At 70.7% G+C, this 197,405-nt stretch carries 189 protein-coding genes and 6 pseudogenes (1 of these 195 cut by a window edge); 85 read left to right on the forward strand and 110 right to left on the reverse strand.

Annotated elements, in window-relative coordinates:
* The 6 genes from AB0M59_RS11365 to nrfD form a co-directional block, all read left to right on the forward strand.
* Positions 1–153 carry the final stretch of a glycosyl hydrolase family 32 gene (locus AB0M59_RS11365; RefSeq protein ID WP_364612403.1) on the forward strand. The gene continues 801 nt to the left of window position 1, outside the view, so only the last 153 of its 954 coding nucleotides appear in the window; its start codon lies beyond the left edge, outside the window; the stop codon is at positions 151–153.
* Between the two features lie 15 nt (positions 154–168).
* Positions 169–2,139 carry a glycoside hydrolase family 32 protein gene (locus AB0M59_RS11370; protein WP_364612406.1) on the forward strand — a complete coding sequence of 657 codons (1,971 nt, stop codon included), beginning with the start codon at positions 169–171 and terminating at the stop codon, positions 2,137–2,139.
* 350 nt (positions 2,140–2,489) lie between these two features.
* Positions 2,490–2,870: a hypothetical protein gene (locus AB0M59_RS11375; RefSeq protein ID WP_364612409.1), complete on the forward strand. Its 381-nt coding sequence runs from the start codon at positions 2,490–2,492 to the stop codon at positions 2,868–2,870.
* 434 nt (positions 2,871–3,304) lie between these two features.
* Positions 3,305–6,586 (forward strand): formate dehydrogenase, encoded by a 3,282-nt coding sequence (fdh, locus tag AB0M59_RS11380; RefSeq protein WP_364612412.1) that lies wholly within the window; start codon positions 3,305–3,307, stop codon positions 6,584–6,586.
* Positions 6,583–7,614, forward strand: coding sequence for a 4Fe-4S dicluster domain-containing protein (locus AB0M59_RS11385; RefSeq protein WP_364612415.1), 1,032 nt, complete (start codon positions 6,583–6,585; stop codon positions 7,612–7,614). Before fdh ends, AB0M59_RS11385 begins: the two co-directional genes overlap by 4 nt.
* Positions 7,611–8,639 (forward strand): NrfD/PsrC family molybdoenzyme membrane anchor subunit, encoded by a 1,029-nt coding sequence (gene nrfD, locus AB0M59_RS11390; RefSeq protein ID WP_364612418.1) that lies wholly within the window; start codon positions 7,611–7,613, stop codon positions 8,637–8,639. The genes AB0M59_RS11385 and nrfD overlap by 4 nt, the downstream gene beginning before the upstream one ends.
* A gap of 1 nt (position 8,640) precedes the next feature.
* Here nrfD and AB0M59_RS11395 read toward each other — a convergent pair whose 3' ends face one another.
* On the reverse strand, positions 8,641–8,910 hold the full coding sequence (locus AB0M59_RS11395) for a hypothetical protein (RefSeq protein WP_364612421.1): 270 nt from the start codon (positions 8,908–8,910) through the stop codon (positions 8,641–8,643).
* Between the two features lie 324 nt (positions 8,911–9,234).
* Here AB0M59_RS11395 and AB0M59_RS11400 point away from each other — a divergent pair, with 324 nt between their 5' ends.
* The 9 genes and pseudogenes from AB0M59_RS11400 to AB0M59_RS11440 all read left to right on the forward strand — a co-directional run bounded on the left by AB0M59_RS11400 (position 9,235) and on the right by AB0M59_RS11440 (position 15,765).
* Positions 9,235–10,020: an STAS domain-containing protein gene (locus tag AB0M59_RS11400; RefSeq protein WP_364612424.1), complete on the forward strand. Its 786-nt coding sequence runs from the start codon at positions 9,235–9,237 to the stop codon at positions 10,018–10,020.
* Positions 10,021–10,659: 639 nt separating this feature from the next.
* Positions 10,660–11,070: an STAS domain-containing protein gene (locus tag AB0M59_RS11405; RefSeq protein WP_364612427.1), complete on the forward strand. Its 411-nt coding sequence runs from the start codon at positions 10,660–10,662 to the stop codon at positions 11,068–11,070.
* Positions 11,067–12,677 (forward strand): MFS transporter, encoded by a 1,611-nt coding sequence (locus tag AB0M59_RS11410; protein ID WP_364612430.1) that lies wholly within the window; start codon positions 11,067–11,069, stop codon positions 12,675–12,677. The genes AB0M59_RS11405 and AB0M59_RS11410 overlap by 4 nt, the downstream gene beginning before the upstream one ends.
* A 385-nt stretch (positions 12,678–13,062) precedes the next feature.
* Positions 13,063–13,194 (forward strand): hypothetical protein, encoded by a 132-nt coding sequence (locus AB0M59_RS11415; protein ID WP_364612433.1) that lies wholly within the window; start codon positions 13,063–13,065, stop codon positions 13,192–13,194.
* Between the two features lie 168 nt (positions 13,195–13,362).
* A complete protein-coding gene (locus AB0M59_RS11420) occupies positions 13,363–13,752 on the forward strand; it encodes an STAS domain-containing protein (protein WP_364612436.1) in 390 nt (129 codons plus the stop codon).
* 150 nt (positions 13,753–13,902) lie between these two features.
* A pseudogene (locus AB0M59_RS11425) lies at positions 13,903–14,187 on the forward strand (STAS domain-containing protein); the annotation flags it as partial.
* A 153-nt stretch (positions 14,188–14,340) separates the two neighbouring features.
* Positions 14,341–14,550 (forward strand): annotated as a pseudogene (locus tag AB0M59_RS11430) (thioredoxin-disulfide reductase); the annotation flags it as partial.
* Positions 14,547–15,611: a permease gene (locus AB0M59_RS11435; protein ID WP_364612439.1), complete on the forward strand. Its 1,065-nt coding sequence runs from the start codon at positions 14,547–14,549 to the stop codon at positions 15,609–15,611. The pseudogene AB0M59_RS11430 and the gene AB0M59_RS11435, both read left to right, overlap by 4 nt.
* A 10-nt stretch (positions 15,612–15,621) precedes the next feature.
* Positions 15,622–15,765, forward strand: coding sequence for a hypothetical protein (locus AB0M59_RS11440; protein WP_364612442.1), 144 nt, complete (start codon positions 15,622–15,624; stop codon positions 15,763–15,765).
* A gap of 333 nt (positions 15,766–16,098) precedes the next feature.
* Here AB0M59_RS11440 and AB0M59_RS11445 read toward each other — a convergent pair whose 3' ends face one another.
* Positions 16,099–16,479, reverse strand: coding sequence for a helix-turn-helix domain-containing protein (locus AB0M59_RS11445; protein WP_364612445.1), 381 nt, complete (start codon positions 16,477–16,479; stop codon positions 16,099–16,101).
* Positions 16,480–16,554: 75 nt separating this feature from the next.
* On the opposite strand from AB0M59_RS11445, the gene AB0M59_RS11450 reads away from it, so the two are divergent.
* Positions 16,555–17,481 (forward strand): NADP-dependent oxidoreductase, encoded by a 927-nt coding sequence (locus AB0M59_RS11450; RefSeq protein WP_364612448.1) that lies wholly within the window; start codon positions 16,555–16,557, stop codon positions 17,479–17,481.
* Positions 17,482–17,841: 360 nt separating this feature from the next.
* On the forward strand, positions 17,842–19,059 hold the full coding sequence (locus tag AB0M59_RS11455; RefSeq protein ID WP_364612451.1) for a PP2C family protein-serine/threonine phosphatase: 1,218 nt from the start codon (positions 17,842–17,844) through the stop codon (positions 19,057–19,059).
* Between the two features lie 88 nt (positions 19,060–19,147).
* Here the strand turns inward: AB0M59_RS11455 and AB0M59_RS11460 are convergent.
* From AB0M59_RS11460 to AB0M59_RS11470, 3 genes and pseudogenes are all read right to left on the reverse strand, one after another.
* A pseudogene (locus AB0M59_RS11460) lies at positions 19,148–19,330 on the reverse strand (sensor histidine kinase); the annotation flags it as partial.
* A gap of 206 nt (positions 19,331–19,536) precedes the next feature.
* Positions 19,537–20,586, reverse strand: a complete 1,050-nt coding sequence (locus AB0M59_RS11465; protein WP_364612454.1) for an acyl-CoA desaturase — start codon at positions 20,584–20,586, stop codon at positions 19,537–19,539.
* 141 nt (positions 20,587–20,727) lie between these two features.
* Complete coding sequence (locus AB0M59_RS11470) at positions 20,728–21,774, reverse strand: acyl-CoA desaturase (protein ID WP_364612457.1); 1,047 nt, start codon at positions 21,772–21,774, stop codon at positions 20,728–20,730.
* A gap of 167 nt (positions 21,775–21,941) precedes the next feature.
* On the opposite strand from AB0M59_RS11470, the pseudogene AB0M59_RS11475 reads away from it, so the two are divergent.
* Both AB0M59_RS11475 and AB0M59_RS11480 read left to right on the forward strand, forming a co-directional pair.
* Positions 21,942–22,079: pseudogene (locus AB0M59_RS11475) on the forward strand (hypothetical protein); the annotation flags it as partial.
* Positions 22,080–23,114: 1,035 nt separating this feature from the next.
* Complete coding sequence (locus AB0M59_RS11480) at positions 23,115–23,432, forward strand: helix-turn-helix domain-containing protein (RefSeq protein WP_364612460.1); 318 nt, start codon at positions 23,115–23,117, stop codon at positions 23,430–23,432.
* A gap of 586 nt (positions 23,433–24,018) precedes the next feature.
* Here AB0M59_RS11480 and AB0M59_RS11485 read toward each other — a convergent pair.
* The gene (locus AB0M59_RS11485; RefSeq protein ID WP_364612463.1) at positions 24,019–24,504 is read right to left on the reverse strand and encodes a hypothetical protein; all 486 of its coding nucleotides are present in this window, start codon (positions 24,502–24,504) and stop codon (positions 24,019–24,021) included.
* Positions 24,505–25,274: 770 nt separating this feature from the next.
* On the opposite strand from AB0M59_RS11485, the gene AB0M59_RS11490 reads away from it, so the two are divergent.
* Positions 25,275–25,472 (forward strand): hypothetical protein, encoded by a 198-nt coding sequence (locus tag AB0M59_RS11490; RefSeq protein WP_364612466.1) that lies wholly within the window; start codon positions 25,275–25,277, stop codon positions 25,470–25,472.
* Positions 25,473–25,755: 283 nt separating this feature from the next.
* On the opposite strand, the gene AB0M59_RS11495 is transcribed toward AB0M59_RS11490, so the two are convergent.
* From AB0M59_RS11495 to AB0M59_RS11530, 8 genes are all read right to left on the reverse strand, one after another.
* Positions 25,756–25,974, reverse strand: coding sequence for a cold shock domain-containing protein (locus AB0M59_RS11495; protein WP_364612469.1), 219 nt, complete (start codon positions 25,972–25,974; stop codon positions 25,756–25,758).
* Positions 25,975–26,232: 258 nt separating this feature from the next.
* A complete protein-coding gene (locus AB0M59_RS11500; protein ID WP_364612472.1) occupies positions 26,233–26,721 on the reverse strand; it encodes a hypothetical protein in 489 nt (162 codons plus the stop codon).
* 533 nt (positions 26,722–27,254) lie between these two features.
* Positions 27,255–28,121 carry an alpha/beta fold hydrolase gene (locus AB0M59_RS11505; protein WP_364612475.1) on the reverse strand — a complete coding sequence of 289 codons (867 nt, stop codon included), beginning with the start codon at positions 28,119–28,121 and terminating at the stop codon, positions 27,255–27,257.
* A 26-nt stretch (positions 28,122–28,147) separates the two neighbouring features.
* Complete coding sequence (locus AB0M59_RS11510) at positions 28,148–29,383, reverse strand: beta-ketoacyl-[acyl-carrier-protein] synthase family protein (RefSeq protein WP_364612478.1); 1,236 nt, start codon at positions 29,381–29,383, stop codon at positions 28,148–28,150.
* On the reverse strand, positions 29,380–29,613 hold the full coding sequence (locus AB0M59_RS11515; protein ID WP_364612480.1) for a phosphopantetheine-binding protein: 234 nt from the start codon (positions 29,611–29,613) through the stop codon (positions 29,380–29,382). Before AB0M59_RS11515 ends, AB0M59_RS11510 begins: the two co-directional genes overlap by 4 nt.
* A 517-nt stretch (positions 29,614–30,130) precedes the next feature.
* Positions 30,131–31,174, reverse strand: coding sequence for a hypothetical protein (locus AB0M59_RS11520; protein WP_364612483.1), 1,044 nt, complete (start codon positions 31,172–31,174; stop codon positions 30,131–30,133).
* Positions 31,174–31,674: a SigE family RNA polymerase sigma factor gene (locus AB0M59_RS11525; protein WP_364612485.1), complete on the reverse strand. Its 501-nt coding sequence runs from the start codon at positions 31,672–31,674 to the stop codon at positions 31,174–31,176. The genes AB0M59_RS11520 and AB0M59_RS11525 overlap by 1 nt, the downstream gene beginning before the upstream one ends.
* 192 nt (positions 31,675–31,866) lie before the next feature.
* On the reverse strand, positions 31,867–31,992 hold the full coding sequence (locus AB0M59_RS11530) for a hypothetical protein (RefSeq protein ID WP_364612487.1): 126 nt from the start codon (positions 31,990–31,992) through the stop codon (positions 31,867–31,869).
* 424 nt (positions 31,993–32,416) lie between these two features.
* On the opposite strand from AB0M59_RS11530, the gene AB0M59_RS11535 reads away from it, so the two are divergent.
* On the forward strand, positions 32,417–32,725 hold the full coding sequence (locus tag AB0M59_RS11535) for a hypothetical protein (RefSeq protein ID WP_364612490.1): 309 nt from the start codon (positions 32,417–32,419) through the stop codon (positions 32,723–32,725).
* Positions 32,722–34,038 (forward strand): DUF4474 domain-containing protein, encoded by a 1,317-nt coding sequence (locus tag AB0M59_RS11540; RefSeq protein ID WP_364612493.1) that lies wholly within the window; start codon positions 32,722–32,724, stop codon positions 34,036–34,038. The genes AB0M59_RS11535 and AB0M59_RS11540 overlap by 4 nt, the downstream gene beginning before the upstream one ends.
* Before the next feature lie 3 nt (positions 34,039–34,041).
* Here the strand turns inward: AB0M59_RS11540 and AB0M59_RS11545 are convergent, their stop codons facing one another.
* Entirely contained in the window at positions 34,042–34,236 is a 195-nt protein-coding gene (locus tag AB0M59_RS11545) for a hypothetical protein (RefSeq protein WP_364612496.1), read from the reverse strand.
* 15 nt (positions 34,237–34,251) lie between these two features.
* Here AB0M59_RS11545 and AB0M59_RS11550 point away from each other — a divergent pair, with 15 nt between their 5' ends.
* Positions 34,252–34,461 carry a transposase gene (locus AB0M59_RS11550; RefSeq protein ID WP_364612908.1) on the forward strand — a complete coding sequence of 70 codons (210 nt, stop codon included), beginning with the start codon at positions 34,252–34,254 and terminating at the stop codon, positions 34,459–34,461.
* Between the two features lie 548 nt (positions 34,462–35,009).
* Positions 35,010–35,381 (forward strand): DUF742 domain-containing protein, encoded by a 372-nt coding sequence (locus tag AB0M59_RS11555; protein ID WP_364612499.1) that lies wholly within the window; start codon positions 35,010–35,012, stop codon positions 35,379–35,381.
* A 448-nt stretch (positions 35,382–35,829) separates the two neighbouring features.
* On the opposite strand, the gene AB0M59_RS11560 is transcribed toward AB0M59_RS11555, so the two are convergent.
* Positions 35,830–35,985 carry a hypothetical protein gene (locus AB0M59_RS11560; RefSeq protein WP_364612501.1) on the reverse strand — a complete coding sequence of 52 codons (156 nt, stop codon included), beginning with the start codon at positions 35,983–35,985 and terminating at the stop codon, positions 35,830–35,832.
* A gap of 114 nt (positions 35,986–36,099) precedes the next feature.
* Between AB0M59_RS11560 and AB0M59_RS11565 the strand changes: the two are divergent.
* Positions 36,100–36,653: pseudogene (locus AB0M59_RS11565) on the forward strand (DNA ligase D); the annotation flags it as partial.
* 271 nt (positions 36,654–36,924) lie between these two features.
* On the opposite strand, the gene AB0M59_RS11570 reads toward AB0M59_RS11565, so the two are convergent.
* Positions 36,925–37,488 carry a helix-turn-helix domain-containing protein gene (locus AB0M59_RS11570; protein WP_364612504.1) on the reverse strand — a complete coding sequence of 188 codons (564 nt, stop codon included), beginning with the start codon at positions 37,486–37,488 and terminating at the stop codon, positions 36,925–36,927.
* A 125-nt stretch (positions 37,489–37,613) separates the two neighbouring features.
* Between AB0M59_RS11570 and AB0M59_RS11575 the strand changes: the two genes are divergently transcribed.
* Positions 37,614–38,156, forward strand: coding sequence for an ester cyclase (locus AB0M59_RS11575; RefSeq protein ID WP_364612507.1), 543 nt, complete (start codon positions 37,614–37,616; stop codon positions 38,154–38,156).
* A 66-nt stretch (positions 38,157–38,222) separates the two neighbouring features.
* On the opposite strand, the gene AB0M59_RS11580 is transcribed toward AB0M59_RS11575, so the two are convergent.
* Complete coding sequence (locus AB0M59_RS11580; protein ID WP_364612509.1) at positions 38,223–38,819, reverse strand: hypothetical protein; 597 nt, start codon at positions 38,817–38,819, stop codon at positions 38,223–38,225.
* Positions 38,820–39,437: 618 nt separating this feature from the next.
* On the opposite strand from AB0M59_RS11580, the gene AB0M59_RS11585 reads away from it, so the two are divergent.
* A complete protein-coding gene (locus AB0M59_RS11585; RefSeq protein WP_364612511.1) occupies positions 39,438–39,878 on the forward strand; it encodes a HEAT repeat domain-containing protein in 441 nt (146 codons plus the stop codon).
* On the opposite strand, the gene AB0M59_RS11590 is transcribed toward AB0M59_RS11585, so the two are convergent.
* From AB0M59_RS11590 to AB0M59_RS11600, 3 genes are read right to left on the reverse strand one after another with little or no spacing between them, the layout of a single operon-like run.
* A complete protein-coding gene (locus AB0M59_RS11590; protein ID WP_364612514.1) occupies positions 39,799–40,326 on the reverse strand; it encodes an alcohol dehydrogenase catalytic domain-containing protein in 528 nt (175 codons plus the stop codon). The genes AB0M59_RS11585 and AB0M59_RS11590 overlap by 80 nt on opposite strands.
* 38 nt (positions 40,327–40,364) lie before the next feature.
* Entirely contained in the window at positions 40,365–41,588 is a 1,224-nt protein-coding gene (locus AB0M59_RS11595; protein WP_364612516.1) for a carboxylesterase family protein, read from the reverse strand.
* An 8-nt stretch (positions 41,589–41,596) separates the two neighbouring features.
* Positions 41,597–41,803: a hypothetical protein gene (locus tag AB0M59_RS11600; protein ID WP_364612519.1), complete on the reverse strand. Its 207-nt coding sequence runs from the start codon at positions 41,801–41,803 to the stop codon at positions 41,597–41,599.
* An 872-nt stretch (positions 41,804–42,675) separates the two neighbouring features.
* On the opposite strand from AB0M59_RS11600, the gene AB0M59_RS11605 reads away from it, so the two are divergent.
* Both AB0M59_RS11605 and AB0M59_RS11610 read left to right on the forward strand, forming a co-directional pair.
* Complete coding sequence (locus tag AB0M59_RS11605) at positions 42,676–42,882, forward strand: hypothetical protein (protein ID WP_364612522.1); 207 nt, start codon at positions 42,676–42,678, stop codon at positions 42,880–42,882.
* A gap of 398 nt (positions 42,883–43,280) precedes the next feature.
* On the forward strand, positions 43,281–43,913 hold the full coding sequence (locus tag AB0M59_RS11610) for a TetR/AcrR family transcriptional regulator (protein ID WP_364612525.1): 633 nt from the start codon (positions 43,281–43,283) through the stop codon (positions 43,911–43,913).
* Here the strand turns inward: AB0M59_RS11610 and AB0M59_RS11615 are convergent.
* Positions 43,903–44,835, reverse strand: coding sequence for a YafY family protein (locus AB0M59_RS11615; protein ID WP_364612528.1), 933 nt, complete (start codon positions 44,833–44,835; stop codon positions 43,903–43,905). The genes AB0M59_RS11610 and AB0M59_RS11615 overlap by 11 nt on opposite strands.
* Before the next feature lie 62 nt (positions 44,836–44,897).
* On the opposite strand from AB0M59_RS11615, the gene AB0M59_RS11620 reads away from it, so the two are divergent.
* Together AB0M59_RS11620 and AB0M59_RS11625 are read left to right on the forward strand one after the other, a co-directional pair.
* The gene (locus AB0M59_RS11620; RefSeq protein ID WP_364612531.1) at positions 44,898–45,449 is read left to right on the forward strand and encodes a DinB family protein; all 552 of its coding nucleotides are present in this window, start codon (positions 44,898–44,900) and stop codon (positions 45,447–45,449) included.
* Positions 45,446–46,534, forward strand: a complete 1,089-nt coding sequence (locus AB0M59_RS11625; RefSeq protein WP_364612534.1) for a winged helix DNA-binding domain-containing protein — start codon at positions 45,446–45,448, stop codon at positions 46,532–46,534. Before AB0M59_RS11620 ends, AB0M59_RS11625 begins: the two co-directional genes overlap by 4 nt.
* On the opposite strand, the gene AB0M59_RS11630 is transcribed toward AB0M59_RS11625, so the two are convergent.
* Positions 46,531–47,487, reverse strand: coding sequence for a YafY family protein (locus AB0M59_RS11630; protein WP_364612537.1), 957 nt, complete (start codon positions 47,485–47,487; stop codon positions 46,531–46,533). The two genes, AB0M59_RS11625 and AB0M59_RS11630, sit on opposite strands and share 4 nt — an antisense overlap.
* A 102-nt stretch (positions 47,488–47,589) precedes the next feature.
* Here AB0M59_RS11630 and AB0M59_RS11635 point away from each other — a divergent pair, with 102 nt between their 5' ends.
* Both AB0M59_RS11635 and AB0M59_RS11640 read left to right on the forward strand, forming a co-directional pair.
* A complete protein-coding gene (locus AB0M59_RS11635; protein WP_364612540.1) occupies positions 47,590–48,048 on the forward strand; it encodes a nucleoside deaminase in 459 nt (152 codons plus the stop codon).
* A gap of 39 nt (positions 48,049–48,087) precedes the next feature.
* Positions 48,088–49,050, forward strand: coding sequence for a 2-oxoglutarate and iron-dependent oxygenase domain-containing protein (locus AB0M59_RS11640; RefSeq protein ID WP_364612542.1), 963 nt, complete (start codon positions 48,088–48,090; stop codon positions 49,048–49,050).
* Between the two features lie 3 nt (positions 49,051–49,053).
* Here AB0M59_RS11640 and AB0M59_RS11645 read toward each other — a convergent pair whose 3' ends face one another.
* Together AB0M59_RS11645 and AB0M59_RS11650 are read right to left on the reverse strand one after the other, a co-directional pair.
* A complete protein-coding gene (locus AB0M59_RS11645; RefSeq protein WP_364612545.1) occupies positions 49,054–49,518 on the reverse strand; it encodes a hypothetical protein in 465 nt (154 codons plus the stop codon).
* A 97-nt stretch (positions 49,519–49,615) separates the two neighbouring features.
* A complete protein-coding gene (locus tag AB0M59_RS11650; protein WP_364612548.1) occupies positions 49,616–50,887 on the reverse strand; it encodes a GGDEF domain-containing protein in 1,272 nt (423 codons plus the stop codon).
* 338 nt (positions 50,888–51,225) lie between these two features.
* Here AB0M59_RS11650 and AB0M59_RS11655 point away from each other — a divergent pair, with 338 nt between their 5' ends.
* Together AB0M59_RS11655 and AB0M59_RS11660 are read left to right on the forward strand one after the other, a co-directional pair.
* A complete protein-coding gene (locus tag AB0M59_RS11655; RefSeq protein ID WP_364612551.1) occupies positions 51,226–52,176 on the forward strand; it encodes a chitinase in 951 nt (316 codons plus the stop codon).
* A 184-nt stretch (positions 52,177–52,360) separates the two neighbouring features.
* Positions 52,361–53,734: a cytosine permease gene (locus tag AB0M59_RS11660; protein ID WP_364612553.1), complete on the forward strand. Its 1,374-nt coding sequence runs from the start codon at positions 52,361–52,363 to the stop codon at positions 53,732–53,734.
* On the opposite strand, the gene AB0M59_RS11665 is transcribed toward AB0M59_RS11660, so the two are convergent.
* From AB0M59_RS11665 to AB0M59_RS11680, 4 genes are all read right to left on the reverse strand, one after another.
* On the reverse strand, positions 53,698–54,177 hold the full coding sequence (locus AB0M59_RS11665) for a hypothetical protein (protein ID WP_364612556.1): 480 nt from the start codon (positions 54,175–54,177) through the stop codon (positions 53,698–53,700). The genes AB0M59_RS11660 and AB0M59_RS11665 overlap by 37 nt on opposite strands.
* Positions 54,178–54,304: 127 nt before the next feature.
* Complete coding sequence (murJ, locus tag AB0M59_RS11670; RefSeq protein WP_364612558.1) at positions 54,305–56,086, reverse strand: murein biosynthesis integral membrane protein MurJ; 1,782 nt, start codon at positions 56,084–56,086, stop codon at positions 54,305–54,307.
* Between the two features lie 86 nt (positions 56,087–56,172).
* A complete protein-coding gene (locus AB0M59_RS11675; protein WP_364612561.1) occupies positions 56,173–56,430 on the reverse strand; it encodes a hypothetical protein in 258 nt (85 codons plus the stop codon).
* Positions 56,431–56,648: 218 nt separating this feature from the next.
* Positions 56,649–57,701, reverse strand: a complete 1,053-nt coding sequence (locus tag AB0M59_RS11680; RefSeq protein ID WP_364612564.1) for an aldo/keto reductase — start codon at positions 57,699–57,701, stop codon at positions 56,649–56,651.
* A gap of 110 nt (positions 57,702–57,811) precedes the next feature.
* Between AB0M59_RS11680 and AB0M59_RS11685 the strand changes: the two genes are divergently transcribed.
* Positions 57,812–58,684 (forward strand): helix-turn-helix transcriptional regulator, encoded by an 873-nt coding sequence (locus AB0M59_RS11685; RefSeq protein WP_364612567.1) that lies wholly within the window; start codon positions 57,812–57,814, stop codon positions 58,682–58,684.
* Here AB0M59_RS11685 and AB0M59_RS11690 read toward each other — a convergent pair.
* From AB0M59_RS11690 to AB0M59_RS11725, 8 genes are read right to left on the reverse strand one after another with little or no spacing between them, the layout of a single operon-like run.
* Entirely contained in the window at positions 58,611–59,207 is a 597-nt protein-coding gene (locus AB0M59_RS11690) for a TetR/AcrR family transcriptional regulator (protein ID WP_364612570.1), read from the reverse strand. The genes AB0M59_RS11685 and AB0M59_RS11690 overlap by 74 nt on opposite strands.
* Positions 59,204–60,037 carry an NAD(P)-dependent oxidoreductase gene (locus tag AB0M59_RS11695; protein WP_364612573.1) on the reverse strand — a complete coding sequence of 278 codons (834 nt, stop codon included), beginning with the start codon at positions 60,035–60,037 and terminating at the stop codon, positions 59,204–59,206. Before AB0M59_RS11695 ends, AB0M59_RS11690 begins: the two co-directional genes overlap by 4 nt.
* Positions 60,038–60,047: 10 nt before the next feature.
* Entirely contained in the window at positions 60,048–61,214 is a 1,167-nt protein-coding gene (locus tag AB0M59_RS11700; protein ID WP_364612576.1) for an acyl-CoA dehydrogenase, read from the reverse strand.
* Positions 61,211–63,160, reverse strand: a complete 1,950-nt coding sequence (locus AB0M59_RS11705) for a biotin carboxylase N-terminal domain-containing protein (protein WP_364612579.1) — start codon at positions 63,158–63,160, stop codon at positions 61,211–61,213. The genes AB0M59_RS11700 and AB0M59_RS11705 overlap by 4 nt, the downstream gene beginning before the upstream one ends.
* Before the next feature lie 7 nt (positions 63,161–63,167).
* Positions 63,168–64,766 (reverse strand): carboxyl transferase domain-containing protein, encoded by a 1,599-nt coding sequence (locus AB0M59_RS11710; protein ID WP_364612582.1) that lies wholly within the window; start codon positions 64,764–64,766, stop codon positions 63,168–63,170.
* A complete protein-coding gene (locus tag AB0M59_RS11715; protein WP_364612584.1) occupies positions 64,763–65,911 on the reverse strand; it encodes an acyl-CoA dehydrogenase family protein in 1,149 nt (382 codons plus the stop codon). The genes AB0M59_RS11710 and AB0M59_RS11715 overlap by 4 nt, the downstream gene beginning before the upstream one ends.
* Positions 65,908–67,596, reverse strand: a complete 1,689-nt coding sequence (locus AB0M59_RS11720) for an acyclic terpene utilization AtuA family protein (protein WP_364612587.1) — start codon at positions 67,594–67,596, stop codon at positions 65,908–65,910. The genes AB0M59_RS11715 and AB0M59_RS11720 overlap by 4 nt, the downstream gene beginning before the upstream one ends.
* Complete coding sequence (locus AB0M59_RS11725; protein ID WP_364612589.1) at positions 67,593–68,384, reverse strand: TIGR03084 family metal-binding protein; 792 nt, start codon at positions 68,382–68,384, stop codon at positions 67,593–67,595. Before AB0M59_RS11725 ends, AB0M59_RS11720 begins: the two co-directional genes overlap by 4 nt.
* Before the next feature lie 141 nt (positions 68,385–68,525).
* Between AB0M59_RS11725 and AB0M59_RS11730 the strand changes: the two genes are divergently transcribed.
* From AB0M59_RS11730 to AB0M59_RS11750, 5 genes and pseudogenes are all read left to right on the forward strand, one after another.
* The gene (locus tag AB0M59_RS11730) at positions 68,526–69,356 is read left to right on the forward strand and encodes an enoyl-CoA hydratase-related protein (protein WP_364612592.1); all 831 of its coding nucleotides are present in this window, start codon (positions 68,526–68,528) and stop codon (positions 69,354–69,356) included.
* The gene (locus tag AB0M59_RS11735) at positions 69,353–69,985 is read left to right on the forward strand and encodes an acetoacetate decarboxylase family protein (protein ID WP_364612595.1); all 633 of its coding nucleotides are present in this window, start codon (positions 69,353–69,355) and stop codon (positions 69,983–69,985) included. Before AB0M59_RS11730 ends, AB0M59_RS11735 begins: the two co-directional genes overlap by 4 nt.
* Positions 69,986–70,356: 371 nt before the next feature.
* Entirely contained in the window at positions 70,357–73,275 is a 2,919-nt protein-coding gene (locus tag AB0M59_RS11740) for a ribonucleoside-diphosphate reductase subunit alpha (protein ID WP_364612598.1), read from the forward strand.
* 10 nt (positions 73,276–73,285) lie between these two features.
* Positions 73,286–74,362: pseudogene (locus AB0M59_RS11745) on the forward strand (ribonucleotide-diphosphate reductase subunit beta); the annotation flags it as partial.
* A gap of 147 nt (positions 74,363–74,509) precedes the next feature.
* Positions 74,510–75,427: an alpha/beta hydrolase gene (locus AB0M59_RS11750; protein WP_364612601.1), complete on the forward strand. Its 918-nt coding sequence runs from the start codon at positions 74,510–74,512 to the stop codon at positions 75,425–75,427.
* A gap of 9 nt (positions 75,428–75,436) precedes the next feature.
* Here AB0M59_RS11750 and AB0M59_RS11755 read toward each other — a convergent pair whose 3' ends face one another.
* Positions 75,437–75,838 carry a pyridoxamine 5'-phosphate oxidase family protein gene (locus tag AB0M59_RS11755; RefSeq protein ID WP_364612604.1) on the reverse strand — a complete coding sequence of 134 codons (402 nt, stop codon included), beginning with the start codon at positions 75,836–75,838 and terminating at the stop codon, positions 75,437–75,439.
* 81 nt (positions 75,839–75,919) lie between these two features.
* On the opposite strand from AB0M59_RS11755, the gene AB0M59_RS11760 reads away from it, so the two are divergent.
* The 4 genes from AB0M59_RS11760 (at position 75,920) to AB0M59_RS11775 (ending at position 81,083) form a co-directional block, all read left to right on the forward strand.
* Complete coding sequence (locus tag AB0M59_RS11760) at positions 75,920–76,831, forward strand: AraC family transcriptional regulator (RefSeq protein WP_364612607.1); 912 nt, start codon at positions 75,920–75,922, stop codon at positions 76,829–76,831.
* A gap of 86 nt (positions 76,832–76,917) precedes the next feature.
* On the forward strand, positions 76,918–78,378 hold the full coding sequence (locus AB0M59_RS11765) for a cytochrome P450 (RefSeq protein ID WP_364612610.1): 1,461 nt from the start codon (positions 76,918–76,920) through the stop codon (positions 78,376–78,378).
* A gap of 257 nt (positions 78,379–78,635) precedes the next feature.
* A complete protein-coding gene (locus tag AB0M59_RS11770; RefSeq protein WP_364612911.1) occupies positions 78,636–80,453 on the forward strand; it encodes a diguanylate cyclase in 1,818 nt (605 codons plus the stop codon).
* Positions 80,454–80,621: 168 nt separating this feature from the next.
* Complete coding sequence (locus AB0M59_RS11775) at positions 80,622–81,083, forward strand: peroxiredoxin (RefSeq protein WP_364612613.1); 462 nt, start codon at positions 80,622–80,624, stop codon at positions 81,081–81,083.
* Between the two features lie 209 nt (positions 81,084–81,292).
* Here the strand turns inward: AB0M59_RS11775 and AB0M59_RS11780 are convergent, their stop codons facing one another.
* The 5 genes from AB0M59_RS11780 to AB0M59_RS11800 all read right to left on the reverse strand — a co-directional run bounded on the left by AB0M59_RS11780 (position 81,293) and on the right by AB0M59_RS11800 (position 85,582).
* Complete coding sequence (locus AB0M59_RS11780; RefSeq protein WP_364612616.1) at positions 81,293–81,814, reverse strand: GNAT family N-acetyltransferase; 522 nt, start codon at positions 81,812–81,814, stop codon at positions 81,293–81,295.
* On the reverse strand, positions 81,811–82,200 hold the full coding sequence (locus AB0M59_RS11785; protein ID WP_364612618.1) for a GNAT family N-acetyltransferase: 390 nt from the start codon (positions 82,198–82,200) through the stop codon (positions 81,811–81,813). The genes AB0M59_RS11780 and AB0M59_RS11785 overlap by 4 nt, the downstream gene beginning before the upstream one ends.
* Positions 82,201–82,242: 42 nt before the next feature.
* Positions 82,243–83,451, reverse strand: coding sequence for an LCP family protein (locus AB0M59_RS11790; protein WP_364612621.1), 1,209 nt, complete (start codon positions 83,449–83,451; stop codon positions 82,243–82,245).
* A gap of 97 nt (positions 83,452–83,548) precedes the next feature.
* Entirely contained in the window at positions 83,549–84,796 is a 1,248-nt protein-coding gene (locus AB0M59_RS11795; RefSeq protein ID WP_364612624.1) for a cyclopropane-fatty-acyl-phospholipid synthase family protein, read from the reverse strand.
* Between the two features lie 93 nt (positions 84,797–84,889).
* Positions 84,890–85,582 carry an alpha/beta fold hydrolase gene (locus AB0M59_RS11800; protein ID WP_364612626.1) on the reverse strand — a complete coding sequence of 231 codons (693 nt, stop codon included), beginning with the start codon at positions 85,580–85,582 and terminating at the stop codon, positions 84,890–84,892.
* A gap of 119 nt (positions 85,583–85,701) precedes the next feature.
* Between AB0M59_RS11800 and AB0M59_RS11805 the strand changes: the two genes are divergently transcribed.
* Entirely contained in the window at positions 85,702–86,430 is a 729-nt protein-coding gene (locus AB0M59_RS11805; RefSeq protein ID WP_284747167.1) for an SIS domain-containing protein, read from the forward strand.
* A 118-nt stretch (positions 86,431–86,548) separates the two neighbouring features.
* Positions 86,549–87,709 carry a serine hydrolase domain-containing protein gene (locus AB0M59_RS11810; RefSeq protein WP_364612630.1) on the forward strand — a complete coding sequence of 387 codons (1,161 nt, stop codon included), beginning with the start codon at positions 86,549–86,551 and terminating at the stop codon, positions 87,707–87,709.
* Positions 87,710–87,834: 125 nt separating this feature from the next.
* Here AB0M59_RS11810 and AB0M59_RS11815 read toward each other — a convergent pair whose 3' ends face one another.
* Positions 87,835–89,706, reverse strand: coding sequence for an ABC transporter ATP-binding protein (locus tag AB0M59_RS11815; protein WP_364612633.1), 1,872 nt, complete (start codon positions 89,704–89,706; stop codon positions 87,835–87,837).
* A gap of 107 nt (positions 89,707–89,813) precedes the next feature.
* The gene (locus tag AB0M59_RS11820) at positions 89,814–90,254 is read right to left on the reverse strand and encodes a MarR family transcriptional regulator (RefSeq protein WP_364612636.1); all 441 of its coding nucleotides are present in this window, start codon (positions 90,252–90,254) and stop codon (positions 89,814–89,816) included.
* A gap of 72 nt (positions 90,255–90,326) precedes the next feature.
* On the opposite strand from AB0M59_RS11820, the gene AB0M59_RS11825 reads away from it, so the two are divergent.
* Together AB0M59_RS11825 and AB0M59_RS11830 are read left to right on the forward strand one after the other, a co-directional pair.
* Positions 90,327–91,178, forward strand: coding sequence for an LLM class flavin-dependent oxidoreductase (locus AB0M59_RS11825; RefSeq protein WP_364612639.1), 852 nt, complete (start codon positions 90,327–90,329; stop codon positions 91,176–91,178).
* A 107-nt stretch (positions 91,179–91,285) separates the two neighbouring features.
* Positions 91,286–92,554, forward strand: coding sequence for a glycosyltransferase 87 family protein (locus tag AB0M59_RS11830; RefSeq protein WP_364612914.1), 1,269 nt, complete (start codon positions 91,286–91,288; stop codon positions 92,552–92,554).
* Here the strand turns inward: AB0M59_RS11830 and AB0M59_RS11835 are convergent, their stop codons facing one another.
* The 5 genes from AB0M59_RS11835 to dgt all read right to left on the reverse strand — a co-directional run bounded on the left by AB0M59_RS11835 (position 92,555) and on the right by dgt (position 100,214).
* Positions 92,555–92,764, reverse strand: coding sequence for a helix-turn-helix domain-containing protein (locus tag AB0M59_RS11835; protein WP_003071237.1), 210 nt, complete (start codon positions 92,762–92,764; stop codon positions 92,555–92,557).
* A 178-nt stretch (positions 92,765–92,942) separates the two neighbouring features.
* Complete coding sequence (locus AB0M59_RS11840; protein ID WP_364612642.1) at positions 92,943–94,571, reverse strand: ABC-F family ATP-binding cassette domain-containing protein; 1,629 nt, start codon at positions 94,569–94,571, stop codon at positions 92,943–92,945.
* 145 nt (positions 94,572–94,716) lie between these two features.
* Positions 94,717–95,367, reverse strand: coding sequence for an acVLRF1 family peptidyl-tRNA hydrolase (locus AB0M59_RS11845; protein ID WP_364612645.1), 651 nt, complete (start codon positions 95,365–95,367; stop codon positions 94,717–94,719).
* A gap of 93 nt (positions 95,368–95,460) precedes the next feature.
* Positions 95,461–98,337: a S8 family serine peptidase gene (locus AB0M59_RS11850; RefSeq protein ID WP_364612648.1), complete on the reverse strand. Its 2,877-nt coding sequence runs from the start codon at positions 98,335–98,337 to the stop codon at positions 95,461–95,463.
* Between the two features lie 305 nt (positions 98,338–98,642).
* Complete coding sequence (gene dgt / locus AB0M59_RS11855) at positions 98,643–100,214, reverse strand: dGTP triphosphohydrolase (RefSeq protein ID WP_364612651.1); 1,572 nt, start codon at positions 100,212–100,214, stop codon at positions 98,643–98,645.
* Between the two features lie 60 nt (positions 100,215–100,274).
* Between dgt and AB0M59_RS11860 the strand changes: the two genes are divergently transcribed.
* The gene (locus AB0M59_RS11860; RefSeq protein WP_364612654.1) at positions 100,275–100,634 is read left to right on the forward strand and encodes a PASTA domain-containing protein; all 360 of its coding nucleotides are present in this window, start codon (positions 100,275–100,277) and stop codon (positions 100,632–100,634) included.
* 4 nt (positions 100,635–100,638) lie between these two features.
* On the opposite strand, the gene AB0M59_RS11865 is transcribed toward AB0M59_RS11860, so the two are convergent.
* Positions 100,639–101,274: an SRPBCC family protein gene (locus tag AB0M59_RS11865; RefSeq protein ID WP_364612657.1), complete on the reverse strand. Its 636-nt coding sequence runs from the start codon at positions 101,272–101,274 to the stop codon at positions 100,639–100,641.
* Entirely contained in the window at positions 101,271–101,618 is a 348-nt protein-coding gene (locus tag AB0M59_RS11870) for a metalloregulator ArsR/SmtB family transcription factor (protein ID WP_364612660.1), read from the reverse strand. Before AB0M59_RS11870 ends, AB0M59_RS11865 begins: the two co-directional genes overlap by 4 nt.
* 145 nt (positions 101,619–101,763) lie before the next feature.
* Between AB0M59_RS11870 and AB0M59_RS11875 the strand changes: the two genes are divergently transcribed.
* Complete coding sequence (locus tag AB0M59_RS11875) at positions 101,764–103,425, forward strand: GGDEF domain-containing protein (RefSeq protein WP_364612663.1); 1,662 nt, start codon at positions 101,764–101,766, stop codon at positions 103,423–103,425.
* Here the strand turns inward: AB0M59_RS11875 and AB0M59_RS11880 are convergent.
* The 3 genes from AB0M59_RS11880 to AB0M59_RS11890 form a co-directional block, all read right to left on the reverse strand.
* The gene (locus tag AB0M59_RS11880; protein ID WP_364612666.1) at positions 103,422–103,877 is read right to left on the reverse strand and encodes a GNAT family N-acetyltransferase; all 456 of its coding nucleotides are present in this window, start codon (positions 103,875–103,877) and stop codon (positions 103,422–103,424) included. The genes AB0M59_RS11875 and AB0M59_RS11880 overlap by 4 nt on opposite strands.
* A gap of 42 nt (positions 103,878–103,919) precedes the next feature.
* Positions 103,920–105,029: an MFS transporter gene (locus tag AB0M59_RS11885; protein ID WP_364612669.1), complete on the reverse strand. Its 1,110-nt coding sequence runs from the start codon at positions 105,027–105,029 to the stop codon at positions 103,920–103,922.
* A 347-nt stretch (positions 105,030–105,376) separates the two neighbouring features.
* Positions 105,377–106,000, reverse strand: coding sequence for a TetR family transcriptional regulator (locus AB0M59_RS11890; protein ID WP_364612671.1), 624 nt, complete (start codon positions 105,998–106,000; stop codon positions 105,377–105,379).
* A 51-nt stretch (positions 106,001–106,051) separates the two neighbouring features.
* Between AB0M59_RS11890 and AB0M59_RS11895 the strand changes: the two genes are divergently transcribed.
* Positions 106,052–106,912 (forward strand): 2-dehydropantoate 2-reductase N-terminal domain-containing protein, encoded by an 861-nt coding sequence (locus tag AB0M59_RS11895; protein WP_364612674.1) that lies wholly within the window; start codon positions 106,052–106,054, stop codon positions 106,910–106,912.
* A gap of 38 nt (positions 106,913–106,950) precedes the next feature.
* Here the strand turns inward: AB0M59_RS11895 and AB0M59_RS11900 are convergent, their stop codons facing one another.
* A complete protein-coding gene (locus tag AB0M59_RS11900) occupies positions 106,951–107,571 on the reverse strand; it encodes a helix-turn-helix domain-containing protein (protein WP_364612676.1) in 621 nt (206 codons plus the stop codon).
* Between the two features lie 41 nt (positions 107,572–107,612).
* Here AB0M59_RS11900 and AB0M59_RS11905 point away from each other — a divergent pair, with 41 nt between their 5' ends.
* Both AB0M59_RS11905 and AB0M59_RS11910 read left to right on the forward strand, forming a co-directional pair.
* Positions 107,613–108,788, forward strand: coding sequence for a nucleotide disphospho-sugar-binding domain-containing protein (locus AB0M59_RS11905; protein ID WP_364612679.1), 1,176 nt, complete (start codon positions 107,613–107,615; stop codon positions 108,786–108,788).
* Positions 108,789–108,799: 11 nt separating this feature from the next.
* On the forward strand, positions 108,800–109,183 hold the full coding sequence (locus AB0M59_RS11910) for a nuclear transport factor 2 family protein (RefSeq protein WP_364612681.1): 384 nt from the start codon (positions 108,800–108,802) through the stop codon (positions 109,181–109,183).
* Here the strand turns inward: AB0M59_RS11910 and AB0M59_RS11915 are convergent.
* Genes AB0M59_RS11915 through AB0M59_RS11930 form a run of 4 tightly spaced genes read right to left on the reverse strand, consistent with a single transcriptional unit; the run spans position 109,180 to position 112,797 of the window.
* Entirely contained in the window at positions 109,180–110,337 is a 1,158-nt protein-coding gene (locus AB0M59_RS11915; RefSeq protein ID WP_364612684.1) for a sulfotransferase, read from the reverse strand. The genes AB0M59_RS11910 and AB0M59_RS11915 overlap by 4 nt on opposite strands.
* Positions 110,338–110,345: 8 nt before the next feature.
* Positions 110,346–111,134: an SDR family oxidoreductase gene (locus AB0M59_RS11920; RefSeq protein ID WP_364612687.1), complete on the reverse strand. Its 789-nt coding sequence runs from the start codon at positions 111,132–111,134 to the stop codon at positions 110,346–110,348.
* On the reverse strand, positions 111,131–112,321 hold the full coding sequence (locus AB0M59_RS11925) for a hypothetical protein (RefSeq protein ID WP_364612690.1): 1,191 nt from the start codon (positions 112,319–112,321) through the stop codon (positions 111,131–111,133). Before AB0M59_RS11925 ends, AB0M59_RS11920 begins: the two co-directional genes overlap by 4 nt.
* Entirely contained in the window at positions 112,318–112,797 is a 480-nt protein-coding gene (locus AB0M59_RS11930; protein WP_364612693.1) for a nuclear transport factor 2 family protein, read from the reverse strand. The genes AB0M59_RS11925 and AB0M59_RS11930 overlap by 4 nt, the downstream gene beginning before the upstream one ends.
* A gap of 39 nt (positions 112,798–112,836) precedes the next feature.
* Between AB0M59_RS11930 and cysD the strand changes: the two genes are divergently transcribed.
* From cysD to AB0M59_RS11945, 3 genes are all read left to right on the forward strand, one after another.
* Positions 112,837–113,769, forward strand: a complete 933-nt coding sequence (cysD, locus tag AB0M59_RS11935; protein ID WP_364612917.1) for a sulfate adenylyltransferase subunit CysD — start codon at positions 112,837–112,839, stop codon at positions 113,767–113,769.
* Positions 113,769–115,577: an adenylyl-sulfate kinase gene (gene cysC, locus AB0M59_RS11940; RefSeq protein ID WP_364612696.1), complete on the forward strand. Its 1,809-nt coding sequence runs from the start codon at positions 113,769–113,771 to the stop codon at positions 115,575–115,577. The genes cysD and cysC overlap by 1 nt, the downstream gene beginning before the upstream one ends.
* Before the next feature lie 114 nt (positions 115,578–115,691).
* On the forward strand, positions 115,692–116,252 hold the full coding sequence (locus AB0M59_RS11945) for a hypothetical protein (RefSeq protein WP_364612699.1): 561 nt from the start codon (positions 115,692–115,694) through the stop codon (positions 116,250–116,252).
* 6 nt (positions 116,253–116,258) lie between these two features.
* Here the strand turns inward: AB0M59_RS11945 and AB0M59_RS11950 are convergent, their stop codons facing one another.
* The 4 genes from AB0M59_RS11950 to AB0M59_RS11965 all read right to left on the reverse strand — a co-directional run bounded on the left by AB0M59_RS11950 (position 116,259) and on the right by AB0M59_RS11965 (position 119,510).
* Positions 116,259–116,978, reverse strand: coding sequence for a methyltransferase domain-containing protein (locus tag AB0M59_RS11950; RefSeq protein ID WP_364612702.1), 720 nt, complete (start codon positions 116,976–116,978; stop codon positions 116,259–116,261).
* 10 nt (positions 116,979–116,988) lie between these two features.
* Positions 116,989–117,636, reverse strand: coding sequence for a response regulator transcription factor (locus AB0M59_RS11955; RefSeq protein ID WP_364612705.1), 648 nt, complete (start codon positions 117,634–117,636; stop codon positions 116,989–116,991).
* Positions 117,633–118,859 carry a histidine kinase gene (locus tag AB0M59_RS11960; protein ID WP_364612708.1) on the reverse strand — a complete coding sequence of 409 codons (1,227 nt, stop codon included), beginning with the start codon at positions 118,857–118,859 and terminating at the stop codon, positions 117,633–117,635. The genes AB0M59_RS11955 and AB0M59_RS11960 overlap by 4 nt, the downstream gene beginning before the upstream one ends.
* Positions 118,860–118,967: 108 nt before the next feature.
* Positions 118,968–119,510, reverse strand: a complete 543-nt coding sequence (locus AB0M59_RS11965) for a snapalysin family zinc-dependent metalloprotease (RefSeq protein ID WP_364612711.1) — start codon at positions 119,508–119,510, stop codon at positions 118,968–118,970.
* 168 nt (positions 119,511–119,678) lie between these two features.
* On the opposite strand from AB0M59_RS11965, the gene AB0M59_RS11970 reads away from it, so the two are divergent.
* Complete coding sequence (locus tag AB0M59_RS11970; protein ID WP_364612713.1) at positions 119,679–121,613, forward strand: AarF/UbiB family protein; 1,935 nt, start codon at positions 119,679–119,681, stop codon at positions 121,611–121,613.
* On the opposite strand, the gene lepB is transcribed toward AB0M59_RS11970, so the two are convergent.
* The 9 genes from lepB to AB0M59_RS12015 all read right to left on the reverse strand — a co-directional run bounded on the left by lepB (position 121,537) and on the right by AB0M59_RS12015 (position 129,201).
* A complete protein-coding gene (gene lepB / locus AB0M59_RS11975) occupies positions 121,537–122,094 on the reverse strand; it encodes a signal peptidase I (RefSeq protein WP_364612716.1) in 558 nt (185 codons plus the stop codon). The genes AB0M59_RS11970 and lepB overlap by 77 nt on opposite strands.
* 237 nt (positions 122,095–122,331) lie before the next feature.
* Positions 122,332–122,664, reverse strand: coding sequence for a YnfA family protein (locus AB0M59_RS11980; protein WP_364612719.1), 333 nt, complete (start codon positions 122,662–122,664; stop codon positions 122,332–122,334).
* Between the two features lie 135 nt (positions 122,665–122,799).
* Positions 122,800–123,201, reverse strand: coding sequence for a metal-sulfur cluster assembly factor (locus tag AB0M59_RS11985; RefSeq protein WP_364612722.1), 402 nt, complete (start codon positions 123,199–123,201; stop codon positions 122,800–122,802).
* Entirely contained in the window at positions 123,198–123,647 is a 450-nt protein-coding gene (gene sufU / locus AB0M59_RS11990) for a Fe-S cluster assembly sulfur transfer protein SufU (protein WP_364383403.1), read from the reverse strand. The genes AB0M59_RS11985 and sufU overlap by 4 nt, the downstream gene beginning before the upstream one ends.
* The gene (locus AB0M59_RS11995) at positions 123,644–124,933 is read right to left on the reverse strand and encodes a cysteine desulfurase (protein ID WP_364612725.1); all 1,290 of its coding nucleotides are present in this window, start codon (positions 124,931–124,933) and stop codon (positions 123,644–123,646) included. Before AB0M59_RS11995 ends, sufU begins: the two co-directional genes overlap by 4 nt.
* A 43-nt stretch (positions 124,934–124,976) precedes the next feature.
* A complete protein-coding gene (gene sufC / locus AB0M59_RS12000; RefSeq protein ID WP_364612728.1) occupies positions 124,977–125,747 on the reverse strand; it encodes a Fe-S cluster assembly ATPase SufC in 771 nt (256 codons plus the stop codon).
* A 33-nt stretch (positions 125,748–125,780) separates the two neighbouring features.
* On the reverse strand, positions 125,781–126,953 hold the full coding sequence (sufD, locus tag AB0M59_RS12005; RefSeq protein WP_364612731.1) for a Fe-S cluster assembly protein SufD: 1,173 nt from the start codon (positions 126,951–126,953) through the stop codon (positions 125,781–125,783).
* Positions 126,954–126,955: 2 nt separating this feature from the next.
* A complete protein-coding gene (sufB, locus tag AB0M59_RS12010) occupies positions 126,956–128,404 on the reverse strand; it encodes a Fe-S cluster assembly protein SufB (RefSeq protein ID WP_364612734.1) in 1,449 nt (482 codons plus the stop codon).
* Positions 128,401–129,201 (reverse strand): metalloregulator ArsR/SmtB family transcription factor, encoded by an 801-nt coding sequence (locus AB0M59_RS12015; RefSeq protein ID WP_364612920.1) that lies wholly within the window; start codon positions 129,199–129,201, stop codon positions 128,401–128,403. Before AB0M59_RS12015 ends, sufB begins: the two co-directional genes overlap by 4 nt.
* Positions 129,202–129,340: 139 nt before the next feature.
* Here AB0M59_RS12015 and mptB point away from each other — a divergent pair, with 139 nt between their 5' ends.
* The 7 genes from mptB to AB0M59_RS12050 all read left to right on the forward strand — a co-directional run bounded on the left by mptB (position 129,341) and on the right by AB0M59_RS12050 (position 136,211).
* Entirely contained in the window at positions 129,341–130,993 is a 1,653-nt protein-coding gene (gene mptB / locus AB0M59_RS12020) for a polyprenol phosphomannose-dependent alpha 1,6 mannosyltransferase MptB (protein ID WP_364612923.1), read from the forward strand.
* Between the two features lie 6 nt (positions 130,994–130,999).
* Positions 131,000–131,926: an ABC transporter ATP-binding protein gene (locus tag AB0M59_RS12025; protein WP_364612737.1), complete on the forward strand. Its 927-nt coding sequence runs from the start codon at positions 131,000–131,002 to the stop codon at positions 131,924–131,926.
* The gene (locus tag AB0M59_RS12030) at positions 131,923–132,708 is read left to right on the forward strand and encodes an ABC transporter permease (RefSeq protein WP_364612740.1); all 786 of its coding nucleotides are present in this window, start codon (positions 131,923–131,925) and stop codon (positions 132,706–132,708) included. Before AB0M59_RS12025 ends, AB0M59_RS12030 begins: the two co-directional genes overlap by 4 nt.
* Positions 132,709–132,757: 49 nt before the next feature.
* Entirely contained in the window at positions 132,758–133,591 is an 834-nt protein-coding gene (locus AB0M59_RS12035) for a septum formation family protein (RefSeq protein WP_364612743.1), read from the forward strand.
* Positions 133,592–133,996: 405 nt separating this feature from the next.
* Entirely contained in the window at positions 133,997–134,956 is a 960-nt protein-coding gene (locus tag AB0M59_RS12040; RefSeq protein ID WP_364612746.1) for a COX15/CtaA family protein, read from the forward strand.
* A 48-nt stretch (positions 134,957–135,004) separates the two neighbouring features.
* Positions 135,005–135,928 (forward strand): acyl-CoA desaturase, encoded by a 924-nt coding sequence (locus AB0M59_RS12045; protein ID WP_364612749.1) that lies wholly within the window; start codon positions 135,005–135,007, stop codon positions 135,926–135,928.
* 124 nt (positions 135,929–136,052) lie between these two features.
* Positions 136,053–136,211: a hypothetical protein gene (locus AB0M59_RS12050; RefSeq protein WP_364612752.1), complete on the forward strand. Its 159-nt coding sequence runs from the start codon at positions 136,053–136,055 to the stop codon at positions 136,209–136,211.
* A gap of 49 nt (positions 136,212–136,260) precedes the next feature.
* On the opposite strand, the gene AB0M59_RS12055 is transcribed toward AB0M59_RS12050, so the two are convergent.
* The 3 genes from AB0M59_RS12055 to AB0M59_RS12065 all read right to left on the reverse strand — a co-directional run bounded on the left by AB0M59_RS12055 (position 136,261) and on the right by AB0M59_RS12065 (position 138,925).
* The gene (locus tag AB0M59_RS12055) at positions 136,261–137,445 is read right to left on the reverse strand and encodes a hypothetical protein (RefSeq protein WP_364612755.1); all 1,185 of its coding nucleotides are present in this window, start codon (positions 137,443–137,445) and stop codon (positions 136,261–136,263) included.
* Positions 137,446–137,762: 317 nt separating this feature from the next.
* A complete protein-coding gene (locus AB0M59_RS12060) occupies positions 137,763–138,623 on the reverse strand; it encodes a hypothetical protein (RefSeq protein ID WP_364612758.1) in 861 nt (286 codons plus the stop codon).
* Entirely contained in the window at positions 138,620–138,925 is a 306-nt protein-coding gene (locus AB0M59_RS12065; RefSeq protein ID WP_364612761.1) for a hypothetical protein, read from the reverse strand. Before AB0M59_RS12065 ends, AB0M59_RS12060 begins: the two co-directional genes overlap by 4 nt.
* Before the next feature lie 80 nt (positions 138,926–139,005).
* On the opposite strand from AB0M59_RS12065, the gene AB0M59_RS12070 reads away from it, so the two are divergent.
* Positions 139,006–139,974, forward strand: coding sequence for a quinone oxidoreductase (locus tag AB0M59_RS12070; RefSeq protein ID WP_364612764.1), 969 nt, complete (start codon positions 139,006–139,008; stop codon positions 139,972–139,974).
* 69 nt (positions 139,975–140,043) lie between these two features.
* Here the strand turns inward: AB0M59_RS12070 and AB0M59_RS12075 are convergent, their stop codons facing one another.
* The 9 genes from AB0M59_RS12075 to AB0M59_RS12115 form a co-directional block, all read right to left on the reverse strand.
* A complete protein-coding gene (locus AB0M59_RS12075) occupies positions 140,044–140,601 on the reverse strand; it encodes an FKBP-type peptidyl-prolyl cis-trans isomerase (protein WP_364612767.1) in 558 nt (185 codons plus the stop codon).
* A gap of 10 nt (positions 140,602–140,611) precedes the next feature.
* Positions 140,612–142,855 (reverse strand): ATP-binding domain-containing protein, encoded by a 2,244-nt coding sequence (locus tag AB0M59_RS12080; protein WP_364612770.1) that lies wholly within the window; start codon positions 142,853–142,855, stop codon positions 140,612–140,614.
* 62 nt (positions 142,856–142,917) lie between these two features.
* A complete protein-coding gene (locus AB0M59_RS12085) occupies positions 142,918–143,757 on the reverse strand; it encodes a hypothetical protein (protein ID WP_364612773.1) in 840 nt (279 codons plus the stop codon).
* Positions 143,754–144,242, reverse strand: a complete 489-nt coding sequence (locus AB0M59_RS12090; protein WP_364612776.1) for a hypothetical protein — start codon at positions 144,240–144,242, stop codon at positions 143,754–143,756. The genes AB0M59_RS12085 and AB0M59_RS12090 overlap by 4 nt, the downstream gene beginning before the upstream one ends.
* Before the next feature lie 12 nt (positions 144,243–144,254).
* A complete protein-coding gene (locus AB0M59_RS12095; RefSeq protein ID WP_364612779.1) occupies positions 144,255–145,172 on the reverse strand; it encodes a hypothetical protein in 918 nt (305 codons plus the stop codon).
* Between the two features lie 3 nt (positions 145,173–145,175).
* On the reverse strand, positions 145,176–145,547 hold the full coding sequence (locus AB0M59_RS12100; protein ID WP_364612782.1) for a type VII secretion target: 372 nt from the start codon (positions 145,545–145,547) through the stop codon (positions 145,176–145,178).
* Positions 145,548–145,613: 66 nt separating this feature from the next.
* On the reverse strand, positions 145,614–146,231 hold the full coding sequence (locus AB0M59_RS12105; RefSeq protein ID WP_364612785.1) for a hypothetical protein: 618 nt from the start codon (positions 146,229–146,231) through the stop codon (positions 145,614–145,616).
* The gene (locus tag AB0M59_RS12110) at positions 146,228–146,674 is read right to left on the reverse strand and encodes a hypothetical protein (RefSeq protein ID WP_364612788.1); all 447 of its coding nucleotides are present in this window, start codon (positions 146,672–146,674) and stop codon (positions 146,228–146,230) included. The genes AB0M59_RS12105 and AB0M59_RS12110 overlap by 4 nt, the downstream gene beginning before the upstream one ends.
* A gap of 41 nt (positions 146,675–146,715) precedes the next feature.
* The gene (locus AB0M59_RS12115) at positions 146,716–147,696 is read right to left on the reverse strand and encodes a heme o synthase (protein ID WP_364612791.1); all 981 of its coding nucleotides are present in this window, start codon (positions 147,694–147,696) and stop codon (positions 146,716–146,718) included.
* A gap of 294 nt (positions 147,697–147,990) precedes the next feature.
* On the opposite strand from AB0M59_RS12115, the gene tkt reads away from it, so the two are divergent.
* The 6 genes from tkt to pgl are packed head-to-tail and all read left to right on the forward strand — an operon-like array spanning position 147,991 to position 156,172.
* Positions 147,991–150,102, forward strand: coding sequence for a transketolase (gene tkt / locus AB0M59_RS12120; protein ID WP_364612794.1), 2,112 nt, complete (start codon positions 147,991–147,993; stop codon positions 150,100–150,102).
* A 14-nt stretch (positions 150,103–150,116) separates the two neighbouring features.
* Complete coding sequence (tal, locus tag AB0M59_RS12125; protein WP_364612797.1) at positions 150,117–151,229, forward strand: transaldolase; 1,113 nt, start codon at positions 150,117–150,119, stop codon at positions 151,227–151,229.
* Positions 151,230–151,237: 8 nt separating this feature from the next.
* Positions 151,238–152,875: a glucose-6-phosphate isomerase gene (locus AB0M59_RS12130; RefSeq protein WP_364612800.1), complete on the forward strand. Its 1,638-nt coding sequence runs from the start codon at positions 151,238–151,240 to the stop codon at positions 152,873–152,875.
* Positions 152,872–154,395: a glucose-6-phosphate dehydrogenase gene (gene zwf, locus AB0M59_RS12135; RefSeq protein ID WP_364612803.1), complete on the forward strand. Its 1,524-nt coding sequence runs from the start codon at positions 152,872–152,874 to the stop codon at positions 154,393–154,395. Before AB0M59_RS12130 ends, zwf begins: the two co-directional genes overlap by 4 nt.
* Entirely contained in the window at positions 154,392–155,396 is a 1,005-nt protein-coding gene (opcA, locus tag AB0M59_RS12140; RefSeq protein WP_364612806.1) for a glucose-6-phosphate dehydrogenase assembly protein OpcA, read from the forward strand. Before zwf ends, opcA begins: the two co-directional genes overlap by 4 nt.
* Entirely contained in the window at positions 155,393–156,172 is a 780-nt protein-coding gene (pgl, locus tag AB0M59_RS12145; RefSeq protein WP_364612809.1) for a 6-phosphogluconolactonase, read from the forward strand. The genes opcA and pgl overlap by 4 nt, the downstream gene beginning before the upstream one ends.
* Before the next feature lie 197 nt (positions 156,173–156,369).
* Here the strand turns inward: pgl and AB0M59_RS12150 are convergent, their stop codons facing one another.
* Entirely contained in the window at positions 156,370–156,933 is a 564-nt protein-coding gene (locus tag AB0M59_RS12150; RefSeq protein ID WP_364612812.1) for a helix-turn-helix domain-containing protein, read from the reverse strand.
* A 126-nt stretch (positions 156,934–157,059) separates the two neighbouring features.
* On the opposite strand from AB0M59_RS12150, the gene AB0M59_RS12155 reads away from it, so the two are divergent.
* Positions 157,060–158,151, forward strand: coding sequence for an NAD(P)/FAD-dependent oxidoreductase (locus tag AB0M59_RS12155; protein ID WP_364612815.1), 1,092 nt, complete (start codon positions 157,060–157,062; stop codon positions 158,149–158,151).
* Positions 158,152–158,442: 291 nt separating this feature from the next.
* Positions 158,443–159,642 (forward strand): histidine kinase, encoded by a 1,200-nt coding sequence (locus tag AB0M59_RS12160; RefSeq protein ID WP_364612818.1) that lies wholly within the window; start codon positions 158,443–158,445, stop codon positions 159,640–159,642.
* Between the two features lie 677 nt (positions 159,643–160,319).
* Here AB0M59_RS12160 and AB0M59_RS12165 read toward each other — a convergent pair.
* The 7 genes from AB0M59_RS12165 to AB0M59_RS12195 form a co-directional block, all read right to left on the reverse strand.
* Positions 160,320–160,664: an RNA polymerase-binding protein RbpA gene (locus tag AB0M59_RS12165; RefSeq protein WP_086671261.1), complete on the reverse strand. Its 345-nt coding sequence runs from the start codon at positions 160,662–160,664 to the stop codon at positions 160,320–160,322.
* A gap of 107 nt (positions 160,665–160,771) precedes the next feature.
* The gene (gene secG, locus AB0M59_RS12170) at positions 160,772–161,002 is read right to left on the reverse strand and encodes a preprotein translocase subunit SecG (RefSeq protein WP_086845181.1); all 231 of its coding nucleotides are present in this window, start codon (positions 161,000–161,002) and stop codon (positions 160,772–160,774) included.
* A 127-nt stretch (positions 161,003–161,129) separates the two neighbouring features.
* Positions 161,130–161,915 (reverse strand): triose-phosphate isomerase, encoded by a 786-nt coding sequence (gene tpiA / locus AB0M59_RS12175; protein WP_364612821.1) that lies wholly within the window; start codon positions 161,913–161,915, stop codon positions 161,130–161,132.
* The gene (locus AB0M59_RS12180; RefSeq protein WP_364612824.1) at positions 161,915–163,129 is read right to left on the reverse strand and encodes a phosphoglycerate kinase; all 1,215 of its coding nucleotides are present in this window, start codon (positions 163,127–163,129) and stop codon (positions 161,915–161,917) included. The genes tpiA and AB0M59_RS12180 overlap by 1 nt, the downstream gene beginning before the upstream one ends.
* Positions 163,130–163,134: 5 nt before the next feature.
* Complete coding sequence (gene gap, locus AB0M59_RS12185) at positions 163,135–164,136, reverse strand: type I glyceraldehyde-3-phosphate dehydrogenase (protein WP_364612827.1); 1,002 nt, start codon at positions 164,134–164,136, stop codon at positions 163,135–163,137.
* A 397-nt stretch (positions 164,137–164,533) separates the two neighbouring features.
* Positions 164,534–164,953, reverse strand: a complete 420-nt coding sequence (locus tag AB0M59_RS12190; protein ID WP_364612830.1) for a DUF1232 domain-containing protein — start codon at positions 164,951–164,953, stop codon at positions 164,534–164,536.
* 199 nt (positions 164,954–165,152) lie between these two features.
* Complete coding sequence (locus AB0M59_RS12195) at positions 165,153–166,334, reverse strand: winged helix DNA-binding domain-containing protein (RefSeq protein ID WP_364612833.1); 1,182 nt, start codon at positions 166,332–166,334, stop codon at positions 165,153–165,155.
* Positions 166,335–166,405: 71 nt separating this feature from the next.
* On the opposite strand from AB0M59_RS12195, the gene AB0M59_RS12200 reads away from it, so the two are divergent.
* Positions 166,406–167,050, forward strand: a complete 645-nt coding sequence (locus AB0M59_RS12200) for a LysE family translocator (protein ID WP_364612835.1) — start codon at positions 166,406–166,408, stop codon at positions 167,048–167,050.
* On the opposite strand, the gene AB0M59_RS12205 is transcribed toward AB0M59_RS12200, so the two are convergent.
* Genes AB0M59_RS12205 through AB0M59_RS12225 form a run of 5 tightly spaced genes read right to left on the reverse strand, consistent with a single transcriptional unit; the run spans position 167,031 to position 174,903 of the window.
* Positions 167,031–167,357, reverse strand: a complete 327-nt coding sequence (locus AB0M59_RS12205) for a helix-turn-helix domain-containing protein (protein WP_364612838.1) — start codon at positions 167,355–167,357, stop codon at positions 167,031–167,033. The two genes, AB0M59_RS12200 and AB0M59_RS12205, sit on opposite strands and share 20 nt — an antisense overlap.
* Positions 167,354–168,142, reverse strand: coding sequence for a TIGR03620 family F420-dependent LLM class oxidoreductase (locus AB0M59_RS12210; protein ID WP_364612841.1), 789 nt, complete (start codon positions 168,140–168,142; stop codon positions 167,354–167,356). Before AB0M59_RS12210 ends, AB0M59_RS12205 begins: the two co-directional genes overlap by 4 nt.
* Positions 168,143–168,179: 37 nt before the next feature.
* A complete protein-coding gene (locus tag AB0M59_RS12215) occupies positions 168,180–172,640 on the reverse strand; it encodes a hypothetical protein (RefSeq protein WP_364612844.1) in 4,461 nt (1,486 codons plus the stop codon).
* Positions 172,641–172,651: 11 nt separating this feature from the next.
* Positions 172,652–173,452, reverse strand: a complete 801-nt coding sequence (locus tag AB0M59_RS12220; protein ID WP_364612847.1) for a hypothetical protein — start codon at positions 173,450–173,452, stop codon at positions 172,652–172,654.
* A complete protein-coding gene (locus AB0M59_RS12225; protein WP_364612926.1) occupies positions 173,452–174,903 on the reverse strand; it encodes a hypothetical protein in 1,452 nt (483 codons plus the stop codon). The genes AB0M59_RS12220 and AB0M59_RS12225 overlap by 1 nt, the downstream gene beginning before the upstream one ends.
* Positions 174,904–174,989: 86 nt before the next feature.
* Here AB0M59_RS12225 and AB0M59_RS12230 point away from each other — a divergent pair, with 86 nt between their 5' ends.
* The 3 genes from AB0M59_RS12230 to AB0M59_RS12240 all read left to right on the forward strand — a co-directional run bounded on the left by AB0M59_RS12230 (position 174,990) and on the right by AB0M59_RS12240 (position 179,186).
* On the forward strand, positions 174,990–175,427 hold the full coding sequence (locus AB0M59_RS12230; RefSeq protein ID WP_364612850.1) for a PPOX class F420-dependent oxidoreductase: 438 nt from the start codon (positions 174,990–174,992) through the stop codon (positions 175,425–175,427).
* Between the two features lie 40 nt (positions 175,428–175,467).
* Positions 175,468–176,307, forward strand: coding sequence for a coproporphyrinogen III oxidase (locus AB0M59_RS12235; protein WP_364612852.1), 840 nt, complete (start codon positions 175,468–175,470; stop codon positions 176,305–176,307).
* A 311-nt stretch (positions 176,308–176,618) separates the two neighbouring features.
* Complete coding sequence (locus tag AB0M59_RS12240) at positions 176,619–179,186, forward strand: PQQ-dependent sugar dehydrogenase (protein ID WP_364612855.1); 2,568 nt, start codon at positions 176,619–176,621, stop codon at positions 179,184–179,186.
* A 48-nt stretch (positions 179,187–179,234) separates the two neighbouring features.
* On the opposite strand, the gene AB0M59_RS12245 is transcribed toward AB0M59_RS12240, so the two are convergent.
* Positions 179,235–179,603 (reverse strand): hypothetical protein, encoded by a 369-nt coding sequence (locus AB0M59_RS12245; RefSeq protein WP_364612858.1) that lies wholly within the window; start codon positions 179,601–179,603, stop codon positions 179,235–179,237.
* Positions 179,604–179,765: 162 nt separating this feature from the next.
* Between AB0M59_RS12245 and AB0M59_RS12250 the strand changes: the two genes are divergently transcribed.
* A complete protein-coding gene (locus AB0M59_RS12250; RefSeq protein WP_364612861.1) occupies positions 179,766–180,884 on the forward strand; it encodes a hypothetical protein in 1,119 nt (372 codons plus the stop codon).
* On the opposite strand, the gene AB0M59_RS12255 is transcribed toward AB0M59_RS12250, so the two are convergent.
* Entirely contained in the window at positions 180,859–181,467 is a 609-nt protein-coding gene (locus tag AB0M59_RS12255; RefSeq protein WP_364612864.1) for a TetR/AcrR family transcriptional regulator, read from the reverse strand. The two genes, AB0M59_RS12250 and AB0M59_RS12255, sit on opposite strands and share 26 nt — an antisense overlap.
* A 70-nt stretch (positions 181,468–181,537) precedes the next feature.
* On the opposite strand from AB0M59_RS12255, the gene AB0M59_RS12260 reads away from it, so the two are divergent.
* Positions 181,538–182,398 (forward strand): sterol desaturase family protein, encoded by an 861-nt coding sequence (locus tag AB0M59_RS12260; protein WP_364612867.1) that lies wholly within the window; start codon positions 181,538–181,540, stop codon positions 182,396–182,398.
* A 1-nt stretch (position 182,399) separates the two neighbouring features.
* On the opposite strand, the gene AB0M59_RS12265 is transcribed toward AB0M59_RS12260, so the two are convergent.
* The 5 genes from AB0M59_RS12265 to uvrC form a co-directional block, all read right to left on the reverse strand.
* The gene (locus AB0M59_RS12265; RefSeq protein ID WP_364612870.1) at positions 182,400–183,383 is read right to left on the reverse strand and encodes a glucosyl-3-phosphoglycerate synthase; all 984 of its coding nucleotides are present in this window, start codon (positions 183,381–183,383) and stop codon (positions 182,400–182,402) included.
* Positions 183,384–183,507: 124 nt separating this feature from the next.
* Positions 183,508–184,503 carry a DNA-binding protein WhiA gene (gene whiA, locus AB0M59_RS12270; protein WP_364612873.1) on the reverse strand — a complete coding sequence of 332 codons (996 nt, stop codon included), beginning with the start codon at positions 184,501–184,503 and terminating at the stop codon, positions 183,508–183,510.
* Positions 184,503–185,495 carry a uridine diphosphate-N-acetylglucosamine-binding protein YvcK gene (gene yvcK, locus AB0M59_RS12275; RefSeq protein ID WP_364612929.1) on the reverse strand — a complete coding sequence of 331 codons (993 nt, stop codon included), beginning with the start codon at positions 185,493–185,495 and terminating at the stop codon, positions 184,503–184,505. The genes whiA and yvcK overlap by 1 nt, the downstream gene beginning before the upstream one ends.
* Before the next feature lies 1 nt (position 185,496).
* Positions 185,497–186,354 carry an RNase adapter RapZ gene (rapZ, locus tag AB0M59_RS12280; RefSeq protein ID WP_003101350.1) on the reverse strand — a complete coding sequence of 286 codons (858 nt, stop codon included), beginning with the start codon at positions 186,352–186,354 and terminating at the stop codon, positions 185,497–185,499.
* Between the two features lie 42 nt (positions 186,355–186,396).
* A complete protein-coding gene (uvrC, locus tag AB0M59_RS12285) occupies positions 186,397–188,352 on the reverse strand; it encodes an excinuclease ABC subunit UvrC (RefSeq protein ID WP_364612876.1) in 1,956 nt (651 codons plus the stop codon).
* Positions 188,353–188,545: 193 nt separating this feature from the next.
* On the opposite strand from uvrC, the gene AB0M59_RS12290 reads away from it, so the two are divergent.
* Positions 188,546–189,268, forward strand: a complete 723-nt coding sequence (locus AB0M59_RS12290; protein ID WP_364612879.1) for a trypsin-like serine protease — start codon at positions 188,546–188,548, stop codon at positions 189,266–189,268.
* A 75-nt stretch (positions 189,269–189,343) separates the two neighbouring features.
* Positions 189,344–190,123, forward strand: a complete 780-nt coding sequence (locus AB0M59_RS12295) for an exodeoxyribonuclease III (protein WP_364612882.1) — start codon at positions 189,344–189,346, stop codon at positions 190,121–190,123.
* Positions 190,124–190,133: 10 nt separating this feature from the next.
* Here the strand turns inward: AB0M59_RS12295 and AB0M59_RS12300 are convergent, their stop codons facing one another.
* The 5 genes from AB0M59_RS12300 to rpe form a co-directional block, all read right to left on the reverse strand.
* On the reverse strand, positions 190,134–190,577 hold the full coding sequence (locus AB0M59_RS12300; protein ID WP_364612885.1) for a PH domain-containing protein: 444 nt from the start codon (positions 190,575–190,577) through the stop codon (positions 190,134–190,136).
* Positions 190,574–191,080 carry a 6,7-dimethyl-8-ribityllumazine synthase gene (gene ribH / locus AB0M59_RS12305; protein WP_364612888.1) on the reverse strand — a complete coding sequence of 169 codons (507 nt, stop codon included), beginning with the start codon at positions 191,078–191,080 and terminating at the stop codon, positions 190,574–190,576. The genes AB0M59_RS12300 and ribH overlap by 4 nt, the downstream gene beginning before the upstream one ends.
* Positions 191,077–192,405 carry a bifunctional 3,4-dihydroxy-2-butanone-4-phosphate synthase/GTP cyclohydrolase II gene (locus tag AB0M59_RS12310; protein WP_364612890.1) on the reverse strand — a complete coding sequence of 443 codons (1,329 nt, stop codon included), beginning with the start codon at positions 192,403–192,405 and terminating at the stop codon, positions 191,077–191,079. The genes ribH and AB0M59_RS12310 overlap by 4 nt, the downstream gene beginning before the upstream one ends.
* Positions 192,402–193,031, reverse strand: a complete 630-nt coding sequence (locus AB0M59_RS12315; protein ID WP_364612893.1) for a riboflavin synthase — start codon at positions 193,029–193,031, stop codon at positions 192,402–192,404. Before AB0M59_RS12315 ends, AB0M59_RS12310 begins: the two co-directional genes overlap by 4 nt.
* 79 nt (positions 193,032–193,110) lie before the next feature.
* Entirely contained in the window at positions 193,111–193,782 is a 672-nt protein-coding gene (gene rpe / locus AB0M59_RS12320; RefSeq protein ID WP_364612932.1) for a ribulose-phosphate 3-epimerase, read from the reverse strand.
* Between the two features lie 137 nt (positions 193,783–193,919).
* On the opposite strand from rpe, the gene AB0M59_RS12325 reads away from it, so the two are divergent.
* The 3 genes from AB0M59_RS12325 to phoA all read left to right on the forward strand — a co-directional run bounded on the left by AB0M59_RS12325 (position 193,920) and on the right by phoA (position 197,401).
* Entirely contained in the window at positions 193,920–195,119 is a 1,200-nt protein-coding gene (locus tag AB0M59_RS12325; protein ID WP_364612896.1) for a histidine kinase, read from the forward strand.
* Positions 195,116–195,778: a response regulator transcription factor gene (locus AB0M59_RS12330; RefSeq protein ID WP_364612899.1), complete on the forward strand. Its 663-nt coding sequence runs from the start codon at positions 195,116–195,118 to the stop codon at positions 195,776–195,778. Before AB0M59_RS12325 ends, AB0M59_RS12330 begins: the two co-directional genes overlap by 4 nt.
* 156 nt (positions 195,779–195,934) lie before the next feature.
* Complete coding sequence (phoA, locus tag AB0M59_RS12335) at positions 195,935–197,401, forward strand: alkaline phosphatase (protein WP_364612902.1); 1,467 nt, start codon at positions 195,935–195,937, stop codon at positions 197,399–197,401.
* The last annotated feature ends 4 nt before the right edge of the window (positions 197,402–197,405 follow it).

Consider the following 197,405-nt stretch of genomic DNA (forward strand, 5'->3'; position numbering starts at 1 on the left):
TTCTACAGCGGCCGCCTGACCCGCCGCCGGACCGACGAGGCCTGGGTCCTGCTCGCCTTCCACCACCGCGGCGAACACGGCTTCGTCGGCGCCATCAGCGATCCCATCCCGGTGGCGTGGGACGGAAAACGTCTCAGCATTCTCGATTCCTGACATTCTGGAGATGCGATGAGCTCAACGACGAGTGCACTTCGCCTGTTGTCCGCCGCCGCCCTCGTGGCGGCGACGGCAGCCGTGGGCCTGACCGGTCCCGGCGGCGCCACCCCGGCGCAAGCCGCGGGCACGTACCGCGCCCAGTACCACTTCACGGTGCCCGACCACTGGAAGAACGATCCCCAGCGGCCGGTGTACGTCAACGGCAAGTTCAACTACTACTACCTCTACAACGCCGACTACCCGACCGAGGTCGGCACCGCCTGGCGGCTGGCCACGACCAACGACGGCGTCGCCTTCGCCGATCAAGGCATCGCCGCACCGAAGAAGACCAACGCGAACTACGACCTGTGGTCCGGTTCCGCCGTCGTGGACACCGCGAACACGGCCGGCTTCGGCGCGGGCGCGGTGATCCAACTGGTGACGCAGATGGATCACCCGGTCAACGCCTCCGGGCCGCAGGCGCAGTTCCTGTGGTACTCGATCGACGGCGGCCGGACGTTCCGTCCGTACGGCGAGACACCCGTGATCCCGAACGGCGGCCGCCACGACTTCCGGGATCCCAAAGTGATCTGGGATCCCGCACGCGGCCGCTGGGTCGCGGCGATCACCGAAGGCGACCGGATCGGGTTCTTCACTTCACCGGACCTGAAGACGTGGACGTGGCAGTCGGACTTCGTCAGCACGTACGGCACGCTCGAATGTCCGGACCTGTACCCGATCCGCGCCGACGACGGCACCACGCACTGGGTGCTGGGCGTCAGCGCCGGCGGTGTCCCGGGTACCTACGCGTACTGGACCGGGGCCTTCGACGGCGCCGGGTTCACCGCCGACGCGGCCGCGCCGCAGTGGCTGGACCACGGTTTCGACTGGTATGCCGGAGTCACCTGGGAGGACCCGGCCGCACCGGCCGACCGGCGGTTCGGCATGGCCTGGATGAACAACTGGGCCTACCCCGACACCACACCGACGTGGGCCTCGGACGGCTTCAACGGCACCGACTCGATCGTCCGGCAAATCACGCTGAAGCACTACCCGGACGGCTACGCACTGGCCTCACAGCCGACACCGGCGCTGGCGTCCCACGCCACCTCCGTGACGAACCTCGGCACCATCCAGGTCAACGACGGCCTCGTGCCGTTGGCCTACCACGGGACGGCCTACCAGCTCGACACCGACGTCAGCTGGACCCAGCTGGACAACATCGGGCTGCAGCTGCGGGCGTCGGCTGACGGGACACGCCACGCCGACGCCGGGATCTACCACGACTACAGCTACCTCAACCGGCGCCAAACCGGGTCGCCCGACACGAGCGGGGCGCGCGGGGAGAGCCACGCGCCGTGGAACCCGGCGAAGACCAGCGCGCACCTGCGGATCCTGGTCGACCGGACCACCATCGAGGTGTTCGTCGACGACGGCCGGTACGCACACTCCAACGAAGTGTTCGCCGACCCCGCCGACACCGGCATCAACCTCTACACCACCGGCGGCAGCGGCACGTTCGCCAACACGACCATCACCGAGTTCCCGGACCTGACCCAACGCCCGGCGCACGTCGTCTCCGGGTTCGAAGGCACCGCCTACGACCCCGGCTGGACCACCACCGGCAGCTTCGCCGGCACCGGCCCGTCATTCGAGTACCTGCCCGGCATGGTCGGCAACGCGGTACTGGACACCTTCGCCGGCAGCGGCGACCCTGCCACCGGCACGATCACCTCACCGATGTTCACCTTGGACCGCAACCATCTGCACTTCCTGCTCGCCGGCGGCAACCACCCAGCCGGCTCCCCCGGCCAGGCCTCGATCAACCTGCTCGTGAACGGCCAAGTGGTGCGCTCGGCCACCGGGGATGACACCGGCGTGCTCAAACCGATCGACTGGGACGTCGGCACCCTGCAGGGACAGAGTGCCCAGGTGCAGGTGATCGACCAGGCGACCGGCGCGTGGGGACACCTCATGATCGACCAGCTGCTGCTGAGCGACTGAACGGATCGGCCGGTGTGAGGGCAGCTTGCGGAGCCGGTCGGCGAAGATGCCGGGCAGTTCGGGTCCGTTTGGTTGATTTCCCGTAGTAACCGCCATGACCTCGCGCAACGAGACATCGTGCTCGGAGGTACGCAAACACCGCGCCAGCCGACAGACCCGGAAGTCAGCTCGGCGCAGACGGACATGATGAGCGGGAAGCCGCCGATGTGACCGCGTGCCGGAGGATACCGCGGATGTCGGATTCTCCCCGGTCGCTGCCGGAGGCGGCGGGAAAGCACTTCAAGAAGTGCCGGGCGTTTCGCCGGGCGTTCCCGTGGCAACCTCCCGAACCCAGCGAAGGAGGTGCCGCGGTGACCGAACCGCACCAGCCCTATGACCCGCCCCAGGACACCGGCGCGCCGGACTCGGTGGAGACCGATCCGGCGGCGCTGAACAGCGCCGAAGACCTCGACGAAGACCGGCTTCGCCAGGATCCCCTCGAAGAGGCCATGGACCCGCCGGAGCACTGGACCGGCGTCACCAAGTACGGCATGACGCCGTGGGAGCAGGCCCACGACCGCCCGCTCGGCGAGCGACTGGCCGAGGAACAACCCGATGTCGACGTCGCGGCCCCCATGGTGGGCGACGACGTCCGCGGCACGAGGGGTTACGAAGAAGAGCTCGGCATCGCCGCGGACATTCCCGGCGGCTCGATGGCGGAGGAGATCCGCGAGCCCTTGCCGCCCGAGTGAGCTCCAAGGGTCGCGTTACGGCATCGGCCTGCGCACCGCCCTGCACCTCGCGGAGGCCGGAATCACCGTGCCCGGCGAGCACCAGCTCGTCGGTCGGCGGTCCTGCGGTCGCACGCGCTGTCCGAGATCTTCCGCAGCGTCGGCCGCGGGAAACGCACGAGCCGCGACGGCCGCGACCTGCTGGACAAGGTGACGACGCTGCGCGTCCGCTTGCTCGGCGACCGGATCTCGCCGGCCAACGCCGAGTGCTGCAGGCCGGCCGGTTCGTCACGCTCGACCCCGATCTGGCCGAAGCGGCGAGCCGGTACGTGCCCGCCGCGTCACCGGCCGACCTCCACCCGGTCTGACGCCATCCGGTCGACGACATCGCGGCGCCGGTTTAGGCTCGACCGGCCCGGGTAGACGCTGCGAGCAAGCAGGCGAACGGAGGCGGCATGGGACCACGGAAGTGGCTCGAGTCGTGGCCCGTCTACCGTCAGCTGACCGGGACCGACCCGCTCGGCCGCGGCAAGGCGGCCGAATCGCCCCAGTCGGCCGCCCGGACGCCGCGCACCGCCAGTGCCGACCGGGTCGCGAGGTCGGTGTGCCCGTTCTGCGCCGTCGGCTGCGGCCAGCAAATCTTCGTCAAGGACGAGAAGGTCGTCCAGATCGAAGGTGACCCGCACAGCCCCATCTCCCGCGGCCGGCTCTGCCCGAAGGGCTCGGCGAGCAAGCAACTGGTCACCGGGCCACAGCGGCAGCAGAAGGTCCGCTACCGCGCACCGTACTCGACCGAGTGGACCGATCTCGACCTCGACACGGCGATGGACATGGTCGCCGACCGCGTGCTCGACGCCCGCCGCAAAGGGTGGCAGGACACCGACGAACACGGGAAGCCGCTGCGGCGCACGACGGGGATCGCCAGCCTCGGCGGCGCCACGCTGGACAACGAAGAGAACTACCTGATCAAGAAGCTCTTCACGGCCCTGGGCGCGATCCAGATCGAGAACCAAGCTCGTATTTGACACTCCGCCACGGTTCCCGGTCTGGGGGCCTCCTTCGGTCGCGGCGGCGCGACGGACTACCAGCAAGACCTGCAGAACTCCGACTGCGTCATCATCATGGGCTCGAACATGGCCGAGGCGCACCCGGTCGGGTTCCAATGGGTGATGGAGGCGAAGGCCCGCGGGGCCGAGGTGCTCCACATCGACCCGCGCTTCACGCGCACGAGCGCGCTGGCCGACGCCCACGTCCCATTGCGGGCCGGTACTGACATCGCGTTCCTCGGCGGCGTCATCAACCACATCCTGAGCAACGACCTGGACTTCCGGGAGTACGTGGTCGCCTACACGAACGCGTCCTTCCTGGTCGCCGAGGACTACCAGGACACCGAAGATCTCGACGGCCTGTTCAGCGGCTACGACGAGGCCAAGGCCGCTTACGATCCGACGACCTGGCACTACGAGAGCGTCGAGCCGAAGGAGACCGGGCACGGCAAGGAGATGTCGTCGTCCTACCAGCACGGCTCGGGCGGCCCGGTCATCGAGGGCGGCAGCGAGGAGATCACCGCCGACCCGACGCTGCAGCACCCGCGGTGCGTGTTCCAGATCCTCAAGCGCCACTTCGCCCGCTACACGCCGGAGATGGTGGAGGCGACCTGCGGGACGCCGAAGGCGCTGTTCCAGCGCGTGTGCGACGCGTGGACGTCGAACTCGGGCCGGGAGCGCACGGCTGCGCTGGTGTACAGCGTGGGCTGGACTCAGCACAGCGTCGGCGCCCAGTACATCCGGGCGGGCTCGATCATCCAGCTGCTGCTGGGCAACATCGGCCGGCCCGGCGGCGGGGTCTTCGCGCTGCGCGGGCACGCCAGCATCCAGGGCTCGACCGACATCCCGACGCTGTTCAACCTGCTGCCGGGCTACCTGCCGATGCCCACCCCCGAGCACGCCACCCTGTCCGACTACATCGAGAGCATCCGCGGAGACAAGCAGAAGGGCTTCTGGCGCAACGCCGACGCTTACACCGTGTCGCTGCTGAAGGAGTACTGGGGCGAGAAAGCCACGCCGGACAACGACTTCTGCTTCGCCTACCTGCCGCGGATCAACGGCGACCACGGCACCTACCGGACCGTCATGGACATGGTCGACGGCAAGGTATCCGGCTACTTCCTGCTCGGACAGAACCCCGCCGTCGGCTCGGCGCACGGGAAGCTGCAACGGCTCGGCATGGCCAACCTCGACTGGCTCGTCGTGCGCGACCTGGTGATGATCGAAAGCGCCACCTTCTGGAAGGACGCGCCCGAGGTCGAAACCGGCGAGATCACCCCGCAGGAGTGCCGCACCGAGGTGTTCTTCTTCCCCGCCGCCTCGCACGCCGAGAAAGAAGGGACGTTCACCCAGACCCAGCGGATGCTGCAGTGGCGCGAGAAAGCCGTCGAACCGGCCGAGGACCAGCGCTCGGACCTCTGGTTCTTCCACCACCTCGGCCGGAAGTTGCGGGAACGGCTGGCCGGGTCCACCGACGAGCGCGACCGGCCGCTGCTCGACCTGGCCTGGGACTACGAGGTGCACGGCGACGAGCCGTCGGCCGAGGACGTCCTGCGCCGCATCAACGGCCAGGACCTCACCACCGGCCTTGAGGTCGGCGGCTACCTCGACCTCAAGGCCGACGGCAGCACCTCGTGCGGCTGCTGGATCTACAGCGGCGTCTACGCCGACGGTGTCAACCGGGCGGCGCGCCGCAAGTCCCGGTTCGACCAGGACTTCTACGCGCACGAATGGGGCTGGGTCTGGCCGCTCGACCGCCGCGTCCTCTACAACCGCGCGTCCGCCGATCCGGCCGGGAAGCCGTGGAGCGAACGCAAGGCCCTGGTGTGGTGGGACGCCGACCGTCGCGAGTGGACCGGCCACGACATCCCCGACTTCGAGAAGACCAAGCCGCCGGACCACGTGCCGCCCGAAGGCGCGGTCGGCCCGGCCGCACTGCGCGGCGACGACCCGTTCATCATGCAGGCCGACGGCAAGGCGTGGCTGTTCGCGCCGTCCGGGCTGGCCGACGGGCCGCTGCCGACGCACTACGAACCCCACGAGTCGCCCTTCCGCAACCAGCTCTACACCCAGCAGGGCAACCCGACGCGGAAGGTCTACGGCCGCAAGGACAACCCCTCGCACCCGTCGCCGCCCGAAGCGCACAGCGAGGTGTTCCCGTTCGTGTTCACCGCCGCGCGGCTGACCGAGCACCACACGGCGGGCGGGATGAGCCGGACGCTGCCGTACCTGTCGGAGCTGCAGCCGGACCTGTTCGTCGAGGTCTCCCCCGAGCTGGCGAAGCACCGCGGGCTCGCCCACCTCGGCTGGGCCCACGTGATCACCGCGCGGGCCGCGGTGGAGGCGCGGGTGTTCGTGACCGACCGGATGGCGCCGCTGCGCGTGCAGGACCGGGTCGTGCACCAGGTCTGGATGCCTTACCACTGGGGCAACGCCGGACTCGTCTCCCGCGACGTAGTCAACGACCTGTTCGGCGTCGTCGTGGACCCGAACGTGTTCATCCAGGAGAGCAAGGTCGCCACCTGCGACGTCCGGCCGGGCCGGCGGCCGCGCGGCGCCGATCTGACCGCGCTGCTCGCCGAGTACCGTTCCCGGGCGGGCATCACGCCGGAAACGGGTACCCAGGTCGCGACCATCCACGACGTCCAGCACGTCGAGCCCGGTCACCGGGCCGAGGAGGACCCCGCATGAGCATCGAGAACCGCCTCTCCGGCCCGCTGGCCGACGTCGCCGGGGAAGCCGGGCACACCGCGCATCCGCCGCGCGTCGGGTTCTTCACCGACACGTCGGTGTGCATCGGCTGCAAGGCCTGCGAAGTCGCCTGCAAGGAGTGGAACGACGTCCCCGAAGACGGGCTCGACCTGCTCGGGATGTCGTTCGACAACACCGGCGCGCTCGGCGCGAACTCCTGGCGGCACGTCGCCTTCATCGAACAGCAGCGTCCGCTCGGTGACCAGTCGCCGGGGCTCGACGGGCTGCCGACCGGGCCGTCGGCGATCGACGTGACCACCGCGTTCGTCGCCGACGAGCTGCGTGAAGCGCCGCGCGGTGGCGGCGAGCTGGGCACCTCACCCCTGCCCCGGGCGCCCGACGACCTCGGCATGCCCTCGTTCGACCTGCCGGGCGCGAAGACCGGCACCGACGGCCGGACCGACTTCCGCTGGCTGATGGCCTCGGACGTGTGCAAGCACTGCACCCACGCCGGCTGCCTCGACGTCTGCCCCACCGGGGCGCTGTTCCGCACCGAGTTCGGCACCGTCGTCGTGCAGCAGGACATCTGCAACGGCTGCGGCTACTGCGTTTCCGGCTGTCCGTACGGCGTCATCGACCGCCGCCCCGGCGACGGCCGCGCCCAGAAGTGCACGCTCTGCTACGACCGGCTCCACGACGGCCTCGAGCCGGCGTGCGCCAAGGCGTGCCCGACCGACTCGATCCAGTTCGGCGAGCTGGACGAGCTGCGCGAGCGGGCCGCCCGCCGCGTCGAGCAGCTGCACGAGCGCGGCGTCCCCGAGGCGCGGCTCTACGGCCACGACCCCGACGACGGTGTCGGCGGCAACGGCGCCTTCTTCCTGCTGCTGGACGAACCCGAGGTCTACGGGCTGCCACCGGACCCGGTCGTGCCGACCCGGGAGCTGCCCGCCATGTGGAAATACGCCGGGATGGCCGCGTCGGCGCTCCTCGCCGCCGCGGTCGCCGCGTTCGGAGGACGCCGTCGATGAGCGAAGACCCCCTGCTCCGCGAACCGCGCAGCGACGCCCAGGCGTCCGACACCCAGGCAAGGACGTTCGGCCGTCGCAAACGGGGCGGCGGCACCCGCGAAGAGCTGATGGTGCCGCGCGCCGAGTTCCGGTCGTACTACGGCCGGCCGGTGCTCAAGCCACCGGTCTGGGAGTGGAAGGTGCCCGCTTACCTGTTCACCGGCGGGCTGGCCGCGGGCACCTCGCTGCTGGCGGCCGGCGCCGACCTGACCGGACGGCCGCGGTTGCGGCGCGTGGGCCGCACCGGGTCCCTCGCTGCGCTGCTCGCGAGCGGCTACCTGCTCGTCGCCGACCTCGGGCGGCCGGCGCGGTTCCACCACATGCTGCGAGTGGCGAAGCCGACGTCCCCGATGAGCGTGGGAACTTGGATCCTCACCGCCTTCGCGCCCGGCGCGGGCATCGCGGCGCTCGCCGAGATGCTCCCGGACCGGCTCCGCCGCACCCTGCCCGGCAAGCTGCTGCGCGCCACGGCGCGGCCCGCCGGACTCGCCTCGGCGGTGATCGCTCCTGCCCTCGCGTCGTACACGGCGGTGCTGCTGTCCCAGACGGCGGTGCCGGCGTGGCACGAGGCGCACCCGCAGCTGCCGTTCGTCTTCACCGGCTCGGCGGCCGCGAGCTCGGGTGGTTTCGCGATGGCGCTGGTACCGGTCGGGGAAGCGCGGCCGGCCCGTGCGCTGGCTGTTTTCGGAGCGGTCACGGAGCTCGCGGCGTCGAAGGTGCTGGAGAGTCAACTCGGGCTGAGCGCCGAGGCCTACACCACGGGCAAGGCCCACCGGCTGCGAAGGTCGTCGGAGCGGCTGACCGCCGCCGGCCTGCTGGGCACGCTGACCGCGGCGCACCGCAGCCGGGCGATGGCCGTGGCGTCCGGCGCGGCGCTGTTCGCGGGCAGTGCGCTGCAGCGGTTCGGGGTCTTCGAGGCGGGTGTTGAGTCGACGAAGGACCCGAAGTACGTGGTGGTTCCCCAGCGCGAGCGCCAGGACCGCTGACTCAGCCGCGCTCGTCTTCGACGTGCAGCGCGCCCTGCTCCGGGCCGGCAGCGAGCCCGAAACCCGCATCCTCGGCCACTTCGTCGGGCTCGGTGTCGACCGGCGGGCCGTCACCGTCGACGGGTGCCAGCTGGATCGGCCGATTCGATGCCGAACCGGAGTCCGGGTCTTCGCGCTCCCAGGCGCGGGAGTCGAGGTCGTCGGTTCCGGGTTCCTCGGCAAGTTCCAGCGTTTCCTGCTGTTCCGAGCTGACCAGGTCCTCTTCGGACATTCGGGCTCCTCCGGTTTTCGAGTGTCGTCCAGGGGAGGCGGTTACCCCCGAAGGCCCCGCTCACACGCCGGGGCCGGGCATCCGGCACCGGCGGTGCCTGCCCACCTGGGCCGGCCGCTGTAGCCGACCAGAAAGCGGCTGGCCGCCTTTCACCGAACGGGGCAACACCAGGGCGATAACCGCGACCGAATTCGGCGGGTTCACGGCAAAGCAGAGGGCGCGAAGCTCCCCGGCCATGCGCTGGTCGCGCCCGGCCCTCGAGGAGACCGGCACGGTAACCCAGCTCAAGTGACGCTACTCCGCTTCAGAGTGCACGAAGGCACTATGAATGATGAGAGCCGGATCGAACTGGTCCACGACCTGCGGGACGGGTGCTTGGTCGCCCGCCCTTCCGGTGTCCTGGACGCGCTGACCTACCCCCAGTTGCGGGACTACCTGGTCAAGCTCGCTCTCGAACACCCCGAAGCGGTGATCGCCGACATTTCGCGCCTGCAGGTGCCTTCCGACACCGCCATGGCCGTCTTTCTCTCTGCGAGGGACCAGGTCAACGAGTGGTTCGGGGCGCCGATCCTGCTGGTCGTCGCCGACCCGGCCCGATTCGAGCGGATCGCCCGCAGCGCATTGCCCAGGTTCGTCCCGATCTTCCGCACTGTCGAGGAAGCCCTGTCCTCGGATAGCCGGCAGCCCACCCGAAGACTGGCCCGAGCCGAGTTTCCTGCCGTCGTCGCCAGCTCCGCGCACGCCCGGGGATTCGTCCAGCGAACCTGTCAGGAATGGAGCCTCACGGATGTCGAGCTCGACGCCGTGCAGGTCGCGACCGAACTCGTCGACAACGCGATCCTCCACACCGACGGTGCCGGCCCCGCGCACCTCCGGCTGGAATACCGCCGCGGCATGCTGACCGTGGCGGTCCGCGATCCCAGCCCGCGCCCGGCAGTGTTGCGTCAGGCAACCTCCGACCAGCCAGGCGGACGCGGACTCCTCCTCGTCGCGGCACTCGCCAAAACCTGGGGGTGTACCCCCGACCTGCGCAATGGCAAGGTCGTCTGGGCAGTTCTGACCGTGGGGGCAGAGTGGCTCCGGTCGCTCCCGCCTCGGCCGATGCCCTGACCCCGCAGACCGCCGGATGGGTGAATGGACGGCGAAGTAGAGCTGATCCGCAATTACTTCGTCTGTGACCCGGGTAGACGGCCGGCCAACACGAGAAAATCGTGCCGGCCAGACGGACGGCCGTACGCCGGGGTTCCCACCTCCGACCCCGCGCATACCGACGGCCGTCCTACCCAAGGGTGACCCGGCGGCGGAGCGGGGCCGTCAGCCGCGGCCGGGTCACCCGCAATCCTGCGCCCACACCGCCGGTTGACCCACAAGCGCCGGGGTAGCCGCCACGATGCGAATCCTGAAAAAGCAATGGAACACGAATCCGGGAAACACGGTGGTGTTCCTGGGTGAGTCCAGCGCACCGGCCCGTGCACGTGTTCATTGATTGGGAACAATGCGGCTGGGAGTCCACGGGCCCACGCCCACCGCGTCCCGCGGGCCGCCTAGCTGCGAGATTCGACAGCGGAGTCCGAGCCCGCGGTGTTTGCCGCGCCACGCGCCCGGGTAGTTGGCCGCGAACGACTCCTTACCGGAGCCGCGGACCTCGTCGTCGACCTCTCCGGACGGAGCGTGCGCCATGACCGGTTTCCTCCCCGCCGACTCGGCCGACGTCCTTCGTCCGCGCGACCGGAAGCGGGGGTGGTGGTCATGAGAACCCCGTACGAGCCGGAGCGCCTCGGACTGGTGCGCACACGCGGCGAACACGGCGTCGTGGTCCTGGTCCTGTCAGGCGAGCTGGACATGGGCACCGCGGCGAAGCTCGTGGACGCCGTCGCGCAGATCCTCTCCACCGAACCCGAGGCACTGATCCTGGACCTGTCGGAGCTGACTTTCGTGTCCGTCGCCGGCGTCCGAGCGATCCACGCCGCGCACGACGCCGCGGGCGCCGCGCGGCTGCGGGTGGTGACCGGTGAGCGCGCCGTCGTGCGCGAGTTCCTGCACGCCACCCGCTTCGACGCGGTACTGGACTGCTACCGCACCCGGAACGGCGCGGTGGCCGCCGGCAGCCGTGCCGAGTTCGTGAGCCACGCGAGAGCCGCTTGGAACGCCGGCGGATGACAGCCCCCGCGGCGTGGGCCCCGCTGCGACGCAAGATGTACCGGACGCTCTGGATCGCCCAGTTCGCCGGGAACGTCGGCACGTGGGCCCAGACCGTCGGCGCGCAGTGGCTGATGGGCGACCTCGGCGGCTCCGCGCTCGACGTCTCCCTCGTCCAGACGGCCATGACGCTGCCGGTGTTCCTGCTGGTCGTCCCCGCGGGAGCGCTCGGAGACATCTTCGACCGGCGCCGCCTGCTGCTGACCGGCCAGACCGTCATGCTCGCCGGAGCCGCCGCCCTCGCCGCGGTCACCGCGGCCCACCAGGTCTCGCCGGGCTCGCTGCTGGCGCTCACCGCGACGATGGCGCTCGGCCAGGCCCTGTCGGTTCCGAGCTTCCAAGCCATCCAGCCGGAACTCGTCCCCCGCTCCGAAATCGCCCAAGCAGCCCTGCTGAACAGCGCCAACGCCAACATCGCCCGCGCCGTGGGACCTGCGCTCGGCGGCGTGCTCATCGCGGCCCTCGGGGCGGAGGCGACGTTCGCGCTCAACGCTGTGTCGTTCCTCGGCGTTCTCGCAGTCGTGTTCACGTGGCGGCGTGAACGCGCCGACCGCCCGCTCGGCGCCGAACGGCTCCTCGCCGCGACCCGAGCGGGCGCGCGGTACGTGCGCAGCGCGCCCGCCTTCGCCACCGTGCTGGCTCGCTCGGCGTCGTTCATGCTTTTCGCGGGCGGGCTGTGGTCGCTGCTGCCGGCGGTCGCTCGCGGGCCCCTGCACCTCGGTGCGGGTGGCTACGGCCTGCTGCTGGCTTGCCTCGGCGCCGGCGCGGTGACCGCGGCCGTCGTCCTGCCGTCGCTGCGGGCAGTGCTCGGCACGAACACCGTGATCGCGGCGGGAACGGTGCTCTACGGCCTGGCCGACCTCGTCACCGGGCTGACCGGCTCGGTGCCGGCGGTGGTGGTCGCCCTGTTCCTCGCGGGCGTCGCCTGGATCGCCGTGCTGTCGACCCTGAACTCGGCGGCGCAGCTTCTACTTCCGGCGTGGACGCGAGCTCGGGCGCTGGCCTACTACCAGCTGGTGTTCATGGGCGGGCAGGCACTCGGCGCGCTGCTGTGGGGCTTCGTCGCCGACCTCGCCGGGCTCGCCGTGGCGTTCGCCGTCCCCGGTGCCGGACTGGTCGTCGCGGCGCTCGTCAGCGGGCGCGCGCTGCGGTTGCCGGACAGCACCTACGAGCTGGGCCGCACTCGCTACTGGCCGGAACCACCGGAGGTGGCGACCGTCTCCGGCCCGGTGCAGGTACAGGTCGAATGGCGGGTCACGACGCAACGAGCCCACGAGTTCGAGCGCGCGATGCAGCCGGTCGGCTGGGCCCGGCGGCGCAGCGGTGCGACCCGGTGGCGCCTCCACCGCGATCTGGACGACCCGGAGCTCTTCGTGGAGCAGTTCGTCGTCGCGAGCTGGCAGGAGCACCTGCGGCAGCACTACGAACGTTCGACGGAGCTGGACCGCCAACTCGACCAGCGCGTCCGCGCCCTGACCGCGACCGGCGACCCACCTCGCGTGCGGCACCTGGAGCAAACCGTCCTGCCCCGGCGAGACCGGCGGATCCTCGGCCGCTCCCCAGAGTGATCCCGAGCTGCCTCCGCTACACCGTGGGCAGGCTGGGACGCGGCGTGCGCGCGACGATCACCACGGTGTCCGGCAAATCCCACCAGGAGCGTACGGATTCTCGGGCGACGACTCGCTCGCCGGCTACGCCGCGGCCGGAATCGTCCTCGACGGCGTGCTGCCGGCCGGGGCCGGCGTACCGCTCGAAATCGACCTGACCACCCGGGCACGACTGGATCCGGGCTTCGTCCCGGAACTGCGACAGCGCCTGAACGTGCCCGATCCCGTGCCGCGACCTCGGTAAACCCGCCGCAAAGCCGGAACCGGTGTTTTCCGGTGTATCGGGCGCCGACCCGGGTATGCGGGCGCCGACCTGTTCCGGCGGTGGTGACGAGGTGCATGTTCGATGACCGACACGGTGGCCCGCCCCCAGCCGATCCCGCACCGCCCGGCGTGGCGGGCCCCGCGCGGCTCGGTGATCCCAGGACGTCCGCGGAATCACTACCACCGCACCGGTGACGAGCCGCGATTCCCCTGAAAAGGTGAGGCACGCCCTCATCGACCGTGTCCGGCGGAACGAGTACGGTCGGACGCGGCGGTTCAGCTCCGTAGCCGCCTGCGCCTGGCGAGGTTCGGCCGGCGCAAAGGCAGCCGGGACGAACCCGCCCGTGGCTGCCTCAGTCGTCGTTGGAGGAGACCGACGATCATGCCCAGCTACGAATTCCCGTCGCTGACGGTGACCACCACCCGCGAAACCACCGTCGTCGCCGCGCGTGGTGAACTCGACAACGCGGTCGCCGAGCGTTTGCAGGATTGCCTGACCCGGGAGATCCGGTTGCGGCCGCGCGCTCTGGTCGTGGACCTGTCCCAGGTGGACTTCTGCTCCGCCGGGATCATCCGGGTCCTGCTGGACGCCCACGACCACGGCAGGGTGGACGGGGTTCCGTTCGCGGTCATCAGCGCTCGCCGCGCCGTACAGCGGCCGATCTCGGCACTGGGACTCGACCACCTCATGCCCCTGCACGCCGATCTCGCGGCGGCCGAGGACTGGCTGACGGTGAGCACGCCCTACCTTTCACCTTCCCCGGCGGGTTGAATTCGGGTAAGGCCGGCTTTGTCGTGAACCTGTTCGGTTCAAGCACGAGCCGTCTCACATTCCTCGAGTTCGTCGACGGAGTCGGAGCGTTTCATTCCGCAGGACGGTTCCGGTGAACTCCCGTTCTCCGCAGCTCCGTTCGAAGCTCGGATCGTCCAAGGTCGGCCGGGCGTGGTCACCGTGGCGGTCTCCGGCGAGCTGGACCCGGCCGGCGTGCCCGTTCTGGACCGTACAGTCCAGAAAGCGCTCGCGGCCCGGCCGTCGCGCCTGACGATCGACCTGACCGCCGTGACGTTCTGCGGCTCCGCCGGCCTGCGGGCCGTGGTCGTGCTGCACGCGGCGGCCGAGGAGGCCGGCAGCTACCTGGCGGTCCGGCCTTCGGCCGCGATCCGCCGCCTGCTGGCGATCACCTGCCTGGACAGCGCTTTCCCTGTTCGGCAGCGCGTGCGCGTGCTCCGAGGAGACGCTCCGCGAAAGTACCCAGCACCACCCGGTCAAGCCGAACAGCACCCTGAATGTGGCCGAAATCCACGACGAGTCCGCGGTGGCGGGAATCCGGCTGCGCAACACCCGGCCATCACGCGCCAGCCGCGCAGCGATCTGGTGAAGGGACAGGTTGACCCGGACGCCGACGGGTACCTCCTCACCATGACCGGAACCCCGACCGACCTCGACGGCGAGTTCACGGCAGGCGACCTGGTCGACCACACCTACCGCCAAGCGATCACCGCAACCCGGACAGCCTGCCAGGCCGCACTCCACGCCGAGCGCTACCCGACAGGACGTGAACCCGCATGACCACGACCGTCAGCTCGGAAGCGCGGCAAGGCAAACGCGTGGGACTCGTCGGCGTCGGACTGCTAGCGGTGCTGTTCGTCGTGGGCCTGCTGTGGGCGAAATGGCTGCCTTACGCGGCCAAAACGAGCACCATGGCGACCACCCACACGTGGTCCGGCGGCGCGATCTTCGCGAAGGCCGGTGCACCCGGCTCCGCGCCCTCACTGTCCGGAGCGTGGCACTTCACGGTCGCGTACTTCCAGTCGGTGTGGCCTGCCGCGGTGGTCGGCCTGGCGCTCGCGGCCGCCGTTGACGCGCTGCTCCCGAAGGCATGGCTGCTCACCGCGCTCAACCGGCGCTCGCGGATCGGGCAAAGCCTCGCCGGCGGCGCGGCGTCACTGCCCAGCCTGATGTGCACCTGCTGCACCGCCCCAGTGGCTGTGGGCCTGCGCCGGCGCGGGGCCGCGGTGACGGCGAGCCTGGCGTACTGGGTGGGTAACCCGGTGCTCAACCCCGCCGTCCTGGTGTTCCTGTTCCTGGTGGCGCCCTGGCAGTTCGGCGTCGTACGCCTGGTCGTCGGGGCGCTGTTGGTGTTCGGGGCGACGACCGTCGTGGCCCGGCTGGCCCGCCCGCAGGTGTCCCCGGCAGTCCTCGCGGAGCCACTCGCACCGGTGCGGGTCCGCGACCTTCCTCTCCGGTACCTGCGCTCGCTGGCCCGGTTCACCGTGGTACTCGTTCCGGAATACCTGGTCGTGGTCCTGCTCGTCGGCGCGGTGAGCGGCTGGCTTTCGGACTTCTCGGAATTGACGACGCACCTGGGTGTGGCGGCCGTACTCGTGTGCGCCGTCGTCGGCACGCTGCTGGTGATCCCGACCGGAGGCGAGATCCCGGTCGTGCTCGCGCTGACCGCGGCGGGGGCCTCAGTGGGCTCCGCGGGCGCGCTGCTGATCGCGCTGCCCGCGCTGAGCCTGCCGTCGATGGTGATGGTCGGCCGAGCCCTGTCGTGGCGGGTGACCGCCGCGATGGCCGGGGCCGTGGTGGTGACGAGCCTCGTTTCGGCCGTTGTGCTCAGTTTGCTGTGACCTGCGCCTGGTGAACCACCTGCCCGCGGTGAAGACGTCCCTCGGCGTCGCCCCGTCCAGCATCGGCGAAGCGGCCCGGGCGCTCTTCCGGTCGAGGGCTGCGGTGTCGCGGCACCTGGCGCTCGCCCGCGCCGAACGCATCGATGCCGACTGACGAGCGCTGCAATCCAGCGGTGCCATGCCCGGTCGGCGCGTTCGGCCGCGGTCACGGTCTCGCCGGGCTGGACTCGCCCGTGGGTGACCAGCGCCAGTACACCGCCAGGTGCACCATCGCGGCGACGTCGCGCGGATCGGCACCCCTCCACGGATTCGTTCTGTGCCAACGACAACTCGCCGGTCTTGATGAATCCACTGTGGACCGAAAGACTATTCTGCGGAACCGCGTGAGCGACCCAACGTTGTGCTGGTTCAGTGCGGCTCTTGTGCCAGTTGCGTCAAGACGCAAACGCTTTTCAAGAAACCCGTACGACTTCAGAGCAGCGAGAGCTCAGCTGTGATGGGCGGCTGGCTCGGAATTGGCGTCGAGCGCTTCCAGGACCGCGTCGCCGTGCGCCCTCGCCCACTCGGTCAGCGTGTGGATCGGGTCGATCAACGTCGCGCCGAGCGGGGTGAGCTCGTACTCGACGCGAGGCGGCACCTCGGCGTAGGCGTGGCGGCGGACGAGCCCGTGCGCCTCGAGCCGGCGAAGCGTCTGGGTAAGCACCTTGCGCGAGATACCGCCGATCAGCTCGACCAGCTCGCCGTGGCGCACCGGGCCCTCGCTCAGGCCGGCGAGCACGACCACCGTCCACTTGTCGGCGATCAGCTCGACCGCCAGCCGCCCCGGGCAGTCGGCGAGAAAGACACCACCGGGAACAAAACCGCTCATGGCGCCAAAGGTACCTGGCGGTTCCCATCGGATACCTAGCCTGGATCTTGTTCCTTCCAGAGCCAGGAGAGAGTCATGCGAGTCATCACCCAGCAGCAGCTCGGCGGCCCCGAGGTGCTCACCATCGCGGACGCGCCCGCGCCCCGGCCCCTGCCGACCGAGGTCCTCGTCCGCGTCGAGGCGATCGGGCTGAACCCTCTGGAGGCGCGCCTGCGCGCCGGTGAGTTCCCGCTGCTCGGCAAGCCGCCGTTCGTCCTGGGCTGGGATATCAGCGGCGTGGTAGAAGAGGCGCAGACGTGGCGGTTCCGGCCCGGTGACGAAGTGTTCGGCATGCCGCTGTTTCCCCGGGCGGCCGACGCGTATGCCGAACTCGTCTCCGCTCCGGCGTTGCACCTGGTGCGCAAGCCGGCGTCGCTCTCCCACGTCGAGGCGGCGGCGTTGCCGGTCGTCGGGCTGACGGCGTGGCAAGGCCTCGTCGACCTCGGCGGCGTGACCGCGGGCGACCGCGTCCTGGTCCACGGCGGTGGGGGCGGGGTCGGCCACGTCGCGATCCAGATCGCGAAAGCCCTCGGCGCGCACGTGATCACAACCGCCAGTGGCAGTAAGCGGGAGTTCGTCGAGGGGTTCGGCGCCGACGAGGTGATCGACTACACGGCGGTCGATTTCGCCGAGGTGGTGCGTGACGTCGATGTCGTGCTCGACACGATCGGCGGTGACACCGTCGAGCGGTCACTCGGGGTGCTTCGCCCGGGAGGGCATCTGGTGACTGCGGTCGCCGAAGAGGACTCGGACCTCATCGCGAAGTTCGAGGCGGCCGGGATGCGCTTCAGCGGCGTCGCGGTCGACCCCGATCCGGTTGCCCTGCGCGGTCTCGTCGACCTCGTCGAGCAGGGCAGGCTCCGGGTCCACGTGCAGGAGACGTTCCCGTTCGAACGCGTCGCCGACGCCCACCGGCTGCTGGACGGCGGTCACCTCCAGGGCAAGCTTGCCCTCACCGTCTGATTCCGCCGTGGGGGCCTCCGAGTGAACGAGGCCCCCGCAAGGAAATGGACACCATGCAGTGGCTGACGTTCTCCTCAGCCGGCTTGGCCGGAACCGAGCAGCCGTCTCAGTGCGCACGGCGACCTGCCCTGCCGCCGGCATCCGCACGAACGTGCGGACGCGCTCGCGGTCCTCGAGGAACCCGGCGGGATCGGCACCAGATCACCGGCGACACCGGCTTCCGCCCTCGGTCACGTCCTCTACGCCGTGCTCTGCCTTGGTCCGGGCTCGTGAGTCGCCGGCGGTCTTGCGTCCGGTCGGGTGTGATGATGTGGTCGGGTGGATTCCGAGTGATCGGAGGTTGCCGTGGACGGAGTGGCGTTGGGACCCGGTGATGTGCTGGCGGCCGCCGAGACCGCACCGCCCGTGGAATCGGTCGAGGTCGTCGCCCGCGACCTCGCGAAGCGGCTGGGTGCCTTCGACGTTTCGTTCCTGCTGGTCGACCTCATCGAGGAACACCTGGTGCGCCTCACTTCGACCGCGAAGGATCCGGACGGGCGCGACCCGAAGCCAGTCGAGCTACGGAACAGCGTCTACGAGCGGGTGCTGCGCACCCAGCGGCCGTGGCAGGAGCAGAACGACGGCGGGGAGCAGGTGGTGCTGCCGGTGACCAACCGCGGCGACTGCGTCGGTCTCCTGGAGGTGACCGTGCCCTTCTGCGACGACGAGGTACTGACGCAGCTGGGGCAGGCCGCACACGCGCTGGCCTACGTCATCGTCACCGACCGCCGCTTCACCGACCGTTACCACACCGGCCGGCGCACCACCACGATGAGCCTGGCCGCGGAGATCCAACACCAGTTGCTGCCGTCGGCGGCCTGCTGTGAGGCGGCCCAGTTCACCATCGCCGGCGCCCTGGTGCCCGCCGACGACATCGGCGGCGACACCTACGACTACACCCTGGACCGCGAGACCCTGCACCTGTCGATCACCGACGCCGCCGGACACGACGTGGCCTCGGCACTGACCGCGACCCTGCTGGTCGGTGCGCTGCGCGGGGCCCGCCGAGCCGGTCGCGACCTGGCAGAGCAGGCGCAGGAGGCCAACCAGGCACTGCTCGACCACGGCGACGTATCGCTGGCGACCGGGCTGCTGCTGCGCGTGGACCTGCAGAAGGGCGCGGTCGAGCTGGTGAACGCCGGACATCCCGCACCGCTGCTGCTGCGCGACGGTGTGGTGAAGCCGATCGAGCTGGAATCCGACCTGCTCTTCGGCGTCAAGCCTTACCGGTACCGGGTGCAACGGCTGGACCTGCGCGCCGGTGACCGGTTGGTGCTGCTCACCGACGGCATGTTCGAACGCGACGCCGCCGACGCCGACCTGCCCGCACTACTCCTCGAAACCGACGGACTGCACACCAGAGAGCTGGTGCGGGCAGCGACCAGGGCGGTGACGCACGCCTGCCACGGTCATCTGCAGGACGACGCCACCGTGCTGTGCCTGGACTGGCACGGGACCGCCCGCACCGAACGCCAGGCCGACAACGGCGCCGATACCGACACCGCCTCGCCGCCTGGCATCTCGGACGACGGGGTGTGACCGCTGGGCTCCGCTTCGACCTCCGGAGGCGGCACCGAGCAGCTTGATGGCGTCCCGGCGCAGCATCGCCGATCTGGTGGTTGTCTTCTCAGCCAAGGGCGAAGCGGGCCTCGACGATGGTGCCCGACGGCGCGGTGTGCATGCGGACCAGGTCGGCGAGGTAATTGACCAGCAGTAGCCCGCGGCCGCGCAGCCGGCCGGGTGCTCCTGGTCGGCGTCCCGCGAGCGGGTCGGTGATGTGCCCTCGGTCGCGGCCCTGGCACACCAGCTGCCTCGTCCCAGCAGAACGATTCGCGGGAGATCGTGGTCGCCCGCACGGGCGGCGTCTGTCGATGACCGGGCGGGCCTGCCGAGCGTGGTCCGCATCCGCATCGCGCGGCTTGCCGTGTCCGATCCCTTGTCGCGAAAGAGAACCAGTTTCGACGAGCCGGACACGATGCATTCATCGCTACCTACGATCGGCGTCTCTCACTACTGCTAGCGGGCGGGTGCGGTCTTTTCGCGGAGTGGTGCGCTGGCGTCGTGCAGGTGTCGCAGGACGTAGTAGTAGGTCTTCAGCAGTCCGCACTGGGCGTAGTCGATCCCGTGGTCGGCGCAGAACCGGCGCACCAAAGGCTGCGCGCGGCGCAGATTGGCCCGCGGCATGCTGGGGAACAGGTGGTGCTCGATCTGGTAGTTGAGCCCGCCGAGGGTGAAGTCGACCCACCGGCCGCCGTGGATGTTGCGGCTGGTGAGGACCTGCTTGCGCAGGAAGTCGAGCTTCGTCTTGTCGGTGAAGGTGGGCATGCCCTTGTGGCCCGGCGCGAACGAGCAACCCATGTAGACACCCCACAGTCCCTGGTGCACGGCGATGAACGCGACCGCCACCGGCGGAGACAACACCACGAACACCGCGCCGAGGTAGACACCGAAGTGCAGGAACAGCGACACCGCTTCCAGCCGGCGAGTCACGACCTCGCCGCGCCACACCGCCCGGATGCCGGACCAATGCAGGCTCAGTCCTTCCAGGAACAGCAACGGGAAGAACAACCACGCCTGGTGCTTCGACGTCCAGCGCACGAACCCGCTCTTCCCGGCCGTCTGCCCCCGGGTGAAGGCGAGCAGCGGGATGTCGATGTCGGGATCGTCGCCCTCGTGGTTGGGATTCGCGTGGTGCCGGCGGTGTTTGCCCATCCACCAGCCGTAGCTCATGCCGACGACGGCACCGAAGGCGTAGCCGGCGCGGTCGTTCGCCCGTCCGCTGCGGAAGATCTGGTTGTGTCCCGCGTCGTGGCCGAGGAACGCGATCTGGGCGAACATCACCGCGAAGAAGACCGCCGTGGCCAGCTGCCACCACGAATCGCCCAGCACCGCGAACGCCACGCACCCGCCGACCAGCGCGAGCAGGGTGAGACTGATCTTCACCGCGTAGTAACCGTAACGACGGTCGAGCAAACCCGCGCTCCGCACGACGCGAGCCAGATCACCAAAGTCGTTGCGCGACCTCTCGCGGGCGCCCGCGTCCAGATTCACCGTAGACGTAACCATCCAAGTCCTTCCCCAACCCTGCGTCGCCGGAAATGGGGGCGACCGCTTATCACTGCTCGACGCAGATTCCCGCAAGCGCGTGCGCTAAACGATATCGAGCCGCCGGGAACGACAGGACGACGCCCTGACCGGCGGGGCTCGTCACCCTTCCGGCCGGGCGGTACCGCGGGATTTTCGGGCGAATGCGCCACCTGGCAGACCGCGTTCGGGCTTGCCGAACCCGCGGGGTGCCGGCGTGTAGCCGGGGTTGAGCTTGCGAGCCAGGCGTTCGGGTTTGGGCCAGCGGACGTCGGTGGCCCAGCCGAACTTCTCGAAGAGCCAGATCAGCCGGGCGGACATGTCGAGCTGGCCCCGGCGGACGCCGTGGCGTGCGCCGGTCGGGTCGGCGTGATGCGAGTTGTGCCACGACTCCCCCATCGAGGCGATCGCCAGCGGCCAGAAGTTCGCGGACTTGTCGCGGGCGGCGTACGGCCGGTCGCCGATCAGGTGGCACAGGGAGTTCACCGACCAGGTGACGTGGTGCAGCACCGCCACCCGCACCAGACTCGCCCAGAAGAACGCAGTCAACGCACCCCACCAGGACATCGTCACCAGCCCGCCGATCAGCGCCGGGGCGAGCAGCGTGACCACGGTGAACGCGGGGAACCAGCGGTCGACCCGGACGATGTCGCGATCGGCCAGCAGGTCCGGCGCGAAGCGCTGCGCGTTGGTCTTCTCGCGGTCGAACAACCAGCCCATGTGGGCGTGCCAGAACCCTTTGGCGAGCGCGGCGGCGGAGGTGCCGTAGCGCCACGGCGAATGCGGGTCGCCGTCGCGGTCGGCGTAGGCGTGGTGCCGGCGGTGGTCGGCGACCCAGCCGACGACCGGGCCCTGCATGGCCATGCTGCCGGTGACGGCGAGTGCGATCCGCAAGCCGCGGCGGGCCTTGAACGCGCCGTGGGTGAAGTAGCGGTGGAACCCGATCGTCACGCCGAGCCCGGTCAGGAAGTAGAACCCGACCGTCAGGGCGACGTCGGTCCAGCCCAGGCCCCACCCCCACGCGAACGGCACCGCCACGGCCAGAGCCAGCAGCGGTACCACCGCGAACAGCTTGACCAGGAAGGTTTCGGTGCGGGTCTTCTCCCCCGCCAGCATCGGCTCCGCGGCACTGGCCTGCCGCGCCGACCGGCGTTCGATGGTGTTCGTCATCTCCGTCGCTCTTCCTGCTGAAGTACCTGATCGCCGAGTCCCGGGGCGGTCAAGCCGGGAGTAGCCCGCCGATGACGCTTCAAACCGTGCCGCACAGACCCTGCTCTGCACAGGCGGATCGCCCAGGCCGCCCGGCATGCGAATCGGAGGCCCTCCAGCGTGGCGGCATGGAGCACCCCGAACCCTCGAACGCGGCCTGCGCGATTACGTGCGCGCGGGTCGCGGTCGGCGGCCCGGATGAGAGCACGACGGTGGAGATCAGCGACACGGCCACCGCCTACCTCGGGCTGCCCCGGCGCCGGCTCGACCACGACGTCATGCCGGTGTGGAGCGAACGGCGCGGGTGGCGCTCGCGGTGGAAACCGACCCCACCGACGACCCGGTCGTCATCGCCCACCACAGTTCGGCCACGGCGTAGGCCTCGGTGCCGGACAACAAGGCGATGCAGCGTTCCCCGGCGCCCTCGATCGATCAGCCGCGTGAGGGCGTCGGCGTAGTCTTCTCGGTTGCCCACGGCGGCGAGCTCGAACGGCTCCTGCCGGCGACTTGGTCACTCACCGCTCTGTCCTCTCTTGTCGTGGCCCTGCGGGGCATTCACCTGCGACTCTGCGAGGCCAAGTACCTCGTTCGAGTCACCCAGTAAATCTATGGCGGCCGGATTAGACATTCGTGGCCGGGTGTGTGTAGAGTTCTCCTCGTACCGAGAGAGACAACGTCCAGCAGGCGCGGGAGAGGACGTAACTACCCGCGGAGTGAGACAAACGGTCAGGCAGCACGGGGCCAATCAGTGGACAGGTCCCGGCTGGTGACCGACGCAGTGCAGGACGTGGGCGCAGTGCGAATGCCCGCGGAGCAAAGAAGTACGCAGTAGTCAGGTAGTCCGCAGTATCAGCAGTCCGCAGTATCAGCAGTACCCGCAAGTGGATAGATCGCAGTAGGCAGTAGAAAAGCCAGGTGGCCGGGACCGATCACGGTAAGGGGTTCCGGGCAGTGGCCCGCGGTAGCACGCGCGCTGGGGCCGATCGGTGAAAGGGTTCCCGCCGGTGACGACCGCGACAGCAGTACCCAGCAAGAAGAACACACCGAAGAGAAGGGAAAGGGCACATCATTGGATCGCCCGCAGCGGCTGGGCAGTAACGCCGCGCGGGTACCGCAGTCCCATCAGATTGGCAGGTGGTTCTCGGTTACGAATAAGCGATCCTTGCCTCGTCCGCCTCTCGGCCGGACGACGCGAGTACACGAAACCGGCGGTCGCGCCGGCCGACAATGGTGAAACCCAACCCCGAGGGACCCCGGGTGCCGTGCGCGGCACCCGGGGTCCCTCATGCTGTGGAGGCCCCATGATCCCAGACCAACACCACCCGGCCGGCAAGTTCGACGACGAGCACTACCCCGCCTACACCACAGGCCGGGCCGCGGACATGCTCGGCACCACCCAGAACTTCCTGCGCAGCCTCGACGAAGCCGGCCTGATCCAACCCCAACGCTCCACCGGCGGGCACCGCCGCTACTCCCGCCACCAACTGCGCATCGCCGCACGCGTACGCCACCTCGTCGACCAAGGCACAGCCATCGACGCCGCATGCCGCATCATCACCCTCGAAGACCAACTCCACGAAGCCCAACGACACAACACCCATCCCCAACCCGCCGGCTGAGCTCGCGAGCTGCGCACGCCGGAACTCACCTTGATCTCCAGCAGCAAGTACGCGCGCGACGGGTCAGCCGAGGACTCGCCTTGCTCTGCTGGCTTCCTTCTCGATGCTCGCTTCCGCGCCGGCTTCGCGGTCAACCTCTGCGGTAGCAGGCTGGGCCGTCTCATGCGCCGCCATCAGGTCGCTGGACTGACGGCCTCTCGCGACAATCCTGTCTCGACGAGCACGCTATGCGTTTCCGTAGACGATCCGAATGTTCGCATCGAGTAGCTCGCGCCGTAGCATCCGAAAGCATAGTTGGCCAAGAACGTGGTGACTTCTGTCGAAGAGTTTGTGTAGCGTCGACGTCACCCAGCGCGCGCCGACCGCACCGGAGCGAGGCGTCGAACGTCACCGTGACTCCGGTTGCAACGATCACCGACCAGGACGATGACCTCTTCACGCACGTGCTGAAACGGGTCGCCGAAGGTGTCGAAGCCCACTCGGACACGCTGTGCATCAGCAGCAGCGCGTGCCGAGTCCGGACTCAGTCGCTGGAGCTACTCGTGACCCATACCCGCAATCACAGCCACGTCGGGGTGTACGCCGATCAGGCGAGCGAAGGCACGGAGTCCGCGACCTCCGGCTCAACCGGACGCTCCCTCTCGGCCTCGCTGCCGAACCGATCACGCAGATCCTCGACGACGGTGACAATCTGGCTCAGCTGGACCAGCACCGACTGGTGGGTCCCCCGGACGGCGGTGGCTTCCTCTTCCGCGCGCGAAATGATGAGTTGCGCGTCCCGCTGGGCGACGCGCTCGGTCTCCGCACGAGCGCTCTCCGCCTCCGCAGCCGTCTTCTGCGCGGCCGCCAGCAGTGCCTCACTCTCCTGGCGAGCCTGCTCCTTGATCTCCGCGGCCTCCGATTTCGCGACCTCGAGGATCTTTTCGATCCGCTTGCCCAGCCCCGCGGCACCGTCCGGTTCCGCGGCCCGCGGCGCGGGCACCTGAGCTTTGGCCAGCCGGCGCTCCGCGACCCTGCGCGCCTTCTCATGCCGATCCACTCGCTTCTCCGCGACCCGCACGTACTCGTCCACCTGCCGACGGTCATAACCCCGCAGGACGATCGGGAACCGGACGTCAGACTCCGGCGCTGTCTCGGGTTCGGAAACCGTGTTCTCCATGCACCGAGTGTCGGCAAGATCGAGACGACCGGCAATCCGAAATCACCTATCGACGGCCCAAGAGCACTTTCGGTGGAACCTCACGCGTTTCCTCCGGCCAGAAAGCCTCGTGTACACCATTCACCCGAAAGTGACGTTTAAATCACTCTGCCTGTTGTCGGGTTCCGGCGGCCTAGTCGGAAACGTCTTCGAGGCCTCCCGGGTCCACGCACCCGAATCGGCCACCGGGCCGCCCGACCCGTTCTCCCTTTGGCGTCCATGGACATCCCGACGCGACGATGTCTCGGCCCCAGACCAATCTCGCCAAGATTACGGTCGCGGCCTCCTCCCTGCGCGGCCACCCGACCGCCTCCATCCCGATCCACTCCTTACCGTTCCTACGGTTGGATCCATTGAACGACGCGCCGGCCAGGGACGGCCCGATCAAACTCGAGTGAATTTCGCCGTCAGCGGTACGCGATGACCGATGTGCTCGAGGATCCAGACCCCGGGCCCGCCGCCGAGGCGAACCAGCGCTTCTGCAAGACGCTCGGCTGAGCGGGCCGTGCGGTGACTGCTGAGGCTCCAGTGGGTGTCACCCGAGACGGTGCCATGTGCCGCGGATCGGTTCCGCCGCAGCGGTTCAGGGGCACTCCCCGACGGCACGAGCAAACGGAAACCGGCTCTAGGACAGGAGTATCGCCATGCGACGCATCACTGCCACGATCGGTGCCTTGGTGTTGACGACCGGAGTCCTCCTCGGGGCGACCGGAACAGCTTCCGCCCAGGCGGAATCCGCGCCGGGGGTGACATGCGTGGGCAGCTCGCTCGCGATGTGGACCGCCACGGCCCTCTGTGTCGTCGATCGCACCTACCCGATCCTCATCACCCCGGGCGCCTGAGCATCAGCCCCGACCGGCGTCCGTCGAGCGGCCGAGAACGGCGTTCAGCGCAGCCAGGATCTGTTCGTCGAACACGATGCCGGTGGCGGCTACGGCTTCGAGGTGCGCCGCGCTCGCTGGTCGTGTCGATGGACGCGCCCGAGGCCCTGACCGAATCGCCCGGCGAGCACGACCAGCGACGTCTCGTCCTCCGCGGTGACCCGCCGTCGCTCAGCCAGCTCCAGCCACAAGACAACACCCCCGTTTCTCTGCACCTGTCTGACCCCCGATCGTGGATCGGGGGTCAGACTTTGCGGGCGCGAGTCACGCGGAAGCGGAAGCTGTCCTGCTGGGCAGCTTCGTAGTCGAACTCAACCTGGTCGCCGACTTCCAGGACGCGGAAGCCGTCCATCTCGATCACGCTGAAGTGGACCCATGCGTCGCAGCCCGCCGGCAGGTCCGGCGAGGCGATCGCTCCCCAGCCCTTCTCCGGTTTGAAGAACTTGACGGTGCCATACGTCATGCCCGCAGCATGCCGGACGACTACCGACGAGGCAATCGAGTCCGGGCGCGCGGCGGGCACGGCGTTGCCCGCCTTCGGGAAGGCAGCGCGTACGGAGTGTGGCTAGCCGCGGCCGGCTTGGCGAATCTCGCGAGCCAAGGCGAAGGCGTTACCGAACTCGGGCCGAACCGGCCTGGTAGTTCGCGGCAACCTTCCCCGCCCGGATCCGGCACGCCAGCCTCACACAACTGCCTCGCAGAATCCTCAAGTCTTCCCTGGCTACGCGTCGTCCCAGATCTTCATCGCCTCCGGCTCCGACGCGAAGTGGTTCCGGATGTCCTTCGTGGCCAATATCGGCAACAAACTCAGCAGCACCAGTCCCTGCACGCCCTGGATGACGCGGTACCAGACCGGGAACTGGGAGATGACGATCAGATAGGCGAGCGCACCCGCGCCGATGATCGCGACGGCCAGGAGCCGGTAGTAAGTGCGTCGCAGCCCGATTTTCAGCCGCGCGACGAAACGGACGTAAACGACCGAGACGACCAGGATCGACAGCGGCCGGATCCAGAGCGTGCCCTCCAGCACACGACGCGTGGCCGCCTCCCGGCCCGGTACGACCTTCCCGGCCTCGACCATGTGCTGGACCTGGTAATCGAGTACGGAACTCTTGAACACGAAGGTCAGCACCGTAAGCAGGACGCTGATCCCCACGTTGATGTACAGCAGGACGACGATCGGTCTGAGCGTGCGCTCAACAGAAGCCATGGAACTCCCCCTCGTGCGGTTTCCGAGAGGATATCGGGAATCGCTCAGAGCTCCAGCCGATTCCGGTATCACCGAAATGCGACGAAAGCCCCTATTGGGCTGCCTCGTCGGTGTTCACCGGCGACGCGCACGTACACGCCAGTAGTTCGGCGATCGCGTTCGGCCAGGTCGGGGGGTCGTTCATCTGGCGCAGGACCCATCGGCCCTTCGGCGCCGGGCCGGTCCAGCCGCTGACCGCACCGGCACCATCGGTGGCGCCCGCAACGGCCCGGCGTGGCGGGTGTGTGCCTGCGGTGGAGTCGCCGTCGGCCACGGTGAGCAGGTCACAGTCCTGATGGTCGGCGGGACAGCCGGCGCGATCGGCACACCGGCGGCAGATGGAACAGATCCCAGGCTCCGCCTGCTATTGCCGGAACGCGCCGGGGGCGACCGCGTGCTTGAGGGCGTACGACAGCGGCTTGAGCCGTTCGTCCGGCTGCATCTTCAGTGGCAGTTGGCGTGCCGCCGGCACCGCACCCTCACCGCGGACGGGCTCACGCAGGCGGATGCGCCACGTACGGGGCAGCGTCCCAAGGCTGGTCGGTGAAGAAGCGAGCGGTCAGGTCGGCGACGTCGGCGGCGCGTTCCAGGACGACCCAGTGGTCGGAATCTTTGATGGTGGCGAAGCGGCTGCCCTGGATCGTGGCCGCGAAGGCGCGTTGCCGTTCCGGGGCGGTGATGGAGTCGTGCTCGCCGGTGAACACCAGGGCCGGCACCCCGGACAGGCCGCCGTCGAAGGACGGGCTGCTGATCAGCGACCGCTGCAGGTACTCCAGCACGTCGGGCACGTGGACGGCCACGTGGAGCATCGAGCGCTTGACGTAGCGGTACACCAAAGAACGACGGGGAATGTGGCGGTCCTCGTCGAGGCACAGCTGCATCCGCGCGGCCACCGCGGCGAAGTTCTCGGTGTCGCCCTGCGCGAGGTGACCGGCCGCCAGCCGCAACGACTCCCGCTGGGCGGAGCCGGTGTGCGAGACCACGCCGCCGAGCATCAGCCGCGCGATGCGGTGCGGATGTCGCTGCGCACAGCCGAAGGCCAGTTCCGCGCCGTAGGAGTAGCCGAACAGGTTGACCCGCGGCGCCCCGAGGTCGTCGAGGATCCGGTCGACCGCGGCGCCCGCGAACTCCGTTCCGGCCCCGGGCGGCAGGGAATCGGACGCGCCCACGCCGGGCAGGTCCGCCGTCACGAAGTCCGCCACCGGGGCGATCCGGTCCTCCATGTGCGGCCAGCCCCGGCTGCCCTGGAACCCGCCACCGAGCACGATCACCGGTTCCGCCCGCGGGCCGGGGTGCCGGAGGAGCCGGTAGCTGAACCGCGTTCCGCCGAGCGTCAGCGGGCGGACCACTTCCTCGCGCATGATCTCCTTCTGCTCCGGGACCGGGCTCAGCAGCTCTTCGTGAGGACAAGGGCGGCGTTGTGGCCGCCGAAGCCCATCGACGTCTTCACCGCGCACTCGAACGCGGCCGACCGGGCTTCCTTCGCGACGACGTCGACCGGGATCCGGATGTCCCGGGTCCGGAAGTTGCCGGTGGGAGGCACCAGCTGCCGCTCGAGGGCCAGCACGGTGAGCGCGGTTTCGATGCCGCCGGCCGCGCCGAGCGCGTGCCCGGTCATCGCCTTGGTCGAGGTGACCAACGGCCGGTCGCCGAGCACCCGGTGCAGCACGGTGGCCTCGATCAGGTCGTTCATCACGGTGGACGTGCCGTGGGCGTTGACGTGGCCCACCTCGGCCGTCGCCACGTCCGCGTCGGCCAGTGCGGTCCGCAGCGCCCGCTCGATCCCCGTGCCTTCGGGGTCCGGCGCCACAGCCGCGTACGCGTCACTGGTTGCGCCGTAACCCGCGATACCCGCCCGGATCCGCGCTCCGCGCGCCGCGGCGTGCTCGGGCCGCTCCAGAACGACGAGACCGGCGCCCTCCCCCACCACGAACCCGTCGCGGTCGGCGTCGAACGGGCGGCACGCCGTCGACGGATCGTCCCGGCGGGTGGACACCGCCCGCATCTGACAGGCGCTGGCGATCAGCAACCGCGAGCACACGGATTCGGCGCCGCCGGCGATGACGATGTCGCACGCTCCGGCGCGCAGCAGCTGAAGCGCGGTCCCGATCGCGACGGTGCCCGACGAACACGCGGTGGAGACGCTCAGGCTCGGTCCGCGGGCGCCGAGGTCCATGCACACGCTGCTGGCGGCGCTGTTCACCGTAGTCATGGGCGCGAGTTTCGGCGAGACCCGCCGGACGCCCTTCTCCGCGAGAACGGCGCTTTGCCGGTCGTAGAACGGAAGGCCGCCGTGGGCGGACCCGATGACGACCGCGACCCGGTCCGTTTCCCACACCGAGGTGTCGAGTCCGGCGTCGGCCACCGCCTCCCGGGCCGCGATCACGGCGAGCTGGGAGAACCGGTCCATCATCCGCAGTGCCGGCACCCCCAGCACGCTTTCGGTGTCGAGATCGTCGACGGTGTACATGAAATCGCAGGACAACCCCTGCAGTTCCGCCCGATGGCGGACTCCCGGGGCGGCTCCGGACCCGATCACTCCCCGCCACGCCGCACCGGCACCGACGCCCGCCGCGGTGACCAGGCCCAGACCGGTCACCGCCGCCGCCGGACGCGCCGTCACCGCGCGGTCTTCTCGTCGACGGCCGTCGCCAGCTGCCCCACGGTCTCCCGGGAAGTCAGCTGGACGTCTTCGAGGTCGATGTCCAGGCGTTCCTCGAGCAGGACGCGCAATTCCTCCAGGGCCAGCGAATCCATCCCCAGGTCGTGCAGCGACGCTTCGAACCGCACCTCCTCCGGTTCGATGCCGAAGCTGCGGTGCAAAAGCGTGGTGATCTCTTCGGTGACGGTCACTCTGCTGTCGACTCCCATTCCGTTTCCGCACGACCGCCGAGAGGTGTTCAAGGCAGCGTTCTACGCCGCGCGGAAGCAAAAATTACTGCGGTGCGGGGTCGGCTTTCCACCTCGCGACACCATCGAATGAACACCGCGAGCCCCCGACCACGGAGGCATTGACACGTTCGTGGCAGCACGGGCCGGGATACCGGGAAAATACGCAGTTTCGCTGGCGTCGAGCGAGGCACGGCCGGTTCGTGACGAACCGGCCGTGCCACGGCGGTTCACATCAGGGACGCGGTCAGCCCGCCGTTGAGGACGTGGTGGCTGCCGGTGATCCTGCCATCCAAGTCACCCCGTGGAACTACCTCAGCGGCGGCTACCACAACAGAGTGACCGCGGAGGCCGGCCCGCCGCCGTCCTCCGCGGTGACGACGAGGCGCTGACGCCATCCGAACGGGGAGCGGCGTCTGCGAGCGGGCCGCCCAAACCCGTGGGTCCTCCTCGGTCGCGTCCGAAGAGGACCCACGGGACCTCAGTGGGGCAGGACGAGGTGGTCGGCGATGGCGTACAGCTCCGCCTGCGCGCCAGGGCCCGCGACGGCGATCGGCGCGTCGTGCACGGCCTTGAGGATCCAGAGCGTGCGGTAACCGTTCTCGTCCACGTAGCGGGTCGCGTGTCCCTGGACCGGTTGCCCCGCGGTGCCGCGCACCTGGCCGGCCTCGTCGCTGCGCACCTGGACCGGGGGCAAGGTGCTGCACGTGCCCACCGAGTAGCTCGTGCGCGGACCGCTCGGGCCACCCTTCTCGACGTCGAACGTGCACATCCGCAGGCCGTCGGGCAGCTTGCCGAGGCCGAACGCCGGGGTGACGGTGCTCTTGCCCGGGAAGGCGACGTTCTCCGCGACGCGGCGGCCCGCGTCGATCAGTTGCTGCGCCGACGCCGTGCTGCCCGGCTCCGCGGCCACGTTGACGTACAGCGAGCCGCCATCGGGGTGGGTCAGGTACACCTCGTAACCACCCGGGCCGCCGGAGTGCGAGCTCTCCACACCGGCCCGCCCGCCGAGGGTGACGGGCCGGCCCGGACCGGACTTGAAGGCAGCCTGCTCGACCGGCATCATCCGCATTTCCTGCACGTCCACGAGCAGGACCTGACCCCCGGACGTGACGGTCAGCATGTACTCGCCGCCGTACACCGGCTTGTCGGGGTTGGCCGCGCTGCCACCGATGTTGATCCGGCGCGCGAGGTAGTCGGCCTTGCCCGGCGGCAGCCAGCCGAGCGAGTAGGGCATGGTCAGCTCCGCGATGGCCGCCTTGGCCGGTGCCGCGACGGCGGCCGGACCGCTGGTCCGGCTGGTGCCCGTGGCTACCTGGTTGTCGTGCGCGGGCCGGTTCAGCGCGACGACGGCGACCGCGGCCAGGACGAGCAGGACCACCCCGGCTCCGGCCGCGAGCGGAGGGCTCACCACGGCGCGGCTGCGGTCGAGGCGCTGACGCGTGGCCGCCAGCACCTGGTCGCTGTCGGGGGCGTCGGGCTCGTGGGCGGTGAAGGTGTCCTTGATCAGGTTCTCGATGTCCATCAGCTCTCCTTCACCTGGGCCATCCGGTCGGTGCTCAGGCCGTGTCGCAGGGTCGTCAGGGCTTTGCGGGAGTGGGCCCGCACGGTGGCCTGGGCGCAGCCGAGCAGGTCGGCGATGTCGGCGTCGGCGAGCTGCTCGTAGTACCGGAGCACCACGACCGCGCGCTGGCGCCGGGGCAACCGCGCCAGGCGCTGCCACATGTCCTCGCGGGCCGCGTGGTCCGACGCGAAGTCATCCGGCCGCGCCTCGTCCGGCGGATCGCCCACGGCGATCAGCCGTGCCGAGCGGCTGCGCCGCCAGGACAGGTAGTCGTTGGTCACCATCCGCAGGGCATAACGGTCCGGGTGCTCGGCGTCGCTGATCCGCGACCACCGTCGGTATGCCTTGACCAGCACGTCCTGCACCAGGTCAGCGGCCTGTTCCCGCTCCCCGGTCAGCATCGTCGCGTAGCGCAGCAGCCGCGGCAGGTGCGTCCGGACGAAGTCCTCGTAGTCAGCCATCACTATGAAGACTGCCGCCGCGCACGATCCGTGTACCTCCACGCAGAACTTCCTTAAAACCCGCGCCCGACGAAGGGCCCGCTGGCGGGGTGCTCCGGTGGGCCCTTCGAGGCGGAACGGTCAGGCAGTGGCCGCCAGGGCGGAACTGTTGCGGAAGGCGACCGGCGCCGACGGTCGAGACGACCACCGCGATCAGGCCGAACCCCGCACCGCGTAGAAACCGCCGATGCCCGGGCCGAGGTCGCCGAGCGGCGACCTCGCGTTGCGTGCCGTGGTGACCATGGACGGCCCGGCCGAGCCACGGGTTGCCCGCTTCACCCTCCCAAGCCAACACTCCGGCCAAACCGACCGCGTGGACCGGTGAACTGGTCATCTACTACGAGGTGGTCGCCGTCCACGCCCAGCAGCTGTTCCTCCCGGTCGCCACGCCAACAACGGAGGGCATGCACTCGCGACACCTCTGCCGGCTTACTCGCACGTTTGCCGACCTCGGTTCGCGGGCCGTCGCCGGGACGGCAACCAGTCGGGCGAAGCGGCGGACCGGGGCGGTCGGGGCGATTGAGATCGCGCGGCCCAGCCCGTCGTCGATCACCAGGACCTCCAGCAGGCTGGACCATCCGTGCACGTGTCCGGTTCCGGCCACTGACCGGGGAACCGAAAACGGCATCTCGGCTTCCGACCTGCGGCAAACTGTTACATTGCCGACGGGGCCTGTCACTCGGACGGCGGAGAGGGAGATCCGGTGGGTTTCGAGGTCGACGTCGCGGACATCAACGCCGCGGCGGCCAAGCTCAGTGCGGGGACGTCGCCGACGCTGTCCATCGGCGGATCGCCGAACGTCGGGAGCACAGCGCGCGCCGCCGGCTTCGCCGGGGACTACGACGTCTGGCTGGCGACGCGCAAAGACGACCTGGACGCCGCGCAGCTGCAGGTCGACAACCTGGTCGAAAGCATCCAGACGGCCGCGAAGAGCTATCACAGCACCGATTCCGGGGCCCGCGACGCCTTCCTGAAAGCGCTGGACAGCAGCTTCGAGAGGATCGACCGGTGACGGCGGTGTTCGACAAGATCTACGCGCTCGCCGACCAGGTGGAGAAGGGCAGCACCACCGAACTGGACGACCGCGCCCGGGCCTGCCGGGCCACCAAGGAAACCATCGCCGACACCAAAGCCCTGCTGGAGAGCGTGCGCGTTCAGCTGAGCGAGGCTTGGCAGGGCGGGGCCGGCGAAGCGGCGCTCACATCGCTGGAAGCCTTCAAGAAGAACCGCGACGACCAGGCCCAGGATCTCGAGGACTCGGCCAAGTCGTTCGAGACGATCCGTGACGCGCTGGCGAAGGCCCAGCAAGAAGCCCGGAACACGCGCGCCGACGCCCAGGGCCTCCAGAAGAAGCTCGACCACGGGTGGCACGGCTTCGGGATCCGCCAAGTCGACCTCGCCGTCGCCTGGGCGCAGGACAAGGCCGTCAAGGCCCGGGCCCTCGTCCTGCTGGCCGACCTGGAACGGGTGACCACCACCTACGACGCGATCCTGCTCATCGAGGGCCAGAAGCTGCGGTTCAAGACCGGTCAGGTGTGGGAGCTCGCGGGCTCCGAGAAGCGGAACCTCGCCGAGATCGGCGCGATAATGCTCCGCGAAATACCCGGACTCCTCGCGCTGCTGAAGAAGTACCCGGAACTGCGGGAGGCGCTGCTTCACCAGGACTGGAACAAGATCATGCAGAACCCCGAGGTCGCGCAGAAGATCTACGACTACCTCGGTTTCCGGTACAACGAGGAAGGCGGCTTCTTCACCACCGGCGAGCATTCGGTTCAGAGCTACCTCGGCTGGAAAGACCTCTACGACAAGTTCGGGGAGGCTTTCGGGATGGAGCTCGACGAAACCGGCGAAGACGGCGACAACATGGAGTTCACCGACCCCGAGACCGGGAAGACGTACCGGCTGGAGTTGTGGAAGGGCAAGTACGCGAACCACGCGTTCGGCGGGGAAGTCGGCTTCTACACCAGCGACTCGCCGAACAACGACGGGCACTTCAACGCCGCCCAGGGTGACGACCAGATCAAGGTGACCCAGACGATCTACAACAAGGACACCGGCCAGGTCTACTTCACCAACGACGGCCAGGGCGCCGACGGCACCGACAAGAAGCACTTCTGGAACCTGGCGATCCGCAACGACCCGAACGTGCAAGCCGACCAGCTCCCGCTGGCCCAGCGCGCCACGATCGAGGTGCGGGACGTCGGGATGCGCGACCGCATGTACGACGAGATGGTCCGGTACGCCGCCGCGCACCCCGGCGACAACCTCACCGTCACGAAGGGGTCCGACCAGCCGCCCACGCTGAGCTACGACTGGCGGAAGTGACCCCTACAGCGAGCCCACCGGGGTGAACTCGTACGGCTCGTCGTCGTCCTCCTGTGACCGTCCCCGGCGAGCCGGGACCGGGTCGTTCAGGCCGGCGAACACACCGTCCACGTCGACCAGCGCGGCGACCTCATCGGCGGCGTGCTGACCGTGCCGGTCTTCGATGTCCGGACGGCGGACTGGAGGGCCGCGGTCCATCACGTCGTGATCGACATGTGCACGGTGTTCAAGGCGGCCGTGACCGCGGTGCTGGTGGTGGATCACTTCCACCTGCTGCAGCTGGCCAACGCGGTGATCGACGAGGTCCGCTGCCGGCTGACCGCGCAGATCCGGGGCGGCCGCGGCCGGTCCGGCGACGGGAATGGGACTGGCGGCGCCGGCTCCGGGCCGTCGAGCGCACCGGGTGGCGGCAGGCCGGCGTGAGCGACGAGCAGGTGGGGTTGCACGCGGGATTCCACGATGGGACGGCGGTCGCGCTCCGCCGCTCCTGGGCGCTCTGCGCCTGTCGCCGTCGGCCGGCTGGAAGAACAAGCAGGGCTGGGTCGGCGGTTGGGGCAAGTCGTTGGTCGTGGGGATCGAGAACGGCCCGTACCTCCTGGCCGCCCACGCGATCCGGGAGCGGGTCAGCCGATCTCATCCGTGATGTCGCGTACCTGCCAGAGCCGTTCAGCACTATGGGTGGTCCGGCCGGCGCGGGCTGCGGCAGCGACCGCCCCTCGGGCCGGGCTACGACGAACTGACTGCTCCTGCGCACCGTTCGGACGGCCAGCGCATCGTCGTCGTTAACCCGTACTCGCCGCTGAGGGCGACCGCGCCGCCGCGCGTCGACCGGTTGGTGCAGCCTCCTGGATATCCCGAACAGACGACGAAGCCGCTGACTGTCACCAGCTCTTACCCGTTCGGTCGATTGCCGACGATTGGCTGACCGACAAATAATTTCAGACAGTCGATAATTTCAGTGAGGAGCTGAAGTGGAGCCGGCGTTAGGGCTCGACCCGGGCACGGCAGATCTTGTCCGGCCGTACTTCCGCACCCATGGACGTACGCGGCCCACGCGCACGCTCCCCGTCGAAACGCTCATCGCGGCAACCGAGCGAGGCCGTGCTCCGGAGCACGCCTGCTCCCGCGAAGAGGCCGCAATCTGCCTCCTGTGCCACTCGTCGCAATCGGTCGCGGAAATCGCCGCGTATCGACGAATTCCCCTGGGCGTAGCACGAGTCCTGGTGTCCGACCTCGCCGACCGTGGCCTGGTGACAGTTCAAGACACGCAGCTGACCCCCGGCGATCGTCCCAGCATCGACTTCATGGAACGGGTTCTTCGTGGTCTTCACGCGATGACGTAGCCACTCTCGCCGCAACGCCACAGCCGAACCAGTTGTGGGGCCCGGCCGAGTTGACTGCGGCACTCTGGTGCCATCGGCATGTCCCCAACCAGCCCGTGAGCGCGCGTCTGGACTCAACGACACAGAGCTGCTGAAGCTCGCACCGTCGAACCAAGCTTTCGCGGCGAAGGTCGCACCGTCGAAGCTCGCTTTTCGGAAAGAGCCGGTCTCCATCGCGTCACATACGATCAATCGTCCATGAAGGCTACGTGCTACGCCAGGCAGTCGAATCATTGTCGTCAGCGCTTCTGGACACGATCGCCGGGATGCCGCGCAGCCGACGCTCCGTGTGTACCGCCGCACCCCGCTGACCTACAGCGGGATACGCGGATTGGACCGATACTCGCACGGGTCGGCCCGCATTGCCCGTGGGCAGCCAGCCACGACCTCTCCCCCCGCGCGATCGGCGTTACGGCCAGAGCATCGGCGCGGCATGCCACAGCGCCCAGCCGATCAGCGTCGCCCACGCCGCGATCCAGGCGAACGCAGGGATCGGAGTGGCGTCGGCGAGGTTGGCTGCATCGTCGGTCTGGCTGTGATAGCCGTGCCGGTAGCGATTGGCCACGAGCGCCCCCCAAACCGCCGATCTCGCTGGTGAGCAGCAGCCACGCCTCGGCGTAAGCGACGCCGTTCTGCAACCAGACCGGCGCCCATGTCAGGGCGGCAAATCCGATGCCGGGTGTGGGCCGCGAACATGGCCGCCCTGGAACTGCACGTCCCGCAGTGGCAGGTCGACGCCGGCGGCCGGCGGATGCCACCAGACCGGCTGGTGTTCGACCTCGACCCCGGGCCGGGCACGTCGATCGTGCACTGCTGCCGCGTCGCCGAGCGGCTGCGCGCCCTCCTGCTCGATGACGGCTCGACACCGTTCGTGAAGACGTCGGGCTCGAAGGGGATGCAGCTCCACGCTGCGATCGAGACATCAGATCCGGCCGTGCCCTCGGTGTACGCGAAGAAGCTCGCGCAACAGCTTGCCCGCGAAACACCCGACAGGGTGACCGCGGTGATGGCCGAGGCCCAGCGCACCAACCGGGTATTCATCGACTGGTCCCAAAACAACCCCGCCAAAACCACCATCGCGCCCTACTCCCTACGCGGCCGCGACCACCCGACCGCGTCCACCCCGATCACCTGGGAAGAAGTCGAAGCGTGCGGCACGCGACCCAACTGACCTTCACCGCCGAGGACGTCCTCGACCGCGTCACCCGCCACGGCGACCTGCTCGCCGATCTGGACAACGCTCGCAGTTCGCTTCCCAGCCGACGAGCCGCCGTGACCAGGAGGCGAGTGTCTCGTGCTGGAAGCATGGCTGCGCCGGGCGGTCGCTGCCGTGGCAGGAGTCCGGGCAAGCACCCGACGGGCAGGACCGCCCGCGCGGACTCTTTAGACGTCCCGCACCGGTTCCGGGAGTGCCTCATGGCCACGTTCCCGCCCGAAATCCTGTTCACCGCCGGAATTACCACGACCCTCAGCAGCCTTCACGTCGGCGCAACGGTTCCACTGATCAGGTGATCGCGTTCGTGATTGCCGCGGTGAGCCATTGCGTGTAGGCATCGAGGGTCCAATTTCGGTGCAGGACCAGCCGTTCGTAGTGATCGATCGCCAGGTAGTTCCACAGGACGTCGCGCATCCGGTCCACGTCGAGGCCCGCTCGGATGTGGGAGGTGCTTGCCAGGTGGCGAGCCAACCCGGCCATGCCGGCCAGCCCCTCCTCGGCGAGCTCGGCCCAGACCGGTTCGAGAGACGCGTCGACGTGCCGGCCGTCGCGGACGAGGATCTGCACCTTCGCGGAACGCGCCTGCCGTTGAGCAAGGCCTTCGGCGAAGAGACGGATCTTCGCATGAAGGTCGGGTTCGGCGTGCACAGCGGCGGCTTCAGGCCGCTCCGCCACGGCCACAGGCTCGTCGTCACCGGCGACCACGACGTCGAACACCGCTTTGGCGAGCGCGGCCTTGCTGCCGAAGGTCTTGTAGATGCCCTCGACGGAGATGTCGGCGCGGGCGGAGATCGCTGCGAGAGTCGTCGCGCGGAAGCCGTCACGCTCGAACAGGTCGCGAGCGGCCAGCACGACGGCGAGCCGGCGGGCGCGGGCTTGCTCCCGGCGCCGCGACCCGTCATAGCGCCTCTTGACTTCCGTCATCCTCGCAGCCACACTTTCAGTTTAATCAGGTTGTACCTAATTTGGGGTTCACCATGGACGAGACACGATTCTCTCCCACCGCGGTCGACGTGGTGGTACGCAGCATCCACGCCATGGCCACCGGCGAGCGAGCGGACTTCGACGAGCTCTACACCCCGGCCGCGATCGACCGCGAGAACGTCGTCCAGCCACCGCCCTCACGAGTACCGGGCCCGGCCGGCTTCTGGTCGACCGCACAGTGGTTGCGCACCGCTTTCGCCGACCTGCGCTACGAAATTCACCACGTCATCGCGAACGGCGACCTCGTGGCCGTCAACTCGACGATGAGCGGCGACCACGTCTCGCCCATCGCGTTCTACACCACCGCCGGCGCGGTCGACGCCGTCTTCCCGCCGACCGGCCGACCCTTCGCCATGGCCCAGTCGCATTGGTTCCGCGTGCGGGACGGCCGCATTGCCGAGCACTGGGCCACCCGTGACGACCTCGGCACCGCCAAGCAGCTCGGCTGGATACCGCCGACACCGGCCTACCTCGTCAAGATGGCGCGTGCCAAGCGGCAGACCGCTCGACGCCACCCCGTGCCGAGCGGCTCATGACCGGTGATCTGCCCAGCGCCGGGCTGTTCTGGACGACCTACGCCCCCGACGTGGTCAGGGCTGCGCTCAAGCGCCTGGGCGGGGCCCAGACCCCTTGATCCGCTCGACGAGCTCGTCGCGGTACTCCCGCACCGCTTGAAACTCCGGCTCGTCGCCGGTCGCCCGCTTCAACGCGCCTTCCAGGATCTTCAGCCCCTGGCGTTCGTCGCCGCGCGCATCCGCCTGCCTCGCGGCGTTCTCCATGGCCATGGCGAGCTTGGTCTGCGCCTCGGGTTCCTTGGCGGCCTTGTGAATCCGGATCCAGTTGCCGCCCGGATCGACGACGGTGAACCCGGTGTACCGGTCGTTGCGCAGCCGCGGCCGGGTCATGCGCGGGATGCCGGAGACGAGCAGTTTTCCGTGCACGGACCGCATCCCCGCCGCGAACGCCTCGAACAGCTCACCGGTGTCGGCCACGATGACCAGGCACGTGCTGTACGACTGCGCCGGGTCGTAGTCGTCCATCCCGAAGAAGTGCAGGTTGAGGTCTTCCCGCCGCACCGCGACGTGCGGGTTCGGCCGCGTCTGCCGATAGGTGATCTCGAAGCCGAGCATCTCGTAGAACGACGCGATCTCGTCGATGGAAGGACAGGGCAGGAGCGGAATGGTCAGTTCGTTCGCCATCTCCCGAAGCTAAGCCCGAAACCGTCGAAACGACACCGAGCTATTTGCTCATGCGAACCGCGCACGGCCCCGCCCCTCCGGGCAGGGCCTCAGCAATGTCGTGCGGTGCGGCCTGTCGGCGGGGTGACGTGCTGGGATGGGGAAGTAACGCGCGCATGGCACGCCGCTTCGCGATGGAGCTGGGCTCGCTCCCAGGCCCAAGCGATCGCGGCCGCCGCTGCCCCGGGCGCATTACTTCGGTGATCACGCACGGGAAAGCCGCACACACCGCTCGGTGGTGGTTTACGCGATCGGTCCAGTGCTGCGGTTGCCCACGGCATCGGAGACAGGCCGGCCGTCGAGGGGAGGTAACGACCGGGCCCGCACGCAAGAACCTGCCCACGTCGGACGCGGCATGATGTTGCGATCTGCGGGATTGTTTCGAGCACACGTCTTTCGTCGGCGGTCCGGCCGAGCGCCGCGCGAAGGGCGACCGGCGGCATGCGGCGGAACCCGTCGTGCACCGGGTCGGCGGCCCGCTCGAAGTCGGCTTCGCTACGGCCGTCGCCGAGGCTGCCGTCAGGATCCGCTTGGCCTCGACGGCGAATCTCGTTGGTACGAACGGGCATACTGAAAGTCATGCACGAAAATCGGGCTTCGGACACCTCTATCGGAGACGCGCTGGTCGCCCGGCTGGTCGACCTCGAACCGACCAAGTCGGAACACTGGCCGACGGCGCGCACCGAGGCGCGCGAGGCGCTCTACCAGCACGCGCACGCGGTTGTGTCCGACCCGGCCGGGCTAGCCTGGCTGACCACCCTGGCGACCCACCCGAACAGCCTGGTCCGCGCCATCGCGATCAGTGCCCTCGGTTACGGCCACGATCCCGCCCATCAGCCCATCCTCGTGCGGGCCCTGTCCGACCCCGCCGCCAGCGTCGTGCAGGCCGCGCTGGAAGGCCTCACCGCACAAACCTCTGCCGAGGTGTTCGACCAGCTGGTCACGCTGCTGAACGAACCGTGGAGGTGCCGCCGCGGATCAGCAGCGTCTGCCCCGTCTTCAGGCCGAGGCCGGTGGTGAGGGAGCCGTAGGCGGTCTGGAACATCTCCGGCAGCGCACCGACGACATCCCACGGCAGGCCGGTCTCGAACGGGATGACCTGCTCCGCGGGCACGGTCACGTACTGGGCGTACGCGCCGTCGTACGAGCGGCCCATGCCGCCCATCATCGTGGCCACCTGCTGTCCCGGCCGCAGCCCGCCGGCCTCGTCGGCCTCATCGACCACGCCGACGCCCTCGATGCCGGGGACGCGCGGGTAGGTGACGTCCGGGCTCGACTCGCCCTTGCGGGTGGTGACCTCGGACTCGTTGACGCCGAACGCTTTCACCTTGATCCGCACCCAGCCGGGCTTGCGTACAGGCACCGGCACATCCTTGATCTCCAGTGCGTCGAGGCCGCCGGTCCTGGTCACGACGACGGCGCGCATCGTCGCCGGTACGGCGTCGCCGGTCGCTGTCTGCTGGCTCATGCCGAGCTCCTTGTCGTGTTCGTGGTGGCCAGTGACCGTCAGGGGCGGTCGATGTTCGCCCACAGGTCGAGAGCCGCCTGGTAGTGGGCGCCGGCCTCGAAGGGCGGGTTGCCGACGCTTTCCGAGATGGGCCGGTCGGTGACGGCGGGCCACAGATGGGTCTGCTCGCCGGTGGCGAAGTCGAGCACGATGTCGCGGATGCGCGTGTCACGCTCGGCTTGTTCGGGGCTGCGGCCCGGCTGTTCCTGGCCGACCAGGGCGTACATCTCGGTGCCGTGCACGGCGGGCGCGCCCTCGGCTGGCCCGATCGTGAGGAGCTGGGCGTTGCCGCCCGCGGCGGCGTGAGCCAGGGCGCCGCGGGCGGCGGGCAGCCCGAAGATGTAGTCCGTCAGGAGCGCGGCGCGGACCTCTGCCGGGGTCCGGCCGTCCTGGTCGTAGGCGTCGACGATCTTGTTCGCGCGGGAGCGGGGAATGCGCCAGCCCGCGACTTCGTCGGTGATGCGGTCGACGGTGTGCGGGTCGAACCGGTCGAGGTCGTTCGCCACCCACCAGCCCATGTCGTCGCTGGCGAAGCTCAGGAGTACGTCGATGTCCCGGTGCGAGCCCGAGGCCAGGACGTCCATGGGGTGGGCGTGCAGCACTGCGCCGGGCTGGCCGGTGTCCAGGACGACGCCGAGGCTGCGGCAGTCCATCCCGCCGCGGGCTCCGAGGTCGGTCGGGGTGACCTTGTGCAGGGCGGTCACCAGGGAGGCGGTGTCGAGGTCGATCAGCTTGTCGGGGTTGCTCGCGACGCCGAGTTCGGTGACGAACCGCTCCGCAAGTTCCTCGGCCCACCAGGCGGGCTGGAGCCGGGAGGGCCCAGCGGAGAACCCGGCGAGGCGCCGGTACAGCCCGTCCGCGGAGGACGCACCGAGCAGCCCGAACGTGGAATAGGCGCCGGCGCTGTGGCCGAAGACGGTGACCTGGCCGGGGTCGCCACCGAAGGAGGCGATGTTCTGCTTGATCCAGGTGAGCGCGGCGATGATGTCCTGCAGGCAGAGGTTGCTGGCCTCGGCGAGCCGGCCGCCGTACTGCGAGAGCGAGACCGCACCCAGTGCGCCGAGCCGGTAGTTGACCGACACGCTCACCACCCGCCCGGACGCGGCAAGACCGGCGGCGTTCGAGGTGGTCTGCGTGTTCGCGCCGAACTCGAATCCGCCGCCGTGGACGTACACGGCCACCGGTAGTAGCGCGTTCCCGGCCGGCTGCGCGGGAGCCCACACGTTCAGGTTCAGGCAGTCCTCGCCGGTTCCGCTGTCCGCTTCGAGCCAGTCGCCGGTGTCGGGTTGGACCGGGCGACGCCCTTGCGGTCGTAGGGGCGGTCCGGGTCGAAGTCCGCGAGCACGGGGCGGCGGTATCGCTCGGCGGTGGCGTACGGGATTCCCCACCAGGACCGCACCCCTGGTGCAGTCGGGGCCATGGGTGCAGTGGCGGTCATGACGTGTCCTTCCAGCGTGGTTCGGGTGTTCGCGCGGTGTGTCGGCGGCTGGTTGCTTGTTATCGATCATTCCTGGGATTCGGCGAATGGCCCTGCTGGTATCGGTCATCTGGTGGTCATCAGGTGACACTCTTCGCTGCCCTTCTTCTTCTCGTAGCCCGAGCTCGGTGGGTTCACTCGGTCGAGCTGTTGATCTCTGGGCACGACCGCACCAGAGCAGATCCGCCGGCGAGGCGCCGGTCTGCTCCCGCCAGTCCTCGCCGGGTTGAGGTAGAGCAGCCCGGCCAGCCCCCGCAGGACCGTCTCCGGGTTCAGGCCGTCGCGGACGGTCCCGGCGTCGCTCGACGCGGTTCACGTGATGGCCTCTCGGCGAAGGCGAACTTCATCGATGCGTCGAGACATCTTTACGTGGTTGCCGAAGCCGACAGGTACGTCACGGCGCAGAGGAACCCCACCTCGAAGCTCAGGAAGCCTCGACGCCACAAGAGTCTGCGGCGTGCTCTGACCCACCGGCAGCTGCTGGAGATCAACACGACCGCGGCGTCGACCGGCACGGATCCCGCGTTGGACAGCTTGTTGCTGCGCCTGCACACCGAAACCGCGTGCAGGCGAGGGGGCGCATTGGCGCTGCGGCCTTGTGACGTCAATGACGAGCTGTGCACCGTGCGCCTGCGGGAGAAAGGTGGCACGACGCGCGAGCAGCCGATCTCGCCGACGCTTGCGGCCGGTCTGCTCGTGTATGTCCGGGGCGCGTCCGGGCGCCCGGGTTCGACGAGGGACTGCTGCGGCATCGTGACGGGACCCCGATCACCCGCTCCCGGCATGCCGCGCTGTGGTCGCGGCTGCATCAGCACCTGCCCTGGATCGGTGCGATGGGGATCACGGCGCATTGGATCCGCTACACGACCTTGACCTGGGTCGAGCGCAACTACGGCTATGCGATGTCGGCGTCGTTCGCGGGGCACGCCGCGACGGTTTACCAGACGAGTAGCACGATGACCTACGTCGCGGCTACCGTCGACGAGCTCGCGGTTGTGGTCGCGGCGCTGACCGGAGAGCCGCATCCGCTGGCGCCCTGAGGGGTACATGAGCCCGCCGGCAATGCGGCGGAGGTGACCACCTGTCGGGGCGGATGGCGTTCATGGTCGGCCACGCAATTTCATCGCCGAAGCTCAATCCGGGGGTGATCGGCGCCCCCGGCGCAGCGCCGAGGGGGCGCGGCGGTGCGGGTCGCACTTCCCCTGCAGCCGCACCGCCGATATTCACAGTCTATCAAATTCTCGAACGCACGTTCGACTCAGGTTGGGCAGCTGAAGCTGGCCCCGGGTGTCGCGGCCGGCCGTCAGGGCGCTAGCCTCACTGGCATGACATCCCCATTTTGGGGATGTATCCCCAGACCTCTCCACAAAGCGCCCGCTTACAATGGGGTCGATCGGCGCCGGCCATCCCGGGTGGTGCGGTCTGGGAGGATCACCGGATGACGATGTCGCTGTCGGCCGAACTGTGGCCGGATGTGCAGCCCGAGACCGCGCGCCGCTTGATGCTCGCCGGGGTCGAGGCCTTTGCCAAGCGGGGCTATCACGCCACCACCACCCGGGACATCGCCGGGGCCGCCGGGATGAGCCCGGCCGCCCTCTACGTGCACTTCCCCTCCAAGGCCGCGCTGCTCTTCGCCATCAGCCGGTACGGGCACGAGCAGACCCTCGCCCTCGTCGAGAACGTCGTCGCCAAGGAGTCCGATCCCGTCGAACGGATCCGGCTGATCGTCGAGGACTTCGTCGCCTGGCACGCGCGGCGCCACACCGTCGCCCGGGTCGTGCAGTACGAGCTGCAGGCCCTGCCCGAGCAGGAGTTCGAAGTGGTCGCCGAGCTGCGGCGACGCATCGAGCGGATCGTGCGCGAAGTGATCACGGACGGCGCCGAGGCCGGCGTCTTCACCGTCTCCGACGCCCACGTTTCGGCCCGCGCGGTGCTCTCCCTGGGCGTCGACGTGGCCCGCTGGTACACCGACCGCGCCCGGCAGACGCCGACCGCGCTCGGCAAGGAGTACGGCGGCCTGGTGCTGCGGATGCTCGGCGCGTCGCAGGCTGAGACGCCGGTCACAGACTGAGCGGTCGGTCGGCGGCCGCGGCATAGCGCCGGGCCAGCCGCGCGAACGCCTCCTTCAGCTCCTCCGGTCCGACGACCTCGACGTCGGCGTCGAACCGGCCGATCGACGCCGCCAGGCCCACCCACGACCACGCCCCCAGCACCAGCCGGCAGCGCGAAGGACCCAGCTCCTCGACCACCCCGTCGCCGGCGTACGCCGATACGACACTCGCCGGCAGGTCCAGGATCACCTCGCCGCGGCACTCGTCCTTGCCCGAGAACCGGTCCGCCACGAACGCCGCCACGTCTCCCCCGGGCAGCTCCCGGGGGACGAACCGGGGGCCGGTCGGAATCCGCGGCGTCATCCGGTCGACGCGGAAGGTGCGCCAGTCCGCGCGGTCGACGTCCCAGGCCACCAGGTACCAGCGCCCGCCCCTCGTCACCAGGTGGTGCGGCTCCGCCCGGCGCAGCGACCCCGAAACCGCGTAGTCGAACCGCAGCACCTCCCGGGCGTGCACCGCCGCGCTGAGCGCCGCCAGCACCGACGGATCCACCGGCGGCCCCGCGGAGACGGTCGTGACGTGCAGCGCGTCGACGCGGTGGCGCAGCCGGGCCGGCATCACCTGCCGGACCGTGGTCAGGGCCCGCGCCGCCGCTTCCTCGATCCCGCCGCCGGAAACCGTCCGCAGCGCCACGGCGAGGGCGACCGCCTGCTCGTCGTCGAACAGCAGCGGCGGCAGCTCCGCGCCCGCGCCGAGCCGGTAACCGCCGTCGGGGCCCTTGGCCGTCACGATCGGGTAGCCCAGCTCGCGCAGCCGGTCGACGTCCCGGCGGACCGTGCGCGCGCTGACCTCCAGGCGCTCGGCCAGGAGCGCCCCCGGCCAGTCGCGGCGCGCCTGCAGGAGCGAGAGCAGAGCCAGCAGGCGCGCGGAAGTTTTCGGCATGTCTCCGATCGTGCCCGAAGTAGCGGACACATCCTGTCCGCTACCCCTGACACAGTGGTCGCATGACCCACGAAAGCGAACGCGCCGACCTGATCGCCGAGCTGGCGGCCGCCCGAGCCGCCCTCATCACCTCCGTGAACGGCCTCACCGACGAGCAAGCCGGCGCGCGACCGACCGTCAGCGCGCTGTGCCTCGGCGGCCTCGTCAAGCACGTCGCGTCCATGGAAGAGAACTGGCTGAACTTCGCCGTCGACGGCCCGTCGGCCATGCGCTTCGACCTGCCCGACGGCGTGACGTGGGCGGACATGGCGGCCGGGACCGCCCACGAGTATCCGCAGTGGGCGATCGACCACCAGAACGAGTTCGCCATGCAGTCCGGCGAGACCCTGGCGGGCGTGCTCGCGCGCTACGAAGACATCGCGAAGCGCAGCGAGGAGATCGTCGCGAAGGTCGACCTGTCCGCGACGCACCCGCTGCCGGACGCGCCGTGGAACCGGCCGGGGACGGTGTGGACCGCACGACGGGCCGTCCTGCACGTCATCGCCGAGACCGCCCAGCACGCCGGCCACGCCGATCTCCTCCGCGAGACGCTCGACGGCCAGAAGACGACGTGACGACTCTCAGCCCCCAGGCGCTCAACCGCGCGACGCTCGCCCGCCAGCTGCTGCTCGAGCGCGCCGCTCTGCCGGTGCACGATGCCGTCGCGCACCTCGGCGGCCTGCAGGCGCAGGAACCGCAGGAGCCGTTCACCGGGCTGTGGTCCCGGCTGCGCGCGTTCGACCCGGCGGAGTTGTCGGACCTGCTCGCCGGGCGGCGCGTCGTGCGGACGCACCTGATGCGCCGGACCGTCCACCTGCTCACCGCCGAGGACGTCCTGGCGTGGCGGGCCCGCTTCGACGCCATGCTGCGCCAGCGCGTCCTCGGCACCTACCGCCGCGAGCTCGACGGGGTGGACCTCGACGAGCTCACGGCGGCGGGCCGGGCGGTCCTGGCCGACGGCGAGCCCCGCTCGATGGGCGAGCTGGCCCGGGCCGTCGCCGACCGCTGGCCCTCGTGCGGTCCGCGGCCGCTCGGCGAGATGCTCATCGCCGCGCTGATCCCGGTGGCGCAGCTGCCGCCCCGCGGGTTGTGGCGCACCAAGGGCGGGGTGCGGAACCTGCCGCTCGCGTCGTGGCTGGGCCGGGAGATCGACCCGCTCGACCCGGCCGACGGCGTCGGGCAGGCGCTGGTGAAGCGCTACCTCGCCGCGTTCGGTCCGGCGGCGACGGCGGACCTGCGCGCGTGGTCCGGCCTGGCGGGGCTCCCGGCGGCGGTGAAAGCGGTGCGCGAGGAACTGGTGGTCTTCCGCGACGAGCGCGGCCGCGAGCTGCTCGACCTGCCGGACGCGCCGCGCCCCGACCCCGACACACCGGCGCCGGTGCGGTTCCTGCCGGCGTTCGACAACGCGATCCTCGGCTACGACGACCGGACCCGCCTCATCGACGACGCCCATCGCGGGCTGTCGGTCGCGGGCGAACGGGTGGTGCTGGTGGACGGCCGGGTCTCGGCGACCTGGAAGGTGGACGCCGACGCGGTGGTGGTGCGGCCGTTGCGGCGCCTGACCAAGCCCGAACGCTCGGCTGTCGACGCGGAGGGAGGCGCGCTGGCGTCGTACCTCTCCGACGGCGAACGTGACCGCGTCCGCGTGGAAGCGGCCTAACCCACCGCCCGGGCGAAGCGCTCGGCCACCTCCCGCAGCCGCTCCACGAGACCCGGCGGCGCCTCTTCCACCACGAAGTCGTAGCCCCACTGGGCCAAGTAGTACGGGACTGTGTCCAGGGTGTTCGCCCCGGTCCGCACCCGGCAGCTGTGCTCGTCGATCGGCTCGACCGCGCCGCTCGTCGGCGGGATCCGCTCGGCCAGCACCGCCGCCGGGACGGCCACCCGCAGCACGAACTGGAGCGGGTAGGGCGCCGACGAAATCTGGCGCGACACGTACGCCGCGAGGTCCTCGGCCGGAGGCTCACGCGGTGTGAACCGGAAGCTGGGGGCCGGCACGCCCACGATGCGGTCCACGCGGAACGTGCGCCAGCCGTCGCGGTCCAGGTCGAACGCCACCAGGTACCAGCGCCGCCCGGTGTGGACCAGGCGCAGCGGCTCGACCGACCGTTCCGTCTCCGCACCGGCCCGGTCGCCGTAGCCGAAGCGCAGCCGCTCGTGGTCGCGGCAGGCCGCCGCGATCGCGGTCAGCACCGAGGCGTCGACCGTCGGGCCGCCACCCGGGAGCGACAGCGTCGCCGTGTGCAGCGCCCCCACCCGCGGCCGCAGCCGCGCCGGCAGTACCTGCTCCAGCTTCGCCAGCGCGCGCACGGACGTCTCCTCGATGCCGCTGACCGTGCCGCTCGCCGCCGTGCGCAGGCCGACCGCGACCGCGACGGCCTCGTCGTCGTCCAGCAGCAGCGGCGGAAGAGCGGCGCCCGCGCCGAGGCGATAGCCGCCGGCGACGCCGGGAGTCGCGTGCACCGGATAGCCGAGGGAACGTAGCCGCTCGACGTCGCGGCGGATCGTGCGGACGTCGACCTCGAGCCGCAACGCCAGGTCGGCGCCCGGCCAGTCGCGCCGCGCTTGCAGCAGCGAGAGCAACCTGAGCAGGCGTTCCGAAGTGCCGTACATGGCACGCAGTGTGCCAGACATCGAGGACAGTTCCGGTCCTCGATCCACCTGAGAGGTGGTCGGACACTTGCCACGGACCGCGTCGGGTGGAAAGAGTGGCGCATGCCGATCGACCCTGGCGCCCTGCTCGCCATCGCCCGTGAAGAAGCCGAGCTGGGCAAGGCCGAAGGCGGCGTGCCGATCGGGGCCGCGCTGTTCGACACCGCGGGCACGCTGCTGGGCCGCGGGCACAACCGGCGCGTGCAGGACGACGACCCCTCGATGCACGCCGAGACCTCGGCGTTCCGCAACGCCGGGCGCCGGCCGCACTACCGCGACACGATCATGGTCACCACGCTTTCGCCGTGCTGGTACTGCTCCGGGCTCGTCCGTCAGTTCGGGATCGGGCGCGTCATCATCGGCGAGGCGGAAACGTTCCACGGCGGGCACGACTGGCTGGCCGGGCTCGGCGTGGAGATCACCCTGCTCGACGACCCCGCGTGCACCGCGCTGATGACGGAGTTCATCGCCGCGCGCCCGGACCTGTGGTTCGAGGACATCGGGGTCGAAAAGTCCGAATAGGACAGTTCTTGACTGGACAGCGTTTGCTGAGGAGCCGGTATGCCGTCAACCGTTCCGCTCGTGGACCTTTCGCCGTGGTTCGCGGGCACGTCCGAGGGCCGCGCCGAGGTGGCCGGGCAGATCGACCTCGCGCTGCGCGAGTCCGGGTTCCTGCTGGTCACCGGGCACGGCGTCCCGGACGACCTGCGCAGCCGGACGCGTGAGCTGGCGCGGGAGTTCTTCGCGCTGCCCGAGGACGTCAAGCAGCGCTACGCCGTCACCGTCGGCGGTCGCGGCTGGCTGCCGCCGGGCGTCGAGGCCAACGGTTACGCCGAGGGCACCGAGACGCCGCCGGACCTGAAGGAGTCGTTCTCGGCGGGCGCGGATTTCGGCGTGGGCGTCGCCGAGGTCGACGGGTTCTGGTTCCAGGCCAACGTCTGGCCGGACGAGGTGCCCGGCTTCGCCGAGACGGCCACGGAGTACATGCGCCGGATGCGGGCCCTGTCGGATCACCTGCTGGAGATCTTCGCCGCGGCGCTCGGCCTGGCCGAGAGCCACTTCACCCGCCACACCGCGCACCCGACGTACACGTTCAACATCAACTGGTACCCGCCGATGACCCACGTCGGCGCGCCGGAGGCGGACCAGTTCCGGATCGGCCCGCACACCGACTTCGGCACGGTGACGGTCCTCGACCGCCAGGCCGGCGTCGGCGGCCTGCAGGTCTACACGGCCGGCGGCGAGTGGGAGGACGCGCCGTTCCACCCGGACGCGTTCACGGTGAACATCGGCGACCTGATGGCCCGCTGGACGGGCGACCGCTGGCGCTCGACGCGTCACCGCGTCCTGCCACCGGCGGCGTCGGCCCCGGAAGAGGATCTGGTGTCCCTGATCTTCTTCTACGAGACCGACCACGACGCGCGCATCACGTCGCTGGCGCCGCCGCTGGGCAAGACGACGTATCCCGAGGTCATCGCTTCGGCCTACCTGCGGGAGAAGCTCAACGCCATCACGATGACCTGACCGTCAGGAACAAATCTGCCCGGCGATCGCGGCCGGGACCTCTTCGCACAATTCCCCGGTGCCCCCGGTCCGCGCGATCCAGGTTCCGTTCCGATAATTGAACAAAACGCGGCCGCCGTCGATGTCATTGGTGAAGTGCGCGAAAGCCCAGGGCGTCGCGCACTTGATGCGCTGCAGACCTTTGCTGTCGACGACCAGTGCACCGGACAATTCCTTGTTCGCCTTGAGCGCGGCTTCCAGCGTGGCCTTGGTCGCCGAGGCACAAGCGCTCACCTTGGCCGGCACCGGCTTCGCCACAGGCGTGGTGGCCTGCACGGGAGCGGCGACGGCCGTCGGTGCCACCGCTGTCGTTGGCGTCGTAACCGGTCCGCCATGCGCAGCGGAATCCTGCTGACCGGTGCAAGCCGACAGAATCGCGGCCGCCGTCACGATGGTCGCGATGCCCGCGGCACGACGAAACGAAAACATTCTTCCCCCTGAATTCCCCCGACGGCCCCTCGCCGCCTTCCTGCCAACCAAGGCGCTCAGCGGTATTGCCGGTTGTACGGCCGAGCTAACGGTCGGATCACGACGCCGGTTCGGCGCAGATCGTCCGGTTGCGGCCCGCCGCCTTCGCGCGCAGCACCGCCGCTTCCGCCGCGAGCAGCGCGTCCGCCAGCAGGCCGTCGGCGCAGCCCGCGACGCCGATCGACACCGTCACGCCGACGAACTGCGGACCGTCACCCGAGGCCTTCAGCGCCACCAGCGTCGAGGCGATCCGCAGCCGGATCCGCTCGGCGATCGCCATCGCGTCGAAGCGGCCCGTGCCGGGCAGCAGCACCGCGAACTCCTCACCACCGGAGCGGCCCACGAGATCCGCCGAGCGGACCTCGTCGCGCAGGGTGTCGGCGACCGCGCGCAGGACGGCGTCGCCGATGCGGGCGCCGTAGCGGTCGTTGAGCTGGCGGAAGTGGTCGAGGTCGAGCAGCAGCACGGCCTGGCCGGGACCGTGGCGGCCGAGCCGGTCCAGCTCGGCTTCGGCGGCGCCGCGCCACGACGCCGCGGTCAGCACGCCGGTGCCGGGGTCGAGGGTGACGTGGTCGCGGCGGCCGCGGCCCAGCCCGCCGCGGTGCAGCACGACGGTGGCGCCGGCCAGCACCGGCACGAGCGCCGGCGCGGCCGCCACGGCCCAGCCGAGCGGCAAGGCGGACGCTGCCATCGCAGCGTCGAAAGCGTGGCCGGGAAGAGCCGCGCCGAGCGGGCGGGGGCCGTCGGCGGCGGTCACGAGCGCGGCGTTCACCGCCAGAAACACCACCCCGGCGACGGTCAGCAGGACGACGGTGCGGGTGTCGAGGACCTCGCCGAGCGGCCGGACGTCCGTCGAGGTGAGGAACGCCCCGGCGACGAGGCCGGCCAGCGCCGTCGCGGCGGCGCCGAACACCTGCCGGTACACGGGTCTTCTGCGGACCCGGAACCACTGGTGCAGCGCGGACAGCACGACCAGTGCGACGGCGAGGCCCGGCCGGAGCACCAGCACCCCGGCGAAGATCCACGGGGTGTCGACGCCGGGGCCGAGGAGGGTGTCCTCGCGGTGGCGCTCCACCGTCCGGGCGAGCTCGGCCGACACCAGCATCCCGCCCAGGAGCAGCGCGAACGGCACCAGCATCGCGGTGAGCGGCGGGAACCGGAGGGCCGCGAGCACGGCGGCGGCGACGGCGAGGACGTCGATCGCGACGACGTAGAGGACCTGGCCGCGACGCGGCAGCCGCCACAGCGCCCAGCGCTGGAGGACGACGGCAGGCAGGAACCGGCCCGGGCGGCGTCCCCCGCCGGCGGCGACCGTGGAATCCCCCACCATTTCGGCAAAGTAGCCGTAATGCGGGGCGCTGTCACTCCGCCTTCAGGGGAATCTCACAACGCCGACGCTCGGAGACCGTGCGCGCACGGTAAGTCATATTTCCGACCCTCGAAGGGTTGACATACAACATTGGTCTAGTCCACTGTGTGGTGGCACAGCGCTCCTCCCGGGTTGATCCCGCCGCCTCAAACCGGAGGTGCTCCATCCAGCACGTTTGGAGGACCCCCATGCTGCATCGTTCATCGCCGATTCGCCCACAGTCACGGCCGAACAGTTTCGTGGCAACGGTTGCTCGTCGCTCGACGGGCGGCCTGCTTTTGGCCCGATCGGCGACCCCAGTGCGCCGTCTGGTCACTCTCGCGGTCGCGGCCGGAGCCGCGATGGCGACGGCGGTCGGCCTCGCCCCGCAGGCCATGGCCGCGGTCGACCCGGTGCTCGCATCGCCGTACCTGTACCAGTGGGGCGGGCAGACCAGCCCCACCGCGGCGATGTCCGCCACCGGCGTGAAAGCGTTTACCCTCGCGTTCGTCCTGTCCGACGGCACCTGCAACCCGAAGTGGGACGGCAGCCGCTCGCTGACCGGCTCGGACAAGACGATGATCCAGAACATCCGCAACGCGGGCGGGGACGTGATCCCCTCCTTCGGCGGCTGGTCCGGCACGAAGCTGGGCTCGAAGTGCACGTCGGCGTCGGCGCTGGCCGGCGCGTACCAGAAGGTGATCGACGCCTACGGCCTCAAGGCGATCGACCTCGACATCGAGAACACCGACGAGTTCCAGAACAACACGGTGCAGGACCGCATCCTCAACGCGGTCAAGCTGACCAAGCAGAAGAACCCCAACGTCAAGGTCGTCATCACCATCGGCACCACGACGACCGGCCCCGACAGCTGGGGCAAGCGCCTGATCAACCAGGCCAAGGCGATCGGCGCCCCGGTCGACGTCTGGTCGGTCATGCCGTTCGACTTCTCCAGCGGCGGCGACATGGCCGCGATGACGAAGTCCGCGGTCGACGGGCTGAAGAACCAGCTCAAGACCACGTTCGGCTGGAACGACGACACCGCCTACCGGCACAGCGGCCTCTCCTCGATGAACGGCAAGACCGACAACGCGGGCGAGACGGTCTCGGTGGCGAACTTCAACTCCATCCGCGGCTACGCGACGAGCCACCACCTGGCCCGCTTCACGTTCTGGGCCACCAACCGCGACTGCAGCGGCGGCGGCGAGTGCAGCGGCATCACGCAGGACAAGTACGCGTTCACGAAGATCGTCGCCGGGTACGCCGGCTGACCCCTGGACCCGTAGTGGGGCTGCCGAAGACCCTCTCACCGGCATCGGGGCCGGTGAGGGGGTCTTCGCGGGTCGAGACGGGTTTCGGAGAACACTGCCGGGTACCGGTGAGCGGAAACCGTTTCGCTCACCGGGAACCGGATTCCGTCACACCGCCGCAATCTTCGTCGCTTACCGTCTTCCCATGGCGAGGACCGAAGCGGCCGGTTACGGCGACAAGGTGGTGGCCGTCGAGCCCGGCGGGGTCGAACCCGTCGCCGACGCCGACCGCCACGGCAGGCCCCGGCAGCTGGCCTGGACCTGGGCCTCCCCCAACCTCGAGTTCGCGACGATCTTCGTCGGCGTCCTCGCCGTCACCGCGTTCGGGCTCTCCTTCACCCAGGCCGCCCTCGCCGCCGTCGTCGGGAACGGCCTCGGCGCCGTCGCGCACGGCGTCCTCTCCGCCCGCGGGCCGCGCTACGGCGTGCCGCAGATGGTGCTCGGGCGGGCCGCGTTCGGCTACCGCGGCAACGTCGTGCCCGCCGCGCTCATGTCGGTCATGGCCGGCGTCGGCTGGTTCGCCGTCAACAGCGTCAGCGGGGCCTTCGCGCTCGCCAGCCTCACCGGGCTCCCCACCGTCGCCTGCCTCGTGCTCGTCGTCGCGGCGCAGATCGTCATCGCGTTCTTCGGGCACAACCTCGTCCAGGCGTACGAGAAGTACGTCTTCGCCGTCCTCGCCGTCGTGTTCGCCGTCGCGAGCGTCGTCATCTTCGGGAAGTCGGGCGCCACCACCAACTCCGGCAGCGTGGGCGGGTTCCTCCTCGCCGTCGGCACCGCGTTCGGCTACACCGCGGGCTGGAACCCGTACGCCGCCGACTACACGCGTTACCTGCCGAAGACCGCGTCACGACGCGCGATCGGCCTCTACGCCGGCGGTGGCCTGTTCCTCTCGACCACCGTCCTGATGCTCGTCGGCGCCGCCTCGACGACCATCGCCGGCCCGGCCGACGACAACCCCGCGACGGCCTTCACCGGGCACCTGCCCGGCTTCCTCGCCGCCGCGACGCTGCTGGCGATCACGCTCGGCGCCGTCGCCGCGAACGTCCTCAACGTCTACTCCGGCGCGCTCGCCTTCCTCGCCCTCGGGATCCGGCTGCCGCTCGCCTGGCGGCGCGCCGTCGTCGCGCTCGCGTTCGGCGCGGTCGGGTTCGTGCTGGCCTGGCTAGGGCTGGCCGACGCCGGACACGCGTACGAGAACTTCCTGCTGGTCATCGCCTACTGGATCGGCCCGTGGCTCGGCGTGCTGCTGGCCGACCACCACCTGCGCCGCGGCACGGAGTTCGGCGAGCTGCTCGCCGACCGGCGCCACCGCAACGTCGCCGGGTTCACCGCGTTCCTCGTCGGGCTGGTGGTCTCCGTCGGGCTGTTCGCGAACCAGGCGCTCTACACGGCGCCGATCCCGAAAGCGGTTCCCGGCACCGGCGACCTGACGTTCGCCGCCGGATTCGTCCTCGCCGCCGGGACCTACCTGCTGCTCCGGCGTCAGCGCACCGGAATTCCGTCGCGGCGGCAGCCGTAGGGGTAGCAGCGGTAGTCCGGCGTGAAGGTCGGGAGGGTGACCGTCGTCGTCGGTGACGGCGGGAGCTCGACCGTCACGGTCGGCGTGGGGGTCGGCGTCTGGCGCGCGTGCATGACCACCGGCGACGGGGTCGTCGTCCGCGTCGGCACGGCGATCGCGGTGGACGTCGGGACGCCGGTGGCCGGCTGCAGCTGCGGGAACTGCGTGGACCCCGGGACGGGGTCGGTCCGGGTCGCCAGGACGAGCACGAGCCCGCCGAGCACCACGATCACCGCCGACGCCAGCGCGATCCGGCCCGCCGCGCCGCGCGGTTCGGCGCCGGGATCACGCCGGGCGGCCGCCTCGGCCGAGCGCGAACCGGGTTTCCGCGGCCGCGCCCCGGCTTCCCGCAGCAGTTCGTCGACCGTGACCCGATCCCGCCGCCTGCGCGCCCTGCGCGTCATGCACGACCTCCACCCCATCGCTGATCCGGATGGATCGTAGAAAGCCGCGCGGGAAATGTAAACGCGCTGATCGCAGCGGTCTCGTTACCGTTTCGAGACATCCGGATCGCGCTCCCGGCCGTAGTCGTCAACGAGGGGCGAACCGCCGCAGGAGAGCGCCCGCGCGGCGGGTCACCGGGGTGAACTCGGGCAGCCTCAGCAGAGCCAGCAGGCCGAACGGGACGGCCATCCCGAGCAAGGTCTGGACCGGCAGTTTCACCCAGGCGCCCGCGATCGCGCCGAGCGAGCCGGGCACGGCGTAGCCGGCAAGCACCGCGGCCCCGACGCCGAGGGCGCTGGCGGAGAGCGTGATCAGCCCGACCCGCAGGGATCGCTTGCTGCGCAGGTGCCCGAGCCGGACCCAGAGCCAGACCTGGCCGAGGACGGCGCCGACGACGAACCCGGCGCCGTTCACGAGCATCACGCCGAGGACGATGTGCTCGCCGTCGAGCAGGCCGCGGCAGAGCAGCAGCAGCGGGATCTTCACGGCGGTCATCACGAGCATGATCAGCGTGGGCGTGCGCGCGTCCTTCATCGCGTAGAACACCCGCAGCTGCAACATGACCAGCGCGAACGGCAGCAGCCCGACGGCGGAGACGGCGAGGGTCTGGCCGAGGCGCTCGGCGTCGTCGAGGGTGCCGCGGCCCCAGGTGAAGATCGCGATGCCGACCGGCGTGCCGACCACCGCCAGCACGGCGGAGATCGGCAGGAACAAGACCGTCGAGATGCGGGAGGCGAGGGAGAGGTCGCCGACGAGGGACACCGTGTCGCCGTCCGCGGCCGCGCGGCTCATCCGCGGCATCAGCGCGGTCAGCAGCGAGACGCCGAGGATGCCGTACGGGAGTTGGAAGAGCAGGGACGCGTAGCTGAAGGCCGTGACGCCGCCGCTGGTCCCGTGCGTCAGCACGCGGGTGGTGACGACGAAGCCGACGTGGCTGACCACGACGTAGCCGAGGATCCACGCGGCGAGCCCGCCGAACTCCCGGATCCGCGGGTCGAACCCCCAGCGCCAGCGGAACCGGAACCCGGTGCGCAGCAACGCCGGGATCAGCACCAGGGCCTGCACGACGATGCCGAGGGTGGTGCCGAGGCCGAGGACCAGCAGCTTCGGGTCGCCCATCCGGACCGGGTCGAGCGTCAGCTCCCACGGCACGACGGCGAACACGACGAGCGTGGCGGTCACGACGACGTTGTTGAGCACCGGCGCCCAGGCGGGCGGGCCGAAGACGTTCTGCGCGTTGAGGATCGCCGAAAGCAGCGCGAAGAGGCCGTAGAACAGGATCTGCGGCAGCAGCAGGTACGCCAGGGCCGTGGTGAGCCCCGGGTTGGCCGTCGGGGACGATTTGTCGACGTAGAGCGCGGTGAACAGCGGCGCGATCGCCACCGCGACGGCCGTGCCGATGATCAGCAGGATCAGCCCCATGGTGATCAGCCGCTGCGTGTAGGCACGGCCGCCGTCGGGGTCGTCCTGGGAGCGGACCAGCAGCGGCACGACCACGCTGGCGAGCACGCCGCCGAAGAGCAGTTCGAAGACGATGTTGGGCAAGGTGTTCGCGACGGTGAAGGAGTCGTTGACGACCTTGGTCCCGACCACCGCGGCGAGCAGCAGCTTCGCGACGAACCCGGTGATCCGGCTGACGGTCGACGCGACGGCCATCCGGCCGCTCGAGCGGGCCAGTGACGAGCCGGCGCCTTCCCCGCGGCCGGCGGTGACGGGCGAGGCGGGCGGCCGGGCGACGATCTGGGTGGCGAACTCGTCGTAGGGCCGCCGGGAGACGTCGGGGTCGCGGGTCGGCCAGTGCGCGCCGCGCAGCTCGCTGGGGAGGTAGACCGTCGCCTCGTCGTCCACCGGTGGTGGGGGTTCCGCCATGGCTCAAGCCTGCCAGGTCGAGGTCACCGACGGTATATCGAACACCTGTTCGACGCCACGACAGTGCGTGACGCACGTGCAGGTGCTCAGGCGGCGGCGGAGATCTCCAGCGCGGCGCGGCCGGCCTCGGTCAGCTCGGCCGGAACGCGCCCGGCGGCAGCCTCGACGGCGGGGCGCAGGTAGCCGCCGTGGGCGAGCGCGTGGGCCGTCATCTGATCGCAACAAGCGAATCCGTCGATGAAGAGGTCGGGCTCGCAGCTGCACGACATCTGCGCGCGGCCTGCTGCCACCGCCCTCAGCATCGCCATCGCGCGGTGGGTGAGCTCGACTCCTGAACCGGACACCGGACTGCCTTCCTCTAAAGACCGCTACTACCAGTCATTCGCCCATTGGGCCGATTGTGTTACTTACGGCACTATGACGTTTCGGAGCAAGTCGAGGTTCCGATTGGTCTCGGTCGGTGTCGATGAGCGGTTCGACGGTCGCGGCGAGCGGTCCCGCCGCCGGCGGTCGACGGCGGACCGGTGCGGGCCCACTCCCGCACGGTCCGGCCGCCGGCCGGTCAGCGGCGCGCTTCGATCTTCAGCTCCCCTCGCGTCACGGCGCGGATGTGGTCCCCCGCGAGCAGGTCGTGCGGATAACCGAGGTCGATCGCACTGGCCTCGTCGAGGCGGGCCAGCTGGGCCGCGGTCAAGGCGACCTCCAGCGCACCGAGGTTGCCCTCCAGCTGCTCGGGGGTGCGGGCGCCGATGATCGGTGCCGTCACGCCCGGGTTCTGCAGGGTCCACGCCAGCGCGACCTGCGCGGGCGTCCGGCCCAGCTCGAGAGCGACCTCCTTGACGACGTCGGCGATGGCGAGGTTCCGTTCGGTGACCATCCCCAGGCCGGCGTTGAAGCTCTCGCGGGTTCCGGCGCTCGGCGCGGCCCGGCCGGCGCGGTCGTACTTGCCGGTGAGCAGGCCGCCCGCCAGCGGCGAGAACGGCGTCACCCCGAGACCCATCGTCCGCGCCATCGGGATCAGGTCCCGTTCCGCGGCCCGGTTGATCAGGTTGTACTCGATCTGCAGCCCGACCAGCGGCGACCAGCCGCGCAGGTCGGCGATCGCCTGCATGCGCGAAATTTCCCACGCCGGGGCGTTGGACATCGCCACGTACAGGACTTTGCCCTGGCGGACCAGGTCGTCCAGGCCGCGCAGGATCTCCTCGACCGGCGTCGTGAAGTCCCACACGTGCAGGTAGAGCAAATCGAGGTAGTCCGTGTTCAGCCGCCGCAGGCTGGCTTCCACCGACGCGAACAGGCTCTTGCGGTGCGAGCCCGTGGAATTCGGGTCGCCGGGCCGGCGCAGCGTCGTGTACTTCGTGGCCAGCACCAGGCTCTCGCGGGTGTCGCGGGTGAATTCGCCCAGCTGACGCTCGGCGCTGCCGTTCGTGTAGGTGTTGGCGGTGTCGATGAAGTTGCCGCCGCGCTCGACGTAGGTGTCGAACAGCTTGCGCGCCTCGGTCTTCTCGGCGCCCCAGCCCCACTCGGTGCCGAAGGTCGCCGTGCCCAGCGCCAGCGGGGAGACCCGCAGCCCGGAACGGCCCAGCAGCCGGTAGCTGTCGAGGGTGAGCGACATGGTGTCCTCCTTGAACGGTCGTCGGCAGCGAGTCTCCGGCCGGCGCGCGCCGGGGGTAAGGGAAAGAACTTCCTGGGAACAGCCGTCCCACCCTGGCGGTTGCAGTGATCATGACGACCCCCACGGTGGAGCTGGCCGCGTTCCTGCGGACCCGGCGGGAACGCCTGGACCCGCGGGACTTCGGCCTGCCGCCGCGCCGGCGGACGCCGGGGCTGCGCCGCGAAGACGTCGCCGAGCTGGCCGGGATCAGCGTCGACTACGTCGTGCGGCTGGAACAGGCCCGCGGCCTGCGACCTTCGGCGGAGGTGGTGGAGGCGCTCGCCGGGGCGCTGCGCCTGGCTCCCGACGAGCGCGCGTACCTCTTCGACCTGACCCGGCAGCGCGCCCGTGACACCGACAAGCTCGTCACCGCCGCGACGCCGCCGCTCGCCCGGCTGGTCGACGACCTGGCACCGCTGCCCGCCATGCTCCTGAACCACCGCTACGACATCCTCGCGTGGAACACCGGAATGGCGAGGCTGCTGGTGGATCTGGACACGCTGCCGCCGGCGCAGCGCAACTCGATGTGGCTGTGCCTGATGCACCCGCAGGTGCGCGAGTTCTACCTCGACCGCGAACGCGTGGTGCGGGAAGGGGTCGCCCACCTGCGCGCCGCGTGGGCGGCGCACCCGGACGACCGGGCGCTGACCGGCCTCATCGCCGAGTTCACCGCCGGCAACGAAGATTTCGCCCGCTTCTGGGCCGAGCAGGACGTCAAGGTGAACGGCCGCGGCCGCAAGGTCATGCGCCACCCGGAGGTCGGCGTGGTCGCCGTGGAGTTCGAGACGCTCCGGCCGGTCCAGGACCCGGACCAGCTGCTGGTCATCTTCCGTGCCGCCGACGAGGAGAGCCAGGCGGCACTGGACCGGCTCACCCGAGCCGCAGCTCCAGCGTCCGCGCCCACTCCCGCACGATCTGCTTCCGGCGCCGGGTGTCGTCCGTGAGCAGGTTCGCCAGGCCCAGCCCGCGGGCCAGGTCGAGGGTGGCTTGGACCAGCTCGCGCACCCCCGCGCGGGACTCGTCGACGCCGAGGAGCTCCACCGTCACCCGGTGCGCCTCGCGCCCGACCCGCGCTTCCAGGGGCACCAGCACGTCCCGCAGGGCGTCGTCGGTCGCCGCCACCGACCACAGCTGCAGGGCGGCGCGGAACAGCGGCCCGGTGTAGAGGTTCAGCACCATCTCGACGACGCGCTCGATGCGCGGCACCCCGCTCGGCAGGTCCGCGGCCTGGGCGCGCAGCTCGTCGATCTGCGCTTCGCCCAGCAGGTCCACCGCGGCCGCGACGAGGTCCTCCCGCGTCGGGAAGTGGTGCTGCGCGGCGCCTCGGGAGACGCCCGCGCGTTCGGCGATCACGGCGACCGTGACCCCGTGCCAGCCGCGCTCGCCGAAGCTGTCGAGCGCGGCCTCGATCAGCCGCCGCCGCGTCGTGCGGCTGCGTTCCTGCTGGGGTTCGCGGACGCCGGTCAAGCCGGATCGACCCAGAAGTCGAGCTGGAGGTCCTCCTCGGAGCCGCCGATCCGGTACTTCGCGAAGTCCGTCACGCCGGCCGCGCGCAGCACCTCGTCGTCGAGGAAGAAGTTCCCGGTCGCCTCGCCGCTCGGCTTGGTGAGGATCGCGTACGCGGCGTCGGCCATGATCTCCGGCGTCCGGCTGCGGTCGGCCAGCTCGGCGCCGACGACGTTGCGGATCGCCGCGGTGTCGATCGTGGTGCGCGGCCACAGCGAGTTGACCGAGACGCCGTCCTTCTTCAGCTCCGCCGCGAGCCCGACGGTCACCAGGCTCATCGAGTACTTCGCGATGCTGTACGCGAGGTGCCCGGCGGTGAACCACTTCTCGTCGAGGCTGATCGGCGGCGACAGCGTCAGGATGTGCGCGTTGTCGGATGCTCGCAGGTGCGGGATGGCCAGCTTCGAGAGCAGGAACGTGCCGCGGGCGTTGATGTCCTGCATGAGGTCGTAGCGCTTCATGCTGACCTGCTCGGTCGGCGTCAGGTCGATCGCGCTCGCGTTGTTCACGACGATGTCGATGCCGCCGAACTGCTCGACGGTCTTCGCCACCGCGGCGGCCACGCCGTCGTCGTCGCGGACGTCGCCGAGGATCGGCAGCGCGTGCCCGCCCGCCTTCTCGATCGCCTCGGCGGCGGTGTAGATCGTGCCGGGCAGCTTCGGGTGCGGTTCGGCGGTCTTGGCCAGCAGCGCGACGTTCGCGCCGTCCTTCGCCGCCCGGAGCGCGATCGCCTCGCCGATGCCGCGGCTGCCGCCGGACATGATGATCGTCTTGCCGTCCAATGTAGACATGGTGACTCTCCTAGTAGGACTTGGGCAGGCCGAGGCTGTGCTGGCCGACGAAGTTGAGCACCATCTCGCGGCTGACCGGGGCGATCCGGCCGAGCCGCACCGCCGTGACCAGCGTGCCGAGGCCGTACTCGGTGGCGAGGCCGTTGCCGCCGTGGGTCTGCACGGCCTGGTCGGTCGCGCGGATGGCGACCTCGGCGGCGGCGTACTTGGCCATGTTGGCCGACTCCCCCGCGCCGAAGTCGTCACCGGAGTCGTAGAGCGACGCGGCCTTCTGGGTCATCAGCTTCGCCAGTTCCAGCTCGACCTTGATCTCGGCCAGCGGGTGCGCGAGGCCCTGGTGAGCGCCGATCGGAGTGCCCCAGACCTGGCGCTGGTTGGCGTAGGAGACGGCTTTGGAGAGCGCGTAGCGGGCGATGCCGAGGGAGAACGACGCGCCCATGATGCGTTCCGGGTTGAGCCCGGCGAACAGCTGGGCAATCGCCGCGTCCTCCTCGCCGACGAGCGCCTCGGCGGGCAGGTGGACGTCGTCGAGGAACAGCGAGAACTGGTTCTCCGGCGCGATGATGTCCATCGGGATCTTCGTGTACTCGAAGCCGTCGGTGCCGGTCGGCAGGATGAACAGCGCGGGCTTGAGCTTGCCGGTCTTCGAGTCCTCCATGCGCCCGACGACGAGCACCGCGTCGGCCTCGTCGACGCCGGAGATGTAGACCTTGCGTCCACTGAGGACCCAGCCGTCGCCGTCACGCTTGGCGGTGGTGGTGATCTTGTGCGAGTTCGACCCGGCGTCCGGCTCGGTGATCGCGAAGACCATGCGCTTGGTGCCGTCGGCGATGCCGGGCAGCCACTGCTTCTTCTGCTCTTCGGTGCCGAAGCGGGAGATCACGGTGCCGCAGATCGCCGGCGAGACGACCATCAGCAGCAGCGGCGAGCCCGCGGCGGCCAGCTCCTCCAGCACCGCGGCGAGGTCGGCGATGCCCGCGCCCCCGCCGCCGTACTCCTCGGGGATGTTGACGCCGAGGTAGCCGAGGCGCCCGGCCTCGTCCCACAGCTCGTGCGTCTTCTCGTCCGCGCGAGCCTTGCGCGCGTAGTACTCGTGCCCGTACTTGGTCCCGAGCTCGGCGACGGCCTTGCGGAGCGCGATCCGCTCTTCCGGCTCGATGAAGTTCATGGCGTTCATTCTGCTTCTCCCACCACCGCGAGGATCGTGCCCACTTCGACCTGCTGTCCGACCGTGACCGGCAGTTCCGTCACCACGCCGTCGGCGGGCGCGGCGATCCGGTGTTCCATCTTCATCGCCTCGAGCCACAACAGCGGGTCGCCCGCCTTGACCGGGTCTCCGGCCTGCACGGCGAGCCGGACGACGGTGCCCGGCATCGGCGCCACCAGCGACCCCGCCGCCAGCGCCGCGTCCGGATCCGCGAACCTCGGAACCGCCGTCAGCGCCACCGAGCCGAGTGCGGAGTCCACGTAGGACACTCCGTCGTGCCGGGCGACGTCGAAGGTGCGCCGCACTCCGGCGACGTCCAGGACGACCCGGCCCGGCTCGGCGGCGACCAGGTCGACGTCCTGGCCCTCGGCTTTCAAGCCGTCCCGGGTCAGCGAGTAGACCACCTCGTACTCGCGGTCCGCGACCGAGAAGACCTTGCGCTGCCCGGCCGATCGGACGTTGCGCCAGCCGCTCGGCAGCCGGCTCTGGGTGGTCGCCGACGCCCGGTTGCCCGCCGCGTCCGCGAGCGCCGCGGCCAAGGCCGAGACGCGCTCGGTGTCCACAGTGGCCAGTGGCGCGGCGAGGGTGTCCAGGCCGTGCCGGTCGAAGAACGCCGTGTCGGTCTCTCCGGCCAGGAACGCCTCGTGGCGGAGGATGTTCACCAGGAGGTCGCGGTTGGTGACGACGCCGTGGATCTTCGACGCCGCCAGTGCCTTCGCGAGCCGTCGGGCGGCCTCGGCGCGGGTCGGCGCCCAGGTGATCACCTTGGCGAGCATGGGGTCGTAGTGGACGCCGACCACGGACCCGCTCTCGAACCCCGAGTCCAGCCTGAGCCCGGGGCCGTGGCCGAACCGACGGTCCACGTCGGGCACGTCCAGGGTGTGCAGCGTGCCGCTCTGCGGCTGCCAGTTCGCGGCCGGGTCTTCGGCGTAGAGCCGGACCTCGATGGAGTGGCCGACGGTGGGCGGCGGGTCGGCGGGCAGCCGTTCACCGTCGGCGATCCGCAGCTGCAACGCCACGAGGTCCAGCCCCGTGACGTTTTCGGTGACCGGGTGCTCGACCTGTAGCCGGGTGTTCATTTCGAGGAAGTAGAACCGGCCGTCGGGCCCGGCGAGGAACTCGACCGTGCCCGCGCCGACGTAGTCGATCGCCTTGGCGGCCTTGCGCGCGGCGTCGAACAGCTCTTCGCGCATGGCGTCGTCGACGAACGGCGAGGGCGCCTCTTCGACGACCTTCTGGTGCCGGCGCTGGATCGAGCACTCCCGCTCCCCCACCGCCCACACCGTGCCGTGCCGGTCGGCGAGCACCTGGACCTCGATGTGGCGCCCGGTCTCCAGGTACCGCTCGCAGAAGACGGTGGGGTCGCCGAACGCCGATCCCGCTTCGGCACTGGCACCTTCCACTGCCTCGGCCAGCTCGTCGAGTGAGCGAACCACGCGCATGCCGCGGCCGCCACCCCCGGCGGAGGCCTTGACCAGCAGCGGAAGGTCCGCTTCCGTCACGGACGCGGGGTCCAGTTCGGACAGCACCGGGACACCGGCGGCGGCCATCAACCGCTTGGACTCCACTTTGGAGCCCATGGTCTCGATGGCCTCGGGCGGCGGCCCGACCCAGGTCAGCCCCGCGTCGAGCACGGCGCGGGCGAACGCGGCGTTCTCGGACAGGAAGCCGTAGCCGGGGTGGACGGCGTCGGCGCCGGTGTCGGCCGCGGCCTTCACCAGCAGCTCGGCGCGCAGGTACGTCTCGGACGGTGCGTTGCCGGGCAGGCGGACGGCCGCGTCGGCTTCGACGGTGTGCGGCGCGGCGGCATCGGCGTCGGAGAACACCGCCACCGTGCCGATCCCGGCGTCGCGGCAGCTGCGGAACACGCGGCGGGCGATCTCGCCGCGGTTGGCGACCAGCAGGTTCTGGATCATCGCTCACTCACATCCGGAAGACGCCGAAGCCCTCGGCGCCCTTCACTGGTCCATTGTGGATCGCGGACAGGCTCAGCCCCAGCACGGTGCGGGTGTCGCGCGGGTCGATGATGCCGTCGTCGTAGAGCATGCCGGAGAGGAACATCGGCATCGACTCAGCCTCGATCTGGCCTTCCACCATGGCGCGCATGGCCTTGTCGTGGTCTTCGTTGTACTCCTGACCGCGGCTCTCGGCGGCGGCGCGGGCCACGATGGACAGCACGCCGGCCAGCTGCGCCGGGCCCATCACCGCGGACTTCGCGCTCGGCCAGGCGAACAGGAAGCGGGGATCGTAGGCGCGGCCGCACATCCCGTAGTGCCCGGCGCCGTAGGACGCTCCCATGAGGACGGACAGGTGCGGCACCTTCGAGTTCGACACCGCGTTGATCATCATCGCGCCGTGCTTGATGATGCCGCTCTGCTCGTACTCCTTGCCGACCATGTAGCCGGTCGTGTTGTGCAGGAACACCAGCGGCGTGTGGATCTGGTTGGCCAGCTGGATGAACTGCGCGGCCTTCTGCGACTCCTCGCCGAACAGCACGCCTTGGGCGTTGGCCAGCACGCCGACCGGGTAGCCGTGGATGCTCGCCCAGCCCGTCACGAGCGAAGAGCCGTACAGCGGCTTGAACTCGTCGAAGTCGGAACCGTCGACCACCCGGGCGATGACCTCGCGCGGGTCGAACGGCACCTTGAGGTCGGGCGGCACGATGCCGAGCAGGTCCTCGGTGTCGTACAGCGGCTCCGCGTAGTCCGGCTTCGGTGTCGGGCCCTGCTTGGTCCAGTTGAGCCGCTTGATGATGTTCCGGCCGAGCCGGATCGCGTCGGCCTCGTCGACGGCGAGGTAGTCGGCCAGGCCCGAGGTCCGCGCGTGCATCTCGGCGCCGCCGAGCGACTCGTCGTCGGACTCCTCACCGGTCGCCATCTTGACCAGCGGGGGCCCGCCGAGGAACACCTTGGCGCGTTCCTTGACCATCACGACGTAGTCCGACATGCCCGGCAGGTACGCGCCACCCGCGGTCGAGTTCCCGAAGACCAGGGCGACCGTCGGGCAGCCCGCGGCCGAAGCGCGCGTGATGTCGCGGAAGATCCGGCCGCCGGGGATGAAGATTTCCTTCTGCGTCGGCAGGTCCGCGCCGCCGGATTCGACGAGGTTGATCGACGGCAGCCGGTTCTGCGCGGCGATGTCCGCCGCCCGGAAGCTCTTCTTCGTGGTCCACGGGTTGCTGGCGCCGCCCTTGACCGTCGGGTCGCTCGCCGAGATCAGGCATTCGACGCCTTCGACGACGCCGATGCCGGTCACGAGGCTCGCGCCGACCCGGTAGTCGGTGCCCCAGGCCGCCAGCGGTGACAGCTCCAGGAACGGCGAGTCCTCGTCGAGCAGCAGCTCGATCCGCTCGCGGGCCAGGAGCTTGCCGCGCTTGCGGTGGCGTTCGACGTACTTCTCGCCGCCACCGGCCACGGCCTTGGCCTGTTCGGTGTCGATCTCGGCGAGCTTCTCCAGCATCGCCTCGCGGTTGGCGCCGAACTCGGCGGTCCGTGTGTCCACTGTGGACCTCAGAGCGGTCATGAAGTGTATCCCAATCGCTTCGCGGCCAGGCCGGTGAGGATCTCGGTGGTGCCGCCGCCGATGCCGAGGATCCGGACGTCGCGGTAGTGGCGTTCCACTTCGGACTCGCGCATGTAGCCGAGCCCACCGTGCAGCTGGACGGCCTCGTTGACCACCCACTCGGCGGCCTCGACGGCGGTGTTCTTGGCGAAACAGGCCTCGGCGATGACCTCCTCGCCCGACACGTGCCGGATCGCGGCCTGCCGGGCGTAGGTGCGCGCGACGTCGACCTTGCGCGCCATCTCGGTCAGCTTGTGCTGCACGACCTGTCGCGAGATGAGGGGACGGCCGAACGTCTCGCGCAGCCGGCACCAGTCCAGCGTCAGGTCGAGCGCCCGTTGCGCGTGCGAGTAGGCCTGCACGGCCAGGGAAAGCCGTTCGGTGACGAACTGGGTGGCCACCTGCGCGAACCCACTGTTCTCGGTACCCACCAGGTTCTCCACCGGCACGCGGACGTCCACGTAGGACAGTTCGGCGGTGTCGGAGCAGAGCCAGCCCATCTTCTCCAGCTTGCGAGACACGGTGAAGCCGGGCGTCCCGCGTTCGACGACGATCAGCGAGAGCCCGTGCGCGCCGTCACCGCCGGTGCGCACGACCGTCGTGACGAAGTCCGCGCGGCAGCCGGAGGTGATGAACGTCTTCGCGCCGTTGATGACGTACTCGTCGCCCTCGCGGACGGCGGTGGTCCGGATCCCGGCGACGTCCGAACCGCCGTCCGGCTCGGTGACAGCGAGCGAGCCGATCTTGTCCCCGGCCAGCGTCGGGCGGACCCAGCGTTCGATCTGCACGGGGTCGGCGGCTTCGGCGATGTGCGGGACGGCGATGCCGCAGGTGAACAGCGACGCGAACAGCCCGCCGGACCCGCCTGCGTAGTGCATTTCCTCGGCGACGACGAGGGCGTCGAGGTAGTTGCCGTCACCCCCGCCGATCTCCTCGGGGAAGGCCACGCCCAGCAGGCCGAGGTCTCCGGCTTTGCGGTGCAGGTCGCGCGGCAGTTCGCCGGCGCGTTCCCAGTCGTCGAGGTGCGGCAGGACTTCCTGCTCGACGAACTTCCGCACGGTCTTGCGCAGCTCGCCCCGTTCGGGCGTCCGGAACGGATCGGTCACAGGAGCACCTCGGGCACGTCGATTTCGCGGGACCGCAGCCACTCGCCGAAGGCCTTGGCCTGCGGGTCGAACCGCGCCTGCGACGCGACTCCCTCACCGAGGATGCTTTCGACGACGAAGTTCATCGCCCACAGGTTCGGCAGCAGGTAGCGCGTCACCGGCAGGTCGGCGGTCTCGGGCAGCAGCAGCTTGAACTCCGCGACGGTCAGCCGGTGCACCAGCCACCGCCACGCTTCTTCGGACCGGACCCAGACGCCGAGGTTGGCGTTGCCGCCCTTGTCGCCGCTGCGGGCCCCGGCGATCGTGCCGAGGGGCACCCGGCGCACCGGGCCGTGGTCCAGGGGCTCGGGCAGCGCGGGCTCGTCCACATCGGACAGGTCCCGAGTGGACGCCGATGGCGCTATGTCGACACGCATGCCGTCCGGCAGCACGGCGACGTGGGGCACCTTCTCCGCGGCCACATAAGCCGCGGTGTAGACGCCGTACGGCGAGGCGTCCGACGGCGGCGCGGTGACGTGGAACCCGGGGTAGCTGGCCAGTGCCAGCTCGACGGCGGCCCCGGTGAACGCGCGGCCGGCGACCTTGGGGTCGGCGTCCTTGACGGCGACGTGCAGCAGGGCACTGGCGGCCTGCTCGGTGTCGGCGTCGGCGTGATCGGTCCGGGCCAGCGTCCACCGGACGTCCGCGGGCGGCCGTTCCTTCAGAGCCTCTTCGAGTTGTTCGCGCACCAGCGCGGCTTTCGCCTCGATGTCGAGTCCGGTGAGGACGAACGTCGTCTCGTTGCGGAACCCGCCGAGCCTGTTCAGCGCGACCTTCAGCGTCGGCGGCGGGGCTTCCCCGCGGACGCCGGAGATGCGGACGCGGTCGGGCCCGTCTTCGGCCAGCGACAGCGTGTCGAACCGGGTCGTGACGTCCGGCCCGGCGTAGCGCGCGCCGGTGATCTCGTACAGCAACTGCGCGGTGACGGTGCCGGCGTTCACCACTCCCCCGGTGCCCGGGTGCTTGGTGATGACGCTGGAACCGTCGGCCTCGATCTCGGCGATCGGGAAGCCGGGCACGCCCAGGGAGTGCTCGGTGAAGAAGGCGTAGTTCCCGCCGGTGGCCTGGGCGCCGCACTCGATGACGTGCCCGGCGGCGACCGCGCCGGCGAGGGCGTCGTAGTCGTCGCGGGCCCAGCCGTAGTGCGCGGCGGCCGGGCCGACGATCACCGAGGCGTCGGTGACGCGCCCGGTGACGACGACGTCCGCGCCCGCGTTCAGGCACTCGACGATGCCCCACGCACCCAGGTAAGCGTTGGCCGTCAAAGGTTTCCCGAGGTCCAGCTCGTCGGCGCGCGCGACCAGGTCGTCGCCCTCGACGTGCGCGATCTTGACGTCGAGCCCGAGCTTCGCCGCCAGCTCGCGCAGGGCGTCGGCAAGTCCGGCGGGGTTGAGCCCGCCCGCGTTGGCGACGATCTTGACGCCCTTTTCCCGCGCCAGTCCGAGGTTTTCCTCCATCTGGCGGAGGAACGTCTTGGCGTAGCCGCGGTTCGCGTCCTTCATCCGGTCGCGGCCGAGGATGAGCATGGTCAGCTCGGCCAGGTAGTCGCCGGTCAGGACGTCGAGCGGGCCGCCGGTGAGCATCTCGCGGACCGCGCTGAAGCGGTCACCGTAGAAGCCCGACGCGTTGCCGATGCGGTAGGTCATGCGAACTGCCCCGGCTTCCGGCCTTCTCCAGGAGGCCCGGCGAAGGCCTGCGCGATGGTCAGCCACTCTTCGACGTCGGCGCCGTGCGCGACCAGGTCCGTGTCGGCCGGGTGCCGCCGCTGGGTGACGGCCAGGCAGAAGTCGACGGCGCTGCCGGTGAGCTTCTGCTCGGCGTCCTCCGGCCCGAACGCCCAGGTGGAGCCGTCCGGCGCGGTCAGCTCGACGCGGAACTCCTCGGCCGGCGGCGCGAGGGAGTTGAGCAGGTAGGCGAAGTCGCGGGTGCGGGTGCCGAAGCGGGCGATGTGCCACAGCCGCGCGGTCGGCTCGCGCGTCAGGCCGAGGGCGTCGAAGATGTCCTGGCCGTGGGCCCACGTCTCCATCAGGCGCGCGGTGACCATGGAGGCCGCGCTCATCGGTGGGCCGTACCAGGGCAGCTTCTGCCCGTCCGGCACGGCGGCGAGCGCCGCGGCCAGCTCGGCCCGGCCCGCGCGCCAGTCTTCGAGGATCTCTCGCGGCGGGCGCTCGGCCCCGGCCGCGGCGCCGTCATCGACGTAGGTCTCCCCCACCTTGAGGAGCTCTTCGACCTCGGCCTGCCAGTCCTCCGGGTGGGCCGCCGCGATGCAGGCCTTGCGATCGGTCCAAGCCAGGTGGGCGATGGTGTGCGCGATGGTCCACCCCTCGGCCGGCGTCGCGCGCGCCCAGTCGGACGCGGGCAGGTTCGCCACCACGTCGTCGATCGTCCGTGTCTCCGCGTCGAGATCCCCGAGGATCACGCCGAGATCCGCCATCCGCCGCCTCCTTGCGTCCTGCGGCCCAGCGTCGCACCGGTCGCCGGAAAAATCAAGCACGCCTGATTGTTTCGTCCCGGACGCTGCGGACACACTATTGACATCTTGCCAGTAGTGGCGGACTGCAATACGTTCGTCGCCATGGCCGAGACCACCTACGCCGTCGCGGACCGGATCGCCACGGTGACGTTGAACCGCCCCGAGGCGCGCAACGGCTACACGATCCGGATGGCCGACGAGCTCGGCGCCGCCATGGATCGCGCGGACCGCGACGAGGACGTCCGCGTCGTCGTCCTGACCGGCGCGGGCAAGGACTTCTGCGTCGGCGCCGACCTCTCCCAGGGCGGCTTCGACTTCGACCCGGCGACCGGCCCGGACGCGGCGTGGCAGGAGCCCGCCGGCCGGTGCTCGAAGCGGATCTTCACCATGAACAAGCCGGTGATCGCGGCCCTGCACGGCGCGGCCGTCGGCGCGGGGAGCACGATCACGCTCCCCTGCGACTACCGGCTCGCCTCGGAGGATTCGCGGTTCGGCTTCGTCTTCACCCGCCGCGGCATCTACCCCGAAGGCGCGTCGGCGTGGTTCCTCCCCCGGCTCGTCGGCATGGGTACCGCGCTCGACTGGATGATCAGCGGCCGCGTGTTCCCCGCGGCCGAGGCCCTCGAAAAGGGCTTGGTGCACAAGGTCTTTCCGACCGGAACCGTGCTCGACGAGGCCTACGCACTGGCCCGCGACATCATCGCGAACACCGCGCCGGTGTCGGTCGCGGTGACCCGCCAGCTGCTCTACCGGATGGCGAGCGCCGACTCGCCGTTCCCGGTGCACGAACTCGACTCGAAGCTGATCGGCGGGCTCGGCGCGAACCCGGACGCCGTCGAGGGCGTCATGTCGTTCCTGCAGAAACGACCGCCCGAATTCGGCATGCGCGTCGAGAAGGACCTGCCTCCGTACCTCCCCTGGTTGGACGAATGAGCCTCTACCCGCCGCAGCCCTGGAACCTGACCGCCGACGCACGCGTGTCGATCTGGCGCGTGCCGCCGTCCCGGTTGCCCGCTCTGCCGGCCGGCGCCCGGCCGCTGGTGGTGGTGGCCGGCCACGCGTCCGTGTTCACGGCGTGGATCGACTACACCCCGCCCGGGCAGATGGCCTACCACGAGCTGCTGGCCGCGGTGTCGATCAAGGCGCGGCGCGTGTCCTGCTCGATCACGGAGATCTGGGTCGACAGCGAGGCGTCCCTGGCGGGCGGCCGCGAGCTGTGGGCGATCCCGAAGGACCTGGCGACGCTGGACTTCACCGGCGGCCGCACGTTCCAGGCCACGGCGGCGACGGCGGACGACTGGATCGCTACGGCGGCGTTCAAGCCCCGGCCCGCGCTGCCGCTGCGGGTGCCGACGTCGTTCGAGGTCGTCCAGGAGCGCGATGGCCTCCTGCGCACCCCGGTCGGCGCGAAGATCCGCCCGCGCCCGGCCTCGGCCGACTGGAGCTTCAACCCGGACGGCCCGCTCGGCTACCTCGCCGGGCGGCGGCCGGTGACGAGCCTCGAGCTGCCGAAGTCCGAGCTCCGCTTCGGCGCTTGCCCCCGGCCCAAACGTCTTGAATGAGTCATTCAGGTCGCCGGAGGTCCTGAATGACTCATTCAAGACAGCGCCGCGCCCGCACGCCCAGCCGGACCACCCGGCAGCCGTGGGCTGCCCGGCTCCGAGCGACCTCGAAACCTACCGCCGCGGGCCTGGTTCCGCGGGCTGAGCAGCACCTCTGGGTGATCGTGTAACCCGGCAGGGTGAGCCCACGACACGCCACCCCTTGGGTCCCGCGCGGGCGACCACCCCTACATGTAGTCTCTGGTGACCGGCAGGGCCCAGCGACGGGGAGACCGCTGCAGAGTACTGCCGGGCAGCTTTGAAGAACCTGCAGCGCACGGCCTCGTGAGGCCGTGTGGCGATCCCACGCGCCCGAAAACCTGGAGACACGCATGTCAGTCGAAACCGGTCAGCGGCCGTCAGCCGCCGACACACCCACCGCGATCCGGGTCATCCGGCGGGACGGCAGCGTGTCGCCGTTCGACGCGGGGAAGATCTCGGTCGCGCTGACGAAGGCGTTCCTCGCGGTCGAGGGCGGCGACGCCGCCGCGTCCTCCCGCGTGCACCACGTCGTCGCGGAGCTGACCCAGCAGGTGGAGACCACCCTGCTGCGCCACGCCGGCCCCGAGACCGCCCTGCACATCGAGCAGATCCAGGACATCGTCGAGCTCGCCCTCATGCGCGGCGAGCACCACAAGGTCGCCCGCGCCTACGTCCTCTACCGCGACGAGCGCAGCAAGGCCCGCGAGGCCGTCAAGCCGGCCGCGACCGAGGTCGCGCTGAACGTCAAGGGCGCCGACGGCGTCCTGCGCCCGCTCGACTGGGCCCGCGTTTCCCACGTCGTGGGCGAGGCCGTCGCCGGCCTCGACGACGTCACGGCCGAGCCCGTCCTCGCCGAAGCCAAGCGCAACCTCTACGACGGCATCAGCGCCGACGAGCTGGCCCTGGCCCAGGTCCTGGCCGCCCGCGTGCTGGTCGAGCAGGAGCCGAACTACTCCTTCGTCTCCGCCCGGCTGCTGCTGGACAAGCTGCGCGGCGAGGCCCTCAGCTATCTCGCGAAAAAGCCGCGCCTGGCCAGCCAGGACGAGATGGCCGGCGAGTACCCCGCGTACTTCCGCGCCTACCTGCGCCGCGCGGTCGAGCTCGAGCTGGTCGACGGCGAGCTGCTGTCCTTCGACCTGGACAAGATCACCGCGGCCATCCACGCCGAGCGTGACCTCGACTTCGGCTTCCTCGGCCTGCAGACGCTGTACGACCGGTACTTCCAGCACCACGACGGCACCCGCTTCGAGCTGCCGCAGGCGTTCTTCATGCGCGTCGCGATGGGCCTCGCCATCCGCGAGGACGACCGCGAGGCTCGTGCCATCGAGTTCTACGAGCTGCTCTCGACGTTCCACTTCATGGCCTCGACCCCGACGCTGTTCAACTCGGGCACCACCCGCGCGCAGCTGTCGTCCTGCTTCCTGACCACGGTGGACGACGACCTGGACTCGATCTTCCAGGCCTACAAGAACAACGCGCTGCTGGCGAAGTACTCGGGCGGCCTGGGCAACGACTGGACCCCGGTCCGCGGCCTCGGCGCGCACATCAAGGGCACCAACGGCCAGTCCCAAGGCGTCGTGCCGTTCCTCAAGATCGCCAACGACACCGCGGTCGCGGTCAACCAGGGCGGCAAGCGCAAGGGCGCGGCCTGCGCGTACCTCGAGACCTGGCACGTGGACATCGAGGAGTTCCTCGACCTGCGCAAGAACACCGGTGACGACCGCCGGCGCACCCACGACATGAACACCGCGAACTGGGTGCCGGACGAGTTCCTCCGCCGCGTCGAGGCCAACGCCGAGTGGACGCTGTTCTCGCCGAACGAAACGCCGGACCTGCACGACCTCTACGGCAACGAGTTCTCCGCCCGCTACCGCGAGTACGAGGCGATGGCCGACCGCGGCGAGATCAAGGTCTTCCGCCGGATTCGCGCGGTGGAGCTGTGGCGCCGCATGCTGACCATGCTGTTCGAGACCGGCCACCCGTGGATCACGTTCAAGGACCCGTGCAACCTGCGCTCGCCGCAGCAGCACGTCGGCGTCGTGCACTCGTCCAACCTGTGCACCGAGATCACGCTGAACACCACCACCGACGAGGTCGCGGTGTGCAACCTCGGCTCGGTGAACCTGCTCAAGCACGTCACGCCCGAGGGCCTGGACACGAAGCGCCTCGAGAAGACCGTGCGCACGGCCGTCCGCATGCTGGACAACGTGATCGACATCAACTTCTACACGATCCCGGAGGCGCGCCGCTCCAACCTGCGCCACCGCCCGGTCGGCCTGGGCCTGATGGGCTTCCAGGACGCGCTGTTCGAGATCGGCGTCCCGTTCGCCTCCGACGAGGCCGTCAAGTTCGCCGACGTCTCCATGGAGCACCTCTCCTACTACGCGATCTCGGCGTCGACCGACCTCGCCGAGGAGCGCGGGCAGTACCAGTCGTTCGAGGGATCGCTGTGGAGCAAGGGCATCCTGCCGATCGACTCGATGCAGCTGCTCATCGACGCGCGTCGCGGTGACGGCCTCGACGTCGACCTGTCGTCCACTTTGGACTGGGCGCCGCTGCGCGAGCGCGTCAAGACCGTCGGCATGCGCAACTCGAACGTGATGGCGATCGCGCCGACCGCGACGATCTCCAACATCTCCGGCGTCGGGCAGTCGATCGAGCCGCTGTTCCAGAACCTGTTCGTCAAGTCGAACATGTCCGGCGACTTCACCGTCGTCAACCCGCACCTGGTCAAGAGCCTCAAGGAGCGTGGGCTCTGGGACGAGGTCATGGTCAGCGACCTCAAGTACTTCGACGGCAGCCTCGGCCAGATCGACCGCGTGCCGGACGACCTGAAGGCGCTGTACGCGACCGCGTTCGAGATCGAGTCGAAGTGGATCGTCGACGCCGGTTCGGTGCGCCAGAAGTGGATCGACCAGGCGCAGTCGCTGAACCTCTACATCGCGGCGCCGAGCGGGCGCAAGCTCGACGAGCTGTACCGCTACGCGTGGCACAAGGGCCTCAAGACCACGTACTACCTGCGGGCGCAGTCCGCGACGCACGTGGAGAAGAGCACCCTGCGCGGCACCGACGGCAAGCTGAACGCCGTCTCGGCCACCCCGGCGCCCGCGGCTCCGGCTGCTCCGGCACCGGCTCCCGCGGCTTCGGTCCCGGCCGTGCCGGTGACCGCGCCGGAGCCGAAGGAGATGCCGAAGACCGACGTGGACTTCGTCGCCACCGAAGGCGCCGCCTGCCGCATCGACGACCCCGACTGCGAATCCTGCCAGTAAGGAACCCTGCACCATGACCAACGTGGAGACGACCGGCGCCACCGGCCTCGGTGAGATCGAGGTCGGGGCCGCCCGGATCAACGTCGACGACAAGCGCATGATCAACGCGCGCGCCGACGTCAACCAGCTGCTGCCGATGAAGTACACCTGGGCCTGGGAGAAGTACCTGGCCGGCTGCAACAACCACTGGATGCCGACCGAGGTCGCCATGCAGGCCGACATCGCGCTGTGGAAGTCGAAGGACGGCCTCACCGAGGACGAGCGGCAGATGCTCAAGCGCAACCTGGGCTTCTTCGCGACCGCGGAGTCCCTGGTGGCCAACAACATCGTCCTCGCGGTGTACCGGCAGATCACCAACCCCGAGTGCCGCCAGTACCTGCTGCGCCAGGCGTTCGAGGAAGCCGTGCACACGCACACCTTCCAGTACATCTGCGAGAGCCTCGGCCTGGTCGAGGGCGAGCTGTTCAACATGTACCGCGAGGTTCCGTCCATTTCGGACAAGGACGCGTGGGCGCTGAAGTACACGCAGCACTTGGAGGACCCGGACTTCGAGACCGGGACGCCGGAAGCCGACACGGCGTTCCTGCGTGACCTCGTCGCGTTCTACGTGATCTTCGAGGGCATGTGGTTCTACACCGGCTTCGCGCAGATCCTGTCGCTGGGCCGCCGGAACAAGATGGTCGGCATCGCCGAGCAGTACCAGTACATCCTGCGCGACGAGTCGATCCACCTGAACTTCGGCATCGACTGCATCAACCAGATCAAGATCGAGAACCCGCACCTGTGGACTCCCGAGTTCCAGGAAGAGGTCCGCGGGATGCTGAAGGAGGCGTGCGAGCTCGAGGTCAAGTACGCGCGCGACACGATGCCCCGCGGCATGCTCGGCCTGTCGGCGCAGCTGTGCGAGCAGTACATGCACTTCATCACCGACCGGCGCGCGCAGCAGATCGGGCTGTCCCCGATCTTCGGCGAGACCGAGAACCCGTTCCCGTGGATGTCCGAGGCGATGGACCTGAAGAAGGAGAAGAACTTCTTCGAGACCCGCGTCATCGAGTACCAGTCGGGCGGCGCGCTCGACTGGGACTGATCCCCCGCTGCACAAAGCCACGCCCCCGGTTCGCCGGGGGCGTGGCTTTTCTGCGGGGGCAGGATCCTTCCCAGGCAGGAACTCGCGGCTTTTCGGCGGCACGGTCCTAGTCGATGGTGGAGACACCACCGACCAGGGAGAGTCCCCATGCCCACCACCACCGTCACCTTCGACAGCGCCGGCATCGACATCGCCGCCCACCTCTACGTTCCCGAAGGCGCTGACGCCCCGCTTCCGGCCCTCGTGGTCGGCCATCCCGGCACCGGCGTCAAGGAACAGACCTCCGGCACCTACGCGAAGCTGATGGCCGACCGCGGCTTCGTCACCCTGGCCTTCGACGCCGCCCACCAGGGCGAGTCCGGCGGCCTGCCGCGCGGCCTGGAGGATCCCGCCCAGCGGATCGAAGACTTCAAGGCCGCGGTCTCCTTCCTCACCACCCGGCCCGAGGTCGACGCCGGCCGGATCGGCCTGCTGGGCATCTGCGCCTCCGGCGGCTACTCGCTCGCCGCTGCCGGCGGTGACCACAGGGTCAAGGCCGTCGCGACCGTGTGCACCGCCGAGCCCGCGCGCCAGTTCCGCTACGGCGCCGACGGCACCCAGGACCCGGCCGTCTTCCAGGGCCTGCTCGACGCCGCCGCCCAGGCCCGCACCACCGCGGCCCGCGGTGAGGACCCCGGCGTGCTGACCATGTTCCCCGAGACCGCCGAACAGGCCGGCGCCCTCGGCGGCGAGCACGGCGTCGAGGGCTGGGAGTACTACTGCGGCCCCCGCGGCTACCACGAGCGCTCGGCGAAGTTCCTCACCTGGGACAGCGTCGACAAGATGGCCGCGAGCGACGTCTTCCACGCCGTCCCGCTGATCGGCCCGCGCCCGATGCTGCAGATCCTCGGTGAGCGCGCCGTCACCGCCTGGATGGGCCTGGAAGCCCATCGGCGCGCCACCGGGCCCGCGGAGATCCACTGGATCGCGGGTGCGAGCCACGTCGACCTCTACGACAAGCGCGAGTACATCGACCTCGCTGTCGGCAAGCTCACCGACTTCTTCACCGTCAACCTGGACAAGTGACCGGGTGGGTCAGTAGGCGTAGCGGTGCACGGTTTCCGGGTGGAGCACCAGCCGAACCTGGTCCACGGCCAGGATTCCGGCGAGGTCGGCGGCGCGGGCCGGGTCGTCGAGGTCCCAGTAGCGCGCGGCCGAGCGCGCCGCGAGGTCGTGGGCGCCGTCGGGTTCCACCGTGACGCGGCCCGCGACCGAAACCCACCGTTCGCGCTCGCCCACCGGCGCCGCGACCACCAGAGACGCGCGGGGGTCGCGGCGCAGGCGTCGCACCTTGGGCGCATCCGGTTCGCTGAACAGCTCGATGCCGTCGGCCGAGGCTTCGAACCACACCGGCCGAGGCCGGCCGCCGGCCACCGTCAGGAATCCGTGCAGCGGGCGGTGGAGTAGCTCGAGGTCCTCGGAGGTGAGTGCGTTCATGACCTCAGTGAACCCGGTCCGCTCGGACGATCCCATGGGTGAGAAGCCGGAATGCCTGCGTGATCGTCTAACCTCGGGAAGGTGGACGCGTTCGGTGACCTGCGGGCCCACGGCTCGCTGTTCGGCAGCTCGGCCCTGACCGCGCCCTGGGCACTGCACTTCGTGGACGGCGCGCCACTGACCCTGTGCACCGTCCTCGCCGGGGGCGGCTGGATCGTGCCCGAAACCGGAGCGCCCGAACCGCTGAACGCCTACGACACGGTCATCGTGCGCGGCCCCGGGACTTTCAGCTTCGTCGACGAGGTCGGCACTCCGGCCGCACCGGTCGCGTGCGGTGAGCACTGCGCGACGCCCGAGGAAGGCGGGACCCGGCACCGGCGCGGCTGGCACGACCCCGGCGACGGCGCGACGACACTGATCGTCGGCGCCTACCCCGTGCGCGGCGAAATCGGTGCCCGGCTGCTGGACGCCCTGCCCGTTGTACTGCGCGTCGCCGGCGGGGGCACGGGTGACGCCGTGCTCGACCACCTCGCCGCCGAGGTCGCCGTCGACGCGCCCGGCCAGCAGGTGGTGCTCGACCGGCTGCTGGACTGGATGCTGGTCTGCACGCTGCGCGAGTGGTTCGACCGGCCCGGTGGCGAACCGCCGGCCTGGTGGACCGCCCAGCGCGACCCGGTGGTCGGCCACGCGCTGCGCCTCCTGCACGCCGAACCGGCCGCGCCGTGGACGGTCGGCTCGCTGGCCGGGCGCACCGGGGTGTCGCGGTCGACGCTGGCCAAGCGGTTCGCCGACCTGGTCGGCGAACCGCCGCTGACCTACCTCACCCGCCGGCGCATGGCGCTCGCCGCCGACCTGCTGGCCGAGCGGGACGACAAGACCGTCGCCGAAGTCGCCCGTGCCGTCGGGTATTCCGACGCCTTCGGGTTCAGCGCCGCGTTCAAACGGGTCCGCGGTGCGAACCCGAGCGAGTTCCGCCGCGCGGCCGCGCGCTGAGAAGCCACCCGAAAGACGGCCGCCCAGGTGTTGTCACATCGTCAACAAGGGTGCATCGTGGAGGGGAAGCCGATCTCAGCGGGGAGATGGTCATCTTGACGAGCACCGTGGGCCGAGCCACCGAAGCACTGCGCGAACGCGTGCCGCCGCTGACCTCCCTGCCTCTCCCCCGCGGCGTCGACGAGCGGTGGCTGCAGTCCCGCTGGCCCGTCAAAGAGCTCGCGACGCCGCCCGCGGGCAGCGGCCTCAAGCCCGTCCTCGGCGACGAAGGCCCGCCGGTCGTCGGGCACATGCTGGAGATGATGCGCTTCGGCCCCGCGTTCGGGCTGCGCCGCTTCGAGCTCTACGGCCCCGTGTCGTGGACCGGCGGCTTCGGCCGGCGGATCGTCGCGCTGTCCGGACCCGAGGCGACGCAGATCGCGCTCGTCAACAAGGACAAGGCGTTCTCGCAGGAGGGCTGGAAGTTCTTCATCGAGAAGTTCTTCGAGCGCGGCCTGATGCTGATGGACTTCGGCGAGCACCACCTGCACCGCCGGATCATGCAGGAAGCCTTCACCCGGTCCCGGCTCACCGGTTACGTCAACGAGATGGGCCCGGCGCTGCGCGAAGGCGTCGCGAGCTGGGGCTCGAGCGAGCGCCCGCGGCTGTACTGGGCGCTCAAGCAGCTGACCCTCGACGTCGCGACGCGCGTCTTCATGGGCATGCGCAGCGGCGCCGGCTCCCACCGGATCAACCGCGCGTTCGTCAGCTCGGTGCGCGCCGGCACCGCGCTGGTGCGCTTCCCGGTGCCCGGCGGGCGCTGGTCGGCCGGGCTGCACGGGCGGAAGGTCCTCGAGCGCTACTTCAGCGAAACCCTGCCCGCCAAACGCAAGTCCGACGGCGACGACCTGTTCACCGCGCTCTGCCACGCCACCACCGAGGACGGCGACCGGTTCACCGACACCGACATCGTCAACCACATGATCTTCCTGATGATGGCCGCGCACGACACGACGACCATCACCAGCAGCGCCATGGCCTACTACCTCGCCAAGCACCCCGAGTGGCAGGAACGCGCCCGCGAGGAGTCCCTGGCGCTGGGCGACGACATCCTCGACATCGACGCCATCGACAAGCTCGAGACCCTCGACCTCGTCATGAAGGAAGCGCTGCGGCTGGTCGCGCCGGTGCCGTCGCTGACCCGGCAGACCGTCAAGGACACCGAGGTGCTCGGCCACTACATCCCCGCGGGCACCCTGTGCGGTGTCTCGCCCACGGTCAACCACTTCTCGCCGGAGCACTGGACGAACCCCTTCGAGTTCGACCCCGAGCGGTTCGCCGAGCCGCGCCGCGAGGACAAGTCCCACCGGATGGCGTGGATGCCGTTCGGCGGCGGCGCGCACAAGTGCATCGGGCTCCACTTCGGCGGTCTCGAGGTGAAGTTGCTGATGCACGAAATGCTGCGGGCCCACCGCTGGTCGGTTCCGGAGAGTTACACGGCGAAGTGGGATTACGTGTCCCTGCCGGTGCCCGCCGACGGTCTCCCGGTGCGTTTGACGCCTCGCTGACCCTGTCGCTGTCCCGCACTGTCCTGCACTGTCCACCGTGGCATACACCCTGTGACAAAAAGTTACCGCATGTGGAGATTCGTTCACTCGTTCAGCCGGTAGACACCCCGTTACGCGCATGATGGCGTGGCATCGGTCACGGGCGAGGGGTACCTAGTGTGGCTTCATGATCCCTGGCACCGTGGCTGACCTGGCCTGACCTGTGCGTGAAGAGGTGGAGTGTGCCTGAGTCCGGTGCCGCGCCAGGACTGCTGGACGTGGCGCGCCGGTGGGCGGCGACGTTGGCCGACACCAAAGGAGTAACACTTCCCCTGGAAGAGCTGGAGCCGCTGCTGCTGGAGATCGCGCACGACGCGGTCGACCACGCCGGCTCCGGCCACGGTGGTGCCCTGCACCGGTTCACGGCGCTCTACGCCGCGTCGCCGATGGGGATCGCGCTGGCCGACCCGGACGGCGAGATCGTGGAGGCCAACCTCGCGCTCGGCCAGCTGCTCGGCTGCTCGCCGAACCGGTTGCGGGGCCGTCACCTGACCGACCTCGGCTCCACCGACCACGACGTCTCGCGGCTCAAGGCGGGTCTCGAGCAGGTGCGGGGCGGACGTGAGCGCTACCAGGAGCGGATGCTGCTCGACCACACCGACGACGGGCAGCTCTGGACCGACGTCACCCTCGCCCGGCTGCCCGGCGACCGGCCCGGCTCGGTCTACCCGGTGCTGATGGTGTCCGACGCGAACGAGCTGCACCTGCTGCAGGAACGGTTGCTGCACCAGAACGTGCACGACCCGCTGACCGGGCTGCCCAACGCGTCGTCGTTCACGACCAAGCTCGAAGCGGCGCTCGGTGCCGGCGCGCGCGACGACATCGCGTTGATCTACCTCGACGTCGACGGCTTCAAGGTGATCAACGACGGCCTCGGCGCCGGCGTCGGCGACCAGGTGCTGCGCGGGGTCGCGGGCAAGCTGTCGGCGGTGTTCACCGGCCACCACGACGGGTTCGTCGCGCGGCTGTCCGGCGACGGCTTCGCGGTGCTGTTGCGGGGCGAGCTGGCCACCACCGAGGTCGTCGAGCTCGTCGAACGAGCGCTGGAGGACCTCAACGAGCCGATCTACCTCGGCGGGCACGGCATCGGCGTGAGCGCGAGCGCGGGCATCGTCGTGCGCGCGGCCATCGAGGGTGGCGCCGCGGAACTGCTGCGGGCGGCGGAGATCGCGCTGCACCGGGCCAAGGAAGCCGGCAAGGCGCAGTGGATGCTGTTCGACCCCGAGCTGGACGCGCGCGACCGCGGCCGCTACCAGCTGGGCGCGGTGATCGCCGGGGCGCTGGAGAACGGCGAGTTCTCGCTCGTCTACCAGCCGACGGTGAAACTCGCCGACCCCGACCGTCTCGCCGCGGTCAACGCGGGACTGCGCTGGAACCACCCGGAGAAGGGCGAGCTCGGCTCGGACGAGTTCTACCCGCTGGCCCAGACCACGGGCATGACGGTGCCGCTGGGCCGCTGGCTCCTGGCGGAGTCCCTGGCGGCGACGGCCCGCTGGCGCTCGCGCTTCGGCGCGGCGGCTCCGGACGTGTGCGTCCAGCTGCCGACCCGGCTGGCGATCGACCCGGACCTGGTACTGCTGGTGAAGGAGCAGCTGGACAAGCACGAGCTGCCGCCCAACGCACTGCGGCTGTGCACGGACCGCGACTCGGTCCTCGATCCGCGCGGCGAGGTGCTGGACTCGTTCGCGGTGCTGTCCGACCTCGGGACGCAGCTGGTGCTGACGATCTCGGGCTCGGCGGACCTGGAACTGATCCCCCAGCGCCGGCTGCCGGTGCACCACGTGATCCTGTCGGGCGCGGTCGTCGACGCGCTGGACTCGGATTCGCCGCCGGAACCGGCGCTGCGGCACCTGACGCAGCTGGTCACGCGGGCCCGCGAGCTGAAGCTCCGGGTGGGCGCGGAGGGGGTCCGGACGCACGAGCAGGCGGCGCGGCTGCGGCAGCTGGGCGTGCTGGCGGCCCGCGGCCCGTTCGTGACCGACTCGGCCACTGGCGACGAGGTCGACGAGCTGATCGCCCGCCACCCCGCCGGCTGACTCCGGAGCGCCCCAATGTGGCCTTCGGTGCGTTCAACGCACCGAAGGCCGCCTTGGGTGCGTTGAGCGCAACCAAGGCCACATTGGGGCGCTGGGGACCAAGCCGGTTCCGGGGCGGCTCCGAAGACCCGGCAGGATGGGTTCTGCCGCCGACGAGAAGGGACCTCCATGGACGCCGGAGACCTCGCCCCCGATTTCACGCTGCCCGACGACCAGGGCGCCGACCGCACGCTGTCGGACTTCCTGGCCACCGGCCCGGTGGTGCTGTTCTTCTATCCGGCCGCGATGACCGGCGGCTGCACGGCGGAGAGCTGCCACTTCCGCGACCTCGCCGCGGAGTTCGCCGAGGTCGGCGCGCACCGCATCGGCATCAGCCCGGACGGCGTCACCAAGCAGCGTCAGTTCTCCGAGGCCAACGGCTTCGACTACCCGCTGCTGTCCGATGTGGAGGGTGAGGTCGCCAGGCAGTTCGGCGTCTGGCGGAAGCTGCTGCCGCTGCACGCCAAGCGCGCCACGTTCGTGATCGGCGAGGACCGGAAGATCCTCGAGAAGATCAAGAGCGAGCTGAACTTCACCGTCCACGCCGACCAGGCGCTCAAGGTGCTGCGGGAGCGCAACAAGGTCTCCTGAGCGTCAGCGACGCCACCCGCGGGGCGGCCAGACCGGCGGCCGGCGCACTCCGGCCGTCGGCCACCCCCTCGGACGGTCACGCCGACGCCGCCGGAACGCGTACACGTGAGGCTCCGCGCGGTTTCCGCGCTTCTCCGCCCGGTTCGCGAACTCGCGCCGCTCGCACGGCCACCGGTGGCCCGGCCGGGCCACTTCGACGAAAACCGGCTTCACGGCTTCTCCTTCCGCCACACGTGATTCGTCCCGGCACACGACGGAGCCAGCGGTTTTTCGACCGGTTCCTCGCGCACCTTGGTGAAACCGAGGCGCGCGGGCACCGCTCCACTTCGGACGTTCCGCTCGTCGTGCTTGATCTCGACATACCCCGCGCCGAGCCGGAACGCCTCTTCGGTCAGCAGTCGCACCGCGCGGGTGATCAGGCCGCGACCGGTGAAGTCCCGCGCGAGCCAGTACCCGATCTCGACGCCGCCCTCGCGGGCCATCAAGCCGACCGCGCCCGCGATCGAGCCGCCGACGCGGATGGCGAAGTCGTGCGTCTCCCCGGTCTCCCACTGCTTCCGGGTCCGCTGCAAGAACTCCGCGCTGTCTTCGGCGGTGTAGCCGTCGGTCGCCCAGATCATCCAGGCCCCGATGTGGTCGAGGGACCCGGCGACCGTCGCGGTGAGTTCCGGGGCGTCGGCGGACGTCCAGCGGGTCAAGGTGAAGTCGTCTTCGGCGTAAGTCTCCTTCACGGCCGCTCCTTCCGCCACACCTGCTTGACGCCCACGCACGCCGGCGGCCGGTCCCCTGGGCGCGCGGGTTCCTTGCGCACCAACGAGAACCCGAGCCAGTAGCCGATCTCGACGCCGCCGTCGCGGGTCATCACACCGACGGCACCCGCGAGCGAGCCGTCCACGCGGATCGCCCACTCGTACGCCCGGCCGGTTTCCCAGTTCTCGTGCGTCAACCGGAGGAACGCCGCGGCATCCTCGTCCGAGTAGCCTCCGACGGCCCACGGCACCCAGTCGGCCAGGTGCGCGCCGGACCCCGAGACCGCGGCTTGCACCGGACCCGCGTCGGCGGACCAGCGGGTCAGCGAAAACTCGTCACGGGAAAAAGTCTCGGCCGGGGTCTCCATGGTTCCCATGGTGCCCCGGCCGAGTCGTCGAGCGCTCCCGAATTAATTGACGATGACGCTGTCCGGGATCTCCGTGTCGTTCTTCAGCGCGTCGAACAGCTGCTTCGACTTGGTCTTGTCCCAGTTCTCCGCCGACCCGTTGGTCACCGGGACCGTCGTGGTCACCACGCCGCCGGAAGAGATCCCGCGCATCGCGATCGCCAGGCCGGCCAGGTTGTGCACGTGGTCGCCGGAGTCCATGGTCAGCGCGTCCGGCCCGGAGCCCAGCAGCGGGAAGAAGTGGAACGGGTTGAGCACCGTGCCGGGGCTGGCGATCTGGCTGACCAGAGCGCCGATGAACTTGCGCTGGTTGGCGATGCGGTCGAGGTCCGACCGGGGCGTCGCGTCGCTGTGGCGCATGCGGACGAAACCCAGCGCCGAGCGGCCGTCGAGCGACTGGCAGCCCGCCTTGATGCTGATCCCGGTGACCGTGTCGTTCATGTCCTTGTCGATGCACATGTCGACGCCGCCGATCGCGTCGACGATCTTGGCGAACCCGCCGAAGCCGATCTCCGCGTAGTGGTCGATGTGCAGGCCCGTGGCGCCTTCGACGGTCTGCGCGAGCAGCTTCGGCCCGCCCAGCGAGAACGCCGCGTTGATCTTGTTCTTGCCGTGGCCGGGGATCGCGACCTGCGAGTCGCGCGGCAGCGAGAGCAGCGTCGGCTTGGTGGAGTTGTCCGGGAGGTGCGCGACCATGATCGTGTCGGTGCGCTGCCCGCCGCCGGCCGCCGCGACGTCGCCGGTGGCCAGGCGTTCCTCGTCCTCGGCGGTGAGGCCTTCGCGGCTGTCCGAGCCGACGATCAGCCAGTTGGTGCCGGACGCGGCGACCGGGCGGCCGGAGTAGTCGGTGAGCGCGTCGACGCGCTTGATGGAGAACTCCAGGTAGACCCAGATGCCGGCGACGAACACGACGAACACCAGCAGCAGCGTCAGCACGATCCGGCCGAAGCCCCAGCGGCGCTTGCGGGGCGGGCGGGACGGCGGGTAGTCGTCGTCGATCGGACGCCGGGGCGGGTCCTGACGCGACGGAGGCGGCGCGTACTGCCGCTCGTCCTCGCGGGTGCCCATCGGGCGCGTGCGCTCGTCGTACGGGCTCTGCCCGCGCCCGGGCAGCGGCATCATCTGCGCGCGCTGGTGGTCCCGGGATCGGCCGTCGGGCCGGGGCGGCGGCATCCGGCGCCGGCCGTCGTCGCCACGGTACGTCATCACCATCACCCAATCCCGATCCGGACAAAACGTGTCGTCGTCAATACACCGCACGTCCTCGACAGAAGGACGTCCGGCACCGGGGTCGGGTTGTCCGGCGAAGTTACTTGCCGGTCGCCTCGTAGCCGAACTGGTGGACCTTGAGGTACCCGGAGCGGAACCCGGCCTCGGAATAGGCCAGGTAGAACTCCCACATCCGGCGGAAGACGTCGTCGAACCCGAACCCGGCGATGTCGGCCCAGCCGTGCAGGAACCGCTCGCGCCACAACCGTAGCGTGCGCGCGTAGTCCTGGCCGAACTCGCGCATCCCGGCCAGCTTGAGCCGGGTGTTCGCGACCACGCCGTCCTCGATCGAGCGGACGGACGGGATGATGCCGCCGGGGAAGATGTACTTGTGGATCCACGTGTAGGCGCGCGAGGCCGCCAGCATCCGGTCGTGGTCCATGGTGATGGCCTGCAGGCCGAACCGGCCGCCGGGGCGCAGCCGCTCCCCGATCGTGGCGTAGAACGCCGGCCAGTAGGACGCGCCGACCGCCTCGATCATTTCGACGCTGACCACGGCGTCGTACTGGCCGCTCGACTCGCGGTAGTCGCACAGCTTCACGTCGACGCGGTCGGAGAACCCGGCCGCGGCGATGCGCTCGGTGGCCAGCGCCCGCTGCTCCTCCGAGATGGTCAGTGACGTCACGTGGGCGCCGCGGGCCGCGGCGCGGATCGCGAGTTCACCCCATCCGGTACCGATTTCGAGGACTTCGCTGCCCGCGCGGACGCCGGCGTAGTCCAGCACGCTGTCGATCTTGCGGTGCTGGGCGGCGGTGAGGTCCTCGCCGGGGCCGAACAGCGCCGAGGAGTACATCATCGACTCGTCGAGGAAGGCGCCGAACAGGTCGTTGGACAGGTCGTAGTGCCGGTGGATGTTGGCGCGCGCGCCTTCGAGGGTGTTCTCCTCCGCCGGCGGCTGCGTGCGCTCGGCGATCTTCCGGAACTTCTGCAGCACCGGCGGCACGAGCGTGGCCATCCGCTCGGCGAACGGCGTCAGCACCTCGGCCAGGTCGGACGCGGTCCAGTCGCCGGCCATGTAGGACTCGCCGAAGCCGATCTTGGCGTCGACACCGAGGCGGTGGAAGAACGCTTCCGGTCGCAAAATGCGCATTTCGGGCGATTCCGGGCCGCCCGCACCGAGCACGGTGCCGTCGGGGAACGTCACCCGCAGGTCGAGCGGGCGGACCGCGCGGCGGAACAGCGTGGCGGCGATCCGCGCGCGCAGTGCGGACCGCGGCGGGCTGGCCAAGCCCGGCCAGCGGGACTCGTCGGGGATGTCTTGAGCGCGGTCGACACTCGAGGTGGTCACGGTTCTCCCTCCGCCGGCCTGATGCGCCGGTGAACGATCGTAGTCGCCGCACCCCCGCGGCGCGCTTCGCTGCATGCCCTGTTCAGGGCGGTCCTACACCGGTATTCGGAGCCGCTCGGGCCCCGGCGCGGCCCACGCGCCGCGCAGTTCGTCATCGGGGTCCCCGGCGAGCACTTCCAGTGTGAAAGCAATCGTCAGCCGGGTCCACACGGACGAGCGGCGAAGCATCGCGTGGCCTTCGTTGGCGATCTCGAAGCGGGCGACGCGGGCGGCGACGCCCTCGGCGCGTTCGGCGAAGGCGTGCGACTCGGCCGGGCTCGTCATCCGATCGCGGGTGCCGTGCACGATGAGCACCGAGCGCCCGGCGACGGCGTCCACCGGCTCGCCCCGCGGCGTCCACGGTGCCAGCGCGCAGACCCCGCGCACGGCCGGGTCGTCGGCCACGCGCAGCGCCACCCGGGCGCCCATGGAGTGGCCGACCAGCACCACCGGCAGGCCCGGGTGGTCGGCGCGGATGCGCTCGAGGGCCCAGCGGGCGTCGTCGAGGGGGTCCATCGCGGGGGCGTTCCAGCCGTAACGGCGGTTGCGCAGCAGCCGCACCTCGACGCCGTTCCCCCGGCCGGCCCGGTGCAGGGCGCGCGCGATCGGGACCATTCGCAGGAAGGCGAGCTTCCAGGGCGGCACGCTGCCCGTACCGCGCTCGGCGCCGCCGTGCAGCACGAGCACGACGGCCTCGGTCCGCCCGCGTGCCGGCCACACCGACACCGCCGGTTCCGCTTCGCTCACCCGCGTCCTCCTCCTGGCCCCCGCAGTCGGGTCAACCCCGCCCGCCCACCGGGCTATTCCACCGCGTACCACCATCTTCGCGGTAGATTCGGCGCCCGGTCCCCTACGGAAGGGTGGGTGTGGTGAGCGCCACGGACATCTCGGGCAGCGTCGCGAAGCAACTGGCGGACGTCGAGCAGGCCAACGCCGAGGCGGTGCGCGAAGCGGCGGACCTGGTGCTGGGGGTGATCCGGGCCGACGCACTGGTCTATACCGCCGGCGCCGGGCACTCGCTGGCGGCCGTCGCCGAGACGTTCTACCGGGCCGGCGGCCTGGCGTGCGTCTACCCGCTCTACCACCCGGACCTCCTCCCGCTGCACGGCGCGGTGAGCAGCACGAAAACCGAGCGGCGCACCGGCCTGGCCGCCGAGGTGCTGGCCGAGCGCGCGCCGGGGCCGGACGACGTGCTGGTGGTGTTTTCGACGTCCGGGTCGAACCCGTACCCGGTCGAGCTGTGCATCGAGGCCCGCGAGCGCGGGGCGGCGGTCATCGCGATCACGTCGCGGGCGTGCGTGGCGGCGGCGCCGCGGCGGTCGTCGAGCACGCTGGTCGAGCAGGGCACCGTCGTGCTCGACTCGCTGGTCATCCCCGGCGACGCGAGCTACCCGCCGGACGCGCCGCGCACCGCGCCGCTGTCCACTGTGGTCAATGCGTTCCTGTGGAACCTCGTGCTCGCGCAGGTGTACGACCGCGGGACGGCCGAGGGTCTCGACGTCCCGCTGTGGCGCAGCTCCAATGTGGAGGGCGGCGACGAGGCGAACGCGGCGCTGCTGGAGAAGTACAGCGCGATCGTGCCGCGGCTGAAGTAGTCCGTGAATCCGTGAAAAAGCACCGGCCGGGCACGCCTTGACGGCGTGCCCGGCCCGCTTTAGCGTCTCCATACCGACTGGTCGGTGTGGCCGGGTCGCGGCGCTCGGAGGAGGTCCCATGGACGGTTCCACGGCGACGGTGCACGGTGAGTGCGCCCCTGGATTCGAACCGGTGCGCGAAGCCTTCGAAGCGAACTTCCGCGAACGCGGCGAGCTGGGCGCGGCGTTCACGGCCATTCGCCACGGCGAGGTCGTGGTGGACCTGTGGGGCGGCTGGTCCGGTCCGGACCGCACCCGCGAGTGGCAACCGGACACCCTGGCCAACGTCTGGTCGACGACCAAGGGCATGACCGCGATCTGCGCGCACAAACTCGCCGACGCCGGCGAGCTGGACATCGACGCGCCGGTCGCGAAGTACTGGCCCGAGTTCGCCGCGGAAGGCAAGGGCGAGGTGCCCGTGCGGTGGCTGCTCACGCACCGCTCCGGCGTGCCCGGGATCGGGCTCGACCGCCCGGTGGCCGTCGAAGAGCTGTACGACTGGGACCTGATGACGTCGCTGCTGGCGGCTCAGGAACCGTTGTACGAGCCCGGTTCCGCGGGCGGCTACCACGCGCTGGCGTACGGCTGGCTCGTCGGCGAAGTCGTGCGACGGGTGGCCGGGCAGGGCATTCGCGAGTTCTTCGCCGAGCAGGTCGCCGGGCCGCTCGGCGCCGACTTCTCGATCGGGCTGGACCCGGACGTCGACCTGGACCGCTGCGCGACCTTGGTGGATCCGGTCATGACGGAGGAAGTGTCGACCGCGCTGGCCGCGGCGTTCGCCAACGCGGGCCCGGTCGCGCTGGCCGCGCTGGCGAACCCGCGCGTCGAGGGCCACAGCGCCAACGAGCCCGCCTGGCGCCACGCCGTCATGCCGGCGCTGAACGGCCACGGCACCGCCCGCGCGATCTCGACGATCTACGGCGCGCTGGTGGACGGGACGCTCCTGTCCGCCCCGGCGCTGGCCCGGGCGAGGGAGAGCCAGGGCAAGGAGATCGACGCGGTGCTCGGCCTGCCGAACGAGTGGGGCCTCGGCTTCTACCTCGGCAGCGACGCCCGCGGCTTCGGCCCCAACCCGCTGGCCTTCGGCCACGACGGCCTCGGCGGCTCCACCGGCGCCGCCGACCCGGAGAACGGCATCGCCTTCGGCTACACCCTCAACCAGCTGGGCCCCCTGATCCGCGACGACCCCCGCAAGATGGCCCTGGTCCAGGCCCTCTACGAGTCCCTCCCGAACACGTAACCCACGTGACCTGGGCCGGAACTCGCGTGATCAGAGACGTGACTCGCGTGATTGGGACCGGAACTCGCGAGTTACGGCCCCAATCACGCGAGTTCCGGCTTCGATCACGCCGGTTCCGCCGCTGATCACGCCACGGCGGGTTCTTCTTCCGCGAACTGGGTTGCGTGGAGGGTCGCGTAGCGGCCGTTCGCGGCCAGGAGTTCCTCGTGCGTGCCGCGCTCGACGATCTCGCCGTGCTCCAGGACCAGGATCTGGTCGGCCGCGCGGACCGTCGAGAGCCGGTGCGCGATGACCAAAGCCGTCCGGCCGGCCAGCGCGTGGGTCAGGGCTTCGCCGACCGCCGCCTCGGACTCGGAGTCCAGGTGCGCGGTCGCCTCGTCCAGCACGACGACCTTCGGCTGCGCCAGAAGCAACCGCGCGATGGTGAGCCGCTGACGCTCGCCGCCGGAGAGACGGTAGCCGCGCTCCCCCACCGTCGTGTCGAGGCCGTCGGGCAGGGAGTGCACCAGCTCACCCAGCCGCGCGCGCTCCAGCGCCGCCCAGATCTCGTCGTCGGTGACTTCCGGACGCGCGTAGGCCAGGTTCGCGCGGATCGTCTCGTGGAAGAGGTGCCCGTCCTGGGTCACGACGCCGACGGTTTCCCGCAGCGACGCGAAACTCAGGTCCCGGACGTCCACATCGGACAGCCGCACCGACCCGGAGTCGACGTCGTAGAGCCGCGGCAGCAGCGACGCGATCGTCGACTTCCCCGCCCCGGACGACCCGACCAGCGCGACCATCTGCCCCGGCTCGGCGCGGAACGAGATCCCGTGCAGGACCTCTTCCCCACCGCGGTGGTCGAGGGTGGCGACGTCTTCCAGCGAGGCCAGCGAGTACCGATCCGCCGCGGGGTAACCGAACCGGACGTCCGAGAACTCGACGGCGACCCCGGAAGAAGCCGGCAAAGTACGCGCGGCCGGCTTCTCCTCGATCATCGGCTTCAGGTCGAGCACCTCGAAGACCCGCTCGAACGACACCAGCGCCGTCATGACGTCGACGCGGACGTTGGCCAGCGCGGTCAGCGGCGCGTAGAGCCGGGTCAGCAGCAGCGCCAGCGCGACGACGGTGCCCGGCGCGAGCTTGCCGGTCAGCGCCAGGTACCCGCCGAGGCCGTAGACGAGCGCCTGCGCCAGCGCCGAAACCAGAGTCAGGCTCGTCATGAACCAGCGGGTCAGCATCGCGGTCCGCACACCGATGTCCCGCACACGCCCCGCGCGCAGGCCGAAGTCGTCGGCTTCCTGCACCGGCCGGCCGAAGAGCTTCACCAACGTCGCGCCCGGCGCGGAGAACCGCTCGGTCATCTGCGTGGTCATGCCGGCGTTGAGGTTCGCCGCCTCCCGCTGCAGCCCGGCCATCCGGCGGCCGAGCCGGCGCGCGGGCAGCACGAAGATCGGCAGCAGCACCAGCGCGAGCAGCGTGACCTGCCACGACAGCGTCAGCATGACGGCCAGCGAAAGCGCCAGCTGGATCGTGTTGGTGACCAGGCCGGACAGCGTCGCGGTGAACGTCCGCTGCGCGCCGATGACGTCGTTGTTCAGCCGCGAGACCAGCGCCCCCGTGCGGGTGCGCGTGAAGAAGGCGATCGGCATCCGCTGCACGTGCTCGAAGACCGCGCGGCGCAGGTCGTAGATGATGCCTTCGCCGATGCGCGCGGACTGCCAGCGTTCGACGAGGCCGAACCCGGCGTCGGCAACCGCGAGCAGGCCGATGACGATCGCGAGCCAGACGACCAGCGGCAGGTCACGGCCGCCGACGATCGCGTCGACCACCTTGCCCGCCAGCACCGGTGTCGACACCGCGAGGACCGCCGAGATCACGGTCAGCACGAGGAAGGCGACCAGCCGCCGCCAGTGCGGCCGGGCGAACCGCGCGACGCGTTTGAGCGTGCCGCGCGTCAGCGCTTTCGGTACGTCGTTGGCGCGCATCGCCGAGCTCAGCAGCGCCCAGGTGTTGTCCATGAGGAACCCCCAGTATCAAGCACTGTCAAAACCTCTACTATAGCTGAGGTTTTCTCCGGATATGACCTGGACAACGTCCCCGTTGCCCGTTTGCTTCCCGCTGCCGTTCACTCCCCGCGAACAACGCGGTGCAGTGCGGCGCGCAGCCGTTGCGCGTCCCCTTCGTCGAGGGGTTCCAACAGCATCGCCTCAGCCTGCCTCGTCACTTCCTCACCCGCCGCCCGGACCCGCTCACCTTCGCCGGTCAAGGTCACGAGGCGCTTCCGGCGGTCACCCGGCGCGACTTCCCGCCGGACCAGCCCCTTGTCCTCCAGCTCGTCGACCAGCGCGACCATTGTCGTCCGGTCGATGCCGAGGCGCGCCGCACCCTCCTGCTGCGACAGCGCCGGTCCGTCGCCGAACAGCGTCAGCAGCGCGAGCTGCCGGCCGGTGATCCCGAGCGGCGTGTACAGCGGCTCGGCTAGCTCGGCGAGCCGAAGCTGGGCGTGCTTGAGCAGGTACCCGAGCCGGCGGGTGACGGCGGGCGGCGCCCCGAGGTCGCTGGACATGCGAGAACTCTACACTTAAGCTGATCGTCAGCCTTACTGATGATTTGTCACACTGATAATCAGGAGAGCATCATGGTCACCGTCGCACTCAAGCCACCCCAGCAGCACATCGGCATCGCCGCACTCCGCGAGATCTGGGCCATCGCCGACGACGCCGGCTTCGACGGCTGCTGGGTCTTCGACCACCTCGCCCCGATGGGCCCGGACCGCACCGGCGACGTCTTCGACGGCTGGACGCTCCTCGCGGCGATGGCCGAGGCGACGAAGCGGGTGCGCATCGGATGCCTGGTGTCCGGCAACACCAACCGCCACCCGGGCACGTTCGCGAAGATCGCCGCGACGGTCGACCACCTCTCCGGCGGCCGGCTCGACGTCGGCCTCGGCGCCGGCGGCGACACGTACACCGACACGATGATGGGCACCCCGACGCCGCCACCGGTCGAACGTGTCGAACGACTGGCCGAGACCTGCGAAATCCTCCGTCTGCTGTGGACTCGGGAAGAAACCGATCACCGCGGCCGCCACTACACGTTGACCGGCGCGCGCAGCGACCCGAAGCCGCGGCAGCCGAAGCCGCCGCTGTGGCTGGGCAGCAGCGGCGAGAAGCTCGGCCTGCGCGTGGTCGCCGAGCACGCCGACGTGTGGCTCAACGCGGCCCTGCCGGGCACGGAAATCGCCGAGCTGCGCCGGCTTTCGCGGGTGCTGGACGACCACTGCGCGGCGGTCGGCCGCGACCCGGCGACGGTCCGCCGAGCCGCGCAGTTCCGGCTGCCGTCCGATGCGGACGGTGCCGTGCGGCTCGCGTGGAGCTACGTCGAGGCCGGCTTCACCGAGTTGGTACTGATGCCCACCGGACACGACGACGTTGTCAAGGCGTCCGAAGCCGCCGCGGATCTCCTCCCCCGCCTGCGAGAGCTCGGCTGAACCCTCGGTAGCCTGGCGAGGTGGGAACGGAGGTGGGCCGGGCGCCCGCATGGCGGCGCGCGGCACGGCTCTTCACCGCACCCGCGGAAGCCCCCGGCCCGGCCGCACTGCGCTGGGACCTGCTCTTCTACCTCGCCTGCCTGGCCTTCGCCCTGCCCACCGCACTCAAGTCCGAGTTCTACGGCTACCGCGTCTGGGGCAACTTCGCGACGGCCGCCTACGCCCTCGGCGCGCTGCACAGCGGCTGGCTGCTGCTGTCCGCACGAACCGGGCGTACGCCGCGCGGCGTACTCGGCTCGCGCTGGTGCGGGATCGCCGCCGTCGCCTTGTTGGCAATGATCCTTCCGTTGCTGCTTCTGGTGATCCGCCGACTGACCGGAGTGGACTGGCTGATCACGCCGGTCTCGTGGGCCGCGCAGCCCGAGGTCTGGGTGATCGAGCGGTCCGCGGATCTGCTGCTGCACCACGGAACCCCGTACGTCGACGTCACCGCGCTCGGCCGGGCGCCGGAAGTCAACGACTACACCCCCTACGGCCCGGTGATGGCGGTCTTCGGCCTGCCCCGCGCGCTGTTCGGCGGCACCCCGCTGGGCGACGCGCTCACCGACGCCCGCTGGATGTTCGCCCTGGCCGCCTGCGCGTGCGTGCTGGGCACGCTGAAGCTGTTGAAGTGGCCGAAGGTCCCGGTCGGCGCCGCCCAGCTCGCGCTGGCCTGCCCGCTCACCGCGCTCACCTGGGCCGTCGCCGGGCCGGACCTGGCGATCGTCGGGCTGCTGGTGCTCGCCTGCGCGCTCGCCGCGACCGGGCGGGCCGCCTGGGCGGGCCTGGTGCTGGCGCTGGTCGTCAGCGCGAAGCTCATCGTCGCGCCCGCGGCCGCGGTCCTGGCGGTGTTCGTGCTGGTGCGCCGGGGCGGAGTCGGCCACAAAACCGGCCTCGACTGGCCCGCGCTCGGGCGGTTCGCGTCAGCGCTGGTGGCCACCACGGCCGCGCTGCACCTGCCCGTGTACCTCGTGGACCCGGCGGCGTTCGTGGAGCACGTCTTCCGCTTTCCCCTCGGAATGGGCGCTGTGCGGTCGCCCGCGGCGAGCCCGTTGCCGGGCCACCTGATCGCCGAGACCGGTCCTGTGGGCCAGCTCGCGGCGTTCGTGCTCGTCGGCGCCGCGGCCGTGGCGATGGTGGTCTGGCTGGTGCGCCGGCCCCCCGCGAACGGCTCCGGCGCACTGCTGCGCATCGCCGTCGGACTCGGCGCGTTGATCCTGCTCATCCCGGCCACCCGCTACGGCTACCTGGTGTACCCGCTGGTCCTGCTCGGGGCCCACCTGGCGTTCCGCGTGGCCGAAGCTTCCGCTGCGCGCCCCCCGCGCAGCAGTTCGTGACTACTTCTTCTTGACCCGCGTGGCCCCGCCGCGCCCCCGCAACTGGACCCCGGACTCCGACAGCACCCGGTGGACGAACCCGTAGGAACGCCCCGTCGACTCGGCGAGTGCCCGGATGCTCGAGCCCTTCTCGTATTTCTTCTTGAGGTCAGCGGCCAGCTTGTCGCGCGTGTTGCCGGTGATCCGCGCGCCTTTCTTGAGATCAGCCACGTCGATCGCCTTCCCGCCGAGAGTGTTCTGGGCCACATATCGGCCCCTGCCGGGGCAATGATCGAACACTGAGCGCCGGAATGCCAGACGACAGACGTAAAACAGCCGAAACTGCGATCACATTGGGCCATTCCAGTGCCGGGCCGTTGCGATCTTGCACCCGAATGGACGCACAGAGTCACGCAAGCTGGACAAGTTCCAGATAGTCCGCCGACCAGTGGTCCTCGGTGCCGTCGGGCAGCAGGATGACCCGCTCGGGCTCCAGCGCCTCGACGGCGCCGGGGTCGTGCGTGACCAGGACGACGGCACCGGCGAAGCTGCGCAAGGCGTCCAGGACCTGCGCACGGCTGGCCGGGTCCAGGTTGTTCGTCGGCTCGTCGAGGAGCAAGACGTTGGCAGCGCTGGAGACCAGGCTCGCGAGCGCGAGGCGGGTCTTCTCACCGCCGGAAAGCGTGCCGGCGGGCTGGTCGAGTTGTTCGCCGGTGAAGAGGAACGAGCCGAGCAGGTTCCGCAACTCCTGAGCACCGGTGTCCGGCGAGAGGTGTCGGATGTTTTCCCACACCGACGCATCATGATCAAGAGTTTCGTGTTCCTGTGCGTAATAGCCCAAACGCATTCCGTGACCCGGCACGATCCCGCCGGTGTCCGGAGTTTCCATTCCACCGAGGAGCCGGAGCAAAGTCGTCTTTCCCGCACCGTTCAGCCCGAGTACGACGACCTTCGAACCGCGGTCGATAGCCAGATCGACGCCGGTGAAGATTTCCAGTGAGCCATAGGACTTCGAGAGGCCCTCGGCGGTGAGCGGGGTCCGGCCGCAGGGCGCGGGCTCCGGGAACTTGATCCGGGCGACCTTGTCGGCCACCCGGGTCTCGTCGAGCGCGGACAGCATCTGCTCGGCGCGGCGCGCCATGTTCTTGGCCGCCACGGCCTTCGTCGCCTTCGCGCCGAGCTTCGCGGCCTGCTGCTGCAGCGCCGAAGCCTTCTTCTCGGCGTTGGCGCGCTCGCGGCGGCGGCGCTTCTCGTCGGTCGCGCGCGCGTCGAGGTAGCGCTGCCAGCCCATGTTGTACAGGTCGAGCTCGCTGCGGGTGGCGTCGAGGAACCAGACCTTGTTGACGACGTCGGCGAGCAGCTCGACGTCGTGGCTGATCACGACCAGGCCGCCGTCGTGCTGCTTGAGGAAGCCGCGCAGCCAGTTGATGGAGTCGGCGTCGAGGTGGTTGGTCGGCTCGTCGAGCAGCAGGATCGTCTCGGACTTGCCGCCGGCGCCGGCTTCGGCCGCGGCGAACAGGATCCGCGCCAGCTCGACGCGGCGGCGCTGCCCGCCGGACAGCGTCTGCAGCGTCTGCGCCAGGATCCGGTCGGCCAGGCCGAGGTTCGAGCAGATCCGCGCGGCTTCGCTCTCCGCGGCGTACCCGCCGAGCGACGAGAAGCGCTCTTCGAGCCGGGCGTAGCGGTTGATCGCCTTGTCGCGCGCCGCGTCGTCGACGAGCTCGGCCATCGAGACCTGCGCCTTTTCCATGTCGCGCATCAGCTTGTCGAGGCCGCGCGCGGAGAGCACGCGGTCCTTCGCGGTGACCGAAAGATCACCTTCGCGCGGGTCCTGCGGCAGGTAGCCGAGCTCGCCGGTGCGGCGGACCTCACCCGCGTGCGGCTCGCCTTCGCCGGCGAGGACCTTCAGCGAGGTGGTCTTGCCCGCGCCGTTGCGGCCGACGAGGCCGATGCGGTCGCCGGACTGGATGCGGACGGAGACGCCGTCGAGCAGGATGCGCGAACCAGCGCGCAGCTCAAGGCCGGTGGCCGTGATCAAGGGAAACTCCCGTGGAAAGGGGGTGAACGGAGGACAGCACCAGGCGGCCGGTCGGTTCGACCGGCGGCGGGGTCACTCCAGCTGGATATCCACGGAGCCCAGTGTACGGGCCGGGGTCCAGCGGATTTTCCGGACGTGTGCGGTCTCACCCGTTCCGCAGCGTGACCTGCACCGACAGCGCCCGCACGGCGGCCTCTTCGAGGACGGCCCGGCTCGGCTCGCCGACCTCCAGCACGCGCGGCTCCGCGCGGGCGAACAACGGGGCCAGCCGGCGGTCCTCGCGCAGTGCGTCGAGCGCCCGCCGGTCGCCGCCGAGCACGACGGCGTCCACTTCGGACAACCGCGGGACGAGCACCTCGAAGACGTCCTTCGCCGCGTCCTGGAGCGCGTGGCGCGCCTGGCCCGCGCGACGCCGGGCGAAGCGCTGCTGCGACCAGCCGCCCGCGGCGGAGCGGCCCTGCACGAGGTGCCGGTCGGTGCGCGACAGCTCGACCCGGCCCCCGCGCGCGACGCCGATGCTGTGCCCGCCCAGCCGCACCAGCACGAGCGCGACCCGCCGGGGCACGAGCGCGTGCGCCACGAGCGCGTCGAGGGAAGGTTCGCCGAGCGGTCCGAAAGGGACGGTCGCGGTCGCGGTGGTGCCATCGGCGGCGGTCAGGCGGACCTCGAGCGGGGTGGCTTCGGTGGCGACGATCCCGCCGTGCGACGCCGAGAACCGCTCGAACCAGCCGCTCAGACGCTCCGGCGGGACCTCGACGGCGCGCCCACCGCCCGCGACCTGCCGCCCCTTCGCCATGGGGGCCACGCTACGGGCCGCGGCAAAAGCCGTGAAGGCCTCCTTACCGGCCATAAGAGCCGGTAAGGAGGCCTTCACGGACTTGCGGGGAACTTACAGCGGGTGCACCGGGCCGTTGTTCGTGTAACCCCGCACGTTCGACGGCGCGCCGGCCGCCGGGGGCTGCACGAACCCGTTGATGTGCAGGGCGACCGACCGGATCGAGCCGACGTCGCCGCCCGCCGCGTCGACCACGGCGAACGTCCACGTGCCGTCGACCGCCGCGGCGGTCAGGCCGCCGGTCAGCGACTGCGTCGGCCGCCACGTGCCGGTGAACGGCGCGTTGGCCGAGGTCACCGTGCTGAACGCGGTCGCGGCGGTGTCGGCGAAGACGACCTGGCACAGGTTCTTGCCGGAGCCGCCGTTGCGCTGGAACACCGTCGCCTTCGCCCCGGAGGGCGCGGTCAGCGTGCCGACCAGGTCACCGACGTAGGAGTGGTTGAGCCCCACCGTCGTCGAGTTCGGGTCGGTGCTGCAGGTGGCGCCGTCCACGGAGAACGCCACCTTGGACGCGCGGCCGACCCCGGTGACCGGGATGGTCACCGACGCCCCGACCGGGCTGTTGTCCGGGATCGCCACCGGCGCGCCGGCGTAGGCGAAGTCCTGCGCGACCGGCGACGGGGTGCCGACCGGGAGCGAGAACGTCGTCGTCGTCGGCGAGTGCGCACCGGCGAAGCTGACGCGGGCGTTCAGGACGACCGGCGCGCCGAGCTGCTGCGTCGCCGGGACGGTGATGGTGAAGTCGTTGACGCCGGTCTGTCCCGGGCTGATGGTGCCGTAGGACTTGGACCGCGGCGCCACCGTGACACCCGGGGTCGGGCTGGTGAGCACGACGCTGGTGGACACGGCCGTGCCGTCACCGTCGTTGGTCACCGGCAGCGTCACCTTGGCCGTGTCGCCCGGGTCGAGCGCGGAGCCGCCGTCGGCCGGGGTGACCGTCGGCTGCTTCGCCACCGCGAGGGGCTGCGGGCTGGCGCCGGTGTAGGCGAGCACCTTGTCGGCGAGGATGACGCCCGCGCCGGTGACGTTGTCGCGGCCCGGGGTCTCGATGTCGACGGCGGTGTTGATCAGCGCTTCGCGGACCTCTGCCGGCGGCAAGCCGGGGTTGCCCGAGAGGACCAGCGCCGCGATCGCCCCGGCGTGCGGAGCGGCGGCCGAGGTGCCGAAGAACGGGCTGAAGCCGGTCACGCTGGTCTTCACGCCGTCGGCCGCGGTGATCTCCGGCTTGTTCCGGACCTCACCACCGGTCGAAGACACGTTGCCCGGGGTGATCGGGGTGCCGTCGGCCTCGTAGAACACGCGCCGCGGGCCGTCGGAGCTGAACCGCTCGGCCTTCGACGAGCTGCTGAACGAACCCGGGAACGGGCCCGTCGGGTTGGCCGGGTCGCCCGGTTCGAGCGGCCGGCCGAACGCCGCGGCCGCCGGAGTGGCCGCCACGCTGAAGGCGTCCCGCGCGGCCGAGTGGCCGACGGTCACGCCCGGGGTGTTGTAGGCCTTCAGGCCGTCCGCCGAGTCCTTGAACCGGCCGCGCAGCGCGGACAGCGACAGGTAGCGGTTGGCACCGGAGAACTTCACGACGGCCAGGCGCAGCCCGGTGCCGCCGAAGGCCGGCGTCTGCAGGATCTCGTACGGGTCCTGCGTGCCGTCCTGGACGTTCTGGCTGAAGCTGACCACGGCCCCCGCGGAGTTGAGCAGGTAGAGGTCGTAGTCGTTGGCCGACGCGCCGAGCGGGTCGGACCAGTGCAGCGTCACCGGGACGCCGGCCGAAGAAGCGTCCGAGACGGGCTCGTAGATCTGGTTGCCCGCGGCGCCGGCGAAGTTGTGCGCGGTGCCGGCGAACTTGCCGACGGACTTGCCGGAGTCGACGAAGTCGCCTTCCCAGTGCCCGGCGGTGCCGTCGAGGACGTTGCCCTCGTTGCCCGCCGACGAGAAGTACAGCGCGCCGTCCGCGGTCACGTCGTTCACGGCCTGGGCGATGATCCAGTCCTGGAACGGGGATTCCTTGAAGTAGATGACGTCGTCGACGATGACGTCGCAGTGCGACTCGAAGCGCAGCTTGCGGATGTTGTCCGCGAAGCTGGCGTCGGAGTTGAACGCCGAGGCGAAGCCGAGCGCGGCGTTGGGCGCGAGGTCGTGGATGATCTCGAGCATCGCGGTGCCCTCGTCGCCGTCGCCCTCCTGCCCGGCGATGACGTCGACGTTCGGCGGGAGCTCGCCCTTGGCCTGCGAAGCGGCCAGGGAGTCGACGCCGTCCGACAGCGCGCACGCCTTGACGCCGACGCCGGTGACGCCGAACTGCTGGCGGGCGATGTCGGCGTTGTGGGCGCGGTCGCCTTCGCTGGTCAGGGTCGCGGCCGCGGCGGCGCTGCGCTGCGACTTGGCGGAAACCGCCTTCTGCAGCTCGCCGGCGATGCGGTCGGCCTTCTGCTGCTTGGTCTCGGTCTTGGCCGGCGTCGTCGCCGGGGTGGCCAGCTCGCGGGCGGTCATGGCCTGGTCGGCCTGCTCGACGCGCTTGACGTCGCCGCGGGCGGCGATGGCGGCGAGCTGGTTCAGCGGGACCTCGGCGCGGACGCTGCCGTACCGGTCGGACACCGCGCGGATGCCCGCCCCGGCCTTGGTCAGCCCGGAGATGAGGTCCGGCGAGACCTTGCTCGCGCGGATGTCGACCAGGACGGTCCCGGCCGGGGAGACTTGAGCCCCGGACTGCAGCGCGTTGAGCTGCTTGGTCACGCCCTTCTGGGCGGCGAGCAGATTGCTGTCCACTTTGGACTCGGCGGCGGTGCGGCCCGCCTTGACCGCCTGCAGGGCGGCGATCTGCTGTTGTGCGACTTCGCTGAACGTGTCCGGTGTGGACGCGGTGGCGGCACCCGCGGCGGGCGGCGACACCAGGCCGAGCGCGGCGAGCAACGCCGCCGCCCCGGCCGTGAGCACAGTGGATCTCGATCTCGTGGAACGGGTACGACGCACGTGCGCCCTCCGATTCTCCAGGCGCGTGCCCCGACTCACGCTACCGATCGCCGGTGATCACCGGCACGATCCAGCTAAGTACTGTGAGTTCTCTGTAAGCAGCGGCCGTTCGAGTGACATCGGATGGGTAATTTCCTGAATGGACCGTAAGTCGTAGGCCGTTCAGCGGAACCGCACAACCGTTACAGGACGAACGAAACGGACCAGTCGCGTCAAGCGATACCACTGCACGGGATTACCGGATCGGACAAGAACCGGACAGCCGTCGATCACAACACGAACGAGTCCGACCACGGCTGCGCGGCCCGCCCGGACAGAGCGTCCAAGAGGGTCACCGCCTGCTTGTCCGTCAGCGAAGCCACGAAGTCCACCACCGCCCGGCCCCGGGCCAGCCCCCGCACCGCGTCCGGCCCGGACACCGGCTCCCCGGTCGCGCCGACGAGCAGCTCCGGCGCCGACCGCGCCAAGCCCGTGTACTCCGCGTGCGCCAGCTCCACCAGGTCGTGCAGCCGCCGCGGCAGCCGGGACAGCTCGTCGCGGTCGAGCAGCCACGCGTCGAGCGCGTCGACCAGGCTCGAGACCACCCCCGCCTGCCCGCGCTGGTGCAGCGCCAGGTCCGGGCGCAGCAGCACGAACCGGCGGTGCACGAACTTCAGCACCTGGACCTCGTGCCACTGGGCCGGGCGCAGCGACACGTGACCGGTGCGGGTGGACGGGGACGCCAGCACGAACACGCCGTCGACCAGCCGCGCCGTCCAGTTCGCCGAGAACGCCGCCGTCGCCTGCTCCGCCTCGATCGAGCCGTCGAACTCCGCGGCCAGCAGGCCGTCGACCAGCTCCGCACGGACCCGGGCCACCGCGGCCGCGAACGCGTCGTCGTCGACGATCCACGCGTCCTTGACGTGCATGCGGCGGCGGACGCGCTCGAGTGACCGGCCCGGCCGGCGCAGCTCGGCGTGCAGCGTCTCGTCGTCCAGCGCGGCCAGCTCCCCCGCGTGCTCGAGCCACTCCCCCAGCTCGGCCGCGACCGGCGCGTGCTGCAGGACGCCGATGCGGTGGAAGTCCTGCAGGTCGTGGATGGCGTAGGCGATGTCGTCGGCGGTGTCCATCACGGACGCTTCGACCGTCTGCTGCCAGCCTTCGACGCGCCCCGTGAACGCCGCGCGCGCCTGCTCGAAGTCGTCGAGTTCGGTGGCGTACGCGGAGAACTTGGCCGCGCCGGTGCCGGGCGACGCGTCCGGCTCGCCGGCGCCGCGCGGCGGCACGGCCATCGCGGACGGGTGCGGCGCCGGGTGGTGCAGCCGCAGCCACGGGTACTTCAGGACGGCCGCGCGCACCGCCGTGGTCAGGTCGAGCCCGATCGCCGACGGCCCGCGCACGTCGGTCGTGGTGATGATGCGGAAGGTTTGCGCGTTGCCCTCGAAGCCGTCGGCCAGGCCGAAGCGGTGCCGGGCGATGCGGTCGAGCGTCTGCTCGCCGAGGTGCCCGAAGGGCGGGTGCCCGAGGTCGTGGGCGAGCGCGGCGGCCTCGGCGACGTCCGGGTCGCAGCCGCCCAGCTTGTCGACGAGGCCGGCGTCGTCACCGGTGGTGATCCGCTCGGCGATGGCGCGCGCGACCTGCGCGACCTTCAGGCTGTGGGTGAGCCGGTTGTGCAGCAACCCGGCGCCACCGGCGCTGACCACCTGCGTGACCCCGCCGAGGCGGGCGAAGAACGGCGAGGCGGCGATGCGGTCGCGGTCGATCCGGAACGGGCTGGTCGCCAGGTCGGTGAACCCGCCGGCGTTCGCGGTGTCGTCCCGCCGCACCACCCTCGGGTCGGTCTGCTCGCTGCCCTGATCCATGCGCCCGACCTTATCCGGCTTCACCCGAACGGCGGGCAGGCGCGTGGGTACCCCACCACCATGTCCCGAGCGATGGTCACGACGCTGGCAGCACTCGCTTTCGCCCTGGTCGCGTGCGGCACCCCGCCCGGCGATCCCGGCACGACGACGTCGACCTCGACGCTGACTTCGACGTCGACCTCGGAGCCGGCCAAGCGGATCAAGGTCCCGGACGTCTCCGGCATGAACCACCAGGACGCGCAGGACACGATGCAGCGCGCGGGCCTCTACAACCTGCGCGAGGTCGACGGCACCGGCCAGGGCCGGATGCTGGTGCTGGACCGCAACTGGGTCCAGACGGGCCAGGACCCGGCGGCCGGCACCGAGGTCCCGGCCGACGCGGTGATCACCCTGACGGCGGTCAAGAAGACCGACCGCTGAGCCGTCAGGCCTCCGGCGGGGTCGTGTACGCCTTCAGCGTGCGGTCGGCCGCCTCCCGCGCCTGCGCCGGGTCCGCGCCCGCGGCGACGTCGGCTTCGTACCAGGCCTCGTTCGACGCCGTCATGAACCGGATGCCGTCCGGCGACATCATCCAGGCCATCGCCGCTTCCGGGTCGACGGCCGTGCCCGGCGCGGACAGGTGCAGGACCAGGCCGACGAGCGCCCCGTCCCAGCCGATGCCGACCGCACCCGGCCCGAACTCGTCCCAACGCTCGTCGATGTGCGCGACGTGCTCCAGCTCGAACCGGGTGCCGTCGCCTTCCGGCGTCAAGCGGACCTCGATCCAGCTGACGTTGCCGCCGAACTCCCACGTCGCGGCGAAGCTCTTCGGTGGGTCGCAGCGCTCGACCGTGCCGCAGGCGTTGCCCTCCAGCTGGTACTTCCCGCCGAGTTTCAGCTCCCCGCTGACCGGCAGGAACCAGCGCGGGATGCGCTCGGGGTTCGTGCAGGCGTCCCACAGGTCGTCGACGTCGGTGTCGTAGACCTGGCTGATGGTCAGGACGCGGGCTTCCTTGCCCTCGAGCACCCGGTCGCCGAGCGTGCGGCGGACCGCACTGATCTGGTGGCTGACGTCGATCACGAACCTTCTCCTTCGGTGAGGCGCCGGGCGCGTTTGCCGCGGGCGATTTCGGTGGCCAGTGCGTCCAGCGGCGGGGTCCAGAACCGGCGGAACCGGTCAAGCCAGACGTCGATGTCCTGCAGTGGCGCGTGCCCGACGGCGTACAGCCGCCGCGTCCCGTCCTGGCGGACGACCGCGAAGCCGTTGTCGCGCAGCACTTTCAGATGCTGGGACACCGCGGGCTGCGAGATGCCGAACTCGGTCCGGATCACCTCGGTGACCGCCCCGGCCGCCCGCTCGCCGTCGGCCAGCAGCTCGAGGATCCGGCGGCGGACCGGATCACCCAGGACGTCGAACGCGTGCACCCGGCCAAACTACAAGTAGCGACTTATATAAGTCAACCCTGAACAAGTGGCGGGCGTCACCCTGCGTTACTCCGATTCGGGTATCGGCGGTGAACATCAGTCGACATCGGTTTCGTTTCGCCGCCCGAGCCGCGACGATCGGGGCGTGAAGTCGCCACGCGCGGTCCGCTTCGCTTTCCAGCCGCTGTACAGCCTCCACACCGGGGGCGTCGTGGCTCACGAAGCGCTGGCCAGGCCGGGCCAGGGCACCGTCCCCGAACTGCTCACCCAGGCTCGCCGCGAGGGCCGCCTCGCCGAGGTCGACCTCGGGCTCGCGATCGCCGCCGTCCGGCAGGACGAGTCGGCGCTCCCCCTGCACCTCAACCTCTCCGCCCGCACCCTCGCCGCGCCGCAGGCGATGTACGACGACCTGCTGGCCGAGCTCGGCGACACCGGGCGCCGCACCCGCGACGTCGTCCTCGAGATCGGCCCGCCGTTCGCGCCGCTGCCCGCCGACCGCGCGCTCGCCGGGATGCGGACGCTCACCGAGCTCGGCTTCCGGCTCGCGCTCGACGGACTCGGCCGCGGCGACCTGCCGCTCGGCCTGCTCGTCGAGGCGCCGGTCGACCTGGTCAAGCTCGACCGCACGGTGCTGCGCGGGCTGCCGGACGACCCGGCGTCGGCCGCCATCGTCGAGGCGCTGCTGCACTACACCAACCGCACCGACACCCGGCTCGTCGCGACCGGCGTGGAGACCGACGCCCAGCTCGACGCCGTCCGCGGCCTCGGCATCCGGATCGCCCAGGGCAACCTGCTCGCCGCACCGACCGCCGCCGGGCCCGCCCCGGCGCTGCTCACCCGGGCCCAGACCGTGCGCGCGCCGGGTCCGGCGCAGTGCGTCGGCGACTTCCTCCGCCCGGCCACGACGCTGCCGGAAGCCGCGACCTGCGACGAGGTCCGGGAAGTGCTGGCGGCGGCGGACGCGCCGAGCGGCGTCATCGGCGTCGACGAGCTGAACCGGCCGCGCTGGTCGGTCGACCGGACGCGGTTCCTGGTCGCGGTCACCGGCCCGTACGGGCACGCGCTGCACGCGAAGCGCCCGGCGGCGCGGCTCGCGGACACCCCGCACACGATCGAGTCCCGCGCGGGCGCGATGGAGTTCCTCGAGCTGGTCACCGACGCCGACTGGGGCCGCACCGGCGACGACGTCGTCGTGGTCGACGAAGTCGGCCGCTGCCTCGGCGTGGTCCTGGTGACCGAGGTGGTGCGCGGCGTGGCCGAGGCGAAGGTCGAGGCCGCGGCGGCGCTGAACCCGCTCACCCGGCTGCCGGGCAGCGACACGGTCGCCCGCGACGTCGCCCGCCGGATCACGATCGGCGAGCCGTTCGTGGCGGCGTGGCTCGACATCGACGCGTTCAAGGCGGTCAACGACACGGCCGGGTTCGCCGCGGGCGACGACCTCATCCGCGAGCTGGGCGGCGCGCTCACCGAGCTCACCGGGCAGCTGCGCCGGATGCGGGTCAGCCACGTCGGCGGCGACGACTTCCTGGTGGTCTGCGACGTCGACGAGATCGCGACGGTGGCGGGCGCCCTGCTGGACCGCCACTGGACGGCGGACGGCATGCCGGTGACGGTTTCCCTGGCGACGCTGGTCTGCGCGAGCGGCTCGATCCGGTCGTACCAAGAGGTTTCGCGACTGCTGGCGCCGTTGAAGAAGCGCGCCAAGGCGGTACCCGGGTCGAGCTGGGTGCTCAGCCGGCCGGGCGCGGAGCGAGTCGAAGTGTTGCGCGGCATCGGAACGCGCGGTCTGCAGGCAGCCGCGGGTTAGGCATCTCTCCGGTCCGTGTCGCGCCGGTAGGCGTAGTGGACGAGCCCCGCGTGGAACTTGCCCACCTTGTCGTACAACGCACGAGCCGGCGCGTCCTCCAGCGTGTTCCAGTAGAGGCCGGGGAAGCCGTGCTCCTCGGCGTCCCGCGCCACCCACTCGATCACCGCCGTCGCGACACCCCGCCGCCGGACTTCCGTGTCCACGAACAAATCCGCCAGATAGCATTTCCCGGCGTACCAGACGCTGGCGTGGAACAGGTAGTGCGCGATACCGACCATCCTGCCGTCCAGCCAGGCGGCGATCCCGCGTAGCCGTTCGTCGTCGAGCAGGCGTCGCCAGGTCCGTTCGTAGGCGTCGTCGCCGCGTTCGACCTCGAAGTTAGTGTCCTTCCCCCGGGCCAGTACTTCCCAGCGGGCGCGGTCGGATTCGGTCAGGGGCCTGATCTCCACCATGAGGCCATCCTGCCCGGTGCCGGGCAGCGGTGAGGAATCCGGTCAGCGTCGCGTCGACGCACCAGCAGGTCGACGATGCCGGTCGAGGACGAGCACCGTGCCGACGACGAAAACGAGAGCCCCACCGATCGCCAAGGCGACGCCGGCGGAGCCGAAGCCGATGCCGCCGGCCACAGCCGCACCGGCGGCCGACAAGGCGATTTTCACGGCGCCCATGGCAACGAAGACTTGGGCCCTTCCCCTGGCCGGAGAGTACGTGGTTCGAGCGGCGAGCGTGGCCACGAAGAAGGGGCCGCTCAAGAACCCGGCAATCGCGAACGCGACAAGTGCTGTCCCGAAGTTCGGGGCCACGCCGCCGAGAACGAATGCGACACCGGTGGAAACCGTGCAATAAACGGTAATGCGGTCCGGTTCCCCTTTGAACGGAACGACGCTCGTGAAGATCGACCCCGCCAGACTGCCCGCCCCGTAAAGCGCCGCGAGCAGCGCTCCGCTCGCGGTGTCACCACGCAACTGGATTCCACGTCCGACGGCAAGGATCGCCAGCGAGCCCGCGACGAAAGAGGTCACCATCATGGCTGTCATCGCCCGGCGTAGGCCACTCGCGTGGACGACATGGCCGAGAACGTGCCGGATCTCCAGCGCTCCTGTGGCGTCGGGGCCGTCGTGCGCCGGCACCGCCGGCAATGTCATCATGAGTCCTCCGGCGACGACAGCAGCGCCGGAAAGCGCCAGTACGGCGGTCAGTGGCGTGCCGGCAGTCGCGATACCGGCGACGATGGCGGGACCGGCGCTGCCGGCAACGCCGTAGGTGAGAGCGTCCAGGCCTTGGGCTCGACGCTGGATCGACAATTCCTGGGGCACCATCAGGCTGAGCTGGCTGCTCAACCCGGCGGTGAGGACGGGACCGCAGATGCCCGCCACCACGACGAAGGCGAGAGAAATCGCAAGGGGCGCACGGCCGAGGGACAGCGCCGCGGCAGCCAGCGCGACGCCGTACACCACGCAACAGCCGGCGATGAACGGCCGTCCGTCGCCGACGCGATCCAGCCGACGCGCGAGGAACGGGCCGAGAAGATGCGGCAGGGTCAGGAAAACGGTGAACAGGCCGGCGTCGACGCCGCCACCGCCCGGCTCGGCAACCAGCAGCACGAGACCGACAGTCGCACCGGCGTCGGGGATGCGAGCGGACGCTGCAGCCCCGACGTAGTGAAGGAGGCGCTGTGCGGTCCCCGCGGCGTGAGGCAGTTCGCACCGTCCAGATCGTAGGTTGCTTGTCAGGCGGTCAGCGGCTCGAGCCCGGGGCCGGGATTCCCTCCGGCAGCAACCCACCCAGGCGGGCGCGCACACGGGAAGCAAAGACGTCATAGCGCGTGGCCATCCGTGCGGTCGGAATGCGAATCTCGCCCCCCAGCGTCGGATTACTCACGACCAGGAGCTTATCCGCAGGCCACGGGACGAAATGACCAGCCGGTTGTTTCGCGCACCGTCCCGAGTCGTCAGGTTCCGGTCGGTGGCGCGCTCATCGCGGCCGCCAGGAAGGTGATCGCCCAGCGCCGGGCCGCCTCGCCCGCCACCGGGGACGGGTCGCCCGGGCAGCGCTGGTTGTGGACGTCGACGCGGTCCACGGCCGTCACCGCAAGGATTCCCCGCAGCCGGAACCACAGCTCCTCCGGGGAAAGGCCGGGCAGTGCGCGCCCGAAGGCCGCCAAGAAGCGGTCGCGGACCGTGTCCTCGGCGGCGCCGGTCCAGGTGCGCATCTCCTCGGCCGGGTCGCCGAAGATCGTCATGATCAGCCGGGACGTCCGGGCGCCGCCCTCGTCGCCGGCCGGCATCCCGTCGAACAGCGGACCCGCGAACGCCTCCACCAGTTCGGCGACCGGCGGGTCCGGCGTCCGGGCCAGCAGCCGGTCGAGCCCGGCGCACTGCGCGGCGTTGATGGGCTCGACCACGCGGCGGACCACCGCGGCCACGAGCTCCGCCTTCGAGCCGAAGTGGTACCCGACGGCGGCCAGGTTCGCTCCGGCGAGATCGGTGATCGCGCGGACCGAGGTGCCATGGAACCCGCGCTCGGCGAAGAGGCGTTCGGCCGCGTCCAGGATTTGAGTGCGGGTGTCGGCCATGCACGTACTATACAGACGTATGATTAAAACGTACGTATGAATGAGGGCCCTATGAAACTGCTCGTGTACGGCGCCGGCAGGACCGGCAGCGTGTTCTCCACCCATCTGCACGAGGCCGGGCACGACGTCTCGCTCCTCGCCCGGGGCGAGCGCCTGGCCGCCCTGCGCCGGCACGGTGTGCAGCTCGCCGAGGAAAACAGCCCGGCCGTCAGGCGGGTACCGGTACCGGTGGTCGAACACCCGGCCGGCGGGTACGACCTGATCGCCGTCCTGGTCCGTACCCATCAGGTGGACGCGGTGCTGGAGTCCCTCGCCGGTCTCGAAGGCGACGTGCTGTTCATGCTCAACTGGGCGGCCGGTGCGCGGCCGCTGGGCGCGGTGATCGGCCACGAGCGGGTGCTGCTCGGCTTCCCCACGGACGCCGGCACGATGGACGGCGACGTGGTCCGTCACCGCGCGGCGAACCTCATGACCCGCCTGACGCCGATGCCGATCGGCGAACCCGACGGCCGGGCCACCCCGCGGCTGGAACGGATCGTGCGGACGTTCCGGTCCGCCGGGATCAACGCCAAGGCCGAGCCGCGGATGGACGCCTGGCTCAAGACCCACGCCGCGTTCGCGGTGCCCCTCGAGCAGGCGGCGCACGCGGCGGGCGGCCCGGAAGCGCTGGCCGGTGATCCGGACGCGGTCCGCGACATGATCCGCCTCATGCGGCAGCACCTGGCCGCCCTGCCGACGCCGCCGGTCCCTCGCGGGTTCGTCGCGTTGCGCGCTCTGCCGGAGGGGCTGCTCGTGGCCGTGTTGCGGCGCTTCTTGCGGAGCTCGACGGCCGCGCACAGCGGCCTCAGCAGCGCCTCGCCCGCGGCGATGGCCGAACTCGAGCGGATGGCCGGACAGATGCGCGCCTGGTGATTTTCGCGACCCCTTTCACGCAGGGCATCGAGCCGGGCTCAACTCCGGCCGAGCGTGAGCTGAGCCCGGATCGCCGCGGCCGTCCATGCCACGTACTCCTCGTGTGGCCAGCCGCACACCGCCGTCAGGTGGTCGTACGCCTCGTGGGACGTCAGCAAGCCGATCGCGTCGGCCAGCCGGCCGCTGTCGCCCGCCGGTGCCAAGCCCGCCGCCTCCAGCCGGGCCACGATCTCGGTGCGGCGGGCCACCGCCAGCTCCGCGCGGACCGCCGCCACCGCCGGGTCGGCCATCGCCGCCGTCGTGAACGCGCGCCAGATCGGCAACGACCGGCGCACCCCCTCGGCGACCCGTCCGACCACCACCGGCAGATCCGCGGCCGGCCCCACCAGCGCGTCGAGGTTCACCGCGTCCGGGTCGCCCGCGAACCCGCCACGGAACGCGGCGAGCAGCAGGTCCGCCTTCCGCCCGGCCTGCGTCACGGTCTCGAGGCTCACGCCGGCCGCGGCGGCGATCTGCCGCACGCTCGTGCCCGCGTACCCGCGTTCGGCGAACAGCCGCCCGGCCGTCGCCACCACGTGCTCCCGGGTGCGCCGGGCGCGGGCCTCGCGCACCGGCGACTCGTAGCGACGCCGCGCGCCCCCGGATTCCGGTATGGTCATCAATTGGATAGTACAGCGTATCGCTCAATCCAGGGGGAGCCATGACCCGCGTACTCGTCTGCGTGCAACCCGCGCGCGGCCACGTCGGGCCGACCAAGCCGATCGTCGAAGCCTTGCTCACAAGAGGACACGAGGTCGCCGTCGTCACGGGGGCGCGCTACCGCGAAACCTTCGAGAAGCTCGGTGCCACCGTGAGAGTCCTGCCGCCGGAGGCCGACTTCGACGAAACCGACCTCGACGGCTCGATCCCCGGCCGCGCCGGTCTCAAAGGACTGAAGCTCGCCCGGTTCGAACTGGTCAACTTCGTCCGCGCGATACCCGCCCAGCTGAGCGTCCTGGACCTCGACGTCGACGTCGTCCTGTGCGACCCGCTCTTCATGGCGGGCCTGGCACTGGTGCGGCGCGAGCAGCGGCCACGCGTGCTCGTGCTGGGGTTCCTGCCGTTCATGCCCCCGGTGCCGAGCGGCCCGAACAGCGCGATCCTCAAGGCGCTCGCCCCCTGGGTCCTCGGGCCGGCGCAGCGGCAAGCCCGCGACGCACTGGGCGAAGACCCCGGCATGCGCTTCACGGACTGGCCGCTGCACAGCGACGGCGTGCTGCAGATGACCTGCCCGGGCTTCGAATACCCGCGCCCCGGCGCGCCGCTGCACTTCATCGGGCCGGCCACGGTCAGCGCGGCGAGCGAGCACCCGTTGCCGTCGTGGTGGGCCGACCTCGACGGCTCCCGTCCGATCGTGCACGTCACCCAAGGGACCGTGGCGAACGACGACCTCGGCCGGCTCGTCGAGCCCACGATCGCCGCCCTCGCCGAGGAAGACGTGCTGGTCGTCGCGACGACCTGCGGCGGCCGGCTGCGGCCCGGGGCGCTGCCGGGAAACCTCCGCGTCGCCGACTTCCTGCCCTACGACGACCTCCTCCCCCGCTGCGCCGCGGTGATCAGCAACGGCGGGTACGGCGGCGTCAACCACGCCCTCCGCTACGGAGTCCCCGTGGTGGTGGTCGGCGCCAGCGAGGACAAGCGCGAGGTGGCCGCCCGCGTCACCTGGTCCGGGGCCGGGATCGGCCGCGCCCGTGCCTCCGCTTCCCCGCGGGCGATCAGGCGGGACGTCCGCGCCGTCCTGGACGAACCGCGCTACCGCGACCGGGCGAAGGAGCTGGCCACCGAGATCGCGGCCGGCCCGTCCATGGACGACGTCGTCAAGCTGATCACCGCGTAGAGTTTCCCGGCATGGACGCCGAAATCCGCGCCGCGATCGAGGAGCACTGGACGGCTTCGGAACGCGGAGACATCGAGCGCGAGCACGCGATCTACGCCGACGACGCGATCCTGGACTACCCGCAGTCCGGTGAGCGCTTCCGCGGCCGCGCGAAGATCCAGGCCCAGCGCGGCGGTCATCCGGCGGAGCGCCACTTCACGATCCGCCGCATCCAGGGCAGCGGCGACCTCTGGGTCAGCGAGTGCGTGATCGCCTACGACGGCGTCCCGACCCGCACCGTGAGCATCATGGAGTTCGACGGCGGTCTCGTGACGCACGAGACGCAGTACTTCGCCGACCCGTTCCCGGCGGCCCCTTCGCGGGCCGAGCTGGCCGAGCCGATCCCGGCCGACTAGGAGTACGCGCGGAGGTAGCCCGCGAAACGCTCGTCGACCTCCTCGGGCGTCAGGCCGAACTCCTCCAGGGTGTAGCGGTGGGCCGGTTTCCGCTCCCCCGAACGACTCTCCGTGTGCAGCGCCGCCATCGCCGCCCGCGCGTCGTCGGTGAACGCCAGTCCGAAGTGGTCGTACACAGTGGACACCGTGCCGATCGGGTCGGCGACGAAGTCCTCGTACCGCACATCACAGAACTGGGCCGCGTCGTACCGGCCGCGGGCCGCGTGGAACTCGTCGGCGCCGCGGGCCCACAGGTCGAGCTGGGACTTGCCGATCACCTCGCCGCGGAACTTCGTCGACCAGCCGTCCGCCGCCTTCTCCGCCAGGCTGCACATCGAGCCCATGATGGTGCGCGGCGCCCGGTGCGTCTGGATCACCAGCGCGTCCGGGTACGCCGCCATCAGCGCGTCCAGGGCGAAGAGGTGGCTCGGGTTCTTGAGCACCCACCGCTTGCCGGCGTCCGGCAGCCCGATGAGCTGCAGGTTGCGCCGGTGTCGGGCGTACGCGTCGGTCCAGTCCTGCTTCGCGAGCCAGCGCGAGTAGCGCGGCACGTGCGCGAGGCACTCGAACGACAGCGAGCGCATCGACTGGCGCAGCAGCTGCCAGCACTCCTCCACCTGGTCCGCGGACATGTGGTGCACGCCCATGAACTCGGGGTGTTCGACGTGGTGACGCTCGTAGCCGGCCTGGATCCCCTGGTAGACCGGGTTGTCCGCCCACGTGTCGCGCGGCGGCCGCGGCTGCGGTACCTCGGCGAGCCAGACTTCCAGGCCCTGGTGCCCCGGGTCCTCGGCGAGCAGCCGGTGCAACGCGGTGGTGCCGGTGCGCGGCAGGCCGGTCACGAAGATCGGCCGCTCGATCGCCGCGGAAGCGGACGCCGGGTGCTGCTTCCAGCCCGCCTCGCTGAGCAGCCGCGCCACAAGCGCACCGCGCAACATCGCCCGGTGCACCTTGTTGCCGAACGGCGTGAGGTCCTCGTCGGTTTCGTACGACTCCAGCAGCACGCGCAGGCCTTCGACGTACTCGTCACCGCCGAAGTCGTCGAGCCCGGTGAGCTTGGTCGCCGACGCGTGCAGGTCCTCGACGGTGCCGACGTCTTCGCGGCCGGGGAGCATGGATCCTCCTAGTGGTGGTACTCGCCGCCGTTGACGTCGAGGCACTGCCCGGTGATCGCGCGCGCCATCGGCGAGGCGAGGAACACCACGGCGTCGGCGATCTCGTCCGGCTCCGGCAGCTTCCGCAGGTCTGTTGTGGACGCGGTTTCGGCGTACACCTCTTCCGGCGTGATGCCGCGTTCCTTCGCCAGGTAGGTGAAGTACCACTTGAGATTCGGCGCCCAGATGTACCCCGGCGCGATGGTGTTGACGCGAATCCCGTCCGGCCCGAGTTCGCTGGCAAGGCTCTGCGAAAGCGACAGCAGCGCCGACTTCGCCATCTTGTACGCGCCGAACGTGCGCCGCGAATGCCGCAGCACCGCGGAGTTGATCATCACCAGCGAGCCCTTGCTCTCCTTGAGCGCCGGCAGGAACAGCCGGGTCAGCCGGAGCACGGAGATCCCCGCGGTCTCGAAACCCTTCCGGACCGCGTCGAGGTCCACAGTGGCCAGATCGGTCAGCGGCGGGACGGCGAAGGCGTTGTGCACCACCGCGTCCACCCGGCCGAACGCTTCGACCGCCTCGCTCACGAGGTTCGCGGCGGAGTCGGCGTCGTCGATGTCGGTCCGGACCGCGACGGCCCGGCGCCCGAGGTCGGTGACCTCCTTCGCGACCTCCGTCAACCGTGACTCGGTGCGTGCGGCGAGCACGACGTCGGCGCCGGCCAGCGCGCTGCGCACGGCGATCGACCGGCCGAGTCCCGGGCCGATGCCCGAAACCACGACCACCTTGCCCTGCAACAGGTTCTCCACGCTCACCCCAGCATCCGGGCGGCGACGGCGTCCTGCCGGGCCGCGATCCGCGCCGACCACTCGGCCGGCGTCACCCGCGCTTCCTCGTGGAACGGCAGCCGGTCGGGCAGCTCGTCCACCTTGACGACCTCGACGACCGGGCCGTCGTCCGGGCCGAGGTCCCGCGCGAGCCGCTGCCAGCGGATCTGGACGTACCCGCGGTCGTGCCCGGTGCGTTCCAGCCAGTTCGCCACACCGGGGTCGCGCTCGCTGATGACGAACCGGATCTTGCCGTCCGGGTCGACGCGCGCCTGATCGGCGGTGAGGCTCGTCTGGTGGTTGATGTAGTCGAGCGAGACGTACCAGAGGCTGCCGAGCTGGATGCCCTGGTACGGCGCGTCGGCACAGCGCGGCACGGTGACGATCATCGCCTCTTCGTCGCCCAGCTCGTAGTGCCCGGCGGAAGAGAACTGCGTGGTCAGCCCGCCCGGCGTCGAGCGCGGCTCGGTCATCGTGTTCACCGGCAGGTTGTCGTAGAACCACTTCGGGAAGGCCAGGAACGTCTTGAGCCGGCTCAGCAGGATCTTGCCGGTGACGCCGTAGCGCTTCGCGAGCGCCGAGCGGTCCGGCACCGGGGGCGCTTGGCCCGCCGTGTCGACGCACTGGATGCGGATCTCGCCGCGCTTCTCGGTCGCCCAGTCGCTGTGGACCTCGCGGACGACCAGCATCGACGAGCCCTCGCCGAGGACGAAGTAGTTCGGCCCGGGATTGTCGCGAGCCGGGCCGAAGCGCAGCTCGAACCGGCCGTCTTCGCCGATTTCGATCGCGCGGTCGTCGAACGCGGCGAGGCTGTCGGGCACCACGACCGGCGAGTAGTCGCCGTTGAGGATCTGGAAGCTCAGGTCGGCGGTGGTCCCGCGGACGCCGGTGACCAGGTACTCGCGGTCGGCGCGGATGTTCGCGTTGAAGTAGAGCGTGTCCGGGTTGTCCAGGCCCATCTTGGTGTACGGCCCGGTGGACGCGGTGAAGTACGGGAAGTCGCGCTGGTAGGCCCAGGCCATCTGCAGCGACGCGCGGATGCTCCCGGCGAGGTAGTCGTAGCCTTCGAGGAGGCCCAGCTCGGTCTGTGCCAGCGGGGCTTGCGCGATCAGCTTCTCGGCCTCGGCGATCGCGTCGGCGAACGACCGGGTCAACGAGAACTCGTTCTCGATCATGCCGGCACGGCCCAGCGGTTCGCGAGCAGCCGGAAGCCCTTATTGTCCGCCCACGAGAGCATCGACTCGTAGGTCCGGACGTACCCGATGTGCGTCATCCGCCAGGCGCCGTCGGCCTCGCGGCGGTAGGTGTCCTCGTAGAACGCGGCGCCCTCGATGATCACCTTGTGCTCGGGCACGATGACCTTGTCGGTGAACGACCACCGCCCGGTCGCGGTGTCGCCGTCGACGTCGATCTCGGGCTGACCTGCGTGGTGGACGGTGATGATGCCGTTGCCGAGGCTCTCGGTGAGGAACGCGACGATGGCGTCACGCCCTTCGAAGTGCTTCCCGTCCTCACCGGTCGCGCGGGTCCCGTAGTCGGCCGTGGCGTCGGCGGTGAAGGTGTCGGCCACCTCGTCCCACTGCTTCAGGTCGACCGCGCGGAGGTAGCGGTACTTCAGCCGGCGGATCTCTTCGAGTACGACCAGGTCCATCGTCCCAGGATCGCGCACCGCTTGACCGATGACAAGAACATGTTCTACTTTTTTCCGGTGTCCGTGACCTCGTACGAGCTCTCGCACCTGGCCGCGCTCGAAGCGGAGGCCGTGCACGTCTTCCGCGAAGTCGCGGCGACCTTCGAACGCCCGGTCCTGCTCTTCTCCGGCGGCAAGGACTCGGTGGTGATGCTCCACGCCGCCGCGAAGGCGTTCTGGCCCGCGCCGCTGCCCTTCCCCGTGCTGCACGTCGACACCGGCCACAACTTCGACGAGGTGCTGCGGTTCCGCGACGAGACCGTCGCCGCGTTGAACCTCCGGCTGGAGGTGGCGCGCGTGCAGGACGACCTCGACGCCGGTCGCGTCGTCGAGGAGACCGGCCCGGGAGCCAGCCGCAACCGGCTGCAGACGGTCACCCTGCTGCGGGCGATCCGCGAAGGCGGCTTCGACGCCGTGTTCGGCGGCGCCCGCCGCGACGAGGAGAAGGCGCGCGCGAAGGAGCGCGTGTTCAGCTTCCGCGACGAGCACGGCCAGTGGGACCCGCGGGCGCAGCGCCCGGAGCTGTGGAACCTCTACAACGGCCGGCACCGGCGCGGCGAGCACATCCGCGTCTTCCCGCTGTCGAACTGGACCGAGCTGGACATCTGGCAGTACGTCCGCGACGAGCGGATCGCGCTGCCGCCGCTGTACTACGCGCACCGGCGCCCGGTGGTCCAGCGCGACGGCATGCTGCTGGCGGCGACCCGGTTCCTGTCCCTTGTGGACGGCGAGACGCCGTACGAGGCGACCGTCCGCTTCCGGACCGTCGGCGACGCCACGTGCACCGGCTGCGTCGAGTCCTCGGCGGCGACCCCGCCCGAAGTGGTCGCCGAGGTGGCCGCCACCCGCGTCACCGAACGCGGCGCGACGCGCGCGGACGACCGGATTTCCGAGGCAGGCATGGAAGACCGCAAGCGGGAAGGCTACTTCTGATGCAGCTGCTGAGGATCGCCACGGCGGGCAGCGTGGACGACGGCAAGTCCACGTTGATCGGCCGGCTGCTGTTCGACTCGAAGGCGATCTTCACCGACCAGCTCGCCGCCGTCGAACGCGCCAGCCGCGAACGCGGCGAGGACTACCCGGACCTCGCGCTGCTCACCGACGGCCTGCGCGCCGAACGCGAGCAGGGCATCACCATCGACGTAGCGCACCGCTACTTCGCCACGCCCAAGCGGAAGTTCATCATCGCGGACACACCCGGGCACCTGCAGTACACGCGGAACATGGTGACCGGCGCGTCGACGGCCGACCTGGCGCTGGTCCTCGTCGACGCGCGCAAGGGCGTCCTCGAGCAGTCGCGGCGGCACGCGTTCCTCGCGTCGCTGCTCGGGATCGGGCACCTCGTGGTGTGCGTCAACAAGATGGACCTCGTCGGGTGGTCGCAGGAGCGGTTCGAGGAGATCCGCGAGGACTTCCGGCGGTTCGCGATGAAGCTGGACGTCGCCGACCTGACGTTCGTGCCGGTTTCGGCGCTGCACGGCGACAACGTCGTCCACCGCAGCGCGAGCATGCCCTGGTACGAGGGGACTTCGCTGCTGCACCAGCTGGAGGAGGTGCACGTCGCTTCGGACCGCAACCTGATCGACGCGCGGTTCCCGGTGCAGTACGTGATCCGCCGGTCCGACTTCCGCGGTTACGCGGGCACCATCGCCGGCGGGGTGTTCAAGCCGGGCGACGAGGTCGTGGCGCTGCCGTCGGGGATCACCTCCCGGGTGCGCGCGGTGTGGGGCCCGGGCGGGACACCCCTCTCCGAAGCCTTCACCGGCCAAGCGGTGACGGTCGAACTGGCCGACGACCTGGACCTGGGCCGAGGCGCGATGCTCTGCCGGCCCGGCAACCGCGCGGAGTCGGCCCGCGAGGTGGACGCGCTGGTGTGCTGGTTCTCGTCGCGGTCTTCGTTGACGCCGGGTGCTTCCTACGTCGTCCGGCACACGACCACCGAGACGCGGGGGTCGGTGGAGCGGCTGGAGTACCGCCTCGACGTCACGACGCTGCACCGCGACTCCGCGGAGTCGTTGTCCCTGAACGATATCGGCCGGATCCGGCTGCGGACACGCGCGCCGCTGCTGTTCGACCCGTACCGCCGCAACCGCGCCACGGGCGGGTTCCTGCTGGTGGACGAGCACACGGGCGACACGGTCGCGGCGGGCATGATCACCGGCGCGGTCGCGTCCCCGGTCGTCTGGCACACCGCGGCGGTCCGCCGCGAGGACCGGCCGACCCGTGGCGCGACGGTGTGGCTGACCGGGCTGTCGGCCTCGGGCAAGTCGTCGGTGGCGGTGGAGCTGGAGCGCCGGCTGGTGGCGGCGGGCCGCCCGGCGTACCTCCTGGACGGCGACAACCTGCGGCACGGGCTCAACAAGGGTCTCGGCTTCAGCCCGGAGGACCGCGCGGAGAACGTCCGGCGGGTGGCGGAGGTGGCCCGCCTGTTCGCGGACGCGGGCGTCGTGGCGATCGCGTCCCTGATCAGCCCTTATTCGTCGGACCGTGCTTCGGCGCGGGCGATTTCCGGAGACCTGCCGTTCGTGGAGGTCTTCGTGGACACGCCCCTCGAAGTGTGCGAGGCGCGGGACCCGAAGGGGATGTACGCGAAGGCGCGCGCCGGGGAGATCACCGGGTTCACCGGGATCGACGCACCTTACGAGCGGCCGGCCGCGCCGGACCTGGTGCTGCGCCCCGGCGACGGCGACCCGGCCGCGATGGCCGCGGCGATCCAGGCCCTCCTCGACGACCTCGCCTAGCGTGTGCCCTTTTTGGCCACGGCGTTACGTCGGAAGCATGTGCGTCACAGATCGATTTGTGGTCTGATGTCCCCCGTTAGCCCGTTTGGCGTAGAGGGGAACTCAGTGAAAAGCGTGGTTTGGTGGTCTATCGGCTTGCTGTGCGGAGTGGGGCTGATGGCGCTCGGCCTGTTCGGCTCCGGGGAGCCCAGCGACAAGGTGCTGTGCGGCAGCGAAGAGATGCGACCGGGGCAGACCTGCGACCGGACCCAGTACGGCCAGACGACCAGCGAGACCTACGAAGAGAAGCGGCAGGAGTCGATCGACGCCGCGGCCACCTTCAAGGGCGGCGGCCGGTGGGTCGCGTTCGGCATCGGCGCGGGGATCGCGGGATTGTGCGGTTGGCGGCTGGTCGTCGCGATCCGGCGCAAGGCCGGCCGGGGACCCGGTCCGGTTGTCGGGACCGTGTCCGGGCAGCAGCCCGGCTTCGCTCCGCAGCCGGGATACCCGCAGCAGCCGGGGTTCCAGCAGCAAGGGTTTCAGCAGCAGCCGGGGTTCCCACCGCAGGGGTTCCAGCAGCAGCCGGGGCTCCCACCGCAGGGGTTCCAGCAGCAGCAGGGATTCCCCCCGCCGCAGGGCTTTCCGCAATCTCCGCCGCCGGGATACCAGCCGCCGCCCGGGCCGCGTCAGCAGTAACGACTCCTAGCCGGCTTCGAGCGCGAAGAACAGGAAGCTCGGGAAGGTGTCGAGCAGGTCGAAGTCGTCGGGGAACAGCTCACGTGCTTCCGGCACCGGATGGGGTTCGCTGATCACGGAGATCCGGAAGCCGGCCGCGGTGAAGGCGTCGGTCATCGCGTGCAGCGGCCGGTTCCAGAAGGTCATCCGCGCGGTTTCGCCGTGCATCTCGAATTCGTCGGTCCAGGTGTAGGACTCGAAGTAGTCGGGCCGGGGCCCGGCCTGGCGGTGCGTGAGGTTGACCATGAAGGGGTGGTTGACCGACGCGATGAGCCGGCCGCCGGGCTTGAGCACACGCCGGATCTCGGCGAGCGTCGGCTGCCAGTCCCGAAGGTAGTGCAGCACGAGGGACGCCACGACGTCGTCGAACGCGGCGTCGGCGAAGGGCAGCGGGTCGGCCAGGTCGGCGACCCGCAGGTCCGCGCCGGCGCCGAGCCGACGTCGGGCGTGCTCCAGCATTCCGGCACTCTGGTCGATCCCGGTCACGGCGGCGCCCCGCTCCCGCAGCGTGGCGAACAGCGGGCCCGAGCCGCAGCCGGCGTCGAGGATCCGCCGTCCGGTCACGTCTCCGGCGAGCGCGAGGGTGGCGGGCCGTTCGTAGTAGGCGTTCATGAGACTGGTTTCGTTCTCGGCCGTGTACGCCTCGGCGAATTCGTCGTATGCGGCAACCTGGGTCATGCGGCCCATGGTGCCCGAATCAGCCCGCCGGCGTCACGAAGCCGGAATCGTACGCCCGGATCACGGCCTGCGTCCGGTCGCGCGCGCCCAGCTTCGCCAGCACGTTGCCCACGTGCGTCTTCACCGTCTGGATCCCCAGGTACAGCTCCCCCGCGATCTCCACATTGGACAGACCGCCGGCCATCAGCCGCAGCACCTCGCGTTCCCGCTCGGTCAGGGCCACGCTCGCCAGCCCGTCACCGGAGGGCGCGTGGTGGGCCGCGAGGCGGCGGATCGCCGCCGGGAACAGCAGGGACTCGCCCGTCACCACCGTCCGGATCGCCGCCACGATCTCCTCAGGCCGCGCCCGCTTCAACAGGAACCCGCTGGCGCCCGCGACGAGCGCGTCGTACACGTAGTCGTCGTTCTCGAAGGTGGTCACCACGATCACCTTCGGCGGACTGTCCATGGTGGACATCAGGTGCGTGGTGGCCCGGATCCCGTCCACCGCGGGCATCCGCACGTCCATCAGCACGACGTCCGGGCGCAGCCGGGCCACCAGCCCGGGCACCTCGGCGCCGTCGGCGGCCTCCCCCACCACCGAAAGCCCGTCCTCGCTGTCGATGATCGCCCGCAGCCCGGCGCGGATCAGCGGCTCGTCGTCGACCAGCAGCACGCGCACGCTCATCGCCCGCTCCCCCACGGCACCCGCACCACGACCTCCCACCGCTCGTCCACCCGCCCGGCCGACAGCTCGCCGCCGAGCACCTCGACCCGCTCGGTCATCCCGCGCAGGCCGCGGCCGCCGCCGGTGCGGCCCGAGCCGGCGCCCAGCGGGTTGGCGACCCGGGCGACCAGGCCGTGCGCCGCGACGTCGACGACCACCGTCACCGAGACCCTACCGGCGTGCCGCACCGCGTTGGTCAGGCATTCCTGCAGGATCCGGTACACCTCGCGCGACACCACCGCGGGCACGGCGGCCAGGTCGCCGTTGAGTTCGGCAGTGACATCGGTGCCGGCCAGCCGCGTCGTTTCGAGCAAGGTCGGCAGCTCGGTCAGGCCCGGCTGCGGCGTCCGGCCGGCCGCCTCGTCGCGCAGCAGCCCGAGGACGTGGTCGAGGTCGTCGAGCGCCGTCCGGGCCGACTCCTCGATGGCGCCGAGCGCGCGTTCGGTGAAGTCCGGGTCGGTGCGCAGCGTCCGCCGGGCGGCGCCGGCCTGGACCGTGACGACGCTCAGCGCGTGCCCGACCGAGTCGTGCAGCTCCCGGGCCAGGCGGTTGCGCTCGGCGAGCTGCCCGGTCCGCCGTTCCAGCTGGGCGATCCGGTCGGCGGCGGTCATCCCGAGCAGCCGGACCGCGGCCCGGCGCAGCCCGGCGCCGGTCGCCCAGACCGCGTAGACCAGCAGCACCACCCCGACCGTGAACACGACAGGCAGCCAGACCGACGGCCAGCCGGTCGGGACGGTGACCTCGTCGCCCCCGGAGGTCTGGAGGAAGTGCCCGGTGAACACGGCGCTGATCGAGATCCCGACGGCCACGGGCGCGGCGAGGCTGAAGAAGCTGACCACGAACCCGGCGACGACGTGCAGCACGAACATCCCCGCTGCGCGCCGGCGGCCCGGCCGGGTACGGGGTTTCGCGGGGGCGTCCGGCACCGGGTCGTCGAGCAGCTCGCGGACCGCGGTGGACTCGAGCACGTGCACCGCGGGCAGGAAGGCGGTCCCGGCGAGGACGAGCAGGGTGAGCAGGCCGCCGACGAGGGTGGCGCGTTCGACGGTGGTGACGAACGGCAGCAGCGACGGCACGGCGACCGCGGAGAACAGCAGGTAGGGCACGCTGATGGCCCCGCCGAGGACGAGGTACACCCAGCGGCGGTAGGTCGCCTTGCTCGTCAGGGGGCGGAGTACGCGCACCGGTCGATCTTCGCAGGCCGTCCCGGTGCGCGCCTCCCCCTCGAGATGGAGCGTCGTGAGTGAGAAACAGTGTTCTAACCCTGTTTCTCACTCACGACCGGCGCCGGCTCAGTAGGCGACGTTGCGCGTCTCGGTACGAGCCGCGGTGAAGCCGTTCACCCACAAGGACTGCACCTTCGCCGCCTCGGCCGCGGACGGCTTGGCGTTCTTGCACGCCGTCCCCGGGCCGTGGCCGGACATCAGTTCCGTGCACGGTCCCGTGTAGTGGTCCGGCAGGCCGAGGTTGTGGCCCAGCTCGTGCGCCGCGATGCGCGTCGGGTCGAAGCCCTCCGCCACCTGGCTCGTGTCCAGGTAGATGTCGCCGCGGCCGTGGCCGTTCGTGTTCGTGTACGACCCGCCACTGTGGATCTCGTGGAACTTGATCGTCGCGCCCGAAGTGCGCTTGACCAGCTTCACGTCGGTGACCGCGGCGTTCCAGTTGGCCGCGCCCTGGTCGATCTGGCCGAGGTAGTCCGGTGCGCCCGACGAGCTGTAGTACAGGGTCGTGACCGCGGCCGCCGAAGCGGCGGGGGCCACCGCGAGGCCCAGGCCCAACGGGGCCGCGACTGCCGTGGCCAGCGCCACGACCCGGCCGATCGCGCGTCCGTTCATCGTGTCTCCTTCGTCCGGTTTAGAGAACACTTCACCGTGGTTCGCGCGGTCAGGTTAGAAGTCCACGGACGACCCGGGCCACGGCCGAAAGTAGCTCCCTCGCGGGAGGGAGGCCGGTCCCGCCGCCGCATGAGCCGTCCGGCCCAGCCCGCGTGGTCTGCTCTGAGCATGGACGTCCTACTGGGCCTGCTGACCCTCCCCTTGTACGCGCTCGTGCTGTGGCCGCTGGTGGTCGCGTCGCGGCGGGTGCTCGGGGTCCGGATCGGCGCCGTCCGCGCGCTGTGCGGCGCCGGGTTCGGCTGGCTCGTCGCGGGCGGCATCGCCCAGGCGTTCCCGGTTTCCCTGCTGCACAACGGCGGTGCGGCCGTCGGCCTGCTGATCCCGTTGGCGGGCAGCGCCTTCCTCGCGACGCTGATCTTCCTCCTGGTCGCCGAAATGGCCCTGCCGGGCGGGTTCCGGCTGCGCTCGGTGCGCACCAAGATCCGCCGCGCCCGCCGGTACTCGAAGATCAGCCGGATCGCCATCAAGCACGGCCTCGGCCGCTACCTCGCCGGCCGCCGCGACCCCGATCTCGCGCCCGGACGGCACGCCAAGCTCGCCCGCTCGCTGCGCCAGGCGCTGGAGGAGGGCGGCGTGACGTTCGTGAAGCTCGGCCAGCTGCTCTCGACGCGCGCGGACCTGCTGCCCCCGGTGTTCGTCGACGAGCTCGGCAAGCTGCAGGACCGGGTGGCGCCCGCGAAGGCCGACGCCGTGTGGGCCGTGCTGACCGAAGAGCTGGGCGGCTCACCCGACGACGTCTTCGCCGAGTTCGACCCCGAGCCCCTGGCCGCCGCGTCGGTCGCGCAGGTCTACCGGGCGAAGCTGCGCAGCGGCGAGGACGTCGTGGTCAAGGTCCAGCGCCCGGGCGTGCGGGAGCAGGCCGAATGCGACGTCGACATCGTCCGGCGTGTCGCCGCGGCGCTGGAGGAGCGCGCGGACTGGGCGCGCTCGCTCGGGGTCGCGGAGCTGGCCGACGGGTTCGCCGAAGCGCTCACCGAGGAGCTCGACTTCACCATCGAGGCCCGCAACATCACCGCCGTGGCCGCCACTTCGTGCCCGGACGTCGTCCTGCCCACCGTCCACAAAGCACTGTCCACGGAGCGCGTCCTAGTCATGTCCCGGTTGGCCGGCAAGCCGCTGGAGCAGGCACCGGCGGCCGACCGCAAGCGGCTCGCGCGGTCACTTCTGCGGTGCCTGCTCGACCAGGTGATGATCGGGGGCGTCTTCCACGCCGACCCGCACCCGGGCAACCTCATGGTGCTCGAAGACGGCCGCCTGGGGTTGCTGGACTTCGGCTCGGTCGGCCGGCTCGACGCCGGGCTGCGCGGCGGCCTGCAGAACCTCGTCCTGGCGCTGGACCGCGGCGACCCGGCCGCCCTGCGCGACGGCCTGCTGGAGATCGTCGACCGCACGGACGACATCGACGAGCAGCGCCTCGAACGCGCCCTCGGCGCCCTGGTCGCCCGGCACTTCGGGCCCGGCCGCGCCGCCGGCCTCGACCTGTTCACCGGGTTGTTCCGGGTGGTCGCGGACTTCCGGTTGAGCGTGCCGCCGCCGGTCGCCGCGGTGTTCCGGGCGCTCGCCACAGTGGAGGGCACCCTGGCCGCGCTGGATCCCGCGTTCGACGTCGTGGCCGAGTCGCGCGCGTTCGCCGTCGAGCAGGTCGGCGCCAAGCTGCGGCCGGACTCCCTGCGCCACACGGCGATCACCGAGGTCATGGCGCTGCTGCCGGTGCTGCGCCGCATCCCCCGCCGCGTCGACCGCATCGGCGCGGCCCTGGAGGAGGGCCGGCTGTCGGTGAACGTCCGGCTGTTCTCCGACGAGCGCGACCGCGACGTCGTCACGAGCCTGGTGCACGAGGTCCTGCTGGCCTTCGTCGGCGCGGCGACCGGGCTCATGGCCGTGCTCCTGCTGACCGGCACGGGCGGCCCGCGCATCGCCGCGGACCTGACCCTGCACCAGGTGTTCGGCTACAACCTGCTGGTGATCAGCGCACTGGTGGGGCTGCGGCTGCTCTTCGTCGTCTTCCGGCGCTCCGGACGGCGATCACGATCAGCCCGATGACGCCGCCGGCGAACAGCACGAACCCGCCGAGGATCCACCACCGCAAGCCGGGCAAGGTCCCGTCGGAGTACGGCGTTCCCGGCAGACCCGCGTCGGCGAACGAGGTGACCGGGGTCAGCGCCTTCGGAGTGACCACCGTGCCGGTCGCGACCACGAACCCGATGACGCCGGACGACCGCACCGGGCCGCTGAAGCGCGAGTCGTCGGAGTTGCCGCGGTTGTCGCCCTCGACGAAGATCATGCCCTCGGGCACTTTGGCCGAAAAGCCGTAGAGGCCGTCGTCACCGGGATTGATGTAGGGCTCGGTGATCGGCTTGCCGTTGACCGAGAGCTGCTCGTCGGTGCAGCAGGCGACGGTGTCCCCGGCCAGCCCGACCACCCGGAAGACGCTGATCCCGGCGTGGCTCGACTGGGCGAACGCACTGGCGTCGATGGCGACGAGATCCCCGCGGTGCACCTCGGCGGCGTCGGCCCGGCGCACGACGAGCCGATCGCCGGGCGCCAGCGTGGGGCTCCATGTTCGCGCCCTGCATCACGTAGGCCTCGTACCCCAGCATCAGCCGCCCGAAGCCGTAGACGTCGGCACCCACACCGAGCACCGCGACGAAGATCAGCACCAGCACCAGGCGCAGACTGGAGCGCGGCTGGGGTGGTTCGGGCGGCGCGGACGGAAAGGACATCTCGGTCACGATGATCTATCGGCCCGCCACCGCCGACGTTACCCCGTCCGGGGTGCGTACATGATCACTGCGACCCCGGCCAGGCAGAGCAGCGCGCCGAGCACGTCGTAGCGGTCCGGGCGGTAACCGTCCGCCACCATCCCCCAGGCCAGCGAGCCCGCCACGAACACCCCGCCGTACGCCGCGAGGATGCGGCCGAAGTGGGCGTCCGGCTGGAGCGTCGCCGCGAAACCGTACAGGCCCAGGGCCAGCAGGCCGCCGCCGATCCAGAGCCAGCCGCGGTTTCCGCGCACGCCCTGCCAGATCAGCCACGCGCCGCCGATTTCGCACACCGCCGCGGCCAGGAACAGGAGGATCGACCGCAGGACCACCCCGGGATCCTAACCCGGTGCCGTTCACGCTGAGTCATTCTGCCGCCGGGTGTAGGTCGTTATACACCGGTAAACGCCATAAAGGGCACCCCCACGGCTCTTAAGTCCGTGAGGGTGCCCTTTATGGCAAAGAAGTCAGACGGTGAAGCCGAGGGCGCGCAGCTGCTCGCGGCCGTCCTCGGTGATCTTCTCCGGGCCCCACGGCGGCATCCAGACCCAGTTGATCCGGAAGTCCTTGACCAGGCCGCCGGACGTCAGCGCCGCCGACGTCTGGTCCTCGATGACGTCGGTCAGCGGGCAGGCCGCCGACGTGAGCGTCATGTCGATCGTGGCGGTGTTGTCCTGCTCGACGCGGATGTCGTAGACCAGGCCCAGGTCGACGACGTTGATGCCGAGCTCCGGGTCGACGACGTCGCGCATGGCTTCCTCCACGTCCTCGAGCTTGGCGAGGTCGAGGTCCTGCGTTGCGGTCGTTTCGGCGTCGAGGTCGGCGGCGGTCCGGCCCTCGCGAACGTCGGTGGCGGTCTCTTCGGTCATGCTTTCTCAGCTCCACTGGTGGTCCGGGCGACGGCGTCCTTGAAAGCCATCCAGCCGAGGAGGGCGCACTTGACGCGGGCGGGGTACTTGGCAACGCCCGCGAAGGCGATCCCGTCCTCCAGCACGTCCTCGTCCGGCTCGATCTTTCCCTTGCCCTGCATCAGTTCCACGAAGGCGTCCATGGTGGTGAACGCCTCCTCAAGGGTGTGGCCGACGACGAGATCCGTCAAGACCGACGTCGAGGCCTGGCTGATCGAGCAGCCCTGGCCGTCGTAGGAGACGTCGGCGACCTTCCCGTCGTCGAGCTTGACCCGCAGCGTCACCTCGTCGCCGCAGGTCGGGTTGACCTGGAACGACTCGGCGTCGAACGGGTCGCGCAGGCCGCGCCCGTGCGGGTTCTTGTAGTGGTCCAGGATGATCTCCTGGTACATGTTCTCCAGGTTCACCGGGCCACCCCGAAGAACTTCTGCGCCTCGCGCACACCCGCCACCAAGGCGTCCACTTCGGACAGCGTGTTGTACAGGTAGAACGACGCGCGGACGGTCGCCTGGGCGTCGCAGGCCCGGTGCAGCGGCCACGCGCAGTGGTGGCCGACGCGGACGGCGATGCCGAGGCTGTCGAGCACCTGGCCGGCGTCGTGCGGGTGCACGCCGTCGATCACGAACGACACGGTCGCGCCGCGGTCCTTCAGGCCCGTCGGCCCGATGATCCGGACGCCCGGGATCGCGCCGACACCCTCGATGGCCGCCGCGGCCAGCTCGTGCTCGTGGGCGGCGATCCGGTCCATGCCGATGGCCGAGAGGTAGTCGACGGCCGCGCCGAGGCCGATGGCCTGCGACGTCATCGGCACGCCGGCCTCGAACCGCTGCGGCGGCGGCGCGAAGGTCGAGCCTTCCATGCGGACCATCTCGATCATCGATCCGCCGGTGAGGAACGGCGGCATCGCTTCGAGCAGCTCGGTGCGGCCGTACAGGACACCGATGCCGGACGGGCCGAGCATCTTGTGCCCCGAGAACACCGCGAAGTCGACGCCGAGGGCGTGGAAGTCGACCGGGAAGTGGGGTACCGACTGGCAGGCGTCGAGCACGGTCAGCGCGCCGACGGCCTTGGCCTTCTCGACCAGCAGCGGGACGGGGTTGACCGTGCCGAGCACGTTCGACTGGTGCGCGAACGCGACCACCTTGGTGCGCGGCGTGATCAGCTCGTCCACATCGGACAGATCCAGGCGGCCGTCGGGCGTCACCTTGAACCACTTCAGCGTCGCCCCGGTGCGCTGGCACAGCTGCTGCCACGGCACGAGGTTCGCGTGGTGCTCCATCTCGGTGATGACGATCTCGTCACCGGGCCCGACGACGAAACGCGCGGCTTCGGGACCGGCCGTGGCGGCGTTGCTCATCGAGTACGCGACGAGGTTGATGCCCTCGGTCGCGTTCTTGGTGAACACCAGCTCTTCGGGGTCGGCGCCGACGAACTCCGCGATCTTCGCCCGGGCGGACTCGTAGGCGTCGGTCGCCTCTTCGGACAGCTGGTGCGCGCCGCGGTGGACGGCGGCGTTCGACGTGAAGACGTAGTCGCGTTCAGCGTCGAACACCGTTGTCGGGCGTTGCGACGTCGCCCCGGAGTCCAGGTACACCAAGGGCTTCCCGTCGCGAACCGTGCGCGACAGGATGGGGAAGTCGGCCCGGAGGGCCGCCACGTCGAGTGGCACAGAGCTGGCCGAGGTGGTGGTCATCGGGCCGACTCCTCTCGTTCTCGGTGTAGTACTGGGAAAAGCGTCAGAGTGCGGCCGGCTCGGGCTTGCCGACGTACTTGACGTAGCCGTTCTCCTCCAGCTCTTCCGCCAGCTCCTTGCCGCCCGACTCGACGATCTTGCCGCCGGCGAAGACGTGCACGAAGTCCGGCGTGATGTGCCGCAGGATCCGGGTGTAGTGCGTGATCAGCATGACGCCGACCTCGCTCGAAGCCTTGTACGCGTTCACGCCCTCGGACACGACGCGCAGGGCGTCGACGTCCAGACCCGAGTCGGTCTCGTCGAGGATGGCGAACTTCGGCTTGAGCAGCGCCAGCTGCAGGATCTCGTGGCGCTTCTTCTCGCCGCCGGAGAAGCCCTCGTTGACCGAGCGCTCGGCGAACTCCTGCGAGATCTCGAGCTTGCCCATCTCCTCCTTGACCTCCTTGACCCAGTGGCGCAGCTTCGGAGCCTCGCCACGGACCGCGGTGGCCGCGGTGCGGAGGAAGTTGGACATGGACACGCCCGGCACCTCGACGGGGTACTGCATGGCCAGGAACAGGCCGGCGCGGGCGCGCTCGTCGACGCTCATCTCGAGCACGTTCTCACCGTCGAGCAGCACCTCGCCGGAGGTCACCTGGTACTTCGGGTGACCGGCGATCGCGTAGGACAGGGTGGACTTGCCGGAGCCGTTGGGGCCCATGATCGCGTGCGTCTCGCCCGACTTGATCGTCAGGTTGACGCCCTTGAGGATCTCCTTGGCGCCCTCGTCGGTGTTGACCGAGGCGTGCAGGTCCTTGATTTCCAGGGTAGCCATTCTTCGTTTCCTAAAAGTCTGCGGTGGACGGCGTCAGGCGCCAACGGCTTCGAGCTCGGCCTCGATCGCGGCTTCGAGGCGCTCGCGCACCTCCGGGACGTCGATCTTCACCAGGATCTCGTGGAAGAACCCGCGCACGACCAGACGGCGGGCGGCCTCTTCGCCGATCCCGCGCGACTGGAGGTAGAACAACTGCTCGTCGTCGAACCTTCCCGTCGCGCTCGCGTGGCCGGCGCCTTCGATCTCGCCGGTCTCGATCTCGAGGTTCGGCACCGAGTCCGCGCGGGCGCCTGGGGTGAGCACCAGGTTGCGGTTGAACTCGTAGGTGTCGGTGGACTCGGCCGCGGCCCGGATCAGCACGTCGCCGATCCACACCGTGTGCGCGCCCTCGCCCTGCAGCGCGCCCTTGTAGCCCACGCGCGACTTGCAGTTGGGCACCGCGTGGTCGACGAAGAGGCGGTGCTCCTGGTGCTGGCCACCGTCGGCGAAGTAGACGCCGAGCATGTCGACGTCGCCGCCCTTGTCGGTGAAGGTCGCCGTCGGCGAGACGCGGACCAGGTCACCGCCCAGGGTGATCACGGTGTGCCGCAGCGCGGCGTCGCGGCCCAGCTTCAGGTGCTGCTCGGAGACGTGCACCGCGTCGTCGGCCCAGTCCTGGACGCTGACCACGGTGACCTTGGCGCCGTCGCCGATGACGAACTCGACGTTGTCGGCGTAGGTGCCGGAGCCGACGTGGTCCAGCACGACCACGGCCTCGGCGAACGCCTCGGCGCGGACCTGCAGGTGCCCGTAGGCGACCTGGTCCACACCCGGGCCGTGGATGCGCAGCACCGACGGCTTGGACGCCTTCGTCTCCTTGGGCACCGTCACGATGGTGGCCTTCTGGAAGGACGAGTACGCCTGGGCGGCGATCCGGTCGCTCGGGACGCCGGCCTGGCCGAGGCGCGAGTCGTCGCGGCCGACGGTCTCGATCGTCAGCTCGGGCGCGGCGTCGGCTTCGAGGGTGATCTCGCCGGTGGCGGGTGCGCTGCCGTCGTGCAGGCCGCGCAGCCGCTTCATCGGCGTGAAGCGCCAGTTCTCCTCACGGCCGCCCGGGACCTCGAAGGCCTCGACGTCGTAGGAGGTGAAGCGCTCCGCGCGGGAGGCCGCCGGAATGACGGCCCCCTCGCGAAGCGACTCCGAAACGTTGTTCTCGGTAACCGACATGACTAGCCGACGGACCCTTCCATCTGGAGCTCGATCAGGCGGTTCAGCTCGAGCGCGTACTCCATCGGCAGCTCACGCGCGATGGGCTCGACGAACCCGCGCACGATCATCGCCATCGCCTCGGCCTCGTCGAGACCGCGCGACATCAGGTAGAACAGCTGCTCTTCGCTGACCTTCGACACCGTGGCCTCGTGGCCCATGGACACCTCGTCGTTGCGGATGTCCACGTACGGGTACGTGTCCGAGCGCGAGATCGTGTCCACCAGCAGCGCGTCGCACACGACGCTGGAGCGCGAGTGGTGCGCGCGCTTCGCCACGCGGACCAGGCCGCGGTAGGAGGTGCGGCCGCCGCCGCGCGCCACCGACTTCGACACGATGGTCGAGGACGTGTGCGGCGCGAGGTGCTCCATCTTGGCGCCCGCGTCCTGGTGCTGGCCCTCGCCCGCGAACGCGACCGACAGGACCTCGCCCTTGGCGTGCTCGCCCATGAGGAACACCGACGGGTATTTCATCGTCACCTTGGAACCGATGTTGCCGTCGATCCATTCCATGGTCGCGCCCTCTTCGCACTTGGCGCGCTTGGTGACCAGGTTGTAGACGTTGTTCGACCAGTTCTGGATGGTCGTGTAGCGGCAGCGGGCGCCCTTCTTGACGATGATCTCCACGACCGCCGAGTGCAGCGAGTCGGACTGGTAGATCGGCGCCGTGCAGCCTTCGACGTAGTGCACGTAGGCGTCTTCGTCGACGATGATCAGGGTGCGCTCGAACTGGCCCATGTTCTCGGTGTTGATCCGGAAGTAGGCCTGCAGCGGGATGTCCACCTTGACGCCCTTGGGCACGTAGATGAACGAACCGCCGGACCAGACCGCCGTGTTCAGCGCGGAGAACTTGTTGTCACCGGCCGGGATGACCGAGCCGAAGTACTCCTCGAACAGCTCAGGGTGCGTCTTGAGCGCGGTGTCGGTGTCCAGGAAGAGCACGCCCTGGGCCTCGAGGTCCTCGCGGATCGAGTGGTAGACGACCTCGGACTCGTACTGCGCCGCGACACCGGCGACGAGGCGCTGCTTCTCCGCCTCGGGGATGCCCAGCTTGTCGTACGTGTTCTTGATGTCCTCGGGAAGGTCTTCCCAGCTCGCAGCCTGCTTCTCGCTGGAGCGGACGAAGTACTTGATGTTGTCGAAGTCGATCCCGGAGAGGTCCGCACCCCAGTTGGGCATGGGCTTCTTCTCGAAGAGCTTGAGCGCCTTCAGTCGCGCTTCGCGCATCCACTCCGGCTCGGACTTCTTCCCGGAGATGTCGGTGACGACATCTTCGTTCAGCCCGCGACGGGCGCTGGCGCCCGCCTCGTCGGAGTCGGCCCAGCCGAACGCGTACTTGCCCAGGGACTCGATGGTCTCTTCCTGGCTCAAGGGCGCGGTGGTGGGAGTGCGCTGCTCAGCAGCGGCAGTCATGCGGGTTTCCCTCCATTCGGGATCCGTGCTTCGCGCCTCGGGGACAGCGGCTCCGCCGTCCTCGAAGGCTCTGTGCTTCCCGGCTCGGGATGGGCCGGGTGACCCGCCGTAACGGGTACGTGGGTGGTGCACGCGGAATCACCGCGCGCGATGGTCGCCAGCCGCTGGACGTGGGTGCCCAGCAGCCGCGCGAACGCCTCCGTCTCGGCCTCGCAGAGCTGCGGGAACTCCGCGGCCACGTGGGCGACCGGACAGTGGTGCTGACAGAGCTGCGCTCCGACGTTCTGACCCGGGGCGGGCGCGCCGACCTGACGGGTCGACGCAGCGTAGCCCTCCCTGGTCAGCGCGGTCGCGAGGACCTCCGCGCGCGTCGCCGGATCACTCGACCCGGTGATCGCCGCACGGTGCGGCTCGACCAGAGACGCGACGCGACGCTCGGCGAAGGCGCGTACGGCGTCTTCGCCCGCGTGCTCGGCGAGGAAGCGGATGGCGGACACGGCCAGGTCGTCGTAGGCGTGCCCGAACCGCGCGCGGCCGGACTCGGTGAGCAGGAAGAGCTTGGCCGGACGACCTCGCCCACGGGGCCCGCGGCGCGGCGCGTCCCGCGTCTCGGCTTCGCCGTCCGCGAGAAGCGCGTCGAGGTGCCGGCGGACGGCTGTCGGGCTGATCCCGAGCTGCTCGGCGACCACGACAGCGGTCATGGGACCCTGTTCCAGGAGCAGCCGCGCGACCTCGTGCCGGGTCTTGCCCTCGGCGCTGACCTGCGACGGAACATGCGGAAGCGCGGCGCGGGGCATGTCGCCGCCCGCCTGGTCACCCGCCTCCGTCTTTTTCACAACACAAGTGTGTCTTATTTCCCGGCGGTCGGCAAAGGCGGGGTGTCCGGCAGTGACCCGACTCACTCCGGAGCGGCCCCGATACCCTGCACCCGTGGCAGTGGGTGAACAGGACCAGCAAGCGACGGTGCTCGAGACCGGGCACGCCCACCCCGTGACGCTCTCGCCCGTCCGGCCCAGCGAACCCCTCCCCCTCGAAGCGGACGAGCGGCGCGGGCTGAACGTCGTGCGCCGCTTCGGCACGATCGGGTCGCTCTTCCTCGCTCTCGGCTCCCTCGGCGCCGGCGCCGCCCCGGTGATCAACCCGGTGCAGGAGATCCCGGTGCTGCGGCTGTTCACCCGCATCCCGACCGTGTCGCTGGCCATCGCGATCTCCGGCATGGGCATCCTCGTGCTGAGCTGGTTGATGCTCGGGAAGTTCGCCCGGCCCGACCGCGCCCGGCTCGCGTCGCAGGGCCAGCTCGCGCGCACGATCGCCCTGTGGGTGCTGCCGCTGCTGGTCATCCCGCCGCTGTTCTCCCGCGACGTCTACAGCTACCTCGCGCAGAGCGAGATCGTGCACCGCGGCATGGACCCCTACGTCCTCGGCCCGGCGCAGGCCCTCGGCGTCGCCGACCCGTTCACCATGGGCGTGTCGAACATGTGGCGCGAGACACCGGCGCCGTACGGGCCCCTGGTGCTGCGCCTCGGCGGCTGGCTCGCGCCGCTGTCCGGCAACAGCATCGCCGTCGGCGTGCTCCTGCAGCGCGTGCTCGCCCTCGCCGGCGTGGTCCTCATCGTCTGGGCGCTGCCCCGGCTGGCCCGCCGCTTCGGCGTCCAGCCCGCCACCGCGCTGTGGCTCGGTGCCCTGAACCCGCTGCTGATCTTCCACTTCGTCGCCGGCGCCCACAACGACGCGCTCGCCATCGGCCTGATGCTCGCGGGGCTGGAGGTCGGCATCCGGCGGCTGCCGATCCGGGTGAAGGGCGACACGCCACCACCCCTGGCGCGCGGCGAGCTGCTCTACATCGGGCTCGGGGTGGCGATCATCACCTTGGGCGTCGCGGTGAAGCTGCCCGCCCTGTTCGCCTTGCCGTTCTTCGCCGTGATGGTCGCGCGGCGCTGGCACGGCCGGCTCAAGGACCTCTTCTTCGCCGGAGCGCCGATGGCGCTGTGGTTCGGTGTCGTGCTCGTCGCCGTCTGCTTCGGCACCGGCCTCGGCTTCGGCTGGGTCGGCGCGACGTTCGACACCCCCGGCCTGGTCCGCTCCTGGATCTCCCCCACCGCCGAGATCGCCAACCTCTCCGGCGTCCTCGGCATCGCGCTCGGGCTCGGCAACCACACCAACGGCCTGGTGCCGATCCTCGGCGCGCTCGGCTACCTGATCGCCGTCGCCATCACGGTCAAGTTCCTGTGGGACAGCTTCAAGTGGCGCTACCGGCCGATCATCGGCCTCGGCGTCTCCCTCGGCGCGGTGATGATCCTGCAGATCAACCTGCAGCCCTGGTACCTGCTGTGGGCGGTGATCCCCCTCGCGGCCGCGGCCGGGACGTCCCGGTTCCGGGTGGCCGCGGCGGTCGTGTCCGCCGCCCTGCCCTTCCTGCTACCGCCGACCGGCAGCACCTTCGACGGCCGGCCGTACGTGCTTCCGTTCGCCTACGTCGCGGCGATCGTCGTGTGCGGCGGCGGGATGCTGATCGTGCGGCGCCTCGCTCCCGTCTTGCTCTCCAGGCCGTCCCCGCGGGTGCCCGCGCCGGTCGACGCCGTATCGTGACCCGATGTGAGTGCCCCCGCCGTCGAGATCACCGGGCTGGTGAAAAGCTACGGCTCCACCCGCGCGGTCGACGGTCTCGACCTGCGGATGGAGCGCGGCAGCCTGCTCGCCCTGCTCGGCCCCAACGGGGCCGGCAAGACCACCACCGTCGAGGTCTGCGAAGGCTTCCTCCGGGCTGACGCGGGCACGGTCCGCGTGCTCGGCCTCGACCCCGTGCGCGAGTCGGCCGAGCTGCGCCCCCGCGTCGGGATCATGCCCCAGGGCGGCGGCGCGTACCCCGGCGTCCGCGCCGACGAGATGCTCGGTCTGGTCGCCTCCTGCGCGGCCTCCCCGCTGGACCCGGCCTGGCTGCTGGACATCCTCGGGCTGGCCTCGGTGCGGCGGACGCCGTTCAAGCGCCTTTCCGGCGGGCAGCAGCAGCGGCTTTCGCTGGCGTGCGCGCTGGTCGGGCGCCCGGAGCTGGTGTTCCTCGACGAGCCGACCGCGGGCATGGACCCGCAGGCCCGTCGGCTGGTGTGGGACCTGCTGGGCGCGCTGCGCCGCGACGGCGTCTCGGTGCTGCTGACCACGCACTTGATGGAAGAGGCCGAAGCGCTGGCCGACACGGTGGTGATCGTGGACCACGGCAAGGTCGTCGTCTCTGGTGCGCCGCAGTCGTTGACGATCGACGAGAGCGGCAACGCGGGCCTGCGGTTCAAGGCGCGCACGCGGCTGGACACGGCGCTGCTGACGGCGGCGCTGCCGGAGGGCTACGCGGTGCGCGAGTCGGCGCCGGGCACGTACGTCGTGGCCGGCTCGGTCGACCCGCAGGTCGTGTCGACGGTCACGGCGTGGTGCGCGCAGCAGGGCGTGCTGCCGGAGGAGCTGCAGGTCGGCAAGCGGACGCTCGAAGAGGTCTTCCTGGAGCTGACCGGACGGGAGCTGCGGGCATGAGCGTGTTCGAGCCTGGCGTCTTCACCCCGGCGCCCGGACGCGGGTCCCTGGGCCGCATGCTGCGCACGCACGCGCGGGTCGAGGCCAGCCTGACGCTGCGCCACGGCGAGCAGGTCCTGCTGACGTTGCTCATTCCGTTGGCCTTGCTCATCGGGCTGTCCGTGCTGGACATCCTCCCCGCGTCCCAGCTCGGCTCGACGTCCAAAGTGGACTGGATCACGCCGCGGATCCTGGCGCTGGCGGTGATGTCGTCGGCCTTCACCGGCCAGGCGATCGCGCTGGGCTTCGACCGGCGTTACGGAGTGCTGAAGCGCCTTTCGGCGACGGCGTTGCCGCGGTGGTTGCTGGTGGCGGGCCGCCTCGCGGCGGCGCTGGTGGTCGTCGTCCTGCAGTCGGTGATCATCGGGGTGGTGGCGGCTTTCCTGGGGTGGTCGCCGTCCCTGTCGGGGCTTTTTTCGGCGGTTTTGCTGCTGGTGCTGGGGACGTTGGCGTTCGGGGCTCTGGGTGTGCTTTTGGGCGGGGCTTTGCGGGCTGAAGCCGTGCTGGCGCTGGCGAACATCGTCTGGTTCGTACTGCTGCTGGCGGGCGGCATCCTGCTGGCGCCGTCGGCGCTGCCTTCGGGGCTGGCCCAGGTGGTGGAGCTGCTGCCGTCGGGGGCGCTGGCCGAGGGGATGCGGTCCGCTTTGGTCGACGGGGCGTTCGCGCCCGGGCCAATGCTGGTCTTGGCCGTCTGGGCGGTGCTCGCGGGAGCGCTGGCTTCCCGCACGACGAAGCTCACCTGACAGCTTTCTCGGGACCGGTCCCCTCGCCCGCGTCCTAGCGTCGTCCCCCATGGGCTCGCGACGTTTCCTCGTGCTGGTGCTGCCACTCCTGCTGGCCGGCTGCACGACGTTCGCCGGCGGCCGCGCGACACCCGCGACCGTCGTCCCGACGACACCGGGTGTCCCGCGGCCGGGCACCGGCGTCGGGCCGTACCGCAGCGGGGACTGCCTCGAACTCCCCGCGGACGACGGCGAAATCACGAAGGTGGGTTGCGACCGCCCGCACGAGTACGAGGTGATGACGTCGGCGAGCTTCACCCCGGACGTCCCGGCGACGTACCCACCGGACGTGAAGCGCCTCGCCCGGCCGGCCTGCCGGACCGCGCTACCGGCCTACCTGGGCAGCCCGGACGCGGACGCGAGCACCCTGGAAACGTTCGCGCTGTGGCCGAAGGAGCGGGACTGGAGCGCGGGCGCGCGTTGGTACGCGTGCCTGGTCACCGCCCGGGGCGGGGACAACAAGCCGGTGAAGCAGCCGGGCGCGCTCGCCGGGGTGCTGGCGCGCGGGCTCGGCCGGTTCCAGGAGTGCCGGGCGGGCGAGCCGCTCAAGGAGAGCCCGGTCCACGTGGTGCCCTGCACCGGCACGCACCGCTCGGAGGCGCTGCCCGGCGTGCGGGTGCTGGGCCCGGCGACCGATCCACCGGTCGACCTGAACGGCCCGGAGGTACCGAAGGCGATCGCCGACTGCGAGCGGAAGGCGATCGCGTACCTGGGCGGCCGCCGGCCGGGCACCACGTCGACGGTGATCCTCCCGATCCCCCAGGACTGGCCGACGGGCGAGACGACCGCGGTGTGCTGGGTGATCTCGGAGCAGCCGGTGCCGGGTCCGCTGGGCCGCGGCTGAGCCGTGCGTTCGAGGTCTGCCGGCGCCACCGAAGCGACCTGCTGCGCCTTACCCGACCGACGGCCCGAGGCCTGCCGGGCCCACGTCATCGAGGCCTGCCGGGCCACACACGACCGAGACCCGCCGTGTCACTGCTGACCCATGCGTCCGAGGTGCGCCACGCCATCGGCAACCCGCGTCACCAAGGACCACAGCGCCGCACCCCGGCCCCCGCGACCAAGGGCCGCCGCGCCACCCGCACCCCGGGTCACCAAGGCCGCCAGGATCAAGACCCACCGCGTCACACCCGGCGCCCGCGACCGAGGTCCGCCGCCCGCCGTGACCTAGGTCCCTTGTGTCCACGCCTCCGTTCTGGGCGCCGGGACCTGCCGAAAGCCGTATTTCCGCGCGCTCTACCATCGATGGGTGCCGTTCACCAGCCTCGTCGCCCGCCTGCCGTTTCCGTCCGCCGCCGTGCAGCGGGCCGTCGGGATCGCCGCGGTCCTCGCGCAGGCGCTGATCGGCGTCACCGGCTCCATCGTGCGCGTCACCGGCTCGGGCCTCGGCTGCCCGACCTGGCCGCAGTGCGTCGCCGGCAGTCTGGTCCCCGTGAACCACCCGGGCATCCACGCGCTCAACCAGTGGATCGAGTTCGGCAACCGGATGCTCACCGGCGTCGTCATCGCCGTCGCCGCGGTCGCGGTCATCACGGCGTGGCGCGTGCAGATCGACCACCCGAGCCGCACCCGCCTGGTCAAGCTGGCCTGGACGATGCCCGGCGGCGTCGTGCTGCAAGCCGTCGTCGGCGGGATGACCGTGCTCGCCAAGCTCGAGTGGTGGACGGTCGCGATCCACTTCCTCGCCACCACTCCCCTCGTCTGGCTCGCGGTCCTGCTGCTGCGCGCGTTCCGCGAAGGCGACGAGCCCGCCCGCCCGCTGGTCCCCGGCCGCTCGGTTCTGGTCGCGCTCGCCGTCGTGATGTGGCTGGTGCTGGCCGCGGGCACGACGGTGACCGGCGCCGGCCCGCACAGCGGCGACATCAACACCCACCGCCTCGCCGTCTCGGTGGAGACGCTCGCCCAGGTGCACGGCGGACTGCTGGTGCTGCACATGCTGCTTCTGGCGGTGTTCGGCCTGACGCTGCTGCGCGCCGGCGCGCCGAAGGGGCTGTGGCAGCGCTACATCGCGGTGTGGGTGGTGGCGCTCGCGCAGGGCGGGCTCGGCTCGCTGCAGTACGCGCTGGGCGTTCCGGAGGCGATGGTGTCGTTCCACGTCCTCGGCGCGATGGCGGTGATCATCGCGACGGCGTCCCTGTGGACGGGAAGCCGCGACCGCGGTCCGGCCGTCTCCCTGACGGCGGCGCCTAAGGAGCTCGCCACCGCCTGAGCAGCCGGTGGTCATGCCGCCTTAACTCGCACCGCTTAGGGTTGGCCCATGACGACGCGCTCCGCGCCCAAGCCGCTCATCTCCCACCGCCGGGGAACCGGCGAGATGCTCGTGCTGAAGACATTCCTGCTGGTGCCGTTCGCGGCCCTCCTCGTCGCGGTCCCGCTGGTGTGGGGCTGGGGCATGACGTGGATCGACCTGGCCCTGGCGGCGACGTTCTACGTGTTCGCGACGCTCGGGGTGACGGTCGGCTACCACCGCTACTTCACCCACGGCGCGTTCAAGGCATCGCGGCCCCTGCGGGTGATCTTGGCCATCGCGGGCAGCATGGCGGTGCAGGGATCGGTGATCTTCTGGGTGGCGAGCCACCGCCGGCACCACGCGTTCGCCGACCGTGAGGGCGACCCGCACTCGCCGTGGCTGTTCGGCACATCGGCATCGGCGCTGCTGCGCGGCTTCTGGCACGCGCACATGGGCTGGATGTTCGGCCGCGAAGTGACCAACGCGGACCGCTTCGCCCCGGACCTGGTGGCTGACGGCGATCTTCGAGTCGTCAACCGGTACTTCTGGCTGTGGATCACGCTGAGCCTGGCTCTGCCGGCTCTCTTGGGCGGCCTGCTGACGTGGTCCTGGTGGGGCGCGGTGACGGCGTTCTTCTGGGCCGGGTTGGTGCGGATCGCTTTCCTGCACCATGTCAACTGGTCGGTGAACTCGATTTGCCACCTGATCGGGGAGAGGCCGTTCGCGAGCCGCGACAAGGCGGCCAACTTCTGGCCGCTGGCGCTGCTTTCGATGGGCGAGTCCTGGCACAACTCGCACCACGCAGATCCGACCTGTGCGCGGCACGGGGTGCTGCGGGGGCAGGTCGATATCTCGGCGCGAGTGATTCGGACTTTTGAGCAACTCGGGTGGGCTACCGATGTGCGGTGGCCGCGGGCAGACCGTCTTGCCGCGAAGCGGGCGACCACTTAGGCAAGCACAGGTACGATCTTACCGGGTTCACGTCGACACCAAAGAGAGATGCCGTGCTCGATCGTGTCGGCCGCTTCCTGTCTACCGTGAGTCGAATTTTCCCAACCGGCGAAGGAGACTCACGGTGAAGAACAACGATAACCACTGGCGCAGAACACTTGCAGCGGCAGCCATGGTTCTCGCACTGTTCGGAGCGACCGCACTGGCGTCGAGCAGCCACGAACCGACGGCCCCCACCGTCTCCGTCGTCGCAGGTGGCGGCGGCGGCAATACGGGGAACTGATCAGTTCCACCAGGATCGATCTCTCGTGACCGAGGTGACTTCACGTCGGTCACGAGGATTTCCACCTGAACGCCACGCCATAGCTCTCCCGCGGATGGCACCCTTCGAGAAAAGTGTGCTGAACGAAACCGTCCCCGATGGGAAGCAGATGCGGATCACCCTGCGGCGGCTGACAAGTCCGTTCGAATTCGAGCTGCTCCGCGTACCACCAGCACGCCTCGGGGAGCTGCTTCGCATCGAAGTTCAGCTGGATGGTCAAACCCCCGGGTGCGATCCCGTGGTGGTCGACGTCGACGTTGAGCCACCGGCGTTCCTCCTCCAAGTGCCCGTCGAGCGCCTCGGAGACGAATTCGTACCGCTCGCCCTTCCGCAGCGTCCGGCGAAAGCGCAACCGCACCACCGCCGGGCCGCAGGGTGGAGCCGCCACACGACACGCCCACAGAGCCTTCACCGGAAGGTCTCCTGTGTCGTGTTTCCAGCCGATGCGTGCGTGGACGTTGAAACCGTCGACGCCGTCCTCACACGCGACGATGTCGCGTTCAGTGATGCGGCGCTGCACCGTCCGGTGGTGCATCACCGCCCTGACGAGCATGTGCTTCACGAACACCGGCTGCGCCCCCTTCGACGCCGCCCGGGCTCGCCAGCTGACACACCCCGCGTTCGTCGCCTCCACCGCCCCGCGACCGATGTCGACGTAGGGCTGCCAGTCCGGTCCGTCCAGCAAATCGAGTTTATTGGTCAGCGACGCGGCCAACGCCTCGAGCCCCCATCGCCAAGCCTGGTTCATCGGCGTCGTGGTGGTGGGCGGCGGGTCACCGAAGACGCGCGGAAGCACCATCAGCTGCCGGAACCGGTCGCCCAGCTTGGTCTTCCAGACGGTGCCGCCCGGCGCCGGCGGTACCCGGAACGCCGCCATCAGGGTGGCGCGGCGGCGGTCGTTGCCGACCGATCCGATCTCGTCGACGAGCAGACCCCAGATGGCGAACGCGCGCGTCTCGGATACTCCAGCCGACAGCGACGCCGTCGGCTCCACCAATGAGCTGAGCACGTGCGCCGACTCGCTCGCCGGTTCTTCGATCGCCTCGCGAAGGAATCGAAGCGGCTCCCCCTCCTTGCGGGTCGCCAGCCAGCGCAGCGCGGCTTCGACCTCGGCGGGCGAACTCGCTTCGCTCGCCGGTCCCCAGTCCGTCCGGATGCTCAAGGAATCCTCCGCTACTCCGACGAAGATCGACAAGTGCCGAAATTCTGCGAGCAACGGCGAAAATCTGATGACAACCCTTCGACAACGAGAAACCCGCCCTGGAAACAAGAGATCATTCCCGGACCGGCTCACCGCCCGCCACCATTGCCCCGTGCGTACTAGTACACCGATAAAGGGGTAGCACAGTGACCAGAAAGAGGACAAGTGACGAATCCGCGCGGGGCCGAAGCCTCCGGGAATTGATCAAAGTCGGCTTGAGCGGGATCGGCGGGCTCTACCTGATCACCGGCTCCCTAGCCGTGACCGCGATCGGGGCCGTCGTCGCCCTTGCGCTCGCCGCGGTGCGGTGACTACGCCAGCTGCTGCCGCACCGCCGAAGCGAACCGCATTGCCGCCGATGCGTCCGTCTGACGGAAGCCCAACGACGGCTCCGTCAGCTCCAGCTCCAGCAGCAACGGCTTCCCGTCCGCACCACGCACCACATCCACCCGTGCGTACAGCAGCTCCGCACGCAAGATCCCCAGCAAAGCCGACGCCGCGTCCAGGACGTCCTCCGCCAACGCGACCGCGTCCGCGGGCGGCGAGGCCGCGGCCAACGATTCGGACAGGTACAACCCCGAGGCATCCATTGTGGACCCCAGCATCGCGGCCTTGGAGAATGCGTGCGAGTAGAACCCACCCAGGTAAACCAACGCCAGCTCGCCGGAAGTGTCCACGCTGGACTGATACGGCTGAATCAGCGCCGTGTGCCCGTCGGCGTGCAGGGCCTCGACGTGAGAGGTGGCGTCCGCGCCGCCGGCGAACTTGGCCGCACCGCGGGAACCCGCGCCGACCGAAGGCTTCACCACGAAGTCCGACGAAGGGAACCGGGCCGAGTCACCGGGCGAGACCAGGACTGTCGGGACCACCGCCAAACCCGCGTCGAGCAGCTCCGTGAGGTACGACTTGTCCGTGTTCCACCGGACGACGGCCGCGGAGTTGAACAAAGCAGGGACCGACTCGCACCACGACAGGAACTCCGGACGGCGGGAAGCGTAGTCCCACGTCGCCCGCAGGATCACCGCGTCGGCGTCGGCGAACGCGGCACCCGAGTCCCAAGCCGCCCAGGACACCGAGAAACCCAATGACTCCAAAGCGGGCACTACAGCGTCGTCGTCGCCGTCGCCCGAAGGGAGCTCCGCGCAGCCGACCAGGATTGCCGTGCGGCTCACCGGCCGGCCATCTTGCGGCGGTGCTCCGGGCCGATCTTCGTCTGGTTGACCGTCTCCGCGTCCCACGTCGCCGGTGAGAGGTCTTCGACCGCCTCGATCAATGCCGAACCCGTCTCGACGCTGGGCACCACGACGTCACCGAGAGCGCCGTCGGCTCCGACCAGCACTACGCGCGCGCCCGCCCGGCCGATGTTCTCCACCACCGCGCGGGACGGCTTGCCGTGCGCCTTCACGAACTTGCGCGCCGCGCCCAGCTGCGCGCTGGTCGGCGGCGAAACAGTCTCTTCCACGTCCCGAACCATAACCAAAGACCGGCCGGAACGCGGAACAGCGTGGCGTCGGCCATAGTTGTGCCTGGGAGAACCCGACCCCAGGAGGACGCATGCCCACCGCAGTCCAGGTGACGAAGACCGGCGGCCCGGAAGTGCTCGAAGCGGCCGAAGTGGACGTCCGCGCCCCGGAGGCCGGCGAACTGCTGGTCGACGTCGCCGCGGCCGGCGTCAACTACATCGACACCTACCAGCGCCAGGGCATCTACCCGATCGACCTGCCGTTCGTCCTCGGCCTCGAGGGCGCCGGGACGGTCGTCGAAGCCGCCTCCGGGACCGGGTTCGAGGCCGGCGACCGCGTCGCCTGGCAGGGCTCCCTCGGCAGCTACGCGGCGCGCAAGGTCCTCCCCGCGTCGATGGCCGTGAAGGTGCCCGAAGGCGTCTCGCTGGAGACGGCGGCCGCGACCATGCTTCAGGGCATGACGGCGCACTACCTGGTCGCGTCCACGTTCGAGGTCAAGGCGGGCCACGACGTGCTGGTGCACGCGGCCGCGGGTGGCGTCGGCCTGCTGCTGGTGCAGCTGGCGAAGGCGCGCGGCGCCCGCGTGATCGGCACCGTGTCGACCGAGGAGAAGGAGAAGCTCGCCCGCGAGGCCGGCGCCGACGAGGTGATCCGCTACGACCGCGACGACTTCGCGAAGATCACCCGCGAGCTGACCGGCGGCGACGGCGTCGACGTCGTGTACGACGGCGTCGGCAAGGACACCGTCGACGGCAGCCTGGCCAGCCTCAAGATCCGCGGCCTGCTGGCGCTGTTCGGCGCCTCCAGCGGCCCGGTCCCGCCGATCGACCCGCAGCGCCTCAACTCCGGCGGCTCGCTGTACCTCACCCGCCCGACGTCGGCGCACTACACGCGCACCCGCGAGGAGATCGACTGGCGCTCCAAGGAGCTGTTCGACGCGGTCCTCGCGGGCGACCTCACCGTCCGCATCGGCGGCAAGTACCCGCTGGCCGACGCCCGGCGCGCCCACGAGGACCTTCAGGGCCGCCGCACCACCGGCAAGCTCCTGCTCATCCCCTGAAAGCCGTGAAGGCCACCTTGAGGAACGTAGAGTTCCTCAAGGTGGCCTTCACGAACTCGAGGCTCTGCTCTAGGCCGCCGGGACCGCCACCGCGTCGGTGACGAACACCAGCGTCTCGTTCGGCTTGATGCCACGGCCACCCTCGCCGTACGCGAGGTCCGGCGGGATGATCAGCAGGCGGCGGCCGCCCTGCTTGATGCCCTCCAGGCCCTGGTCCCAGCCCGGGATGACCTCGCCCGCGCCCAGGGTGAGGTCGAACGGCTTCTGGCCGAACGAGCTGTCGAGCACCTGCTTGTCCGACCACGTCACCAGGTGGTAGTTCATCTGGAGCTTCTGGCCGGCCTTGGCGCCCGCGCCGGTGCCCGCGGACAGGTCCTTGGTGATCAGCTTCTTCGGCGGGTCGCAGTCGTCCGGGATGGTGATCTCCGGCTTCTCGCCGAACTTCCCCGTCGTCTTGATGTCGTCCGCGGTGCACTCGCGGCCCTTGCTCTGGGTCGCCTGCGCGGCGTCCGACGACGGGACGGGCGGGCCCGCCGGCGCGGCCGTCTGGGTCTTGGCGTCCTGGCCGCACGCGGCCAGCGACAGCGCCGCCGCGGCGACGACCACGATCTTCCCGATCTTCTGCATGCCGGGCACCCTAGCCAAGCACGGAGAGTGCCGGGACGTCGTCACCCGTGGCGACCACGCCGAGCCGCCGCGTAGCGCGCGTCAGGGCCACGTACAGGTCGTTGAGCCCGCGCGGCGAGCCCGCCACGACCTCGTCCGGCGCGACCAGGATCACCGAATCGAACTCGAGGCCCTTCGCCCGCTCGACGGTCAGCACGCTCAGCCGCTCGTCATGCTCCGAAAGCCACGACGACACCTCGTCGAACCGGTGAGTGGGCACCAGTACTGCGACCGTGCCACCGTCCACAGCGGACAGTTCGCCGTCCACCAGCCCGGGCAGCTCCGCGGCGAGGGAAGCCGGCCGCACCGACCAGGGCGCCACCCCGGTCTCCCGCACCGAAGACGGCGCCGACAACGCCGGGTCGACCTCGGCGAGCACGCGGGCCGCGACCGCCATGATCTCGGCGGGCGTGCGGTAGTTCACGGTCAGCTGCTCGAGCCGCCACCGGTCCGCGACGTACGGCGAGAGCGCCTCGCCCCACGACCCCGCGCCGCCGGCCGCGCCCGTCTGCGCGACGTCGCCGACCAGCGTCATCGACCGGTTCGGCGAGCGCCGCATGAGCAGCCGCCAGTCCATCGCCGAGAGCTCCTGGGCCTCGTCGACGATCACGTGCCCGAACGTCCAGGTCCGGTCCTGCGCGGCGCGCTGGGCGGCGGTCAGCTCGCTGCGCTCCACCTGGCGCTCGGCGAACAGCTCGGCGTCGAGGACGTCGGAGACGCGCAGCATTTCCTCGTCGATGATCTCCTCGTCCTGTTCGAGGATGTCGAGCACGCCCTCGGCGTACGCGCGGTCCTCGCGCTCACGGCGTTTGCGCTCGACGCGGGCCTCGGTGTCGTCGACGCCGATCAGCTCGGCCAGCTCGTCGAGCAGCGGCACGTCGGCCGGGGTCCACTTCGTGTCGCGGCCGCTCTCCAGCAGCGCGCGGTCCTCCTCCGGCAGGAGCTTCCGGCCGGCGGCGGAGAGGCGTTCGCGGTCGGCGAACAGGTCGTCGAGCACGCCTTCGGGGGTCAACACGGGCCAGAGCGAGTTCACCGCGGCGGCGATGTTCTCGTCGGCCGCCAGCTCGGCGCGGATGTCCTGCAGGTCCTGGCCGTCGAGGAGGTCGTCCCCCAGCTTCCGGGCGGCCTGGCGGGTCAGCGCGTCGAGGACGTCGGAGACGAACAGGCGCCGCGCCGGGTTGTGCGGGCGCCGCGACCGGCGGGCACGGGTCCGGGCGTCGGCGCACGTCTTGCGGTCGAGCTTGAGGACGTCGTGCTCGTACTCGATTTCCAGGACTGGCTCGGGCACGCGCTGGCGGTCGCGGACGGCGTTGGCGAGCACCTCCGCCATCACCAGCCGGCCCTTCACCTCGGTCGTCTCGCGCGGCTCGACGCCGTCGGCGTCCAGGCCCGGGTAGAGCTGCCCGACGGTGGCGAGCAGCACGCCGGTCTCGCCGAGCGACGGCAGCACCTGGCCGATGTAGCGCAGGAACGTGCTGTTCGGCCCGACGACGAGCACGCCGCGCGTGGTGAGCTGCTGGCGGTGCGTGTAGAGCAGGTAGGCCGCGCGGTGCAGCGCGACGGCGGTCTTGCCCGTGCCCGGGCCGCCCTGCACGACCATGACGCCGCCCAGCGGGGCGCGGATGATGCGGTCCTGCTCGGCCTGGATGGTCGCGACGATGTCGCTCATCTCGCCGGTGCGCCGCTGTTCGAGGGCGGCGAGCAGCGCGGCCTCGCCGGCCAGCCCGAGGTCCTGGCCCTGGTCGGCGGCGGTGAGGTCGAGGATCTCGTCGTCGAAGCCGGTGACCTTGCGGGTCAGCGACCGCAGGTGCCGGCGCCGCCGCACGCCTTCGGGCGACGCGGCGGTGGCGAGGTAGAAGGGCCGCGCGACGGGCGCCCGCCAGTCGACGAGCAGCGGCCGGTAGTCGTCATCTTCGTCGAACAGCCCGAGGCGGCCGATGTAGGTGGTCTCCTCGGCGTTGCCGGGGACGAAGTCGAGCCGCCCGAAGGCCAGGCCCTGCTCGACGGAGCCGAGCTGGGCGAGGCGGTCGGTGTAGAGGGTCGTGGCGACGTCGCGTTCGGTGCGGGCCTGCGGGGTGCCGCCGGTCTGGCGGAGGGTCTCGTCGAGGCGCCGCTGGGCCTCGACGCGTTCGGCGTCGAGCTTCGCGTAGAGGGTGGTGACGTACGCCTGCTCGCGGGCGAGCTCGGCGGTGAAGCCGTCCGAGGACACGGACAAGAGGATCCTGCTTTCGCCTCATGGGAAAGAGCCGAACAAGTCTAACGGCCGCCCCGGCGCGATCATTCCGGCCCGAGGGCGCAGTACGGGTAGACCTCGGTGCGGGCGTCGTCGGCCGCGGCGGGGCCGCCCACGTACGGGATGACCCAGGTCTCCCGCTCCCCTGGTGTACACGACTTGCTGACCGGAGGCTGCCGCTCGACCACGATGTCGTTGCCGTGGGTGTCCCGGAACGTGAGCGGCATGTCGGCCGGGCCGTGGTCGCCCCCGACGATCCGGCCGGTGCGATCGCGGAAGACCACGGCGGTGCCACTGCTGGCCAGCGCCCGGCAGTTCGGGAACGTCTCACGGTAGTGGACGTCGACATAAGCCGGATTGTCCGGGTAGTACCGTGAAGTGCGGAGATAGGTAGCGCCGACCGGACCGAGGCTGCCCACGGCGGCGCGGGGCAGCCAGGTGTTCGATCCCACGCCCGCTTCGACGTCGGCCACTCGGATGTCGTGCTTGTGAGCACCTGTCCCGGCGCCGATCCGCTGGCCGGGCAGGAGCAGGGGAACCTCGACGCTCAGCTCGCCGGGCGTGACTTCGGGAAGCTCGTGACGTGCGGCGTCGAACAGCCGGAACCGCACCGTGATCCGGTACGCGACCTCGGCGCTGGAGTTCTCCAGGACGGCCCCGAGACTGACCAGGTCGAACGGACCCTGACTGAACCCCTGATCGACGACTTCGATCCCCCCTGTCGCGGGCGCCACCGGCGAACTCGCGGGGGCACGATCGGGGATGTCACAACTGTTGTCCGAGGGAGATCCCTCGAACCAGGGCAGCTTCGCTCCGGCGGAAACCACGATGGCGCCGAGGAGAACGACGGCGCCGAGCACCACGAGCAGCCCTTTCTTGTTCATCCGTAGAACCGCTTCCTCAGGGCGCTGACCTTCGCCAGGTAGTCCTGGATCAGGATGGTGACGGCCTCTTCGGCGCGCACCGCGAACTGTTCTTCGGCCAGCTCCCGGACCGTGCTGGGCACGATCTCCACCGCTATCTCCTGCATACCTACGCAGGTCAGGGAGATCCGGCCGTCGCTCGACCTCCCGCCGGCTTCGATCTTCGACCGTTCGTCGAGGAACTCGTGGTCCCGTTCGTCGCGCGGCGTGATGTCGAGGGCGGATTCGTCGATCGCCGCCCGGTACTGACGCAGCCAGCCCGCGTAAACCAGGCGTGCCAAGGCCGCCAGCGAGCGCTCCAGCCCATGTTCGTCGGCGAAGTCGTAGACGCTTTCGCCGAACGTGATCGTGATGTCCGTCCGGTTGCGCAGTTCGGCCTCGATGTCGGCGCCGGGTGCCCGGACTCGTACCCGGATGCCGTCGAGTCGGTCGGCGAGTCTTCCCATGGTCACGTTCCTTCAGTTCGATTCGCCGAGGCCGGCGCTGCCGGTGATCTCGCCTTCCGGAACGGAGGCGAGAGCCGGACGGGCGGAGACGAAATACGAAGGGTTGCTGCCGACCAGCGTCGTGACAGCCGCAATGTGTTTCGCGACCTGTGCCTCTTGGCCCGCAACCGCCTGCGTCAACTGATCGATCGCGGTCTTCATCGAGTTGATGATCTGCAGCGCCGTCTCCCCGCCGCCCTTGGGTGGGTCCGGGACGTTTTCGGGTGGCAGTACCGCCCCGACCTGCGCGGCCGCGCCGATCACCTGCAACGCAAGCGGGGCCGCCGCACCCTCGGTCGCGACGGTGAGGATGGCGGCGGCCGTGGCACCGATCGAAGAAAGCACGGTGAAGGTCACGTTCCACGTGTTCTTGTCACAGCACTTGTTGTCGAACGCGTCCATCGTGGCGTGCGCGATCTTGTCGATGTCGTCCCGGGTCTTCGACCACATCGCCTGGTGAGCCTCCAGTGCCGCTTTGAGGATCGCCGTGAGGATGAACTGGTTGGCGGAAATCGCCGGGAACGGATCGAGGAACTTCTGCTTGAACTGCATCGCGGCCTGCCCCGACCAGTCCTGGAGGTAGTCGCTCGCCGTGTGGATCTTCTCCAGCGTGGGATTGGCCAGGTAGGGGTTCTTGTCGATCGGGTCCTGGTCGATGTGCCCGCCGGACAGGTCGTGCATCGCGGCGGACAGGTCATCGATCATCGGCTGATAGCCGGCCGGATCGGGAACACGGGAAAACGGTTTGAACAAGGGCTCGATCACTTGCTGGTAATAGCCGTCGACACCTTGCCGCGCGTACTCCGGCTCGGTCTCGTGCTCGTCCAATGCCCGTTTGATCGCCAAGAACTTGATCTCGCTCGCGTGGGCCATCAGCTCTCCGAAGCTCACGCGTCACCGCCCCGGCGTGGGCTCGCCGCGTTCCGCGATCAGCTTGTGCAGCTGATCCGCGGCCGTGCGATCGGTCGTCGCGTACATCTCGACGGCCTTGGCCAGGGCCGCGGCGGTGTCGTTCAGATTGGCTTGGGTGTCCGTCATGAACTTCGCCGCGATGCCGTGCAACTCGACCCAGGCAGCGTGCACCGGCCCCAGCGCACCTCCGCCGAAGTGGTCGGGTCGGGCCATCGCGCCGTCCAGCCCGGACCGAGCCAGGCCGTACTTCGCGACGACGTCTCCGTAGACCGCGGAAACCGAGGGTAAATCGTCCTTGGCGACCACGAGCATCCGATAGAGATCGACGGCAAGGTCGACTCCGTGATCAGGCATGGCACCCTCCCCGAGTAAGCCCGACCACGGCAGTCTCCCACAGTGTTCGCGGGCACACCGAGAGTTTCAGAAGGCCGACAGATCGCAGTACGGGTAGACCTCGGCGCCGGGAGCAAGAGCCACCGGCAGTTCCTTCTCCCCCATCGCGCACGAAACGCTCGCCGCGGGTAGTTGCTCGGCGACGGTGATCCGGCCGGCGGTGTCGCGGTGAAGCACGACGGCGCCGCGGCTGGTCAGCGCGCGGCAGTTCGCCGAGGTGTAGCGGACACCTCCGGGGACGACGGTCGCGGTCACCGGGGTGAAGCCGCCCAGTGCCTCGGGCGCGAGCCAGGTCGCCGCGCCGAGCGCGGGCCGGTCGAGCGCGACGCCGATCCGCTGTCCCGGCGTGAGCACCGGCACCACGAGGCGCGTGGCCCCGGAGGTCACCGGGATCCGGTAGGCGGCCAGGGCGCTCGTGTTCTCCAGCACAGCCGCGCCCGGTCCCTGTTCGGCGACCCGAACGGTTCCGCCGTCGGGCGCCGGGCCCGCGACCGCGGTGATCCGCGACGGGATGGCGCAGGCGGTGCCGAGCAGCTCGTTCGTGTCGAGCGACACCTTGCCGCGGCCGATGAACGCCAGGAGGCCGAGGACCACGACGGCCGCCAGCACCGCCAGGATCCGGTCTTTGCCGGGCCGTGGCCTCACGGCCGGTCCGGGCTGATCACCTTGTACACGTCACCCGCGGTCCCGTAGTAGGACCCGGCGACGACGTGGATCGTGGTTCGCGAGTCCGGCTGCCAGTACGTGCGCACCTCGTCCGGGTCGGACGGGTACGGCACCTCGTCGAGCCGCACGCCCCGCTCGGCGAGCACCGCGCCGACCTCGTCGAACGTCACCGGCGCGGGGAAGGCCCCGTAGCGCTCCCGGATCGCCGGGTTGACCAGCTCGGGGTCGCGGTACCGGAGCCGGTGGGCCTGGACCGAGAAGTGCGTCCCGGCCCACGGCTCGCGCGCACTGCCACGCTGCCAGAAGAACTCGACCAGGCCGTGGTCGCGCCCCAGGGAGTGCTTCGAAGGGTTGTCGCCGTAGTCGGCGCCGAGCAGCTCCGCCACCCGCTCGGGTGACCAGGTGTGGTCGGCGCCGAGCACGGTGCCCGACTCGACGACGTCCGCGAAGAACTCCGCCGGACTCAGAACGGCAGGCCGAGGGTGGGCAGGCCGATGGCCGAGTCGACCGCCAGCGCCACGAACACGATCATCAGGTACGTGTTGGACCGGTGGAACAGCGCCATCGGCTTCGTCTCTTCACCACGCCGGACCGCGGCCTGCAGGCTGTGCGCGTAGAAGAGGAACCAGCCGCCCGCCAGGACGGCGAACGAGCCGTACAGCCACGACGTCACCGGGAGCAGCAGCAGCGTCCACGCCACCATCACCCACGAGTAGATGACGATCTGCTTGGCGACGTGCTCGGCCGTGGCCACCACGGGGAGCATCGGGACGCCCGCGCGCTCGTAGTCGTCGCGGTACTTCATGCCCAGCGCCCACGTGTGCGGCGGCGTCCAGAAGAAGATGACGCCGAACATCACGAACGCCGGCCACTGCACGGTGCCGGTGACCGCGGCCCAGCCGATGACGACCGGCATGCAGCCCGCCGCGCCGCCCCAGACGACGTTCTGCGACGTGCGCCGCTTGAGGCCGAGCGTGTAGACGAAGATGTAGAAGAGGATCGTCGCGACCGCCAGGATCGCCGACAGCATGTTGACCGTGAAATAGAGCACGACGGCCGACGCGACGCCCATGACCAAGCCGAAGATCAGCGCGCCGCGCCGCGGCACCGAGTCCTTCACCAGCGGACGGCGCTTCGTGCGGTTCATCACCTTGTCGATGTCCGCGTCGATCACGCAGTTGAGCGCGTTCGCGCTGCCCGCGGCCATCGTCCCGCCGACCAGCGTGGCCAGGACCAGCCACGGCGAGGGGATCTGACGGCCGGCGAGGAACATCGCCGGGATGGTGGTCACCAGGAGGAGCTCGATCACGCGCGGCTTCGCCAGCGCCGCGTAGGCACCGACGACCTGGCGGACGCTTCGCCGGTCACCGTGCGGTCGCTCACCGGTCGGGTGCACGGCGCTGGTGTCGTCACTGCGTCCGTGCGCAGCGTTCACCAACGACATTTCACTCCCTGTGTCAGGTTCGGGGCGGGCACGGGGCCGCAGGCGTGTGGTGCCGCTGAAAACCTGCCGGTCTGAACCCTCGAACGATGTTAGACGTGGTGAATCCCGTGGGTGATCGCGGGTCCTCGAGGGGTCCAAGCACTAGGCTGGCCGCGACGGGCCGCGATTGCCCCTGCGCATGGCCGCGAGCAGGAATATCGTCCCTTCGGGATCGATTGAGATAGATGTGCGTGCGCACGGGTAACCGGAACGAGGAAGACAGCCGCAACAAGAATGACCGGGAGTTGGAGTTCAGTGTCCGATACTGCCCCTACCAGCGAGAACAACCCACTCCTCCGGCGTAACGTCCCCGCCGACTGGACCGAGACCGACACCCGCGCCGTGGACACCGTCCGGGTGCTCGCCGCGGACGCGGTCGAGAACTGTGGCAGCGGCCACCCCGGCACCGCCATGAGCCTGGCGCCGCTGGCCTACACGCTGTTCCAGCGCACCCTCCGGCACGACCCGAACGACCAGAACTGGCCGGGCCGCGACCGGTTCGTGCTGTCGGCCGGGCACTCGAGCCTGACTCTCTACATCCAGCTGTTCCTCGCCGGCTACGGCCTCGAGCTCGAGGACCTCAAGCAGCTGCGCAAGTGGGGCTCCAAGACCCCCGGTCACCCGGAGTACCGGCACACCGACGGCGTCGAGACCACCACCGGCCCGCTGGGGCAGGGCCTGGCGAACGCCGTGGGCATGGCGATGGCCGCCCGCCGCGAGCGCGGCCTGCTCGACCCGGACGCGGCGCCCGGCGAGAGCATCTTCGACCACCACATCTACGCCATCGCCTCCGACGGTGACATCGAAGAGGGCGTCACCTCCGAGGCCTCGTCCATCGCGGGCCGCCAGGAGCTGGGCAACCTGATCCTCTTCTGGGACGACAACAAGATCTCCATCGAGGACGACACGAACATCGCCCTCTCGGAGGACACCGTCGCCCGCTACGAGGCCTACGGGTGGCACACCCAGGTCGTCGAAGGCGGCGAAGACGTCGTCGCGATCGAAGAGGCCATCAAGAACGCGAAGGCCGAAACCGGCCGTCCGTCGTTCATCGCGGTGAAGACCGTGATCGGCTACCCGGCGCCGAAGAAGATGGGCACCGGCAAGGCGCACGGCGCCGCGCTGGGCGGCGAAGAGGTCGCCGCGGTCAAGAAGATCCTCGGCTTCGACCCGGAGCAGTCGTTCCAGGTCGAGGACGACGTGCTCAAGCACACCCGCCAGGCGCTCGAGCGCGGCCGGACCGCGCACGCCGAGTGGACCGAGAAGTTCGAGGCGTGGGGCAAGGCCAACCCGGAGCGCAAGAAGCTGGCGGACCGCATGTCCACCCGCACGCTGCCGGAGGGCTTCGCCGACAACCTGCCGAAGTGGGAGCCGGACGCCAAGGGCGTCGCGACCCGCAAGGCCTCGGGTGAGGTGCTCAACGCCCTCGCCGACCCGCTGCCGGAGCTGTGGGGCGGCTCGGCCGACCTGGCCGAGAGCAACAACACCACGATGAAGGGCGCCGACTCGTTCGGTCCCGAGAAGGCCGCCACCGACATGTGGCAGGCCAACCCGTACGGCCGGACGCTGCACTTCGGCATCCGCGAGCACGCCATGGGCTCGATCCTCAACGGGATCGCGCTGCACGGCGGCACCCGCCCGTACGGCGCGACGTTCCTCATCTTCTCCGACTACATGCGCCCGCCGGTCCGGCTGGCCGCGCTGATGAAGGCGCCGGTCACCTACGTCTGGACGCACGACTCGATCGGGCTCGGCGAAGACGGTCCGACGCACCAGCCGATCGAGCAGCTTTCCGCGCTGCGCGCGATCCCGGGCCTCAACGTCGTCCGCCCGGCGGACGCCAACGAGACCGCGTACGCGTGGAAGGCCGTGCTGGAGGACATCCACCACCCGTCCGGTCTGGCGCTCACCCGCCAGAACGTGCCGGTGCTCGAGGGCACCAGCGCCGAAGGCGTCGCGAAGGGCGGGTACGTCCTGGCTGACGTGGATGACGCTGCCGGCACGCCCGATGTGATCCTGATCGGCACCGGCTCCGAGGTCCAGCTCGCCGTCGAGGCGAAGAAGGTCCTCGAAGCCGACGGCGTCAAGGCGCGCGTCGTTTCGATGCCGTGCGTCGAGTGGTTCGACGCGCAGGACGCGGCCTACCGCGAATCCGTCATCCCGGCCGCCGTGAAGGCCCGCGTGTCCGTCGAGGCGGGCATCGCCCAGTCGTGGCACCGCTTCACGGGTGACGCCGGGGTGAACGTTTCGATCGAGCACTTCGGCGCCTCCGCCGATGCCGCCACACTGTTCCGTGAGTTCGGGTTCACCGCGGAAGCAGTCGTCGAGGCCGCCCGCCGCTCGATCCAGAACACCAAGAATTCCTGAAGGGGATGACAGTAATGAGCAACGACAAGCTCGCGGCGCTGTCCGAGGCCGGTGTATCGATCTGGCTCGACGACCTCTCGCGTGAACGCCTGAACACCGGCAACCTCGCCGACCTGATCCGCGACAAGCACGTCGTCGGCGTGACGACCAACCCGACGATCTTCGCAAACGCGATGTCGAAGGGAGACGCCTACGACGAGCGCACCCGGGAACTCGCGGCCCAGGGCGCCGACGTCGAGGCGACCATCCGGGACCTGACGACGACCGACGTGCGCAACGCCGCGGACCTGTTCCGCGACGTCTACACCGCCACGAACGGCGTCGACGGCCGCGTCTCGATCGAGGTCGACCCGCGCCTGGCCAAGGACACCGGCAAGACGGTGGCCGAGGCCAAGGACCTGTGGAAGACCGTCGACCGGCCGAACGTGCTGATCAAGATCCCGGCCACCGAAGAGGGCCTGCCGGCGATCACCGCCACGCTGGCCGAGGGCATCAGCGTCAACGTCACGCTGATCTTCTCCGTCGAGCGCTACAAGAAGGTCATCGAAGCCTTCTTCACCGGGCTCGAGCAGGCGAAGGCCAACGGTCACGACCTGCGCGGCATCCACTCGGTCGCGTCGTTCTTCGTCTCCCGCGTGGACACCGAGATCGACAAGCGCCTGGACGCGATCGGCACCGACGAGGCCAAGGCCCTGCGCGGCAAGGCCGCCGTCGCCAACGCGCGGCTCGCCTACGCGGCCTTCGAGGAGCGCTTCTCGACGGACCGCTGGAAGGCCCTCGCGGCCGACGGCGCGAACGCGCAGCGCCCGCTGTGGGCCTCGACCGGCGTGAAGAACCCGGACTACTCCCCCACGCTCTACGTCGACGACCTGGTGGTGAAGAACACCGTCAACACCATGCCGGAGAAGACGATGGACGCCGTCGCCGAGCACTCCGACCTCAAGGGCGACCAGGTCACCGGCCGCGGCGCCGAGGCGCAGGAGGTCTTCGACCAGCTCGAGGGCGTCGGCATCGACATCACCGACGTGTTCCTCACGCTGGAGAACGAGGGCGTCGAGAAGTTCGAGAAGTCCTGGGTGGAGCTGCTCGAGACCGTGAACGGCCAGCTCGAAAAGGCGAAGGGCTGAAGCACGACATGACGACAGGCGAAAAGACCGGCGTCGAGATCGTGGACGCCGAACTGGCGGAGCGTGCCGCGCCGCTGGCCGAGCGGCTGGTCGCCGACCAGGCCGCGTCGAAGCTGGCGGCGCAGGACGCGACGCTCTGGGGGACCGAAGCCGAATCCGAGGCGTCGATCCGGCTGTCGTGGACGACGCTGCACAAGTCGTCCCGGCCGCTGATCGGCGAGATCGAGGCGCTGCGGACCGAACTGCGGTCCGAGGGCGTCGATCGGGTCGTGCTGGCCGGCATGGGCGGCTCGTCGCTGGCGCCGGAGGTGATCACCGGGACCGACGGCGTCGCGCTGACCGTGCTCGACACCACCGATCCCGGCCAGGTCGCCGACGCACTCGCCGGCGACCTCGAGCGCACGGTGATCGTGGTGTCGTCGAAGTCGGGCGGCACCGTCGAGACCGACAGCCACCGGCGGATCTTCGCGAAGGCCTTCGCCGACGCGGGGATCGACGCGGCCCGGCGGATCGTGGTCGTCACCGACCCGGGCTCGCCGTTCCAGGAACTGTCCGAAAAGGAGGGTTACCGCAAGACCTTCCTCGCCGACCCGCACGTCGGCGGCCGCTACTCGGCGCTGACCGCGTTCGGGCTCGTCCCGGCCGGCCTCGCCGGCGCGGACGTCGCCCGCCTGCTCGACCAGGCCGCCTCGGTGGCCGAGGAGCTGGCCGCGGACTCCGTCGACAACCCGGGCGTCAAGCTGGCCGCCGCGTGGGCCGCCGCGCACGAAGCGGGTGCCGAGAAGGTCGTCTTGGCCGACTCCGGTTCCGGCATCAAGGGTTTCCCGGACTGGGCCGAGCAGCTGATCGCGGAGTCCACCGGCAAGCAGGGCACCGGGTTGCTGCCCGTGGCCGTCGAGGGCACCGAGGCGCCCGGCTTCGCCGACGCGAAGTCCGACGCCACCCCGGTCGCCATCGGCAGCCCCAAGGGCGCGGCGAAGATCGCCGTCACCGGCTCGCTCGGCGCGCAGATGCTGCTCTGGGAGTTCGCGACGGCGCTGGCCGGCCGGTTGCTCGGGATCAACCCGTTCGACCAGCCCGACGTCGAGACGGCGAAGAAGGCGGCGCGCGCGCTGCTGGACGACCCGGAGAAGCTGAAGGGCGGCGAGGAACCGTCCAATGTGGACGGCCCAGTCGAGATCTTCGGCAGCGACGGGGTTTCCACCGACGGCAAGCTCGTCGACGTGCTCCGCGCGTTCTTCGCGTCCGCGCCCGAAGCCGGCTACATCGCGGTGCAGGCCTACCTCGACCGCCTCGACGACGCGTCGACGGCGCTGCTGCGCGGCGAGATCGCCAAGCGCACCGGCCTGCAGACGACGTTCGGCTGGGGGCCGCGGTTCCTGCACTCCACCGGCCAGTACCACAAGGGCGGGCACCAGAACGGCGTGTTCCTGCAGCTCACCGGCGCCGTCGAGCAGGACCTCGACGTGCCGGACCGGCCGTACACGCTGGGCCAGCTGCAGCACGCCCAGGCCCTCGGTGACGGGCAGGTGCTCGCCGAGCACGGCCGCCCGGTGCTGCGCCTGCACCTGACCGACCGGGCCGCCGGGCTCGCGGCGGTCGTCCGCGCGGTACAGGAGGTCGCTGTTCAGGAGGGGGAAGCATGACTTGGAGCAACCCGCTGCGCGATCCGCGGGACAAGCGGCTTCCGCGCATCGCCGGGCCGTCCAGCCTGGTGATCTTCGGGGTCACCGGCGACCTGGCCCGCAAGAAGCTGATGCCCGCCATCTACGACCTGGCCAACCGCGGGCTGCTGCCCGCCGGCTTCTCGCTCGTCGGGTTCGCCCGGCGCGACTGGGAGCACCAGGACTTCGGCGAGCTCGTGCACGACTCGGTCAAGGAGCACGCGCGGACGCCGTTCAAGGAGTCGGTGTGGAACCGGCTCGCCGAAGGCATCCGGTTCGTCCAGGGCACCTTCGACGACGACGACGCCTTCGACCGGCTCGCGCAGACGGTCAAGGACCTCGACGAGGAGCGCGGCACCGGCGGCAACACCGCGTTCTACCTGTCGATCCCGCCCGGCGCGTTCCCGGTGGTGACCAAGCAGCTGGCCCGTTCCGGGCTGGCGAACGCCGACGAGAAGACGTGGCGGCGCGTCGTCATCGAGAAGCCCTTCGGGCACGACCTGAAGAGCGCCGAAGAGCTGAACGCGATCGTCAACGACGTCTTCCCCGAGGAGTCGGTGTTCCGCATCGACCACTACCTCGGCAAGGAGACGGTGCAGAACATCCTGGCGCTGCGCTTCGCGAACCAGCTGTTCGAGCCGATCTGGAACGCCAACTACGTCGACCACGTGCAGATCACCATGGCCGAGGACATCGGCCTCGGCGGCCGCGCGGGGTACTACGACGGCATCGGCGCGGCCCGTGACGTCATCCAGAACCACCTGCTGCAGCTGCTGGCCTTCACCGCGATGGAGGAGCCGGTCTCGTTCGAGCCGCGCGCCCTGCGCGCGGAGAAGATCAAGGTGCTCTCGGCGACCGGCCCGGTCGGGCCGCTCGGCAAGACGACCGCGCGCGGCCAGTACGCCGGCGGCTGGCAGGGCGGCACGAAGGTGCCCGGCCTGCTGCAGGAAGAGGGCTTCGCGAAGGACTCGAAGACCGAAACCTACGCCGCGGTGACCCTGGAGGTGCAGAGCCGCCGCTGGGCCGGGGTGCCGTTCTACCTGCGCACCGGCAAGCGGCTCGGCCGCCGCGTCACCGAGATCGCCGTCGTGTTCAAGCGGGCGCCGCACCTGCCGTTCGACTCGACGTCGACCGAGGAGCTGGGCCAGAACGCCCTGGTCATCCGGGTCCAGCCGGACGAGGGCATCACGCTGCGGTTCGGCTCGAAGGTGCCGGGGACCACGATGGAGGTCCGCGACGTCACGATGGACTTCGGCTACGGGCACGCGTTCACCGAGTCCTCCCCCGAGGCCTACGAGCGCCTGATCCTCGACGTCCTGCTCGGCGAGCCGTCGCTGTTCCCGGTCAACGAAGAGGTCGAGCTCTCCTGGAAGATCCTCGACCCGATCCTCGAGAACTGGGCCAAGGAAGGGTCGCCGGAGCAGTACCCGCCGGGCACCTGGGGCCCGCCGTCGGCCGACGAAATGCTGGAGCGCACCGGCCGGAAATGGAGGCGCCCGTGATCATCGACCTGCCGTCCACCACGACTTCGGCACTGAACAAGAAGCTGGTGGAGATCCGCGAACAAGGCGGGCAAGTCGCGCTCGGACGCGTCCTGACGCTGGTGATCGTGGCCGACGACGACGCCAACCTCGAAGAGGCCATCGAAGCGGCCAACGGCGCGAGCCGCGAGCACCCGTCGCGGGTGATCGTGGTCGCCAAGGGCGCGCGCACCGCGGCGCCGCGCATCGACGGCCAGATCCGGGTCGGCGGCGACGCCGGCGCGAGCGAGGTCATCGTGCTGCGGCTCTACGGCCCGCTGGCCGCCCAGGGCCAGAGCGCGGTCGTGCCGCTGCTGCTGCCGGACGCGCCGATCGTCACGTGGTGGCCCGGGACCGGTCCGAAGGACCCGGACAAGGACCCGCTCGGCGAGCTGGCCCAGCGCCGGATCACCGACTCGGCCGCGGAGAAGAGCCCGGTCAAGGCGCTGACGACGCGGGCGAAGGCCTACACCGCCGGCGACACCGATCTGGCCTGGACGCGCCTGACGCACTGGCGTGCCCAGCTCGTCTCGGCGCTGGACCTGCCGCCGTTCGAGAAGGTCACTGCCGCGACCGTGACCGGCGAGGCCGACTCGCCGTCCACCGAGCTGCTGGCCGCCTGGCTGGCCGAGTACCTGAAGGTGCCGGTCAAGCGGGTCAAGAGCTCGGGCGCGGCCGGGATCATCTCGGTCACCCTGGAGCGCCGCTCGGGCGCGGTGGAGCTGCACCGGCCGGACGGGCGGGTCGGCACGCTGACCCAGCCGGGCCAGCCGACCCGGCGGATCGCGCTGCAGCGGCGCAGCACCCAGGACTGCCTGATCGAGGAGCTGCGCCGGCTCGACCCCGACGAGGTCTACGAGGCTTCGCTGCACGGCCTCGGCAAGATCACGTCCGGGACCAACGGCAAGACGGGCGCCCCGGCCAAGGCCGACGTCACGTCGCCCGCTGCCGCGGCGGCGGCCGCTTCCGGTTCCAAGAAATGAGCAAGACGGAAGTAGTCGTCTACGCGAACCAGGACCTCCTGGCGGCCGCGGCGGCTGCTCGCCTGGTCACGCGGCTGGTGGACGTCCAGGCGGCCAAGGGTTCGGCATCGCTGGTGCTGACGGGCGGCGGCACCGGTATCGCGGTGCTGTCGGAGCTGCGGGCCTCGTCGGCCCGGGACGCGATCGACTGGTCGCGCCTGGACATCTACTGGGGCGACGAGCGGTTCGTCCCGGCGGACTCGGACGAGCGGAACGAGAAGCAGGCCCGCGAGGCCCTGCTCGACCACGTCCCGCTCGACCCGAAGCGCATCCACGCGATGGCGCCGTCGGACGGCGAGTTCGGCGATGACGTAGACAGTGCTGCCGCGGCTTATGCGGACGTCTTGGCCGCGAACGCGGGCCCGGAGGACCACGGCGACGTCCCGTCGTTCGACATCATGCTGCTCGGCCTGGGCGGCGAGGGGCACACCGCTTCGGTGTTCCCAGAGTCCCCGGCGGTGTACGAGACCGATCGGTCGGTGGTGGCGGTCCGCAACTGCCCCAAGCCGCCGCCGACCCGGGTTTCGCTGACGCTGCCGGCGATCCGGCGGGCCCGGGACGTGTGGTTGATGACGGCCGGCTCGGCGAAGGCGGACGCGGTGGCGTTGGCTTTGGCTGGGGCGGGCGAGGTTCAGTTGCCGGTGGCCGGGGCCCGCGGGCACCGGCGGACGTTGTGGTTGCTCGACCGTGCTGCGGCCGGGAAGCTGACGAAGGTGTATCAGCCGCCTACGGCTTGATTCGTGTTCGGGGAAGGCCCTCTCGGCGGTTGCCGAGGGGGCCTTCTCTTTTGGGCGCCCGAACTGTCGGTGGTCGCCGGTAGCGTGGAAAACGGGGGCTGCTCAGGCGGCTTGGCGGGATTCCCGCTGCTGCGCCCGGCCCCGCAGTCACCTGCCGCCAGATTTCAGCCGCTCCCCCGGTGAAGCTCGCCGCCGATCTACTTCACCCGCCAGCCGCGGCCCAGGTTGCCGAAGATCTCCTCCGCTGCCCGGCGCGGGTTCTCGTGGCCCACGATCAGCTCCCGCGAAGCCAGTGCGAATCGCGCCAGCGCCGCGCAGGACACATCGTCCTCGGGAGCGCCCATCTCCTCCGCGATCGCGCGGGCCAACGTGGTCTCGTGGCGCATCCACATCCGGCGGCCGTAGTCGCGCAGGACCGGCGTGCTCTCGATCAGCCTGATGAACTCGGCGCTCGGGCCGCCGTCGGCACTGTCGCGCAGCATGTGCTCCCGCAGCGCGTCCACGATCGTGTGGCCCGGCGGCCGGCCGCGCACCGCGAGGACCAGCGCCGCCTCGATGTCGTCGTCCTGGTCGAACAGCAGCGCCTCTTTGCTGGGGAAGTACTTGAACAGCGTCGTCACCGAGACGTCCGCAGCATCCGCGACGTCCTTCACCCCGACCTCGTCGTAGCCGCGTTCGAGGAACAGCTCCAACGCGGCGTCGGCCAGCGCCTGCCGGGTCTGCGCCTTCTTGCGCTCGCGGCGCCCGATCACTTCGGTCATGACCTCAGCCTACGTGATAGTGGACTCACTTCAAAAGTTTAGTCGTTGCACTTTTTAAGTCACTATGCTTTTCTGGGCTCAAGGCCGCCGGATCCGCCGGCGGCATCGAACTTCCAGGGGGAAGTCATGAACTCCATCGCGATCGTCGGCGCCGGCCTGGGCGGACTCGCCTGTGCCCGCGTCCTCCAGCTCCACGGCCTCGACGTCACCGTCTTCGAACAGGAAGCCTCGGCCGACGCCCGCACCCAAGGCGGCACGCTCGACCTGCACGGCGACACCGGCCAGGTCGCCCTCCGCACCGCCGGCCTGCACGACGAGTTCCGCCGGCTCGCCCGCCCCGAAGGCCAGCAGATGCGCGCCCTCGACCCGCTCAGCGGCGAAGTCGTCATGGACGAGGTCCCCGCGGAAGGCGACGACTTCCGCCCCGAGATCGACCGCGGCCAGCTCCGCGGCCTCCTTCTCGACTCGCTGCGGCCCGGCACCGTCCGGTGGGGACAGCCGATCGCCGACGTCACCAAGAGCGGGCAGCTCACCTTCGCCGACGGCGTCACCCAGGACTTCGACCTGGTCGTCGGCGCGGACGGCGCGTGGTCCCGCGTCCGCCGGGCCCTCACCGGCGTCCGGCCCGAGTACAGCGGGGTCACGTTCGTCGAGCTCGGCCTCGACGACGCCGATCGCCGCCATCCCGAACTGGCCGCACTCACCGGCCAGGGAACGATGATGACGAAGATCGACGGGAAGGCGCTCGTCGCGCAGCGCAACAGCAACGGCCACATCCGCTGCTACGCCGTCTTCTACGCACCCGAAGACTGGGCCGCCGACCTCGACTTCGCCGACACCGCGGAGGTGCGCGCGCACCTCCAGGAGCGCTTCGCCGGCTGGCACCCGAGCCTGCTCCGGTTCCTGCACGACCTCGACGGCCGGTTCACGCACCGGCCGCTGCACGTCCTCCCGGTGCCGCACGCCTGGACCCACACGCCCGCGCTCACCCTGCTCGGCGACGCGGCGCACTTGATGCCGCCGCTGGGCGTCGGCGCGAACCTGGCCCTACTGGACGGCACCGAGCTCGCGACCGCACTGGCGACCGCGCCGAGCGTCGACGAGGCTGTCCGGACGTACGAAGCCGGAATGCTGCCGCGGTCGATCGAGACGGCGAAGGCCTGCGCCACCGGCCTGCACGACTTGCTCAGCGACGACCTCAGGTCCATGGCGGCCTGAAGACCTACCGCCGGGCGGCCACACGTGGGTAACATGATTCCCACGATGTGGTCGTCCCGATGCACAGTGGAGAGTAGTGCTCTCACTCTCGGTAGCACCCCTTCGTGGCTATCGCCCGAACGGAGCAATCGACTACGGAATTCGGACGCCGAAACTCCGACAACGGGTGAAACTTACCGTCTTCGTACGCGACCTCGTTAGCATCCGCACATTTGTCCGTTGCTGCGCGTCCCGATCGGGCCCTGAGCGCCTCTCACCATCAAGTCCACAAGACGAATGGGGTCGCCAGCGATGAGTACAGAGGGACTCTCGATTCCAGGCATCTCGATCGCCGGCTCGGGGCCATCGGCCGCCGAGCGGGTGCGCAAGCGCGGGCTGACGCTGTTCGGCTCGGTGCCCCGGCCCGCTGTGGTCACGTTCGCCATCGAGGCGGCCGCGGTCATCCTGGCCGTGCTCGACGTCTGGCTGGTGATCCCCGAGAAGGCCCAGCCCTACTCGATCTGGCTCTCCGGCGCCGCGTGCCTCGCGGTGGTGTTCCGCCGGAAGTTCCCGTTCCTCGCCGTGCTCGTCGCGGTCCCCGGCTTCCTGGCCGGCTGGGCGCAACTCGCGTCGATGATCACGCTCGGCATGCTCGCCACCCGCCGCCAGCTGCACTGGCAGGTCTGGGTCGGCGCGGCGCTGGTGTGGTGCTGCCGGTTCGTGCAGTGGCCCCTGGAGGACTTCGCCGAGCTCAGCTGGCGCGAGCACATCCTCGACGGCATCTACGGCGTGCTCGTCGCGGGCATGCCGATCGCGATCGGCCTGCTCATCGGAGCGCGGACCGAGGTTTCGAACAAGCTCGCCGAGCTGGCCACGAGCCGTGATCGCGAGCGCCGCTTCCACGCCGACGCCGTCCGCGCCGAAGAGCGCGCCCGGCTGGCGCGCGAGATGCACGACGTCGTCTCGCACCAGATCACGCTGATCGCGATGCAGGCCGGCGCACTGCAGGCCCAGACCACGGACCACCACGCGCAGGAGACCGCGCAGGTCATCCGCACGCTGTCGAAGCGGACGCTGGAGGAGCTGCGCTCCCTGCTGAGCGTGCTGCGCGCGGGCGCCGACGACGACGGCCCGCGCCCCGGGATCAACGACCTCGACCGGCTGATCCGGACGTCGGAGGTCCCGGTCCACCTGTCGGTGGAGCACCTGCCGGAGGCCCTGCCGAACCAGGTGTCGGCGGCGGCGTACCGGACGGTGCAGGAGTGCCTGACCAACGTCCACAAGCACGCCCCGGGCGCGACGGCGACGATCCGCATCCAAGGTGAGCACGGAGCGCTCAAGATCGAGGTCCGCAACGAGCGCGCGAACCGGCCGGCGGAGTTGCTGCCGTCGGGCGGGCACGGGCTGACGGGCTTGGCCGAGCGGGCTCGCCTGCTGGGCGGGAGCTTCGAGACGTCCGGCATGGAGGACGGCGGCTTCCGGGTTCGGGCCCGGTACCCGCTGGATCGCTGAGGGCGCCCTCCGGCCCCCGGTATCCAGTTTACCGGCGGCGGCCGACGATTTCGGATGCGCAGGAGCTGCGAACGGCGGATTTCGGGCTGTGACGGCCGGAATCCGCCGTTCGCGGCTTTTCTGGACGGGAACTGTCGGTGATCCCCCGTAGCGTGGAAACCGGGGGCTGCTCAGGCGCGGGGAGGCACGGACACTCGCTCGGAAATCTGCTCGGACTCCGGCAGTCGCCTCCCGTATCCGGAGTCGGCTCGCGCACCCGAGGGGCGACTCGCGTAGCTGGAGGATCAGCTCGCGCGCTTGGAGGGTCGCCTCACGCACCCGAAGGGGCGGCTCCCGAACCTGGAGGGTCGGCTCGCGTACCCAGGGAGTCGGCTCGCGTGCTTGAAGAGTCGGCTCGCGTACTTGGAGGGTCAGCTCGCGTGCCTAGAGAGTCGGCTCGCGTGCTTGAAGGGTCGGCTCGCGTATCTGGAGGGTCGGCTCGCGTGCCTAGAGAATCGGCTGGCGTGCCTAGAGGGTCGACACGCGTGACTGGCGGGTCGATGCGGTGCCGGGCCTCGTGTCGGCCCTTGGATCACGCGAGGTGGCGCCTTGATCACGCGCGCGGGCGCGCGGGTGGCCGGGTGAACGCGCGAAAAGCCACCCCGAGGTCTCCCGGGGTGGCTTTCGGCCGGCAACGCTTAGATGATCTCCCGGCGCTGGCGCAGGCGCTCGAGGGCTTCGGCCAGGATGGCCTCGCCGTCGGCGTCGCTGCGTCGCTCCTTCACGTACGCCAGGTGAGTCTTGTAGGGCTCGGTCCGCGGTGCGGCCGGTGGGTTCTTTTCGTCCTGCCCGCCCGGGAGCCCGCAGCGGGGGCAGTCCCACTCGTCGGGGATCTCCGCGTCGAGCGCGAACGACGGCCGGGCTTCGTGGCCGTTGGCGCACCAGTAGCCGACCCGGCGCCGCGGCGCCGATTCACCTCGTTCCGATTCGCCTGTAGGACCGGCACCCACCCGGGTGCCTCGAATCGCGTTACCGCCAACCATGAATCCTCACACCTAGGAATCGGCGGCGCGCCCCCCAATAGGCACGCCGAATCGCTGCGCCCTGCCGTCGTGACCCGGTCGCGATCGACGGTGGGGCGCCGGACGCCTCACACCTTGAGCAGCAGACCCAGGCCCACGATGCTGATCAGCCACACCGCGCCCAGAAGCAGGGTGATCCGGTCGAGGTTCTTCTCGGCCACGCTCGACCCGGCCAGGCTGGACTGCATCCCGCCGCCGAACAGCGACGACAGGCCACCGCCCCGGCCCCGGTGCAGCAGCACCGCGACCACCAGGAAGACGCTGGTGACGATCAACAGGATTTGCAGGAACAGCTTCATGTCATCCTCTGGGCTCTAGGAGAATGCAGGGGCACGGCATGGTCGTTTCCGACCACCACCGTACCCCTGGACTCGTCCACTGCTGTGTGACGGACCGGATACACAGGTTACCCGGTCGTGGCCTCGATCAGGGCAGCGGCCCGCCCGCGGCGAGTGCGCAGAGTTTCGTGAACTCCTCGCCGTCGAGGCTCGCTCCGCCGACCAGGGCACCGTCGATGTTCTCGCAGCCCACCAGCTCGCCGATGTTGCCCGATTTGACCGATCCTCCGTAGAGCACCCGGACGGACGAAGCGACCTCGTCGCCGTACTTCTCCTGGAGGGTCGCGCGGATGGCCTTGCAGACCTCTTCGGCGTCGGCCGAGGAGGCGACCTTGCCGGTGCCGATCGCCCAGACCGGCTCGTACGCGACGACCACGCCGGCGACCTGCTCGGCCTTGAGGCCCTTGAGGCCGTCGACCAGCTGCGTCGTGGTGTGGTGGATGTGCTCGCCGGCCTCGCGGACCTCGAGCTTCTCCCCGATGCAGAGGATCGGCGTGATGCCGTGCTTGAGCGCGGCCTTGACCTTCTTGTTGACCAGCTCGTCGGTCTCGGCGTGGTACTCGCGCCGCTCCGAGTGCCCGACGGTGACGAACTTGCAGCCCAGCTTGGCCAGCATCAGGCCCGAGATGTCACCGGTGTAGGCACCCGAGTCCTGCGGCGCGATGTCCTGCGCGCCGTAGGTGAGCGACAGCTTGTCGCCGTCGACCAGGGTCTGCACGCTGCGGATGTCGGTGAACGGCGGCAGCACCGCCACGTCGACCTTCGCGTAGTACTTCTCCGGCAGCGCGAAGGCGATCTTCTGCACCAGCGCGATCGCCTCGAGGTGGTTCTGGTTCATCTTCCAGTTGCCGGCGATGAACGGCTTGCGTGCCACTAGTTCTTCTCCTCCAGGGCGACCACGCCCGGCAGTTCTTTGCCTTCGAGGTACTCCAGCGAGGCACCGCCGCCGGTGGAGATGTGCGAGAAGCCGTCTTCGGGCAGGCCCAGCTGCCGCACCGCGGCGGCCGAGTCGCCGCCGCCGACCACGGTGAACGCGTCGCTCTTCACGAGCGCCTCCGCGACGGCGCGGGTGCCGCCGGAGAACGCCTCGAACTCGAACACGCCCATCGGACCGTTCCAGAACACGGTCTTGGCGTCGGCCAGCTTGCCCGCGAACAGCTCGCGGGTTTCCGGGCCGATGTCGAGGCCTTCGCGGTCGGCCGGGATCGCGGTGGCGGCGACGACCTCGTGCTCGGCGTCGGCGGCGAACCCCGTCGCGGCCAGGACGTCCACCGGCAGGACCAGCTCGACGCCGCGCTTCTCGGCCTCGGCGAGGAAGCCCTTCACCTGGTCGAGCTGGTCGGCCTGCAGCAGCGAGTTGCCGACCTCGTGGCCCTGGGCCTTAAGGAAGGTGTACGCCATCCCGCCGCCGATCAGCAGCCGGTCGACCTTGGTGAGCAGGTTCGCGATGACGCCTAGCTTGTCGGAGACCTTCGCGCCGCCGAGCACGACCACGTAGGGCCGCTGCACGTCGTCGGTCAGCTTCTTCAGCACGTCCAGCTCGGCCAGCACGAGGCCGCCCGCGTAGGCCGGGAGCACCGAAGCGACTTCGTAGACCGAAGCCTGCTTGCGGTGGACGACGCCGAAGCCGTCGGAGACGAACGCGCCGCCCGGGACGAGCGCGCCCAGCTCGGCGGCCAGCTCGGAGCGATCCACGGCGTCCTTGCTGGTCTCGCGCGCGTCGAAGCGCACGTTCTCCAGCAGGACGACACCGCCGTCGGCGAGGCCGCCGGTCAGCGCCTTCGCGGACTCGCCGACCAGGTCACCGGCCAGCGCGACCTCGGCGCCGAGCAGCTCGGTGAGCCGCGCGGCGACCGGCGCCAGGGTGTACTTGGGGTCCGGCTCGCCCTTGGGGCGGCCGAGGTGTGCGGTGACGACGACCTTCGCGCCCGCGTCGGCGAGCTTCTTGATCGTCGGCAGCGCGGCGCGGACCCGGCCGTCGTCGGTGATGCGGGACCCGTCGAGCGGGACGTTCAGGTCGCTGCGCACCAGCACGTAGCGGCCCTGAACGCCCTCGCCCAGCAGGTCGTCGAGGTTCTTGACGGTCATCCGGCTCAGAGCTTCGAGCCGACGAGCTTGATCAGGTCCGCGAGGCGGTTGGAGTAGCCCCACTCGTTGTCGTACCAGCCGACGACCTTGACCTGGTTGCCGATGACCTTGGTCAGCGGCGAGTCGTAGATGCAGGACGCCGGGTCGGTGACGATGTCCGAGGACACGATCGGGTCGACCGAGTAGCGCAGGATGCCGGCGAGGGGGCCCTCGGCGGCGGCCTTGTAGGCGGCGTTGATCTCGTCGACGGTGGCGGCCTTCTTCAGGGTCACCGTGAGGTCGGTGGCCGAGCCTGTCGGCACCGGGACGCGCAGCGCGTAGCCGTCCAGCTTGCCCAGCAGCTCCGGCAGCACCAGGCCGATCGCCTTCGCGGCGCCGGTCGAGGCGGGCACCACGTTCAGCGCGGCGGCGCGGGCGCGGCGGAGGTCCTTGTGCGGGCCGTCCTGCAGGTTCTGGTCCTGGGTGTACGCGTGGATCGTGGTCATCAGGCCCTGCTCGATGCCGAAGGCGTCGTTGAGGACCTTGGCCAGCGGGCCGAGGCAGTTGGTGGTGCAGGAGGCGTTGGAGATGATGTTCTGCGAGCCGTCGTACTTCTCGTCGTTGACGCCGAGGACGACGGTCAGGTCCTCGCCCTTGGCGGGCGCGGAGATGATGACCTTCTTGGCACCGCCGGCGATGTGCGCCTTGGCGGCGTCGGCGTTGGTGAAGAAGCCGGTCGACTCGACCACGACGTCCACGCCCAGGTCGCCCCAGGGCAGGTTGGCCGGGTCGCGCTCGGCGAGCGCCTTGATGGTCTTGCCGTCGACGACGATGCCCTCGTCGCTGACGCTGACCTCACCCGGGAACCGGCCCAGGATGGAGTCGTACTTCAGCAAGTGGGCCATGGTGGCGACGTCGCCGAGGTCGTTGAAGGCGACGACCTCGATGTCGTGGCCGCTGGCCTGCACGGCGCGGAAGAAGTTGCGGCCGATGCGGCCGAAGCCGTTGACACCTACGCGAACGGTCACTGCTGCCACTCCTCTGAGGATCGGCCGGGAGGCCCGGCCGTGACTTGCGGGCTCGCGGCCACCCTAGCGTGCGGGCATGCGCGTCCCTGACTGCCCTGACGAGACTTCCACCACTTGGCGAACGGGTCAAGAATCGATTAAGAAGCCGGGTGGGTTCGCGAGGGGTTTCCGGGCGGACCACGGCGGACCAGTCAGGGTTGGCGGTTCGCGGCTTGGAACCGGTTCCGGCTGGCTACATGGGGCGTGGACAAGTGGGCAGCGGCGAGCCGGATCGATGACTTGACCGATTCAGACGATGAGCGGCTCTCGGGCCGGAAAAGGCGAGGCCGGAGAAGGTCTCGACGGGCTTCGGGGCGGGCGTGAGGTCGATGACTCGACCGATCCAGCGACGGCCCGTTCAGGGGAGACGGTGGATCCCGGTCAGCCGGGTGAGGGCGGCGAAGCCGTCGTCGGTGCCGGGCCAGTGGGCGCGGACGGCGTCGAGCCCGGCACGGCGGACCACCCCGCGCAGGACGGCGGTGACGATGATGGCGTCGTCGGCGTAACCGAGGACGGGGATGAAGTCGGGGATCACATCGATCGGCATCGCGAGGTAGGCGAGCAGCAGGCCGAGCCGGATCCGGACGCCACGAGGGAGGCTCCGGTCGGCGGCGAGGCGCCGGACGAGCCGGAGCACGTCGGGCAGGAGACGCAGCGCTTCACGCAGCAGCCCGCCCCGCGGCCGGACGATCACGAGCGCGATGAGCAGGGCGAGCCAGGCCAGCAGCAGCGCGGCGAGGATGCCGATGAGGAGGTCCCACCAGGACGACCCGGTCATGGCTGAACCCCAGCCCGCGAGACGACCGCTGCGCGTGGCGTGCCACACCGACCAGCCGGGCTCCCACGTGTGGACCACCCCGTCAAGACCGAACCGCTCACAGGAGAGCTTGGTGCTCGTCGGCAGGACAGCGCGGCCCGTCCTCGCATTGCACCTCCTGGCCCGCCGGTCTCGGCGGTGGGCCTCCGCGCGGTTCCCATCAGCCGGCCAGTTCTCGCTCCAGGGGCGTCCGGAACCGGGGCGTCACCCGGACCTCGCCGAACCACTCCGCGCACCGCTCCGCCGCCACCTCGGCCATCGCCTGGCCTTCCGCACCCACGTCCTCCAGCAGCCGGAACGCGATCTCGCCCGTTCGACGCTGGGCCCACCCGCCGACCACGCGGCCGTTCAGCCACACCGTCGGGCCGATGTTGCCGCTGCGGTCGAACAGCGCCGGGCGGTGCGCGCCCAGGTACCAGTCGCGCTCTTGCCAGCCCATCGGGGTCGGGTCCAGGGCCGGCAGGAACGCCACCCACGGCGGTGGCTCGGGCACCGGCCCGACGTCGTCCGGCAACACGACCCCCGGCACGCCGTCGAGGTCGACCTCCACCGGCGACAACGCGGCCAGGGCCTTCTTCGTCTGCCCGGCCGTCCAGCCCGTCCACCAGCGCAGGTCCGCCGCCGGCGCCGGGCCGTACGCGTGCAGCCAGCGCCGGGCCAGCTCGGCCCGCGCCTCCTCCGCGCTCCACTGGGACAGCCCCGGCACCCAGGAATCCAGGGGGTGCCAGACGTACTGGCTGCTGATCCAGCTCCCCCGCGGACGCCCGCGCGCGATCCGGCCGCCGGCCGCCAGCAGGAACAACACCCGGCTGGTGACGTTCCCGATCGCCTCGTACGGCTTCCCCGCCGCCATCAGCAATTGCTGCCGCAGCCGGGGCTCGTCCTCGCTGAGCTGCTGCGCCGTCGCCGAGCCGCGGGCTCGCAACGCCGCCTCGACCGACGCCTCCACCTCCAGGAGCCACTTCCCCGGCTCCGGCACGTTCTCCGGGTGCCCCTGCTTCCCCAGGTGCTGCTCGAGGAGCTTCCGTTGCTTGACCTCGATGTCCGCGGAACACCCGGCCTGCACGAGCGCCGCGGTGTCCAGCCCGGTGACGAACACCGTGCGGCGCATGCCCAGCAGCCGCAGCAGAGTGCGGTCTTCGTACAAAGCTCGTTCCACCGCGGCGGTCGCCGGGGACGCGAGCCGCGCGCACGCCGAAAGGTGGACGGTCGCCGGGTCGGTGGCGTGCAGGGCCACCACCCCGGCCACGGCGTCCTCGACCGTGGCCGCGGGCGCGGCCAGGTGGTGGCGGACGGCGAGGCGGGCCCGGCGCTGCTCGGTGCTGATCTTGAGAGGAGGCACCCGCTGTTGATACCACCCGGCGCCGACAAAAACGCCTGGTCGTCCGGCCGCACCACGCTTACGCTCGCGACATGGTCTCCGGTGCGCACTTCGCGGCCTTCGCCGCACTGACGTTCTTGATGGTCGTCGTCCCCGGTCCGAGCGTGCTGTTCACCATCAGCCGCGCGCTCACGGTCGGGCGGCGCGACGCGCTGCTCACCGTCGTGGGCAACTCCGTGGGCGTCTACACCCAGGTCGTCGCGGTCGCGTTCGGCCTCGGCGTGCTGGTGACGACGTCGGCCGCGGTGTTCACCACGATCAAGATCGCCGGCGCGATCTACCTGGTCTACCTGGGCATCCAGGCGTTCCGGCACCGGCGGAAGCTCACCGACGCCATGGCCGCGAAGGTGCGCGCCACGCCCGGCCGCGTCCTGACGGTGCTGCGCGACGGGTTCGTCGTCGGCTTCGCGAACCCGAAGTCGATCGTGTTCCTCGCCGCGTTGCTCCCCCAGTTCGTCGACCCGGCTACCGGGTCCGTGCCTGCCCAGATGCTGTTGCTCGGCCTGTGCCTGCCGGCGATCGCGCTGGCCACCGACAGCGCGTGGGCGCTGGTGGCGGGCACCGCCCGGGCGTGGTTCGCCCGCTCACCGAAACGCCTCGAAATGGTCGGCGGCACCGGCGGCCTGGTCATGATCGGCCTCGGCACCACCCTGGCCTTCACCGGCCGGGGTGACTGAGCACCAGCTCCAGCAAGCCCGGGAACGCCGCGTCGAACTCCGGGCGCCGCAAGCGGTTCAGCCGCCGCGGGCCCGCGTCGCGCTGCTCGATCAGGCCCGCCGCGCGCAGCACCGAGAAGTGGTGGCTCAGCGTCGCCTTCGCCACCGGCAGGTCGAACGTGCCGCACGCCTTCGTCCACTCCGGCACTTCGGCGAGCGAGCGCAGGATGCTGCGGCGCACGGGATCGGCGACCGCGGCGAGGGCGTCCTGCAGGGACACCTCCGCCGGGACGCCGTGTGTGAGCCCGCGCGCCCGCGCCGTCGTCACCGCACGGCCTCCGCCAGCGCCGGCCACCACTCGCGGGGCAGGTCGCCGGCCGGGACGACGACCTGGTCCGCGCCCGCCGCCCGGTACTCGCGCAGGCGGGCCACGACCGCGTCGAGGTCGCCGCGCACCGTGAGCCCGTCGACCAGCCGGTCGGAGAGGTCCGCGATGTCGGCGTCGGTGAAGCCCATGCGGCGGAAGTTGTTCGCGTAGCCGGGCATCCCGGCCAGGAACGGCAGCGAACCCGCGCGGGCGCGCTCGCGGGCCGCCGCCGTGTCCGCTTCCGGGATGACGTTCAGCAGTACCACCAGCTGCTTCCCCGCGCCGAGGATCTCGCGCGCCGAAGCGACGTAGTCCGTCGTCACGAGGAACGGGTACGCACCCGACGCGCGGTCCCGCGCCAGTTCGAGCATCTTCGGGCCCAGCGCCGAGAGGATCCGCACGGACGCGGGGACGGTGTCGTCCAGCTCGTCGAGGTAGTCGTTCAGCGTGGCCAGCGGACGCGGGCCGTGGGCGCCGCCGAGGCCGACGACGAACCGCCCGGCCGGCAGGTCCGAATAAGCCCGCGCGACGTCGGCGGCGGGCACCCGGTCGACCGGCAGGATGCCGCTCGCCACCGGGATCTTCGCGGTCCCGTGGATCACGTCGGCGATCAGCGGCAGGTTGCTGCCCTGCCCGCCCGGCAGCCACAGCGTGGCGTACCCCAGCTCGTCCAGCTCGGCGGCGGCCGCGACGGCCTCCGCCCCGGTCGTGCCCAACGTGGCGCCCAGCGCCCCCAGGTTCGTCATGCGCCCGGCAACCACGGAACCGCGGGAGATGTTCCCGTCAGGCCGTCTGTTCGTCCTCAGCGGAATCCTCGGCGGTCTCGGCGGGCCGGCTGAACATCCGCGTCGCCGAAAGCCGCGCGACGCCGTCGGGGTCGCCCAGGTCGTCCAGGGAGTTGCGGACCGTCGAATCCACCGACAGGTACTTGCGGCCGGCCCGCAGGTCGGCGTCGTTGCGCAGCCGCACGATCAGCGGGAACTCCGACAGCGCGCCCGCGTCGAACAGGCCCGTCGTGTAGATGAGCTGCACGCCCAGCGCCTCGGCCACCGCCCGCTGCAGCTCCAGCAGGTACCCGGCGGACGCGCGGCCGATCGGGTTGTCCAGGAACAGCACGCCGGAGTGCCGGTTGCGGGCCTTGCCGCGGTTGTTGGCGCGCAGCGCGGCGAGCGTGCAGTACAGGATGATCGCCGCGGTCAGCTGCTGGCCGCCCGAGAACACGTCGCGGATCTCCGAGACGCGCTGGCGTTCGGTCCGCAGCACCGAGTCCGGCTTGAGCATGTCGACGCGGAAGCCCTTGGGCGCGGCGGCCCGGACTCCGCGCAGCACCAGGGAAAGCCCGTCGCGCTTGACGTCGCGGCCGTCGGCGGTCTTGCCCACGGCGGCTTCGTCGACGACCTCGCCGAGCTTCTCGGTGAGCGCGTTGTCCTCCAGCTCGGTGAAGCGGATGCGGAGGAACTCCTGCCCGGACCAGTCGCCGAGGCCGTCGGGCAGCCGGGAAACGCGCTGGGCCGAACGCAACGTCCGGAGCGCGCCGTCGACCATGCCCTGCAGGCGCGTGATGATGCCGCCGCGGTGCCGGTCGATCTGCGCGAGGTCGTCGGTGAGCGACCGCAGCCGCGGCCGCAGCGCCTCGGCCCACTCGGCGGCGTGCGCCGGGAGCTGGTCGCGCTTGACCGAGATGACCTGCTGGCGCACCGGCGTGCTCAGCTTCTCGAACCGCTTCTCCGTCGCGTACTGCGCGAGCTGGTCGGCGGCTGCGCGCACGCGGCGGTCGCCCGTGTCGGCGGCTTCCTGGGCCTCGGCGAAGGTGGCGTTGAGACGGCCGTGCTGGGCGCGCGCGGTGTCGACGTCGCCGTCGTAGGCCGCGGCGTCGGTGTCGGTCACCAGGTGGGCCATCGACTCGGCGAGCAGCGAGAAACCCGATGCCGAACTGCGGGCAGATTCCAGGGTCGCTTCTGCGGCGGCCCGGCGTTCCTGCAGCTCTTCCCACTTCCGCGCGGCCGCCGACGCCTCCAGCCCGGCCGCGTCGATCAGCTCGAGGCCGTGTTCGATGTCGCGCGGCTTCTCACCGTTGACGCCGTTCTGCAGCGGCAGCGCGTCCAGCTCGGCCCGCCGCGTCGAGACGAGCCCGATGGCTTCGGTGCGCTCGTCCTCCAGGCCGTCGACGACCCGGCGAGCGCGGGCCAGAGCGGCCGCACGCGCCGAGGCGTCGGAACCGTCGGGCGTCTCCAGCAGTTCGGCGGCCCGCACGCGGACAGCCTCGTCGAGGGACTCCACGGCCGACCCAGCGGCGGCTTCGGCGGATTCGGCCTGCTCCAGCTCGGCCCGCAGGTCGCTGCCGACCTCGACCTTCGCGTACGACTCGGACGCCGACAAATAGGTCCGGCGCAGCGCGTCGACCGGCTCGGACGGCACCGGGCCGTCCGCCGCTTCGGCCGCGCCCGGGACCTCGGCCAGCTCGGCGCGGGCGGTGGTCGCCGTGCGGCGGTGGCCGTCGGCGGTGCGCTGCTCCTCCCCCGCCTGCTCGCGCAGCCGCGCGGCCTTGCCCGCGGCGTCGGCCGCCTGCAGGTCGGCGCGTTCGGCGACCTCGGTGGCGCGCTCGACGTCTTCGGTCCACTCGGCGATCCGCGCGCTGCGGGTCCCCAGTTCGCCGAGCCGTCGCGCCTTCTCCTCGGCTTCGGCCGCGGCCGCCCGCAGTTCCGGGACGCGCTCCCGCAGCGACGCGGCTTTTTCGCTCAACCGCGCGAACTCCGCGTCGGCCTGCTCCAGCGCGGTACGCGCGGTCTCGCGGGCGGTCCGGGCCGCCTGGGCCTGCTCGGCCAGGGTCGCGACGGCGCCGGGCGGGTAATCCTCGCGCCAGGTGGTGAGCTTCCACGTCAGGGCGCCGTCCGCGGACAGCTTGGCGGACAGGGCTTCCAGGCGCCGCTGCCGCTCGGTGTGCCGCCGGGCCACGGCTTCCCGTTCGGCGTCCGCGGCTTCTTCGTCGTACATCGCGGGGTTCGGCGGCACGAGGAACTCGACGCCGGGCGCGGCGGGCACCTCGGCCAGCAGCGCTTCGGTGGTGCCGACGGCGATGATCGCGCTCGGCAGCAGCAGCCGCGTCGTCAGGACCTCGCGGGCCCGGTCCGCGTGCGCGGCGTCGTTCAGGAGCACGCCGGACACCAGCTGCGGCAGGCTCTCCAGCACTTCGGCGCGCCGGGAAGCGTCCAGTTTGGACAGATAGCGCCAGCCGGACCACGCCGTGATCCCGGCTTCTTCCAGGGCGTCCAGCGCGGCTTGGACGTCTTCCGGCGGCGGCAGCAGCCCGCCGGAACCGAGGGCGGAGAGGGCTCGCTCGTCGGCGGACTCCTCCATCCGCAGCGCGGTCTGCTCCTTCTCGACGGACGCGCTCGCTTCGCGCAGCCGTTCCAGCAGCACCGGCAGGTCGCTTTCGAGCGCGACGTCGTCGGCGCCGAGCAGCTCGACCAGGCGGCCCTCGGCGGCGAGCGCGTCGGTGCGGCGGTGGGCGCGGTCGAGGTCCTCGGTGGCGCGCTCGAAGCGGTCCTGGGTGGTGCCCGCGAGCTGGTGCGACTCGTTCACGGCCCGTTGCGCCGCTTGGAGATCCGTCGCGACGCGGTCCAGTTCCTGTTCGCGCCGGGTCAGCTCGGCGGTTGCCGCTTCAGCAGCGCTTCGGGCGGCTCGCGACGCCTCGGCGACGTCGGCCCCCGACGGCAGCAGCCCGGCGCGGACGGCGTTCTGGACCTCTTCGCGCAGCTCGGTGATCCGCGTGGTCAGCCCGCGCGCCTCGGCGCGGCGCCCGGCGGCGAGGTTCGCGGCCTCATCGCGTTCGGTCTGGGCCTTCTCCGCTTCGGCGCGCAACGCACCCGCGTGCGCCTCGGCCTTGTCGGCCTGGCGCTGGGCGTCCTGCGCCAGCGAGTTGAGTCCGCGGGCCAGCGCACCCGCCGCGTCGTTGCGCGCCTGCAGCGCGGGGCGCGCCTTCTCTTCACGGCTGCCGACGAGCTCTCGCAGGTCCTTCGCCTTGCGGGCCGCGTTCAGCTGGTTGAGGACCCGCGCGGTCTCACGCCAGGCCTCTGCCTCGGTTTTCGCCGAAGCGAGTTCGGCGTCGACGCGCTTGCGGGCCTCCTGCGACTCGTCCAGGCGCAGCACCGCGACCAGGCGGCGCAGTTCCGTGACGGCCGCGGCGAGCCGCCGGTGGTCGCCTTCGGCGAGCTTCTCCGCGGACTTGACCTCGGTGACGTGGTCCTCGAGCCCGGACAGCCGCGCGTTCTCCAGCTCGTTCCGGGCGACCACGCGCCCCGCCAGCTCGGCCATGGCGGCCTTGGCCGACTCGGCGATCTTCCGCGACTCCGCGGCGACGCCCTCTTCGGCGGCCAGCGGGCCCAGCAGGTCGAGCGCACCGGCGACGAAATCGCGCTCCGACAACAGATCCCCGCGCTGCGCCAGGTTGTGCGCGTACGTCGAGACGACCTCGGCGAGATCCTTCGGCTCGTCCTCGGAGATCACCGCGCGCAGCAGGAAGTCGACGAACGCGTCGTCGGTGCCGAAGGCGAACGCGTCCGCCGCTTCACCTTCGCCGGCGTTCATCGCACGCTGGTACCGGAACAGCTCGGTGTCGAGGCCGAGGGAATCGAGCCGGCCGGTCCACTCGTGGTGGCGGCGGGTCCAGGACAGTTCCAGCTCGGGCTCGGCCAGCTGGGCGGCGGCGAGCTTGTCGTGGAAGCCGGACATGGTGAGCAGCCGGCCGTCCTGGGTCATCGGCAAGGAATCGAGCCCCAGGGCGGCGGTCGGGCGGAAGCAGTACCAGGAGTCGGCGAGGTTTTCGGAGTCGGCGGACACGACGTGCCCGCGCCATTCGGAGACCTTGCCGGTGATGATCCGGTGCCCGCTCTCGACGTGCAGCCACTCCAGCACGACGTGCGAGACGTCCTTGGCGGCCACGAACTTTTCGAGGACCTTGGTGCTCGTGGTGCCGACGACCTGGCGGCGGCCGGGCAGCATGACCGAGAAGATCAGCTTGATGAGGACGGACTTGCCGCCGCCGTTCTCGAGGAACAGCACGCTCGCCGGCGAGGGGCGGCGCAGCTCGGCCGGGCCGGTCGCGTGGATGCCGGCGCTGAACAACGCGTCCTGCTGGGGTGCGGTGATCTTGGCGCCGACGCCGCTGAAGTCGAGCACGACGTCCTGGTAGCGGGCACCCGCCGGGCCCACCGAATGCAGGCGGACCCGCGAAAGCTCGTACATCTACTCCCCTTTTAGAGCGTGTCCGACGAGGTCGCGCGCAGCGTGCCCCCGGCGTTCGCGACGGCCACGACGTCCAGCGCGAGCAGGTCGTCGAAGGCGGCGTCGGCCGCGAGCTCGCGGACCTGGATCTGGTACCGCGGCGTGGTCCGGTAGGTGCCGCCCTGCTCGTCGCTCACCGGGACCAGGAACCCCTGGTCGGCGAGGAAGCGCAGGGCGCGGCTGACCATGCCGCGGGTGGTGTCGGCGGCCAGGCGGCCGTCCTTGGTGGCGGCCGCGGCGGGCCGGCGGGTGTAGGCGCGCCAGGCCTGTTCCAGCTCGGGCGCGTCGGCCAGCGGGTCGTTGTTCGACTCGGCCGCCGCGGCGCGTTCGTCGAGCATCCGGGCGGCTTCGCGGACCATCGCGTCGACCTGCTCGACGCTGACGCGGCCGATGTAGGTGTCGTTGGCGAGGTCGTCCGGCCGCGGGTAGCCCAGCGCCGCGGTGGCGAGGTGGATCAGGCCGTGCAGGACCTTCTCCGTCTCGCGGCGCTCGCGGATCTTGGCCTGGCGGGCGTAGGAGTCCATCTTGATCTCGAAGACGGACTCGTCGGTGGCCGCGAGGACCGCGCCGGCCTGCTGGTTGACCTCCAGCACCATCAGGCCGAGCCCGGCCGCGACGGCGTGGGTGAGCGCCTTGAACGCGTTGTCCTCGCCGTAGCGGCGCACGAGGTCGCCGTAGACGACGTCACGCGCCGGCAGCTGCTTCGGCCGCATTCCGAAGGCGACCAGCCGGGCCGCGGCTTCGGCGTCCACGCTGCTGTGGGACAGCGCCATTACGCGACTTCCTCTTCTTCGTCGGCACGCTCTACGGCGGCGGTGGACAGGAGCAGGTCGGCGCCGCCGAACTCCGGGTCGTCGAGCAGCGTGCCGTCGTCGACGGCGAGCAGCACCTGCCGGTCGCCCTGGCGCCGGGCCGCGCCGACCCCGGGACTGTAGGCGTGGACCGCGCGCAGCGCGACCAGGGCGGCGAGGCCGGGCTGGCGGCTGCGGCGGGCTTCGTCGAGCAGGCCGGACAGGCGGCGCGGCACCTCGGGCAGGTCGAGCAGCTCGTCGGCCCGGCGCCAGACGTCGTCGCCGAACTTGTCGGTGACCTCGGCGGGCATCAGCTCGGGCTCGGGGATCTCGCCGACGAGCTGGTCGCGTTCGGGCGCGGGCCGCAGGAGCAGCGAAACCAGCGACGACAGCGACGGCACGACCGGCGCGGTGATGCCGGCGGCGGCGTGGAAGAAGTGCTCGACCGGCGCGACGGCGTCGGCCAGCGGCAGCCCGAGCGTCGGCACGAGGAGCTGGCCGAACAGGTCGAGCGTCGCGCGCTGGGGCGGCCCGGAGAACTGCTGGCGGTCCTGCTCGGCGCGGAACACCGCGCCCGCGTCGGCCAGCCGGGACTGCAGGCGGGTGTGCCGCCGGATGCAGTCGCCGACGATGTCGACGAGCTCGGCGGCGCGGCGCTTGCGGTCGAGGTCCTCGGTCTCGTCACGGGCGGTGGTGATGTTCTTGAGGATGGCGTTCTCGGCGCGGAACCGGGCTTCGATGTGGCTGAGCGCGCTGTCGAGCAGCTCCGGGACCTCGCGCTCCCAGTCGACCGACCGGACGTCACGGCGGGTCGCGTCGAGCTTCGCGCGCAGGGTCTCGCCGTACTGGACGGTCCGGTAGCGGGCCTGCTCGGCGGCCAGCTTCGCGTCGGCCAACCGACCGCGGTTGATGAGGTTCTCGAGCTTGACCTCGGCGGCGATCTGGGCCGACTCGACGTCGGTGTCGAGGGCACCGACGAGGACGTTGATCGCCTCGTCGGTGGCGCGGAGGTAGACCTCGCCGTCACGGGCGGCCAGCTCGACGAGCAGCTTGAAGTCGAACTGGCGCCGCTCGTAGCCGCCCGGACCCATCGAGCCGTAGACGCGCCGGAAGCCGCGGTCGGTCGTGCCGACGTTGATCAGGTTGTCGAGGACCCACTTGGCCACGCGGACGTGCTCTTCGGGCATCCGCGACGGCGCCTGCGCCGCGATGAACGGCAGCAGCCGGTCGATGACCTCGTCGTGGCCGGCGCCGGTGTCGAAGTCCATCGCGATGGTGACCTGGTCGATCGTGTGCAGCGCGATCTCGGCCATCTGGTAGACCGTGGCGTCGGCCCAGTCGAGCTTCGCCTTCCGCGCGTCCAGGTCGTGCAACGGCGCGGTGCAGGCCAGCGCCTTGAGGCGGCGTGTCAGCCCTTCGTCGGCCAATCCCATCGCGGCCCGGTCGTCGTCTCGCACAGCAGGCCAGGCTAGTCGGCCACCCTCTGCGCACGCTCGGGTGACAGGTTAACGTCCCCCTCATGCGTGAGATGAGCCGTTCAGAGTGGTGGAAGTTCGCGTCCGAGGGGACCCGGACGGGCAAGCTCGGCCTGGTCCGGGCGAACGGCGCCGCGATCGTCACCCCGATCTGGTTCCTGCTGGACGAGACCCCCGACGGCGACGAGCTGGTCTTCACCACCGGCACCGACACCCTCAAGGGCAAGGCGATCGCCCGCGACCCGCGGATCTCCCTGGTCGTGGACGACCAGGAACCGCCGTACTCCTACCTCCAGTTCACCGCCGAGGCGCGGCTGACCCACGACTACGACGAGATGCTCGCCTGGGCGACCAAGCTGGGCGGCCGGTACATGGGCGCCGACCGGGCCGAGGAGTACGGCAAGCGCAACGCCGTCCCCGAGGAATCGCTGGTCCGGGCGAAGATCACCAAGGTGATCGCGCGGGCCGAGATCGCCGGCTGACCTCGGTCTCGCGGTATCCTCGCCCGTGGGGGTGGGGGTCATGCTTTCAGGTGAGGACAGCAGACGCGACGCCGTCAAGGCGATCATGAGCTCCGGCCAGCGCGAGCTGGTCGCGGAGCTGGAACGCCTCGACGGCGGGGCGCGGTTCGGCCGGGGCCGGGCGCGCCTGCTGGAAAACGGGGACGTCTTCGAACGCGCCGGGGTCTGCGTGACGACCGCGGACGACGGCGGGTTCTTCACCAGCGGCCTGTCGGTCGTGATCCACCCGCGCAATCCGCGGGTTCCCGCCTTCCAGGCGCACTTCCGGTACTGCGAATCCGGGGACACCTGGTGGTTCGGCGGCACCGTGGAGCTCCTCCCGTGCTACGGCTTCGCCGAGGACGCGGCGCACTTCCACCGGGTGCTCAGGCAGCACTGCGACACGCTCGACCCGGCGTTCCACGCGCAGGCGAAGCGCACCGCCGACGACCGGTTCCGGCTGCCGCACCGCGACGAGCCGCACGGGCTCGGCGGCATCGCCTTCGACCACCTGCGCCCGTCCGGCCCGCACGGCTGGCGGCGCGGAGCCGCGTTCACGGCGGCGGGCATCGCCACGATCGCCCCCGCGTACCTGCCGATCGTCCGACGGCGGCGGGACCTGCCGCACGGCGAGCGCGAGCGGCAGTGGCAGCTCCACCGCCGCGGCCGGTACGTCGAATCTGCCCTGTTCCGCGCCGCGTCCGCCACGCGGGCCGACGCCGAGGCGATCCTGCTGGCGCTGCCGCCGCTGGCGCGGTGGGAATCGGGGTTCACGCCGGAGCCGGGGAGTCCCGAAGCGGAACTGGCGTCGTTCCTCGTGCCGCGCGACTGGGCGAGCGAAACCGCCGCCACCGTCAGCTGACGCTCAAGCGCCCCAAGGCCGCCTTGGGTGCGTTCAACGCACCGAAGGCCGCCTTGGGTGCGTTGAGCGCACCGAAGGCCACATTGGGGCGCGGTGTCCGGCGCCGGGCGGGGAAGCGCACCGCTGAGCGGGAAACCCTTCTTCACCAGGGGTGAGCGCCCGTGTCGAGTATTGACACGACCCGCCCGAAGGGTGTGAGATCCGTCCTATAGATAGGAAACTTTCCTAACTATTAGGTCCAGTTCCGGTGGTCCGCCGACCAGTTCCGCCCCGGTCACCCCCTGTCCCCCGACCCACGCAGGAGGCTCCCAGTGGCACCCCGTCCACCGTGGCGCGTGGTACTGGCCGGTACCGCCGTCGCGGCGCTCGGCCTCACCGCGCTCAGTCCGGTAAGCGCTTTCGCAGCAGCGGACACCGACTACGAGTCCGAGAACGCCGTCGTCTCCCAGGGCGTCGTCGAGTCGAACCACGCCGGCTACTCCGGCACCGGGTTCGTCAACTTCGACAACGTCGCCGGCAGTTACGTCGAATACTCCGTGAACGCCGCGCAGGCGGGCACGCACACCCTGACCTTCCGCTACGCCAACGGAACCGCCGACAACCGGCCCGTGAAGCTCGTCGTCGACGGCGGTGACAAGGGCACCGTCGACTTCCCCGGCACCGGCGCGTGGACGACGTGGAAGACCGTCACCGCGAGCGTGCAGCTGACCGCCGGGGTCAACAAGGTCCGCACCACGGCGACCACCGCCAACGGCGGCCCGAACGCCGACAAGCTCACCGACACCTTCGTCGCGCCCACCGACAGCGAACCGCCGTCGCCGCCGTCGAACCTCAAGGCGAGCAACATCCTTCCCACCGCGGCCACGTTCTCCTGGACCGCCGCGACCGACAACGTCGGTGTCGTGCGTTACGAGATCAACCGCGGCGGCAACATCCTCAAGACCGTCGACGGCAACACCACGTCGGCGACCGTGACCAACCTGACCCCGAACACCGCCTACGACATCTCGATCGGCGCGTTCGACGCCGCGGGCAACCCGTCGCAGCAGAGCAACGTGGTCACCTTCACCACGCCGCCCAGCGACGACACCACCCCGCCCACCGTGCCGGGCAACCTGCGCTCCACCGGCGTCACCGCGAACAGCGTTTCCCTGGCGTGGAACGCTTCCACCGACAACGGCGGCACGGTCGCCGGCTACGACGTCTTCCAGGGCGCCACGAAGGTCGCGACCACGACGTCCCTCGGCACGACCGTGACGAACCTGAACCCGAACACCTCGTACACCTTCACGGTCAAGGCGCGCGACCCCGACGGCAACAGCTCCGCGGCGAGCAACGCGGTCACCGCCAAGACGAGCGCTCCGGGCGGCGCCGGGGGCATCCCGGAGTACGACAAGGACATCGCGAAGGTCGACCTCGGCTGGTCGGTGGACTTCCTGCCGAACGGCAACGCGCTGGTGACCGAGCGGGACCGGTTCGAGATCCTGCTGGTGACGCCGTCGGGCCAGAAGACCACGCTGGGCAAGGTGCCGGGCGCGGTCGGCACCAACGGCGAAGGCGGCCTGCTGGGCCTCGCGATTTCGCCGAACTGGGCGAGCGACCGCGCGGTGTACGTCTACCACACCGCATCCGGGGACAACCGGATCGTGAAGATGACCTACGACGGCACCACGCTGTCGTCGACGTCGACGCCGGTGCTGACCGGGATCGCCAAGAACCGCTACCACAACGGCGGGCGCATCAAGTTCGGTCCGGACGGCAAGCTGTACGCCACCGTCGGCGACGCGAAGAACAGCGACAACGCGCAGAACAAGAGCTCGCTCAACGGAAAGATCCTCCGGCTGAACCCCGACGGCTCGGCCCCGAGCGACAACCCGTTCTACGCCACCGGCGGCAACGCCCGGTACGTCTGGAGCTACGGCCACCGCAACCCGCAGGGCCTGGCCTGGGACTCCCGCGGCCAGCTGTGGGCGGCGGAGTTCGGCGAGAGCAGCCAGGACGAGCTCAACCTGATCCAGAAGGGCGGCAACTTCGGCTGGCCTAGCTGTGAAGGCACGCAGGGCAGCTGCAGCGGCTTCATCGCCCCGAAGAAGACGTGGCCGACGTCGCAGGCCGGGCCGAGCGGGCTCGAGATCGTCAACGACTGGATCTACATCGCCGGCGTCACCGGCGAGCAGATGTTCGCCACGCAGATCAACGCGGCGGGCACCGGCATCGGCACGGTGTCGACCCTGTTCTCCGGCCGCTGGGGCCGGCTGCGCTCGGTCACGAAGACCCCGGACGGCGGGCTGTGGCTGACCTCGACGAACAACGACAAGAACGGCGGCACGCCGTCGGTGCTGGACAACGTGATCGTGCGGCTGAAGTTCCCCGGCGGCGCCACACCGGGTGACTTCAAGCTGACCAGCTCCGCCTTCGCCGACAACGCGACCATCCCGGACAAGTACACCTGCGCCGGCGACGGCACGGCGGGCCAGGACCCGTCGCCGCCGCTCACGTGGGGCGCGTCCACCGGCGCGAAGGCCTACGCCGTCGTGTTCGCCGACGTCGCCAACAGCGGCAACAAGCTGCACTGGGCGATCTGGGACATCCCGGCGTCGGCTCGTTCGCTGCCGGAAGGTCTCGGCGCGGGCTACACCGTGCCGAACCAGGGTGGCGCGAAGCAGAAGGCCATGGGCAGCGGGGCGAACGCGCAGAAGTTCTTCGGCCCCTGTCCGGGCGGCTCCAGCCACCCGTACACGTTCACGCTCTACGCCCTGAACACCGCGACGGTTCCCGGCCTGACCTCGTCCTCGACGATGGCCCAGATCGAAACGGCGGTCAAGGGCGCCTCGGCGGGCAGCGTCGTGCTGCGCGGCAAGTCCAGCGCGGCTGCCTAGAAGCCGCGGCAGGGGTGACCGGAGCGGCGCCGGTCACCCCTGCCGCGCTCACCCCTGTTCAGCGAGGCTGCGCAGGTGGCCGTCGACGTCGAAGCCGTGCTCCTCCAGCCGCCGCCGCGCGAGCAGGAGCTCGTCGGGGGTGAACAGGTCGGCGTACTCCGCGTGGAGCATCGTCGCCTCGGAGCTGCGGCCGAGCTGGTTCTTCTCCCAGAGCACGGTGAACCCGCCGGCGGTGCCGGCGCCGCGCAGCAGCAGCCGGGCGGCTTCGACGCCGCCGTGCTCGCGCACCATCCGCTCGAACTGGGCCGGCCGGTACCCGTAGTCCTTCGCCAGGACCCGGCAGCCGTCGAGCAAGTCCTCGGTGAACCGCGCGGCGAGGCGGGGATCGACCGGGACGGGAGCGGCTGGTTCGGGCATGGGACACCTCTCGACGCGATGGCTTCCCTGATTAATCGCGAACGGGAGCGGTTTCGCTACGCCGTTCGGGAAGTCAATCGACAGGAACCACTCTCCGTGTCCTGAATAACGGACAAAAGCGGCAAACGGGAACAGTCGGTGCCCTCTGCCAGGATGGCCGGCATGCGAACCGTGGTCCACGGCGACGTCCACGTCCACTATGGACAGCTCTACGTCCACAGCGAGGGCGGCGAGCCGTTCGAAGGCGATCTTTCGGCGTGCTTCGCCGGTCAGCGCAACGGGCTGTGCGGCGCCGCGGTGGCGGGGACGCTCTTCCTGCTCACCGGCCTGCACACCGGGGAGGTCGGGTTCACCGCGGAGGTGCACGAGACCGAGCCGCCCGACGCCGGCGGGGAGGACGTCGTCGAGGCGTCGTTCCGGGCCGAGGGCCGCGCGATGCTCGTGACCTGGGGCGGCGAGGACTGGTGGGACCTCGAGCTGACGCCCGGCGACTACCGCGTCCGCTACAGCGGGACGGCCATGGACGCCGGCCGCGAGCAGGACACCCGCGTCGACGGCGAACCCGAGCGGGACCGCTACCTGCTGCAGTTCTGGCCCGCGCCGCCGGCGCCCGACGCCGTCGTCCGGCAGCACAGCGCGGCCGCCGCGTACTGGCACGACTTCGCGCGGAAGCTGCCTCCGCCGCCGACGCCCTCGGAACTCGCCGCGGCCGAGGAGGCGCGGCAGCGGGCCGAAGCGGAGGCACGCGCGAAGGCTCAGCACGAGCGGATGCTCCGCGAGTGGGGCGGGACCCTGCCGGACGAGCGGATTCTGGCCCTGCGGCCGGGGTTTCTCCGGGAGTTCGCGAAGCAGGAGCGCGGTTTGACCGGTGACCTCGTGGCGGCGCCGGTCGAAGCTCAGCGCGCGCTGGCCCGTTGGGTCGCTCGGCGGACCTTCGAACGCGCCGGACTGGACGGCGTCGGCTGGATCGCCGAGGGGCTGCGCGCGCTCGAGGACGGCCGGGCGCTACCCCCGCCGTTCGACGACGGGAACGCGGCGTGGGAGCGCCTGCTGTCGGATCCCGACGTGCCGCACACCCTGGTGCGCACGCCGGACGGCCGGCACGACAACGCGTTGCAGCAGGCCATGGCCTTTCCGGCGATCTTCGGCGCGGCGGAGGAAGATCCACTCGAAGCGCTGGGACGCACGCTGTCGGCGGCCGCGGTGACCTTCGGCGATGATCGGGCGGCGTTCTTCGCAGCAGCCCGCGCCGAGCTCACCAGCCGAACAGACCCTCCATGATCCGCGCGCAGCGGGCCGACATGGCCACCGCGTCTTCGTCCGGGCGGTCGATCCACCAGCTGATCAGCGAGTCGACCACGCCGGTCCACACCTGCGCGATCGCTTCGATGTCGACCGGGTCGGCGAGCCCGCGCGACGTCATCAGCTGCGTCGCGCCGAGCAGGGCGAACGCGTCCAGGCGGCGCCGGTAGTCCGCCGCCGCGGCCGCGATGTCGCCGCTGCCCGGAACCGTCTCGTCGCGCAGGAGGCGCCACGCGTAGCGATCGTGGTCGAACGTCGTGAAGATCGCCGAGAGCACCTTCAGCGGCATCTGCTCGGGCTCGCCGCCGCCCGCCATGGTCGTCGCGACGCCCTCGGTCAGCCGGTCGCCCGCGCGGTGCAGGCAGGCCAGGTAGAGCCCGTCCTTCGAGCCGAAGTACTGGTACAGCAACGGCTTCGTGACGCCGACGCGGCGCGCGATCTCGACCATCGACGCGCCCGCGTAGCCCGCCCGGCCGAACTCCTCGGTGCCGGCCACGACGAGCTGGGCCTCCCGCTCTTCGCGGGGCATGCCCTTGGTCCCGACCGCCCTTGACTCCGTCACGCCGGAGAGCCTACCGTGCGTAAAGTGACCCGCGGGTAAGTTACCGTAGGGTCAGATCGAAGGAGGCGACGTGGCCGAGTTCCTGGCGCACCTGCGCGACCCCGTGCTGTTCGCGACCCCGGTGTTCCTGCTGTTCGTGGCGATCGAGATCGTCGCGGTGCACGTGCTCGGGCACGACGACAACGTCATCGGCTACAGCCCGGCCGACACCCGCACGAGCATGCTGATGGGCACCGTCGCGGTCGGGGTCAACGCACTGTTCCGGCTGGTGATGCTCTTCGTCTTCGCCGCGCTGTTCGAGCTCGCGCCGGTCCGGCTCGACCCGCGCGACTGGTGGACGTGGGTGCTCATGCTGCTCGGCCAGGAACTGGTCTTCTACGCCTACCACCGCGCCAGCCACCGCGTGCGGCTGCTGTGGGCGGGCCACCAGGTGCACCACTCCAGCGAACACTACAACTTCTCGACGGCGCTGCGCCAGAAGTGGACGCCGTACTTCCAGCTGCCGTTCTGGTCGGTACTGGCCCTGTGCGGGATCCCGCCGTGGATGATCCTGACCGGCCTGTCGATCGACCTCGTCTACCAGTTCTTCGTGCACACCGAGAAGATCGAAAAGCTGCCGCGCTGGTTCGAATACGTCTTCAACACCCCGTCGCACCACCGGGTCCACCACGGCAGCGACGCCGAGTACCTGGACGCCAACTACGGCGGCATCCTCATCGTCTGGGACCGGATGTTCGGCAGCTTCGTGCCCGAGGGCAGGCGGCCGAAGTACGGGCTGACCAAGAACATCGAGACGTACAACCTGCTCAAGGTCGGCTTCCACGAGTACGGCTCGATCCTGCGCGACCTCCGCGCCGCCCGGACGTGGCGCGAGCGCACGGGCTACGTGCTCGGCCCGCCCGGGTGGCAGCCCGAGCACGTGCCCGGCTGACCTACGCCGTTTCCCGCAGCGCGTGCGCCGGCAGGCTGTCCAGCGGCGGACGCTGCGGGGACGTCAGGTCGGTGAGGACGAGTTCGCGCTCGACGCCGCCGGTCGACGTGCCCCGCTGGAACTGGGCGAGGATCGTCGCGGGCGGCACCGCCGTGACCACGCGGTCGTAGCGCTCCAGGCGGTCGAAGAGCGTCTGCATGATCTGCCCGGACATCCGGCCCAGCGCCTGCGTGCTCTGGTGCCGGTGCACGCGGTGGCCGAGGTCGACCTGGGCGAGCGCGTCGAGGCCGCGCAGCTCCAGCAGGTCGATGAGGTGCCCGATCTCGACGCCGTAGTTGACGACGAACGGGATGCTCTCCAGCACCTCGCGGCGCCCCGCGTACTCACCGGCGAGGGGCTGTACGAACCCGGCCAGCTCCGGCCAGAACATGTTGAGCAGCGGCCGGGCGACGAGCTCGGTGACGCGGCCGCCGCCGTCCGCCTCGGTGCCCAGCGGGCGGTGGTAGAAGCCCTTGACGTAGGCGACCGACGGGTCGGTGAGCAGCGGGCCGAGCAGCCCGGTGACGTAGTCCGTGGTGAAGTCGCGGAGGTCCCCGTCGACGAAGACGACGAGATCACCGGACGTCGCGGCGACGCCCTTCCACAGCGCTTCGCCCTTGCCCTCGCGCGGTTCGAGCCCGGGATGGACGTCGTCCTGCGCGACGACGCGAGCGCCGGCCGCGGCGGCCACCGCGGCGGTGGCGTCGGTGGACCGGCTGTCGACGACGACGATTTCGTCGACGAGCACGCCGTGGAGCTCCTCGCGGATGGCGGTGACGATCGCGCCGACGGTGGCTTCCTCGTCGCGGGCCGGGATGACCACGGAGACGGTGGTGCCGCGCTTGGCCGCGACCAGTTCCTCGATGGTCCGGTCGCCGGCCTTGCTGCTGCGGCGAGCGAGCCAGGTGCCGACCTCCGGCGTCATGTGCAGCCGTGCGTTGCGCATGCTTTCCCCTTCCCTCGGTCGCCTCCGAGGTTCGAGGTCCCGCGTTTCGGCGGTCGCGCCGTGGTGCTACCGCGGTGTTACGAGTCGGCCTCCGCGGCACCGTTCCCGTTAACGGCGCGAGGCTCTAGGCCTCGTCGTCCTCTTCGAGCATCTCCGGCGTGACCGCGGACTCGGTGTCCGGGATGTTCAGGTCCTTGGCCCGCTTGTCCGCCATCGCCAGCAGGCGGCGGATGCGCCCGGCCACCGCGTCCTTCGTCATCTGCGGGTCCGACAGCTGGCCCAGTTCCTCCAGGGACGCCTGCCGGTTCGACAGCCGGAGCTTGCCCGCCGCCAGCAGGTGGTCCGGGGCCGTGTCGCCGAGGATCTCCAAGGCTCGCTGCACCCGGGCCGCCGCCGCCACCGCCGCCCGGGCCGAACGGCGCAGGTTCGCGTCGTCGAAGTTGGCCAGGCGGTTCGCCGTCGCGCGGACCTCGCGGCGCATCCGGCGTTCCTCCCACTGCAGGACGCTCGTGTGCGCGCCCAGGCGGGTCAGCAGCGCGCCGATCGCGTCGCCGTCGCGGACGACCACGCGGTCGGCGCCGCGGACCTCGCGGGACTTCGCCTGGATGCCCATCCGGCGGGCCGCGCCGACGAGCGCCAGTGCCGCCTCCGGGCCCGGGCAGGTCACCTCGAGGGACGACGAACGGCCCGGTTCCGTGAGCGATCCGTGGGCGAGGAACGCGCCTCGCCACGCCGCCTCCGCGTCGGCCACTCCCCCGGACACCACGGCCGCGGGCAGCCCGCGCACCGGGCGGCCGCGCTGGTCGATCAGCCCGGTCTGGCGGGCCAGGCCCTCACCGTCCTTGACGACGCGCACGACGTAGCGGGTGCCCTTGCGCAGGCCGCCGCTGGCGGTGATGACGTGGACGTCCGAATGGTGGCCGTACAGCTCGTGGATCTCCTTGCGCAGCCGTCGCGCGACCGAGCCCGTGTCCAGCTCCGCCTCCACGACCACCCGGCCGGCCACGATGTGCAGCCCGCCGGCGAAGCGAAGCAGCGACGCGACCTCCGCCCGGCGCGGCCCGATCTTCGTGATCTCCAGCCGGCTCAGCTCGTCCTTCACCGCGGCGGTCATCGCCATTACTGCCCCTCCCTGCCTTTCGCTCCTCCCCCGTGCTCCCCGCCCCTGCCGAGACCGAGAGCCTCCCGCATGCATCGCGCGAGCGCATCAGGATCATGCCGTCCCGCCACTTCCGGGTCGCCCACCGCCCCCAGGTGGGCGCGACCGCCGAGCCGTTCGGCCGCGCGCCGGAGATTCGCCGGGTCGGGCACGGAATCGCGGTCCGCGATCACCGCGTCGACCCGCAGATCGGGCGCGTGTTCGAAGAGTACGTCGAGGTGCCGCTCCGGCGAGAACCCCGCGGTTTCCCCCGGCTGGGGGACAAGGTTGAGCACGAGCACCTTCGTCGCGGCGGTCTTCACGAGCGCGTCGTGCAGCCCCGGCACGAGCAAGTGGGGTAAAACGCTCGTGAACCAGGAGCCCGGCCCGAGGAACACGACGTCGGCCTTCAGCACCGCCTCCACCGCTTCCTCGCACGCCTGCGGCGGCCGCCCCGAGTGACCCGGCGAGTGCAGGCTGACGCGCTGCACCTGACCCGGCGTCGACGCCACCGCGACCTGCCCGCGGATGGTGCGCAGCGCCGCCGGGTCCTCGCTGTCGAGGCCGCTGACCTGGCCCACGATCTCCAGGGGCTCCGGTGACATCGGCAGCACCCGGCCCGAGACGCCCATCAGGCGGCAGGCCTCGTCGAGCGCGGCGACCGGGTCGCCGAGCACCTCGAACAGCCCGGCCAGCAGCAGGTTCCCCACCGCGTGCCCGGCCAGCGCGCCGTCGCCGCCGAAGCGGTGCTGGAACACCTCGGCCCACAGCGTGCCGCCGTCTTCCGCCGCGAACGCGGCGAAGGCCTGCCGGAGGTCGCCCGGCGGCAGCAGCCCCAGCTCGCGCCGCAGCCGGCCGGACGACCCGCCGTCGTCGGCCACGGTGACGATCGCGGTGACGTCGGGGGTCACCCGCCGCAACGCGGACAACGTGGCGTGCAGCCCGTGGCCGCCCCCGAGGGCGACCGCGCGCACGTTATTCACGACCAAGGTCGCGGTGCACCACCTTCACGGCCATTCCGTCCTCTTTGGACAGACGCTGGGCGAGCTCCACGGACAGCGCCACGCTGCGGTGCTTGCCGCCGGTGCAGCCGACGGCCAGCGTCAGGTACCGCTTGCCCTCGCGCTTGTAGCCGGCGCCGATCAGCCGCAGCAGCTGGTGGTAGCGGTCGAGGAACTCCTCGGCGCCCTCCTGCGAGAGGACGTAGTTGCGGACCTCGCCGTCGAGGCCCGTGTGTTCGCGCAGCTCCGGGATCCAGAACGGGTTCGGCAGGAACCGGACGTCCATCACCAGGTCGGCGTCCATCGGCAGGCCGTACTTGTAGCCGAACGACAGCACGGTGACCCGGGTCTGGGTGCTCGCCTCGGAGCCGAACGCGTCCTCGATCTTGGCACGCAGGTCGTGCACCGACAGCGACGACGTGTCGAGCACCAGGTCGGCCTCTTCGCGCAGCGGCTCCAGCAGCGTCCGCTCCGCGGTGATGCCGTCGGCGAGCCGGCCGTCACCCTGCATCGGGTGGCCGCGGCGGACGGCCTCGAAGCGCCGCACCAGCACCGCGTCGGTCGCCTCCAGGAACAGCACGCGCGGCTTGTAGCCCCGGGCGTCCAGGTCCTTGATGACCGAGGCGAGGTCGTCGGTGAACGCACGCGAGCGCACGTCCATCACCACGGCCACCTTCGTGATCGCGCCGCGCGCCTGCGCGCCCAGCTCGACCATCGTGGCGATCAGCTCCGGGGGCAGGTTGTCGACGACGAACCAGCCCAGGTCCTCCAGGCACTTGGCCGCCGTGCTGCGGCCCGCCCCGGACAGGCCGGACACGACCGCGACCTCCATGCCGGACCCGCGGATCTCCTCTTGCGCACTCACTGTGTTTCCCTACTCCCCTGCTTTCGGACCCGCACCGGACTCCCCGGCCAGCGCGGCGACCACGGCCTCCGCGGTGCGCCTGCCGAAGCCGGGCACCGCCTCGATCTCTTCGATCCTGGCCTGCTTGAGCTTCTTCACCGAGCCGAAGTGCTTGATCAGGGCGGTGCGGCGAGCCTGCCCCAGCCCGGGCACACTGTCCAATTCGGACGTCACCAGCCGCTTGGAGCGCTTCTCGCGGTGGTAGGCGATGGCGAACCGGTGGGCCTCGTCACGCAGCCGCTGGAGCAGGTACAGCCCCTCCGACGTCCGCGGCAGGATCACCGGGTCGGGGTCGGCGGGCAGCCACACCTCTTCGAGCCGCTTCGCCAGCCCCACCACGGAGATGTCGGTGATGCCGAGCTCGGCCAGCACGTCCGCGGCCGCCGTGGCCTGCGGGCCCGCGCCGTCGACGACCAGCAGGTTCGGCGGGTAGGCGAACTTCTTCGGCCGGCCGGTCTCCGGGTCGAGGCCGGGCTTCGACGAGTCCGTCTCTTCCGCGGTTTCCTTCAGGTAGCGGTAGAACCGCCGGCGCACGACCTCGGCGATCGACGCGACGTCGCCCTCTTCGGCCGCCTCGCGCAGCGCGAAGCGCCGGTACTCGGACTTGCGCGCCAGCCCGTCCTCGAAGACGACGAGCGACGCCACGACGTCGCTGCCCTGGATGTGGCTGATGTCGATGCACTCGATGCGCAGCGGCGCGGTGTCCAGCGCCAGGAACTCCTGCAGCTCGGTGAGCGCCGCCGAGCGTGCCGTCAGATCTCCGGCGCGACGCAGCTTGTGCTGGGTGAACGCCTCCCCCGCGTTGCGCTGGACGGTCTCGGCGAGCGCCTTCTTGTCGCCGCGCTGCGGCACCCGCAGCTGCACCCGCGAACCCCGCAGCCCGGTGAGCCACTCCGCGACCGCGTCGGCGTCCGCGGGCAGTTCCGGCACCAGCACCTCGCGCGGGACCACCGGCCCCGCGTCGACATCGTCACGGGCGTCGAGCTCGGCCTCGTCGCCGTAGAACTGGGTGAGGAAGTGATCGACCAGCGCGGGGACGTCCATCTCCTCGGCCTTGTCGATCACCCAGCCGCGCTGGCCGCGGACCCGGCCCCCGCGCACGTGGAAGACCTGGACCGCGGCTTCGAGGTCGTCGTGGGCGAACGCCACGACGTCGGCGTCCGTGCCGTCGCCGAGCACCACGGCCTGCTTCTCCATGGCCCGCCGGAGCGCGCCGAGGTCGTCGCGCAGCCGGGCGGCGCGCTCGAACTCGAGCTCTTCGGAGGCGGCGGCCATCTCGGTCTCGAGCCGCTTGATCATGACGTCGGTCTTGCCCGCGAGGAAGTCGCAGAAGTCCTCGATGATGTCGCGGTGCTCGTCGGCGGAGACGCGGCCGACGCAGGGCGCCGAGCACTTGTCGATGTAGCCGAGCAGGCAGGGCCGCCCGATCTGCCCGTGGCGCCGGAAGACCCCGGCCGAGCACGTGCGCGCCGGGAACACCCGAAGCAGCAGGTCGAGCGTCTCGCGGATGGCCCACGCGTGCGCGTACGGGCCGAAGTACCGGACACCCTTCTTGCGCGCGCCGCGGTAGACGTGCAGACGCGGGAACTCCTCGTTCAACGTCACCGCGAGCACCGGGTAGCTCTTGTCGTCGCGGTAGCGGACGTTGAACCGCGGGTCGAACTCCTTGATCCAGTTGTACTCGAGCTGCAGCGCCTCGACCTCGGTGCTGACGACGGTCCACTCGACGCTCGCGGCCGTGGTGACCATCTGCCGGGTGCGCGGGTGCAGGCCGGAGAGGTCGGCGAAGTAGGAGTTCAGCCTGCTGCGCAGGCTTTTCGCCTTGCCGACGTAGATGACCCGCTTGGTCGCGTCGCGGAACTTGTACACGCCAGGGGCCTCCGGGATGCTTCCCGGAGCGGGTCGGTAGGTGGTCGGGTCAGCCACCACCCCAGCCTATTTGCCGCCACCGACAGTTCTCGCACGCCCCCGGCCGGGCGGGCGCGAACTGCCCGGATGTGTCCGATCCGCCGGAAGTCGGGTCTTCGCCCGGTTCCGACTTCGGTAGGTGTCGCCCGGGGTGACGCGGTGGTTACTTTCCGACCGGCCGATCCGGCCCCCGTCCGAAAGGATCACCACCGTGAGCCCTCTTCGTATCCTCGGCGCCGCCTCGGCGGCCGCCGTCGCGCTGACCCTCGCCGGTGCCGCGGTCGCCTCCGCGGGCGTCCAGCCGAACATCGTCGGCGGCACGACCTCCCCCGCCGTCTCCTGGGGTGCCCAGGTGTACGTGAACACCGCCGGACGCGACTTCCAAGGCTTCAACTGCTCGGGCACGGTGATCGCCGCCCGCTGGGTGATGACCGCGGTGCACTGCCTCGACCAGGACGGCTCGGGCATGCACGTCAAGGTCGGCAGCAACACGCTGTTCTCCGGCACGCAGATCGCGGTCGACGGGAAGTACGAGTCCCCCAACGGCGACATCGCGCTGCTGCACCTGGCGTCGGCGACCAGCGCGGCGCCGGTCAAGCTGGGCAGCGCGGACCCGGCGACGGGCAGCACCAACCAGCTTTACGGCTGGGGCCGCACCACCCCGACCGGCCCGCCGGCGTCGGCCCTGAAGACGGCGAACGTCCAGGTGACCGGCCGGTCGTCGGACGCGTACGGCGGCCGCGCGATCCAGAGCGTCGGCATCAACGGGTCGGCGTGGAAGGGCGACTCGGGCGGCCCGCAGCTCTCCGGCGGCGTCCAGGTCGGCGTCGCGTCGACGGTCCAGAACCAGAGCGGGACGAACACGCGCGGCACGAACAACTACGCGAGCGTGGCTTCGAGCCGGTCCTGGATCCGGACGACCGCGGGCGTCTGAGGTACTCCGCGTTCCGGGGCGGCGCGGTCTCGCGCCGCCCCGGAACTGTCGGTGGGGTGTGGGATGCTCGCGGGCATGCGGATCGCCACCTGGAACGTGAACTCCATCGTCCCCCGCCTGCCGCGCGTGCTGGAGTTCCTGGAGAAGACGGCGCCGGACGTGCTGTGCCTGCAGGAGCTGAAGAACGCGACGGAGAAGTTCCCGTTCGCCGAGGTCGAGGCGCTGGGCTACGAGGTGGCGGCGTACGGGCTCGGGCGCTGGAACGGCGTGGGGATCGTGTCCCGGGTGGGGCTGTCCGACGTGGTGCGCGGGCTCCCGGGCGAGCCTGAGTTCGACGGGGCCTCCGAGGCGCGCGCGATCGGGGCGACCTGTGGGGGCGTGCGGGTGTGGTCGGTGTACGTGCCGAACGGGCGTGAGCCGGACAACCCCCACTACGCGTACAAGCTGGAGTGGCTGGAGTCTCTGCGGTCCCTGGTGGCTTCGGAGCTTTCCGCGGAGGGTCCGTTCGCGGTGCTCGGGGACTTCAACGTCGCCCCGGCGGACGCGGACGTCTGGGACATCGCGGTGTTCGCGGAGTCGACGCACGTGACGAAGCCGGAGCGGGACGCGCTGGCCCGCCTGCGGGACCTCGGGTTGTCGGACGTCTTCCCGCGGCCGTTGAAGTACGACCACCCCTTCACCTACTGGGACTACCGGGCGGGGAACTTCCCGAACAACAAGGGGATGCGGATCGACCTGGTTTATGGGAACACCGCGTTCACCAGTGCGGTGACGGATTCCTATGTGGACCGGAACATGCGGAAGGGGAAGGGACCTTCGGACCACGCGCCGATCGTGGTGGACCTGAACCTCTGACCCGCCGGGGTCAGCCGCCGGTGGCCGCGCGGTGCAGTTTTCGCAGTGCCCGCACCGCTTCCACCGCCCGCGCCCGGTCCACCGCCTGCACCGCCATCACGGCGTGGTACTCGTCGTCCGGCAGCTCCAGCCGAGCCCACGAAGCACCGTCCGGGAAACTCACCGAAAGCACGTCGTCCCAAGCGAACCGCCGGGTGATCAGCACGTTCCGGACCTCGATGCCCTCGGCATCCGCCCGCACGCGCGCGATCGCGAACAGCATCACGCCGCACGCCAGCAGGATGCCGATGCCGATCATCGCCGCCTGGTCGGAGCGCTGGAAGTGGACGCCCGTGTTGCCGTTGCGCAGCAGCACCGCCACCACCACGAACACCGCCAGCAGCGCCACCGCCAGCACGCTGCACACCATCAGCGCGCGCCGGGGGCGGATCACCAGGAGAGTCTGCACGCTCACACGAAACCCCGCTCGGTCCACGGCTGGCGCAGGCTCCGCAGCACGTGCGCGGAGTCCAGAGCCGCCACCGTCGCCTCGTAGCCCTTGTCCTCCTTGGCCCCCGGGCGGCCCGACCGATCGAGCGCCTGCTCCTGCGTGTCGCACGTCAGGACGCCGTTGCCGACCGGGGTGCTCTCGTCGAGCGCCACCCGGGTCAGGCCCGCCGTCACCGCGTCGCACACGTACTCGAAGTGCGGGGTGCCGCCGCGGATGACCACGCCCAGCGCGACCACCGCGTCGTGGTTGCGGGCCAGCGCCTGCGCCACCACCGGGAGCTCGATCGCGCCCGCGACGTGGACCACCGTCGGCTCGTCCTCGAGCTCCGCCTCCTTCGCCGCGGCCAGCGCGCGCTCCAGCAGGACGTCGGTGATGTCCGCGTTCCAGCGGGTGGCCACGATGCCGAGCTTCAGGGACTTGCAGCCGGTCAGGTCCAGCGAAACGTCGGGACGGCCTTCGCCGCTCACAGTGCTCCTCCGTCGGGGTGCTCGGCGCCCGCGCCGACCTGGTCGTAGTGCTCCAGCTGGGCCAGGTCGTGCCCCATCCGGTCGCGCTTGGTCCGCAGGTAGCGCAGGTTCTCCGGGTTCGGCGAGATCGGCAGCGGCACCCGCCCGGTGACGCGCAGGCCGTAGCCCTCCAGGCCGATCCGCTTGGCCGGGTTGTTCGACAGGAGCCGCATGGTGCGGACGCCGAGGTCGCAGAGGATCTGCGCGCCGGTGCCGTAGTCGCGGGCGTCGGCCGGGACGCCCAGCGCCAGGTTCGCGTCGACCGTGTCGGCGCCGTCGTCCTGCAGCTGGTAGGCCTGCAGCTTGTGCAGCAGGCCGATGCCGCGGCCTTCGTGGCCGCGGATGTAGAGCACGACGCCGCGGCCTTCGGCGGCCACCGCTTCCAGGGCCGCCTCCAGCTGCGGGCCGCAGTCGCAGCGCAGCGAGCCGAAGACGTCGCCGGTCAGGCACTCGGAGTGGACGCGCACGAGGATGTCCTGGCCGTCGCCGATCTCGCCGTAGACGAACGCGACGTGCTCGATGCCGTCCAGCAGCGAGTCGTAGCCGACCGCGCGGAACGTGCCCGCGGCCAGCGGGATGCGCGCTTCCGCGACGCGCTCGACCTGCTTCTCGGTGCGACGGCGGTAGGCGATCAGGTCGGCGATGGTGATGATCGCCAGGTCGTGGTCGGCCGCGAACACCTCGAGCTCGTCGCGGCGGGCCATGTCGCCCTCTTCCTTCTGCGACACGATCTCGCAGAGCACGCCCGCCGGCGCGAGCCCGGCCATCCGGGCCAGGTCGACCGACGCCTCGGTGTGCCCGGGCCGGCGCAGCACGCCGCCCTCCTTCGCGCGCAGCGGCACGACGTGGCCGGGCCGGCGGAAGTCCTTCGCGGTCGACGCCGGGTCGGCGAGCAGCCGGGTCGTGTGCGCGCGGTCGGCGGCGGAGATGCCGGTGCTGATGCCGTCGGCGGCGTCCACCGTGACGCTGTACGCGGTGCCCCGCGCGTCCTGGTTCGTGTGGTACATCGGCGGCAGGTCCAGCCGGTCGGCCTCGGCCTCGGTCAGCGCCACGCAGACGTAGCCCGAGGTGTAGCGGACCATGAACGCCAGCAGCTCCGGCGTCGCCTTCTCCGCCGCGAAGATGAGGTCGCCTTCGTTCTCGCGGTCTTCGTCGTCGACCACGACGACCGCACGGCCCGCCGCGATGTCCGCGATCGCCCGCTCGATGGCGTCGGCGTCGAACACCGCCCCGGTTCCGCACGGGGTCCAGCCCGCTTCGGGCTCTGCCGCACTCGACTCACTCATGACCGCTCCTCCGTGCCGCTGTCCCGATTCTGCACCTGGTCGCGGATATGCGCCTCGGCCAGCTTCTCCACGTACTTCGCGACCACGTCGACCTCGAGGTTCACCGGGTCGCCGGCCTCCCGGCCGCCGAGGGTGGTCACCTCGAGGGTGGTCGGGATCAGCGCGACCTTGAACTGGTCGCCGGAGACCGCGGCGACGGTCAGGGAGATCCCGTCGACCGCGATCGAGCCCTTCTCGACCACGTACCGCGCGAGGTGCTCCGGCAGCGCGAACGTCGTGACGCCGTTCTCGTCGCGGCCGAGGAACACGCCGGTCCCGTCCACGTGGCCCTGCATGATGTGCCCGCCGAGCCGGCCGCCGGCCGGGGTGGCGCGTTCGAGGTTGACCCGGTCGCCGGTCGCGACCTTGGCCAGGCTCGAGCGCTGGAGCGTCTCGTTCACGACGTCGACGGTGAACTCGCCGTCGGCCACGTCGACGACCGTGAGGCACACTCCGCTGACCGCGATCGAGTCGCCGTGCCCGGCGTCGCTGGTGACCAGCGGGCCGCGTACGCGCAGCCGTGCCGCGTTGGTCAGCTGTTCGACCGCGGTGATCTCGCCGATCTCCTCGACTATGCCGGTGAACACGTCCGCTGCCTCCTTGTGAGCCGGTCCTTCCATCCAACACCCGACGCGGCCCGGAGGCTTCTCCGGTGCCGCGGCGGTGTCAGCCGGCGCGGCCGCGGGCCGCCTGCTCGCGCAGCGCGGCGACCGCCTTGCCGGGGTCGCCGGCGCCGTAGACGGCGGACCCGGCGACGAAGCAGTCGACGCCCGCCTCGGCGGCCTGCTCGATGGTCTCGGCGTTGATCCCGCCGTCGATCTCGACGACCAGCTTCAGGTGGCCGGTGTCGACCAGCCGGCGCGCGGTGCGCACCTTCTCCAGCACGTCGGTGATGAACGACTGCCCGCCGAAGCCCGGCTCGACCGACATGACCAGCAGCGTGTCGTAGTGCTTGAGCGCGTCGAGCCACGGCTCGAGCGCGGTGCCCGGCTTGAGCGACAGGCCCGCCTTGGCGCCCGCGGCGCGCAGGTTCTTGGCCAACGCGATCGGGTCCTTCGCGGCTTCGGCGTGCACGGTGACGTTGTAGGCGCCGGCCTCGGCGTACCCGATCGCCCAGCGGTCCGGGTCGTCGATCATCAGGTGGCAGTCGATGGGCACGTCGGTGCTCTTCAGCAGCGCCTTGACCACGGGCAGGCCGAGGGTCAGGTTGGGCACGAAGTGCGCGTCCATGACGTCGACGTGGACCCAGTCGGCGCGGGTCTCCACGCCGCCGGCCACGGCGGCGATCTCCTCGCCGAGCCGGGCGAAGTCCGCGGACAGGATGCTGGGGGCGATCAGAGGTCGGTCTGCCACGTCCCGAGTGTAGGAGGCCGGTGCTAACGGTTGCTAACCGGTTGTGACGGATCTGGCGTAGGACCAGGATCTGGCTCCGGAGAGGGAGGTCGCGGCCGGCCCGGCCGCCCTACGCTCGCCGCATGCCCGGATTCCTCCTGTCCCTGACCCGGATCGGCAGCTACCGCAGCCTGCTCCACGCCGCCGCGGGGGCCGCCGTAGCGATGCCGGTGGCCCCCTTCGCGCTTGCCGCGGCGGTGGCCGTCGAAGCCGATTCCCGGGTTCGCGCGCTCGTCGCGCTGCTCGCCCTGGCCGTGCTGATGGGGCTGCTGGGCCTGCTGGGACCGGTGCGGCGCCTCGGCATCGGCCTGGCGAACACGCTGCTCGGCACCACCGTCCCCGCGCCCGGAAGCCGGCCGGACATCGCGACGCGGCTGCGGTCCGGGCTGTGGCTCGCGCTGCACACCGCGGCCAGCGGGATCCTGTTCACCGTGCTGGCCTTCCTGGGCCTCGGGCTGCTCGTGCCCGCCGTCTGGCTGACGGGCGGGCAGGACACGATCTCGCTGTTCTGGTCGGGGGTCCCGCTCGGGGCGTGGACGATCCCGTTCGGGCTGGTGGTGGCGTTCGCGGCGGTGGCCATGACCGCGGCCGCCACCTTCGGCCTCCGGGCCGCCGCGACCGCGCTGCTGGGCCCGTCCGACGCCGAACGCGCGGCGCTCGCCGAACGCCGCGCCGCCGTGCTCGCCCAGCGCAACCGGCTGGCCCGCGAGCTGCACGACTCGATCGGGCACACGCTCACGACGTCGACCATCCAGGCGGCTGCCGCCGCCGACCTGGTCGAGGCCGACCCGGCCCAGGTGCGGCGCGCACTCGGCAGGATCGAAGAAGCGTCTCGAAGCGCCCTCGAGGACCTCGACCACGTCCTCGGCCTGCTGCGCGAAGAACCCGCGGCGAAGGAGCCGACGCGCACGCTCGCCGAGGTGGATGTCCTCGCCGTGCGCGCCCGCGACGCCGGGCTCGACGTCCGGCTGACCGTCACTGGACCGGTCGCGGCGCTGCCCGCCGCGGTGTCGCGCGAGGGCTACCGGATCGTCCAGGAGGGCCTGACCAACGCGCTGCGCCACGCCGGCCCGGGCGCGGTCGACGTCCGCGTCGAGGCCGGGCCCGAGCGCCTGGCGATCGCCGTCGTCAACACGCTGCCCGGCGTGGGCCCGCGGCCCGGGCGGCGCGGGCTGACCGGGCTCGCCGAGCGCGTCGAAGCCCTGCGCGGCGAGCTCGACGCGGGTCCGGACGGCGAGCGGTGGCGGCTGCGCGCGACCATCCCGCTGCGGGCGGGCGCATGACGCCGACCGTGCTCCTGGCCGACGACGAGCCGCTGGTCCGCACCGGCCTGCGGGCGCTGCTGGAGCAGCAGGGCATCACCGTCGTCGGCGAAGCGGCCGACGGCTCGGAGGTGCTGCCCGCGGTCCGCCGCACCCGGCCGGACGTCGTCCTGATGGACGTCCGGATGCCCGGCACCGACGGCATCGAGGCCACCCGGCAGCTGCTCGCGGAGACAACCGAGCCGCCGAAGGTCCTCGTCGTCACGACGTTCGACAACGACGACTACGTGCACGAGGCGCTGCTGGCCGGGGCGAGCGGGTTCCTGCTGAAGCGGGCTCGCAAGGAGGAGATCGCGCACGCCGTCCGGACCGTCGCCACCGGCGAGTCGCTGCTGTTCCCCGAGGCGATCCGGCGGCTGGTGACCGCCCGTGGTGTCCGGCACGAACGGTACGCGCGGGCCGCGAAAACGCTCACCCGGCGGGAGGCCGAGGTGCTCCGGCTGGTCGCGACCGGACTGTCCAACCAGGACATCGCGGCCGCGCTCGTGATCAGCCTCGAGACCGTGAAGACCCACGTGGGCAACATCTTCGGCAAGCTCGGCGCGGCCAACCGCAGCCAGGCGGTGGTCATGGCGTACGAAGCGGGCGTCGTCAGGCCCGGGCACCTCGCCGGTCAATAACCGACGTGCTCCCGGTCACCTCCGTGAAGCCAGGTGTTCGATCAGCCGCCACCCGCCGCTCACCTCTCGTCCGTGCACGCCACACATGCACCAGGACTAATAGCCCGTGTCCGGAATCCGGGCTCTTACCTCCCGAAGTCCCCGAAGAGGAGAAACATGGCTTCGCTGCTCACCGGCCGCCGCCGGTGGCTGGTCGCGGGCGCGCTCGGCGCCGCGCTGGTCGCCGCCGCCCCGGTCGCTATCGCCGCCAACGGCTCCGACAGCGACAACGCGCGCTCGTCGGCCGGCACCGGTGACCGCACCAACGACGTCCGCTCCGCGATCCAGGGCGGCAGTGCCCGCAACGTCATCCTGTTCCTGGGTGACGGCATGGGCCAGTCGGAGATCACCTCCGCGCGCAACTACGAGCGCGGCGCCGCCGGCCGGCTCGCGATGGACGAGCTGCCGCTGACCGGCGACTACACCACCTACGCCGTGGAGCAGAACAACCCCGGCAAGCCGAACTACGTGACCGACTCGGCCGCGTCCGGCACCGGCTGGGCCACCGGCGTCAAGACCTACAACGGCGCCATCTCCGTCGACGCGTACGGCAACCCCGTGCCGACGATCCTCGAGCTGGCCAAGCGCGGCGGCCTGCGCACCGGCGACGTCACCACCGCCGAGGTCCAGGACGCGACCCCGGCCGTGCTGGGTGCGCACGTCGTCAGCCGCGACTGCAAGGGCCCGGTCGAGACGACCGCCAAGTGCGCCGTCAACGCCAAGGAGAAGGGCGGCGCCGGCTCGATCTCCGAGCAGCTCGTCCAGACCCGCCCCGACGTCCTGCTGGGCGGCGGCGCGACGTACTTCGACCAGACGGTCACCGCCGGCAAGTTCAAGGGCAAGACCGTTCTGGACCAGGCCAAGGCGGCCGGCTACAACGTCGTCAACACCGCGGCGGACCTCGCGGCGGCCAAGAAGGGCAAGCCGGTCCTCGGCCTGTTCGCCAAGAACAACATGCCGGTGAACTGGACGGGCCCGGCCGCGGTCCACGGCGGCACCGCGCCGGCGCGGTGCACCGCCAACCCGGCGCTGCCGAAGACCCAGCCGAAGCTGGCCGACCAGACCCGCAAAGCGCTCGAGCTGCTCGACGACCGGCACTCGGACAAGGGCTTCTTCCTGCAGGTCGAGGGCGCGAGCATCGACAAGCAGGACCACGCCGCCGACCCGTGCGGCCAGATCGGCGAGACGATCGACTTCGACGCGGCGATCGCGGCGGGCACGGCGTTCGCCCGCAGCCACCCCGACACGCTGGTGCTGGTGACCGCCGACCACGGCCACAGCAGCCAGATCGTCGAGCCGACCGCCACCCCGGGCCTGACCGCCACGCTGATCACCAACGAGGGCTCGAACATGACCCTCGCGTACGGCACCGCCGAAACCGGCGGCTCGCAGTCGCACACGGGCACCCAGGTCCGCATCGCGGCCATGGGCCCGCAGGCGGCCAACATCGTCGGCCTGACCAACCAGACCGACCTGTTCGGCACCCTGAAGCGCGGCTGGATGATGAGCCGGGCGGATCGGCTGGCCGCACCTTCCCTGCTAATGCAGGAACGATCGGCGCTGCGTTTGTCACCAGAAAACTAGTGTG

Origin of the sequence: Amycolatopsis sp. NPDC051371 (assembly GCF_040682155.1) — a bacterium.
GTDB lineage: Bacteria > Actinomycetota > Actinomycetes > Mycobacteriales > Pseudonocardiaceae > Amycolatopsis.

Coding starts and splice junctions, on each gene's coding strand:
- AB0M59_RS11950 (WP_364612702.1), bottom strand. CDS start 116,978: ATGGGCCGCATGACCCAGGTTGCCGCATACGACGAATTCGCCGAGGCG.
- AB0M59_RS12090 (WP_364612776.1), bottom strand. CDS start 144,242: ATGGGAAGACTCGCCGACCGACTCGACGGCATCCGGGTACGAGTCCGG.
- AB0M59_RS11500 (WP_364612472.1), bottom strand. CDS start 26,721: ATGGCTTCTGTTGAGCGCACGCTCAGACCGATCGTCGTCCTGCTGTAC.
- AB0M59_RS11695 (WP_364612573.1), bottom strand. CDS start 60,037: ATGTCTACATTGGACGGCAAGACGATCATCATGTCCGGCGGCAGCCGC.
- AB0M59_RS11545 (WP_364612496.1), bottom strand. CDS start 34,236: ATGGACCGCGGCCCTCCAGTCCGCCGTCCGGACATCGAAGACCGGCAC.
- AB0M59_RS12085 (WP_364612773.1), bottom strand. CDS start 143,757: ATGAACAAGAAAGGGCTGCTCGTGGTGCTCGGCGCCGTCGTTCTCCTC.
- AB0M59_RS11785 (WP_364612618.1), bottom strand. CDS start 82,200: ATGGAGACCCCGGCCGAGACTTTTTCCCGTGACGAGTTTTCGCTGACC.
- AB0M59_RS11585 (WP_364612511.1), top strand. CDS start 39,438: ATGCACGAAAATCGGGCTTCGGACACCTCTATCGGAGACGCGCTGGTC.
- AB0M59_RS11370 (WP_364612406.1), top strand. CDS start 169: ATGAGCTCAACGACGAGTGCACTTCGCCTGTTGTCCGCCGCCGCCCTC.
- AB0M59_RS11600 (WP_364612519.1), bottom strand. CDS start 41,803: ATGACCGCCACTGCACCCATGGCCCCGACTGCACCAGGGGTGCGGTCC.
- AB0M59_RS11470 (WP_364612457.1), bottom strand. CDS start 21,774: ATGACGAACACCATCGAACGCCGGTCGGCGCGGCAGGCCAGTGCCGCG.
- AB0M59_RS11615 (WP_364612528.1), bottom strand. CDS start 44,835: ATGCCGAAAACTTCCGCGCGCCTGCTGGCTCTGCTCTCGCTCCTGCAG.
- AB0M59_RS11680 (WP_364612564.1), bottom strand. CDS start 57,701: ATGTCGCTCACCCTCGACAGCTACCGGCTGCTGGGCCGTTCCGGGCTG.
- AB0M59_RS11685 (WP_364612567.1), top strand. CDS start 57,812: ATGACGACCCCCACGGTGGAGCTGGCCGCGTTCCTGCGGACCCGGCGG.
- AB0M59_RS11775 (WP_364612613.1), top strand. CDS start 80,622: ATGGACGCCGGAGACCTCGCCCCCGATTTCACGCTGCCCGACGACCAG.
- AB0M59_RS11725 (WP_364612589.1), bottom strand. CDS start 68,384: ATGGCGGATCTCGGCGTGATCCTCGGGGATCTCGACGCGGAGACACGG.
- AB0M59_RS11815 (WP_364612633.1), bottom strand. CDS start 89,706: ATGGACAACACCTGGGCGCTGCTGAGCTCGGCGATGCGCGCCAACGAC.
- AB0M59_RS12190 (WP_364612830.1), bottom strand. CDS start 164,953: ATGACCGGGTCGTCCTGGTGGGACCTCCTCATCGGCATCCTCGCCGCG.
- AB0M59_RS11405 (WP_364612427.1), top strand. CDS start 10,660: ATGAGAACCCCGTACGAGCCGGAGCGCCTCGGACTGGTGCGCACACGC.
- AB0M59_RS11610 (WP_364612525.1), top strand. CDS start 43,281: ATGACGATGTCGCTGTCGGCCGAACTGTGGCCGGATGTGCAGCCCGAG.
- AB0M59_RS12235 (WP_364612852.1), top strand. CDS start 175,468: ATGCTTTCAGGTGAGGACAGCAGACGCGACGCCGTCAAGGCGATCATG.
- AB0M59_RS11890 (WP_364612671.1), bottom strand. CDS start 106,000: ATGGCCGACACCCGCACTCAAATCCTGGACGCGGCCGAACGCCTCTTC.
- AB0M59_RS12130 (WP_364612800.1), top strand. CDS start 151,238: ATGACGACAGGCGAAAAGACCGGCGTCGAGATCGTGGACGCCGAACTG.
- AB0M59_RS12230 (WP_364612850.1), top strand. CDS start 174,990: ATGCGTGAGATGAGCCGTTCAGAGTGGTGGAAGTTCGCGTCCGAGGGG.
- AB0M59_RS11965 (WP_364612711.1), bottom strand. CDS start 119,510: ATGAACGGACGCGCGATCGGCCGGGTCGTGGCGCTGGCCACGGCAGTC.
- AB0M59_RS11740 (WP_364612598.1), top strand. CDS start 70,357: ATGTCAGTCGAAACCGGTCAGCGGCCGTCAGCCGCCGACACACCCACC.
- AB0M59_RS12035 (WP_364612743.1), top strand. CDS start 132,758: ATGGGCTCGCGACGTTTCCTCGTGCTGGTGCTGCCACTCCTGCTGGCC.
- AB0M59_RS11720 (WP_364612587.1), bottom strand. CDS start 67,596: ATGACCTACCGCATCGGCAACGCGTCGGGCTTCTACGGTGACCGCTTC.
- AB0M59_RS11930 (WP_364612693.1), bottom strand. CDS start 112,797: ATGGACCTGGTCGTACTCGAAGAGATCCGCCGGCTGAAGTACCGCTAC.
- AB0M59_RS11415 (WP_364612433.1), top strand. CDS start 13,063: ATGACCGACACGGTGGCCCGCCCCCAGCCGATCCCGCACCGCCCGGCG.
- AB0M59_RS11620 (WP_364612531.1), top strand. CDS start 44,898: ATGACCCACGAAAGCGAACGCGCCGACCTGATCGCCGAGCTGGCGGCC.
- AB0M59_RS11645 (WP_364612545.1), bottom strand. CDS start 49,518: ATGTTTTCGTTTCGTCGTGCCGCGGGCATCGCGACCATCGTGACGGCG.
- AB0M59_RS11605 (WP_364612522.1), top strand. CDS start 42,676: ATGGGGATCACGGCGCATTGGATCCGCTACACGACCTTGACCTGGGTC.
- AB0M59_RS11465 (WP_364612454.1), bottom strand. CDS start 20,586: ATGGTTACGTCTACGGTGAATCTGGACGCGGGCGCCCGCGAGAGGTCG.
- AB0M59_RS11790 (WP_364612621.1), bottom strand. CDS start 83,451: ATGGTGATGACGTACCGTGGCGACGACGGCCGGCGCCGGATGCCGCCG.
- AB0M59_RS12215 (WP_364612844.1), bottom strand. CDS start 172,640: ATGTACGAGCTTTCGCGGGTCCGCCTGCATTCGGTGGGCCCGGCGGGT.
- AB0M59_RS11710 (WP_364612582.1), bottom strand. CDS start 64,766: ATGACCGCTCTGAGGTCCACAGTGGACACACGGACCGCCGAGTTCGGC.
- AB0M59_RS11525 (WP_364612485.1), bottom strand. CDS start 31,674: ATGGCTGACTACGAGGACTTCGTCCGGACGCACCTGCCGCGGCTGCTG.
- AB0M59_RS12325 (WP_364612896.1), top strand. CDS start 193,920: ATGCCCGGATTCCTCCTGTCCCTGACCCGGATCGGCAGCTACCGCAGC.
- AB0M59_RS11895 (WP_364612674.1), top strand. CDS start 106,052: ATGAAACTGCTCGTGTACGGCGCCGGCAGGACCGGCAGCGTGTTCTCC.
- AB0M59_RS11995 (WP_364612725.1), bottom strand. CDS start 124,933: ATGACCACCACCTCGGCCAGCTCTGTGCCACTCGACGTGGCGGCCCTC.
- AB0M59_RS11650 (WP_364612548.1), bottom strand. CDS start 50,887: ATGGTGGGGGATTCCACGGTCGCCGCCGGCGGGGGACGCCGCCCGGGC.
- AB0M59_RS11900 (WP_364612676.1), bottom strand. CDS start 107,571: ATGACCATACCGGAATCCGGGGGCGCGCGGCGTCGCTACGAGTCGCCG.
- AB0M59_RS11580 (WP_364612509.1), bottom strand. CDS start 38,819: ATGGCGAACGAACTGACCATTCCGCTCCTGCCCTGTCCTTCCATCGAC.
- AB0M59_RS11660 (WP_364612553.1), top strand. CDS start 52,361: ATGGCGAGGACCGAAGCGGCCGGTTACGGCGACAAGGTGGTGGCCGTC.
- sufB (WP_364612734.1), bottom strand. CDS start 128,404: ATGACTGCCGCTGCTGAGCAGCGCACTCCCACCACCGCGCCCTTGAGC.
- AB0M59_RS11410 (WP_364612430.1), top strand. CDS start 11,067: ATGACAGCCCCCGCGGCGTGGGCCCCGCTGCGACGCAAGATGTACCGG.
- AB0M59_RS11385 (WP_364612415.1), top strand. CDS start 6,583: ATGAGCATCGAGAACCGCCTCTCCGGCCCGCTGGCCGACGTCGCCGGG.
- AB0M59_RS12075 (WP_364612767.1), bottom strand. CDS start 140,601: ATGCAGAAGATCGGGAAGATCGTGGTCGTCGCCGCGGCGGCGCTGTCG.
- AB0M59_RS11700 (WP_364612576.1), bottom strand. CDS start 61,214: ATGAACGCCATGAACTTCATCGAGCCGGAAGAGCGGATCGCGCTCCGC.
- AB0M59_RS11640 (WP_364612542.1), top strand. CDS start 48,088: ATGCCGTCAACCGTTCCGCTCGTGGACCTTTCGCCGTGGTTCGCGGGC.
- AB0M59_RS11435 (WP_364612439.1), top strand. CDS start 14,547: ATGACCACGACCGTCAGCTCGGAAGCGCGGCAAGGCAAACGCGTGGGA.
- AB0M59_RS11820 (WP_364612636.1), bottom strand. CDS start 90,254: ATGTCCAGCGACCTCGGGGCGCCGCCCGCCGTCACCCGCCGGCTCGGG.
- dgt (WP_364612651.1), bottom strand. CDS start 100,214: ATGGATCAGGGCAGCGAGCAGACCGACCCGAGGGTGGTGCGGCGGGAC.
- AB0M59_RS11590 (WP_364612514.1), bottom strand. CDS start 40,326: ATGAGCCAGCAGACAGCGACCGGCGACGCCGTACCGGCGACGATGCGC.
- AB0M59_RS11910 (WP_364612681.1), top strand. CDS start 108,800: ATGGACGCCGAAATCCGCGCCGCGATCGAGGAGCACTGGACGGCTTCG.
- AB0M59_RS11860 (WP_364612654.1), top strand. CDS start 100,275: ATGTCCCGAGCGATGGTCACGACGCTGGCAGCACTCGCTTTCGCCCTG.
- cysD (WP_364612917.1), top strand. CDS start 112,837: ATGTTCTACTTTTTTCCGGTGTCCGTGACCTCGTACGAGCTCTCGCAC.
- AB0M59_RS12265 (WP_364612870.1), bottom strand. CDS start 183,383: ATGCGCAACGCACGGCTGCACATGACGCCGGAGGTCGGCACCTGGCTC.
- AB0M59_RS11400 (WP_364612424.1), top strand. CDS start 9,235: ATGAATGATGAGAGCCGGATCGAACTGGTCCACGACCTGCGGGACGGG.
- tal (WP_364612797.1), top strand. CDS start 150,117: ATGAGCAACGACAAGCTCGCGGCGCTGTCCGAGGCCGGTGTATCGATC.
- AB0M59_RS11905 (WP_364612679.1), top strand. CDS start 107,613: ATGACCCGCGTACTCGTCTGCGTGCAACCCGCGCGCGGCCACGTCGGG.
- AB0M59_RS12115 (WP_364612791.1), bottom strand. CDS start 147,696: ATGTCGTTGGTGAACGCTGCGCACGGACGCAGTGACGACACCAGCGCC.
- AB0M59_RS12330 (WP_364612899.1), top strand. CDS start 195,116: ATGACGCCGACCGTGCTCCTGGCCGACGACGAGCCGCTGGTCCGCACC.
- AB0M59_RS11505 (WP_364612475.1), bottom strand. CDS start 28,121: ATGCGCGAGGAAGTGGTCCGCCCGCTGACGCTCGGCGGAACGCGGTTC.
- AB0M59_RS11450 (WP_364612448.1), top strand. CDS start 16,555: ATGCGAGTCATCACCCAGCAGCAGCTCGGCGGCCCCGAGGTGCTCACC.
- AB0M59_RS11750 (WP_364612601.1), top strand. CDS start 74,510: ATGCCCACCACCACCGTCACCTTCGACAGCGCCGGCATCGACATCGCC.
- AB0M59_RS11955 (WP_364612705.1), bottom strand. CDS start 117,636: ATGAGCGTGCGCGTGCTGCTGGTCGACGACGAGCCGCTGATCCGCGCC.
- AB0M59_RS11480 (WP_364612460.1), top strand. CDS start 23,115: ATGATCCCAGACCAACACCACCCGGCCGGCAAGTTCGACGACGAGCAC.
- cysC (WP_364612696.1), top strand. CDS start 113,769: ATGCAGCTGCTGAGGATCGCCACGGCGGGCAGCGTGGACGACGGCAAG.
- AB0M59_RS11845 (WP_364612645.1), bottom strand. CDS start 95,367: ATGGCGAAGGGGCGGCAGGTCGCGGGCGGTGGGCGCGCCGTCGAGGTC.
- AB0M59_RS12200 (WP_364612835.1), top strand. CDS start 166,406: ATGGTCTCCGGTGCGCACTTCGCGGCCTTCGCCGCACTGACGTTCTTG.
- nrfD (WP_364612418.1), top strand. CDS start 7,611: ATGAGCGAAGACCCCCTGCTCCGCGAACCGCGCAGCGACGCCCAGGCG.
- AB0M59_RS11395 (WP_364612421.1), bottom strand. CDS start 8,910: ATGTCCGAAGAGGACCTGGTCAGCTCGGAACAGCAGGAAACGCTGGAA.
- AB0M59_RS11575 (WP_364612507.1), top strand. CDS start 37,614: ATGGACGAGACACGATTCTCTCCCACCGCGGTCGACGTGGTGGTACGC.
- AB0M59_RS12070 (WP_364612764.1), top strand. CDS start 139,006: ATGCCCACCGCAGTCCAGGTGACGAAGACCGGCGGCCCGGAAGTGCTC.
- AB0M59_RS12165 (WP_086671261.1), bottom strand. CDS start 160,664: ATGGTTGGCGGTAACGCGATTCGAGGCACCCGGGTGGGTGCCGGTCCT.
- AB0M59_RS12225 (WP_364612926.1), bottom strand. CDS start 174,903: ATGGGATTGGCCGACGAAGGGCTGACACGCCGCCTCAAGGCGCTGGCC.
- AB0M59_RS12220 (WP_364612847.1), bottom strand. CDS start 173,452: ATGGCGCTGTCCCACAGCAGCGTGGACGCCGAAGCCGCGGCCCGGCTG.
- secG (WP_086845181.1), bottom strand. CDS start 161,002: ATGAAGCTGTTCCTGCAAATCCTGTTGATCGTCACCAGCGTCTTCCTG.
- AB0M59_RS11635 (WP_364612540.1), top strand. CDS start 47,590: ATGCCGATCGACCCTGGCGCCCTGCTCGCCATCGCCCGTGAAGAAGCC.
- AB0M59_RS12160 (WP_364612818.1), top strand. CDS start 158,443: ATGAGTACAGAGGGACTCTCGATTCCAGGCATCTCGATCGCCGGCTCG.
- AB0M59_RS12180 (WP_364612824.1), bottom strand. CDS start 163,129: ATGACCGTCAAGAACCTCGACGACCTGCTGGGCGAGGGCGTTCAGGGC.
- AB0M59_RS12295 (WP_364612882.1), top strand. CDS start 189,344: ATGCGGATCGCCACCTGGAACGTGAACTCCATCGTCCCCCGCCTGCCG.
- AB0M59_RS11735 (WP_364612595.1), top strand. CDS start 69,353: ATGAGCCTCTACCCGCCGCAGCCCTGGAACCTGACCGCCGACGCACGC.
- pgl (WP_364612809.1), top strand. CDS start 155,393: ATGAGCAAGACGGAAGTAGTCGTCTACGCGAACCAGGACCTCCTGGCG.
- AB0M59_RS11630 (WP_364612537.1), bottom strand. CDS start 47,487: ATGTACGGCACTTCGGAACGCCTGCTCAGGTTGCTCTCGCTGCTGCAA.
- AB0M59_RS11880 (WP_364612666.1), bottom strand. CDS start 103,877: ATGGTGGAGATCAGGCCCCTGACCGAATCCGACCGCGCCCGCTGGGAA.
- rapZ (WP_003101350.1), bottom strand. CDS start 186,354: ATGGAGGTCGCGGTCGTGTCCGGCCTGTCCGGGGCGGGCCGCAGCACG.
- AB0M59_RS11810 (WP_364612630.1), top strand. CDS start 86,549: ATGGACGGTTCCACGGCGACGGTGCACGGTGAGTGCGCCCCTGGATTC.
- AB0M59_RS12045 (WP_364612749.1), top strand. CDS start 135,005: ATGACGACGCGCTCCGCGCCCAAGCCGCTCATCTCCCACCGCCGGGGA.
- AB0M59_RS12210 (WP_364612841.1), bottom strand. CDS start 168,142: ATGACGAACCTGGGGGCGCTGGGCGCCACGTTGGGCACGACCGGGGCG.
- whiA (WP_364612873.1), bottom strand. CDS start 184,503: ATGGCGATGACCGCCGCGGTGAAGGACGAGCTGAGCCGGCTGGAGATC.
- AB0M59_RS12065 (WP_364612761.1), bottom strand. CDS start 138,925: ATGGTTCGGGACGTGGAAGAGACTGTTTCGCCGCCGACCAGCGCGCAG.
- sufC (WP_364612728.1), bottom strand. CDS start 125,747: ATGGCTACCCTGGAAATCAAGGACCTGCACGCCTCGGTCAACACCGAC.
- AB0M59_RS11705 (WP_364612579.1), bottom strand. CDS start 63,160: ATGATCCAGAACCTGCTGGTCGCCAACCGCGGCGAGATCGCCCGCCGC.
- AB0M59_RS12310 (WP_364612890.1), bottom strand. CDS start 192,405: ATGAGTGAGTCGAGTGCGGCAGAGCCCGAAGCGGGCTGGACCCCGTGC.
- sufD (WP_364612731.1), bottom strand. CDS start 126,953: ATGTCGGTTACCGAGAACAACGTTTCGGAGTCGCTTCGCGAGGGGGCC.
- AB0M59_RS11755 (WP_364612604.1), bottom strand. CDS start 75,838: ATGAACGCACTCACCTCCGAGGACCTCGAGCTACTCCACCGCCCGCTG.
- AB0M59_RS11550 (WP_364612908.1), top strand. CDS start 34,252: ATGTGCACGGTGTTCAAGGCGGCCGTGACCGCGGTGCTGGTGGTGGAT.
- AB0M59_RS11420 (WP_364612436.1), top strand. CDS start 13,363: ATGCCCAGCTACGAATTCCCGTCGCTGACGGTGACCACCACCCGCGAA.
- AB0M59_RS12245 (WP_364612858.1), bottom strand. CDS start 179,603: ATGCCCGAACCAGCCGCTCCCGTCCCGGTCGATCCCCGCCTCGCCGCG.
- AB0M59_RS11925 (WP_364612690.1), bottom strand. CDS start 112,321: ATGATCGAGAACGAGTTCTCGTTGACCCGGTCGTTCGCCGACGCGATC.
- AB0M59_RS12030 (WP_364612740.1), top strand. CDS start 131,923: ATGAGCGTGTTCGAGCCTGGCGTCTTCACCCCGGCGCCCGGACGCGGG.
- AB0M59_RS11765 (WP_364612610.1), top strand. CDS start 76,918: ATGGTCATCTTGACGAGCACCGTGGGCCGAGCCACCGAAGCACTGCGC.
- AB0M59_RS12100 (WP_364612782.1), bottom strand. CDS start 145,547: ATGCCTGATCACGGAGTCGACCTTGCCGTCGATCTCTATCGGATGCTC.
- AB0M59_RS11490 (WP_364612466.1), top strand. CDS start 25,275: ATGCGACGCATCACTGCCACGATCGGTGCCTTGGTGTTGACGACCGGA.
- zwf (WP_364612803.1), top strand. CDS start 152,872: ATGACTTGGAGCAACCCGCTGCGCGATCCGCGGGACAAGCGGCTTCCG.
- AB0M59_RS11495 (WP_364612469.1), bottom strand. CDS start 25,974: ATGACGTATGGCACCGTCAAGTTCTTCAAACCGGAGAAGGGCTGGGGA.
- AB0M59_RS11915 (WP_364612684.1), bottom strand. CDS start 110,337: ATGCTCCCCGGCCGCGAAGACGTCGGCACCGTCGAGGACCTGCACGCG.
- AB0M59_RS12150 (WP_364612812.1), bottom strand. CDS start 156,933: ATGACCGAAGTGATCGGGCGCCGCGAGCGCAAGAAGGCGCAGACCCGG.
- murJ (WP_364612558.1), bottom strand. CDS start 56,086: ATGGCGGAACCCCCACCACCGGTGGACGACGAGGCGACGGTCTACCTC.
- AB0M59_RS11730 (WP_364612592.1), top strand. CDS start 68,526: ATGGCCGAGACCACCTACGCCGTCGCGGACCGGATCGCCACGGTGACG.
- AB0M59_RS11665 (WP_364612556.1), bottom strand. CDS start 54,177: ATGACGCGCAGGGCGCGCAGGCGGCGGGATCGGGTCACGGTCGACGAA.
- AB0M59_RS11825 (WP_364612639.1), top strand. CDS start 90,327: ATGGTCACCGTCGCACTCAAGCCACCCCAGCAGCACATCGGCATCGCC.
- AB0M59_RS11985 (WP_364612722.1), bottom strand. CDS start 123,201: ATGACCGAAGAGACCGCCACCGACGTTCGCGAGGGCCGGACCGCCGCC.
- AB0M59_RS12015 (WP_364612920.1), bottom strand. CDS start 129,201: ATGCCCCGCGCCGCGCTTCCGCATGTTCCGTCGCAGGTCAGCGCCGAG.
- AB0M59_RS12155 (WP_364612815.1), top strand. CDS start 157,060: ATGAACTCCATCGCGATCGTCGGCGCCGGCCTGGGCGGACTCGCCTGT.
- phoA (WP_364612902.1), top strand. CDS start 195,935: ATGGCTTCGCTGCTCACCGGCCGCCGCCGGTGGCTGGTCGCGGGCGCG.
- AB0M59_RS12250 (WP_364612861.1), top strand. CDS start 179,766: ATGCGAACCGTGGTCCACGGCGACGTCCACGTCCACTATGGACAGCTC.
- AB0M59_RS11970 (WP_364612713.1), top strand. CDS start 119,679: ATGGACGTCCTACTGGGCCTGCTGACCCTCCCCTTGTACGCGCTCGTG.
- AB0M59_RS11445 (WP_364612445.1), bottom strand. CDS start 16,479: ATGAGCGGTTTTGTTCCCGGTGGTGTCTTTCTCGCCGACTGCCCGGGG.
- AB0M59_RS11520 (WP_364612483.1), bottom strand. CDS start 31,174: ATGGACATCGAGAACCTGATCAAGGACACCTTCACCGCCCACGAGCCC.